We start from the raw sequence: 230,686 nt of genomic DNA, 5'->3' as shown, positions 1-230,686 counted from the left end.
AGAAAATAGAAAAAAGGAAGGAGTGCTACTTGTGAAATTTCAAAAATCTATGAAAAAGAAGATAGGGGCAATTCTTTTAGCTGGTGTAATGGCGCTGGCTGCATTTCCTCTAACCACTTTGGCAGCAGAAGGGAATCAATTCCTACCTCCGGATTTTACCAAAGCTGAGATGGAAGAAACCATAAAAGAATATGTAAATTACACACAATTTACAGAGTTTACAAGTGATGCGGAACGGGCAGACCATTTCTTTGAAGAGGTTCCACCTGCGGCGGATGCTTTTCAGGTTACAAAAATGAAAGGTAATGACCAGGTATATGACCAAAAATATTATCAGCCAGAGAATTACCAATATGTTATCCCATATGATGATTTTGCTGCTATTACAGCTCAATACTACAAAAGTGTTCCTGACATGACCGGAGTAGATTTAGGCATATTGGGCGAATATCATGCGGAACTGGATAGTTTCGTGATTCCTGAAGCTGGAATTGGAGATGCTCCTTATTTAACAGAGTTGGTTGGTATTCAGCCAGTCGTAGGCACTGAAACTTATGTTGAAATTTATGCTAAAGTTTCGAACAAAACTGCGGATCAAAATCCAAATATGGACAACGAATCTGAATATACCAAATGTGTCTTGACGGTAGCACAGAACGGTGAAGATTGGAAATACATTTTTTTCCAACCCGTAGATCAATTCCCAAGCTTAGACTATATGCCAACATCTATTGCGTATGATCCAGAAACTAATATTATTATTACAGCGGATGAATCTATTGTCCCAGAAGGCACTACGATGAATTCCCGTCAGATCACCGAAGGTAACGATTATGAAATGGTAAAAAGCGCTATTGATGCTGATCATTTTACGTTATATGATATTTCTTTGATGAATAATGGGGAGGAGATCCAGCCAAAAGGGGAAGTAGCAATCGCAGCTCCATTACCAGAAGGGTATGACCCAAGCCGAACCAAAGTATATCGTATTGATAGCCAAGGGGCTGCAACTGAGGTAGAATCCGTAATGATAGATGTGGTAGAGGATTTTCCTTTTATAGGATTTGACGCCAGCCATTTCAGCCTTTATGCTATTGCTGAAACTTCAGAAACCATTAAACCAAATCCAGATCCAGTTCCAGAAGCGAAACCAGAACAACCTACTGGAAAACCAGGTACCAATACTTCTAATATCCCTGCTACTGGTGACCATGCTCCATTTGTAGGAGTTGCTATGTTATTAGGAGGAGCTATTCTTTTAACAGTAGGAACAAGAGGAAAGAGGATTGGTAACAATACAAAATAGCTACAAGTTTTAAAAGAAAAAATAAACTGCCTCCAATATAAAAAGTTCATATTTGGATAAAAGTTTAAAAATTATTGATAAATCCCTCCGGGATAGCCGAGGATTTTAAAGATGCGCCTGTAAGGCTCTGTCACTAGCAGTGCCCACAGGCGCTTTTACATCCTGACACCTGTGAACGGGTCCATGTATTCTTTCAGTGTCAGTTGGTCATGTAGTTAGCCTGATTTTGTATATATTCAGCTATCTTTTTTTGTTTTTCCCACTGTATCCACAGGGTATCCCCTGCACTAAAAACTTCGGTTCCCATATCTATATTTCAAGTTCCCATGTCTTTTATATAGTGGTATTTGCAATTCCATCTTGTATGTGCTCAACTTTTGTTGCCATTCATTTCAGATATTCTTTTTTTAGTTGATTATTTGTGCAGTTGTCAGACCGCATTTTTATTTTCTAACCATTGTTAAAGTCTTTTTGAATCCTCGACACAGTGAGGGCTTTTTTATAACAATAAAATCGCTTGAGATTTACAATTGTAAATCTCAAGCGATTACTTATGTAATAAGATTTTGTACCAGTTTATTCTGTAATTTCTTTATTAGCAGTTACTTCATCAAAAGTATCCAGCATTGTTTTGGATGGAGCTTTTGTTAATAGGCTGACAACAACCATAACAACTGCGCAGATTGCAAAGCCTGGGATTAAGGAGTAAACACCTGTCATAGTAGCAAGAGTAGAACCACCAAATGGAATGTAATCCCATAGGATTACAGTTAAGCCTCCAGCAATCATACCAGAAGCCGCTCCAGCAACATTAGAGCGTCTCCAGAACAATGCTAACAATACAACTGGACCAAATGTAGATCCAAATCCAGACCAAGCATTGGATACCAGCCCCATAACACTGCTATTCGGATCCAGTGCAATAACAAACGCAATTGCGGACACGATTAAAACAGTAATACGGCTAATCATTAACATGCTTTTATCACTAGCATTTTTATTAATAACCCCTTTGTATACGTCTTCTGAGATAGAAGATGCAGTAACCAACAGTTGAGAATCCGCTGTGGACATAATGGCGGCCAGAATACCGCACAATAGAAGGCCACCAACAAAAGGAATACCAAGATGATCAGAAAAGATGGTATTAATCATCTGGATAAATACACTTTCGGAATTTTCTAATGGTTGGTTTGCAAAGAACGCCGCTCCAATTACCCCTAGTGTACAGGAGGCAGTTAATGAAATAACCACCCATATAATACCGATTTTACGAGATTTCCGCACTTCAGTTTCATTTTTAATCGCCATAAAACGGATTAAAATATGGGGCATACCAAAGTATCCCAATCCCCATGCAAGCTGTGAAATAATGCTAACAATAGAAAGTTGCTCTCCTCCACTGAACATTGGGTTTAAGAAATGGTGGCCAATTTCTTGATATACTTGACCAGCCCCATCAAATCCACCTAAAATTCCAATCGCGAATCCAGGAACGACAATTAGAGAAATCAACATCATAAATCCTTGTACAAAGTCTGTCCAGCATACAGCCAAAAATCCTCCTAAAAAGGTATAGACCAAAATAACAAAGACACCAATTAATAAGGCTATTTTGTAATCAATACCAAATACGGTGGAAAATAAGGTTGCCCCTGCCGAGAAGCCGGAAGCGGTATACACAAGGAAAAAGATCATAATAAACAAAGAAGATGCAACGCGCAATACTTTGAATTTATCTTCAAACCGGTTTTCGAAAAATTCTGGTAAAGTAAGGGCATTTCCTGCCTTAATAGTATAGCGGCGTAGTTTGGATGCTACAATACACCAGTTTAAAATAGTACCAATTGCAAGGCCAACCGCAATCCAAATTTGCCCTGTACCCAATGCATAAATAGCACCTGGCAGCCCCATTAATAGCCATCCACTCATGTCGGAAGCCTGTGCACTTAAAGCGGCTACCCAACCTCCAAGGCTTCTACCTCCTAAAAAATAATCTTCTGATGTTTTTGTTTTTTTGTAACAAATGAAGCCAATGAGCATCATAAATAATAAATATGCTCCAAAGGCTATAATAATCCAAATATTATTTGTCATATTATAAATCTCCTATACATATATTTATTAACTTATTTATTATAATATAAATTAAAAACATTGGCAACTAAAAAGAAAAAAATTTGTATTTTTTGGTGAAAAAGACGAAAAATAAAATTTTTTTGAATGATTATATTAAGATAAAATAAACAAATAAAGATAGGATATTTGTTAAAATTGACAAAATAGAAAAACCAGACTACCATTTTACTGATAGCCTGGTCTTTTTATATTTTACATCCTAATGGTCTTGGTTGAACCATATGATGACAAACAAGCCATTGAGCAGTATCCAGTAAAGTTTCCTCAATAGGGCGGGGGGTATAGTGTAACTGTTTTTTTGCTTTTTGATGAGAAAACGTAATTTTTTCTGGAATGGAATACAGTTCATAAGAAGTAGTTAATGGCGGTTGTAAAAAAGGATTCCGATAATTTTGATGGAAATAGACCATGAGTTTCGAAAACCACATAGGTACCATTGTTTTTGCCGGTTTCCTTCCTGTTATTTTCTGTAGCATTTGGAAAAGTTGTTGTACTTCATAATATTGATTGGTACAGAGATATGATTCACCGGAGATTCCATTGTTGATAGAGGAGATAACAGCATCGGCAACATCCCTTACATCTACAAAATCATATCCCCCTTTTACATCAATGGTCGTCTTATGGTTCATAAAATCCATAATCAATTGTGTTAAATGTCCAGTACCATAATCCCCAGGCCCTAACATACCAGAAGGTTGAAGAATACAGGCATCTAATCCTTTTGCGCCGTAATCCAGCACCAACCGGGAAGCGATTGCTTTTGTTTTGGCAAAAATGGTTTCTAATGCATCAGCATTAAACTGATTGGATTCTTTTATTATGGTGTTGGTAATTGGAATTGCATGGGAAGAGCTAACATAAATGAATTTTTTTGTGTGATGCATTATACACATGCGTAAAAGCTGTTCTGTTCCGTTTACGTTAATATCGTATACCAAATGTTCAAATTTAGGTGCAGCAGACAAAATAGCAGCAGTGTGAATCAAAACAGTATTTTCATCGGTATCTTTAAATAAAGCAATTAAACTTTGAATATCCCGTAAATCTCCCCGGATTAATTCCATATTAGGCGATTGGAAAGGCGGTGTCTGATCGGGCGGCAAAGCTAGGCCGCGCACATGGCACCCTTTCTGCAATAATTTTTGTATAATTGTATTTCCTAGATGACCAGTTGCCCCAGTAACCAAATATAAATTTGCCATAACTCTCTCCAATGGGAAATAATTCAAGATATATTTCATTATAAAAATAAATTGATAACAGGGAAAAGAAAAATTATAGTAATTTTGTAAAGAAAAACAGAATAGATTATGAGCAGACTATGATTCGCATGATGTATTAATTGTTACAAGATATGTGCGTGCTTTGTTTTAGGAGATTTTTTGTTTCATTGTAGAAAAAATTTAGAGAAACAGGGTGAAAGCTTCATTTTTACTTGATAAAATAATAATAATTACAGTATTTTATTGAAAAAAGGAGGGATTATATGGAACCATGTATACCGTTTCCAGTGTTTTCCGTCAGTTCCTTACAGCAAGTAGCAGATGCTTGTGATACTTTCCGCCAAACTGGTTGCGCCTATTTTAATTTTATCAATATGGAACCAGATTTATGTAGCAGAGCAATTGACTTTTTAACGGGTTTTGCAAAAGGGTATGATTGCTGTTTACTATCAATTTGTGATACTGAATATTGTATGTTATTAAAGGACAACACAGTGGACGATGTGGATTCTAACCTATGGGGGCAGATTGAGTTTACTCAGCACACCATACCATAAAAGGCAGCCTAGCTTTTGCTAGACTGCCTTTTATAAGAATTATTTTTTAATACCGCGTATTTTTTTATAAACACGGTACGCTTTGGTATTGCGGATTGCCTCTAATTGCTGTTTGTTGAAATCCCGGTCAACAGTCATCGCATATAATTGTTCTTTTAAATTATCTATCACTGCTTGCTGTTGTTCTTTTTCTTCATTTAACTTACCTATTTGCTGTTGATAGTTTGATTCAAATTTAGAGAGATATAATTTACTAACAGAAACTTGAGATAGCTGATTTTTTATATTAGATGTAATTGTTTGATGCAATGGCATTACACCCAAGACAATCTTTAATGTTCCACTGATTGGTTGTTCTAAAGTAAAACCAATTTGCGGATCATTATCAAAATACCAAATTCCTTCCTGTTGTGCATTAAATGGATCGGCGCGCAACGGAATTCCATTGATTTCAGCTGCTAAATACCAGACAACACAAGGGTGGTTTTCCAGTGGATCCAACCGTAAAATCGTAGTACCTTCTGGTAGCTGGAATTCTAACTGCTGTAGTCCAGTATCCGCTTGATATTGGGTAGTAAGGAATTCTGTACCATCAATGGAATCGCCGGTGCTATAAAAAAGCGTTGCAGTAGAGGAAACGATATCTTTTGTCAATCCTTTTGGAATATCATAATAGGAACTACTATAAAAGATGGGTTTGCTTTCGAAATCAATATAATCAAAGGTGTCAAAATGATATTTTGTTTGTAGTAAGGAACGGGTATCATCTTGGTTTAATAGTTGGGTTAACAATGTTAAGCCAGCAAGGCGGCCTGCTTCAGGAAGTAAACCTGCACTGTGATGATACAATAAAAAAGCTTTTTCACATGCTAACTCCTGTTCTGTCTGAGAATCTTTGCAGATAAATAAATCAGAGAAACTTTCTATAAATAGATCATCTGGTATATGATCAAACAGATGTAAATACAATTGAAAATACTCTTGATAAGTTCGAGAAATCCCTATTGGATTGGGTTTACTTGTGTTATTTTCAAACCAACGATATAAAAAAAGTGGCTTTTCTATAATATGGAATTCTACAAATTGGATTAACTGCATCCACATATCAAAGTCAGGTAACTGACGAAATGCATTATGATAGCCATTTATATGGTCAAATACTTCTTTGCGTATTACCGAAGTTGGATGACAAAGACAATTACCATGTGTAAAAAGATGGTGTAGCCATTGGGCTTGTGTTTTGTTTGTTTGAGAAAACAAAACGTCCATATTGTTTGCTTTCTCACCTGTAATTTCTAGTCCGTTTTCATCTATTATACTTACGTGAGTAAAGCAAACGCCACATTCTGGGTGGGAATCTAAGTACTCTACCTGCAGCATCAGTTTTTCTGGCTCCCATAAATCGTCCCCATCCATACGGGCTAAATATTTACCAACTGATTTTTCTACGGTAAAATTGCAGCCATAGGCAATCCCCATCTTTTGAGGAAATGAAAAGTAACGGATCCTATCATCCTTGGCAGCATACTCTTTAATAATTTCCAGCGTACGGTCTGTGGAACCATCATCTAATATAATAAATTCAAAATCAGTAAAAGTTTGTGTTAAAACACTTTCGATTGATTGAGAGATATATTTTTCTAGGTTTTGTACCCCCATTAAGACACTGACTTTTGGTACGCTCATGATATCCACCCCTTGTACAAATTTATTAGACTATTATTAGCTTAACATAGGAAAAGACTATTTTCAACCAATACTATAAGATAAATATAACTATATTTTAGATTATTTTGGATTAAAAATCATAATAAAAATTTTTTCCATAGCAAAAACACAAAAGTTCCTTTTGTTACACAAACAATGCCAATCAAAGAAAATCAACAAAAAATAAGGCGATGTAATAATCTAATAGAAACCGCCGTTTGTGTCCAAATTACAAAAAGATCCTCCATTATTTTTAGAAAGATGTTTTGAAAAATACTATTTTATATTTTTTTATAAAGTTATCACGTTTTTATCACAAAACCTGGGTATACTATAATTGCTCCTTAAAAAAGTATTGTTGCAACAGCAGATTTCAATTGAACATGCCCATTCAGTTTGAAATAGCTGTTTGCGCTTATCAAAAATAGTTGGCGGACTAACAGCGTGTTAATTTTTAACAGTGATGTAGGAGCATCTCCGTTCGGCTATTTTTAAAAACTTTCTTCATTTCTCTTTTTCTTCTTTTTGGCCACCCCATTGTGTGGGGTGGCTTTTTCCTTGTATTTATTTTATCATAAGTTAAATCAGCTAATTTGTCCATTTTCGTAGAACGAATAATATAATAATAGTTCTGTACCTTATAATTAGGAAGATTTTTAAAACATTATATATGTATTTTTCTACTATAGGACGAAGATAGAAAAATTTTTAAAACGCCTTATGTAAACATTCTCAAACTATGAGCATTAAAAATAGGATAAATTAAAAGCCTCGAACACGATTATGCGCGTCGAGGCTTTTAATTGGTCGGGATGACAAGATTTGAACTTGCGGCTTCTGCGTCCCGAACACAGCGCTCTACCAAACTGAGCTACATCCCGATATTATCCATTTTACACACGTAAAAAGAGTTTGTCAATATAGTACAGTAGAAAAGTATTGGGTTTTACTTGACATATTCCAGATAAACTCGTATGATTATAAAATGTGGTAATATAGTTCAAAAGAAGAAAAAATGAAATAATACAGGGATTAATTTTTCAAACGCCGAGCAGGATTGATTGTTGTAGGATTTTATTTTACTTTTGATTCTATAGATTACCTAGAAAAAGATCCCGCCGCCTAAGAGGCGGTAATAACAGGTTGCACAACCAGTGCATGCCCATTTAGGAGGAAGAAAGATGCTTTTAAACAGCGAAAAAACAATGGAAAAAATAGTTGCTCTATGCAAGGGTAGAGGTTTTGTGTATGCAGGCAGTGAAATTTATGGCGGCTTAGCAAACACATGGGATTACGGCCCATTAGGTGTAGAGTTCAAAAATAATGTGAAAGCCGCATGGCGTAAAAAATTTATTCAGGAATGTAAATACAATGTTGGGTTGGACAGTGCTATTTTAATGAATCCAGAAACTTGGGTAGCATCCGGTCACGTTGGTGGTTTTTCGGATCCCTTAATGGATTGTAAAGACTGTAAAACACGCCATCGTGCGGACCAGTTAATTGAAGAACAAAGCGATGTATCTCCAAATGGTTGGAGCAATGAACAAATGATGGAGTTTATCCAACAAAATGGAATTAAGTGTCCAAACTGTGGGGGTACTAATTTTACTGATATTCGTGCTTTTAACCTGATGTTTAAAACATTCCAGGGTGTTACAGAGGACGCAAAAAATGAAATTTATCTGCGTCCAGAAACCGCTCAAGGTATTTTCGTGAATTTTGCTAATATTCAACGGACAACTCGGAAAAAATTGCCATTTGGGGTGGCGCAGATTGGGAAATCATTCCGTAATGAAATTACTCCTGGAAATTTTACCTTCCGTACCAGAGAATTTGAACAGATGGAATTGGAATTTTTCTGTAAACCAGGTACTGATTTGGAATGGTTCCGTTATTGGAAAGATTATTGTAAGAATTTCCTGTTAAATTTGGGAATTAAACCAGAAAATATGCGTTTGCGTGATCATGATCCAGAAGAGCTTTCCCATTATTCCAACGCAACCACAGATATCGAATTCTTGTTCCCATTTGGATGGGGAGAATTATGGGGTATTGCAGACCGTACTGATTTTGATTTGACCCAACATCAAAACCACAGTGGAAAATCCTTAGAATATTTTGACCAACAAGATAACGAACATTATATACCATATGTAATCGAACCTTCCTTAGGTGCGGACCGTGTTGCTTTGGCATTTTTATGTGAAGCATATGATGAAGAAGAAATCGGTGAAAATGATACTCGTGTAGTAATGCATTTGCATCCAGCTCTTGCCCCTTATAAAGCATGTGTATTGCCATTATCGAAGAAATTAAATGAACAAGCTGGTGCTGTATATGAACAGCTAGCAAAACATTTCATGGTAGATTATGATGATACTGGTTCTATTGGAAAACGTTACCGTCGTCAGGATGAAATAGGAACCCCATTCTGTATTACCTATGACTTTGATTCTGAAACAGATGGATGCGTTACCGTACGTGACCGTGATACCATGCAACAGGAAAGAATTGCGATTGACCAATTGATTGCTTATATTGAGCAAAAAATTGAATTCTAATGGATGATAATTTGAAAAATAGGCCATACCAAATAGGAATGGCCTATTTTTTATGCAATGATATATCTTAATTTCTCATGGAAGGTTCGCAATTTTGTAAATATTGATTCCAATGGAGGAATAAAAATATTGTCCACCTGTTCCAACAATACGGAATGTTGTATTTGGATTAGCTGTGATAATCGTGGAAAAAGCAACATTGACATTTTCAGTAGAGGTATGGAACGTATGTTGTACTTCGCTTCCACTTACAATAGTGCCATCTTGTTGTAGATTTACTAAAATATTAATGGGAAAAGTAACTCCTGAAACAGGAGAAATAGTTCCATGGAAAGAAACATAATAAATACCAGATCCATTAATAGTGAATTCTGAAGTATTTTCTGCATGTTGTATTGAGGTTCCAAATAAAGTTCCATTCCGGTCAAATATGAGTTCAGTATTTTCAGTTCCCACTTGAGGTGGGGTAGAATAAGCAGTTAAAACATCTAGAGGAACCGTTCCGCCACCATCAAAACCACGTGGAATTGTAAAGTTAAATACAGCATTTTCATCTGTACCTGTGTTTGTAATAACAACGTCAGTTCCTGGTTCTCCTGTAGTTACGGTTCCCAAAGAGATTGTTGCTGCTGCTCCAGTAGGCCCAGTTTCACCAGTAACACCAGTTGCACCTGTTGGTCCAATGGCTCCTTCTGCCCCATCTGAACCTCGTGGCCCGGTAGGTCCAGTAGGCCCGGTAACTCCCGTTGGACCAGTAGGTCCAGTAACTCCTGTTGAACCAGTAGGCCCGGTAACACCTATTGGACCAGTAGCACCCGTAGCTCCGGTAGGACCGACAATACCTGTTGGGCCAGTTGCACCTGTAGCTCCAGTGGAGCCTTGTTCCCCAGGGATACCTTGGATTCCTTGAATCCCCTGTGGGCCTGTAGAGCCAGTAGCGCCCGTTGGACCAGTAGCCCCAGTCGGACCGGTGGCACCGGTAACACCAGTGGTTCCGGTAACACCTTGTATACCTTGTATACCCTGAATTCCTTGAATCCCCTGTGGGCCTGTCGGTCCAGTAGCACCAGTTGCACCTGTAGGGCCGGTTTCTCCTACACCAGGACCAGTTGCCCCAGTAGCTCCAGTGGCACCAGTAGCACCAGTAGGACCTGTTGGTCCTCGTAACCCGATAGGTCCACTTGGTCCCATAGGTCCAGTATTACCTTGTAGTCCCATGGGGCCAGTGGCGCCAGTCGCCCCGGTAGGTCCTGTGATTCCAATTCCTGCAGGTCCTGTAGGTCCTGTAGGCCCTGTAGGTCCAACTGGACCGGGACAAGGTACATAGCAAACTGGTGGACAAGGGGAAGGGCATGGAGGAACGCAAGGTTTTGGCGTACAACATCTATGATAATGTGCGATTGGTTGAAAATTATTCATTCTTTCACCTCCTATTTACCATATGAAAAATAACAAAAAGATGTGATAATAATTTAATAACTAAAAATATAGAGAAAGAAAAATGGCCACCAAAAAGGTGGCCAAAAAAGGAGAAAATTTAGAAAAAAGAAATTTCAAGGAGTACTTATAGTATAAAAAAAGAATATGATCAGAAAGTGTTGTTTTTTTAAAGAATAGAAGAAAAAACAGTAGAAAAATTATGACGAAAAAACTGGCAATTTTACTGATAAAATTTTGTTTTAAAAAACTTTACTTGTCAATTATAACATAATACAGTATAATATGGATAGAAATTAAGTTTGGTAGTTGATTTTACTTGTTTTTAAGACAAAACTAGTTCATAAATTATCTTAAATAGGAGATAAAAATGGAACAAAAATATAATTTTCAAATACACATCAATGAAAAAGTATGGCTTGGATGTATTGTTGTATTTGCGCTTGTGTTAAGGCTATTAATTGGCGGGTGTTATTATAATGGATTTGATACGGTAAGCTACAATATACCCTGGGCAGAGGGAGTGAGGCAGGGCTTGTTTAATGCCTATTCTCATGTGGAAAGTTTAAATTACCCGCCCCTATTTCCAACCCTTTTATTTTTTATCAGTGGGCCTATCCATCATGCGGTAGAAATACAAAGTGGTTTTTTACAGATGTTTTGGATTAAGTTGATCCCTATTTTGTTTGATATTGGGTTAGTAGTATTATTGTATGCTATCGGTAAAAAATATAACCAATTATGTGGGATATTTCTATCGACAATGTGGGCGTTAAATATTTCCACTATTTTCAACTGTTCCTTTTGGGGCCAAACGGATAGTATGTTGCTGTTTTGGATTGCGGCTATGTTTTTTGCATTCCAAAGGAAACGCCCAACCTTGGCTTGTATCTTTTTCGCATTAGGCTGTTTGACAAAGCTACAAATGGCCTATTTGGCTCCCATTTTATTGTTGGAGTTATTTCTTTATTACAAACCAAAGGTTGCTTTTTCTGCAATTGGAATAGGGGTAGGAGTAGGTGCATTAGGCTGGCTTCCATTTATCATTGGCTCTCATAATCTTTTGCTTCCTCTAAATATTTATTTAGGGGGATTTGATGAATATAATTATATTAATTTAAATGCCTTTAATTTATATGGAATTGGTTCAAACAACTGGAAACCAGATAGTTCTCCTTTCTTTGGAAGTTTTACTTATCAGGATTGGGGAACTCTTGTAAGTGTATTGCTGCTAATAGGGATTGTTTTTATTTATTTATATTTGCGTTGGCAAAAAAGACATATTCCAGCGGTGTTGCACGCAACGATGTTTATGAATGCTATTTTTTTATTCAGCACAAAAATGCATGAACGATATCAAATCCCAGTGGTGATTTTAAGTTTGCTTTGTTTTGTTTTTTGCCAGAACTGGAAGATGTTTTATGGATATTTAGGCGTTACAGCGATAACCTTTATCAATCAGGCAGCGTTTTTGTTAAAAGCGAATTTTCAAGGTGGGTTCTCTACGTATTTTGAATTCGTGCAAAGAGTAGGATCGATTTTCAATTTAATTTTATTTGTTTATCTACTTTATTTGTATGTTGATTTTATTTTTAGACCAATAGAGCCCAACTTGCCGCAACAAAATAAAATTTTATAGAGATAGAAAAGGAAAAACCGCCCTGTTGTAACAAACAGGGCGGAAAAAAGAAGAAATAAAAGAAAAATTATGAAAAAGAATTTTAAGGAGTAACTTAAGTATAGTTTTTATTTGTGATGGAAATGTGATAGTTATTTGAAAAAAAACTGATTTTTTTATGAAAAATATAATATAAAAGAGTTGATATTATTTTCAACCCATATTTTATGAAAAACTTAAAAAATAGGATTGCCTTTTTAAAATGGTTATGGTATAATAATAAAAGTTTAAAAAATTTCATATGCAGGTGTAGTTCAATGGTAGAATGTCAGCTTCCCAAGCTGAAGACGCGGGTTCGATTCCCGTCACCTGCTCCAGTGTCGAGAGCCTTAACACGCATTTTGCGTGCGGGGCTTTATTTTTTGTCTATGGTTTTGTGCTCGTGTTTATAGTGGCCATCTTTTTGGTAACTCAAACTCAATTAGATTGAGTCTGTGCGTAATTTACGTTCTGGATTTTTTTATATCTAGTTAAAGTGAATTCATTTTGTGGTGCAAACTTATATGACGTAGCAAGCAGATGTTATTCCTTTTTGTCTAATAGGGATTATAAGAAAAAAAGAAATAATAAAAGTTAAATCGAATAATTATAGACGTTTTTGATGAAAAGTTGCGTATCGTGTCAACTTTTGAAATTATATTCATATAGATGGTTTTCAGCGCTTGCGATACGTGACATTGTTATAACATGAACTTTTTCGTTTTGGAGGATATTTTAATGGATAGTTTGTTTGAAAATAACTATACAAGAACATTGGCAATTACAAAGGAGCTCTATCGATATTGGTATTTTAAAAGGCCATTTTTGGTAGTTTTTGATATTTTATTTGGATTGTTTTTTGTCTATCATATCATTGAATATGTTGTTTATCATTACAGTTACAATTTAATTATGTCAATCTATGCTCCATTATTTTTTCTTTTACAATTTTATCTTTATCATCGTGCAGCAAAAACGGTAATAAAACGTGATATGGAGATAATGAACGGAAGATTTATGAATATTAAGATAATCGCAACGGACCAATTGATACAAAATATTTCTTCCACTGGGTCTATTAGTGAAGTTCCATATTTTAAAATAAAAAAAGTGATACAAACCAAAAATTTAATTTTACTTCGTTCAGAAGCAAAATTAATTTATATGCTTCCAAAAAATTCTTTTACAAAAGGAACTCCAGAAGAATTTATTGCTTTTTTACGTCAAAAAGGATTAAAAGTATCATAGATTAAATAGTGTATAAATTGATAAAATTTGATATAGGCATAGGATATATAGATGTGTCCATGATATATAACAATAAAAAAGCCTAGATATTTTATCTAGGCTTTTACCATATTATTTTATTGAATGTCATTTAACTCAGAAAGCTTTTCATCAGCAATTGCATTAAGCATAATATCTGTCTCATTTTCTGAAACAGTAGCTCCTCCCAACTTTGCCAAATTTGCCACATTTAATGTATAATCTGTAATAGAGTCCGCTATAGATTCATTGGTAAGGCGATATTTATCATGAATAGGCTCTAATTTAAAGTAAAAAACAGTTTGGAGGGCAGCGCCCTTTTGGGTAGGGTCATAATGGAAAAGTACATTCGTATAGTTTTCATGAGAAAATGCAGGATAACACTGCAATGTAATTTCTTTTAGTGCTCGTAAATAGGCTGGAAATGCCTGTTCTAATGTTCCTTCCGATGGTTGTACATAAATTAAAAGATTTTTAAATCCTTTTGAGGGATTTTCTAACACTTTTAGCTCCACGGAAGGATAAATAGAAGCAACACTATCATATACTTCTCCTTCCATTAAATTTGTTTCAGAAATTCCATTTGATGTTACACTTGTCGTGTTGTCATTGGATGATGTTTTACTTGAAGAGCTATTTTCTGTACTGACCATACTAGATGGATTAGAACTTTCTTTTGCACTACAACCAACAAATAAACTAAGACTCAATAATACTGTAAGTAGTGTTATTATTTTTTTCATTATTTTTTTCCTCCTATAGGATATCATAATAACACAAAACAGAAAATTCGACAATATTTTATCAGAAAATATGAAATGATAAAAGATAAGGTTTTTATTGATTTAATGCTTCATGGTTATTATATGCGATTTGTTGCAAATATTGGTATAAAGGTTGTATGTTGTACTTTTTGGGGAATTCAAATGTCCGTTTTGCCACGCTAACACCACCGCTTACTTTATAGTAAGGGGAATCAATATATTCTATATCAACCTGGCTATCATCCATACCAAAACCAGCAGTTTCTGCGGATACATGAATAACTGCGCTTAAATAAATAGAGCTTACCCTCATCTTTTTTCCGGTAGTGCCTTGCTTGTCAAAAGTAACAATCCTTTTATTCGTGAAAATAACAACATCACGGATCAGTTGAAAACCTGTGTAAACAGTTTCACCCTCCATAAAGTAAGCTCCGTATTCTTGTTGTAAAGATTCTAGTGAAACTTCGTTTAGATTTCCGCTTAAGCCATTCACCATCTTATTCATAATGCCCATATTTATATCCTCCTGTCGTATTTTATTACTTGATTTTTTAGATTTAGAATACTACAACTTATTATATATCTAAAATTATTTTTTTCAAGAAAAGCAGCTTTATTTTTGTTGTGGATTATAAAATAACTTTGTGTGCTGTTCCATATAAAACAATAGAATAAGAAAATTGGATATATCATCTATTTGGGTAATACCAACACTTTGGAACATATGGAAGAGTTCCTTTTCAGATAAAATATAATTTCGTATCCATTTTCCAAAACTATAATGATAATTATATCAATGATCATAACTACATTTTAAAAAAGAGGAAAGAGAATCCTCTGTAAAATATGTTTCGATTTTTGTAAAAGTTTTTTTCATTTTTAAGAGAAAATCCATATTTAATCACCTATTTTATGATAGGTCAATTTACCCCTAATTTTAATAGGGGAAATTGCCATAATAAAATATGGTGATGATATGGAGCGGTTAAAACAGTTACGAAAAGAAAAAGGATATACTCAAATTAAAATGCAGTTGCTAACAGGAATAGACCAGAGTGATTATTCTAAAATAGAGAATGGAAAACGGTATTACACCTTTGAGCAATGCCGAAAGATAGCAATTGCATTGGAAACGAGTATGGACTATTTAGCAGGTTTAACAGATGAAAAAAAGCCCTATCCTCGTAAAAAATAGCAAAAAAGGCTTGTGTATACAAGCCTTTTTGTTTTAACCATATCTTTTGAAAAGAAAAACAGTAGTTTTTTTATTTTCTTGTATAACAAACTAAAATAATTGGAAAATAAAAGAGAAATTTTTAAAATTGATATATAGTTAAATCTTTTATAGGATAAATTATAAAAATTTTTTATGACTTTATCGTGAATAACTACAGAAAAACAATTAATATGCAAAATCACCTAGTCAAAAATCGAAAAATTTAGTATAATAGATACATTATGTGGTTCAAAAATAACGAAAAAGGAGTTTAAAATCTATGGATTTAATCAATTCATTATTGGGGAACGTAAGTGACTTTATGTATACCTACATCTTAATCATTATGTTGATTTTAGTAGGTTTGTATTTTAGTTTTCGTACCAAATTCGTTCAATTTCGTATGTTTCCAGAAGCAATCCGTGTTTTAGGGGAAAAGAAAAAAGATGGAAAAGATATTTCTTCTTTCCAGGCCTTAATGATATCAACTGCCAGCCGTGTAGGTACTGGCAATATTGCAGGAGTAGCCACAGCAGTAGCTGCTTCTACTGCGATTGGTGGATATGGCGCTATTTTTTGGATGTGGTTATTGGCTTTAATTGGTGCTGCTTCCGCTTTTATTGAAAGCACATTAGCACAGATGTACAAACAAAAAGAAGGGACAGAATTTATTGGCGGTCCAGCTTATTATATCCAAAAAGCATTGGGAAGCCGTAAGTGGGGAATTGTGTTCTCTATTTTATTAATTGCCTGTTTTGCCTATGGTTTTAATGCCTTGCAATCTTTTAATGCGGGCTCCTCTTTGGCACATTATATCCCGAACTACAATGAAACAATTTGGCCACTAGTAGTAGGTGGTGTTCTGGCTTTATTAACCGCTGCTGTTATTTTTGGCGGTGTACATCGTATCAGCTCTATTGTATCTGGCATTGTTCCTGTTATGGCAGTTATCTATATTGGACTGGGGCTATTTATTACGATTAAAAATATTAATGCGGTACCAGAGATGTTCGGAAAGATTTTTACTCAAGCGTTTAATATAAAAGCCATTTTTGGAGGTTTTACAGGCTCTTGTGTGATGCAGGGGATAAAGCGCGGATTGTACTCCAACGAAGCTGGTATGGGTTCCGCACCAAATGCTGCAGCCGCTGCAGATGTTTCCCATCCAGTAAAACAAGGATTGGTACAGATGTTATCCGTATTTATTGATACTATTTTAATTTGTACCACAACTGCATTCATGCTTTTATTATCCGGTATTGAAATTGATCCTAACCTGACTGGTATGAATTATGTCCAGGCAGCAGTACAAAATCAGGTTGGTAATTTTGGCCCTCTCTTTATTACTATTTCTATTTTCTTGTTTGCATTTAGTTCTTTAGTAGGAAATTATTATTATACAGAATCCAACTTTAAATTTATCCGCGATTCTAAAACAGGTTTATTGATTTTCCGCTGTACTTGTGTCGCCGCTATTTTTGTAGGTGCATTAATGGACTTTACTACTGTGTGGACTTTAGCAGATATTTTAATGGGCTTAATGGCGATGGTAAATTTAGTGGCAATTATGTTGTTGGGAAGAAAAGCGTTAATTGTGTTGAAAGACTATATTGCTCAGAAAAAAGCTGGAAAAAATCCTGTTTTCCGTGCCAGTGAAACCAATGTTGGTGATCCAGAGGTATGGAATGAAGCTCATGCAAAAAAATGGGAAGATTAATGGTTACATTTTATCAGTTGGTTGTTGTCAGCCAACTGATTTTTTGTTTGGTTCGGAAATGACAAGAAGAAATGTAAAAAGGGACAGATAAATCAATTTGTAAATAGAAAAACAGATGAGAAATATAGTATTTTTTTATTTTGTCATTTAGTGGACTTGTCAACTGGTTTTATGACACAACAAATTGGATTACATCTGTTGTGCTGTTTTTTCGTATTTTTCATTCCTTTTTAGCATGTAGTTTAGAAGGGGATAAATTAAGCTGTATTTTTTACCCAAAATAGAAGAGTTCCGCATAAAAAATGAAAGTAGCAACCTAATGGGTACGATTTTACATCTAACCTCCTTGATGTTATAATAAAAAAGTAATTATTTACCGTAAATGCAGTTAAAATAATAATTAGTGATTTTTATAAAAAATTCAAGCCAGTTTTCAATATATCTCACGGAGAATCATTATGGTTGGAAAGAGACGTTTTAAATGTTATAAACTATTCGATTATAGATAACAGGGATATTTTTTCTTGGGTATCTAGTACATGAAGAGAGAAAAAACATGAAGTATATTTGGTATATGGAGTTGAAAGATCCTTTTCAAAAAATGGCTATTGCGGAGGATGGCAGAGGCATTACAGATGTTTGTTTTTGTTTGGATCAGGAGAAAAAGCTAGAAAATACGATACGACAAAAAACTCCATTGCTGGAGCAGGCAATGGAGCAGTTAAAAGAATATTTTGCAGGGGAAAGGAAAGAATTTGATCTTCCACTCTCCTTACATGGAACAAAGTTCCAGATAGAGGATTGGAAAGCCCTTCAAACAATCCCTTATGGAGAAACTAGAAGTTACCAACAGATTGCGGAACAACTGGGAAATCCAAAAGCTAGTCGTGCTGTTGGTATGGCAAATCATCGGAATCCAATCGCTGTCATTATCCCATGCCATCGGGTGATTGGAAAAAATGGATCCCTGACAGGGTATGCGGAAGGAGTAGAGATCAAACAGGCATTATTAGAGTTAGAACATCAACATATTCAATCCCATTCTTCCTCAAAATAAATAAAAGCTGGGCTATTTTGGGAAGAAGTTTCCGACTGGGCACAGTCCGTTTGTTGAAAGATCGTATTTAAAAAACCAGTAGGGGATTGCCCAGTTACTGTTTTAAATACCCGGTTAAAATTTCGTACATTGTGGAAACCACATTCAAAAGCAATTTGGGTAATCGAATGATCCGTCCAATGGATTTTTTCGATTGCCTTTTTTATCCTCACATTATTTAAGTAAGATATAAAGTTCATACCAGTTAATTTTTTAAACATTTTAGAACAGTGGCAGGGTTCATATCCCATAAGTTCAGCAGCTTTTTTTAAAGTAATCTCTTGGGAATAGTTCTGTTCAATGTAATTCATCACCTTTTGTACCCGTATCAGGTTCGCATATTTTGGTGGCTCTACCTTTTGGGGTGGATCAATTAAAAAATAACGAGTATAATAGACCAAAAAAAGTTCTAATATGGATTGTATCGCTTCCTGATAACCAAACGGTTTTTCTTTTAGCTCTTTTTGAACAATAAAAAATACTTGGTTTGAAAATTCCTCCATCCCTTCCTTTTCAAGTTCTTCTAATGGAATATGTCTCTTTACCTGGTAATTTGCACGTGTAATGTAGCGAAAAACAGTTGGAGAAATCGCGATAAAATCTACGATACAATTTTGCCCTGGAATAGAGCAGACTGAGTGTGGTTCACTTCCCCTACAAAAAAGAATATCCCCCGCATGACAAAAATAAGTATCTTTATGAATGGTGATATTGGTACAACCTTCACGAATACGGATAATTTGAATTTCAGGATGATAATGTGGAAGGGAATAGAGGTTGCGGTAACTGTGGGTCCATACATGAAAATCAGAATCATATTTTCTCTGTTCAAAGATGGCGTTCATGGTTATCTCCTTTTTTATTTCATTTTATTGTCAAAACACAAAAAATGTCTAGTAACACACAATATAATACGAGCATAATCAATTTAAATTCGGTATACTAATATATGAAATTTTGTTGAATTTTGTTTGACTTTATCCTGTTTTGCAAAAACATTTTTATAGATCCCGTTTGGCGGGAAGATAATCATTGCTTTTCCCTATTCCTTTTCTTTTCTTAAAACCAACATATTCCTTATGTGAATGTGTTGGTTTTGTTTTTATATAAAAATAATAGACTTAAATTTAGTCTGATAATGATAGAATGAAAAATATATTGGAGATAATTCCATAAAAATGATATTTGCCTCATCTCAAATAATACGTGATCGGATTAAAATATTATATTATCATAACAAAAAATGTCTAATTGTTCTATTTATCAACATAATATCTATAATTTGTTGAATAATAAACGGGATATAACAGAAAGTCCGGAGATAGCACATCTCCGGACCAATCATGAATTATCTTATTTTGCTAAAAAGTCTTTCACTGCTTTGGTAATGCCATCTGCATATAAGTCAAAGTCTTTCAACAGGTCAACGGCAGGGCCAGAATAACCGAAACGATCATAAACACCAACACGTTTTACAGGAGTTGGACATTTTTCGGACAGGAGACTGCAAACAGCTTCCCCTAAACCGCCGATCACATTGTGTTCTTCTACGGTTAGGATTTTTCCTGTTTCTTTGGCAGCTTTTAAGATAATTTCCTCATCCAAAGGTTTAATGGTATGAATATTGATTAAGCGGGCATTGATACCAGCTTCTTTTAATTGTGCAACACTTTTCAGGGCTTCTCCAACCATCAAACCAGTCGCTACGATGGTTACATCGTCACCATCAGCTAGCTGAATTCCTTTTCCAAGCTCAAAAGTATAATCGTCATTGTTGTTAAAGCTTTCTACAGCAAGGCGACCTAAACGAAGGTAAACTGGACCATTGTATTCCGCAGCTGCTTTTACAGCTGCTTTCATTTCGTAATGGTCAGCTGGATTCAATACCACCATGCCTGGGATGGTCCTCATCAAAGCGATATCTTCCAAGCATTGATGGGTTGCACCATCTTCCCCAACGGAAATACCAGCATGGGAGCCTACAATTTTTACATTTAAGTGTGGATATCCAACCGAGTTGCGAACCTGTTCAAAGGCACGTCCAGCAGAGAACATAGCAAAACTTGCGGCAAATGGGATTTTTCCACAGGCAGCTAAACCAGCAGCGATACCGACCATGTTGCATTCTGCGATACCACAGTCAAAGAAACGGTCTGGATGGGCTTTTTTAAAAATCCCTGTTTTCGTAGCGGCAGCCAAGTCAGCGTCCAATACAACAATATCAGGGTTTGTATTTGCCAATTCGGCAATTGCTTCCCCAAAGCTTTCTCTGGTAGCTTTTTTTATCATTTCAGCCATGGTTATTTCTCCTCCAATCCAGCAAGAATTTTCTGTAAGTCAGCCATCGCAACATCATATTGCTCTTTGTTTGGAGCGGAGCCATGCCAGCCAACCTGGTTTTCCATAAAGGAAACCCCTTTTCCTTTTACCGTTTTCATAATAATAGCGGAAGGTTTTCCAGTAACTGTTTTTGCTTTTTGGAAAGCTTGTTCCAATTCTTCAAAGTCATGGCCGTTGATAGTTTGTACATCAAAGCCGAACGCTTCTAATTTACTATCTAATGGTTCTGGACCAACAACTTCAGCTACAGTACCGTCAATCTGCAAGCCGTTATTGTCTACAATGATGCACAGGTTATCCAGATTTTTGTGGGCGGCAAACATGCAAGCTTCCCAAACCTGACCTTCTTCGCATTCACCGTCCCCTAACAGGCAGTATACACGGTAATTTTTGTTGTCTAGTTTCCCAGCCAAAGCCATGCCGCAAGCTGCGGAAATTCCCTGGCCTAAAGAACCAGAACTCATATCCACACCTGGGGTATCTTCCATATTTGGATGCCCCTGTAACATGGAGCCGATATGGCGGAGGGATTTCAATTCTTCTTTTGAGAAGTAGCCTCTTTCCGCCAGAACAGAATACAATCCAGGGCAACAGTGGCCTTTGGAGAGGACAAAACGGTCCCGATCAGGATTGTGTGGATCTTTGGGATCAATATTCATCTCTTTAAAATAAAGGTATGTGTACAGATCAGAGGCGGATAACGAGCCACCTGGATGACCGGATTTTGCATTGAATACACCTTCAATAACGCCCATACGGACATGACAGGCGATTTTTTGCAGTTCAAGATTAGTCTGTTTATCCATCAAACGCAACCTACTTTCTTTTAGATTGTTTTCCCAGCCAGCATGCAATTAGCTGGGACTACTGTTATCCTAACATAAAAACAGGGTTTGGTCAAAATTTATTTTGACCAGTTTAAATTATTCACCAAAAACAGCTTTATAGTCTGCCTGGAATTTTTCAATTCCTTGGTCAGTCAAAGGATGTTTTGTCATTTGTTCGATAACACTGTATGGAACAGTTGCAATATCAGCGCCAGCCAAAGCACAGTCAGTTACATGGATTGGATTGCGGACACTGGCAGCGATAATCTGGGTATCAATTTCATGGATTGCGAAAATTTCTGCAATGGTACGGATCAAGTCAATCCCTGGTTGGGAAATATCATCCAGTCTACCCAGGAATGGAGAAACATAAGTAGCACCTGCTCTAGCAGCCAGCAAAGCTTGGTTTGCACTGAATACCAGAGTAACATTGGTTTTAATCCCTTCGGAGGATAAAACTTTAGTAGCTTTTAAACCTTCTGCTGTCATAGGAATTTTTACTACCATGTTTGGATGGATTTTAGCGATTTCGCGGCCTTCTTTGATCATGCCTTCCGCGTCTACAGTAGTTGCTTTTACTTCTCCGGAGATAGCGCCGTCTACGATGGAAGCGATTTCAGCGATTACTTCGTTAAAATCTCTGCCTTCTTTCGCAATCAGGGAAGGGTTGGTGGTAACGCCACAAATCACACCCATATCGTTTGCTTTTTTAATATGTTCTACATTTGCAGTATCAATAAAAAATCTCATAATAATAATCCTTTCTCAATATGTGTTTTTATCTCAATCCGATTATGGAATTAAATCTTTTACCTGTTCCAGATGTTGGATCAGGGTAGTACAGCAGGATAAATCCTGTTCCCCAGAGGTGGGGTTTTGGTATCCAATACAAGGAATTCCAGCACGGAACGCCGCTTTGCTTCCAGAATGGGAATCTTCAATTGCAATAGCCTGATTTGGAGTGATACCAGCCAGTTGCAGTACTTTTTGATAAGCATCAGGGTCAGGCTTTTTACGTGCGACTTCATCCCCGCATACAATCCAACGGAACCGATGCTTGATACCTAAAAATTCAGTAACCCGGTCTACAAAATACCGGTTGGAAGAAGAAGCGATGGCAACGGGAATCTTTTGTTCTTCCATCCAGTCCAAGAGGGGGATTAAACCTTGGCTGGGAGGGAGGTGGATTTCCGCCATCTCCTCTAAAATACCATCGTACTGCATTTGTTCACAGGTAGCAGCATCGGACTGGAAACCGTATTGGCTCATGAGCCGTTCCCAGATTTCTTTATTTGGAATACCAACAGTCCAGGAGAGATCGGGTTTTTCATGGACACCAAACCGCTCCAGGATTTTGTATTTGGAATTTCGATGGAGAGGTTCCGTATCAGCAAGAACCCCGTCCATATCGAAGATAATCAGCTTTGTTTCCATTATTTATTGTGTTTTCCTTGGCCGTAGTAAGCATTAGCGCCGTGTTTGCGCAAGAAGTGTTTGTCCAGCAGTTCCGGCTGCATTGGGGTTGTTTTGCCCAGACTTTCGGTGTAATAAGCCATTTTTGCGATTTCTTCTAATACAACAGCGTTGTGTACCGCATTTTTTGCATCTGTTCCCCATGTGAATGGACCATGGCTATTTACCAATACACCAGGCATATGGTCTGGGTTAGAACCGCCAAAAGTTTCCACAATTACTTTACCGGTGTTTAATTCATATTCGCTTTGGATTTCTTCCGGTGTCATTTTACGGGTACATGGAATTGGGCCATAGAAGTAGTCTGCGTGGGTGGTACCGTAAGCGTTGATGGACTTGCCAGACTGTGCCCAAATGGTAGCCCAAGGGGAATGAGTGTGTACAATCCCTTTGATGTTTTTGAACTGGCGATATAATTCCAAATGGGTTGGTGTGTCAGAAGAAGGGTTCAAGTCACCTTCCACAACATTGCCGTCTAAATCCAATACTACCATATCTACAGCTTTTAATTTGTTGTATTCCACACCGGATGGTTTGATAACAACAAGGTTGGTTTCACGGTCAATTGCGGATACATTACCCCAGGTAAAAGTAACTAGGCCGTATTCTGGCAACATCATGTTTGCTTCGTATACCTCTTGTTTTAATTTTTCTAACATCGTTCTACCTCCATTAATATAATTCACTCAGCAGTTTGATTAATTTTTTATACCGGGCGAATTTTTCAGCATAGATTTTGTGGCGTTCCATATTTGGATGAACCGTACGGCCCACCTGAACCATAGATTTCGCGGCTTCTTTATAATCTTTGTGTAAACCACAAGCAACCGCTCCAGCCATTGCGCACCCTAAAGTGCCCAATTCCTTGGTTTTGATCATTTCAATCGGCAAGCCAATGACATCTGCGAACATTTGCAGCCATACTTCGGATTTTGTTGCACCGCCAGCCATACGGATTGCAGTTGGGGTATCTCGTAGAGCTAACAACTTTTCAATATGGTACATATGGGAGAAAGTAACCCCTTCATAAATCGCGCGGAGCAGATGCCCTGTTGTATGGAAATTATTTAAACCAGTAAAAGCGGATAACTGGCATTTTGGATCATTAGTCCCATACAGGAATGGAAGGAAGATCACATTGCTGTCCTCCGGTTTGATAGCGTCCACCTGTTGGTCAATCCAATCGTATAAACGTCCACCGCTGGCGCCAACCTCCATTTTTTCTTTTCCGAGGAAGTTTTTAATATACCATTCCAGGTTTCCGGCGGAAGTTGGGCTGCTCTCTTCAATCAGGTAATACCCTGGAATACAGAAGATGGAGTTTTGAGTGGTACCTTCCGGTGGGATCGGTGTTTCAGAAATATATTCATTGATGCTCCATGTCCCGGTAATGGCGCAGAGTTTTTCTGGATCACTAACATCCATCGCAATGGCACAAGCGTCAATATCGAACATGCCTCCACATACTGGAGTACCAGCCGCTAAACCGGTCTGTTTGCTGATTTCTTCAGTCACAGTACCACATAATTCATAGGAATATTTCAAAGGCGGCAGTTTTTCATAACAATCTTCCAACCCAAATATTTTTAAAACCTCTTTGTCGAACGTCATGGTTTTTAAATTCATCAAGCTGGTGCTGGAAGAATCGGTGTATTCGGTATTTGCCACGCCGGTAAGCATAAACCGGATAAAGTCTTTTGCTTCAAAGATATACTGGGTATTTTCTACGACTTCTGGATGATTGTCCTTCAACCAAGCCAACAAAGGAACTCCTTGGGTTTCCCTCAGGTTTTGCAGGGTATATTCCCTTGCTTTTAGAGCGGTGCCGTCCGCGTTCCATTTGTCTACATAGGAAAGGGCGCGGCGGTCGGTGGATGTAATTGCGTTGTACGCAGGCTTTCCGTCTTTCCCCCAAAGGTATAAACCTTTTCCATGGCCCGTACACCCAATTGCGATAATATCTTTTGTGTCGATATTCGCTTTTGCAATTGCTGTTTTAATTGCGTTTACAGTGGCGTTCCACAGGTCGTTCATATCACGTTCGCAAAAACCGTCTTGTGGAACCAATAATGGGGTATCCTGGGAGCCGGTGGCAATTTCATTGCCAGCTGTATCAAAGATAGCAGCTTTGGTCATGGTACCGCCATTGTCAATACCCATTAAATATTTTGCCATAAGTTTCCCTCCTTTTTATTTTAAGTATGGACGGAGAAAATCATGGGTTTGCTGGAGAATTTCCTTCCAGTTATCCTTTCCGTCATACCAAAATTCTGCTGTATACATGGTAACACCCTGGGATTTTAGTAAATCGGTCACCAGTTTAAAGTCTACGTTTCCTTCTCCAAAGTGCATATCACGGAATACACCTGGAACCGTCTCTTTTAAGTGGGCAGCTGCAATATGGCCTTTCCCGCTGCGGATATCCTTCGCAACATGCTCAGTTGCGTTTGTAATGTTGCCCATGTCAGGATAAACCTGGAGGTAAGGGGAATTTACGGTAGAAACATAGTACATCGCTTTTTCGATGGTATTCATAAAGTCATTTTCCATGGTTTCTAGTGCCAGGATTACCCCACGGGATGCCGCCATTTCAGCGCTTTTAAACATGTTTTGCATAAAGCGTTCTTTGGTGGCAGGGGTGGAGGTTTCGTCATAATAAACATCGTATCCAGCTAGTTGGATAATATGGATTCCTAAATCATAAGCCAGTTCAATGGCGGATTCCATAATTTCCATTCCACGTTTTTCAATCTCAGGAATTCCACTGCCTAGTGGATATTTTCGGTGTCCACTCAAACACATGGTGTTGATGTAAAAATCGACCTCACGTTCGGTGTTTAACAGTTCTCTACGTTCCTGTTTACTCCAATTTAAGCGGGATAGACGAAAGTCGGATTCATCAATACTGATTTCCAGCTGGTCAAAGCCAGCCTGTTTTCCGGCAAGCAGTTTATCCTTCCATTCCAGATCGTTTGGCATTGATTTTTCGTACAAGCCCAGTTTGTATTTGTTCATATAATCCCTCCTCGAAAAGGTAACATCCATCTTTTCATATGGGGTAAAAAGATGGGAGAATATTGTAGAAACAGCGATGTTCCGGACTCTGTTTCAAATAAAGAATGATGATACCTACAGTATAACGGAAAACAATTTTAAAAAATAGTCATTTGAACGATATAAAGATGGACAATATAGATATTTTATGATAAAATGGAGTAAAAGATGGATAATATAGACTATATATTTTAAAAAAATAGAAAAGATGGATTATTTAGATGTCTATTTTTAAATAGATGGAGGATGAAATGCTAAAATTAAACTATATTAACCGCCATGAAAATCCTACTTATCATGTAGAACTGCATACCCACGATATGTGGGAAATCATTTACTATACCGAAGGCACTGGAATTGCAGAAATTAACAACCGCAAAGTTGCTTTTGAACCCCATGATATTTTTGTTATTCCCCCTGGAATTCCTCATCGGGATTATTCCAATGTAGGGTTTAAAAGCTACTATTATACTTTTTCTGATTTTGAGTTTAAACCAATTTCTTATTTTAAATTTCGAGATAGCGATAACTTGGATTTTTTGCATATTTTAGAACAGATTTATCGGGAATACCAGATGAAACGGAATAACTGGAGGAACATCGTCAACAGTCTGTATGAAGTTTTGTTCCACTATATTGTTTCATTTGCCCAAAGCCCAGCACAAAATAAATATGTTGCCCATGCTTTGCAGGAAATAGGGGATAATGTGGCAAATCCAAAATTTAGCATTGACCAACTGATTGATGAAATTCCACTTAATACGGATTACTTCCGAAAATTATTTTTACATCATACTGGAAGAACCCCTCTACAGTATTTAACCTTTAAGAGAATCAGTTATGCGCAACAGCTGCTCATTTCCAAAAAAGTATCTAAATTAAGTATTAAAGAGATTGCCTGGAAATGTGGATATGAAGATTATTATTATTTCTCCAGAGTATTTAAAAAAGAAGTAGGAGTGAGTCCACGGGAGTGGCTGGCACAATGGAATAGGGATAGCAATTTACCAGAGCACAGACCAAAACAGCCTTATTTGCAATCATCTAACAAAACAATAGCAAATTAAAAAAATTCCTATTGCAATATTATAAATTATGATATAATAAATAAGAATGATTAGATAATCACAAAATAGAAAAGGTGATGACGATGGACCATATTGATTTGGAAATTTTAAAATGTTTACAAGAAAATGCAAGACAAAAAGCTTCTAATATTAGCCAAACCATTAACCTGTCTGTTTCTGCTGTTACAGAACGGATTAAAAAACTGGAGCAATCTGGAATCATCGAAGGCTATACTGCCTCATTCAACCAAAAAAAATTAGGGAATGATATGTGTGCTTTTATGGAAGTAAGTTTGGAGCACCCCAAATACTATGATAATTTTACAAAGTGTATTGCGGAAAATAAAAATGTGACCTCTTGCTATTATATTACAGGAGATTTTGACTTTATGTTAAGGGTGTTGACCGATTCTTCGGAAGGGTTGGAGCAGTTACACCGCAGGATTAAAAGTATCGAAGGGGTTTGTTCCACGAAAACTCATTTTGTGCTATCCACTGTGAAACAGGAAGTCTCTGTATTGCCGGATGAAGATACTATCGAAGAACCTTAACCTACAGAGATAGGAGAGAAAAATAGAATGGAACGGTTTTATTCGTCTTGTATCCGATTGGCTGAGAAATCGCCATCTTATCGGTTCCTCCTTATTCTGCTTTGTAAATTTTCCCCCATTGGCATTGCGGTGATTTATTTAGGGCTAGGTATTTTGCTGGCATTTCAAAGGGATATTAGGATTTGGTGTTATCTAATAAGCCCAATGCTTTGTTTGTTGGTGGTAAAAGGACTTCGGGTATTTATCCAGAGAAAACGTCCATTTGAGAAATACCAGTTTGAACCAGTAATCGGACATGATACCGGATGTTCTTTTCCAAGTAAACATGCAGCCAGTGCAGCGGTGATTTGTGTGGCATGCTGGTATATTCATTTTCCCTTGGGAGTTTTTATTGCGGTATTGGCGTTTTTAGCTGGGGCAACCCGTATTTTAACAGGAATCCATTATATTTCTGATGTTGTTTCTGGCTGGGGACTTGGATGTAGTATAGGGCTGCTGGGATGCTGGTTATTATAAAATAGAAATCATGACATTTTATTTCTTTTTTAGCTGATTGACAGGATAGTGAATCTGTTGTAAAATGGAAAAAATGAAATAGAAATAAACAAAATTAGGATGATCGGGTTGGGTCAATGGAAGACAAAATTACCATTTGGCCGAACCATTTTTTTGAGAAAAACAGATTTTAAAATGAAATGGAATCATCAGGAGGAACGAACTTGTCAAGTTACGAAAATGAGATTAAACGACGTAGAACTTTTGCGATTATTTCCCACCCTGACGCTGGTAAAACGACTTTAACGGAAAAGTTCTTGTTGTACGGTGGAGCAATTGCCTTAGCTGGTTCTGTAAAAGGGAAAAAAACTGCGAAACATGCGGTTTCCGATTGGATGGAAATTGAAAAACAAAGGGGGATTTCGGTCACTTCCTCTGTAATGCAGTTTGAATATGAAGGCTATTGCATTAATATTTTGGATACCCCAGGGCATCAGGACTTCTCCGAAGATACTTTCCGCACCTTAATGGCAGCGGATTCTGCTGTTATGGTGATTGATGCCTCCAAGGGTGTTGAAAACCAAACCAGAAAGTTATTTAAGGTTTGTGTCATGCGGCACATCCCGATTTTTACTTTTATTAACAAAATGGACCGGGAAGCCAGGAATCCATTTGATTTGATGGAGGAAATTGAGGAAGAACTGGGAATTCAGACTTATCCAGTAAACTGGCCGATTGGTTCCGGTAAGGAGTTCAAAGGGGTATTTGACCGAAAAAAACGGGAAATTTTAGCGTTTACAGCCAACAATGGGCAACGGGAAGTAGACTCTATTGCAGCAGATTTGAATGATACCAATCTGGAAAAATTGATTGGTTCGGAACATTATCATACCTTGGTGGATGATGTAGAGTTGCTAGATGGTGCCGGATATGAATTTGACATGGAAAAGGTAAATACTGGTCAGCTTTCTCCTGTCTTTTTTGGTTCCGCATTGACCAATTTTGGCGTGGAACCATTCCTGGAAAATTTCTTACAGATGACAACACCACCATTATCCCGTAATTCGGACATTGGGCAGATAAGCCCGTTTGATGAGGATTTTTCAGGATTTGTCTTTAAAATTCAGGCAAATATGAACAAAGCTCACCGTGATAGGATTGCGTTTATGCGGATTTGTTCCGGTAAATTTGAAAAAGGGATGGAAGTACTCCATGTACAGGGTGGTAAAAAATTAAAACTTGCCCAGCCTCAGCAGATGATGGCGCAGGAACGTGAAATTGTGGAAGAAGCTTATGCTGGGGATATTTTGGGGATTTTCGACCCAGGTATTTTTTCTATTGGGGATACTTTGTGTTCCCCAAACCGGAAGATGGTGTTTGAAGGGATTCCAACCTTTGCGCCGGAGCATTTTAATCTGGTTACCCAGGTGGATACCTTAAAAAGAAAACAATTTGTAAAAGGGATGACTCAGATTGCCCAAGAAGGGGCAATCCAGATTTTCCAGGAGCTGGATTCTGGTATGGAAGAAGTGATTGTAGGTGCAGTAGGCGTCCTGCAATTTGAAGTGTTGGAATACCGTTTGAAGAACGAATACCATGTGGATATCCGGATGTCCGGGTTGCCATATCAGTATATCCGTTGGATTGAAAACAAAGATGTTGATGTAAACAGTTTGGATTTGATGTCTGGTACAAAGGTTGTACAGGATTTAAAAGGAAATAAATTGTTGCTATTTTCCAACAGTTGGAGTATTCAATGGGCACTAGAACACAACGAAGGTTTAGAATTAGCTGAATTTAGCAGATAACAAGAAAACCACTCAGATTTTTCTGGGTGGTTTTTTATGATATTATTGATGGTATTGTTTCCGGTATTCGTTGGGGGTTATACCATATTTATTTTTAAAAATTTTATATAAATAGTTTACATCGTTATAACCCATAATTTGAGAAATGTTTTCCACAGTAAAATCGGTATCGGAAAGGTAGCTTTTAATTTTTTCCAGCTTAAAATTTTGCATAATCTCAATAAACCCTTTACCAGTATGTTTTTTTAATAATCGGCTAATATGAGTTGTGGAATAATGAAAATGGTCAGCAACTTGCTCTAAACTGGTATCAATACAATGCTCCTGCATATATCCTAACAGGGATATAATAACAGAATCTTGTTCTTGGTTATCTGGGTTTAATCCAATCTGTTTACAATAGGATACTGTTAAACGGGAGAGAAGGATCATTAACAGGGACTGGCAGATATTTTCATAAAAAACAGATTTTTCAAAATACTCCATTACTAGGGAATCTAAAGTTTGGTAGATAGTAGGGTCATCGCTTGGATGGAAATGTAGATAATCACTGGATTTTCCAATCTGATAAGTATATTTTGCGAAAAAATTTAGCATTAAATGGTTATTGGAGAGCATTGGGAGCATAGCTGTTTCAAATAGTTCGGGATTAAATAGGATATTTACGATACAATCGTTAGGGGAAGTGGTGCAGATATCATGGTAAACCGTTGGATTTAATAGCAGGATTTCTCCCTCTTTCATCTCAAACTGGTTATTTTCAAAATAGTTGGTGCATCTTCCTTTGTAAACATATGCCATCTCATAGAAATTATGGTTATGTATGGTTATATTTTTTGCATTTGGAAACAGGCTTATATTAGGATGAAATAATATTACAAATGATTGTTGTCCCGAAATAAACAGTTTTTGATTTTGGTCCCATTGCAATACTGCGGTAGAATCATGAAAGGGTAGTTTGTGGTCCATATATTCATACATAAAATGATCAAAAATACTTTTATAATCATCAATTGTTTTCAATTTTTCTTCCCCCTTTATGAATTAGAGTAGCACAGTTTTACAAATTTTACAATAGATTATTTTTTGAAACATGTTGTTTTTTTATCATAGTAATGTACGAATAGCTGATTGAGTAACCGTCAAAACAACTATATAATATAAAACATAAGCATAATTTATGGTTATAAATTTTACTAAGGAGGAAATTATGAGAAGCAAAAAAACAAATTTATGGAAAAAATGTACTGCTTCCGCATTAGCGGTTGCCATGGCAGCTACATCCATTAGTGCGTTGAGTGTTCTAGGAGTATCTGCACAAGAGAATACCAACACAACTTTGGTGAGTGAATTTCAAAATCCGCCGCAGCAAAGCAAAACAATGATCCGTTACTGGGTTCCTGGTGCTGCGGTAGAAGAATCCGCTTTACGTCGTGATGTAAAACAAATCGCAGATTTAGGGTATGGTGGTTTAGAAGTTGTTTCATATATCCAGATGATTAAAGGGGTTCAGGATAACGATCAATGGGGGACAGAAAATTGGGACCGTGCAATGGAGATTATTGTAGATGAAGCACAAAAATATAATCTAACAGTTGATGTTACCAATGGTCCTGGATGGCCGATTTCTTCTCCAACATTAAAAAATGCGGATGATCCAGGCACTTCCTATGAAATGACCTATGGTACTGCGGATCTTGTTGCAGGAGATACCTACCAAGCCATTGTTCCAGAACGAAACACGATAAGAAGCGAAGGGACAACAAAACTGTTTGCAGTAGGAGCCTACCAGTTAACTGCAGAAAAAACCATTGACTTTAACAGCTATATTGACCTGATGGACTATGTAACAGTAAATCCAGATGATAACGCACAGAGTACGTTGAATTGGACTGCACCGGAAGGGGACCAAAACTGGGTTATTTTTAGTTTTTGGGAACAGCCAACAGCTCAAAAGGAAGCTAGCGGCTACTATGTTGTGGACCACTATGGCATTGATGGAGCGAATGCCTGTAAAGCCTACTGGGACAGTGTAATGGATGAAAAAGATTACTTACACTATGTTAATTCTTTATTTAATGATTCTTTGGAAAATCAGGTAGATAAAGAGTGGACAAGAGGATTCCAGGAAATTTTCAAACAGCAAAAAGGATATGACATCACTCCATATTTACCTGTTATTGGTGGCGGAAATTATTATCAGACCCAAGAAGGTCCAAATTATGATTTTACAGATGCTGATTTAACCGAACAAATTAACAATGATTATAACGAAGTTGTAACCTATTGCTATAATGAATATCATCTGAAACCACTGGAAACAATGGCAGAAGAATATGGTATGAATATCCGTTATCAGGTAGCTTATAACAAACCAATGGAAGTAGAAACTTCTGCTTTATCTGTAGCAATTCCGGAAGGAGAATCCTTAAACAGAGCATCTTTAGATAATTTGAGAATGATGGCTTCTGCTGTACATATGACGGACAAGCAGATTTATTCCTATGAAGCTGCAGCCGAATTTGGAAATGCTTATGGGCAGAGCTATGAAGATATCGCTTGGCATCTGAAACGGAGCTGGGCAGCAGGAATGAACCGTCAGGTATTGCATGGCGCAGCTTATAGTGGAGAATTACAAGAAGGTATCCATGGTATAATGGGAGATTTTTGGCCTGGATATGCACCTTTTATGGGATATATTTCGAATGAATGGAATAAAAATACTTCATATGAAAACGCAGCAGATTATATTGAATATTTCACCCGTTATAACTATATCATGCAGAAAGAATCCAAAATAGATATCGCTGTTTACCGCCATACCTATGAGGATAATTACATGAAGAGCGGTGGCGATGGGGAAGATTGGTTCCCAGATGACAGCATTTTAAACCGCAATGGCTACTCCTATGAATTTGTAAACCCAGATATTTTGAATCTGGAAACCGCCACTGTCACCAATGGGGTGTTAAATGAAAACGGTCCAGCCTATAAAGCGATTGTCATCCACAATGAAGATAGGATGTCACCGGATGTGGCACAGCGGATGATTGACCTTGCTAATGATGGTATGAAGATTGTGGTTGTAGGGGATGCTCCAAGCAAACTGATGTACCGCAGCGAAGTAAATGAAGGCTATACCGACCAGGATATTGTCAACGCCATGAATACGTTGCTGCAAAATCCAAATGTGAAACAAGTATCGGATTACGACCAGCTTCCAACAGCATTGACAGAATTAAATGTTCAGCCAGATGCTCAATACAGCACACCAACTGACTTGTTGGCAAAACATCAGGTAGATGACAATGGAGATTTCTATTATCTTTATAATTACAATAGAATCTGTGCAGAAGATGCCAATGCTACCTTAGCAAAAGCAGGAACCGCTTATCCGGGAATCAATAAAGATTTATTAACCGCAAAATCTCTGGATGTAACTTTAAAAGGAGAAGGGAAACCATACCTATTAGACGCATGGACAGGGGAAATCACCCCAATTGCGGAATATCAGCAAAACGATGAATCTGTGACATTGCACCTTGATTTTGACAAAGATGAAGCAAAATTGATTGCTCTGTTAACTGACCAGGAGGCAATTGAAAACGGTTTAACTCCACAATCGGTTTATGCAACTGATGTTACTGGGGATGCTGCAGTAAATTATCAAGATAATGGTATGGTATTAAAATCCACCCAGGAAGGAACCTACACTGTTACCGCAAATAACAATCAAATAGATAAAGTGGTAACAAAAAATATCCAGGATCCATTTACAGTAGAGGAATGGAACTTACAAATCAAGTCATTAGAGAAAAATGAAAATGGCAGCATTTATTTCTATGATTCCCAGTGGAAAGAATTAGATCCAGTTACCATTACCGAGTTAAAAGGATGGAAAGACATCAATCCAGAGTGGAAAAATGTGGCTGGGATTGGAACTTATACCACAACATTCCATTTGGATAAAGGTTATGATCAGGGATATGGCGCATATATTGACCTTGGAGAAGTAGAAGATACTTTTACCGTAACTGTAAATGGAACAAAACTTCCAATGGTAAATCAAATTAATACAATTGTAGATATTGGCCCATATGTACACGCAGGGGAAAATACGGTTATTATAGAAGTAGCTACAACGATTTATAATCAGGCAAAATCAAGCTTTATTATATCCAGCATGCCATTAAAAGAAAATGGTCTGTTAGGAAATGATGGTGTAGTAACGGTTACTCCATATCAAGAAATTCCAGTAGAATTAAGTGCAGATACTTCTATTTTGAATTCTGTGATTGCTTATGCGGAACAAGCCAAAGCAAGCGGGGAATATGACAATGCCATTGAAAGTGTACAAAAAACATTTGATGCAGCATTGGAAAATGCCAAGGCAGTAGCAAATAACGCAGCAGCAACCCAGGAAGAAGTAAATGCAGCATGGAAAACCTTAATGAACGAAATTCATAAACTGGGGTTTGTAGCTGGAGATAAAACAGCGTTAGCTTCTTTGATTGAAGCAGCCAATGAAATCAATGCGGAACTTGACCGTTATGTAGAAGCGGGAAAAGCGGAATTTACCGCAGCATTAGAAGCGGCGCAGAATACTTACAATAATGGAGACGCTATGCAGGCGGAAATCAATGAAGTAGCGGATAATCTGTTAAACGCAATGTTGAACCTGAGATACAAAGCAGATAAATCTATTTTGGAAGAAGTAGTAGCAGAGGCAGAGAAAGTGGATGCGAACGCATACACAGCGGAAAGCTACGCAGTACTGGAAGCAGCAATAAATGACGCAAAAGCAGTACTGGAAAATGAAAACGCAACCCAGGAAGAAGTAGACGCAGCAGTACAATCTGTGCAGTCTGCAATGGATAGTTTAGTAGCAGTAGAAGGGATGGAAACAGAAACACCGTCTGATAACAATGCTACTCAGACTGGACAGGAAAATACAACAACAAAAGCAAACGCAGCGAAAACAGGGGATTTTGCTCCAATCGCAGGTGTAGTAATGTTGGCAGTAGCAGGCACAGCAGTATTACTTTCCCGTAAGAAAAAATAATATTAAGGAAAGATAAACATTTATAAGCCCGATTCTAACTGAATCGGGCTTTTTTACTACAGTATATTATATAGCAATAAAAATAGTATCCATATACAATCTGACTACCTGATTTTTCTATTGATTAAATTTATACCTGGAGAATATTGTCTAGATTCAAATTGAAAATGTAACAGTTAACAAAACAGAAATTATCTTATAAATATAATAACTAATATCAAGGTTATTCTACTTAGATGGAAAGTATTTTGGATAAAAAATCAATGCTAGTCATAATCAAATAGGAAAAGTATTCATTTATGGCTGTGATTTCACTCTTTGTATTTGTTTTTTCATATAATAAATAAGTAGACCTTTTATTGGAAAAATAGTTTGCATTTAAAAAATTTTGTTATATAATAAATATTATTGGCTTATTATTGGGTAGGATATTCTCCATGAAAAATTTTACGTCAAAGGGGTTTTTGGATGATCTATAACAATGTGTTAGAAGCGATGGGAAATACACCTGTAATCCGTTTAAATCGGATGGTGGAACCAGATAGCGCTCAGATTTTGGTAAAATATGAAGGATTAAATGTAGGTGGTTCTATTAAAACAAGAACTGCTTTTAATATGTTAGCACAAGCGGAAAAAGAAGGAAAATTACATAAGGATACCATCATTGTGGAACCAACTAGCGGTAACCAAGGGATTGGGCTTGCGTTAATTGGTGCGGTACGTGGCTACCGTACGATTATTATCATGCCGGATTCTGTAAGCGAAGAAAGGCGGAAACTGGTTCAGCATTATGGTGCGGAAGTGATTTTAATCCATGATGATGGAAATATTGGAAAATGTATTGAGGAATGTTTAAATACCGCTATGCGAATGGAACAGGAAAATCCAAATGTATTTGTACCACAACAGTTCTCTAATTTAGCAAACCCGGCGGTTCATCGTTACCACACTGCTTTGGAAATTTTGGAACAGGTTGGGGAGCCAATCCATGGATTTTGTTCTGGCGTTGGAACAGGTGGTACGATTACAGGAATTGGGGAAGTGTTAAAAGCACAAAATCCTGATATTACAATCTGGGCAGTGGAACCAGAAAACGCAGCCATTTTAGCCGGAGGCAATGTTGGAACCCATTTGCAGATGGGGATTGGAGATGGATTGATTCCAGAAATATTAAACCGTGAGATTTACAGCGATATCTGCATTATTTCAGATGAGGAAGCAATCCAGACAGCGAAGGATTTGGCACGTTTGGAAGGCTTAATGTGTGGAATTTCCAGTGGAACCAATGTAGCAGCAGCAAAAAAACTTGCTAAGAAATTGGGCAAAGGGAAAACAGTAGTTACTGTCCTCCCTGATACTGCCGAACGTTATTTCAGTACCCCTTTATTTGATGAATAATGAAAAAATACCTTCTTGTTTTTTAGAAGGTATTTTTTTCATTGTTATAGAAACCATCGGCTATGCCGGTGGAGGCTCTCGCCGAAAAGCTTTCGCTTTAAACATCGAGCGAAGCGAGCTGCTAACAGCAATCTTATCGTAACGAAAAAACTATCGTTGGAAGAAAATTGCTTGTTTACGGGCGGCAGGGCAAGTGATGAAAAAGACAGATATTTCAGTACGTCTTTCGATGCTTGACGGTACTATGCTCTTCTAGAGCTTACTCAAGCCACCAGCTTAGCTGGTGGTCATGCTAGAGAGGAAACCATTGTCTTTAACAGTTGGCTTATAAAAAATTTTTACCCCATGTATGGAATGAATCGATATCAGAAAGAATGATAAGCTGCTTATTTATGGGTTGTAAGGTGGATGATGTAGACGTTAATCTCTCAAAAATTGTATTTACGTTATAAGTGGTTTCGATTCTCTGCATTGCCTGGATTTCATTTTTTGTAAGACCAAGGTAGATAGAAAAGCTTTTGTATAAGACTTTCTAACAAATATGAGAATCAAAAATGTGGATTTGGGGAAATCATATTGGATAAAAAAGTGAAAATTCCAGCATCTATTTTTCTTTTTATCGTGATATTATGTGGAATGTTACTGTTATTTTTTGGTATTAAAAATACTATACAGCTGAATCAAACATCAAATCATTATCATTCAATTGAAGGATATTTTGTGGATTATACTCTGTATTCGAAAGGTGGTTATGATGCGGTTAGACACAAGCACACCAATGATACATATCAGTTAATTTATCAGTATACAGTTAATGGGCAGGACTATACCGTTGCCACTGACTATGGTTCTGGTGTAATTCCAGAGATAGGCAGTACCAAACAAATAAAATATGACCCGAATGCCCCAGAAAATGCAATTATTGTTGGAACCAATAGTGATAATGCCATGATATTTATAGGATTTTTGTTTGTTGCTATTCCTCTCTTTATGTTCCTTGTGATGATAGGAGTTTCCGGGAGATTTATCCGTATTTGGGCGGGTATGATTCTTTTGATAGTAGGATATGGAGCACTTTCTATCATGGCAGGTAGCTTTTCTCCGGTTAAAATAATCGAGTTTTTCTTTTTTTCCTTTACATTATTTTTGTTCATTCCAATTCTATTGATTGTGGTTGGAGTTTTCATCCTGATCGTCAATTTATTTTTTGATAAAGTGGAAATTCAGGAAGAAAAATAATGGGTAATTCTATTAGAAATAATATAAAAACAGGCAACGAAATTAGTTGCCTGTTTTTTAATATAGAAATTAAAATTTCTGTTTTCAGGAAAATGATATGAATTTATCAGCTCATTCGTTGAGTACTGAGTAGAGATATTATAAAATACGATTCTATGATACCATACAAACATCAAAGTCCGAATAAATGGGTAGAGATGCTTTATTAAAATATCGTGATAATCTGTGTTAGATACCATTGGATATTATTTTAAAAAGCCCAGTTGCCATCTTTAAAAATCATAATTTCAGAACCATCTTGACAAATTCCTGTAATATCTAGGTCTTTCGTACCTAACATAAAATCTACATGGGTTGCGGAATCGTTCATACCTTGTTGTTTTAGTTCTTCCATAGTTTTTGACAAACCATCCTGGAAACACTCTGGGAATCCTTTTCCAATGGCAAAATGGCAGGCTGCGTTTTCATCATAAAGGGTATTGTAAAAAATTAACCCCATATTAGAGATTGGGGAGTTATAGGGGACAAGCGCCACTTCCCCTAAATGATGAGAGCCCTCATCAATGGCGATCAATTCTTGGAGGGATTCCAACCCTTCCTCCGCTGTTACGTTTGTAATCCTACCTTGTTCAAACTGGATGGAAAAATTGTTGATAACTGTCCCTTGATAATTCAGTGGCATTGAGCTGTAAACAATTCCATCTACCTGGTCTTTGTGAGGGGTGCAAAAGATTTCTTCGGTTGGCATATTGGGAAAGAAATAAATACCATCCTGGGTTTTATCCCCTCCGCCAGCCCAAACATGGTTATCAGGCAAACCAATGGTGATATCCGTCCCTAAAGAGTTGGAATAGTGCAGTGCTTTAAATTGTTTTTGGTTTAAAAATGCTATTTTTTGTTCAAAGCTCTCTTTATGTGTTTGCCACGAAGCAACAGGGTCAGGGGTATTGGCTCGTACTGCGGTAAAAATTGCGTCCCATAATTTTTGGATAGCTTGTTCCTCTGGTATGTCTGGAAATACCTTAACAGCCCATCCAGCCGTTGGAACCGAAACAATGCACCAACGGTTAATGCCCATATCCAGGTTATCGTAAAATTCCTTGCAGGCCTGGTGCATTGCTTTGACCCATGCTGCAGGTTTTTTTGGGTCAACCCCTGCAAGTGCATCAGGGGAACTTGCGGAGATAGAAAGATGTGCTGCGTGTTTACGGGAATATCCGTTTTGAAATTCAGACATCCAAGTTGGGACTTGTTGAAACTTTTCAATCGGACAATGATCATATTTTAGACGGGCTAATTTTTCATCGTTCCACTGTACAATGACTTCTTCCGCACCAGCCAAATAAGCCTGTTCTGCGACTAGGTGGACAAATGGAGCGCATTCCACAGGGGAAGAAATGACAAGCTCCTGCCCTTTTTGGAGGTTAACACCTGCTTTTACCACCAGTTTTGCATAATTTTTGAGTAATTGTTGAAATTCCATGATAAAAACACCTTCTTTATTGTTTTACTTTATTATGACCAGATATTGTTAGGGTCAACCCCATATACCTGGATGACTTCAAATAAATCGCTGTTAGCAAGGTCTTTTGGAGTAACCAAAAAACCGCCGTCACTGTCTAAATCGTAACCATACCATTGATAAGCTTGCCACACCAGATGGGAGCAGTTGGTACAGCTGATCGAGTCCTGAGGCTGATTTTTCCAATGCCATAACCCCATTCCTAGAGAATAGGGAAGGTCATTTAAATAAACTAAAGCGTTTTGTGCAATCATTGCCCGTGTTTCCTTATCTGTATCCTTTAGACGTAGCTGGATAAAGTTAGGGTAAGATTCCCATCTGCTCACTGTGCTTAACCGGGAATTAGTTCCTAATGTAATGGATTCCAATGTATTTTTATTCTCCTCATCTACCACAATGGCAGCGTGTCCATTCCTCCATCCAAAGGTATGGGAGGATTTTGTGATGAATACGTCCCCTTCCTGTACATTTGCGATGGAGGTTCCAATCGTGTATTTGCCATCCTGGTTTACAATGATTTCTTCATGGGAAATAACTGTATTGGAATAACATTGATAGATAGGAGTATCAAAAAATTTTTGCTGATAGTCTAGAATTGTTTTGGAAGGGTGAAATCTGGTATCTAAAATTTGATCAATCGCTGTTTTGGATAAACCAGTTTGTTCCCACAGTAGCTGATAGTCCTCTTGTGAAAAATGTTCTTTTTGTAGAATTGGTTGGAGGTCGACCTGCTCATAATCAGGGGTAATATGGGCTTCTGGTTCTGCCAGATACATCCAACAAAACAATCCGCCAACAATCATAAGAAAAAAGCTAAAAAAGGGGGTAAATCTTTTTAACTTCAGGGTGGACACCTCCTTATTCTATCAACTGTATTTTAATACGGAACTGTAACAAAATATTTGCGTTTTTATGACAAATTTCCCTTTATTCTTTACTTTATCCCGTTCCTGTTATAAGATAAAAGAGTATTTTAAAATAAGGGAAGGATTTATATGAAATTACGTCCAAAATGGAAAGGATACCTCATTGGAGTATTGGCAGTAGCCTTTTTGGTTTCGGGTGGTATTTGTATCCAACAGAATATTCAAGCGGCAATGTTGTCCCATCAATTCAACCAAACTTCAAAAGAGTTAGAGAATGACCAAAAAAATTTGGAACAGCTGGAACAGCAAACAGGACAGTATCAGCAGGAACACCAGGAAGAAATCCAAAAGGGAAAATCCAACCAGGAGGCATATAAAACATGGAAAGAAAAATTCGACCAGACACAGCAAAAATTATAGGGAAATCCAGCCGGTTTTGGATGATATGCGCCATTTTGATCATTGGTATTCTTTGTAGCACAGTTTTAGGAGCTTGGGCGCATGGGAAAATCCAAAAAACATCTGGACAGCTGGGAAAATTAAATCCACAACTGGAACAAATTAAAACGGATTACCAAATGGCGCAGCAAAACCTAGAAGAGTTAGAAAACGCTGTGAACAGTTCTCAAGAATATCAACAAAAAATGCAAGAGATACAACAACAGTTTTACCAGCTGATACCACAGATAGACCAGAAAGCACAGGAAAACCCAAATGTGAAAGTAGCATACCTTACTTTTGACGATGGTCCCAGCGGTACATATACTCCACAGTTTTTGGAAGTTTTAAAGGAACATCATATCCTAGCAACCTTTTTTGTGGTAGGCAACCAGGTAGAACAGCATCCGGAAATTGTGCAGCAAATTCAGCAACAAGGGCATACTATTGCAAACCACAGCTATTCTCATGATTTTAACAAGGTGTATTCTAATCCAACCGCTTTTATTAATGATATAGAACAGGCAAACAATGCAATTGAACAAGCTTGTGGACAACGTGCAAAAATAATCCGTTTTCCAGGAGGTTCTGCCACAGCCAAAGGGCAGTTCCCAGCAATCAAAGAACTCCTCAATCAAAAAGGGTATACCTATGTGGATTGGAATGCTTCCTGTGGAGATGGCAGATCAGGATATACAGGGGATCAACTTTACCAGAACACAGTGAATTCCATTCATGGAAACAATCGTGTTACGATTTTAATGCATGACCGCAGCCAGGCTACTTTGGATGCTTTACCGAAAATTATTTCCTACTTGGAAGAAAATCAATACTTGATTTTACCGTTAACACCGGATCAACAGATGGTTCAGCAGAAAAAATAATGGAAAAGCACAGTCCGGAACAATATTCCCTCATTCCGGATGTGCTTTTGTCGTAAAGTGGAGGCATTTTTCTTATTTTGCCCTGTTGATATCAAAAATCATGTTTACGCTCTGGATTATTTTCCCACAAAGTATCTAATTAAGGGGTTTTTATAAAACAGAAGCACTCCGTTTACTTTTTAAATCGTATTTTTATCAATGATTCATGATATATCTTAATATTCCGAATAAAACGACCCTAATTCCAATAGTGAAAGAATATCTAGAAGTATTTTTCATTAAATACAGGAATTATTTAACTATTTTATTGTTCTTTGATTTTTTTCTATAGATTTAGAAAATTATGATTCTTCTGTTTGCCAGCCTTTACAAACATCTATCCATGCTTTGCTATTGGAAGCTCGAAATAATTCCTCACAGGAGAGTCTTACTCCACTGTTATCATTTCCAGCAGCGGGATATACTGTTTCAAACCGCTGTAGGGAACAATCTGTGTACACTTTTATATTTGAATGGATTCCAAAAGGACAGACTCCGCCTACGTCATGACCGATTTTTTCTAAAACTTGTTCCCTTGGAAGCATTTTCGCCTTACAGCCGAAATATTCCCGATATTTTTTATTATCTATTTTGGCATCACCAGCTGTTACGATTAAAATAGTGTCCCCATTTAAGTCGAATGACAGGGTTTTTGCGATGTGTTCTGGCTTACATCCCAATGCTTGTGCCGCCAATTCTACAGTGGCGCTGGACTGTTCCGGTTCTATGATGCGGTCTTCCAAACCAAATGTTTGCAGATGTTTTCTTGCTGCTTCGATTGACATTTCAATTTACCTCTTTATTGATTAGATTTCCAAATTTAATTTAATCCTTGCCTCAATATGGTCTATGTATTGCCGCGCCAAACGTGGGGTCCTTCCACTGTTCGCTAAGGCAAAACGTTCTGCGCCAGCACAGAGTTTTTCATCTTCCATTTCAATGTGACGGTCAGCAGCCAGTTGGCGTACAATAGTTAGGAAATCGTCTTTGTTTGGTTTCATAAATGTCACAGTCAGCCCAAAGCGGTCGGAAAGAGATAGGCTTTCATCCATAGTATCCCCCCGATGAACTTCATTTCCTTCTCGGGCAGAGAAAGTTTCTTTGATTAGATGGCGGCGGTTGGTAGTTGCATAGATTGCCACATTATCTGGACGGACGCTGAGGGAGCCATCTAAAATCGCTTTTAGGATACCAAAATTGTCATCGTTTTCGTTAAAGGTCAAATCATCAATAAAGATAATAAATTTTAATGGAATATTTTGGATGGAGTTAATTAGCTTATCCAAGTCGGCGATGCTGCGTTTGCTAATTTCTATCATGCGCAGGTTACGGTTTTTGTACTCATTTAGAATTGCCTTTACAGTAGAGGATTTTCCAGTACCGCGGTCACCGTATAACAGTACATTATTGTATGGATGCCCCTCTATAAAAGCAAGGGTGTTTTCCAACACTTTATTCCGCTGTACTTCATATTTTTTCAGGTCGGTTAAGCGGATGGGGTCCAAGGTAATAACAGGCTGAATGCCTCTGCCCATTTCAAAGATAAATGCTTTATATTTAGCGTACATTCCAACCCCATTCGCAGCATAAAAATCGGAAATGGCGTTTACCTGTTTTCCCCAGTCATCCCGTACAGGATAGCGGTGTTGTTCGATGGTATAATCCGGTAGGCTTTCCTCTAAAAAAGAGCAGCCTTTACATTGTTCCTGGAAATTTGCCTTAAACATCTCAGAAGTAATATGGGATATTTTGAACAGTGCGTGTAGGTCATTGGAAGCAGCCTGTAGAATTTGTGGGCTGAGGGAATCCAAACGATGTTCTGCGGATGCTTTGGAAAAAATATTGATATCATATAACACCAAATCAAAAATATAATCGGACAAGCTTCCTTGATATTCGCTCTCATATAATGTGCTGCACATCGCAGTATAGGAGGAGATTGCCTGAAGCTGCCCTTCCGCACTTTGGCAAGTATTTAGTTTTACAACGCTATTGTGTAAATTGCTAATAACCTTATCATTGCGTAGATTTTTATAGATGGATAAACCATCGATTAGAAATGCAATTGGAAGTAAGTCCATATCCATTCCCCTTTCTTTTAAAATGAAAATAAGCAAAAATAATAATTTGTTTATTGTTTTTCTAAAATTAATTTTTATTGTACCCTTTTTTAAAGATGATTTCAACTGTTCCCCCCTGTTTTTTGAAAAAATGTTTTGGTCAAATTTTATTTTGGGGTATTGACGTATCCCCCATTTTAACAGTATAATGAAAACAATTACAAATTATAAAATTGTAATGTTGTTGCTTTTCGTAATGATTGCACAAAAATTGATTTTAGAAAGGGAGGAGTGCACGATGATTACAGCTGCAGAAGCAATGGTACGATGTTTAGAAGAAGAAGGTGTGAAAGTCGTCTTTGGGTATCCAGGTGCGGCAATCTGTCCATTTTATGATGCACTTGCCTCAACTGATATAAAGCATATCCTAGTACGGCAGGAACAGAATGGAGGACATGCAGCCAGCGGCTATTCCAGAATTTCGGGACGGCCAGGTGTCTGTATCGCAACTTCTGGTCCTGGAGCGACCAACCTGTTGACAGCGATAGCAACCGCCTATGCTGATTCGATTCCAATTGTAGCAATTACCGGTCAGGTATCTACCGATTTATTAGGGCGGGATGTGTTCCAGGAAGTGGATATTACCGGTGCGGCAGAGCCTTTTGTAAAGCATAGTTATCTAGTAAAAGACGCAACACAGATTCCACGTATTTTTAAGGAAGCGTTTCATATTGCGGCTACAGGACGTCCAGGGCCAGTTTTGATTGACGTACCAGTTGATATCCAAAATTCGAAATTGGAATTTGAATATCCGGAAGCAGTAGATATTCGCGGATATAAACCAAGTGTAAAAGGCCATGTAGGTCAAATTAAAAAAGTGGCGGAAGCCATTTCTCATGCAGAGCGCCCATTGATTTGTGCTGGTGGCGGCGTTATCAATGCGGGTGCCTGTAAACAACTGGCTTCTTTTGCGGAATGTTGTGATATTCCTGTTATTACAACAATGATGGGGTTGGGAATCCTCCCAACAGACCATCCTTTGAATTTTGGCATGTTGGGGATGCACGGGTGCAGAACAGCGAACGAGGCGGTTTTAAACTCTGATTTGCTGCTGCTGATTGGCGCCAGAGTTTCCGACCGGGCAATTGCTAGCCCAAGTGTATTGGAAGGACGGACAAAAATTATCCACATTGATGTTGACCCAGCTGAAATTGGAAAAAATGTTGGGGTTAGTATTCCTGTTGTAGGGGATGCAAAGGTAATTTTAGACCAGATTGCTGAAGTAGTGGGAAAAGAAGAGCACACTGATTGGGTTCGTAAATTGACAGAATCCAAAAAAAGCTGTATGCGTGATTTTGACATTCCAAAACAGGGCTGTGTCAATCCAAAACAGTTCCTATCTATGTTATCGGATAAGGCCCCATCTAATACCACAGTAGTTGCGGATGTAGGGCAAAACCAAATTTGGACCGCAAACTATTTTAAAATCCGTGATGGTAAGTTTATTACTACAGGCGGAATGGGAACAATGGGATATTCTGTTCCAGCAGCTATGGGAGCAAAGCTGGCGGATATGGGCCACAATGTAATTGCCATTTGTGGGGATGGTTCTTTTCAAATGCAGATGATGGAGTTAGCTACTTTATGCCAGTTCCATATTCCACTTAAAATTGTTGTGATGAAGAACAACCGTTTGGGGATGGTACGGGAACTGCAAACCAAAAACTGGGGAGACCGTCAGATGGCAGTCCACCTGGACGGAAGTCCGAATTTTGCTATATTGGCTTCCGCTTACGGGATTCCAGCAAAAACGATTACAGATATCTCCCAGGCGGGAGAGGCAATCAACGAGTTTTTACAGGCAGATACCTCTTTTCTGCTGGAAGTAATTGTAGATGAAAACGAATCAACACTGTAAAGGAAAGGAGAAAAAACCATGAAACGTACAATTTCTATTTTAGTGGAAAACCATCCTGGTGTTCTCTCCCGAATTTCAGGGTTGTTTGCCCGCCGTGGATTTAATATTGAAAGTTTGGCAGTAGGGGTTACTGAGGACCACTCCACTTCCCGCATTACTATTGTAGTGGACGGGGATCACAGAACAATTGAACAGGTAGAAAAGCAGCTCAATAAGCTGATTGATGTTATTAAAGTAAAAACCCAGGAAGCTTCTGAAATTATTAGCCGTGAATTGATGATTGTCAAAATTTCTACTACACCAGCACAGCGTGGAGAGATTATGAACATTGCGGATATTATGGGAGCAAAAATTTCTGATATTACCCGTACTACAATGACATTGGAAGTATCTGATACTTGTGAACGGTTAGAAACCATGATTGAACTGGTTCGTCCTTATGGGTTAAAGGAAGTGATCCGGACGGGGACTATAGCGATCCAAAAAGGTAAGGATGCTTTGAGATAAAATGTTGAAAAACTACAATTAAAGTAGTTTTTTAACTTAATCATAAAAACTTAACTTATTAATTAAGAAAAACATTTGACAAAATATAAAACTTGTTATATAGTGTAAATTAATCACTTCAGTAAGACCCCGCAAACAAGCGGAGCACTATAAAAAACATTTTTAGGAGGAAACTAAAATGGCACTAAAGATTTTTTATGAAAGCGATTGTAACCTTGGTTTATTGGATGGCAAAAAAGTTGCAATCATCGGTTATGGTTCCCAAGGACATGCTCACGCTTTGAACTTAAAGGAAAGTGGCGTAGATGTTGTAGTAGGCTTATATGAAGGCTCTAAATCCTGGGCAAAAGCAGAAGCTGCTGGTTTAACTGTTATGACAACAGAAGAAGCTGCAAAAGCTGCTGATTTTATTATGATTTTAATCCCAGATGAAAAACAAGCTGATTTGTATAAAAATAGCATTGCTCCATACTTAACAGAAGGTAAAGTATTGGCGTTTGCCCACGGCTTTAACATTCACTTCAAACAAATTGTTCCTCCTGCTGGTGTAGACGTTGTAATGATCGCTCCTAAAGGGCCAGGCCATACCGTACGTTCTGAATATGTTGCAGGCAAAGGTGTTCCTTGCTTGTATGCGGTAGAACAAGATGCTTCTGGTAGAGCTACCGATTTGGCTTTGGCTTATGCTGCTGGTATTGGTGGCGCAAGAGCGGCTGTTTTGGAAACAACCTTCCGTGTAGAAACAGAAACAGACCTGTTTGGAGAACAAGCTGTATTGTGCGGCGGTGTTTGCGCTCTGATGCAGGCTGGTTTTGAAACATTAGTAGAAGCTGGATATGACCCACGTAATGCTTACTTTGAATGTATCCACGAAATGAAATTGATCGTTGACCTGATTTATCATGGTGGTTTTGGCGAAATGAGAGCTTCTATCTCCGATACTGCTGAATTTGGCGATTACGAAATTGGTAAACGTATTATCACTGAAGATACTAAGAAAGAAATGAGAAAAGTTTTATCCGAAATCCAGGATGGTACTTTTGCTACCAATTGGATTGCTGAAAATAAGAACGGCCGTGCTCATTTCAATGCGACAAGAAGAATTAAAGCAGAACATGAATTAGAAAAAGTTGGAAAAGAACTGAGAAAAATGTATTCTTGGAGCGACGAAAAATAAGATCAATTATTTTGTTAAAAAACCCTGGGCATCTTGCCCAGGGTTTTTAGTTGTTATAGAGATAAGAAAGCGATATGGTTATGATAACAAGAAATAGTATGACAGAAAACTCATTGCACAACAATTAATTTTATATTATAATGGAAAACAGAACAATGGAAGGGATGTGTTATTATGTTAACAGATGATTTTATTATAGAACAATCCATGATGGTAATTCGTTTTTTAAAAACAGCTTTAATCTCTCCAGGTGGTGGATTTATTGAAGAGGTGGAGGATATTCCTTTCCAATCCCCACAATTAGAAATAAAAAAAGAACTGGAGAGACTTATAAAACAGAAAGAATATTGTCAGGCAGAAGATTTACTATATGAACAGTTGGAACAAGAAGAATCCGATGATAATTTATGTCTGGGACTTTGGTTTTACAATCGCCTGTTAGATGAGGATGAAGAAACTATGGAAGAACATAATTTTGGAAAAGATGAAATCTTAGCGGGGTTAAAAGAACTGGAAAGCAAAAAAATAGATTTTTAAAGATAGGAGGAAACTGTATGACAGAACAAACAATCCGAAATATGCTAGAAAAAGACCGGTTCGCAAAATATTGCGGCATGGTATTAAAAGAGGTTGGATTGGGTTACGCAACAGTAACTTTGGATTTAAAGGAACATCATTTAAATGGCGCTGATCTGGTACAAGGTGGAGTGGTATATACTTTGGCAGATTTTGCTTTTGCGGCAGCTGCTAATTTTTCCAGAAGAGTTACCGTTACCATCAATGTACAAGCCAATTATATCAAACCAGCCAATGGAGATTATATTGTAGCAAAGGCAAAAGTAATTCATGAAACAAAATCCCTTTCCCATGTAAGGACAGAGGTATTCAATGATAAAGAGGAATTGGTTGCTACCTTTGTTTTAACAGGCTTCCGTACAAAACAAGAAATTAAAGATGAACTATAATAAAAACCATCAGCCATTTTCGCTGATGGTTTTTTGATAATGCAGTAAAACTGGTATTAAATAATGTGGTACCGTCATTTTTAGCAATCTCTTTGAGATACAACATTATGAGAAAGGGATATGAAAACCATTTACAAGGAGAAAATAATAATATATGTTGGGACAATGCTAATAAATTAACGATTAAAAATTTTTCGCTAATTTAAAAATTTATCTGGAAAAATTATCCATTATATGATATACTAAAGGAAAACAAGCATTATTGATAAAATGAAGGGACTGAAAATAATTCAGTTCTTACTTTTTTAATTATAATTGTCGAATTTTATCGAAAAAGGAAAAATGAAATGGAAAAACGTCCAAAGTTTATGCGAGCCTTACAGTATCTATTGCCCACTTTAATGCTGATATTTATTGGAATTATGATTGGATTTTCGATGACCGGAAACCATAGCACTCCAGATTGGGAACTCCATTCTATCGAAGAATTCAATACTAGTAACAACGGAAAAAATACCTCTAGCAGGGACAAAAATACAAAAAGTTCCACAAAATCGAAAACAACTAGTTCCTCTAAATCCTCCAAATCAGCTTCCACTAAATCAACCAGTAAAACAAAATCTTCTAAAAATTCTATAGAGGAAGGTGTAGAAGGTGGTGAAATAAATGATGGTATAGCATCGTTTCCAGATACATCTGCTCCTGATACCTCCTTGCAGCCTTATAACACAATTGGAAATACAAGCTCTAACTGTTTAAATGGTGGTATGGCAGCTGTTCAAGGAGAATGGATTTTTTATAGTGAAGCATCTGACCAAAACTGTTTATATAAAATGAGGACAAATGGTTCAGACATGCAAAAAATTTCGAATGAACCAGTTGGATATATCAATGTGGTAGGCGAAAAAGTGTATGCCCAAGCAAGGAACAATACTTTCAATGTGCTTTGTTACAGTGCAGTAACAGGGGAATTGATTCAAAATTATTTTTCTTTTTCTTATTATTTATCGGTAACAGACCAATACATGGTTTCAGCTGACAATACGGAGCATGCCAATCTATATTTGTACCGTTTTTCAGATGGATATCAAAAGGTTTTACTATCAGACAATAGTGCTAGCCAAATTTCTATGGTAGGGGATCGGATTTATTATCGTAACAGCAATGACAATAACTGCTTATATTCTATGGATACAAACGGCGGTCAAATCCGAAAAGAAATTAGCCAGAGCATTTTATCTTATAATATTAGTAATTCGGTGATTTATTATGTGGCGGAAGATGGTTTGCTCTACTCCAACCAGCAGGAAGCACCGATTTTATCCGATTCTGTTTCCTGTTTTAACTGCTCAGGAAATTGGATTTATTATGGAAACCAATCTGATAGAAATTGCTTGTATGTGGTAGACCTTTCACAGGGCTCAAAACAAAAATTAACAGAGTCACCAATAGAACAAGTTTGTGTTACAGGAGATTGGGTATTTTACCAGAGCAATGGGAATATTTTTGTGATCTAAAAGATAGATGTTTACAAAAATAGTGATTGGAATGATAATAAGATCATATGGTTAGTTTTTCATTGATTATGGAATTTGAGTACATATGATAACTACAAAATCAGGGAATCAATATTTTCAGCCAGATATACTTTACCGTAGAATTAGTTTTAACTATCTTTCTGTCAAAATATTGTATATTATTTTCCCAGAAAAGAGAAGCGACTTATAAATGTGGATAGCAGAAAATATTTATCTGCTGCAAGATTGAATGAATAGAATCAATAAAAGTCCCTGATGTAGGAAAGTAGAATACTACATCAGGGACTTTTTGCTATTTATTTTTCTCCTAGGGATTGCTAAAAAAGTACCATTACAGATGAAATCGGTTGCGACATTTCAATGAAAGGGATTAAAATGCGATTCTAAAAAGTTTTATTCTTATTTAAAGAATAACATATCGATATGGTTTGATTTTTAGAAAATATTCCACTGTTGCAGGGATATAAATAGAAAAATAAAAAGCGGGAAATTGGATGATATTTTTTGGCCCTTTCCAATTAATCCATTTGATCAAAATCTTGCATCCAAAGGGCAGCGCAAGCATCACTTGGCATCCTCCAATCGGCGCGAGGGGAAAGGGTAACCGAACCAATTTTGGGGCCATCTGGCAGACAGGAACGTTTAAACTGTTGTGCGAAAAAGCGTTTTCCAAAAGTAGTTAGGCATTTTACGATCTGCTCTTTTGGATAAGTATCCCCAAAAGCGTGTTTCGCTAAATAATAGATTTTGTCAAAGGTAAATCCAAACCGAACAAAATAATATAAAAAGAAATCATGTAAAATATAATCCCCAATAATTTCTTCTGTTTTCTGTGCGATTTTTCCGTCTTTATCCGCTGGAAGAAGTTCAGGTGAAACAGGGGTATCCAAAATATCCTCCAATATTTTTTGGATTTCCCCACCCATTTGTTCTCCAGTCCATGCTACGATATGGCGTACTAATGTTTTTGGAACCCCTGCATTGACACCATACATAGAAATATGGTCGCCTGCATAGGTCGCCCATCCTAAGGCTAGTTCAGAAAGGTCACCGGTTCCTACTACAAGGCCACCATGTTTATTGGCGATATCCAGTAGAATCTGAGTCCGTTCTCTTGCCTGTACGTTTTCGTAAGTGACATCATGGATGGATGGATCATGGCCGATATCCTCAAAATGCTTCCTACATGCTTGGGTAATATCAATCTCTTTGGAGGTAATCCCTAATGCGTCCATCAATTTTTTGGAATTGGAGTTGGTACGTCCTGTTGTACCAAAGCCTGGCATGGTAATACCAAGAATGTTTTTCCGATCCCACCCCAGTTTATCCATAGCACGCACCGTTACCAGCAAAGCCAAGGTAGAATCCAATCCTCCAGAAATTCCAATAACAGGGTGTTTTAATCCAGTATGACGCAGGCGTTTTGCAAGGCTTAGTGCCTGAATATGATAGATTTCTTCCATACGTTCGGATTTGTTTTGTTTGGAAGCAGGAATAAATGGGGTTTGGCTAATATGACGTTGTAGTTGGTCAATCGAGCAAATTTTATGATTCAATGGAATGGAACGATAGGATTTTGACAGATGGAAGGTGGTGCTTTTTAATCTGTCACAGGATAAACGTTCCAAATCCACATCTGCAGTGAGGAGTAAGTTTTCAAATTCCATCTGGGAAGCATCCGCTAAAATGTTGCCATTTTCCCCAATTAACAAGTGTCCGCTATATAAGGTATCTGTGGTACTCTCACAGATACCGGCAGAAGAGAACACATAAGCGCAGTGAGAACTGAAAGAGCGCTGTTTTACCAGCATACGGCGGTAATTTTGCTTACCAATCACGGCGTTGCTGGCAGATAGATTGCAGATAATATTCGCCCCAGCTTTTACGTGGTCAATGGATGGAGGGGCGTCTACCCACATATCCTCACAAATTTCAGCTGCGATGACGGCTTCCTCCATGGTAAACAGTAAATCCGTACCCATAGGAATGATTTCCCCACAAAGCATAGTACTGTCACCACAAAACTCTTTGGCGGAATCGAACCAACGCTGTTCATAAAATTCACCATGGTTGGGAAGGTGGGTTTTTGGGATAACCCCTTTGATTTCACCGGAGGAAATAACAACAGCACAGTTGTATAATTTGGCACTTTCATAGATGGGGGCTCCAACAAAAACGGTAATTGGTTTTTCCAGAGTATGTTGTTGAATCGTGGAGATTGCTTGTTCCACACCGTTTTTCATGGCAGAGGTCAATAATAAATCTCCGCAGGTATAGGAAGAAATGGAGAGCTCTGGAAAAACCAGCAAGCTTACTTGTTGGTTTACTGCTTGATCAATTAAATTGCAAATTTCGGTTGTATTATACATGACATCTCCGACCCTTCCTAATGGACAGGCGGAGGCAATGCGGATAAATCCATAGTTTTTCATAAGGTATTGCTCCTTTTATCTTATTACATCCAATGATACTTTGTATTATACCATATTTTAGGGTATCTATGTAGTAGGATAGAAGAAAAAACTAGATAATGTATCCTCCATTGGAAGCTAATACTTGTCCAGTAATAAAATCCGCCTGGTCGGATGCCAGAAAATAAACGGCGTTTGCAATGTCATCCGGGGTTCCCAATTTATTTAAAGGGGTTTCTTCTTTTAATTCTTCCAGAACATCTACGCCCAGCATATGGTTCATTTCTGTTTCAATTACACCAGGAGAAACACAGTTTACTTGGATACCCGATAGCCCAAGTTCTTTTGCGAGTGCCTTTGTCATACCAATTAACGCAGCTTTAGCAGCAGAATAGTGAACCTCGCATGAGGCGCCAACTTGCCCCCACATGGAAGAAATATTGATAATTTTTCCTTTTTTGTTGTGAATCATCCAGGGAAGTACTGCCTGGATACAATAAAAAGCACCATTTACGTGGACATCAAACATCTTTTTCCACTCATCTGAGGTGATATCAGTAAAAAGTTTTTGTTGCGCAAATCCTGCATTGTTGATAAGAATATCGATTCCACCCAGTTGTTGTGTAACTTCCTCCATCATATTTTTTACTTGTTGTTCGTTAGAGATATCCGCCTGTACAGCAATTACCAATGGATTCTGATTCCGTAATTTTTGTACCAATTGTTCTGCTTTTTCCCTATGATGATTGTAATGAATGGCAACTCGATATCCCTCTCGGGCAAATCTTGTGGCAATAGCAGAACCAATTCCACCAGATGCTCCGGTAACCAAAACTGTTGGATTCATAAAGCCCCTTCTTTCTCTAAATTTTTACTTCTATTATCCTAACGCAAAACAGTTGGCGTGTCAATTCAGTTATATCACGAGGTAAAACTTATTTATCATCTGTACTTGATATCAGCTATTTTTCTATTTATGGAAAAGAATATTTCCGAAGTACGGATTTCCTATTATATTATACTTAAAATGTGACGATAAAAAACACCCATCTAAATTTTAGACGGGTATTTTTAAAACATCAATCATCAATATCTTGTTCCCATTTGATAATTGCACCATCGGATTTACGGATTTCACAATCATACTCTATATTTCCTTCCCGTAGTTCGATTTCATAAATTTCCTGTCCATCATCACGGTCCGGCTGAAAGGAAACAATCTGTGCATTTGGTGCTTTATTTTGTGCGATTCTTCTTGCTTCTTCTTCACTTATACTAGAGCCATGATTGCTACTTCCTCCTTGATTAAATTGTTCTTGGTCATAGGAAAGGACAGCACCGGAAGAAGCATCAATTTTATAATCATATTCTGCATCTGAGGTGTAGAATTCTAGTTCGTATACCAGTTTATTATCATCATTCTCTAATTCTACCTTTTTAAAAGATGCAGCATTGGCGGAAACACCAGCATGGGAAAGAGCCGCCTGTTTGGCCTGTTCTAAGGTAATTGTTGCTCCTTGCCCTTGTGGGGAGGTATTATTTGCATGGAATGGTTCAATTTCGTTAGAAACTACATCACCAGTTTGTGCATTGATGTTATAATCATATTCTTGGGTAGCAGTAAAAAACTCTACGTCGTATTCCACCATACCATCATCGTAATCCAGTTTTATTTTTTGAATTGTAACATCGTTTTCAGATAATCCAGCGTGGGATAGGGCAATTTCCTTTGCTTTTTCCTCCCCAATGTAAGCCTTATCACTGGCGGAACCAGTTGATTGGATCTTATTGTTCTGCTGGGAGTTCCCCTGGGATTCCAACAACAGGTTTAATTCATGAATCGAAAGTTTAGACATTTCTTCTATGGAATATAGTGGATTAATTTGGGTTAAGGTTTGAACTAACGCAGCTTTCCCCAATGAAATTTGATATTGATTGGCAAGTTCTTGAAGCTGTGTGTTTTTACTAATATTTTGCCCCAAAACAGCTCCTTGGATTGATTGGCCAGATAAGATACGGTTAATTTCCGCGACTAAATCCTGCTGTAACTGTGCGCCTTTATTGGCATTATCATTTTCTACAGTGACTAGAATAGAATTTGCCAGCTCATCGATATATCCATGTTTTACAAGGGAGCCTAGTAAGGCATTGACAGCAACGTTTAAATCTGTTCCTTTTAAGTCCATGCCATCCAATATAGCAATGGCATCCTCGTTTTGTGCCGTTACATCAACCACTTTTTCTTTTGCGTTGATGCTCATTTCAATACTTGGATTGACATCTAAAATAATTTCAGAATCTACAGATATATTTTGTGTGTAATAAACTGCGCCGAATGTGCTAATGATTCCAACGCATACCACCGCAGCGGCTACGGAAACCCAACGCACCCATTTAGGCGTTTTTTTCTTTGCGATATTCTGCTGCATATATTCTTCTCCTTTTGACAAATCACATTCAGAAAGAATCTTTTGTAGACGATCTGAATCGTTGGAAAAGGAGTGTTGAATCGTCATTTTAATTTTCTGTTCCATTTCACGGTTCTTCATCGTTGGATTCTTCCTTCCATGATTGTTTTAATTTTTTCATTGCTCTACGATATTTGGAAAGGGTAGTAGATAAAGGCAGATTGAAAAGTTCGCTAATTTCCCGGAATTTTAGTCCAGAAACTGCGTGTAACAAAATAATACGGTATTCTTCTGCTGATAAACGGAGCAGTAAATTGCGCAATAGATCTTTTTCCTCAAAATTGATGGCGGGAAGTTCCTCTTCAATCAACTTCCAGTTTTCCTCCGGCAGGGTAGTTTCCCTTTGACTGGAACGAATTTTCATGAATGCGGTGTATTTTGCGATTCCAAAAATCCATGCCATAGGCTTTCCTTGAGGCTGATAGTTCTTTGCGGAACGGTAAATGCCAATATAAGTATCCTGCATTGCGTCCTCCGCATCGTAATAGCTTAAATAGGAAAGTAAAAAAGCGTGTACTGCTGCTTTGGTTTGCTGATACAAAAAAGCCAACGCTTCTTTTTTGCCTTCCGCAATCAATTGGATTTGGTATTCCAACCGCTGTTGATCATCAGCGGGGATGTTGTTTTGAATATTCATAATAATCTTTCTGCCCCTATCACTTACTAATTGCATGAGAAAGCGATTTTATTGCAATGAATCAAAAAATTTTTTTCAAAAAGAGAAATTTGTTAAAACGATTGGGTCAATAGCTCAGGTCACGGCACTGCATTACCAACAATAAGCCGTTTTGGAGGGAGATACTTCCCGTATCCGATAAAAACACATTGCTTACCCCTCTCGTTGTTCCTAAAGGGAGATCTTCCTGAATCAAAGGGTATTCAAAACCTTTGTTGGTAACACCGATACAATCTGTAATGGGGATTAAAGAGAGCAAATCTCCTGGATGTCCTTGTAATGTAATATTCTCTTGGGAACCCATTAACCGAATCTCATTGTTCTCATTTACGATTTTTGCAGAGATTTTTTGATCATGTAGCTGTTTTAAGAATAAGATATTCGCCAATGTATGGTCCATTCGGCTCCCAATACCACCCAATATCAAAATATCGTCACATCCCTGTTTTAGAGCTGCGGAAATGGCTATTTCTGTATCGGTATCGTCTTTTTTTGCAGGAAAAATCCGTATATTTTCAGTTGGCAAATCCGCATGGATGGAGTCCATATCCCCCACCAAAAGGTTTGGGGTGATTTCCATCTTAACAGCATGGTCATAGCCACTGTCCGCACAGATAATATAGTCGTTTGGTTGAATGTATTGTTTGATAGCAGGATAATTCTGAATAGAACCTCCTGTAATAATAACTGCCCTCATTGGTTTCACCTTCTATCTTGGTTGTTGATGTTCTTTACAGGTCATCTCGGTTACCGTCAGTTTTAAAATGGTAATAGCAGTAAGGGATTGGTCAGAAAATTCCCAATTGGATGTTTTAGTATAATGTTGCATAATCACCTGTAACGCCTTTTTCTTTTGTTGGATTTCTTCTACAATAGAGATTTTACCTGCACCAATGATACTTTGATAGTAAAAAGAATAGTTGCAGGCAGTATTTCCTACAGAAAGCTGATGTTTTGTGTCCAATTCAAAACCCACTAATGGGTTTTGACGGATTAGATCTAGCTTTTTACCAAAGTTTGCGCTGTGAAAGTAAAAGATTGGAGTATCTTTCTCACGAAGATAGCCAAAATTCAATGGAACAATATAGGGTTTATCCTCATCTATCAATCCCAGGTGGCAACAGTCACAGGTTTGGATGATTTCCTCTATTTTTTGTATATTGTTTACTTCCCGATCTGCTCTGCGCATCAATAGGCCTCCAATAAATGGTTTTCTTTTATTATAACATGATTGATTTTGTGTTTTCAAGCAGATGTGCTATAATAGCAACATAGATTTTACATAGGATAGGTGGTTTTTTATGAGATATTGTGGTGTGATTTTTGATTTAGATGGAACCTTGTTGGATTCCAACTGGGTATGGGACAAAATAGATGAAGAATTTCCTAAAAAATTAGGATTGGATGTAAAAAAGAATTTTTATGATGAGATTGCCCATATGACAACAGATCAGGCAGCGGAATATATGATAAAGGAATACCATGTTTCACTAACCAATAAGGAATTACAACAGTTGTGGTTGGACATGGCACTGGATTTATACGAACACCAGGTAGAATTGAAGCCAGGGGCTATGGAATTATTACAAAAATTAAAACAGCAGGGGATTCCATTTAGTTTGGCAACATCTAGTTTTCCAAACTTATGTAAACGCTCACTGACCAGGATTGGAATTTATCAAGATTTCCACACCATTTTATATAGTAATGATTTTGGAAAAAATAAAGAAAATCCAGATATTTATATGGCGGCAGCGGATGCCATGGGGATTCCGTATCATCAATGCTTAGTGTTTGAGGATATCATAGCCCCATTGCAGGCACTGCACCGCATTGGAATGGGGTTTGCAGCCGTGTATGAGCCACACCATGAACGGACAGCGGCATTACTACAACAGCAGGCGGATTATTATATCCAAGATTTTAATGAGTTTTTAGAGAAATATTATTCTCAGACATTTGAAATTTAATAGAGAAATAGAGTGGTGCTATAGTAAAATTCATATTAATAATATTGAATTAGAAAAAACAGCGCTTCATATTGCAGTACTCATAAAAAGGTAAATCCTCCGAATGATTTTATCATTCGGAGGATTTTCTATCAAACCTAGCTGGTAAGGAACAACAAGTGTAGAGGAATCTGCTTTGATTCAACTTCCTAGTAATAGAGATATGTGAATTACTCGTTTGAGTCCTTCCAATAATTTAATTTTGGTAACATATCTGTTATATATGCCCGAATTTGTTCGGAAGATAATTGTTCATTTGCCATGTGTTCTGCACAAAAATCAATTAAATCGTTGATGTTATTGTATTTGAACGTTCCATTGGAGTAGCACCATTTGCAATATTCTTCATTTCATTTGTTCTCTATTTTCATTTGTCGGAAATATTTAAAATTAGTTTGGGGTGACGATAACAGCTTGCTGCTGCATTTCCTGATAGCGCTGTTGTACCAGTTCTTTTGGATATTGGACCACCCCATGGTTTTGATAAGGATCATTAAAATAATAGGATTCCTCATCGTATCCGATGAAAACCATACAGTGTTCCGGCGCAATCCACTGAAAGGTAGAACCGTCTTGCTGGTAGATTTTTGTCCCCTCATAAGAGGACTTCATATCAATAGTTACCCAAACTAAAACGGGTTGCCCTTTGGAGATATAATCGTTTGCCAACTTTTCCAGGCTAATATTGTTAAGCGTTTTTGCGGTATGGTTTGTAAGTACCTGGTTTAACATATTGGTAATAACAGGTGCATAACATCCATAACTATTACTGTTTCTTGGATCGCCTACAAATACTTCATTTGGGTTTCCACCATATAGTTTACCCCCACTGCTCCAGATTTCCTGTTTGTCCAAATAACAATCAATCAGCTGATTTACAGGAATATCGTATTGGTAATATTGTAATACCATGGCCGCGCTGACAATTTCGCATCCAGTAGGATATTCATCTGACTGATTCATATAGGGGACGGATAGACATTTTTCTGTTTTATGGTTTGTATTTTGTAAAAAATATTCATTGTTTTTGCTGGAAACCCAACCTGTATTGAAAACTACGACAGCTATGGTTATTATTACAAATAAAACAGATAAAACTGCTGTTAAATAATATTTGGTTGACCCTTTCTTCATAAGATCTCCACCTCCTGTCTTTAGCTTAACAGAACAGTAGGCATGGAGTATCCAAGAAAATGCAAAAAAGTTGTAAGAAATAGAGAAATTGCAAATACAAAACTTTTATCAAAAAAATGATGCCTTATGAAATGCTAAGATTGCAATCCATAAGGCAAAGATTTTCCGATACGGCGGTAACTGTTCAAATGGTTGTATTGGAACCGGATATTTATGCAGTGAATGTAGGCCTTACCTAGTTGTTATAGATGATGGAAGAAAAATTTTCATCAATCAGGCTTAAAGTAGGAGATTCAAAAGAATATTTTTTCGAGTCTAAATACACAAAATCGTATCCAATAAAACGACAGGTATATGGGTCAAACCACAAAAAATAAAGGAAATTGGTAAGATAGGAAAAACAGACCAACTGGTCGGAGGTTTTTATCAGCTTTGTTGAGATATCCATGGAATAGTCATAAATTTCATCGCTATATTGGTAAGGACTGTAGAATTTTATTTGATTGTTTTGATCAGCTGCCATATAAGTATAAAGCAAGTGGGACTGAATATTCTCTATAGGCTTTTGCTTTAAATTTTGGTAGGATGTTTGTAAAATAGTCTGAAAATCTTTCGTATTAGAATGGTCAACGATTGGTGTAATGTGTACGGAATACAAAATTTCCTTTGTAATTGCTGCTTGTAGACGGTATTTTGTGTTGGAATCATCGTTGAAAGAAATGATTTGATCAATTATTAGGTTATAAGATCCTTTATCTTGTTCTGTTTGTTCCGTGATATAGGTGAACTCATAAATACATGGAATCTTAGCAAAATCTTCTCCGCAAGAAACAGAAAGATCGTTTTGTGAAAAATATATGTAATTTAATGAAATTTCAAGAACGTTTTTAGAATAAATTTCTAAATAATTCCATAGAATCGAAAATATATGGTTATAGCCGTTTCCTGGCCAATGATTGTCATAGGAAGGTTGGAATGCTTTGTATTGTTCAGTATCCCAGGGGAAAACCTGTAATTGTTGGTTGATGTTTGCACTGTTAATAGAGTTGGAAACAGAAAGAGGTGCGATACTGGAATCGCTCCGAAATAAAAAATAATCCATAACCGAAAAAGAAGAAAAAGAAAGCACTAAAATTAAAATAGAGCAGATAATTGTAATCAAAATAGAACGGAAACGTCTCAATTCATTTTCCCCCTTTCAAGATGAATGGTAACAGTAGTCCCTTCTCCTAACTGGCTTTCAATTTGGATATTGCCATGGTGGAGCTGGGCAATTTTTTCACATAGTGCCAGACCAAGTCCGGCCCCTCCTGCTTTTCGGGAACGGGATTTATCCACCATGTAAAACGGCTCGGTAACCTTTTTTAAATCTTCTTTGGAAATCCCCATTCCTTGGTCCTTTATAGAAATTGTAATCTCACCGTTGTCCAAATTATTTTGGAAAATCCAGATAGTACTTCCAGCTGGAGAAGCTTTGATGGCGTTTTCTAAAATATTGTATACCATAGAGCGGAATAATTCCGGTTCCATTTGCATTCTGCCACCTTCCAGCTGTTGTTGGATTTGAATTTTATGGTTTTGTAAAATAGGCTGAAAGGATTCCACGACTTCCTGTAACAATTGATTCAATTCGGTTTCCTGCATTTGTAATTTTTCCTGTCCAACCAAAATCAATTCCATTAGTTTTCCAGATAATCCACTGAGCCGCTTGGTTTCTTTTACAATGATTCCTGCATATTCTTGACGTTCTTGCTCGGATAAATCCTTTTTAATCCGTATAATATCCGCAAACCCTAAAATGGAGGTAAGCGGGGTTTTCATCTCATGGGCAAGATTGGCGATAAACTGCTGCCGATTTTCTGCTACCTGCTCCAAATCATCTATTTTTTCCTGGATAGAATCTGCCATTTGGTTCATGTTGGAGGCTAGTTCCGAGATCTCGGTGGAGCCCTTGCAGCTTAACCGTTTTTGGTAGTTCCCTTGGGCGATCTCTTTGGTCCCTTGGTTAATCCGTTGTAGTGGTCGGAGCAGGATTTGGACAAAAATCATCAAAACTCCAGCAATAAAAATAGAGCACAACATACTGAGCCATTGGGTAGAACGAATTTGCTGTTGATAACTCTGCTCGAGGTTGGTAATATCAAACGCGCTGGACAGATAGTATGTTTCATAATTTAATATAACCTTGGATGTGATAAGTAGGTGGGACTTAGAATCTGTCCGGACTAGCTGTGTTTGATAATCATCGGATTGTTCCGCTTGTTGTAACAATGGCTGGAAACTCCAAGGACAGTCACCAGAAGAAATCTGGTTTTGATTTTGGTCATAAATCCAAAAGGAAACAGCATCGTTATTATTTTTCGAAAGAATTTCCAGAACCGTATTTTTGACATATTCCTGATCTAAAATGAGCAGGGAAATTTTTAATTTCTCATAGTTGATGGCATTTTGTATGGAGTTAATCATAGAAATATGCTGTGTAAATGCCACCTGTTTTTGCTGTTGTATCGTCTGACGATAGTTGTTAGTCAAAAGCAGAAAAATAATTAAATTAACCGAACACACCGTTAAAAGCAGTGTACAAAGGAATATTTTTTGCCATAAACGCATTATTGTTTCCTCATTGATCTAACCGGTACCCCAATTTTGGGATGGTTACCAGTTTATCTTTTAAACCTAATTTTTTCCGGATTTGTTGGATATGGATGTCCACTGTTCTAGTTTCCCCTTCGTATTCATAGCCCCAAATAGAGGATAAGAGCCGTTCCCTGGTGATGGCGATATTGGGATGTTTCAGGAAAAACACCAATACTTCAAACTCTTTTGGGGTTAGGTTGATAGGGATATCGTTTCGGTACACCATATGCTGTTCGGTGTTCACTAAAATATTCTGGTAGGATAGCTGGGTGTTTTCCCGATGGGTACGGCGTAGGACAACTTCAATCCTTGCCAGCAGTTCCATTGCCTCAAACGGTTTGACAATATAATCTTCTGCTCCCAGACGCAACCCTTTTACTTTGTCGGTTACTTCCTGTAAGGCGGTTAAAAAAATCACTGGAATATCCAGATGGCGGATTTGTTCCAAAATAGAAAAACCATCCATATCCGGCAGCATGACATCTAACAGGATAAGGTCAAATGGCTGGGATAAAATTTGTTCTACTGCCTGTTTCCCGTTTTCACAAGTGCTGCTTTGGTATCCACCAATTTCCAACGTAGTTTGGATCATTTTTGTAATGGAAGAGTCATCTTCTACAATAAAAATATGGTACATAGCATTCCTCTCTATCTTCTTACGCTATTATTAGTATGGCAGAAAAGGATTTTTAAGTATGCAATAAAATGTAAGGGAAATGTAAAAACCTCTTATGTATCATACAATATTTTTGTGAATAGGACAAGAAGATGACAATACAACTTGTTTGGTGGCAACATGTTCCAGAAAAGATTGGTCGTGTTCCACAAACAGGAGGGTGGGCTGGTATTGCAGCAGCAATTCTTCTATCTGGATGCGGGAGTACAAATCAATATAATTAAGGGGTTCGTCCCAAAGATATAAATGGGCAGGTTTGCATAAGCTGGCAGCAAGGTATATTTTTTTCTTTTGCCCATTGCTATAACCCTCCATTGGCAGATCAAAAAGGGAGCGGGAGAAATCCAGTTTCCTTAAAATTGCTTTGAACAGGCTTTCTTCTAAGTTGTGCTGTTGGATAAATTCTTTTAAATCTCCGTTTAACTGAGAACAGTCCTGAGGGAGATAGGAGATTTGTAAATTAGGATGAATTGAGATTTCACCCTGATAAGGAATGGAATAGCCCTGGAATAATTTTAAAATACTGGATTTTCCACATCCATTTTTTCCACATAATGCAATCCGATCCCCACGCTGGATGGTAAAGGCGACATCCTGGCAAACAGAAATATCATCATATGTAATAGAGAGATTAGAGCAGGATGCTACTGTATTCGTATGCCAAGTAAGGGGAGACAATTTTAGGGTAGCAGTTGTTTCGATATTTTTAAGCAAAGAAGATTTTTGCTCAACTGCCTTTTGGCGGCGTTGTTGTATGGATTTAGAGCGCTGCATCATCTTAGCGGATTTGTGCCCAATATACCCTCTATCCGGTTTTAAGCCTGAAACTCGAGTTCCAATTTTGGTTTTTTCCAATTTGTCCGACCAATTGGCGGTCTGCTGGGCTGATTTTTGTAAGCGGCTAATCTCTTTTTGCAGTTTTTCGTTTTCTGCTTGTTCAAACTGGTCTTGGCGCTGTTTGTTCTCCAGACAGCTGGAACAATTTCCTTGTTGTACCTCTATATTGTTTCGGTTTATGGAAAGGATATGGTCTACACACTGGTCTAGAAAAGTTCTATCATGGGAAACCAGCAGAAACCCCTGTTTCTTTTGATTGAGATAGCGGGCAACCGTTTGGCGCCCATGCCAATCCAGATGGTTGGTGGGTTCATCAATCAATAAAAAGCTGTTTTCTTGTAAAAATAGGGACGCCAGTTGTATTTTTGTCTGTTCTCCATTACTTAATGTAGAATAAGGTCGATATAATACAGATTCATCCAATTTCAACAGGGAAAATTCCCGTTGAAACATCCATAAATCACAGTTGGGGTTGAATATCGAAAGCAAATCCACTACCATTTCATCCTGGTCAGGAATTCGCATTGGAAAATAATAAAGTGGTACTGCACAGGAGATAGTGCCAGTATAAGAGAATTCTTTTTGCAATAGGCGCAGGAAAGTGGTCTTTCCTCGTCCATTCCTACCAATAAATCCTAGTTTCCAATGGGTATCAAACTGGAAAGAGACATGGTCAAAGATGGTTTGATCATTTCCATCATAAGAAAAGGTTAAATTTTGAATTGAAATCAAAGACATTTAAAATTCCCCCTTATATTATTTTATGACATCAAAAAAGGCCGCAGAAAAGTAATTCTGTGGCCTGGTTCAAACAAAGGGGAAGAAAGAGAATTCTCCCTAGGAACAACGGGACAAAACCATGAGTTACTTTCCTGCAAGGGGTACAACAAACAAAACGGGCTTGCCGTTGGTTTAATTTGTTTCCCCAATCTAATTAGCAGGAAGTATTTCTCATGTTTTCATCTCCAAACTGATTTTATTTTTCGGGTTTAGTATAGCAAGGAGTAAGTCCCTTGTCAAGTATAACGCAAAAACAAATAATACAAATTGTTGAGTTGTGTTATTTTAATACGAAATATTAGTTAAAGGTTTTTATATTTGTACATCCCTTTCGTTAATAAAAACACCATCCAAATGGTTTAAGTGGAACCGGTTTACAAATAGCTGGCATTTACATAAAAAAAGGTAGTAGATATTTAAACCGCAGCCGTGCAAACTCTCAAAATTCCCTTGCCCTTTGGAAATGATAATATCCGCTTGTTGAATTGCTTGTTTTGCCTCATCGGAAATTAACTCCAATTCAGTGCCGGCGATATCTGTCCCATTTTCTAATATCCGGAACTGCTGGTCCATTTTGCACTGTTTAGCATCCTGTAAGGTGGCATCGTTTAAAATAGGGGCTCCTCGGACAATAACAGTGATATCCAGGTTAAATTTTTTTAATTGCTGCAACAATAGCATATCCAATACAATTTCGCCGCAGTTGTCGGTTAAGTACACCAATTTTTTTGCGGAATTTAACTGTTCGAAAAACTGCTGATAGGTTTTTTGATCAATGGTTTGTTCTAATGCAGTTTCCAACAGATGGTCTAAATCCTCTGTATTGACCTGGTTCATTGCTCCAAAATCAATGTAATTGCCTGCCCGAGCATACTGGATTCCTGCCAACAATGGGTCAGCCGCATGGTTGATTTTATTCTGGATTTGTTCCATACGCTCTAATAGATATGCATTATATTGCTGTTTTAATTCTGCGTAATCATCCTGTTTTCCAAAATAGTTTTGATAAACTCGATTGATCGTCGAAGTTAAATAAGGAGCGGATGCCTGTTCCTGAGAGTTGGCGATTGCTCCTAACACATCTTTTAAATAATGCAGCTGTTTTTCAGTATCCTCATGGGCTACTCGTTTTTGCTGTTTTTGGACTAAGCAGGGGATACAGGAAGGATTTAACTTCATTTCAGTTCACCTTTTTCTATATTATTTAAGATATTTTTATTATACTTTAGTTTCTCAACCATGTCAAAAAATTGATTCTAGTTTATTGTTTGTGGTACAATAGTAAAAATAATGAAAGGGGAAGAATGAATGGAACCGGTTTTGTTGCTTTGCTCAATTGCAGGTAAGAAAATAGAACAACAGAAGATAATTCAACAATTGCCAGAACATCGGTTGAAAAAAATTAGACTGATGAAGTGTGAGAAGGATAAGCTGCGCTGTTTTTATTCCTGGAAGCTGTTGGAGTATGGAATACAACATTATTTTGGTTTGAATTGCGCTGATTTACAATGGAATGTTGACCAACACGGAAAACCTTATTTTCAGGATGCCCCTCAAATCCAGTTTAATATAAGCCATTCTGGGGATTGGATTGGGATTGCACTCCATCAGAAACCCATTGGAGTTGATTTGCAACAAATTCGACCGGAAAAATCTAGGGTGGCAAAACGAGTTATGGTTCCAGAGGAATGGAATTATTATTCTTTTAGTGGTAACCCAGTTGACTTTTTCTTCACCTTATGGACATTAAAAGAAAGTTATTGTAAATACCAAGGGGAGGGGATTTCCTTGGGATTATCCCAATTTATGTGTTATGAGGATCATGGTAAAATCATAACCGATTGTACCGGATGCCAGTTTTATTCTTATGATGACTTGCCTGGGTATCAGGTGGCAGTTTGCTGTGAATCTATCCAGAAACCCAATATTTTAGTCATAAATCCGAAAAACCTGGAAAGAACAGGGAAAAACGGTTGACATCCTTTTTGTTTTGTGTTACCATAGTAGTGGTAAATATGGTAATTGGAAAGACTGGGTTGCGACCCGGTCTTTCGTTTATATTAAAGCAAATTTTTTGGAGGTTAACAGCCTGGGTACAAAGGAGGATATTATGGCCAAAAGCAACACAGTTACTCTGGTAACAGAGATAGCAAAGCCAATTGCGGAGCAATTTGGTTTGATGTTATGGGATGTAGTATTTGAAAAAGAAGGCGCATCCTGGTTTTTACGTGTCTTTTTAGACCGTCCAGATGGAATTATGGAAGTGAGCGACTGTGAAAATGTGAGCCGTTTACTAAGTGATAAATTGGATGAATTAGATCCAATTGACCAAAGCTATTACCTGGAAGTATCTTCTGCCGGATTGGGCCGCAAACTAAAAAAGCAGCAGCATTTTGATGCTTTTTTAGGGCAGCAGGTGACGATTAAATTAATTCGTCCAATAGAAAAGCAAAGGGAGTTTACAGGAATTTTAGAATCCTTTGAAAATCAGATTGTTACCATCCAAACCGATAAAGGTGAATTTTCTGTGCCATTTTCGGATTGTTCCTATGTAAAACTGGATGATGATTTAGATTTGTTTTAGCAAAATCAAAATATGAATATTGGATCGTAAATGTGGAAGGATGAATGAGCAAAATGAATAACGAATTTTTTGACGCCCTAGAATTAATCGCAAGGGAAAAAGGGATTTCTATTGATTACTTAATCGAAAAAATCACGAATGCAATTACTATTGCGGTAAAAAAAGATTTTGGCGGAGTAGAAGCGGTAAATGTAGTTTTAGACCCATTGACCCGTCAATACAAAGTCAGCATCATTAAAGATGTAGTACGTGAAGTGGAAGACCCAGTAAATCAAATTACTTTGGAAGAAGCACAGCGCTATTCTAAACGCGCTATGATTGGCGAACCTGTGGAAATTAAACTGGAAACCAAACAGTTTGGAAGAATTGCGGCGCAAACCGCGAAACATGTTATTCGTCAGGGGATCCGTGAAGCAGAACGGGAACAGATGATGAACCAGATGGGTGGAAAGGTTGGAGAAGTTGTCACTGCTACTGTGAACAAGATTGACCCAGCTAACGGAAACGCATTTGTTCAGATGGATAAAAATGAAGTGCTGTTGTTTAAAAATGAACAGTTACCAAATGATAATTTACAGCCTGGAGATAAAATTAAGGTATATGTTGTGGATGTTACTTCTAGTGAAAAACGTTGTTCCTTAAAAATTTCCAGAACCCATAAAGACTTGGTAAAACGTCTCTTTGAAATGGAAGTTCCAGAAATTTTTGATGGTACTGTGCAGGTAAAATCCATTTCCCGTGAAGCAGGTTCCAGAACAAAGATTGCGGTTTACTCCAAAGATGAAAATGTTGACCCAATTGGTGCATGTATTGGCCCAAAAGGGATGCGTGTCTCCAATATTATTGAGGAACTGGGCGGTGAAAAAATCGATGTTATACAGTACAGCGAAGATCCAGCGCAGTTTATTGCGGCTGCTTTGTCGCCAGCGGATGTTACCGAAGTGATTTTGAGTGATGATGGAGAAAAAATCGCGTTTGTCAGCGTTCCAGATTCCCAGCTCTCTTTGGCAATCGGAAACAAAGGACAAAATGCAAAATTGGCAGCCCGTTTAACAGGATATAAAATTGATATTAGTCCAGATAGTGCCTTTACTCCTGTAGCACCTGCAAAACCTCAGAAAGAAGAGGAAGAAACTGTTGACTCAAAAACAGATGAATTGTTAGAAGAACAGCAAGAGGCAACAGAAGAAATCCAGCAGGAAGCAAAACAGGAATTAGAATAAAAAACCATTTCAGGGAGGTGCGACCATGCAAGCAAAAAAGGTTCCATTGAGAATGTGCACTGGATGTGGAGAGATGAAACCAAAAAAAGAGTTGGTGCGTGTAGTTAAAAATAAAGAAGGGGAAATATCGTTGGATTTAACTGGGAAAGCCCCTGGAAGAGGAGCCTATGTTTGCAATAGCATCGACTGTTTAAAAAAGGCCAGAAAATCCCGTAGGATTGAAAGGAGTTTTCAGTGCAAAATTCCGGATGAGGTCTATGATAAAATGGAAAGTGAGATGATTGCGGGTGAGTAATTTGCTGAGTAACCTTGGACTTTGCAGAAGAGCTGGAAAGCTAGAAGCAGGGTTTGACAGTGTAAAACAAGCAGTTATAAACCGTTTGGCATTGTTGATTTTATATACCGAGGATCTCTCTGATAAAACCAAAAAGGAAATCCTGTTTTTAACAGAAAAATATCAAATAGAAGCAGTTTTGGTTCCACTCACCATGGATCAAGTTGCTCAAATATTACGGAAAAAAATAGGCGTGTTTGCTGTTACAGACCAAGGTTTTGTAACAATGCTAAAAAAGAGCCTGGCAAGTTTATCGGATGATCAGACGCAATCAGAACAATCTAATTAGGAGGTATGACAGTATAATGACGATTAAATATAAAGTAAACGAAGTGGCCAAAGATTTGAACCAGCCAGTAAAAGATGTGCTGGAATTATTACAGAAGGAGTTTGGGGAGGTCAAAAAAAATACATCTGTGTTAACAGAGCAGGAGTTAAATTATATTTTTGATTATTACACCCAGAAAAACCAGGTGGATAGTTTTGACGCATATTTTCAATCTGCCTCTCAGCCTGAAAAACAGGAAAAACACGAGCCTAAAAAAGCAGAGAAAAAGCCTGTAAAAAAAGCAGAAAAAGCAGCAAAACCACAAAAACAAGAGGAAAAACAACCGGTAAAAAAACAACAAAACACCAATAAAAAACAAGAGAAACCGGCTGCCCAACCAAAACAACAAAAACAGAAAAAACATACCAAATACACCGAAACATTAAAGCAATCAATCAAAGCGGAAGAGCAGAATATCCGTGATATCCAACCACAACAAGAAAAAGATGATGTACGCCGCATTGATACCAGAACAGTACATGTGGATTTGGATAAATACAATGAGCGTTACTCCCAGTTGGCACCTCAGAATAAATTGACCCGTGATAACTATGTGAAAAAACAGAAATTAAACCAGCGTTCCGCCCAAAGAGGAAAACAACAATATGGGAAACAAAAAGAGACTGAAGCACAAAAATTACAGCGTCTTGCTTTAGAACGTGCTCGGAAACAGCAATTAAAGGTATTAATCCCAGATGAAATAGTTGTTTCTGAACTGGCTTCCCGTTTAAAAGTAACAGCAAGTGAAGTAATTAAAAAACTCATCCCATTGGGTGTTATGGTCAGTTTAAACGAAACCATTGATTTTGATACTGCTTCCCTGGTAGCAGAAGAACTGGGCGCAAAAGTGGAAAAAGAGGTTATTGTTACCATTGAGGAACGTCTTTTTGAAGAAGAAAAAGATGCCGAGGAAGATTTGGAACCACGTTGCCCAGTTGTAGTGGTAATGGGACATGTTGACCATGGTAAAACATCTTTGTTGGATAATATCCGTAATGCTCATGTAACTTCTGGAGAAGCGGGTGGTATTACCCAACATATTGGTGCGTATAAAGTGCGTCTGGATGATGGAAAAGAAATCACCTTCTTAGATACTCCAGGACATGAAGCGTTTACCGCCATGAGGATGCGTGGTGCCAATATGACTGATATTGCCATTTTAGTTGTTGCAGCTGATGATGGTATCATGCCACAAACTGTAGAAGCAATCAACCACGCAAAAGCAGCTGAAGTATCCATCATTGTGGCAATCAATAAAATTGATAAGCCAGAAGCAAACCCAGAACGTGTCAAACAGGAATTAACAGAATATGGCTTGGTTCCAGAAGAATGGGGTGGGGATATTATTTGTGTACCTGTTTCCGCTCACACAGGAGAAGGGATTCCTGAATTATTGGAAATGGTAAACTTGGTTGCAGAAGTCAAAGAATTAAAAGCAAACCCAAATCGCCTTGCAAAAGGTGCGGTTGTGGAAGCCTACTTGGATAAAGGACGTGGACCAGTTGCCACTTTGTTGGTACAGAACGGTACTTTACATGTAGGGGATAGTTTAATTGCGGGAACCACTGTTGGTAGAGTTCGTGCAATGTTGAACGACAAAGGAAAATCCGTAAAAGAAGCAGGGCCTTCCACTCCAGTGGAAATTACCGGTTTGGATGAAGTTCCAGCTGCTGGTGAAACCTTTAATGCGGTAGAAAATGAACGCCTGGCACGTGAACTGAGTGAACAGAGAAAACATGACCAGAAAGAAGAACAGTTCAAATCCTTCCAGAAGGTTACTTTAGATAATCTGTTTAGTCAGATTGCGGAAGGGGAAATGAAAGAGCTGGACATTGTGGTAAAAGCGGATGTACAAGGCTCTGTGGAAGCGGTAAGACAATCCTTGGAAAAACTTTCTAATGATGAAGTGCGTGTAAAAGTAATCCACGGCGCTGTTGGTGCAATTTCTAAATCCGATGTTATGCTTGCAAATGCTTCCAATGCGATTATTATCGGGTTTAATGTTCGTCCAGATCCAATCGCTGCAGCGGATGCGGAAGAACAAAACGTTGAAATGAGAATGTACCGTGTTATTTACGATGCAATCGAAGACGTTGAGCAGGCGATGAAGGGGATGTTGGAACCAAAAACCAGGGAAGTACAACTTGGTCGTGCGGAAGTGCGCCAGGTATACCGTATTAGCAATGTTGGTACTGTTGCTGGCTGTTATGTATTGGAAGGCAAGGTAGCCCGTTCCGCACAAATCCGTTTGGTACGTGACGGCATCGTCATTGCGGAAGACCAGATTTCATCTTTAAAACGGTTTAAAGACGACCAAAAAGAAGTGAACAAAGGGTATGAATGTGGTATCGGTCTGGAGAAATTCAACGATATCAAAGAAGGGGACATTTTTGAATCCTTCATTTTAGAAGAATATAGAGATTAATACAAAAACCGCGTGGAAGCTTCCAAAGGGGGATACGTTCCTTCCTTTGGAAAATAGTACGGTGGAGGGATTCACTGGGATTGTTTGTTTTCCATTGCGGTTTTCATCATAGGAGGAACCAGATGAACAGTTATAAATCTGCACGGGTTTCTGAGGATATCAAACGCCAATTGAGTTTAATTGCAAGGGAATTAAAAGATCCTCGTGTAAAAGATAAAATGCTGAGCTTTGTCCGCGTAGAAGTGACCAATGACCTTTCTTTTGCGAAAATTTACGTTAGCGCAATGGAAGGGATTGAGATTGCAAAAGAGGCTGTAAAAGGACTGACCAGTGCGACTGGTTTTATTAAACGGGAGCTTTCTAACAATTTGCATTTGAGGAAAAGCCCAGAGTTAAAGTTTGTGCCGGATGATTCCATCGAATACAGTGCTCACTTAAATCAGATTTTTTTAGAGATGGAGAAAAAGGAACACCATGAAGACTAATCTTTTGGAATTGTGTGAATTGTTGTGTCAGCAGGATAATATTGTGATTTTAACCCATAAAAATCCTGATGGGGATACTTTAGGCTCTGGATTTGGCTTGTATTATACATTAAAGCATCTTGGAAAACATGCTTGTGTATTAAATTCCGATGGGTTTCCAGAACGGTATCAGTTTTTAGTTCCAGACCATATGGAACTGGATTTTGAACCAGAGTTTGTAATAAGTGTGGATATTGCGGATACTACTTTGTTGGGCAATCAATTAGAAAGGTATGCAAATCAAATTGATTTGTGTATTGACCACCACATTTCCAATCAGATTTCTGCAAATTATGCCTATGTGATTCCAGAAGCCTCCTCCGCTGCCGAACTTGTTTATCGGATTGCAGAGAAACTGGTGGATAAAATAGAAGGACCGATAGCTACCGCTCTGTATACAGGGATAGTGACCGATACCGGATGCTTTAAATATTCCAACACTACAGTGGAATGCCATCTCTATGCGGCTGAGTTGATGAAAAATGGGGTGGAGTTTGAAAAGATCAACCGTGCTATGTTTGAAACAAAAAGCCGTGCCCGTTTGGGGTTGGAACGCCTAATCCTGGATGGTATGGAGTTTTATTGTGATGGGAAATGCGCGATGACAGCGGTTTCCCGTAAGGAAATGGAAGAACTAGGAGCGGATAACACCACCTTTGATGGGGTTTCTGCGATTGCTAGGCAGATTGAAGGGGTAGAACTTGGCTTTACCATCCGGGAAGATGGGGCCAACTTTTATAAAATTTCTATCCGTACCTCCGAAAAAGTAGATGCTTCCCAGTTGGGGCGTTTGTTTGGCGGAGGTGGACATAAACGGGCTGCGGGCTGTAATATTTCAGGAACTCTTACTGAAGTTAAAGAAAAACTGATACAAGCAGCGCAAAGGAGTTTGACAAATTAATGGACGGAATTATCTGTATCAATAAACCGGAAGGATTTACTTCTTTTGATGTGGTGGCAAAGTTGAGGGGAATGACCAAAATAAAAAAAATTGGACATTCTGGCACATTGGACCCCATGGCCACAGGGGTATTGCCCGTTTTTATTGGGCGTGCTACCAGAGCAATTGATTTGATGCCAGACCATAGAAAACGGTATACGGCTTCTTTTCAATTGGGTCAAACAACCGATACGTTAGACCGTACAGGGACTATTCTGTCATCCTGTCCATCTCAGATATCCCTGGAAGGATTAAAGGAAACACTATCCCAATTTCAAGGGGTTATATCCCAATTTCCACCCATGTATTCCGCTGTAAAAGTGAATGGACAACGGCTTTATGATTTGGCAAGGCAAGGAAAAGAGATAGAGCGGAAACCACGGCAAGTAGAAATTTACGGGTTGAATTTGCTAGAATTTTCCCCAGAAGAACAGATAGGAAAAATAGATGTATTCTGCTCAAAAGGTACTTATATCCGCAGCTTATGCGATGATATTGGGAAAAAGCTGGGGGTTGGCGCTGTGTTGACTGATTTGGTTCGTACACAAGCGGGATGTTTTTGTTTGGAAGATTGTTTTACACTGGAACAAATCCAGAAAATGAAAGACCAGGAAACATTGGAAAAAGCCCTTATATCAGTAGAACGGTTGTTTTCTAAATTTCCAAAAATTCAATTGAACCCGATTCAAACCAGAATGTTTTCCAATGGAGTTAAGTTGGATTTGAAGCGAATTCATTGGCAGCAATCCATAGAAGAACAGGCAGTATATGGCGCACAGGGTGAATTTTTGGGTATTGCTATTCCAAATATGGAAACAAGCGAATTAGTAATACGAAAATTATTGATTTAATGGAAGGGGAGGCTGTTTTGAAATATTTCCAGCATATCAAACCAATTCAACAGCCTACAGCCATTGCGTTGGGGTTGTTTGATGGAGTACACCGTGGGCATCAAGCTGTCATTCGACAAGCGGTTGAGGGGAACCAAGGTTTGATGCCGGTTGTGCTTTCTTTTCATACTAGGCATGCGATACCAGCCAATAAATCCAATTTTTCGATGATTATTACAGACCGGATTAAACAGGATTTACTGGAAAAACTAGGTGTTCGTATTTTAATAGAACCAGATTTTGTTGAAATACGAGATTTGAAAGCAGAACAATTTATCCAATTGTTAGCGGATCAGTTACAGGTAAAAGTAATTGCATGTGGATATAACTACCACTTTGGAAAAGGTGGAAAAGGGGATGTTGATTTACTGCGTAAATTGGCGGAGCCTTATGGAATTCAGGTAAAATCTATGCCTCCGTTACTGGATGATGGAGAACCTATTAGTTCCACAAGGATACGCCAGGCGATTGCGGAAGGTAATATCCAGCAAGCGAACTGTTTGCTGGGTTATGAATATTGCTTTGATTTTCCAGTTGTTACTGGTGCACAGTTGGGTAGGACAATTGGACTGCCAACAATCAACCAAGTATTCCGTTCCGAATTTTTAATCCCTAAGTTTGGTGTGTATGCCTCTTATCTGTATATTGGACATAAAAAATATTATGGAGTTACGAATGTAGGAGTAAAACCCACAGTGCATAACACCTCATTTCCATTGGCAGAGACCCATATTATTGGATTTGAAGGGGATTTGTATGGAAAAAATATCAAAGTGCATCTTTTAGAATACTTACGTCCGGAGCAAAAATTTTCTGGAATTCCAGAGTTAAAAGCGGCAATTCAAGAAAATGTGAATCAAATCCAACAACGTTATGCAAAAAAATCTTGACATTAAAAAAAAAAGTTGCTATACTATATAAGTATCTTTGATACAGAGAGAAAAGCGGGCGTGGTGGAATGGCAGACACGCTGGTCTTAGGAGCCAGTGCTTCGGCGTGTGGGTTCAAGTCCCACCGCCCGCACCAATCTTTAAAATCTCAGTTTTACAATTTTTTGTTAGGCATTTTTTGATAGGTTTTATGGAAAATAGGCTTGCTTAATACAATATTGTAAAACCGTAGTTTTCTATTTTGATAAATATGTTGTACGGGGGCGTAGCTCAGCTGGGAGAGCGTACGGTTCGCATCCGTAAGGTCGAGAGTTCGATCCTCTTCGTCTCCACCATGTATGGCGAACAAAATAGATATCGTCTAAAAAAGTCCGAGATTTCGGGCTTTTTTATTTTTTAAGAAGATTTTTAGGTAACACGCTTCATAGATATTTTTTTCTAAAAAATTTGGGATAGAATAAAAAGGTGATAGTAAGCAGATAAATAGCGATTTTTATATGAGCATCTTTAGGCAGTTGAGTGAAGCAAAATAGAAAACCATCTGCTATGTGAGTGGAAGAAAAGAAGTTATATAAAAAATCAGCAAATCAAACACAATAAGAATGTTCAAGCCTATTGTAACAACGATAAGGTGATTTTAATGGTAAAACAGCAAATAGCTTATTACATACAAAGTGGATGTGTAAATATCATATCGTAATAGTACTAAAATATAAAAGAGAAAAAATAAAAATTAATGAGGTAGAACTAAAAACAGCAGTTATTACACTATCTTTAATGGATTTACATTACATGCTATCATATTTCGAAACGGAAAGAGAATAAGTTTTTCTCCATTGTAGAAGAAAACATTATGGCAACAATCATTTTTAAAATATATATCTGGTAATGTTATTCAAGTAAATACGATATTTGCAGCATAAAATATGACAAGTTCAATGTCAAAAATACATGGCACACCAAAATAACCGTTATTATAATTTATTTGCGAATCAAAACTTAACATTGTGTATCAGCAATAGTTTATCAAATTAAAAACCAATATTATTTCAAAATGAAATAAATTTATTTTTATACATACAAAAAGCATTATTGTATTTAAACAAAATTAAAATTTGATATTTGTAAAAAAGAGAGAAAATATTGTTTTTTTATTGCTGTTTTTGTGAATTTGTTTTATACTATTTAAGTAAACGTTTCCATTCTTATGATAAAATTATAAAAACTTACCTTATTGCCCTTTCAAGGGCTTTTTTAATATCTTTTTGTATGAACGAAAAAGCTTATTCGTTAGGGCAATTTAACATTTACTCCATTAAATATTTATAAAACTATTTTTAGAGTGGAATTTTCTTACGGATGGTAATCATTTTTACTATAAATTTACAAAAAAAGGAGGCTAGTATTTCTAAACAAAATTTAAATTGCTCACTCCATTAATTTTTCAGTAAAACTAAAATACTTGAAAAATTGGAATACAAATTAATTTGTATGAACAAGAGATGAGAAGAAAGGAAAGAGTATGAAAATTAAAAAATTTTTATCTGTGGTATTATCGGCTACCATGGCTGCTTCCTGTATAATGAATATGGGGATTTTAAATGTATCAGCAATGAATGGTGATAATACAGCGCCCATGGCACCGGATAACATGAAAATTGAGTTGTTGGAACAAGCTTATGGAATTGGAACAAAGAACCCATCTTTTTCATGGGCAGTGAATGATACAGACCAAAATGAAGTGCAAACTGCATACCGTATTGTTATTTCCGATACATTGGAACAGGCCAAATCATCTAATTATTTACATGATACAGGATGGATTTCCTCCGACCAAAATACCTATGTAAAATTAGACGGCCTGGAAGAAAAGTTGACCGATAATGAGCTTTATTATTGGCAGGTACAAACAAAAGATAAAGCTGGAGCGGAAAGTCCGTTATCAGAGCCAATTGCTTTTACTACTGCTGTAGGAGACCAATGGACTAGTATCAATGGTATATGGAAAAAGCCTTATACAGCCCCTGATATTTATACGGAAAAAGGCTGGACAAACTATACGGTGGAACAAGAAGTAACCATCACTTCTGAAATGATGGGCCTTGTTTTTCGTTCTCCGGACCCTAACAACTGTTATGCATGGTGTTTCCATGTGGGGGACAATGCGCTGCGTGTTCGTTATGCAAAAAATAGCAGTAGTAATTTAACCCAAATAGAAGCAGTTGGCTTATCTGATAAAGGGATTACACTGAAAGAAAATCAAGCATTTAAAGTAAAAATTACTGTAAAAGACAACACCGTCACAACCTGGTTAGATATGACCAATACTGGAGATAATTATATCCAAGTAGATGAACGAGACATGTCTCAACAAGGTTATTTAGGAGGTGCGATTGGTTACCGTACAGGAGCTGGTGACGCAGGTCTGATTGATGATGTGAAAGTAACTGCTGAGGACGGAACAATCCTTTATCAAAGTAACTTTGAAGGGGAAAATGCAGTTAGTTATTTTAAGAATTGTACCGTAGAAAATGGAAAATTAGTAGTACCTAGAAATATCAATGTTTGTAGGATGTCTGGACTCTATGGAGAATCGCTTGCTGACGGTTCAGAACGTGGAACATTTTTGTTTTTCCGTAGTCCAAAATTAAATTTGGATAGAGATCAAGTAGAAAAAGTCGTTTTAAATGCTACTGTTCGTGGAACAGAATCCACAAAATCACAATCAGTTGATTTATATGTGAATGGGGAATCTGTAGGTGTAGGGCCAGCCAGGGAATTCAATAATGCCCGTAAAGAAGATGGCTCTAAATATACCCAGGCATTTTATAATACTTATGATATTACTGACAATATTAAAAATGGCGATAATGTAATTAGCGCAGTAGCCTATAACCGTGACACCAATAATCGCGCCTTTTTAGCACAGGCAACTGTATTTTATAAAGATGGAACAAAAGAGGTATTGACAAACTCTGCTACTGATGGCTGGAAAGTCTTAGATGGTACCGCTGCTTTTGGAGATACCGGCAGAGAGATTGGTACTGGTGAATTCAAAATGCCTACCGAAGATATTAATGCAAATTATTATCCATATGGATGGCAAGAGATTAACTATGACGATAGTAATTGGAGTACAACTTTGGATAAAGGTCCCATTACTGATGAAAATAGCCGTATATTAACCCCTTATTCTGCGGAGAATACGTTGCGGTTTGTCACAGATGAGCCTACGAAGAAAATAGAGCGTCGGGAAGATGGTACCTGGTTTATTGACCTTGGTAAGGAAATTATTGGCGGGTTAAAAGTAAATTTAACTAGCCCAAAAGAACAACAAGTAACGGTTTATGCAGGAGAACAGTTGAATGATGATGGAACTGTCCGCCATAAATTAGCAGCTGGCCCCGATTATACAGATCATTGGACTCTGAAAGAAGGGGAGCAGAGCTTTGAAACAATTACTATGAAAAATTTTCGGTATGTAGAAATTGTTGGCTTTGAAGGAACAATTGAGGAAGATGACATTATGGGCTGGGCAATGCATCAGGAATTTGATGAAGAAGATTCTGATTTTGTTTCGAGCAATGACCTGCTCAATCGGGAATATGATATGTCCAAATATACCATGAAAATGACCAATCAGGACCTTTATACTGATTCACAGGCTCGTGAGCGTAAAGCATATGAAGGGGACTTGTTGGTAAACTCCAATACAAGCTATGCTGTACAGGATAACTATTCCTTGGCACGTTATTCCAATGAATATTTGTTTTATAACCAAACATGGCCAGAAGATTATAAACTATTTTCTGTAGAAATGGCGTGGCAGGATTACCTTTATACAGGTAATGCGGATTCCTTAAAAGAAAACTATGAAACATTAAAAACCAAATTACTCCGTGGAAGTGGAGGAAAAGACAATTATGTAGAAGAAGTAGGGCTTGTTACTGGTTGTGGTTTGATCGACTGGCCAACTGGTGAACGGGACGGCTATAAAGAATCTACTTACAATACACCATTTAATGCAGAATATGTGGGCATTTATGAATTAATGGCAAAGATTGCCCATGTAATAGGTAACACAGAAGACGAAAATTTATATCGGCAACGTTCTGAGACGATAAAAAAATCTATGATTGAAAAGCTTTATGACCGTGAAAACGGTAAGTTCTATGACTCTATGAACTCTGCTGGTGTTGTAAATGAACATAGTGCACTCCATTCTTCTGCCTATGCACTTGCTTATGGTGTATATGATTCTCCAGAAATGGCAAAACGATTAGCGGAATTTGTGGGGAATAACGGAGAATTTAAAGGTAGTATCTATGCTACTTACTTTATTTTACGTGGATTGTTCCAGAGCGGCAATGGAGAGGAAGCAATTTCACTGCTAACCAACCCAGATACTACAAAGGACGCGAAAACATTTGCCGCTGTTATGGATACCTTAAAAGCGACTATTTCTCCAGAAGCATGGAGTAATAAACATAAGAGTAACCTTACCTTATCCCATCCATGGGGCGCTTCTCCTGGATGTTCTATTGTACAAGGTATGTTTGGTATTTTGCCAACCACACCAGGGTTTGAAACATTTAACATTACCTTCCAGCCTGGAGGGATTGACTCTGCAAGTGTAAAAACTCCAAGTATCCGTGGAGAAATCCAAGCTTCTTATCAAAATGGCGATACTGACGATATGACGGCTTCGGTAACAATTCCGGTTAATACAACTGCCAAAGTTTCTATGCCAGTTAACAATAAATCTTATGGCAAATTGATTGTAGATGGTAAAACAGTAGATGCTACTCGTGAAGGTAAATTCTTATCAGTACAGCTGGGCTCTGGTACCCATTCTATTGCAATATCTACTGAAGAAGTACCATCCGTTCCAGTCGTTTATGTTTCCGCTTATGTCCCAGGTGGAAACTCGATTGATTTAAATGAGACAGATAAATACGTGACAGCAACTATTTCTGATCAGTTTGGTGATATTATCCCAAGCAGTGATGTACAACTTTCTTTCCAAAGCAGTGATGAATCTGTCGCTACGATTGCACAAGATGGAACTTTAAATTTGTTAAGGCCGGGGAATACCACAATTACGGTAACTGCTACCTATCAAGGACAAACAGGTACAACATCTATTGTCATTACCGTTATTGGAGAGGAACCTGTTCCAGCAGACCAAATCAAAGATATTGTAATTGAGCTGGATATTGACCAATATGGCAAACAGCTTGAGGTAGGTGAGTCTACACAAGCAAATCTGGTTGCAATTTATGGTGATAACAGCAGAAAACAACTGGATAATATTATTTATACTGTAAAAGAGGGAGATGCTATTACAGTAGATCAAAATGGGATTGTTACAGGGGCAAAAGCATTAGAACAATCGGTATTAAATGCGTTAGTAAGTGGAGTATATGGAGAACTTTCCACTAGATTTGATGCAAATCGAATTCAGATTTTAGACCCATATTATAACAATTCATTTGATGATCCAAATGACCAAACTATGCCAGGTCTAATTGTATCCAATGGTGGCGTACAGATGGCAAAAAATCAGAAGATTATTTCACCGGTTGGATTTGACTGGGCAGAAAATGATTCCATTGTTTACAAAGGGGAATTCATCATCCAAAGCAAAGCAGCAAGTTTTGCCTTTAATGCAAAAGACGATAAAAATTTTTATTTCTGGCAATTCCGTTCTGATGATAGCACTCTGAAAAAACATACAAACATTAATGGACAGTTTGATAATTTTGAAACAGTTCCACTAACCAATTTAAAACCAGATGGTGAACCAAATAGCTTTATGATTGTCAGCTCAAACAATGAAATTCGTACTTATTTAAATGGAGAATTGATTGATGTAACAGAAGCAAATACTAGTTTACCAATGGCTGGTTCCTTTGGATGCCGAAATGGTAGCAGTGAGGCATGGATTTTGAATGATATTTCTGTTGGTAATGATGTTGCTGTTTCAACAGACCGTATGATTCAGGTTATGGAAGAAGTTCAAGTTGATGATACTGATATTGTAGATGTATCGATTGAATTAGCATTAGATGGACAAGATAAACAGCTCGTACCAGGAGAGGCTACAACGGCAAAATTAATAGGTACCCGTAAAAATGGAGAAAAAGTGGAACTCTCAAATGTTACTTATACAGTAAAAGAAGGGGATGCCATTACCGTAGATGAAAATGGTACTGTTACAGGTGTAAAACCATTAGAGCAGGCTGTACTTAATGCAACATCTTCTGATAAATTGGCAGAATTAGCACCTAATTTTGACTTAAGTAACATGACGGTTACACCAGTTTATACCAACACATTTGATGATAAAAACGATCAGACCCTTCCTGGATTAAAAATTTCCAATGGAAGTGCTTATGCAGGAAAGAGCCAAGTTGTAATCTCAAATGTAGGTTCCGATTGGATTTCCAACTCCAACACCGTTTACAGTGGTAAATTTACTATTGAAAACAATGCGGGGAATATTGCATTCTGCGCAGCGGACTCCAAAAATTTCTATTTCTGGCAGTTCCGTTCCGACAAAAACACATTGAAAAAACACACTAGTATTGATGGAAAAGTATCCAATTTCAATACAATACAATTATCTAACCTAAAACCAGCAGGACAACAAAATACATTCCAAATCGCAATTGTTGATGGGCAAATATTAACCTATTTAAATGGCGTTTTAGTAGATATTACTCCAATTAATAATAATCTTCCAACTGGAGGCGGATTTGGTGTACGAAATGGCCAAAGTGAATCCTTCTACTTAGATGAAATTTCTGTAGGTAAAGATTTCGCTTTATCGATTGATCGCACGATTACAGTTGGTGAGTCAGCTGTAGTAGATTCTGACAAAACTATTTTAAATAAAGTAATTACCTATGCAGAAGAACAGAAAGCATCTGATGACTTTAACAATGTTATCGCATATGTACAGGAATCCTTCAACGCAGCATTGGATGCAGCAAAAGAAATTGCGGCTGACCCAGCAGCAACTCAGGATGCAGTAGATGCAGCATGGAAAGCATTAATGACCGAAATTCATAAACTAGGCTTTGTCAAAGGAGATATTACTTCCTTAGAAGCTCTGGTATCCTTGGCAGAAGGCTATGACATGAATGACTATGTAGAAGCAGGTCAGGCAGAATTCTTAGAATCATTGAAAGCAGCGCAAGATTTATTAGCGGATAAAGACAATGCAATGCAAGCAGAAATCGAAACAGCAGAAAGTAATCTGTTGAACGCGATGCTGAACCTAAGATACAAAGCGGATAAATCCATCCTGGAAAAAGTAATTGCGGAAGCCAACGGCAAAGATGCGAACGCATATACAGAGGAAAGCTATGCAGTACTGGAAGCAGCAGTAGCAGAAGCGAACGCAGTAATGGCGAACGAAAACGCAACTCAAGAAGAAGTAGACGCAGCAGTAACAAGTGTACAAGAAGCAATGAAAGGTCTGGTAGCAGTAGAAAAACCATCTACCGAAACACCAGATGACAACAAAGCGGATAGTACACAAACAGGGCAAGAATCTACCACAACAAAAGCAAACGCAGCCAAAACAGGTGACGTTACTCCAATTGCAGGATTAGCAACTATTGCCTTGGCAGGTGTAGCAATATTACTCACCCAAAAGAAAAAATAGTAAATAATCATTTTCTTTTTCTCTTAATATAAAATATCTCCAACTTTTCTGATAGAAAGGTTGGAGATATATTTTTAATGGTGTCTTTTGACGCGGAAAAATCTCCTGATTTTACCAGGAAAAGAATAATATAATAATTCTAAAGCAAGTTTTATATGAGTCGAAAAATGGCAGGATATACGAAAAAATAGTGAATTAAAATAGTATTATTTTTGACCTGTTTAGGGATAACAGTGCGCGTGATGCAATAATATTATTCCATCACCTCTTATAGGGGTTCAGCTGTTGAATAGCCCCTTTTAAGAGCTGTGCAGTCCACCCGTTGAACTGGTGGCCTCGGCTTTTTCAATTTATGGCTTGTGTCAAATAAAAATCTATTTTGAACGTGTAAAATAAATTGAGTGTGAACAATAAATAACATTTGAACGCATTTTTAAGTATAATATATGCTGAAAGGAATGTTCTAATTTAACTATTTAAATAATTACCATAAAATACAATTTTTCCGTAGTATATCATATCATTTTTCTATTATCCATTTTTCGACAAAAATTGACTTTTCAAACGATATCTGTTATGCTAAAAATAATTAGAAGAAAAAGGAAGGATATAAAATGAAGAAGTTATATTTGTTATTGTGGACAATTGTATTACTATTTATGTTAGGAGGCTGTTCTTCTACCTATACTGTAACCAAGGGTGATTCTATATTTACAGTAGATGTAAACAATAGTACTATCTCAGAGGGCACTAATATCTATCAATATACCATTTCCGGAAATTCTTATGGTTATTATGATATCAAGATTATATATCCAAATGGTTCTTCTTACTGGTGGGAGGGTTCAAGCAGTAGTGGAGCTTCTGGATGGAGCGAAGGTTATGATCAAAACCGTTATGTTGACGGTAGTACGTTGTGTGATATTTTAGTTGAAAGGGAGGAGAAAATAGATGGATCTCATTATGGATGGATTATTTTACCATTCTTAGTTGGGGGTATTTTTCTTACATTTTTTCCTAAAAAGGTTTGGTATTTACGATATGGATGGCACTTTAAAGAGGTTCAACCCTCCCAGCTATCTTTGGAGATAAGCCGTGCCATTGGTATTTTTTTAATGTTTATCGCCTTTATTCTGCTTATCATACGAATTTTTCAAATAATAAAATATCTGTAAAATTTCATGATCGAAAAACAAAATGTTTCTTTAGTTTCACTGAAAATAGCCAAATGGACAATGGAAATCTATAATAACTATATGATGAAAAAGAGCTAGGTATTTTAATACCATGCTCTTTTTTGTTATAAGCGGTTGAAAGACATCTATTGAAGATTTTTCGTGTAGATGAATCGATAATATAAAAATTATCGTGTTAAACTCTGTTGTATCAGGATAGAAAGATTCAATATACAGGGATTACCGATTAGCAGGCTTTTTTGATTCAGCTCCTCCATCTTTTTTATTTTCCTTTTTCGGAAAAAAGAGTTCCTTGATTCCTAAAATAAGGATGAACCCTGCAAATAATTTGGAAAGCCATTCTACAGGAATATGAAACGCAATAAAACTTCCTACTAATACTCCTATAACTCCCCATAAGATAGCCGGTAGTAATGGCTTTTTTTCAATAAATCCGTTTTTTGCGTGGATAATAAGGGATAACGCAGCAATTGGTAGGAAAAAAACCAAATTAACCCCTTGTGCTTGCATTTGCCCAGCGTTGGCAACTGCAGTCAGGTATAATAGCAATACAAAACCGCCCCCCAGCCCTAAGGAAGCAGCTACACCGGATAAAAAACCGACAATAATTGTTAGGATCATTTTAAAAATAACCGGATGGCTGATATTACCATTACAGCACCAAAACAACGTTTCAAGATTGCTGTTGGAATTTTTTTCATAAATAGGGAACCAGCCAAAGCTCCGGCAAATCCATAGGGCAGATAGGACCAAGCCAGAGAAAAATCAATACTACCATTTTGAAAATACAATAAACTGCTTATCAGTGACAGAGGAGCGATAATGGCAATGGAGGTTGCGTGGGATTTCTTAGTGTCAATCCCAGCGTGTTCTAGCAAAGGAACAACTGCAACCCCTCCTCCAGCGCCAAATAGCCCATTCAGCAAACCTGCTATGGCCCCTGTCAGACAAAAGAAATGTTTTTTCATAAAATCCCTCAATCATTTATGCAACAAAATAAAAAGCCTGCTGCGAATAGTATTTCACAACAGGCTTTTTTTATGTATACTGTAATTCAACAAATAACAGGGATAAACGAAACACTTCTTATAAAAAGATAAAAATGATGATTAGTACGCTGTACTAGTAGATAAAACAAAAGAGGAATTTTGGCTTTTTGTAATCTAAAACTTCGTAATAAATAATCCTAAGAAAGAGAAATTTGGCATAATAGAAACTTTAATAGCTATATAGTAAAAATTATATTTTGATTAGATATTGCACTACATAGGAGGCTAAACAGTAACCAGCTACTGGAGGACAAAAAGAGATGCTGCCGGGGGAATGTTTCCCATGAGAAGAATCTACCACAATGGTTTGGGGAAATTCTGTGGAATAGACAACAGCTTGGTGTAAAATACCACGTTTTTTTAGCTCTCTCCGCATTACACGTGCCAAAGCACAACCGCATCCAGCTGTATCAGATATATCTCCAATCTGAAATTTAGATGGATCTATACGATTTCCTGTTCCCATAGACATCACTAGGTTTACATTGCGCTTTTGGCATTCCACTGCTAAATCCAATTTAGATGTGACGGTATCAATGGCATCTATTACAAAATTTGGTTGGAACTGAAACAGAAGTTCCCGCGTATCTGCTTGGTAAAAGGTTTGATGTACCGTTAATTTGCAATCTGGATTAATATTTTGTAGTCTTTGGGCAGCAGCAAGGCATTTTTCTTGACCTACTGTTTTTGTTGTAGCAAATAACTGACGGTTGATATTTGTAATATCCACAATATCATGGTCCATTAACAGAATATTTCCAACTCCAGCACGGCAAATTGCCTCTGCAGCGGCTCCTCCGACTCCTCCTAGCCCCAGGATAGCTACTTTTGCTTGTTGCAACCTTTGGGTTTGTTCTGTCCCGATTAACGCTTCAGTTCTGGATAACCAGTGTTCCATACAATTATCCCTTTCTGTTTTTTGGTATAAAAAATAACCACCTTGCCGTCGTACAGGATGAAAAACCCGTGCCATAGCAACAGGTGGGTGTCCTCCTTCTTGTTTCGCGCTCCCTTCTTCCGCCAAAGCGGGAGGTCTGCAATCCACAAGAAGAGCCTAGACTCCCAATTCATAAGTGTTGGATTAATAAAACTGTACAAACGTGACAAGGCAGTCACTAATAGTATTATAACATTTTATTTAAAAAATTCAAGAAGAATTTTTTGTTTATTCTTCCTCATCGTCTTCAAACATTTCTGTAATTCGTTTCATAAAAATTTCGCCAATGCGGTCATATTCCTCATCATCGTCGATGGTTGCCATCATTTCCTCACCGTCTACTACTTCATTGCGCAGAACGATTAACTGGCCGTCATCGTTGAGCATATCCTCTGGATTTTCATAGTATGGCATCATTGCATAATATTTTTGCCCATCTAATTCGATACTATCAATCATTTCAAATACAACTTCATTGCCTTCTTCATCTTCTAGCGTATAAATATCTGGTGTATATTCCTGTTGTTCCATATTAGAACACCCCTTTCAAAATCGCTATAGTTATTTTACCCTGAGTGAAAGGGAAAGTCAATGTATTTTTTAGGTGAAGGAATACAAATATGATAAATTTACAATATAGCTTAAATTTGTGAAAAGAATGACAATTAAAATAAAAACAATAAAGTTTTTTTAAAAAACCTATTGACATTGCACGAACATGGTGCTATACTATAGACATAGAGAATAACCCAATACCAAAAAGAAAGAAGGGTGATACCAATGAATGGTGAAGAAATTCCAGGCTCACAATTGAATAGGTATTCCCATATGAGAAAGAGGCTAAGCTGAAAGAAGCGGGAGTTGTAGAAAAACGCCAAAGCGCAATAAGATTTTTCCAACCCGAAGTGAATGAACTACAAAAAAGAAGCATAGCTGTTATTGAGAATCAGATTGATTTGCTGAGGGGTTATTTTATTAGTATTTCATAAGGAAACTTGAGAGATACGGCTTTTAAAGAGTTAAAAGCAATTTAAAAAAATTCAGCAAACAAGAAATTTAAATATATATCATTGTATATAGATATGGTGAGTGCCTATAGAAACTGAACATTTTAATTGTAAAGCAATTAGGGTGGGAGGTACACAGAGGAGATTTTCCTCAACTATCTTGTTATTTACAGTAAAATAGAAGATTCAAGAAAAAGTGCAGAAATTAAAGATTGATGTACTGTAATTGAAAAAGCTGTAAAAGGATAGAATATATTATAAATTAACGAGGTTAGGCCAATGTGCTAACAAGACGAGATAAGATATTGTAACAGTAAGTATGATCTACTGAAAAGAACAATATCGTTCATGAAGGATCGGCAAGTAATACGCTCAATAGAATTATGAGGGTTATGCCAATGTACTAGTTATCTTTAAACGCAGTATCATAAGATATAGTTTGAACTGTTATTTGAGTGTTCGATTAAAGTAATTACAAGTTTATTGAAGATAGAATAATTTGTTTTAATTGGTTACATTTAGAAGTAAAGGAAAAGGTACAGTCCCATGAAATAAGAACTTATGTATAAAACAGCGTTTGTTTTATACTCCCCATAAAAACTAACTGAAGATATAACAGTTGGTTTATTACAAAGTAGTGATACATTGTAATACAAATTAATATTTAGGGGATAGTCCAATGTAATAGGTAAGCCTGTTAAAAAGGTTAAAACAGACAGAAACCTAATTATCTGAACTTATGATAAATTATTAGGGAATCAGGTGTAATGATTTTTTAATAAAACTTATAATTGTTAAAAAATGGTTATAAGTAAATCATATCTGGAAGATAATAACTGGTATTAGAGAGAAAGAGATAGGAACAAAAACTATAATCAATTCTTAATAATAAAAAAGTTATTTGGAGTGAGACCACCAGACTAAATTAGAATAGATAACGAGGTTTTAAAAATTGAATATTGAAATTATACATTAAAAGCACCACGGAAACTGTCTGTGGTGCTTTTAAATTTTCATATATTTTTTTGAAAACTGATAGTTGTACTTTAAAAACAAACCGATTTTTATTTATTGAAAATTACTAATTTCTATGCTATAATTTTGGTAAAAGATAAAAAATTCGGCGGTAGATAGGAGAACCAATATGGTAAAAGCTGTATTTTTTGATGTAGATGGAACCTTAGTAAGTTTTCAAACGCATAAAATGTCAGATTCCACTTTATATGCGTTACATGCTATGAGGGAGCAGGGAATTAAATTAATTGTTTCCACTGGAAGGCATAAATCCCAATTATTTAGTATTCAAGAATTTGAGTTTGACGGTTATATTACCTTAAATGGCCAGTATTGCTTTGTTGATGATCAAATCATTTATAAAAATTGTATTCCAAAAAAGGATATTCAAACCATTGTACAGATGTTAAAAAGAAAACCTTTTCCTTGTATCTTTGGAGCACAGAAAGACCTTTTCTTAAATTATGAAGATGATGAGGTGCGTTTCATTCATCAATCTGTGAATATTTCACCTCCACCAATCTGTCCCGTGGAAAGGGCTTTACAGGAAGATATTTTTCAAATTGTTCCATATATTCATCCAGAACAGGAAAAAGAATTTATGTCCCATCTACCTCATTGTAATGCTACGCGCTGGAATCCATTGTTTATTGATGTTGTTCCAAAAGGAGGAAGTAAAGCTTTAGGAATTCAAAAAATGTTAGAGTATTTTAATCTTACTGGAGCGGAAACAGTCTCCTTTGGTGATGGAGGAAATGACGTGGAAATGGTGCGGATGACTACCATTGGTGTTGCTATGGGCAATGGCGGTGAAGACGTAAAACAGGCTGCTGATTATATAACAACTTCGGTAGATGAAGATGGTATTTATAATGCTTTGGTACATTATAATGTGATTCCACCAAAAAAATAATATTTTTAAATTATTGGAACCAATGAATTTTATTGGTTCCTTTTTATATTTTCAAAATTATTTTTATCCTATAACCAAATATTTTAGAAAATTGTGATTTTAATATATCGATAAATTAGAATGTCAAAATTTTAATATTATTTTATAATGATAAAAAACAATATTAAAGGGATAGGAAGGATTAAAATTAAAAAACAAGCAAATGATGAATTGATGAATGAGAATCTACTTTAAGAAAATAAATAAGAACAAAAAGCTGTCCTAAAAAGGACAGCTTTTTGTTCTTTATCTGATGTCATTGTGGTTTATCTATCTCTGGTTGGTCTTTGTCTGTCATTACCTCTTTAAAGGTTGTGGCCAAACCTGCCAATGATTGCAATTCACTTGGAATAATAATTTTAGTTGCTTTTCCATCAGCAGCTTTTGTAAAGGCTTCTAATGCCTTTAAGGTTAAAACTTGGTCAGAAGGATTGGATTCAGACAATACACGTAAACTTTGTGCCAGTGCGTTTTGTACCATTTCAATTGCTTGTGCCTGACCTTCTGCTTCACGGATGCTTTGTTCTTTTACAGCTTCCGCATGTAAAATTAAAGCTTGTTTTTCAGCCTGCGCACGCAATACCTCAGATTCTTTTTGAGCTTCTGCTCGTAAAATCTGGGATTGTTTTTCCCCTTCTGCTACAAGGATCTCACTTTTTTTACGTCCTTCTGCCTGTAAGATAGATTCACGGCGTTCCCGTTCCGCTTTCATCTGTTTTTCCATTGCGTCTTGAATCTCGCGTGGTGGAATAATATTCTTTAATTCCACACGGTTTACCTTGATTCCCCATTTATCCGAAGCAACATCCAAAATAGAAGTAATTTTGCTGTTGATGATATCACGGGAGGTTAATGTATGGTCTAATTCCATTTCACCAATAATATTACGTAAAGTAGTCGCTGTCAAATTTTCAATTGCAGAAATTGGATGCTCTACGCCGTAAGTATAAAGTTTTGCATCGGTAATTTGAAAAAATACCACAGTGTCAATCTGCATTGTAACATTATCTTTTGTGATAACAGGCTGTGGTGGAAAATCAATTACATGTTCTTTCATGGAGACTTTGGCTCGCACTTTATCCAAAAATGGAATTTTAAAATGCAAACCAGTGACCCATGTAGAATGGTATGCGCCTAAACGTTCCATTACAAATACTTTTGCTTGCGGAACAATTTTAATACAGGAAACTAAAATAATCAATAAAATAATAACAATTGCTAATACAATCAATACACTCATAGGAATTGGCATAATATCATTCTCCTTTTTATTATTGTGTTATATTCTCAATATCTACAATGAAAAGCTCACTCTATCCAAACCATCAGGATCCATTAACTTTTATTGGTTTTCTGGCTGTTGGTTTTCATAATCTTCTGGCATCGCTACATGTACAATTAGTTTTACTCCTTCAATACGCCGTACTACTACGTTTGTTCCAACTTCCAGATGGGTGCCATCTATACTGCGGGCACTCCAATCCTGTCCATCTATTTGAACTCGTCCTTGTTCCTTAAAATTATCGACAGGTTCTAAAATATAACCAATTTTTCCAATTAAACGGTCGGCATTGGTAGGCTCTATTTTTTTGTTTAACAGTCGTTTTGCCAATGGCCTTGTTGCCAACAACGCTAAAATGGAAATTAAAATAAAAATGACAATTTGTAACCATAGTGGTAAGCCAAAAATAGCGGCAACAAAAGCAACTAAGCTACCTAAGGCAAACCAGATGGATACAAGTTGTGGGGTTAATGCTTCAATAATTGCGAATACAACAAAAGCGATACCCCATACGATTAAATATGTAACCATAAAAAAACCTCTTTAAAATTTACAAAATCAATCAATTCTATTTTTACCAAATTGTATCATAATACTCCTCTATAAATGAATTAAGATTAGCATAGAGAATCAATACTCTTTTTCATTTGTAAGATAGTAAATGAAATAGAATAGAATTTGTTTTATAAACCATTGTATTGTTAATGGACATAAACAAAATAGTGTTTCATTTATTTTTTATATTAGTTATTATAACAAATTTAAAGCAAAATAACAATTACAAAACTATAACAAATTATTGAGATTCATGACAACAATAGTAACTATCCATCGAATCTTACGAATCAACAATATTTTCCAATAAAAGTTTTTATAATAGGGGGTAATAGTAACATACTCCTTGATAAAACAGGCAATCTACTCCTTGTATACTCTATTTTATGTGTCAACTATCTTTAAAATTCCTGTTATTTATCTAGGGGAAGTAAAAAATAATGGAGGTTATTATGAAAAGCAGTTCAATCATCAAAACCCGCTCCCTTGATTTGCTGCAAGGCTGCGCTGTTGGATTTTTATCGGCGCTATTATCCAACGCGAGGGTATTAGGGTCGTTTTCCCCCTTTGGGATATCTTTTGCAGCAGCTACCCCAAAAGAGTACAGCCTTTTTGCTTTAGCTGGTAGTGCTTGTGGCTATGTGATCTTCGGTGGGATTACCGATAATAGCAGCTATATTGCAGCGCTATTGTTGGTAACTATTTTTAAATTTTTTATTCATTTAAAAGGACATACAGCAGAAACGGATTCGGTTATCCAAGGTGCCATTGCTTCCGTTTCTTTGTTGACGACAACTGTTATTTCCATTGTATTACATCCTGTTTCTACCATTACCATTTTGCTAAAAGGATCTGAAGTCTTATTATGTGGCAGTATGGCCTTTATGGTGAGTATGGTTGTGCATTCGTTATCATCACCTTCCCACGAATACAGATTTGTGGAAAAAGCCAGTTTCGCTATTTTATGTACGATTACCTTCCTTTCTCTTGCCCCTTTGGAACTATGGAACTTTCGGATAGCCAGAATTATAGGGATTATCTGTATCTGTATTGGCATGTACTGGATTGGCTATGCTGGTGGTGTGTTAGTAGCCATTTTATTTACGATTGCAATGACACTTTATGATACTAACTTAGCGGTTAGTTCTGGCTGTTTAATTGTAGCGGCATTTATTGGAGGAGTATTCCGTCCATTAGGAAAGATTGCTCAGGTTACGATGTTCATTGCTTCTGCTACGTTTTCTGCGGTAGTGTTGGGGGTAGAACAGGTTACAACATTGGATATGGTAGAGGTTTTATTGGGTTCCGCAGTGTTTTTCTTTTTTCCTGACAACATTTTGGACCGTTTATTCACGAAAGAAAAAATTCCAAAAGTACATCGTACCCATACGGATGGTATGACCTCAAAGTTGGAGTTTGTTGCGGACAGCTTAACAGACCTACAACATTCTATCGAAAAAGTTTCTAATCATATGGAAGCAGCAGCGGAAAATGATATTTTTCATATTTATACGAAAACGTCTGAAAGGGTTTGTAAAAACTGCGGGTTAAATACGTTTTGTTGGGGAGCGGCTTATGGGGATATGACACATGCTTTAAATAATCTAACAAAATTATTGCGTACCAAAGGTAAGGTAGAGAAGGATACAGCCCCCTTTTTCTTTCAGCAAAAGTGCTGCCAACCAGAAGAATTTTTGCAAGAGATCAATTTGGACTATAAAGAATTTTTGGCAAAGGAGGCAGCTACACGCCGGGTAGTAGAAGCACGTTTAATGGCGATTAACCAGTTAGAAGGGATATCCGGTATGCTTTGTGAAATGAGCAAGGAACTATCCGATATAATTGCCAACGACCCAAAAGCTAATTTAGTAGTACAGGAGGCATTTCAGGAAATTGGCTGTCAGCCAAAAGAAATCCATTGTTATTATGATAAATATGACCGACTGTACTGTGATATTTATTTGGCACAACGTCCAGATGATTTCCATTTAGAACAGATTAGTGAACAATTAACGGAACATCTAAACCGTGAAATGGAACTCCCCAGTGTAGTATCTTCCGATTTATCCACAAAAGTATCTTATTTTGAGCGGGCAAACTTTCGGGTGGATTTTCATGCTTCTCAAATTTCAAACAACAATAATCGCTATTGTGGGGATAGCTTTGAGTATTTTATGGACAGTAAAGGATTTGCCCATATTATTTTAAGCGATGGAATGGGAAGTGGAGCCAGGGCCGCTGTGGACAGTACTATGACCTGTTCCATCGCGCGCAAATTGCTGCAAACAGGGTTTGGATTTGATGCCACGTTCCAATTGGTTAATCTGGCTTTTCTGGTAAAATCTAGGGAAGAATCTTTGGCAACCTTGGATGTATGCACCATCGATTTATATACAGGGATGGCGGAATTTGCAAAATCCGGTGCGGCAAGTTCTTTTGTGATGAGGAATGGGAAGGTAGTACGGATCGAGTGTTCCAGTTTACCAATTGGGATTTTGCAGGGGATCCAATATGACAAAGAGGAAATGAAGCTCAATCGTGGTGACTTGGTTGTTATGGTTTCGGATGGGGCATTAGCATCCGGTGAAGATTGGATTTCCTCTGAATTAGAACTGTATTCTCAATTATCCTCCAGGGAAATTTCCCAAAAACTATGCGCGGAGGCACAACGCCGTAGGATTGATGGCCATTCTGACGATATTACTGTAGTTGCAATCCGATTAAAAAAATAGGGAAGAAGATGAAAAAACACCCCTTCCTGGTTCTAGGGAGGGGAGAAGTCAGTTAAATTTGATCCAGTAATTCCTGTAGTTCTAAAATAGTTTCAACTTGATAAGTAGCGCCTGCTTGGGATAACTCGCCAGGTTGCGCATAACCGTATCCAACTCCAATCGAGTTTAAGCCGCATTTCTGTGCCCCCAGGATATCATAGCAACGGTCGCCAACCATAATAGCTTGTTTGAATTGCTCTGGGTTTAATTGTAGCTGTTTTAATGTTTCCTGAATAACATCCTCTTTTTTACTGAGAGTTCCATCCAATGTACTTCCCACAATAACAGAAAAATATTTTGTCAAATCAAAATGGTCTAAAATCTGCTCCGTAAAAATTTGTGGTTTGGAAGTTGCGATCGCTAAAGTTTTGCCTTGATTTAACAAATGCTGTAACAACTCTGGAATTCCATCATACAGTTTATTTTCAAAAATACCCTGATTTTTAAAACGCTCTCGGTATTTCTGGGTAGCAATGGATGCCTGTTCTTCGGTAAAATGGTAATATTGTTGGAACCCATCCATCAAAGGAGGTCCAATAAAAACAGTCAGCTGTTCTAAATCCGGCTGATCAATACCAAAATGCTGCAACCCATATTGGACGCATTTAGTAATCCCTTCTTTGGGGTCTGTTAAAGTGCCGTCCAAATCAAATAAAATGGTTTGATACATGTAAAAACCTCCTTATATCAATTATCAACAGTATAGCATACTTCCTATCGAGAAACAATATTTTTACTAGAGGGCTCAGAAGAAAATTTTAATCCATAGAAAAAAACAGGATTGATATCAATCCTGTTTTTTTTCATAGAATAATACTACGAATTCCCAAAGGAACAAAAAAGAGTTATTGTATTTAGGAACAATAACTCTTTTTAGGGGAATTATGTAGCATTCCCCAAACCAAAACTAACGGATAATGCGTTGTTTACATTGTTCATACTGCTGGCATCCAGTTCCCCTGTTTTTTCTTTTAAACGGCGTTTATCAATGGTGCGGATTTGTTCCAGCAATACAATGGAATCTTTTGCTAAGCCGCATTTTGACGCATTTAGTTCAATATGGGTGGGCAGATTTGTTTTATCTTTTTGGCTGGTAATGGCGGCTGCAATTACAGTAGGGCTATATCGGTTCCCAACATCATTTTGCACAATCAAAACCGGACGAATCCCGCCTTGTTCTGAGCCAACGACAGGGCTTAGGTCAGCGTAATAAATTTCTCCCCTTTTTACAGACATTGATGTTCACTCCTATTAAAAAATTCTTGCATAAATAGTTTTGCCAATTTGCTGTGAAATAATCAATCCAACGAAAAAAGGGGAGTGTTTTTCGCATTAGCATCTGTCTTATTTTATGAATTCATATTGGAAAAGGTGACGGAAGAATTTGATCGATTCCATTCAAATAAAAGCAGTCCATTTAATGGTAAATTCTTTTTCTAATTTGATAATATTGGAATCATCTTTCATTTGTTCAGTACTTTGCGTTTTAGGTAAAAGTAGTTCTTAGGCAAGGATAATAAATTTTTTGGCTGATACAAACCTTTTTAATTTTTTTGAAAAGACACAAAATAATGTTACAGTTATTGAAATTCTTTTCTTAGTATTTCATGAGGAGGTTCAATTTCATTTGCAATGGTATGTTCTGTTAACTCAGATAGCAATTTTAGTTTTTTATTAATAATAGGGCGCATACAATTTGGGACATGTTCCTGGTGTGCCCGATGGATCGCTACACATTCCTTACAGTTTCCATGATAACGGCATGCCTTTTTACAGGGGCAATGATCTTTATTTTGATATTCTTCCCGAAACGCAGCGGCAAATTCTTCTTGAAGCTGAAGCCCTTGTTGCCGGTTTCCTCGGTGGAATTGTTCCATAGCGTCTATTTCTTTCTGATTTCCTTCAATTTTCATATCATAGCTCCTTTATTTTAAATGATATTTCAGGATAAAGTTAATACACATATGCTCAAAAAAGAAGAAAGAGGGATAGTTACTATCCCTCTTTCTTGCATTAATCTAAGTGTTTTAATTTATGTGCGTATTTGCTATCCAAAGCATTTTGTTGTTCTGCTTGAGATTTGTATTTTGCTACAGCAGCAGTGGATTTTGCTACTGGTTGAAGGGTTCCCGCACCAGCAACACATCCGCCTGGGCAACCCATTCCTTCTAACAGGAATCCATTGCGTTTTCCTGCTTTTGCTAAGGTAAGCATTTTCTTACAGTTTTCCAAACCTTCTGCGTAGTCTACCTGTACTTCCCGATCAGGATCTATTTTTTTGATTGCTTCTACAACAGCGTTTGCAACACCACCACTTACAGCGAAGCCACGACCTGCACCTGTACCTTCATTCAATGGTTCATTGCCTTCCAGCAGGTTGAAATCAATATTCTTCGCTTCAAACATCCCCATAATTTCTTCAAAAGTCAATACAAAGTCAACATCACTGCGGATACTTCTTCTGGATGCTTCTAGTTTTTTTGCGGAACATGGGCCAACAAATACCACTTTACAATCTGGATGTTCTTTTTTGATTAAACGTGCGGTCAGTACCATTGGAGTTAATGCCATGGAGATATAAGGCGCAAATTCTGGGAAGAGTTTTTTTGCCATAACAGACCAGGAAGGACAACAGGAAGTTGCCATAAATGGCTGTTCTTCTGGAACTTTCTTCAAGAAATCTTCTGCTTCTTCAATCGTACAAAGGTCAGCGCCAACAGCTACTTCTACTACATCGGCAAATCCCAGGTGGCGCATTGCGTCTTTGATTTTTTCAGGAGTTGCTTTTGGACCAAATTGTCCTAAAAATGCTGGGGCAACAGCGGCAATCACCTGGTCACCTTTTTTGATAGATTGGATTAACTGGAAGATTTGGCCTTTATCCGAGATAGCACCAAATGGACAGTTTACAATACACATACCGCAGGATACACACAAATCATAATTAATTTGTGCACGGCCGTGTTCATCTGAGCCAATTGCGTTCATTCCACACGCTTTTGCGCAAGGACGTTCCATTTTTTGAATAGCACCATAAGGACAGACGGTTCTACAACGTCCACATTTAATACATTTTTCTTGGTCAATTACGGATTTTCCATGTGCGTCAAAGCTAATTGCCCCTTTTGGACAGACTTCGGAACATGGATGTGCTAAACATCCCTGGCATAAATTTGTCACTTCAAATTTCTTTTCCGGGCATTTGTTGCATGCAAAAGAGATAATATTTACCAGTGGAGGGTCATAATATTTTTCCGCAATTGCACTTTCAAAGATACCATCAGAGATTGGTTTGTTTTCATCTACTGGACGCAGTGGTAAACCAATACATAAACGCAGACGTTCCCCTACAATCGCACGTTCCAGGAAGATACTTTCACGGTAAGTAGCAATTTCGCCTGGAATAATTTTGTATGGCAGTTCTTCAATTTTTTTTGCGTAGTCTCCGCCTTCATAAGCCATACGGGCTACTTCGGTAAATACTTTACGGCGGATATCAGTTACAGATGTATAAATACCTCTCATGAAACAATTCTCCTTTTGCCTGTTAGTTTGTTTTTCATCGGCCAAAAATTGAGGACAATTTGCGCACAACAAGACCATTATCTATTATAGATAATACCATTTTTCTACCTTATTTTTCAATTGATTATCTTCCTAAAGATTGTCCTGTATCCATAGAAAATAATAAGAAAAATACACAAAAAATTTGCTGATTTTTCTTGTGTTATCACAAAATAAAATGCAATAAGCCAAAATATTCAATATTTTTTTGTGATAATTGCAGAATTTAGAATAATTTTTTTGGTGTTTTATCAATTTAGCATTTTTATTGACAAATAAAAAAACCAGTGCTACAATAAATTTAAAAATAAATAGAATATAAGCCGGGGAGCTTGTGATAGCAGGCTGAGAGGAAGTCATCAACTTCGACCCATAACCTGATTTGGATAATGCCAACGTAGGGATGTTGCGGAATGATAAAATTGCGGAATATGCTGGTGGCATATTCCGTTTTTTGTTTGTCTGGATCGGATCGGCTGTGTTCAAAAGGAGTGTTTTTATGAATTATCAAATTAAAAAACTAACAACTGCGGCTGTATTGATTGCGTTAGGGGTAGTCTGTTCCGCATTTTACATCCCGGTAGGCGCGTCAAAATGCTTTCCAGTACAGCATGTTGTCAATGTAATTGCAGGGGTAACACTGGGACCTGCCTATGGATTTGGCATGGCATTTGCCACTTCGTTAATCCGTGTTTTATTAGGAACAGGAAGTTTACTTGCTTTTCCAGGTAGCATGGTAGGTGCCTTGCTTTGTGGGATATTGTATCAGTATTTTGGTAAAAAGCTTTATTTGGCCTATATTGGGGAAGTATTTGGCACTGGTATTTTAGGTGCTTTGGTAGCTTATCCAGTAGCTACCCTAATCATGGGGCAAGAAGCAGCGGTATTTGCTTATGTAGTACCATTTTTGGTAAGCACAGCGGGAGGAGCTACCATGGCTTTTGTATTATTATGTGCTTTAAAAAGGGCAAAAGTGTTAGAACGTGTGCAAGTTTCCCTTGGTACAGCAAAACAATAAATAGAGTAGGAAGGTGCGAAATATGCTAGAAGGAATCATCCAAAACGTACGGGAACGGATTCCCTTAATCCACTGTATTACCAATTATGTAACAGTAAATGATGTAGCCAATATATTACTGGCATGTGGAGGCTCCCCGATTATGGCGGATGACCAGCAGGAGGTAGAAGAGATTACTTCTATTTGCGCTGGATTGGATATTAATATCGGAACATTGAATTCCAGAACAATTTCCTCCATGCTTTTGGCAGGAAAACAGGCAAATCGGTTGGGACACATTACTGTATTGGACCCAGTAGGAGCCGGTGCTTCCCAATTGAGGACGAACACAGCAAAATCTTTATTAGAAGAAGTAAAATTTACTGTTATCCGTGGAAATAGTTCTGAAATCAAGACGATTGCGGCGGGAAAAGGCAATACCCAAGGGGTAGACGCCAATGAATTAGACGCTATTACCGAACAAAATCTCCCGCAAGCGGTTGAATTTGCCACGAAGCTGAGTGAAAGTACAGGGTCTACCATCGCCATTACTGGGGCGATTGATTTGGTATGTGATACCACCCAGGCCTATGTCATCCGGAATGGACATCCTGTGATGTCTAAAATTACTGGTACAGGATGTATGTTAACAGGGATGATCGCGGCTTATTGTGCGGCGAATTCAGATAGGGTTACCGAGGCAACTGTTGCTGCGATTGCGGCAATGGGGTTGTGTGGAGAATTGGCTTATCAAAAAATATGTGAAACCAATGGTGGGACTTCTAGTTTCCGCACCTATCTAATCGACGCCATGAGTAAAATGGAAGATGATATCCTGAAAGGAGGGGCGAAAATTGAAGTTTACACCAGATGATTTATTATTATATGCGGTTACTGACCGAAGTTGGTTAGGGGACCATGATTTGGTGGACCAGGTAGAAGAAACTATTTTAGCGGGGACGACAATCGTCCAATTGCGGGAGAAAGAATTGTCGGATAAAGATTTCCTAGCAGAAGCAGTCAAGATTCAATCCGTTTGCCAGAAACATAATATCCCGTTTATCATCAATGATAATCTGGAAGTTGCGATTGCTTGTGGCGCTGACGGCATCCATGTAGGGCAATCTGACCTGGCGGCAAACCAGGTACGGGAACGCCTTGGGAAAGATAAAATTATTGGTGTATCAGCCCAAACAGTGGAGCAGGCTATACTTGCAGAACAAATGGGGGCGAATTATTTAGGGGTTGGAGCTGTGTTTTCTACCTCTACCAAATTGGATGCCAGTGATGTTTCGTTTGATACCTTAAAGCAAATCTGCAAGGCGGTATCCATCCCGGTTGTTGCCATTGGAGGAATCAATGCCCATAATCTGTTGCAATTATCTGGAAGCGGAGTCAATGGAGTTGCAGTTGTTTCCGCTATTTTCGCCCAAAACGATATTTCGAAAGCCACAAGAGAACTGCGTCAATTGGCGGAAAAAATGGTAAAAGCATAATCTTTGTATGCAAGGAGGGCGTGATGAAAAAAATATTAACAATTGCTGGGTCCGATTGTAGTGGAGGCGCGGGGATACAGGCGGATTTAAAGACGATTACAGTACATAAACAATACGGAATGAGTGTAATCACTGCAGTTACAGCGCAAAACACATTAGGCGTTGTTTCTGTGTGGGAATGTCCTGTGGAAATAGTATCTCAACAGTTGGACTGTATTTTCCAGGATATCACACCGGACGCAGTGAAAATTGGGATGATTCCAAATCATGAAATCGCCCATGTTGTAGCCAAAAAATTAGTACAATACCATACAAGAAACCTAGTAATAGACCCTGTTATGGTTTCTACCAGCGGGAAAGCTTTGATGACCCAGCAGACAATACAGGTTTGTAAACAGGAATTATTTCCATTGGCAAAGCTGGTTACTCCTAACCTTCCGGAGGCGGAATACTTACTGGATACCGAAATCACAACCAGGAAGGAGATGGAAGAAGCAGCAGAAAGATTACATCATCAATTTGGTTCCGCAATCCTGTTAAAAGGAGGACACCTAGATGGGGACGCAGATGATCTGCTATACGATAGGGGGTACCATTGGTTTCATACCAATAGAATAAATAATCCAAATAATCACGGTACAGGCTGCACCTTATCTTCCGCTATTGCCTGCGGGCTGTCAGAAGGGATTGATTTGCAAAATAGCATTAAAAAGGCAAAACAATACTTGACCGGCACACTGTCCTCCAAGTTAAATTTAGGGCATGGAAACGGGCCATTAGACCATATGTATCCAATAAAATAGCAAAACAGGCAGAGAAATCCCTCTGCCTGTTTCTATTATGATAAGAACACCGTCTAGATTTTAAGATTATTCCCATATAATTGTATCTACTATTGTTTGGAATTCTTCTACTCCAATTTGGTCTTGGTATTTTGTTACAAAACCATTTTGTTCTTGGCAGGTAAGCGCTAATCCATTTGGAGAATTCCACAATACAAAACATGGCTGGCAGCTATTGCAATCTAATAATTCAGGGGGAACAGTATAATCATTGTGTGGATTGTACTGTTTTTCTTTTGAGATTTTAATCACCTGAGAAAACTCAATATTTTCTGGCAATTTTTCTTCCATTGTTCCACGTTCTGTTTGTACCATTTTACTGTTCATTACTTCAACCTCCCTGTGTGATTTTATCTAATTTTATTATCTTCCAAATTGGAAAAAAGATCAAGCAAAAAAAGAAAAAATATTTAACAATAATTCGTGAAGAAAATATAGCAAATTGACAAATAAATTTAAATAATAGTATATTCAACCATAATAGTACAGAATGTATTTTTATGGTTGTTTACACGCCCTTTAATTTTGTAGGATCACAAAAAATAATTTTTTATATTTGTACAAATAATATAAATTATATAATAAATGATTGAAAAATATAGAAAGGAATGATATAATAAATAAAATAAATTTTTTCTTTATTACATGATTAAGGAGGCTTTGACTATGAATAAACAGGCAATTGAAATTAAATCTAGTATCCATGGAGATGTCATTATTTCCGCCATACCAGGACATTTTGTAACCAGCCATTCCCACATCAATTATTATATTGATATTACTAGGGTAAAGCACGACCATAATATGGCTAGAAATGCAGCCTTAAACTTTGCTGATTACTATTCCAGTACAACTTTAGTGGATACGATTATTTGTATGGATGGCAGTGAAGTAATTGGTAGCTTTTTGGCACGTGAACTGACCAAAACCTCCTATATGCAGATGAATTCCAGTAGTACAATTTATGTAGTAACACCAGAATTTAATACCAATGGTCAGATGATCTTCCGCGATAATATCCAAGATATGATTGCGGGAAAGAGAATATTGCTGCTAATCGCTTCGATTACAACTGGTAAAACAGCAAAACGTTCTTTGGAATGTTTGGATTATTATGGCGGTAATGTGATTGGAATTTCTGCTATTTTTAGCACAATGGATGAAGTACAAGATATTCCAGTAAAAAGTATTTTTCAAAAAGAAGATATTCCAGATTATCAAACCTACTCCTTCCGGGATTGCCCATTCTGTAAGGAAAACCATAAAATTGATGCTTTGGCTAATAGCTATGGTTACTCCAAAATTTAAAATTGAAAAATCCGTTTTATGGATTTATTAGCTGTATTCCTTGGTCGGTTTTACCTTTATGCAGTAAAATATCACTAGTTTTTTCATAAAATGGAGTATGTTGTTCGTTTTCAGTAAGGTATATCTTTTTGGATTTTGTCCATACTAAAGATACCATTCTGAAAAGGAGGCGCAACAAATGGATTGTCAAGCAAACCACAGCATCGGGTGTACAGTAGACCAATGTAAACACCATTGTTCCACTGAACCATATTGTAGTTTAAACAAAATTACAGTTGGTACCCACGAAACAAATCCAACGATGGTAGAATGTACTGACTGCCAGTCTTTTGAAAAAAAATAAAAATTCACGAAAAATATCCCGGTATTTTAGAATACCGGGATATTTTTTGTTTTCTTTTCGATTTTATTCCATCTAAAATAAATGATATACAAGTCTCTTAATTTTAAAGAAGCAAATCAATTACGGAAAGAAGATCATGGCTAGAGTATTTATTGTAAGATATGTTTTTAGAATAATCTTTTATTTCCCTTTTTATTAAAAAAGGTTTATTTTCTATGATTTTATTTATTCTTTCTTCAACTAGATTTTTAGTTGAAAAAACTGTTTTAGTATTTTATAATAGTTACATCAATGATACTACATAATAACAAAAATCGAATTGGGGAAAAGATTTATGATAAAAATACCAAACCAAGTGATTACCCACGCAGGAAAATTCCATGCAGATGATGTTTTTTCTACTGCGTTATTGCAAATAATAAATCCCAATATTACAGTAACACGGGTATTTTCTGTTCCAGAAGATACAGATGCACTGATTTATGATATTGGATGGGGTAAATTTGACCATCATCAAAAAGATGCTGAAATTCGGGAAAATGGGGTTCCATTTGCAGCTTTTGGACTATTATGGCGCGAATTTGGAAAACAAGTATTAGAACAGGGTTGTACACCAGAGCAGGCAGAACAGGAACAACAACGTTTTGACGAGAATTTTATACAGCCATTGGATTTAGAGGATAATACAGGTTGTGGTCATCCTTTAGCGGACGCAATAGGTTTGTTTAACCCATCTTGGGATTCAAGTGAAAATCCAGATGATTGCTTTGTAGAAGCAGTACAGTTTGCTAAGACGATTTTACAGCATAAAATAGATTCGATTTTTAGTATATATCGAGCCAAATTATTGGTGGAATCCGCATTGAAAGAGGCACAAAACCATATTGTGATTTTATCAAGGTTTGCTCCTTGGAGATTGTATTTGGTAGGAAGTGATGCGGAGTTTGTGGTGTACCCTTCCCAACGAGGTGGATATAATGCGCAAACAGTACCGATATCAAATGATTCCAATATCAGTAAATTCGATTTTCCGGAGGAATGGGCTGGAAAGCCGGATCAAGAATTAAAACAGCTTAGCGGAATTTCTACCTTGCGTTTTTGCCATAATAACCGTTTTTTAGTAGCGACGGAAACATTAGAAGACGCGGTAAAAGCCTGTTTATGGACACAAAAGCATGAGCAGCCAAATTCGATAGAACAAGATTCTATCTAATAAAATGAAAAAAGGGAGCTTTTTGCTCCCTTTTTCCATTTTAACGATACTATTTACTCTAAAATTAAACGGTGGATATCTAATTTTTTAAAGATTTATCAGACTGCTGCGCTTTGAGTTGTGCAATCTGTTTGGAAGAAAACCGATGCAACAGAATAACTGCGATGATTAAAAGGAGAAGTGAACTTCCTAAGGAAAGAAATACATTTGCTTTACTAAATCCAGCGATTAAATATCCAATTAGACAACAACATGCTACAGTAATAGCGTATGGAAGCTGAGTAGAAACATGTTGGATATGTTTACAGCCGGCCCCTGTGGAGGAAAGGATCGTGGTATCCGAAATAGGGGAGCAGTGATCACCAAAAACACTTCCAGCCAGTGTTGCAGATAATGAAACTACCATTAAATCTGGAGCAATCGAACTACAAATTGGTACTATAATAGGAATCAAGATTCCAAATGTACCCCACGCAGTTCCCATAGCAAAAGATAAAAAAGCTGCAACAAGAAATACTACTGCTGGTATTAATGCAGATGGTATGGAACTAGCTGCTACCAAATCCTTTACAAAATCCCCTGTCATCAATAAATCCTGGCAGACCCCACTAATGGTCCAAGCTAAAATTAATACAATAAAAGCGGGTACCATGGATTTTACACCTTTTGTAATCCCTTCCATAAAATTTTGGAAAGAAATAATTTTTCTGGGAATAAATAAAAGAAAAGCTACAATTAACGCACCAAACGCACCGATTACTAATGCTTCTGATGCATTACAATTCCCGAATGCCGCAGGAATAGAATGTAACGCAGAATCTCCACTCCAATAACCACCATTATATAGCATTGCGAAAACAGAAAAAATAATTAAAGCCAATACTGGAATTAACATGTCCCAAACGCGCCCTTTTGTAGAAACAGGGTATTCTTCTTCCAAATTATTGTCTACCACACCTGTATCTTCCTGCTGCGCAGCAAATTCAGCTTTTGCCATAGAACCAAAATCTAGATTAAACAGACATACCATTACAATCATAATTAAACTAAGAATTGCGTATAAATTATAAGGAATTGTCGCTACAAAAGCGGCCAAGTCACTTTCAAATTCTCCTGTAATGCGCAGATTGGAACCAACAGCTACTGCCCAGCTGGAAATGGGTGCGATAATACAAATTGGACCGGCAGTAGCATCAATAATATAAGCTAACTTAGCGCGAGAAATGCCGTGTTTGTCAGTTAATGGTCGCATTACAGTACCAACAGTTAAGCAGTTAAAATAATCGTCAATAAAGATACAAGCACCCAGTAGCGCAGTAGCTAGTAAAGAGGAACGTTTGGATTTTAATTTTTTACTAGCCCATTGCCCATAAGCACGGCTACCTCCTGCCATACCAATAACTACCACCAATGCACCTAACAACCCTAAAAATAACAGGATTTGTACATCCATGCGGTTAGCCATAAGCTTAAAAGTTGTTTCCACAGTTCCTACTACAGGATTTCCTCCACTGTGGAGTACATAGATAAAACTTCCAGAAAGGATGCCAATTAGTAAAGAAGAAATAACCTCTTTGGTGATAAGCGCCAGAATAATTGCGATAATTGGAGGTAAGATAGAGAGCCATCCTACAGAAATCGCTTGAAATTCCATGAAATCCTCCTCAATTAAGTCTTTATATTTCTTAATACATCAATACGTTACAAATTATTCATATTATACCAGAACTATAAAGTAGATTCAATTCTATTTGAGCAATTTTTCTTGTTTTTACTGTTATTATTTATATTAATATCAAATTAATTTTAAAATCAAGAAAATTTATACTATTTTGTAATAAATTTGTAGCAAACTTGTTATTATAAATTAGTGATTTTGACGTGACAAACGAAAATAAATATGCTATAATAAAAAAGCGGTAAATATAATTATAAAACAAGCCCTTTTCTGTTAAGTAAGAAAAGAGCTTGAGTGATTAAAAGTTTTCCCTATATTCGCTCGGGGTCATCTGTGTGGAACGTTTAAAACAACGGATGTAAGTTAACGGGTTTTGAAACCCAACCGCTGCCGCTACTGCATTAATGGGAAGTTTAGAATAAGAGAGTAGTTCCTTAGATTTATTGACTCGGAATTCGTTTACATATTGATGAATTGTGATACCGGTGTGTTCTTTAAATAATTTGCAAAAATAGTATTTAGAAAACGCCATTTTGTTACAGATAGTATCAACAGATAAATCTTCATGATAATGTTTTGCAATATAATTCATTGCATTATTGATACTTGTTTCCTGGACAGGGATAATATTTTTGCTTTTTACAATATCGAATGAAATCTCATATAGTTCCATCATAATATTTTGGATAATAGTATTTACTTGAATGTTGGAAAGGTTAGAGTCATCAAAAGAAATTTTGGATAAATCAATAAAGTAATCCAGCACATGGTTCATAGGATTCATTCGGATAATATTGGATTTATCTCGGATAATATTATAGTAGAATTTTGCGTGGGATCCATTAATTACTATATAAAAATATTCCCATTTTTCTGCGCTTATGCCTTTGATGTCAAAAGGAGAGCTACAAGCGTTTATTAACAAATCATCAGCTGCAAGATATTTTGAATCTGTGTTAATATATAGCCCAGCTACGCCAGAGATGGTATACAGTAATAAAATATCCGAGTGGGAATATTCTACATCAACAGAGAACCGTTTCGCATTACTATATCCATATTTTTTGATATAAAAAGGAAATCTTTTTGTATGAGGAGTAATTGTATTTTCTACTGTTATATGCTCTGTTGGAAATTTTCGTTTTTGACTTACCATAAGAATCCCTTTCCTTTTCAGAGATGGTATTGTATTTTAAAAATCTGTGTATAAAAATAGATAAATTTGTATTTTGTTTCTAATAAGGAATTATTACATATTCCAAATAAAAAATCAAGTTGTTTTTAAAAATTCAAAAGTTCAATATTAGCATTATATACAAAATTCAGATAACAAATTAGTATAACAATATTAAAAGACAATGAAAAAGCAATTTTTGAATATAGAAAAGCAATATTTGATATTGAATTTAAGGCCATAACATTGTATTATTCAAACATGTTATTCAATTGAAAACAAACATTAAACAAAAAATTCATACTTGAGGGGGATTTTTCATGAACGATTACATACTCGAGTTGAAAGATGTTGTGAAAACCTTTGGCGGTGTTACAGCGCTGAAAGGGGTTCATTTCCAGTTGAAGAAAGGTGAAGTACATGCACTGATGGGTGAAAACGGTGCTGGTAAATCTACTTTTATTAAAGTAATTACTGGTGTTCATCAACCTGATAGTGGTACTATGCTGTTAGAAGGAGAGAAAATTACCCTCCGTTCTACTGCCGATTCTCAAAAACTGGGTATTGCTGCGATTTACCAGCATGTAACGTCTTTCCCAGATCTGTCCGTAACAGAAAACATTTTTATGGGACAGGAAATCATGACCAAACTCCATACTTATGACTGGAGAGCCATGAGAAAACGTGCAAGAGAGTTAATGGCACCTTTGAACCCAGATATTGATGTTACTAAACCAATGGGTACATTGAGTGTTGCTCAACAGCAGTTAGTTGAAATTGCAAAGGCTTTGTCCCGTGATGCTCGTATCTTGATCATGGACGAACCTACTGCTTCTTTGACAAAAAATGAATGTGAAGAGCTGTACAAAATCGTTGACAGATTACGTGACGAAGGCGTATCTATTATTTTTATTACCCATAAATTTGAAGATATGTATCGTTTGGCAACAACTGTTACAGTATTCCGTGACTCCCAATATATTGGTACTTGGGATGTTGATAAAATTTCCAATTCTAAACTGATTGCAGAAATGGTTGGACGTGAACTGGATCAGATGTATCCAACAAAAACTTCTAAACCAGGCGAAGTTGTATTGGAAGTTGATAACATTTCGAAAGAAGGATATTTCAAAAATGTATCCTTTAATGTAAAAAAAGGTGAAATTCTTGCATTGACAGGTCTGGTAGGTGCTGGTCGTACCGAAGTATGTCAATCAATTTTTGGCGTTATGCCTCCTGACAAAGGTTCTATTAAACTGAATGGTCAAGAAGTAAAAATTAACAGCCCTAAAAAAGCATTAAAATTAGGCGTTGGTTTGTTGCCAGAAGACAGACAGATTCAAGGTTTGGTAAATGAAATTCCAATCTATGAAAACGTGTCTTCTGCAAATATGAATAAATTTGCTTCCATGGGTCTTTTAAATAATGATAAAGAAATGGATGCGGCAATTGAACTTTGTAACAAAATTCAATTAAAAGCAAAAGATATTGCAGATCCTCCATCTTCTCTGTCCGGTGGTAACCAACAGAAAGTAGTATTTGCAAAATTACTGAATGTAGACCTGAAAGTATTAATTTTGGATGAACCTACCAAAGGTATCGACGTTGGTGCAAAATACTCTATTTATGAAATTATGAATGAATTGGCCTCTAATGGTTACGCCATTATCATGGTTTCTTCCGAAATGCCTGAAGTTTTAGGTATGGCAGACCGTATTGTTGTAATGAATAGTGGTCGTGTAATTAAAACATTTGATGCTAAAGATGCAACCCAAGAAAAAATCTTGGAAGCTTCTTTAACAAAATCCCCAGACGCTGGAAAGGAGGCTTAAAACATGGCAACAAATAGTGTAAGCGCTCCTAAGAAAACGAGCGTATTCCAGAAAATTGCTAGATACCCATATTTAGGCTTAATTATCGGTTTGATTTTAATATTGGTAGTAGCATGGTTTTTAACTCCAAAGATGTTTACTTATGACGGCATTATTTCCATGTTTCGTAATAACTCAATTTATGCGATTTTAACCGCTGGTATGATGCTGGTTCTGATTACAGGTGGTATCGATTTGTCCGTTGCTTCTATTTTGGCAATGACAGGTATTTTTACCTCTAAACTGACCGCAACATTCCCTGATGTGCCAGGATTTGTATGGTTGATTGTTGGTTTACTAATTGGTGCGATTGCCGGATTGATTAATGGTCTTATGATTGGTAAATTGCGTATTATTCCATTTATCGCAACATTGGGTACGATGTATATCTATCGTGGCTTGGCCTTTGTAGTCAGTGGTGGTAAATGGTTCTTCCCACAGGTTTATGGTGAAAGCTATACTTGGTGGGCTACTGGTACCTTAATCCCAACCATTCCAAACTTAGTTTTAATTGTTGTAGTTGTATTGGTATTAGTTGGATTATTCTTAGGTTATACAAAATCCGGTAGACGTGTATATGCAATTGGTACTAGCAGAGAATCTTCTCATGTAGCAGGTATCAAAGATGGTAACGTTGAATTGATGGTATACACAATCAATGGTGCTTTATGTGGTATGGCTGGTATGCTGTACACAGCAAACTATGTTCTTGGCTACTATGGTATGGCTGATAGCTTTGAAATGACAGCAATTGCTATTTGTATTTTAGGTGGTGTAAGTATCACAGGTGGTAGAGGCCGTATGGATGGTGTTGTTATCTCTATCTTAATCATGAGTGTTATTTACAACTTTACAAGTATGTTGCCTGGCTTGAGTGTATGGCAGAAAGCAATTCAGGGTGCAATTATTATTGTGGCTGTATTTGTTAACGTTGCATCTGGAAAACTCTCCGATAAACGTGCATTGAAAGAGAGGGGGGCTTTAATATGAGTAACACAAACGTTACGCCATCAAGTAACTATAACAGAGACTTAAAGGTAAAAGAAGGATTTAAGCTTTCTAAATTTTTAGTAAAATGGGAAATGATCCTGGTTTACATTTTAATTGCAGTTAATATAGTTCTTTTAATCTCTAGACCAAGTTTATATAACTTAGAAACTTTACAATCTATTGTTACTTCTGGTATGGACTTATCCTTTATGGTATTAGGGATGGTACTCATTTTGATGTTAGGTGACATCGACGTATCCATTTCCTCTATCATGATTCTTTCCGGTATGACAATGGGATTGTTGTACCAGAGTGGTATGCCAGCAATAGTTGCTATTTTGGCTGGTGTTGTAGTAGGTGGATTGTGTGGTTTGTTTAATGGTTTCTTAGTTGGTAAGATTGGTATGCCAGCTGTAATCGTTACAATCGCAGGTCAATCTTTGTACCGTGGTATCGCTCAGATTATTTTGGGTGAAAACACATTAAAACAATTCCCAAAACTATTTACAGATTTGTATTGGAAAAATTTAGGTAATTTAATTCCATGGTCTTTAATCTGTTTCTTAATTGTAGGTGTTCTTTTCTGTATTCTCTTACATAAATCCACTTTTGGACGTAAACTGTACATGATGGGTAACAGCATGACAGCTTCCCATTATTCTGGCGTTAATGTTGCTGGCACTAGAATGGCAGTATTCACCATTATGGGTGTTATGACAGCGATTTCTGCAATGTTCTTCGTTGGGCACATGGGTGGCGGTTTAAGTTCCTCCATGGGTACAGGTTATGAATTGGATGTAATCGCTATCTGTGTATTAGGTGGTGTATCTACTGCTGGTGGTAAGGGTAAAATGTATGGTCCAATTATCGCGACTGTATTGATGGCATTCTTAAACTACACAACTGGTTTGATGGGTGCAGACTCTAACATCAAAAAAATCATTTCTGGTTCTATTATGATTATCGCAGTATTAATTCCAATGATCAATAGACGTTCTATTGCAAATGCAAAATTGAAATTAGTTTACCATAGCAATAAAAATATTGAAGCATTGAATATTAAAACTGCTGCTGAAATCAAAGAATTAAAAGCACAAGTTAAATCTGGTGCAATTACTTCCGCTGCAGCTCAACAACAGATTGCTACTTTGAAAGCAGAATGTAAAGCTACTTGTGACAAACTGTGGGCTGAACAGAAAGAAGATGCTGCAAAAGCCAAAGAAAGATTTAAATAGTTTAAAGTTTTGATTGGAAAGGTAACTGTTGAATCCAATAGTTACCTTGACAATAAACATCATATATAAGTAGCGACGACTACTAATATAAAACAATTAAATTTTATTGGAGGAAAAAACAATGAAAAAAGCATTAGCTCTTTTATTAGCAGCTACAATGACAGCTGGCGTATTAGCTGGTTGTGGTGGCAGTAACAATGATACTACCTCTGGTGGTGGCGGTTCTTCTACTACTGGCGGCGGTATGGAAGGCGCTCACGTATTTATGTTTAAATCTGCTGGTAACCACTTCGGTGAATTGATGTATGATGGTTTTGAAGCATATATCAAAGCACAGGGCGGTACAGCTCAAGAAAAATCTCCTGCACAACCAACTGTTGCTGATCAGGTTAAATTGATTGAAGAATGTGTTACTCAGAAAATCGCTTCTTTGACTATTTCCGCTAACAGTGATACTGGTTACGATGAAGTATTCAAAAAATGTGAAGAAGCTGGAATCAAAGTAGTATCTGTTGACTCCGAAATCGCTCCAGAATTCCGTATTACTCATATCAACCAAGCATCTTCCGCTGACGTTGGTGCATACCTGGTTAGATCTGCTACATTGATCGCTTTGGGTAAAGAATATTCTGAAGATATGGAAGAAGACGGTATGGAAGCTGCTGTTACAGAAGCTCTGTCTTCCTACTCTGGCGATGAACTGAAATTTGGTGTTCTCTCCGCTGCAGTTGATACTCCAGTACAGAACGGCTGGATCGCAGATATGGAAAAAGAATTGTCCAAAGATATGTACAAAGGTAAAGTAAGTGCTGAGTTGGATAAAAAATATGGTAACGATGACCCAACAATTTCTACTACACAAGCAAACGCTTTTGTATCTGAAAATAAAGTTGACGTTATCATTTCACCTACAACTGTAGGTATCTCCGCTGCTGGTGCTACATTGAGCACAGCTAACGTAGACATCAAATTGACAGGTTTAGGTCTGCCATCTGAAATGTCCAAATACTGCCCACAATCTAAAGATGACAATGCAAGCGAATTCGTTTGCCCATGGATGATGCTGTGGGATGTAGTTGATCAGGGCGCAATGGCTGCTGCTGCTGCATATGCTGCTGTTAAAGATGGTTACACCGGTGAAGAAGGTTCTACTTTTGTTAAAGCTGCATACTCTGTAGATATCAATGGTACAAAACTGGATTACGATGAAGTAACTTACACAACAGAAGCTGCTCCTTCTGGTGATGGAACAATTGCTACCTTGGGTGCACCAACAGTTTGGTGGAAAGGTAACATGGAAACATACAGCTTCCTGTAATAGATAAGTAATTTACACGACAGTTTGAACTTTGTATTTTTAAAGTTCGCTAAACTTATACAGTGTCGTCGCAGTATATTTGATTGAGGGGACTTGGTTTATAAACCAAGTCCCTTTCTTTTATCTAAAAAACTTCTAGTAAAGTGTCCGTAGCAGTATAGCTCTGTTAATGGATATATCATAAGAATAACTTAGATATTAGGATATAAAAACTGTAATTAATCTACTCAATAATTAAATAAATATGGTATGGTGTATTTATCACTCTTAAATTGACAGATTCCCTATTATTTTATATAATCAAAACAATTAGATTTTTTATTGGGGGATTTTTGATGGGAGCGAAAAAACGAGCTTTCAAAGCAGCAATACCATATACGTTGCCGATATGTGCGGGATTTGCTTTTTTAGGTATTTCTTATGGTGTTTTTATGTATACAAAAGGTTTTTCTTTTCTTTATCCTATGATAATGAGTATGACTATCTTTGCGGGATCTATGGAGTTTTTAACCGTTAATTTATTGACTACTGCTTTTGATCCACTTGCGGCTTTTTTACTAGCTTTGATGGTAAATGCTCGCCATTTGTTTTATGGAATTTCCATGTTAGATAAATACAAGGGGACTGGAAAAAAGAAGGTATATTTGATTTTTGGAATGTGTGATGAATCTTTTTCCATTAATTGTACTGCAAACCATCCAAAGGAGATCGACAAAGGATGGTTTATATTTTTTGTTACTTTATTAAACCATATTTATTGGGTAGTTGGTGCCACAATAGGAGGCTTAATCGGACCTTTTATTCATTTTAATACCCAGGGGTTAGATTTTGTTATGACAGCACTATTTATTGTTATATTTTTAGAACAATGGTTTTCGAAAAAAGGACATCTTCCTTCTTTGATTGGTGTCGGTCTATCTATTATTTGTTTGTTAATATTTGGAAAGGATAATTTTATTATCCCAGCAATGGTGTTGATCTTTTTGGTGTTAACTTTACTGCGTAGACCGTTAGAAAAAAAGGAGGAATTCATATGATCCTATCCCAACAAATTATTACAATAGCTGCAGTAGTTTTGGGTACTATGGTGACAAGATTTCTCCCTTTTATTCTTTTTCCAGCAAATAAACCTACCCCAAAATATATTCAATATTTAGGTAAAGTATTACCATATGCAGTAATTGGTCTATTAGTTGTCTACTGCTTTAAGTCACTTTCTATTACTACATATCCTTTTGGATTGCCTGAAGTAATTGGTGTTATTACTATTATTTTATTGCATTGGTGGAAAAGAAATATGTTGATCTCAATTGCTGGTGGAACGATTGTTTACATGTTAGCTGTACAGGGAATTTTTTAATAATATTTATATTTGAATAAATAAGATGCTTGCTCTATTATTTGTATTTTAATTACTATTTGAGCGAAATTATATTAGCAATATTTTATCTTTTTTAATGGTATATCCTGTCTGTATGGCAATTGATAACTGTCATATACTAATCAAGATAGGAGGTGATATTTTGTACCAGAATTTAAATGACCTTTTAATGAATGATAAAGAAGCAAAAGAATTTTATATGGGATTATCGGAGCCAGCACAAGGAGCCTTAGAAACCCATACTCACGAAATTCATTCGAAACAGGACCTTGTTAATTTTATCCAAAATATGTAATATAATAAAAGAATCTTCCTTATTTTATAGGAAGATTCTTTTTTATTTTATCTATAAAAAACCGTATAATACATATTTTTAAATGATAGGCTCTTACCAAAATTACAAAAAAGACATAGCATATTTACATAAAAAAGATAGTATTGTATTTTTATCTATAAAATCATCTAGTTGTTTATGCAGTTATACTAAATATTATCATAAAATATAGAATGATATTGCATTTTTTATTACACTGCGTTATACTATTGTTGTATTAAAATGTTTTTTAATATATGATAGATTGCAATGGGGTTTGTTGTCTATCATCTAAATTTTGATAAGGAGGAAAAGAACCCATGAAGAAGAGACAAAGAATACTCTCTCTTGTCCTAACACTTGCTATGGCTTCCTCGATGGTTGTGCCAAGCAATGTGTTTGCAAAAGATGCGGAAGAACATGTTAGCAATTGGGACGCTCAATGGATTTGGGATAGTGAAATGCCAACAACACTTCCTGAAGCTGGTGATGTCTGGATGAACTTCCGTAAAGAAGTCACTTTGGATAAAGTACCGGATTCTGTAATAGCAAAAATTGCAGTAGAATCCCGTTATTGGTTGTACATTAACGGTGAAATGGTTGTATTCGAAGGTGGCTTAAAACGTGGTCCAAATAGGGAAGACAGCTACTATGACAAAGTGGATATTACAAAATATCTGCATGAAGGTGAAAATACCATTGCTGTTGCAGTTTGGTACTTAGGTAAGGGAAACCAAAGTTTCTCTAGTAACCCTGCTGGTGTAGGAGGCTTCTTGTTTGAGGCTGATTTTGGTGACCAACAGGTTCTCAGTGATGATACTTGGAAAGTAAAAAGAGACCCTGCTTATTTGCATTCAAAAGACCATGAATCAGCAGCTGAACAACCAAACTACCGTTTACCAGAATCTAATATTTATTATGATGCTCAGTTAGAATTAGGAGATTGGCAGGACCCAAGTTATAATGATGATAATTGGGCCAATGCTGTAGAAAGAGGACAAGCTCCATGTGCTCCTTGGAATGAGCTGTATGAACGTCCAATTCCATTATTAAAAGATTATGGTTTAAAAGATTATAATAACTCTGCACAATATGTTGGTTATACGACCACAGAAGAAACTACTTTAGATATGGTACTGGACTATAATGCTCAGCTTACTCCATATTTAGAAATTGATGCTCCTGCTGGTTTGAAAATCGACATGAGAACGGATAACTATTCCGACCCTGCTGGCAATGGTAATACAACTAAGAGTGCTTATATTACTAAAGATGGAGAACAGAGCTTTGAAGCGTTAGGCTGGTTTAACGGTCAGCATGTATACTATACCATTCCTGCTGGTGTTACCATCAAAGCTTTAAAATTCCGTGAAACCGGTTATGATACTGAGTTTACAGGTTCCTTTACCAGTGATGATGATTTCATGAACACCTTGTGGGAAAAATCCCTTCGTACTCTTTATGTTACTATGAGGGATAATTACATGGATTGTCCTGACCGTGAACGTTGTCAATGGTGGGGAGATGTTACCAGCGAAATGCTGATGACATTCTACGCATTAGATGAAGAAGCCTATAAACTATATGAAAAAGGCTTACAGACTAAATTAGGTTTTATTCAAAATGATGTCCTTTATACCACAGTTCCAAATAGTGGATATGAAACTGAATTACCAATGCAGGAATTAGCTGGTATTTGTGGCGTATGGGAATACTATCTATATACAGGTAGAACTGAAGTTCTGGAACAAATGTATACTCCAATCCAAAATTATTTGACAAAAAAATGGAGTTTACAAGGTAATGGTTTAGTTACCCATTATGGCGGAACCTGGGACTGGATGGACTGGGGTAGTAATGCTGATGTTGCCGGAATTGAAAATGCTTGGTACTACAAAGCTACAAACTGTTTGAAACAGATGGCTGAGGTATTAGGTAAAGAGGAAGATATTGCAGAATACCAAAATACAATGGCACGTATTGAAATGGGATATAAGAGTCTGTGGACAGAAAATGGCTATAAATCTGCTGCTCAAGCAAAACCAGATGACCGTGCTAATGCACTTGCAGTGTTAGCTGGTTTGGCAACTCCTGATCAATACCCAACTATTTTGAATGTATTAACAACTACCTACAATTCTAGCCCATACATGGAAAAATATGTACTGGACGCTATGGTAGATATGGGATACATGGAAGAAGCTCAGGAAAGAATTAAATTCCGTTACGCTGACATGGTAGAAGGCGATTTAGCTTACTCTACTTTGTGGGAATTCTGGGATAAAAACGCTGGTACCAAAAACCATGCTTGGACAGGTGGACCATTGATTACAATGTCCAAAGATATGGCCGGTGTAGCTCCAATTACTCCAGGTTATACAACATATCAAGTAAAACCTGATATGGGTAGTTTAACCCATATTGAAACAAGCGTTCCTGCTGTAATTGGTGATATTAAAGTAACATTAGACCGCGATGATGCGGCTAAAACATTTCATATGAATGTTACTGCTCCAGAAGGCGGACAGGCAAATATTGCAATCCCTCGTTTTGCAGGGGAAAACGTTGCGATTACTGCAAACGGAAAAACTGTATTCGCGAATGGTGCACCAGTTGAATCTGTAGAAGGTTTAACTTATGTATCCAACGATAGCAAGTATGTTTATTTCACTGCTACCCCAGGAACATGGGATTTCAACGAGACTGTTGTAGCAGCAGGGGAAGATGCGGAATATACTTTAACAGTGAATGGTACCGAAGGTGGTATTGTAAAAGTAAATGGTACAGAACAAGCTTTGCCATATACAGCTACTGTTGCAAATGGTACTACTGTAGAATTGGAAGCTGTACCAAATAGTGACTATAATTTTGATGGCTGGAATGGAAGCGTTGGTTCTGTTGATAATACAGTATCCGTTGTTGTAAACAACAATATGGATGTTACAGCAAACTTTAGCTTAAAACCAGTTAGTGTTTATAGCGTAGTAAAAGTAGAAGATCCAATGGGTGCTGGAATTAGCATCGAATGTGATGGTGTTACCTATACAACACCTGCAAACGTTGTAGTAAAAACAGGGTCTGCTGCTACCATTAAAGTGGCTGATGAACAAAATGGCAGCTTTGATTTCTCCAACTGGAGTGGTCAACTGTATTCTGCTAGCAAAGAAGTTACCTTTAATGTAGAACAAGATATGGCTGTTACTGTTAATGGTATCTACAAAGGTGTCGCTAATATAGCTAGCAATGCAAAAGTAACAGCTGACAATGGCCTTGGTGGCACATGGGCAGCAGAAAATTTAGTAGATGGTAATACTAAAGTTGGGTTTAGTACCAATACCTATAGTGATCGTGACCTTTCCAAAACAACAGCGAAAGAACATAATATTACCTTGGATTTGAATTCTCCTGAAACTTTTGACACCATTACATTGTATCCAAGAGCGGATGCCAAAGATAAAGACGGTGGATCTCCAAACTTCCCAGAAGAATTCTATATTCAAACCAGCAATGATGGAAAAATATTTACCGATGTAAAACATGTTGTTATGACAGAAAATCCAAACGGTGCACCACAAAAATTCGCATTGGATGAACCTGTTACCGCACAATATGTTCGTATTAAAACTCTAAAACTGGGAACTCCAGCTGCAGATGAAGGAATTGCTAATGCATATCGTGTTCAGATTATGGAAATTGAAATTTTCAATAACTCTGCAACAGGTGATTATTCTGTAAATATTTCCAATGCAGGTGATGGAGCAGGTAAAGTTTTAGTCAATGGAAAAGAAGCTACATTGCCACTAACGGAATCTTATCCAGTAGGCACCAAACTTGCAGTTGAAGCTGTACCAGAAAACGGCAGCCAGTTTGCAGGTTGGAATGGAAGCTTTACCACAAATAACCGTGTAGCTTATGTTGAAGTAAAAAAAGACCTCAACTTAACCGCTAACTTTAAGAATTTGGATATTACCGTAGATCCAGATGAAAATTTGGCTTCTGGCAAAACTGTTACAGCAGAAAATTCTGAAGGTAACAGCGCTCAATGGAATCCAAACTTCTTAACAGATGGAAAAACACAATCTGAAGGTAAAAATGAACCAAATACTGGAGTAAAAGGTTATACTTCTAAAGTATATCCATTCTCTCAATATGCAGGCGGAGATATTTCTGCTAACCCACATCATATCACGATTGATTTAGGTAAAAATGTAACATTCAGCAATGTTGCTCTTTATGCTAGAAGTGATACTGATGCAAAACCAGAAGGATCTGGTTTATGTGCGAACTTCCCACAAAACTTTAATATTAATGTTAAAGCAGATGGAGAAAAAGAATTTACAACTGTAAAAACAGTTACAGGTCAAACAGATATCCCACAGGATAACAACAAGCGCAGCTATGATTTGGATACCGCTGTAACAGCACGTTATATCCAAATTGAAACTACTTTATTGGGCACTCCAAGTTTTGATGAAGGTGACCAACAAAGTGGTGGCGCACGTGTACAATTAGCTGAAATTGAAGTTTACAACCTCAATGATCGTATGAATTTCTCCAATGGTAAAACTGTTGATGTAGATAATACCGATGGTGGTGCTGGAATGTGGTCCCCAACTTACTTAACAGATGGTAAGACCCAATCCGAAGGTAGAAATGATGCACAAAATGGTATTAAAGGCTATACTTCTACCAGCTATCCAAATGCAGATATTTCTGCTAATCCACATCATATTACCATTGACTTAGGCGAAGATAGAATGATTGATCAAGTTGCTTTGTATGCACGAAATGACACTGATGCAATCGAAGAAGGTTCAAATCTTTGCTCTAACTTCCCTGTTGATTTCAACATCAAAGTAAAAGCGGAAGATGAAGATGAATTTACTACAGTAAAAACTGTAACTGGTCAAACCAATATTCCAATTGATCAAAATGAAAAAGTATATCAATTAGATAATATTGTAAAAGCGCGTTATGTACAAATTGAAACTACTCGTTTGGGTGAACTGAGTTTTGATGATAAGAGTAATGCTCCACGTATGCAGTTAGCTGAAATTATCGTAAGTGGTAAATTATCAGAACAAACTCCTTATGAACCTGGTTCAATTAAAGTATCTGCTGATCAGACCACTGACTTGACAATTGGTGAAAGCTATACCATCAATGCTGAAGTTCAAAATTCTAGCTTAGCAGATAACAGCTTAGTATGGTCTGTAGAGGATGAACAAGGTTTTGCATCTACAGTAGCAGATCTTCATCTGGAAGATAATCTGAACCCTGTATTGGTAGCAAAAGAAAAAGGTACTGCTTATGTAGTAGCTCGTTTTGCAAATGGTACAGGTGAAGCTGTAAGACTGGAAATTGCAGTTGAAAAAGATGGTGAACCAGAACCACCTGTAGAAGAAGCAGATAAACATATCTTAAATGCGGTAATTAAATACGCAGAAGAACAAAAAGCATCTGATGACTTTAACAATGTCATCGCAGATGTACAGGAATCCTTCAACGCAGCATTGGATGCAGCAAAAGAAATTGCGGCAGATCCAGCAGCAAGTCAGGATGCAGTAGATGCAGCATGGAAAGCATTGATGACCGAAATCCATAAACTGGGCTTTGTAAAAGGTGACATCACATCCTTAGAAGCTCTGGTAGCATTGGCGGAAACCTACGACATGAATGACTATGTAGAAGCAGGCCAAGCAGAATTCCAGGAAGCATTGAAAGCAGCCCAAGAATTGTTAGCAGATAAAGACAATGCAATGCAAGCAGAAATCGAAACAGCAGAAAGCAATCTGTTGAACGCGATGCTGAACCTGAGATACAAAGCGGATAAATCCATCCTGGAAAAAGTAATTGCGGAAGCCAACGGCAAAGATGCGAACGCATATACAGCGGAAAGCTATGCAGTACTGGAAGCAGCAGTAGCAGAAGCGAATGCAGTAATGGCGAATGAAAACGCAACTCAGGAAGAAGTAGATGCAGCAGTAACAAGTGTACAAGAAGCAATGAAAGGTCTGGTAGCAGTAGAAAAACCATCTACCGAAACACCAGATGAGAACAAAGCAGACGGTACACAAACAGGGCAAGAATCTACCACAACAAAAGCAAACGCAGCGAAAACAGGCGACGTTGCTCCAATCGCGGGAGTAATGGCACTGGCATTAGCAGGCGCAGCAGTAGTAGTCCTGAAAAAGAAAAGATAATGAGTAAATTATCATAATAAAAAACGCTCTGAGAAATCAGAGCGTTTTTTATTATTTATCATGTATTATAAAAATCTATTTTAGCCTTCTATATTAATAGTTTTTATAAAATACTAATATAGAATATCTTAGTAACTGATAAAAAGTATATGATTAAACTTTTCTTTTAAAGAGCCATTTTTTTAAATAATATATCAATTTGGATTTGTTTAAAATCCTATTTGCTAATTTTTATTATAGGCCACCTAATGTTATTGCATTATATTCGTTTGCAATAGCGTTCCATGTGGGAGGGCCAACAACACCGGATACAGGAATTCCAAAAAGTTCTTGGAATTTACGTACTGCATCTGCTGTTTGTGATCCAAAATATCCTGTTACAGGAATTTCGGGTATTTCGGTATAGGTTCTTCCAATTAAAGAGAGATAGGTCTGTAAATCAGTAATATCATCTCCACGCATACCTTCTTGTAATAATCTGCCTGGATAGATTTTTGCCCTTGCTCCATAATATTCATCTGGTAAAGACCGCACAATACCCAAATAGGCATCCTCCAGTTTGTTCCATGTCTGTCTTCCTACAATGCCATCTGCTGTTAAACCATACAGAGATTGAAATTGTTTTACCGCATCTTCTGTGGCTGGACCAAATATTCCATCAATTTGAATAAATGGAATAAATTCGTTAAAGTATCCTATAACGGAGAGATAGTATTGTAGTGCTTGCACATAGTTTCCGGTATCTCCCCGGCGCAATACTGTTGGCAGCACGTTGGCAATTTCATCGTACTTGATGCCTTCAGAAGAAAGTTCTCCTAGCCGTTTTACAGAGTTATAAATATATTTAATTTTGTACCAGGTCGATTTACCCACTGCGCCATCTTGGGTTAAGTTAAAGATTTTTTGAAACTGCCGGACAGCGTTCTCTGTGTTTTGATCAAACCTTCCACTGATATTAGGTATTTTAGGAATAGAAGGGTAGTTGTCGGCAATACGGTTTAATTGGATTTGAATATCCTGTACTTCATTTCCAGCAGAGCCTAACCGTAAAACAGTTCCAGGATAGGATGGAATATTGCTTCGGATAGGAGCATTGCGGACAATCTCAATATCATCCCCATAATAATATTGTAATATTTCATAAGGAGTGTATCCTTGTTCTGCTAAAGTAACTGTCCCCCATTGGGAAAGTCCAGGGCAGGTTACAGTAGTACCATTACAAAACTGAGTGAAGTATGGTTCTACACTATCCTGTTTTCTTACATAGTTATTAAATATTTCATCTACTATTCTACTGATATTATCATAAATATCACGTCCATAGACAAATGCCTGATCGTATTGAGTAGAATTGGTAATATCAAAATCATAACCTTTACTGCGGTACCATTCTGTGTAGATTCTGTTTAAAGCAAAACTAATTTGAGCGTAAATATTCGCACGGATAGCACTTTCTGGCCAGGTTGGGTAAATTTCACTGGATGCTACATTTTTTATGTAATCAGGAAAGGAAACTTGCACATTTTGGGCTTCTTGATCTGGTTTTCCCAAATGGACGGTAATTAAATTCGGAATATAAGGAAGATCTCCATTGGCCATGTGAGTTACCTCCTTTCATCACTAGGATAGGATTCATCAATGATAATTGGATCGGGATTTTGGTTAGAATTAGTATCTGGAATTAAATTGACTGATTGTATTGATAGAATGCCATCAAAAATAGGAACATTTAGATCTGTTACTGGAACAAAGCCTGGTTTTGTCACCTCAATATCATAGGAAGCAGATACTCTATGGTCGCTTTCTGGTTGTTCTGAAAAACTTTTGTCCGGTGCAGGAAGTGGAAGTTTTTCAGTGCTTCCATCTTCATCTGTGTAAACATCATAGAAGATGCGCCGTTCCCCACCAATATCCTTGCTGACAATGCAACGTGCCCCCTCAATCGGGATTGCTCTTCTTGCGATTGTAGTAGTAATTTTTAAATAACCGACCTTTAAATTATTATCTTGGAATTCTGTTCCAGAATAATAGGAACCTTCATCTTTAGAAGGGGACACGATGGTAGGTACAACTGGCTGTTCTTTCTCCAGTGATTTTGGACGTCTTTGATACATCTGCATCAATTGTTGTTTGTATGATTCAATTTGACGTTGTAATGCATCATCTTGAGATAAACTCATAATAAACACCCCTTTATCCATATCGTTTCATTTCTATCATATGCGTTTAAATTGGAAAATGGAACGGGAAAAAGGGGAAAAATTTTATTGATACAATGATTTTTATGTATCAAGGTTTTATTTTTTCATTGGTAGTTGAAACTAGTTGTTTGTTTAATTTTTTATAATAAATAGAAAGACCTGCTGCAATGATAGCAGCTCCAAGAAATAATAATCCTTCAAAGTGCTTCATACTTTCAAATAATACTCCATAAAGTGCTTGACCTATTGGTTGGAAGCAGCCTGAAATAGAGAGGATCCAGGCAATTACTTTTCCAATTAAATATTCTGGAGTAATTGTTTGAATATATGCCATTAACTGTACAGTTGTAAGGGTAAAAATGAGCATCATCGCAAAACAGCAAACGCTGAAAATACCATATTGCAGGATACCCTGTAGCGGTAAAAATAGTATAATCCCCATTGGCAATAACAAAAAGCTGCCTATTAATAATAATTTCCAAACGGATTGTACCTTTAATTTTTTACTAGCTGTGCTGGCAAAAAGTCCGCCTGATAATCCTCCCAGTGCCATAATCCCCTGAATATATCCTAACATTTCATCGGTATTAAAACCTTTCAATGGAAGAACCTGTTTGACGATTACAGGAATACCGATAATTAAAATAGCGGATAAAAATAAATTAAATAAGGCAATTATTACAACAATTTTTCCAATAATAGGGCGAGTTTTTATGATAAAAGTAAGGCTTTGCTTTAAGTCTCCGGTTAAAATATGTACAATAGAGTTTTTTTGTGGCATGGGACGAAATGGTATGTGAATAAATAACTCCATAACAGCAGAAAAAATAAAACAAATTGTACTAATTACCAGTATGGTACGTAAACCAGCCATACTATATAGGATTCCGCCCAATACGGGTCCAATTAAATTTGCTAAAGAGGAAACCATATTAATAATAGCATTGGCGGGAACTAATTTTTTTTCAGATACTAAGAATGGGAGGCTGGCTTGTACAGAAGGCTGATAAGCTCCAGAAATCCCATATAATAAAACCAATACGATTAAAATGAGAACGACCAAGTTAAACTGCTGGTATACCAAAAAGAAGATGGCAATAATTCCTCCAGTAAAAAAGTCCAAACCTACCATGATGTTGCGTTTATTGATGCGGTCAGCGACAACACCGCCAATAGGGGACATTACCAGCATAGGAATAAAGGAAAAAGCGGACACCAATCCATATAAAGCAGCGGAACCTGTAATATTTAATAGATGGAGCGGTAAGACAAAACGAAGGACGCTGTTGCCAAATAGGGAGATAATCTGGCCAATTACTACTAAAATAAAATCTTTGGAAAAATGTTTTGTACTGGACATAGGTAATTCCTCCTTAATACCAACCGTTGGTATGTATTTTGGTAAAAAATAAATCATCATTGGCATCTTGACAAATAAAATGCCAATGGTATAGCTTTAACTAAAATAAAAATAATAAATAAGCAGCTTATCATTTTTATTGATTTTTTTGGTATGCTGTGCAAAATTCTAATAATTTATCCAACATTTCATCTTCTAGCATATCTACTCCAAGTGATTGGAACATATGTTTTAAAAAATAAAATTTGTTGGTCAGATTTTCTGCGTTGTCCTGGAAAATCAATGGATTTAACCAAATATTTGTAAGCAGCATAGAAACTTCCGCAAATTGCTGTGGGTATTTGGTCTGGATAGAACCATCCTGTACACCAGCTTCAATAACAGGCTGGATAAACTTTGGTGCAATTTCTTGCATTACATCCTGTATCATCAAAATAAATAATCTGGAATTGTCCATAAAATTTGGTGCTGTTCGAAAAATTTTTTCTTGACCAGGACGGTTAATAGAAGCCCAAAACATCTGGCGAAGTTTTTCTTTTCCTGTTAAATTTGGGTTTTCACAGATTTCAGCCATCATTTCTTCAATTCCCGCACACATTTGATCTACGACTGCGATTAAAATTTCTTCTTTGGATTTAAAATGATGGTAAATTGCCCCTTTGCTTAGCCCACCAAGATGGTTAATGATATCTTGGATAGAAGTATGCTCATACCCTTTTTCCACAAACAATCGTGCTGCGGTAGACAAAATCAATTGTACTGTTTCTTCTGGATATTTATTTCGTGCCATAAATGCCACCTCAATACATACTAATAGTATGTATCTAATATAACATACCAACAGTATGTTTGTCAACAAAAAATAATCCAATAGCTTATTCATTACCATTGGATGTTTTTTTCTCCAGTTCAGAATGATTTTGTTCTGGAATATGATGCTGTTCCTCTGTTTTAATTTCCCAATGGATAAACAGGGAGAGGGAAGCACGCAGAAGGATAATTGCACCTACTGTGATGATTTCGTTCCAGTCCCGTACAACAACGGTACGGAGTATTTCACTGCCCAGTTTAAATTCCAGGCCCATTGCCAATCCCTTTGCTAAGTTTAAACGAGTAAAGGGATTGTGTTTGATATATTGAAAAAATCCGGAAATTCCCGATAAAATAATCACAATGACGCCAATAAACTCAAGTAGTAAAATAGATGCGTTTACAATTTGTAACAATAACTCGTGTAAAAATTCCAAGATAGCCCCTCCTTAACCATCTAAATTTGGTAAGGAATCCTGCAGTTTATCGGTTTTTTTGGGGGTAAAATAGCAACAGCCATCTACTGCGCTCCCAGTAACAGGAACAGGATGATTTAACTGGCAATATCCGTCTTTTTGATGGATACATGGACTGGCACATGGAACCAGGTTCACGTACAAAACCTCCCTTGTTTTTGGTTACCATTATTGTGTAGTGTTTTCATGGAAATATACATTCTATTTTACTGCATATTCTCCATAATCAAGTAAACAATAAATCTGGCTAAAGCACCATTGGAATCTACAGAATAACATATAGGGAGCGGAGTGAAACAGATGAAAAAATACATTCGACTAACGATTCTAACAGGAATACTAATTATGGCGGCAATTTGGATTCCAAACTGGATTGTTGCAGGGATTCCAGTAGTAGAGGTCACTAAAGTAAAAGAACAATCCTATTCCGAAACCGTTAAAGCAACTGGAGAAATCCGACCCATTCATCAAAAAGATTATATTTTGGATTATCCCGTCGTCCCAAGTCAGGTGAATGTATCGGTAGGGGATTGGGTAGAGGTTGGCCAGGTATTGGCTTTAGTGGATACCGAACAAACAGTATCCGCTATGGCAAGTATTCAAAAAAACATTGGCAATACTGATTTTTCTGCTTTGTTAGCTGGAAGCAGCTTTGATGAAAAGATTTCTGATTTTCCAGAACAGATTATCGCTAACGCTACCGGAACCATTACTTCGCTTTCCTTACAGGAAGGCATGTTATCCAGTATGGGAAACGCGGTGGTTACAATTGCAGATTCCAGCCAATTACAAGTAAAAGCATTTGTAAATGAGGACGATGTTAGCCAGGTTCAGATTGGGCAGCAGGTGAAAATTTCGGGTAAGTCTCTCGGAAAACAATCTTATTCTGGAACCGTACAAAAAATTTATCCCGCAACTACCACAAAAACAGAGGGGCTAAGTACACAAACTGGGGTACAAGTAGAAATCTCTATCGATAATGCCCCAGAAGATATTACATTAGGTAGCCATGTTACGGCAACCATTACTACCCAACCAGAACGCACAGGAATGATGCTCCCATATGAATCTGTCAACCAACTGGATGATGGAACAGAATATGTATTTTGCTACCAGGACGGCAGGGCAGTAATGAGGCCGGTAAAAACGGGGCAAGAAACCAAAAATGGAATCGAAATTTTAAGTGGAGTTTCCAAGGAAGATTGGATTATCCGTTCCGCTTCTTCCCTCCAAACAAATAATTGCTATGTAAAACTAAAGGAGGAATGAATGTGGGGGTATTGGCTGACAGTTTAAAAAGTATTTTCCGCAAAAAAGCCCGTTCTGTATTGACAATGTTAGGAGTAGCCATTGGAGTGTTTTCAGTTGTAATTATTTCTTCTATTGGAGATGTAGGAAAAGATGTCATTAACCAGGAACTCAACAGTATAGGAATAGATGGTGTTATGATTGGAGTGGACAGCAGCAAAACTAGTAAAACTATAGGGGAAGAACAGCTCCAGCTTGTCCAGAAAAATCCTGTGGTCAAACAATCTATGCCTCTGATGATGAAATACTCCACTGTATCCGCACACGGAAATAGTGATCAGTGTGTGGTGTTTGGAGTGGACAAAACGGTAGAATCTATGGTTTCTTTAGATTTATTACATGGCAGAATGTTAAACCAGGCAGATATAAACGGTCAAGAAACAAACTGTATTGTAGATGAAAGCTATGCGAAAAATATGTATGGCAGAAGTAATATTGTTGGAAAAGAAATTTCGATTCAATTAAATGGAGTAGAACAGGATTTTACAGTGGTAGGGGTAGTGGCTTCTGGTGGAAATATGTTACAGGGGATGATGGGAGAATATATCCCTTGTTTTCTTTATGCCCCCATTACCACGATACAAAAAGGATATAATGCCAAGGGATATGATCAGATTATGATTAAGCTGGTGGATGATAGCAACGATATTACCCAGTTGCAAACAGAATTGGAACAGCAGTTGGGTGAAGGAAATGTTTCCGTACAAAACTTGGTGCAGCAAAAGGATAAACTCAACGGAATATTGAATACAGTAACTGGTGTACTTGCGTTAATTGGTGGGATTTCTCTGTTGGTATCCGGTATTTCGATTATGACTGTGATGATGACATCAGTACAGGAGCGGAAAAAAGAGATTGGTATCAAAAAAGCTATTGGTGCTTCCAAAGGAAGAATTTTATGTGAATTTTTATCCGAATCCTTTTTTATTTGTCTATTTGGCAGTATAATAGGAATTGTAATTGGGACAGCCTGTGTGATTGCTGGATGCCGATTGTTTGGATTTTCATTTTTTTGGAATTGGAAACTACTTTTTACCTGCTTGGGCTTTTCCTGTGGAATAGGGATGCTGTTTGGCGTCTATCCAGCGAGAAGGGCAGCCGACTTAAATCCAGTAGAAGCACTCCGTTCCGAATAACCCCCTTTAACAAGGGGATACATAATAGGTGAGACGATGAAATGGATTGAAACTCCCCATTTGCCCCAGTCGAAAGTAAGTTTGACAGCAGTATCAAGTTTAGCGGATTGGGTGATACAGGATTTACAGGAAAAAGGGATTACGGTGATTCCTATCCCTCCCTGTGATGATTTGGCAAAACCAGTATGTTCCCATGCTGATTTGTTATTACAACATATCCAGCGGGAACAAGTAGCGGTTTACCAATCAGAGGTAGGGGAATTATTGAAACAGTATGGAGCTTCTATTATTCCACCAAAAATCCGTTTAACAGCAAAATACCCAGGTGATATCCTGTATGATAGCTGCCGTGTTGGAGGTTATTTATTCGGCAGGTTTCATCAGGATTCACCTGGGTTGGAAATTGGCTTACAAAATTGTACGAAAATTTCGGTCAAACAAGGATATACCAAGTGTTCAGTAGCTATTGTGCAACAGAATGCGGTGATTACCGCGGATGTTGGGTTGTTCCGGAAATTTCAACAGTTTGGATTTGATGTGTTAAAAATACAAAGCGGATGGATTGAATTACCAGGTTATGATACTGGGTTTATTGGTGGCTGCTGTGGAAAAATAGCGGAAAATCTGCTTTATCTGACGGGAAAACTGTGTTCCCATCCAGATGGGGAAACCATCCGCAGATTTTGTGAAAAACATGGCGTATCTATTGTAGAAGGAAGTGCTAGCCGGCTTTATGATATTGGTGGTATTATTCCTCTAATGGAAACTGGAAATTTGTCTCAATCATCCTACTGCAACAGTCGGGGGAATAGCACCAATGGTCGATATGCCCCTCATCAATAAAATATTGTACTTCCGGTTTGGTAGGAGGAGCATCAAATGCATCTACAATAATTAACTTAATTTTCATTTTTTCCGGGATAAGGCTTTTAATATAAATGCTGGCATTTTGCCCTGCCTGTACCCCTTCTTTGTATTCCGCTAAACCAGCCAGGTTTGGTGTAAGTTCCACAAAGATACCATAGCTCTCTATGGAACGGACAATACCGCCCACAGTTTCACCAGCATGGAATTGGGAAACATTTTGCTCCCAGGTTCCAAGCAGCTCTTTGTGAGATAGGAATACCCTCCCATTTTCGTCCAAGGAACGGACAATGGTGCGAATTTCCTGTCCAACCCAAAAACGGTCTTTTGGATGGGAGATTCGGGAAACAGAAATCGCATCAATGGGAATTAATGAGGGAATGCCACAACCAATATCCACAAAACAACCAAAAGGTTCCAAGTGAGTAACAACAGCGGGGATGATATCCCCTGGAGCTAGTTGATTTATGTATTCCCTATAACAAATCTGTTGCGCTTTCCTGCGGGATAGTAAAGCTATGGTTTCCCCATTTTGTTCTTGAAAACCGGTTACTACAAAACATACTGGCTTGTTTACTTTGGAAATTAACGCAATATCCTTTGTGGTGCCCTCCCCGATACCAATTGCCCCTTCTTCCCGGGGGATGAACCCTTTCATACAGCCCAGTTGTACCACAAGGTTGTGCTGGCTGTCGCAGAGGATCGCTTTGCTTTCCAATATTTTTTGGGATGCCATACTTTCTTTCAGCTGGAATGGAGTAGAAATCCCCAGTTTGTTTTCCGGCTGATGGTAAAGCAATCCTTCTGGATAAAATCGCATTGTTATAAAACCTCCTTGATTTTTTCAGATATTCCATTGTATTCGGAGGTTTTATAACTTATGCGTATTTGGCTATCGGATTTTTACATTTTGTCCGCCTCTTGCTTGTAAAAACAAAGCAACTGTTTTAGATTCCTGTTCATCCGCTGTTAGCGCAACGGTATAGTCGCCGCTCTGATCCAGGGTGACAGAAGCTTTGGTGTTTGGTCCAGTCATATACACCGGTGCGGAAATTCCACCCACCGTTTGGTCGGCAAATTTTTCGGGGGGCACATCCATGGTAACCGTTGCAGAAACGTTGGAACTTCCAGAACAATCTGCCTGTTGTATGGCAAAGTGCTGTTTGGCATCCCGCAAAGCCTGCATAGCGGTCTGATGGTCAGTAAAATGTGCGTATACCGTTTGGTTCATAAAGCATCCTTCTTTCCAAAATTTTTTAGTAGAGATAACTCTCTTTCTTATTTTGATCTTTTTTTTGAATCCTATGATAGAAAATCTTGCCTATTTACTGGGTTTAATGGTATAATAAACTAGTATTAGAATGTGAATAACAAGAAAGGCGGTGGATTCGTGGATATACAAGTAGGAGATACTTTGGTGATGAAAAAGCAGCATCCTTGTGGGGAAAAGGAATTTACCGTATTGCGTACCGGAATGGATATTAAAATCCGCTGTAAAACCTGTGGTCGTGAAGTGATGTTACCTCGAGCAAAAGTGGAAAAAAATATAAAAAAAATTCTTCGTCCCGACCCTGATTTGTAGCGGGGCTGGCTTTTATTTGTAACACATCAATCATTTTGTAGAAGAATAAAGGAGAACATTTTTATGGCAGATATTTTAGATAAACTTGGCGCGATTGAAAAACACTACCAAGATATTAATAACCAGTTGATGGACCCAGATGTGGTGAATAATCAGGCGGTTTACCGTGATTTGATGAAAGAATTGAAAAATTTGACCCCAATTGTAGAAAAATACCAGGAACGTCAAAAAGTACAGCAGGATGTAGACGACGCACAATCCATGTTGCACGATCCAGAAATTGATAAAGAATTCAAAGAAATGGTGCAGGAAGAATATAATGAAGGAATAAAGAAACTGGAAGAACTAGGGGAAGAATTGAAAATCCTGTTGTTGCCAAAAGATCCGAATGATGATAAAAACGTTATTGTAGAAATTCGTGGCGGTGCAGGCGGTGATGAAGCAGCCCTGTTTGCCTACGACTTATACCGCATGTACACCATGTATGCGGAATCCAAACACTGGAAAACAGAGATTTTAAGCGCCAATGAGACCGAAATCGGCGGCTTTAAAGAAGTTTGCTTTGAAGTGGAAGGGGAAGGCGCCTATTCCCGTTTGAAATTTGAAAGCGGGGTACATCGTGTACAGCGTGTACCAGAAACAGAAACTCAGGGACGCATCCATACTTCTACCGTAACTGTGGCGGTGCTTCCAGAAGCAGAAGAAGTGGAATTTGATATTAACCCAACTGATATTAAGGTGGATACCTTCCGTGCCAGCGGTGCCGGCGGGCAGCATGTCAACAAAACGGAATCCGCTATCCGTCTGACCTACCTTCCAACAGGGCTGGTAGTAGAATGCCAGGATGAACGAAGCCAGCACAAAAACAGAGAAAAAGCGATGAAAATCCTCCGTACCCGTTTATATGAACAGGCGATGCAGGAAGCAAATGACAAAATTGCTTCGGAACGAAAAGCGCAAGTGGGAACCGGTGACCGTTCTGAACGGATTCGAACTTATAACTTCCCACAGGGTCGTGTAACCGACCATAGAATTGGTTTAACCCTCTACCATTTGGAACAAAATTTAAACGGGGATATTGACGAGATCATTGATGCTCTGGTAACAGCGGACCAGGCAGCAAAATTAGCGGCAGAATCTGAAGCATAATAGGAACAAGGTGAGGACTTATTCAAACAAAAATTGTACAACCAACCAAAGAAGGGATTCAACAGGCAGCCCAGTTGTTAAAACAGGGAGAACTGGTTGGAATGCCAACCGAAACTGTTTATGGCCTGGCCGCCAGTGCATATGACCCAGCTGCTATTAAAAAAATTTTTCAAGCCAAAGGAAGGCCGCAGGATAATCCTTTAATTGTGCATATCAGTAATTTGGAAATGTTGCAGCCTTTGGTTACTGCGGTTCCAGAACCAGCAAAGAAATTGGCAGAGCAGTTTTGGCCAGGGCCGTTGACGATGATTTTCCCTAAGTCAGAAAAAGTACCGATGGAAGTTACTGCTGGGATGGAAACGGTTGCAATTCGTTTTCCATCTCATCCGGTAGCACAGGCAATTATCCGGGAGTCCAGTTTGCCTTTAGCAGCCCCTTCCGCCAACCTTTCTGGAAAACCAAGTCCCACTACAGCTCAACATGTTTGGGAAGATATGGACGGAAAAATTCCGCTGATTGTAGATGGTGGGGAATGCCAGGTAGGAGTAGAGTCCACTGTCGTACTGGTCAAAGAGGATTGTCTCCATCTGCTGCGGCCAGGTGCTGTTACTCCAGAAATGCTGAAAACCTGTTGTGATCAGGTGGAGATTGATCCAGCAGTATTACATCAGCTAAAAGAAGGGGCTCAAGCGGCATCTCCAGGGATGAAATATAAACACTATTCCCCAAAGGCGGATGTTACGATTTTAAGCGGAAATCTTGCGCAATTTAAAGAGTATGTCAACTCCCATTGGGATTCCGCAACTTATGCATTGGTATTTGATGGAGAACAACAAGGAATTGCATGTCCATGCTTAACATATGGGGCGGATGCTGCAGAACAGGCAAAAGAACTGTTTGCTGTGTTGCGTCGATTGGATGAGTTGGGGGCAAAAAAAGTATATGCCCGTTGCCCGGAGAAACAGGGGATGGGATTAGCGGTGTACAACCGATTAATCCGTGCGGCAGGATTTCAGGTAATTCCATTAGAGGATGCAAGGATGTGATACAATGGTGGTAGGATTGACTGGCCAGACTGGGGCAGGAAAAACAACGGTAAGTGAGATTTTTGCCCGGAATGGTTTTGATGTGATTAATGCTGATTTAGTGGCAAGGGAAATTGTAGAACCTGGCACACCCTGTTTAAATGAAATTGCAGACCAGTTTTCCAATGTGATACAGTCAGATGGCAGTTTGAATCGAAAGGCACTGGGGCAGATTGTTTTTACAGATAAAAAACAGCTGGAACATTTAAATCGGATTACCCATCCTTATTTGATGGAATCCATTACAGCAAAAATAAAAAACAGTGCAAGCCAGTGGATTTTGTTAGACGCTCCCACTTTGTTTGAAAGCGGTGCAGATAGCCTTTGTAACTGTACAGTTGCGGTGCTTGCGGAGCAACAGACCAGAAAACAACGTATCATGCTTCGGGATGACTTAACAGAACAGCAGGCAATGGATCGGATTTCTTCCCAACATGGGGATGATTTTTATAAAAATCGGTCAAACTATACAATAGACGCAAATGGTTCCTTAGCGGAATTAAAGTTGCGTAGTTTGGAATTAATCAATCAAATCAAATATGGATAGGTGGAATATATGAAACACAGCCGGTTGGTAAAACATCTATTTGGAGTATTGGCTGTGGTATTGGCTGCTATTGTGATACTGGGTTTTGTGTTACATGCAGTTTATACAGTTGCATATCCAAAAAAATATACCGAATATGTAGAAAAATATGCAGAGGAATATCATGTGGACCAAAATCTAGTCTATGCGGTAATCCGCTGTGAAAGTGGTTTTAATCCCAATGCAGTTTCCAATGTAGGGGCAAAAGGATTGATGCAGTTGATGGAGGATACCTTTGATTGGGCACAGAGTAGGATGCCAGATTCGCCAGATGTTACCTATGACCAGGTATTTGACCCAGAAGTTAATATTCAGCATGGCGTTTATGTTCTACATCTGTTACTAGAGGAATTTCAGTCAGAACCAACTGCGATCGCTGCCTATCATGCAGGATGGGGCAGTGTAAAGGAATGGTTGGAATCCCCGGAGCATTCCCCAACGGAATTGAACATTGAGAGTATCCCTTTTGACGATACCAAAACCTATGTTAAACGGGTATTAAAAACAAAATTAATTTATGAAAAAATATATAAGGAGTGAGCATCATGGAACAAGAAAAATCTCAAGCAGAACTGCTAAAAGAACAGTTATTTATGCAGCGCAAAAATGGTGGCCTGATTTTAGATGAAAGCCAGTTAAAACAGGCAGATGATTTTTGTGAGGAATACAAAAACTTTTTAAACCGAGCTAAGACAGAACGGGAAGCAGTGGATTACGCAATCGAAAAAGCGGAACAGAATGGATTTGTCCCATTTGATCCATCCGTTACTTATACGGCCGGACAAAAGGTATACTACAACAACCGCAATAAAAGTATTGTTCTAGCGGTAATGGGGACAGAACCACTGGAAAATGGAGTCCGTTTAATTGCAGCCCATATTGATTCTCCCCGTTTGGATTTAAAACCAAATCCATTGTATGAAGATCATGAGGTGGCTTTGTTCAAAACCCATTATTATGGCGGAATTAAAAAATACCAGTGGACAACAATACCACTATCTTTACACGGCGTTATCTTGAAGCAGGATGGTAGTAAAATTAAGGTGAATATTGGGGAAGACCCAGGAGATCCAGTATTCTGTGTTAGTGATTTATTGCCACATCTGGCAGTAGACCAGATGAAACGTACTTCCCCGGAACTGATTAAAGGGGAAGAACTGAATATCTTGGTTGGCCTTCATCCTTTCCGAGATGATAAGGTAAGCGAGAAGGTAAAACTGAATATCCTGCGTATCTTAAACGAAAAATATGGCATGGTAGAACGGGATTTTATCTCCGCTGAACTGGAAATGGTTCCAGCATTCCATGCGTCCGACGTTGGCTTGGACCGCAGCATGGTAGGGAGCTATGGACAGGATGACAGGGTTTGTGCCTACACTGCGTTAATGGCAACCTTGGATTGCAAAGCACCATCGAAAACAATGGTAACTGTTTTAGCGGATAAAGAAGAAATTGGAAGCGAAGGAAACACTGGTTTGCAGTCCTCTTTCTTTGCGTATTTTATTGCGGATTTGGCAAAACCACATGGGGTAGAAGGAAGGACAGTATTGTCCCATACCCAATGCTTATCCGCTGATGTAAACGCCGGATTTGATCCAACCTTCCCTGATGTAATGGAACAGCGCAACGCTGCTTTTTGCAACCGTGGGGTGGTAATTTCTAAATATACAGGAGCTAGAGGAAAAAGCGGTACCTCGGATGCTTCCGCGGAATTTGTAGATTGTATCAGCCGTTTACTGGACCGTTCTGGCATTGTATGGCAGATTGCGGAATTGGGAAAAGTCGATGGTGGCGGCGGCGGTACCGTTGCAGCTTTCCTTGCCAATTTGAATATGGATGTTGTGGACGTTGGCGTACCAGTACTGTCCATGCACGCACCATTTGAGGTTACTTCAAAACTGGATGTTTATATGACATACCGGACTTTCTATGAATTTTATTGCCAATAAACTGGAGAGCCTGCCCTGTTGCGGGGCAGGTTTTGTTGTAGTTATGATGTAAAAGGAGAGGTAATTATGGCAGAATTGACAATACGCGATTTTAGAAAATCCGATTATCAGGTATTTTCTGAGATGATAAATGATTTTTATAATAAAGGAATTGCCACATTACATGGGATTGACCAGAAAAAAATTGATACCATTTTTAAGATATCCACCAGTATGACCCCATATGCCCGTGCCTTGATGATTGAGCAGGACGGGAAAATCGCAGGATATCTGCATCTTTCATTTACTCACTCCAATGAAGTTGCTGGAATGGTAGTATTGATTGAAGAATTGTATATCCGTCCAGAATATCAAGGAAAAGGGATTGGAAACTTTGTACTGGATTGGTTATTCCAGGAATATCAGGATAAAGTAAAACGGTTCCGCTTGGAGGTTACTAGAGAAAATGATGGAGCAACTCGGTTGTACCGGAAAAAAGGGTTCCAGCCTTTGGAATATGATCAAATGGTGTATGATTTGGAGGAAGAATCATGAAAGCAATTATTACAGGGGCAAGCAATGGGATTGGAAAGGACATGGCAGAGCTCTTAAGCAGTAGGGGATATGAGGTCGTTTTGGTCGCCAGAAGTGAGGATAAGCTAAAACAGCTACAAAACAGCCTTCCTACTCCTGCTGAAGTTGTGGTAGCGGATTTATCTCGTCCAGAATCTTGTTTTGCCTTATACGAACGGTATCAAAATGAACCCATTGATTTATTGGTGAATAATGCGGGATATGGTATTTTTGGGCGTTTTGATGAAACAGAACTATCTGATGAATTAAATATGCTTGACTTGAACATTAAAGCGGTTCACATCCTGACAAAACTATTTGTGAAAAAAATGGAGGAGCAAAACCATGGGTTTATTTTAAACGTGGCTTCTTCCGCTGCATTTTTTGTGGGGCCATTGTTGTCCTCTTATTATGCCAGTAAAGCCTATGTGCTGCGCTTGACCCAGGCTGTACAAGCGGAAGTGGATAAAAGCAATAAAAAAGTACATTTGAGCGTTCTATGTCCTGGCCCGGTAGATACTGGATTTAACCAAAGGGCAGGGGTGCAGTTTGGATTAAAAGGATTGGATAGTAGGGGCGTGGCGGAATATGCCTTGCAACAGATGTTTCAGCGTAAACAGGTAATTATTCCTGGCATCACCATGAAGATTGCAAAATTTGGAAGCCGATTTTTACCTGACCGCTTGATTACTGAAGTAGCTTACCATTTCCAACGTAAAAAACAATAATTTATAAAAATTAATTTATTTAACTTATTGACATGCTGTCATATTTAAGATATAATAAAATCAATAAACAAATAAGGGCAAGGTATTTCTTTTACAAAGAAGTTTCCTGCCCTTATCAATTACAAAAATAGAATGGAGATTGAGCAAATGGGTATGACAATGAGCCAGAAAATTCTGGCAGCACATGCTGGCTTGGATCATGTGGTTCCTGGACAGCTGATTAAAGCAAAACTGGATTTGGTACATGGCAATGATGTTACTACTCCAGTTGCAATCAACGAATTTGAAAAAAACGGTTTTGATACCGTATTTGACCAAAATAAAGTTGCAATGATTATGGATCACTTTACCCCAAATAAAGATATTAAATCCGCTACTATGGTAAAACAATGCCGTGATTTTGCGTTAGATAAAGGGGTTGTACATTATTATGATGTTGGGGATATGGGAATTGAGCACGCCCTGATCCCTGAAAAAGGATTAGTAGTAGCAGGGGATTTAACTATTGGTGCTGATTCTCATACCTGTACTTATGGCGCACTAGGCGCATTTTCCACCGGTGTGGGTTCCACCGATATGGCCGCTGGAATGGCTACCGGGGAAGCTTGGTTTAAAGTGCCTTCCGCAATTCGTTTTAATTTAACGGGAAAACTCAACAAATGGGTGAGCGGGAAAGATGTTATTTTACATATTATTGGAATGATTGGTGTAGATGGCGCACTCTATCAGTCCATGGAATTTGGTGGGGAAGGTCTGCACAGCTTGAGCATGGATGACCGCCTTTGCATGGCAAATATGGCAATTGAAGCGGGTGCGAAAAACGGTATCTTTGAAGTGGATGATATTACAGAAGCTTATCTGAAAGAACATTCCACCAAATCCTATACGGTATACGCTCCTGATCCAGATGCGGAGTATACCAAAGTATACGATATCAACCTCTCTGAAATTAAATCCACTGTCGCTTTTCCACATTTGCCAGAGAACACAAAAACCATTGATGAAGTTGGCGATGTAAAGATTGACCAGGTTGTAATTGGTTCTTGTACCAATGGACGTTTGTCCGATATTGCGGCAGCTGCTAAAATTATGGAGGGCAAACACATCGCGAAAAATGTACGTGCCATTATTATTCCAGCAACCCAAAAGATCTATCTGGAAGCAATGAAATTGGGATATTTAGAAATTTTCATTAACGCTGGATGCAGCGTATCCACACCAACCTGTGGCCCTTGCCTTGGTGGACATATGGGTATTTTGGCAGCAGGTGAACGTGCTGTTGCGACAACAAACCGCAACTTTGTTGGGCGTATGGGGCACATTGAAAGTGAAGTTTATCTAGCAAGCCCAGAAGTAGCAGCAGCGAGTGCGATTACCGGAAAAATCAGTTCTCCGGAAGAAATTATGTAAGGAGGAAACCTAACAATGAAAGCACATGGTTTGGTACATCAGTATGGGGATAATGTGGATACCGATGTTATTATCCCAGCAAGATATTTAAATATTATGGACCGCAAAGAATTGGCTTCCCACTGTATGGAAGATATTGACGCGGATTTTGTAAAGAAAGTGAAACCAGGGGATATTATGGTGGCACACAGCAATTTCGGCTGTGGTTCTTCCCGTGAGCACGCCCCACTGGTCATCAAAGAAAGTGGCATTTCGGTGGTTATTGCTTCTACTTTTGCGCGTATTTTCTACCGCAACGCAATCAATATTGGCTTGCCAATTATGGAATGTCCAGAGGCTGCTGAAAAAATTCAGGATGGCGATGAAGTGGAAGTGGATTTTGATACAGGTGTTATCACCAACCTGACCAAAAATGAAACTTATCAGGCGCAACCATTCCCAGAGTTTATTAAAGAAATTATTAATGCCAACGGGCTGTTAAATTCGATTAAACAGAAACAAGGAAAATAAAATGAATGTAACCACAGGCATTTACCTGTGGTTACTGTCAGATAAAGGAGTTTTTGAACCATGGAAAAAAAGATTGCTGTTATTAAGGGGGATGGCATTGGTCCTGAAATTGTGGATCAGGCGCTCCGTGTATTGAACAAAATTGCCGAAAAATACGGCCATACTTTCCATTATACTGATGTCTTAATGGGCGGTGTATCCATTGATGCTACTGGCGTGCCTTTAACAGACGAAGCTTTGGAAACCGCAAAACAAAGTGATGCAGTATTACTGGGTGCTGTTGGAGGACCAAAATGGGATAACCAGCCAGCCAATTTACGTCCGGAAAAAGGCTTGCTGGCAATCAGAAAAGGGTTAAATCTGTTTGCAAACCTTCGTCCAGCTGTATTGTATGAGGAGCTAAATGCAGCGTGTCCATTGCGGGAAGATATCATTGGCGATGGATTTGACATGATGATTATGCGTGAATTAACTGGCGGCTTGTACTTTGGGGAACGCAAAACCATTGAGGAAAATGGGGTGCAAAAGGCCATTGATACCTTAACTTATGATGAAAATGAAATTAGAAGGATTGCCATCAAAGGGTTTGACATTGCCCGGAAACGCCGCAATAAAGTGACCAGCGTGGATAAAGCCAATGTACTGGATTCTTCCCGTTTATGGAGAAAAGTGGTACATGAAGTTGCAAAAGACTATCCAGATGTAGAATTAGAGGATATGTTGGTGGATAACTGCGCAATGCAATTGGTACGTGACCCAAAACAATTTGACGTTATTTTGACAGAAAATATGTTTGGGGATATTTTGTCTGATGAAGCAAGTATGGTTACTGGTTCCATTGGCATGTTGGCTTCCGCCAGCTTAAACGAAACAAAGTTTGGTATGTATGAACCAAGCCATGGTTCCGCACCGGATATTGCGGGACAGAATAAAGCCAACCCAATTGCGACCATTCTTTCTGCTTCGATGATGCTGCGTTATTCTTTTGATATGGATAAAGAAGCCGATGATGTTGATCAGGCTATTAAGAAAGTACTACAAAAGGGATATCGTACAGGTGATATCATGAGTGAAGGCAATACTTTAGTAACCTGTTCCGAAATGGGTGACGCTATTTTACAAGAGTTATAATAGAATTTTTTAAGAATATTGAAAGTAAAAATTTTAGAATAGCGTTAGTATGTCATCAGAATAATGATGACATACTAATTTTATAGTTTGTGCCTATAGTTTAAATACAGATTTGTATAGCAAGTGCTGAATTGGAAGCTTTTGTTTTAACATGACATTGTATCTTATTGATTACTTTTCGTTCCGAAAAATTATAGTTTCCCCTTATCAAGATTAATGCTTTGGATAAAAGCACCATATAATCTATCTTGATTGTTGGCGAAAATGGAAGCGAGCTTATTGAATCATAGAAAAACCACCAGTTTTTTAAGACTGGTGGTTTTTTGATAGGTTAAATGTTGTACCTTTTACCGTACAACTTAAAATTAATGTTTTTTCCGTTTTGCAATAACCAGAGCAGTAGCGCCAGCAGCCCCTAATGCAACGATCAATGCTGGGAATGCCATATCCCCTGTGGTTGGAGTGGAAGTAGATGGGGTAGAAGGATTGGAAGGAGTTTCTGATGGAGTTTCAGAAGGAGTGGATGGATTGGAAGGTTCGCTTGGGGTTGGTTGTTCTGGTTCAGGAATTTCTAGGGTAGTTTGTACATATGGAGTAACTGTTACATTACCGATGATACCAAATTCCTGGGTGCGTTCTGTTTTAATGTTTGCCAGGTTGGAGGTAACCTCTACCGTAATGTTGTTTGTACCTTTTACCAGATATTTTCCAATATCAACAGTATTGGAAAGCTGGTTGACTGGTACTTCAGTACCGTTTACCTTTAATTTCATGGTATCAGATACTCTGGTAAAGGAAATCATAGCGCCTTGCCCTTGTTCCCAGCCGTTTTCTAGCTCAAAGGAAGTATTGTAGGTAGCAACGCCTGCTACATCCTCTAAACCTTCAATTTCGTTCCAAGGTACTAATTCATCCAATTCATATGGGCCTAAATTTTCTTTTTTGGTTTCCAAAGCAGTATCACCAGCAGACCAGGATTCCAAATTCATTGTCCAGTGGTTCAAAGTAATAGGTTGTTGAGCAGCATTTATTTCAACGGTACTAGAGGTGCCATTGCTGAAGTCAAATGTGTAGTTTCCTTGTTTGGATGTTCTAGCAACAAGAGTACCATCTTGGTATCCCACAGAATCAGCATTGGTTTTGGTAATATGGTTTCCATTTGCGGAAGCGCCAGTCCAAGTATCTTTTGCCAGAGCAATAAGCATGTTCTCATTTGCTTTTAAGTCAACAGAGATTGTAGTTTTGCCATCTTCCTGCGTATATTCTGCGATTTGGGTGATTTCACCGGACCATGGATCCAAGAGGTAAGGAGTGCCTTCTCCCTGTAAAGAAATAGTTTGGGAAATTTCTTCATTCAAATCAGAATTATAGAGATAATAATAATCAGCATCTGCATCGGTACGATGGAAGTTTAATAAGGCGGAATCATTATCTTTCTGTACATCAGACGATATCCCTAGTTCAGATAATGCAGCAGGGACATTATCTTTTGTAGCAACAATTTTTGTTGTTGACAGTGCTTCAATTTCAGCCATAATTTCAGCAAGTTTAGCGTTTTCATCATTCATTGCTTCATCAGAGCCACAGAAGGAGCCCACTTTGCTTGGAGCTTCTCCAACAATAACAATTGGCAAGCCAGCTTTTGCGTAACTCAAGATTTTTTCTGCTGTAGCAACTGGCATGCTGGATGCAGTAAGCCCATCTTTTTCTTGACCTTCTGTTACCAAATATCGTTGGTCTAATACCAGCGCCTTATAAGAAGGACCATCAGCAGCCAGAACTGTTTTTCCGTTTACAGTAGATGTAACGGCGTTATCTAAATCCAATAAAGCTGGTGCAGCAAAATCATAGGTATATCCGGCTTTTTCAAGTTCGTTTAAAGCCCAGTCAAACCCTTCGCTGCGTTCGTAATTTGATTTACGGTAAATAGCCAAATCAATATCAGCTTGACCTTTTTGCATCACATATTGGGTGCGTGCCAAATAATCTGTCATTTGGTCAATATGGTTCCACATTGGTGTTTTGTCATCCCATTCATTTGGGAATCCAGCCATGGACATAAAGGAATCTCCAGGCCATTGCTGCATAAGAGAGGACTTATATGAAAATCCGTGCATAACAATACGGTTAACACCAGTTGCAAGTTCACGGTTATAATGATACAGTAAACCTGCATCTTCATTGATCACATCTGCACCTGCCAGATTGTCGTCTCCGCCTGGATAAACGTAGTTTGTACCATCGGTTGGCCAATAATATCCGTTTTCATCTAGTTCTTTGTCGGAACGGTGAGAGCCCGTCCAAGTTTGTGCCCAACCTAGATTTTTAACAGCAGAGGACTCTGTGGAGTAGATATTGCTGCCGGTCATATGTACTACACCACTTTGGGTACGGTACATATCTTTATTATCAAAATGTCCCCAGGATTCAGTTTCTACAATATCACTTGCCAGGGAAGCTTCCGTTACTTCCATACAGTTCCCATATACTTGATAGCGAAGTTTCATGTTATGAGTATTTGCCCAATCACGAATGACAGCAACGTGGTTTTCGGTAAATAATTCTGTTAATGTCTGGTAAAAATCTTCTCTAATTTGGGTGCCCTGTGTACCAAAATTAAAATCGGAAGCTGCATCAGCGCCTTTGGTATGGGAATAGTAAGGATAAAATCCTTCCATAAAGATTGCTGGAAGATATGGGGTTAAATCATAACCACGACGCATTTTAAATTCTTCTAACAGATTTGCCGTCCAAAATGCGGACTGGTCTTTAGTAGCTTGCCCTAATTCTAGGGAATCACAGAAGATATTGCCGCCATTTTGTTCATATAACCCTTTTAAGTCGCCAGCCATTACAGTGTTTTCCCAATAATCTAGAACAGCTTGGGTAGCGTCTTTGCTAAAATGGTCGATTACAGGGTCAGAAGAACCCCAGCTAGAAGCAGTAGAAATTGCTTGACGGTATAAATAAAAAATTGTCCAATTTCCTTCTTCCGGAGCAGTCCAGTTTAAACTGGCATTGGAAACATCTGTATTATCGGACATTCCGGTAATAGATGATGTAATATCAATAGCACTATTAGGGTCATAAATACCATCTACCTGCTTGGCAGCAGTAACAGCGACCAGTTCATAAGGACGTTCTGTTTCAAATTGCTCATCTGGAAATGGAATTTGATCTGCTGTATATGCCATATTTCCAGTAGTAGCAATAAAATCTACATTTTTATAGAATAATCCTTGTTCTGTCCGAATATCATTTTTGTCAGTAATTGCTGGGGTTTTTATTGGCCAACCTTGCCCGATTGTAAAATCTAACTGAATTCCACAGTCTAAAGCTTCTTCTAATGCCCATTGCATACATTGATTCCAACCTTCTGAACCAAATGACGCAACTGTAGACAGTGCTACTAGTTCAATTCCTCCAAAGCCGGCTTCAGCCATTTGGCGGATTTCTCGTTTCGTTTCCTGTTCAGTCATTGCACCTGGCATAACCCACCAACGGATAAATGGTTTTGCAGTGCCAGATGGATCCTTAAATTCTGTAGCAAACGTAGGATTTCCACTTTCAGCAGCAGAAACACTGGGAATTGCTGCTGTAACCGAAACAGCTGCAATTAAACCAGCTAAACCAGCTGCGGATATTTTTTTTAATACTTTTTGCTTCATAGTTTCTTTTTCCTTTCATTTATAGTATGATATATAGTATAAAAAGAAAAGAGAAGTGATTCTACGCTATTTTTGGTAAAATAACTGGTAAAAAAACGTTCTTTTTGGTAAAATATAAAATAAGTGTGGTGATTTTTTGTGAATCTTGATATGTACATTCAAAAAGAAATACAACGTACCCAACAATATAATAGTAAAAACTCATTGAAAACGTGGATTCATAATCAGGTAAGTCAGTCTGGATTTTATGTAGTTCCCATTGAAGGAATGTTAAAAGAAGGGGAAACGATTTCTGTGTTGATACATAGTCAGGATGAAGTTCCTCCAAAACAACTTCCTTATTTCCATAATCATACCTATTTTGAGTTAATTTATGTCTACCATGGAACCTGTATCAACCGTTTTCAAGATCATGAAATAGAACTTCACCAAGGGGATATTCTATTATTAAATCCTAATGTACTACATGCACCGTATATCATGGAACCTACTGATTGTGTCTTTAATGTAATGTTAAGCAAAAAGCTGTTTGAGACCTCGATGATGTCACTGCTTTCGGACAATAAATTTTTAAGCGAATTCTTTTTCAATTATTTATATCAGATGAATCAGACAAGAGATTATATTTATTTTCCAACCCACCATAATCCTTCGATTGATGAAACAGTAACTGGAATTATTTATGAGTATATCAATAAACAACCGTTTTATATTAAAATTATGGAATCAGGATTATCCATGTTATTTGGGCTGCTCACCCGCCAATATGCTTTTGACCACCATATTGAGGAGCACATCCGTTCAAAAACAGCGGTACTTCCAGATATGATCGCTTATATCAATGAACATTGTAAAGATATTACATTAAATGAATTAGAACAGCAGTTTTCTTATTCTTCCAGTTATATATCTAAATTATTAAAAAAACATACTGGTCAGAGTTTTTCTGATTTGGTGTGTAAATTTCGATTGGATCATGCTTGTGAGTTACTACAAAACACAAATTTGAGTATGTCAGAATTATCGGAATTGGTAGGTTTTAGCGACAGCCATTATTTCAATAAAGTATTTAAAAAACGGTTTGGCATTGCGCCTTCCCAATATCGGAAAGGAATGCAAGGACAAAATGAAAATTGAAATGGGTGATTTTTCTACTAAGTAATCGTAATGAAAGAGGACTCTGAATTTTTCAGAGTCCTTTTTCATTAAACTTTCAATTGTTGCCCTGGATAAATTAAATTTGGATTAGAGATTCCATTAATTTGTGCCAGATGTTGATAGGTGGTTCCAAATTGTGCCGCAATCCCACTTAAAGTATCTCCTGATTTTACGGTATAAATAGTTTGGTTAGTATTGTTTTGATTAACACTGCGAATGTCTCCATCGTTTACCCAGCACTTACCGTTGTCAATTAAATAAGGGTTACGGGCAGTCGGAATAATACGGGTAATTGTACCACTGCCATTGACATAGATGGCTTCCGAAATTGGATCCGTAGAAGCGCGATAACAACTGGAATAAGTGACAAAATCCCCAATTTTATATTTGGTTTGTGGCAGGGTTTCCGTATAAAATCCATTTAATTTTAATTCCCGAATAATCGAAGGAAAATCTTTATAACATTCATTCATATCCACATCGCCAGTAATTCCAGGGACAGAACCTTGGCTGGTATACTGCCATATATCAAATGGTTCTGGATAACTTGGGGAAGAAGCATACTGTGCCAGCCAGATAGTGAACCGTTTGATACGATTATAATCCAGTTTGTTTACTAACCAGTTCTTATTGGAGTATATCCCTACATAATATCCGGCTCGTTCCACTTTTTCGCAAAATGCCACGGTAATATCCGTTAATAATTCTCTGCTTAAAGATGCCTGGCTTTCATCTTCAATATCAAAATAAACAGGGTATTCAAATTGTTTGTTTTGGATCCATTCTAAAAATACGTCGGCTTCTTTTTCCGCATCGGCTACAGAAGTCGCATAACTGTAAAGATAACTTCCAACAGGAATTCCAGCAATTTTTGCATTGGAATAGTTTTCCTCAAATTTGGGATCTTTTTGGTTGAGCTCCTTCCCATACCCAGCGCGGATAATCGCAAATTGGATTCCAGCGGATTTCACCTGATTGAAATCAATTGTTCCTTGCCATTTGGAAACATCAATTCCGTTTAATTGCATGGATCATCCTCCTTATCATTTCAAAAAATGGAAAAATAATTTTCCCCCTTCATTATATGCTGGAATCGGATTTAAATTGAAACAAAACGCATGATTTTTTATTTTCCGAAAATACTAATTTTAAAATGAATGAAAGGAGAGTTGTTTTTATGCAGCAATTTCGTTATAAAATTCAGGACCCTGTAGGAATCCACGCGCGTCCAGCTGGCTTGTTGGCAAAACAGGCAGTCCAATACCAATCGGATGTCACGATTTCTGTTGATGGAAAATGTGGGGATGTAAAACGCATCTTTTCCTTAATGGGGGTTGCGGCTAAACATGGGGATACCGTCACAATTGAAGTGAAAGGTACGGACGAAGAAAAAGCGGCTAAAGAATTGGAAACGTTTTTTAAAGATAATCTTTAAAAATAGCAATAGCCTGTTGGAGATGTTCCAACAGGTTTTTTTGTCTGTATCATATAGTTTAATAAATTAAAAAATTATAGAATTAGTTATTTTAAATCCTGTTCCTATAGAATTGATTTGTGTACTATCAACATAGTATTGCAGTAAATTTTGTATAGAAATTGATTGGATTTTATCGTGCAGATTTGATATACTGTAAAAGAAAGGTTGTGACTATATTATGAAATCAAAATTAATCAAACAAAATATGTTCGTATTACTCTATCAAATAGATTCCTCTCAAGCAGATGCAATGATTCAGGAATTAGAAAACCTTAGTATAAAGTACCAGTTGGTTTCTGCAAATGACTTAAACCAGTCTGTTGGATATTTAGCGGGAATTCCAGGGTTTCAGCCAGCAGAAGGTTCCTATGAAGGAGAAGTACTGGACACCCCTTTGATGATTTTTTGCGGGATGCAAATGAAAGAAATGCATCCTATTTTACAGACTTTAAAGAAAAAAGAAGTTGGCCAGGAATATCGTAAAGTAATGTTGACTCCAAATAACCAGTTTTGGAGCTTGGAAGCATTGATTCATGAAATTACCAGGGAACATAATTATTTTCAAAAAATGGAACAGTTGAGTCGGCTGTTGCGAAAGGTTCAGGAAACTGGGGATGTTAACGCCAAGCAGGTAGCGGAACAGTATGTTCCATTATTACAAGCAAAACAACCAAACCATGAACAAATGGATAGGGCGATTGATATTCTTACAAAATTAGTATAATTGTTTACGAAATATATCTTGTAATTTTTTATCATTCGTACTATGCTCTTTAGTAAGAATTTATATAAATGAGGTGAATGATTTGGACTTTAATCCACAAACTCCAATGGGCCATCATCCCTCGGATGACCAACAATTATCAAATCAACAAACAACTATCCCAATAAATCAGCAGAATAAAATTCCGCAAGGAACCCCTCCTAATCAAAACCAACAAGTTTTTTCAGGGTATCCTCCTTATGGAAACCAGTATCAAGCACCACAACAGGGGTATCCTTATCCAGGACAGCAGGTGCCACCACCATATTATGGGCAGCCCATACCAGCTCCGCCAAAACCTAGTAATCCTCAAAAGGTGTTTTTGAAAAAAGTGGCAAACCGTGTCGGATTAGGTTGCTTAATTTGTGTAGCAGGGTATGCTTTATTTTCTTATTTGTTTTTATTTTTGGCTCCACTTATTACATTACTCGTTACAGGGCAAACCCAATTAATTGATCAAATGGGATTATTTCGGGCAATCTTATATATCTACCAGAGTTCAACAGAATTACAATGGGCAATGCAATTGTTCGTATCTGTGTTTGGATGTGGCGTTGCTATTTTGTCCTTACGAAAGATGCTGAACATTAAAATAAAAAGCTTTTTCCATAAGCCGGAACATGGCCTGCGGTATATTGCGCAGGGTTCTATTGTACAATTAGGTATAAGTATGGCGGCAAGCATGGCGCTGACTATCCTTACTTCACTCTGTTTAGGGCTGATGGGAGATGTGGGAGGGAGTATTTCTTCTCCAGATTTTAGTTTAAGGGAATTAAATCCTATTACGGTTACCCTGTATTTACTTTCTTTATTAGTCGTGGCTCCAATATTTGAAGAGATTTTGTTCCGAGGCTTTGTGCTGCGCGCTTTACAACGGTATGGTAATATCTTTGCGATAGCAGTATCTTCTATTTGTTTTGGATTATACCATGGAAATTTATCGCAGTTTGTACCAACTGCAATTGGAGCTTGTATTATGGGATATATTGCAGTAAAATCCAATTCTTTAATTCCAGGAATGGTGATCCATCTCATTAATAATTTGATTTCCACAGTACAGGTATTGGCTATTGATTATCTACCAGATACATGGTCTACTGCTATCAATGTTTCCCTTAACCTATTGATTTTTGGTGGCGCTATTTTAATTTTAATCCTTAACGCAAAACGGATTAGCCTCAAAAATAATAATATGAGTAATTTATCCAATGGAGAATGTGTTGCAGCCACCATTGCCACACCAGGAATGATCCTCTTTTTAGTGTATTCTTTGTGGCAGATTATTACATACTTCTTTTAATTGAAACAGATTGGTGGAAGAGTTGATTGAAAACGGATGGATACTTTTTCATCATTTCCTAATAGAGCATGAATTAGCTCAACAATCGCAAATTTCTTATGGAAGCCTTCGAATTAGGAGGCTTCTTTTTTTATAAAAAGTATACTGTATCTATCATAAAACACCAATCTTTTTCATATCAAGTCAATTGGTATTTTTACTCCACATCCATTTCGTACAATCAGAGATGGATAATAATTTGAAAAAAGAATTTGATAGGATGGAAAAGTATGCTATACTGTGGCGTTTTCAAAAATATAAAACAATAAAAATAAGGTGAGTTTTTAAAAATAGGGCTAAATGATGTAAGCACTCATACATAATATTTTTAATTCGGTTCAAGGTGAATGGAAAAAATAGAATAGAGGAATTTGTACAAATTGGAATATGTTGAGGATTATCGATGATAATCAGGGTCTTGTTCCATTTTTTTTACTAACAGTTTTAAGTTGTTTAAGGTATCTGGATGAATAAAATGTTCGATTTTTTCTACCTGTTCCAATTGGTCCTGATTTTTATTTAACAAACAAAAAAATTCATAAAGTAATTGATGGCGTTGAAGTAGTTCAGCGCCTTTTTTCCTGCCCTGTTCCGTCAATTGTACAATTCCATATGGTTCAAACTCAACCATTCCAGCTAGTTTGAGGTGGCCAGCCATCTTAGAGGCAGAAGAGGGACGTACATTTAATTTTTCCGCTAATGTATGAATCCTTATTGGTTGGTTTTTTTCGGAACACCGGCAGATCATTTCTAAATAATCTTCCATAGAGGCGGTCAGCCCTTCTGGTTCCTGACGCTGATATCCTGCGAGGGTATAAAAATCACTGGGCATTTTGTTCTCCTTTGGTTGTCACTAAATAAAATTTATAGAATATGATAGTGGTAGGAAACAAAGTTTCCTTTGGGTACAGAATAATACATTTGAAATAGATTTTGCTGGCATTGTACTACTGTTGATACCAGCATATGATAGGGAGGCACAGATCATGTCTGTTACAACATTAAATCAATTAAAAGAGGGGCAAACAGCTACCATTTCTGGATTATTGGCAAAAGGTTCGATGAGAAGACGACTACAGGATATTGGTTTGATTGAAGGGGCTAAGGTAGAATGTTTGCAAAAGAGCCCATTTGGCGATCCGGTGGCGTATTTGATTTGTGGGGCAGCGATTGCGTTGCGAACTGAAGATTCCGACCATGTTATGATTAAAAGCTAAAGAAAGAGGTGGGATTATGGGGTTGACGGCAAATTCAACTGGCTCAGGAGCCATTGATACGGGTCTGCATATCCAGCGAGGTTCTGTCCAAGATAGAGTGATTGGGTTAGCTGGTAATCCAAATGTAGGGAAAAGTACAGTGTTTAATGCCCTTACAGGGTTAAATCAACACACTGGCAACTGGCCAGGGAAAACTGTCACCAATGCCCAAGGAAATTATCAACGGGAAGGCAGGAACTATATTTTAGTTGACCTGCCGGGTACTTATTCTTTGTTAGCGCATTCTGCGGAGGAAGAAGTTGCTAGGGACTTTATCTGTTTTGGCGATGCGGATGCCACTGTAGTAGTATGTGACGCGACTTGCTTAGAAAGAAACTTAAATTTGGTTTTGCAAACAATCGAAATCACACCAAATGTAGTAGTATGTGTTAATTTGCTGGATGAAGCAGAGAAAAAGGGGATTCAACTGGATTTAAAAGAACTGTCAAACCGTCTTGGCGTCCCCGTTGTTGGTACCAGCGCAAGGAAAGGGAAAGGACTGGAACAACTGACACAAACTATAGAAACCTGTGTAATGAACCAGCCAAAACCAATGAAAGTGGTTTATACAACCCCGATCGAACAGGCAGTAGCAAAACTGGAACCTGTGGTTTCTCCCCTTACACAGGGAAAAATCAATGCCAGATGGTTATCTTTAAAACTGTTGGAACAAGATGAAATATTGATTCAAACAGCGTCAGAATATTTACAGATCGATTTACAGAAAGAATTAGAACTGCCATTACGGGAAGTATGGGAACAACTGAAATTGGAACACATAGGCTCTGAAAAGCTGAGGGATGACATGGTATCCTGTTTGGTAACCGCAGCGGGATTGGTTTCGTCCGGTGTAGTTCACTCACAACAAACAGTAAAAACCAGAAGAGACCGAAAAATAGACCGCATTTTAACCAACCGTTGGACGGGAATTCCCCTTATGATTTTACTGCTATTGGGGATTTTCTGGATTACTATTACAGGAGCAAATTATCCATCGCAGTTACTTTCCACAGGATTGTTCTGGATACAAGACCGGCTAACTGATTTTTTTATGTGGATTGGTGCTCCAGATTGGCTACATGGTATTTTAGTTTTAGGTGTTTACCGTGTACTGGCATGGGTTGTTTCGGTTATGCTCCCACCAATGGCGATTTTTTTCCCGTTATTTACTTTGTTAGAAGATTTAGGATATCTGCCACGTGTCGCCTTTAATTTAGACCATTTCTTCAAAAAAGCATGTACCTGTGGCAAGCAGGCCTTAACAATGTGTATGGGATTTGGGTGTAACGCAGCGGGGATTGTGGGATGTCGTATTATTGATTCCCCAAGAGAACGGCTGATTGCTATGATTACCAATTCTTTTGTTCCGTGCAATGGACGGTTCCCTATTTTAATTTCGATAATCACTATGTTTTTTGTTGGCTCCCAGTTTCAATCATTTACCGCCACATTACTGTTAACTGGAATGATTGTTTTAGGCATTGCCATGACATTTTGGGTATCCCGTTTGTTATCTAAAACAATTTTAAAAGGGATTCCATCTTCTTTTACCCTAGAATTGCCTCCTTACCGTCGTCCTCAGATTGGTAAAGTAATTGTTAGGTCTTTATTAGACCGTACTATTTTCGTGTTAGGAAGGGCGGTAGCAGTAGCTGCTCCAGCAGGAGCTATCCTATGGATTATGGCAAATGTTACGGTTGGAGATGCTACTCTATTAGCACATTGTTCTAATTTTTTAGACCCATTTGGACACCTGCTTGGTATGGATGGCACCATTCTGTTGGCGTTTATTCTTGGATGGCCAGCTAACGAGATTGTGGTTCCCATTATTATTATGGCATATATGTGCAGCAACAGCATCATGGAGTTTGAAAGCCTGTTGGAGCTAAAAACTTTATTGGTTGACCATGGTTGGACCTGGTTAACCGCTATCTGTACCATGTTATTCTGTTTGATGCACTGGCCTTGTTCCACCACCTGTTTTACCATTAAAAAAGAAAGTAAAAGTTGGAAATGGACTATCATTTCTTTTCTTACCCCTACTTTAATTGGGATGGCTTGTTGCTTTGTAGTGGCAAATATATCGCGTATTTTTGTTCCAGGAATCTAAAGAAATGGTGGATAAAAATAAAATGATTGTACAAAATATCTGATTTATGATATAATATACACCAGTTAACATAAGATAGACAAATATGAGTTGTATCATAAATTTGAAATAAATTAGAAGGAGAAAAAAATGGGTTTTGAATTGTGGACTTTTAAAAAAATTACAGATTATTGGGACAATACAAAAGAAAATAGTATTTATCATTTCTCTCAGATAATCGGAAATTATTCAGAACAGCAAAAAGAGGCTACTTATCGTGAAATTAGCCAGCTACTTCGGGATTATACTAAATTAATTGATGATTTTCAGTTGGCACGTCTCGCATTTTACATTTTAGATGAAATCTATATATCTGTGAACCATATGCCAGAATACAATGAAAAAGTAGTAGAATACCTGCAAAAAACGGCTGGAACCATCTTTGAGCAGATGGAAGAACGCAATATTGCAGTACATTATTTGTGTAACAATAAATTTCATTCTTACCATTTACCGATGTTTGTGTTTAAGCATTGTTTTATGCCGGCAAGGGTCCGCTATATCTGTGCTCATGAGGTGGCAAAAACCTTAATGAGAAAAGATGGATTACAAAATCATGAGATGGAAGCCCATTTGGAAGAATATCTACCAAAAGCGCGGCCACTAGTCGAGGAAATGATTGAAATCTGCCACAATGAGAATGTAAGTTATGTTTATCTAGAAATTGGTGGTGTAGAGCAAGATTTTATGCGTTCTATGTCATTTGTACACGCTCCGGGGACAATGACAGTCGTGCGCAGTTTAGCGCCTGAAGTGGGTAGTAAATGTCAACTATGGTGGGCTCCAATGGAAGCGGAGGCAAATAAATGAGGAAGCTGGTAAAACCGCTTGCCCTATGGAGGGAAAGCGGTTTTTTTGCGGCTGAGAGAGGGAAGTCTTTTGGATAATTTACTTTATAGTTTAAACGCATCTATACCTGTTTTTATTGTTATCGTAGCGGGATGGTTTTTCCGTCAAAAAGGAATGTTAACAGAACAGTTTGTTACGGTAGCAAATAAATTTAATTTTAAGGTAACCTTGCCTATTTTACTGTTTATGGATATTTCCTCCATGAATTTACGGGAAGTATTCCATTGGCAATTTGTATTGTTTTGTATGGTAGCAACCACAATTTGTTTTTTTGTTACTTGGATTTTCGCAAAAAGGTTTTTATCCTCAGAAATGGTAGGAAGTTTTGTGCAAGGGTCTTTCCGTGGGAGTGCCGCTGTATTGGGGGTCGCTTTTATGACCAATATTTACGGCGATGCTGGACTGGCTCCTTTAATGATTATTGGATGCGTGCCATTGTATAATATTTATTCTGTGATTGTGCTAACCATAGAATCGAATGAGGACAAGCCAAAACAGGGTCAGATCAAAACCGCATTGGTGAATATCTGTAAGAACCCTTTGATTATTGGGATTTTGTTAGGGGTTATTGTTGCGTTGTTACCATTCCAACTGCCGGATATGGTGAATAAAACGTTATCCAGTTTTTCGGATATGGCAACACCTTTGGCGCTAATCGCAATTGGTGCTGCGTTTGAAGGAAAAAAAGCATTGGCGAAGATACGCCCTACTTTGGTGGCAAGCCTTATTAAATTAGTTGTCCAGCCACTGGTCTTTTTGTCCATAGCGGTTTGGCTTGGTTTTCGGAACCAGGAATTAATTGCGTTTTTGATTATGTTGGGGGCACCTTCTACAGCAAGTTCTTATATTATGGCAAAAAATATGGGGAATGATGATGTTTTGTCAGCGAGTATTATCGTTGTTACTACACTATTATCCGCGATTACGATTACAGGATGGCTGTTTCTTTTAAAAAGCTTATCCCTTATCGCATAACTTTGTGGAATAGTAATAAAGAACCTAAGTATATTTTGAGGAAAAAATAGTTTTTTTCCAGAAACCTTGTCCAAAACCTTGTTTTTTATTATAATTGGGAAGGAACTTTCTCAAATATAAAATTGATTATAAGGAGAACACAACCATGGAATCTAAAATTTGTCCAAAATGCGGGAAACAGCTTTCCGAGGATGCGATATTGTGCACAAGCTGTGGCTATGTTTTGGCGGAACGGGAAGATAAAACAGAAATGATAAAAACGGACCCTAAACAATTGGAAAAAGAGGATGTTTTTTTGGAACAACAAACACAAGAGAACAATTGGAAAGAAGAAAAACCAAAAAAGAAAAAACGGATTCCACTATGGCCTTTTTTCTTAATTTTTGTTGCGGCTATTTTATTGGTAGCGGTCAATTTATTTATGGCAGATGCAGAAGGAAATACTTGGTTGAAATCCATGTGGTATGAAATCACTGGGCAAAAATCCTCTGCCACTGTCAACACAAACGATGTTGCGGAAATGCAGCTGGATGTATATGATTACTATGGTAAACCTATCTCAAACCTGACTGATAAAATAGGACAGCCATTAAAAATGAGTGAAAAACTGGATGCGGAAACAGGCCAGGTAACAGAATATGATTTTGGCCTATTTATTGCCGAGGTGGACCAATCTGATATAATTCAGCGGATTACAATTTATTTTTATGCTTTAAATGACCCTTCTGTGATTCGGCTTTACCATATTAATGGAACACACAATTATCGTGATCTTGTCAATATTAATGGAAATCCTTTTTTGGGAAATGAAAACACCACTGAAGTATACTATTATCCTGCTGATAAGGTAGCAGTGGAATATGAAATGGAAAATGGAGTGCCAGCAGTGGCCTCCGTTTATACGGATGAGACCAACGGACAGGATTTACAGCAGCCTACCGATGAAACCACAGTAGAAAAAGTTGAAGTGACTGATTGGCTTGGACGCTACAATGCGGCAATTGAAGCGTTTATCGGAGCGCAGGGCATTGAAATGGAAGATGAAGATGGAGGCCATAGTTACACCTATTCTTATGGGCTTACCGTAAAAACAAATGCGGATAAATTAATTAGCCGTATTGAGGTAGACTTTACCAAATTAGAGAACAAAGATATGTTCCTGTTTAATGGCTTAGATGGAAATAATAATAAACAGACCGTCATGAACGCAACACGGGATTATGCTACATTAGAAGGGGACAGTTTGATTCTTACCAAAAACAATATACGGTATACTTATACATTTGATGAAGAAAACCAATTGATAAAAGCAGTAGCGGAAACAATTTAAGGAGAATAATATGGAACAATTTAAATTATCCAATGGCATCTCCATTCCCAAGATAGGCTTGGGTGTGTGGCAATCAGGGGAACAAACAGAACAGGCCGTCTCTTGGGCATTACAAGAAGGATATCGACATATTGATACCGCTAGTTTTTATCAAAACGAGCGGCAAGTGGGCATGGCAATCCAATCCAGTGGCATTCCAAGAAATCAAATTTTTATTACTACTAAATTGTGGGTGGACGATATTCAATTAGTTCGTTTAGATTCCGCTTTACAGGATAGTATGGAACGGTTAGGCGTGGATTATTTGGACTTGTACCTGATTCATTGGCCTATGGGAAATTATATTGATTGCTGGAAAAGGTTAGAGGAATATTATCATATGGGAAAATTAAAGGCGATCGGAGTTAGCAATTTTGAACCAAAGCATCTGGAAAAACTATTATCTGTTGCGGAAGTTATGCCTATGGTGAACCAGATAGAGATTCATCCCTATTTTATTCCAACCGAAACGATTACCTTCTGCCAAAAGGAAAATATCGCATTGGAAGCTTGGGGACCATTGGGAAAAGGAACTGATATCAACGACCCTGTTATGATACGGTTGGCGGAAAAATATCACAAAACGCCAGCGCAAATTATTTTACGTTGGCATTATCAAAATGGGGTTATTACTATCCCTAAAACAGTACACAGACAGAGGATGGCTGAAAACCTCTCTATTTTCGATTTTGCCTTGGACCAACAGGACATGGAATTGATACAACAATTAAACACAGGGGTATCCAATCGAAAAAAACCAGATGGATACCAATAAATTGAACAGAAAAAAGGAAAGCTGATGCTATTTTTCGATGATAGCATCAGTTTTTTATAGTCTGTTCTTTAAAATGCCAACGCTATGAAATGGCTATATTTGGACGTTTATTTTTAGTAACACCCTATTGTTTCGATTGCATTTGGAAATTTTGTATATTTATGGAAATTATGAGTATACTATATGTTGATTTTAAAGATATAAAAGGGGAATGCAGATGAACCAGGTTGTTCTACTTACAGGAAAACAAGATCACGATTTTTTTCAATGGTTGTTCCATCAATTAAAACAAAGGTTTTCCTTTTATTATTATGGAAATGGAATGTTACAGCAAATCGGAAATAATCCAGCGTTTTGTATATACCATACCGAACAATTGCGTTCAGTAGTTTCTCAAAACAGTCTTTTGGTAGTGGCAAATCATGGGGATTTATCCAAATTGGAACAGCTAGAAACTTCTGTTTTGATACATTCAGAAAATACACGTCAGTTAAAGGCGGTATCCTGTTTTCAAATTCCTACTATTACCTGTGGAATGTCCCAAAAAGATTTTTTCACTTTTTCCAGCGTTGGTGTTGAAAAATCTGTGGTATCATTACAGCGCGAGTTAAATTTGTTAGGGAATGAAATTGAGCCAATGGAAATACCTGTTTACCATTCCAGCCAAGTAGAGCAGTATGGAGTTTTGTGTTATGCCGCAATTGTATTAGGGATTTATGGCCCACAGGATAGGATGGAGCTATCTTAGTTATCTTTTTCGGTACAAAAAGGGCGGTTCCAATTTGGAACCGCCCTAGAAGGAGGTTGAAAGTTATTTCATAGAGTTTTCGTAAGCTTCGATCATTTTTTTAACCATTTGTCCGCCGATAGAACCAGCTTCTCTAGAGGTTAAGTCACCGTTATAACCCTGTTTTAAGTTAACGCCTACCTGAGAAGCAGCTTCCATTTTAAATTTTTCCATTGCAGCTTTTGCTTCTGGAACCATAATCTTATTGTTATTATTGTTACTAGCCATAATTGTTTAAACTCCTTTTGTAATTTGATTTTGAAATTTTTCATTTGTTTTGCGTTTGCAATAGTATTATTATCCGTAATAAAAAAGATATCCTTGGAAGTTGATGGATAATATATGGGAATTTTTGTCTAAAATTGACCTATAAATAATGCCAATTTTATAAAAAAATAGATTAGAATAATTGATAAATGGAATTTTTTAAAAATAATACTTTTTATAAAGAAGTACTGGTAGTATTGACAATAGAACAATTAAATTTTATATTAATTGTGAAATTAGAAAAGAAAGGAAGTAAAATAGAATTTAAGGAAGAAGGTGTCTATATGGAAGACGGAAAACCAAAGAAAATTACAATCCGGGAAGTGGCTAATTTATCCGGGGTTGCCATAGGGACAGTTTCTCATGTTATGAATGGAACAGCTGCTATTTCTGAGTTGACCTCTCAAAAGGTATGGGATGCTGTAGAAGAGTTACAGTATACGCCCAATTATATTGCCCAACTGTTGAGGAAAAAACATTCCAAAATAATTGGATGTTTGGTGCCAGAACTAAACAATCCATTTTATAGTGGCATCTTATCCATTTTTATTGGGTGTGCGGCAACAGAAGGCTATAAAGTATTGTTATTGGATTATCAAAACAATTCTAAAAAAGAATTAGAAGAATTACAACAGATGGTGGACCAAAAAGTTGATGCGGTTGTGTTATTCCATGGGTTCGATGATGTTGAAATGCTGAAAAAACTAAAGGAGCAAATACCAGTAATCTTAATTGGAAGGGAAGAACCGCTATTACAAATTCCATCCATTCGTTTTGAACACAAAGATGTAATGGAGCAGCTTATTCGCCAACTGCATTGCATGGGATACCAAAAAATAGCCTTTTTAACGGAATCGCTACAGTTTCAGGACTTAAAAGATAGATATCATTGTTTTTTGGAGGCGATGTATCATTGTGGGCACCATCATCCAGAAAAATATTTGCTGGAGCTGGATACTACAACAAAAAATACGTTTGAGACCTCCTATCAATTCTGTAAAAATTTGTTGATTAGCCATTTAAAAAAGGAATTGCCTGACGCTTTTATTACGTCGTCCGATATAGTTGCGGTTGGTGCGATGCATGCTATCCAACAGGCTGGATATCAGATTCCAGATGACTTTGGCATAGTTGGGTGTGAAAATCTTTCCATGTGTAGTTATATTTCTCCTACATTGACTACAATCGAACAGAATAAGGCGGAATTAGGTGTTCAGGCTTGGAATATGGTACTTCATGCGTTAAACAATGAGCACATTCCCCCTGTTGTATTACAATCCAAATTAATTTTTCGGGAATCTTGTTAATAATGGTGCAGGTTTGGTGGTCCAACCTGCATTTTTATTTGTTATAAAATATTATAGCAGTATTTTACGGAATATTTTAAACGATTATAGATATTTTGTTTTATTAATTTCGTGTATTTTTTGTGAAAAATATATTGATTTTTTGGGATGAAAGCAGTACAATAAATATGTATTCGTTATAGGCAATTATTCCAAAAAACAAAATCAATTGGAAAAGATTTTGTGATGGAGAGGCGAGTTTTAAGAAAGGGGGATCCAGTTTTATTTTTCATTCGCTATTAACCAAAGGAGGAATTGAAACATGAAGAAACGAATTAGTAAGGCTGCTTTGGCATTGGTGCTTGCTATTTGTATGATGCTTCAAGGGATGTCAATTATTTCAGTAAGTGCGGCAGAACCGCCTTCTACTGAAATTAACAACCTTCAAGTAGAGTATACTACCAATCCAATCGGTCTGGACACCGACTCTATTCATTTTGGCTGGCAAATGGATAATTTGACACAGCGTGGGCAATCACAAACAGCATATCAAATTATGGTAGCCTCTTCCAAAGAAAACTTAGATGCAGGCAACTATGATATGTGGGATAGTCGAAAAATAGATTCTACGATTTCCGTAGCAATCCCATATGAAGGTAAAACATTGGAAGCAACCCACCGTTATTTCTGGAAAGTAACGGTATGGGATGAAAATGATCAACCAATCACTTCTACCGAAGAAGCTTATTTTGAAACCAGCTTGCTGGATTCTGGTTGGGACAATGCGCAGTGGATTGGAAAAACAAATGAAGATCCAAACGCTGCAATTACAAAGTTCACAGTTGATTTTGACTTTATCATTGACAGCGATAATGCGGGCATCGCATTTGGCGCAAAAGATTCCAGTAACTTGTTTATGTGGCAAGTAAACACCTATGATTTTAAAGCAGATAATGCTGTTTATTTACGGCCACATATTAAACAGAATGGTGCATGGACGGTATTGCCACCATCTTCGAATGGTTCTGGTCCAGAAGAAAACATTTCCGATAAAATTGGATATACCGCTGAAAGTATTATTGGCCAGAAAGTCCATATGCAGATTGCAGTGGATAACGGAGTTGTCAATACCTATTTTAATGGTAGCAAAGAATCTGTAATGACATATAATTACGGATCTGCAATTCCAGTTGGAAAAATTGCGTTCCGTCATAATACTGATAATAATGCTACTGAAATCGCGCGTTATGATAATTTTGTTGTAAAAGATGGGGAAGGAAATGTATTGTTTGAAGATGACTTCTCTGATGCTTCCAATCCTAATTTTACAGGCGGAACAATTGAAGACGGTATGTTAAAAGTTGGCAGTGAAACCAAAGGAGAAACCATTGTCCTGCAAAAAGATGCGGTAGAAGGCAATAGTGCTCCTATGTTGCGGAAAGATTTTAGCACAACAGAAGGAAAAGAAATCGCATCTGCAAGGGTTTACGCTACATCTGCCGGTATCTATGAATTGTATCTGAATGGCGAAAAAGTTGGTAAAGATTATTTCAATCCAGGCTGGACAGACTATACCAAACACACCATGTATCAGACATTTGATGTTACTGATATGATGAACCAGGGCGAGAATACCTTTGCCGCAATGTTAGGTAAAGGCTGGTATTGTGGTAACATTACACATGTTGGTCCAAACCGTTATGGAACGGAACCTGCATTGATGGCTAAGTTAGTTGTAGAATACGCTGATGGCACTGAAAAAACCACAATAGTTACCGATGACACCTGGAGCTTTAACGGAAATGGTCCAATCGTAGACAACAACTTCCTAGATGGCGAAAAATATGATGCTACCAAAGAAATTGACGGCTGGGATAACGTAGGATTCCAAGAAGATGATACTTGGAGTAAAGCTGGCGTTTATGATGTAAATAAATTGGGCATTGGGCCATTGGATGCTCAAATTGGCGAAACCGTTCAACAGGTAGATACTTTAACGGTTAAAGAAGTAACAGAACCAAAAGAAAACGCCTTTATTTATGACCTTGGACAGAACTTTGCAGGTGTTATTCAACTGAACTTACCAGGTGAATTTACGAAAGCAAATAAAGGGTTAAAAATCACATTACGTCATGGTGAAATGCTAAACGATGATTCTGGCACAGGCGATGACGTAGAAGGTTCCTTGTACGATGCGAACTTACGTACTTTTAAAGCGATTGATACTTATACCATTAAAGGGGATGAAAACGGAGAAATTTATACCCCAAGATTTACTTTCCACGGTTTCCGTTATGTAGAAATCACTGGTATTGAGGAAGCTCTTCCAGCGGAATGGGTAACCGGTATTGTATTGAGCAATGCTTTGGAAGTAACAGGCGATATTGAAACTTCTAACGCTTTAGTAAACCAGTTGTATAGCAACGTTCTTTGGGGACAACGCAGTAACTTTATTTCTATTCCAACTGACTGTCCACAAAGAAATGAACGTATGGGTTGGACCGGTGATGCTCAGATCTTTACCCGTACTGCAACTTATTTGAAAAATTCAGACCAATTCTATAACAAGTATATGTATGATGTTCGTACATCTCAACGTTCTGATGGAGCGTACCCAAATGTTGCACCAGCATTAAAAGTATATGAATCTTACTATAACAATGGTTGGGGCGACGCTGGGTTGATTATTCCATGGCAGATGTACCAACAATATGGCGATACACAGATCATCAAAGATAACTATGATGGTATGAAAGCATGGGTAGATTTACTGTATAATACAACAAACGGAACCTATCTCCGTCCAGCAGAAGGTTTGGGAGACTGGCTGAATGTACAGGGTACTGACACTGGTTTAACCAATAGTGCATTCTTTGTATATTCTTCTGAATTAATGTCCAAAATGGCTGCTGTGGTAGACAATGAAAAAGACAGCACATACTATGGTGATATGGCACAAAAAGCAAAAGAAGCTTGGAAAAACAAATATCAAAACGAAGATGGTACCTTGAAAGAAAATACGCAAACAGCTTGCCTGGTAGCGTTAGAATTTGATATTGTGGAAGATGAAGCAGACCGTGCCGTTATCGCAAAACAGTTGGTAGACAATATCAGGGCAAATGACAACCATTTAACCGTTGGTTTCGTTGGCGTAAGCTATCTATGCCCAGTATTATCCGAAATGGGATATGACGATGTTGCGTATACTCTTTTACAACAAGAAACCTATCCATCCTGGTTATATTCTGTAAACCAGGGCGCTACAACCATTTGGGAAAGATGGAACTCTTACACCAAAGAAAATGGTTTTGGTGATGTTAGCATGAACTCTTTCAACCACTATTCCTTCGGTTCCATCGCAGAATGGATGTACCGTTATATGTTGGGGATTGAAAGAGACGAAACTGCACCAAGTTACAAACACTTTATTTTACAGCCAGCATTTGGCGGAACCATCACCAGTGCAAACGGTTATTTTGATACCGTTTATGGTAGAATTAACAGTAGTTGGACTTTAGAAGATAATGCTTTCCATTATCAAGCAACTGTACCAGCTAACACATCAGCAACTTTATACCTGCCAGCTGAAAAAGCAACAGCTATTTATGAAAGTGGTAAGGATATTACAAAAGAAGCAGTAGATGGTATCACATATTTGGGTACAGAAAATGGCGAAGCTATTTTTGAATTAGAATCCGGCTCTTATAACTTCTCCAGTTCTGTAGTAAATAAATCCGGCTTGGAAGAAGCGATCAGCAAAGGTTCTACTTTTGGTGAATTTTTCTATACACCAGATTCCTTTAAACCATTGCAGGATGCTTTAGCGAAAGCAGAAGAAGTACAAGCAAATAAAGACGCTACTGCAACAGAAGTTCAAGTTGCAATTAATGCAATTGAAACTGCAATTGCAGGATTGGTTCCAATTGGACAGGATGGCACAGCATCCAATCCATATCAAATTAATGATATAGATGACATTACCTTATTTGCAAATACTGTTAATTCCGGTAGTAGCTTTGAAGGCAAATATGTTGAACTGACAACAGACCTTGATCTGTCCGGTATTGATTGGATGCCAATTGGTACAGAAAGTTCTATGACTACTGGAGATGGATTTGCAGGTGTCTTTAATGGAAATGGACATGTTATTTCCAATGTAAATATTACGGATTCTTCTGAATATGCGACGTTTGGTTTATTCGGTACCATTAGCGGCACAGTACGTAACTTAGGTGTTGAAAATGTTACTGTTAATAGCGGTAGCGTTGATTGCCGTTCTGGTGGTTTTGCTGGTACCGTTACTACTGGCGGTTTGATTGATAACTGCTATGTGGTAAATGCAAATGTAACAGCAACTTCACGTGTAGCCGCTGGTTTTGTAGGACAAAGCTACAATGGAACAATTCAAAATTCTTATGTGAAAGATGTTGTAACGTCTGGTGGACGTACTGGTGGATTTGTTGGTGATAACTCCTACAGTGGAGCAAATAAAGGCACTATCCGAAACTGTTATGCGAATGCTAGTTTGACTTCTTCTACCGAAACTGGTATTGTTGAAAACAGTAAAGTTGTAACCGATGAACAATTTACCAATGGTGAAGTTGTAGAATGGCTGAACCAGGGTAATACCGAAACAGTTTGGGAACAAGGTGAAACACATCCAACATTGGTTGTAACGGAAACCCCAGATCCAGACCCAGAACCAGGTGATCCATTGAAAGAACTCTTAGGTAAAACAATTGATAAAGCAGAAGCTCTAAAGGGTACTGATGAATATGAAAATGCAATTCCAATGGTAAAAGAAAGTTTTGATGCAGCATTGGAAACAGCAAAAGAAGTTTATGCAGATGTAGATGCAACCAGACAGGAAGTATTGGATGCGTTTAATACTCTGATGCAAGAAATCCATAAATTAGGATGGTATACGCCGGATAAATCTGCATTACAAAAATTATATGAAGAATTGAAAGATACAAACTTAGATCAATATGTAGACGGGGCAGCAAAGGATAACTTTAAAACAGCTCTGGAACAGGCTAAGAAAGTATTGGACGATGAAAACGCTTTGCAGGGAGAAGTAGATAAAGCAGCACAAGACTTGCAAAATGCATATGATGCGTTGGTAAAACTGGGGGATAAAACTCAGTTGAAGAAACTGTTAGATATCTGCGAAACCTATGAAGAAAAAGATTATATAGCAGAAACTTGGAAAGTATTTGTACCAGTATGGGAAAGTGCAAAAGCAGTATACGATAATGCAAATGCAAGCCAAGAAGAAGTGGACAAAGCAGTAGATGAATTGACAGCAGCAATGCTGCAGTTAAGATTACAACGTGGAGACAAAACAGCATTACAGGAATTGTACAATGCAGTAAAAGATACGAATTTAGATGAATATGTGGATGGAGCGGCAAAAGACAATTTTGTAGCAGCTCTAGAACAAGCTAAGAACGTATTGGATGACGATAATGCAGTACAGAGCGTAATAGATAAAGCATATAACGACCTGTACAATGCATACAGTGCATTGGAAAAACTGCCAGATGCAGATAAGAGTCAATTAGAAAAACTGCTCAATGAATGTGAAACCTATGAAGAAAGCAACTACACTCCAGAAACATGGGAAGTATTTGCACCAGAATGGGAAGCAGCAAAACAAGTATTTGCAAATGAAAAAGCAAGCCAGGAACAAATTAATGAAGCAATTGATAACTTAATAGCGGCAATGCTGCAATTAAGATACAAAGCAGATAAGAGCCTCCTGGAAACAGCAGTAGCAATAGCAAGTGCAAAAGAAGAAGCAGCATACACAGCGGAAAGTTATAGCGTATTAAAAGCAGCAGTAGCGGAAGCGAATGCGGTAATAGAGGATGAAAATGCAGACCAAGAAGAAGTGGATGCAGCGACAAAATCAGTAAAAGCAGCAATAGAAGGGCTTGTAACTGTAGGTGACGAAACCACAGGTACAGAGACAGGGCAAACAACCACAACAACTAAGAATCCAGCTAAAACAGGGGACTTTGCACCAATTGCAGGTGTGGTTGTATTAGCATTAGCCGGTGTTGCAACAATTGCACTGAAAAAAAGAAAATAAACCGCTTTTTCATAAGCATATGAAAAAAACGCTCTGAGAAATCAGAGCGTTTTTTATTGTTATATAAAGGAAATAGAGCATTATCATTTCTAAAATAACTTCTCTTTTATTTATATTGATTGATAATATTTTTCTGAACGCATGAGAATCAATACAGATAAAAGATAGAAACCAGTGATATCCAATTGAATGGTAAAATAGTGGTTAAGAGTTAAACAAATTTATTGGATTCCGGATCATAGTCATATCCTATTTTACCTAGTTTAGAACAAATTTCTTGTTGATCCAAACAAAGTGTTTGGCAAAGTTCTTCTAACGATGGAAATTCATCCCTCAATTTTGTGTTAATATAACTTAATAAAATTATCGGGTCATTTGGAATGCTCATGATACAACCTCCTTATTATTGAGTTCCATATAAAGCAAAGGGAAAGGATCTCCTTGTTCGTCTTTCTCTGTGCGTTTATAAACCTGAAAACCCATATGTTCATAGAAATCTTTAGCATTAGGGTTTTGTTCGTTTACATAAAGTTTTGTGGCATGGTATTGATGGATGGCGTAGTTCAGCAATTGTTTTCCAAATCCTTTTCCTTGTTCTTCTGGTAACAAGAAAAGCATTTCTATTCTATTGTTCTCTACACCAACAAAACCAATCGTTTTTTGTTCTAATTTCGCGATTGCTAAATGGGAAACGGAACGGAATGCATCTGGTAAATAGCTTGAAATTTTTTGGATATCTGCTTCTGTTAAAAAGAGATGGGTCGCCCTTACGGATTTTTCCCAAATTTGAGATAGTTCTTGTATTAGAGATTCGTTTACATGGGAGACTTCTTGAATTTCCATTTTTTCACCTTCTTATTATGATTGTATTTTTTAGTATAAAATAAAAATTTAAGGGAGTCAAACTAAAAATTGTTCTATTAGATTATTCTTTGAAATCAATTAGAGAAACAAAAATTATAAAGTGAATTTGACACATATTCTGGAAGGAAATCAGGCTGCCAGAAAAATAGAGGTTTTGATTTCCTTTACAAAACTGGAATTTGCATCATTTATTATGTGCTACTTAGTTTTTGAATGGCTTCTTCCTTTGTCCCTACAAAAAAGAAATCCTTACCATGGTTTGATTCATAAATAAAATCATGGAGAGGTTTGCTGGAATAATGGGAATAGTCCCCATAAATCGCAACCTTTACCTGATAATTTATTAATTTTTGCAAAATTTCTCCTGCAATTTCGGTACTGAGAATAAATAAATCATTACAAATTACCCTTTTATCTATCACAATTTTAGTTTCTCCTGTTTCATATTGGATTGTCATTACCAGATCTAAAGCAGATTGGGCATCAACAATTATTTTTTCATCATTGGAAATAACTGCAATATCAATTTCATTCTTTTTTAAATGTTCGGTTTTCATTGTATCCTGCTGAATTAATTTATATTACAAATTCCAGTTAAGGAGTAATTCTAACACTTAAAATTGTATTTTGTCAAATTATCTTTATTTTTTATATGCTTCCTTATCAAAGGGTCACTATTCTCAATATTTTTAGGATAAAAAGATAGTAGACAATATAAAATTCAGATGTTTCAATAAGTTTATATCACCTAATACAGGTAGTGCTAAATTACTGGTAAAATACTTGTGGAGAACAAGAGCTTGTGCTATAATAAAAATAAAAAAGATAGTTTTATATAAGGACAATAATCATAAGGAGAGTCATCCATGACGACAAAGGTAATCTGTTTTGCAAATAACAAGGGGGGCAGTGGAAAGTCCACCACTTGTTCTAACATTGCGTATGCGCTATCGTTAGAAGGGAAAAAAGTGTTGATGATTGATGGTGATATGCAGCTGAATTTATCCTTGGCATTTTTTCCAGAAGATCAGGTGTTAGAGATGGCGAAAAGTGAAAAAAATTTATATTATGCTATCAAAAAACAGGATGATTTGCAAGGGTATATTGTTCATACAGAATATGAAAATTTGGATTTGATTCCTTCTTCTACCCTGATGAGCTCGATTGAGTATGAGTTGTTTACCAAATGGCAAAGGGAATTGATTTTAAAAAATTGCTTAAAAACCATTCGGGAATCCAATACTTACGATTATATTTTTATTGACGCTCCACCTACTTTAGGCGGATGGGTAATGAATATTATGTGTGCGTCGGATCAATTGATTATTCCGGTGGAAGCCAGCCCTTGGGGATTGTTTGGTTTAGCGAATATGTTTGAGTTTTTAAATGATGTCAAGAAAATATCCCCTGATTTATCTTTAATGGGAATTGCTATCACCAAAGTGGACGAGCGGAAAAATTACTTTAAACAAACACTGGCAACATTGCGTGAATTGGAAGATGTTTATACCTTCCAATCGTATATCCGGGTGGATAGCTCGATTGAATGGGCACAGGATAACAGCAGGCCAGTGATTGCATATAAAAAAAGCAGCAGAAGCGCCAAAGAATATATGGCGCTAGCACAGGAGGTTGATTTCATTGGCAGTAGGTAAAGAAAGCATTATGCGTGCAACAAATGCAAACAAAGCAGCAGAAGCAACAACTGCGGTAGTAGGCAATCCTGCTCCGGAAACGGTAGAAGCGGCAGCTCCAAAAGCGACAGAAAGCAAAGCGACGCCAAAAAAGACAACTACTACTCGCAAAAAAAGAACATCTGCTTCAAAAACAAAAACAGAAAAGAAAACAACACAGAAAAAAACTGAAACAAAACCAGCAGAAAAATCCACCTCTGCAATTAAAAGTGATTTGCCAGTTTATCTGTTATAAAGAACAAAGCAGGGAAATTAGTTTTCCCTGCTTTTTCTTGTCTAATTTAAGAAATCATCTTTATCAGTATTACTAGTAAGAATAAAAAGTTTTTCTTTGTTTGGAGTAAAGCAAAATGATAATAGAAAATTAGAATGGTGATTGTAAAACAAATATTGTGCAAATAGTTAATTTTACAATTATATCTAGTATGTTAATTATTGTATCTTTATGATATAAACTACTATCATATCCACATTACTAATTTAAATTGGATGGAAATGGAATCGAATTGAAAGATCTACGGTTACAACGTTCATTCCAGCTATTTTATTATTGGTCTTCTCATAAAATATTCATGAAAAATCATGTGTTTTCCAATGGTAGGTCATTGATATTAATTAAAGAGACATTGGAATAATAATGGTTAATAATATCCTGCCACGTCTTTCCTTGTTTCGCCAGCTCATTTGCTCCATATTGGCTCATACCAACTCCATGTCCATGCCCTTTTGTGGTGAAATGGAATACTCCATCTTGATACGAAATTTCAAAATTAGAAGATTTTAAACCAAATATACTCCGTATTTCCAGTCCTGTTGTTTCTACATTCCCCACTTTTACTTTGTCTACTGAACCTGATGATGTTTTGGATAGAATGGAAAACCAGTGGTTTGGATCTTCTGGCATCTCTGCTTTTAAATGTTCTTTTAAGGTTTGTTTTACTTTCTTTTCTTCTATCATAACAGTATTTTCGTAGTTAGGCTGTTGTGCGTCAGTGCTGCTATCTACTGGCTGTAAGTAAGGTACATCCTGTCCCCAAACCGATTTGGCTGCTTCAGTAGTCCCTCCTGATAAGGAATGGTAAGCAGCAACAATGGGCTGGTTATCATATGTAATAATTTGTTCGATTACCTCATCTACAGCTTGAGAGATTTTATTCCAATTTGTTTCATAAGCATCTCCCCAGCGCTGTTTCAGTTCTTCCTGAGAGACAAATGCTTGGCAGATAGAAGGATCTGTGGAGAGCTGGGCGCCTTTTAAATCCGGGCTTGGCGTTTTTCGTTGTTGGTAGTATCGTCGCAATGCGTAAGTATGTGCGGCTACTGCCTGTGCTTTTAATGCTTCTGGTTCAAAAGAGATTGGCATTTCAGCCGCGACTACCCCTTTTACATAATCGGATTGGGAGATTTCGGAGACTTTTCCTGTTTTATGGTTCAGTAATTGGAAAGTAGGAATCGTGTTTTTTACTTGCTGTGTCGCTGATTGGGTCTCTGAAGCAACAGCAGAGGAATCATCCTGTTTTGGAATCAGAATAGCTAGGGTAGGGATTCCTAATATTAATGCGGTTAACCCTAAAATTTTAACAATTTTGCGCATATTTTTCCTCTTTTCCGTCATTTATTTTTGTAAATTTAATGTCGCATAATTATGAACAAATATTTGTGCAACTTGACATTAAAGCTGTTGTAGGATAAAATGTTATTATGCAGGATTTCATACTTAATCTTGCAATGTATGGTTAGATGCAATGAATATTGTATGATAGATAAAGAAGAACAAGGAGGTATTTGTCTGTGAGCAACATGAATAAAGCTGGGTATAGCACAAAACAACAAGCTATCAATATCCTATGCGAGGAATTTACAAAATATAATCATATAGATAGTAAATTGTATAAGCACTTTGATGTAAAGCGCGGACTGCGTAATGCAGATGGAACAGGTGTTTTAGCGGGATTAACCCAAATTTGTAATGTACATGGTTACGTAGTAAATGAAGGCGAACGGGAACCAATTGAAGGGGAATTAATTTACCGTGGCAATAATATCAAAGATATTGTAAACGATTGTGTTAACAATAACCGCTTTGGATATGAAGAAACCATTTATTTGCTGTTATTTGGTGTTTTGCCAGATAAACAGGAACTGGATTATTTTAAGCAGGTATTGGCAATGTACCGTGAGCTTCCAGATGGATTTGTAGAGGATGTTATTTTAAAAATACCTTCTAAAAATATTATGAATAAAATGGCTAGCTCTATTTTAGCCCTATATACATATGATGATTATGCTGATTCTACCACGATTGAACAGGAATTGAGAAAAGCCATTGAAATTATTGCAAAAATGCCTACTATTATGATTAGTGCTTATCAGGCAAAACGGAAGAATTTCGATAATCAGAGTTTGATTTTACATCCTTTACGCAAAGAAGAAAGTATTGCAGAAAGTATCCTTTCTACATTGCGTTTGGATCGAAGCTATACTCCGGAAGAAGCACATCTGCTGGATATTATGTTAATCCTCCATGCAGAGCATGGCGGTGGTAATAACTCTACATTTACTTGCCGCACTTTAACCTCTTCTGGTACAGATGCTTATTCCGCTTATGCGGGCGCGATTGGTTCCTTGAAAGGCCCTCGTCATGGTGGTGCAAATGCGAAAGTGTCCGAGATGGTTCATTGTATTGAAAATGGCGTAAAAGACTGGAATGATGATGAAGAAATAGCGGCATTCCTAGAAAAGATTATCCGCAAGGAAGAAGGGGATGGCTCAGGCTTGATTTATGGTATGGGTCATGCTGTTTATACCAAATCTGACCCAAGGGCAGTTATTTTAAAAGCCAATGCGATGAAATTGGCAAAAGGGACTGAATTTGAGGCACAATTTAATTTATTGGAACGTGTTGAAAAGCTAACCCCTGGCGTATTTGCTAAAGTAAAACAAGTGGATAAAGTAATGTCTGCAAATGTTGATTTATACTCTGGTTTGGTATATCGGATGTTGGGTATTCCGGATGAATTATTTACACCATTATTTGCAACTGCCCGTATTACCGGATGGGCTGCTCATCGTATGGAAGAGCTGTTAACTGGTGGAAAAATTATCCGTCCAGCTTATAAAGCAATTACAAAAAGAAAAGAATATGTTCCGCTGGAACAACGGTAGAGGGTTGAATCTAAATGAAAAAACAGAAATCAAAAACTGCGTTTCCTGCTTTGTTTTTTATTATGATAGCCTTAGTATTTGGTGTTATAGCTGGAATTTTAAGAACAGTACAATTGCTGCATTTTATTGATTTTAATACCGGCTTTTATCAAGGACCACAAAGTTGGATGATTGCGTTAAACGTTGTGTTAGTAATTGCACTTATTGTCTGTCTGGTTGTAACCATGGTGGATAGAAACAAATACTACTATTCCATCAGTAAAGGAAAAAATTTATTAATTGGCCTTGCGGCCCTGGTTATGGGTATGGCGTTTATCTGTTATGGTGTAACGGATATACTCAATCAGATAACTGGACTAGAATCCCATAGCTTTTTGGCGATTTTACAGTTGATTTTAAAAATTGCTAGTGGTTTTAGCATGTTCTATTTGGCACTTACCCCAGCACGGCCAAACCGTACTACTGACTTAATCCATTTAATACCTTGTATTTGGGCAGCAGTTACATTGGTAGCAATGTTCTTAAAACATACTATGGTAATTACCGTATCAGAAAACCTATATAACCTGTTACGGATGATGGCAATTTTAATGTTTTTCTTATGTAGCGCGAAATACTATTGTGGCTGTAATGACAATAGAACTGGAAGATGGATGATTTTTTCAGGGATGTTGACGTTTATTTTAAGCAGTATTACAACAATCCCATTGCTGATTGCCCATTTTACTGGTCATGGATATCTGATTGGTCATGTAATTGAATCCTCTTTCTTGGATTTAGTGTTAATGATTTACATCGCCATTGTGACAATTATTTTTATTGTTAGCAGGAGAAATATAGCAGAAATTGAACAACAGCCTGTAGAACAAAACACAACAGAAGAACAGCTATCAAACGCTGAATAACCAGAGTGGGGAGAAAGTTTCCCCACTCTATTTTTTACTTTTTCATAAAAAGGACAGTATTGTCATAAACTATTATTTTTAGAATGGTTAGGAGGAATTAAAATGGGTTTAACCTGTATGTTAGGGGATATTACAAACGTAAAAGCTGACGCTATTGTAAACGCAGCCAATACCAGCCTGTTAGGTGGAGGTGGCGTAGATGGGGCAATTCATCGTGCTGCTGGTCCAGAATTATTGGAGGAATGCCGTGCTTTACATGGATGCCGAACAGGAGAGGCGAAAATTACAAAAGGGTATCGTTTGCTAGCTCATTATGTAATTCATACGCCAGGGCCCATTTGGCATGGGGGAAATCAAAATGAAGCTGATTTATTAAAAAACAGTTATTATAATTCTTTGCAGTTGGCGGAACAATATCAATGTAAGACGGTGGCATTCCCTTCTATTAGCACAGGAGTGTATCGATATCCATTGGGGTTGGCAGCACCAATTGCCGTAAACACTATTACAGAGTTTTTAAAAACTTCCCATTATGTACAAGATGTTATTATGGTATGTTTTGACCCTGTTACAAAACAGGCATATGAGGATGCGATGATGGTATAGATGAAATGATTAAAATAGTAGGGATACATGATATAAATAGTTTTTCTCATAAAATAATACAATAAGGGATTGTAAAAATTTGTGTTATTATGATTTGAAAATGTTGGTATAGCAAAAGCATTTAAGAAGAAATTTTACGTTTCATAAAAAAAGTATGTGTTAGAGCAAAAAATGATATAAAAAGAACAGGTTAGAAGGAAAGGTCTATATTATCAAATTAAAAGTGTATTTCTCTGGTAATGCTTAGTGACTCAATGATTTTATTAGATAGGAAAGAAAATGATTCCACTATCTTTAATGTGATGGCAGTCATTCAGTTACATCTGCCAAGCTATTGATACACACTGATAAATTACATTGAATTTGCTATAATATTCATATAAATGACATTATATTAGTTGCTAATGATATTCCATGGAATATGTTGTGTTAACTTGTTCTGGATTTTATTTTGCATATAAAAAAGATGGTAGATATTTTTATCTACCATCTTTTTTATCATATTTTTATTGTTACAGTGTTTATTTCTTTTTTCGAGAGAATAAAACGGCTGTACCAGCTAATGCTAGTACCATTACTCCTGTGATTGGAGTAACATCGCCAGTCTTCACTGCATTTGCTTTTGTTGTAGTATTTTCTTGCCCAGTTTGTATACCTTCTGCTTTGTCTGTATCTGTAGTTTCTTTATCTACAGCTACCAAACCTTTCATCGCTTCTTGTACACTTTCTACTGCTGCGTTTACTTCTTCCTGAGTGGCGTTTTCATTTTCCATTACTTCGTTTGCTTCTGCTACTGCTGCTTGTAGTGCTGTATAGCTCTCTGCTGTGTATGCACTAGAATCAACATCATTTGCTTCCACAATTACTTTTTCCAAGATGGATTTATCTGCTTTATATCTCAGGTTCAACATTGCGTTTAGCAGATTCGTTTCTGCTGTTTCAATTTCTGTTTGCATTGCATTTTCTTTATCTGCCAGCAGATCTTGCGCTGCTTTCAATGCTTCCTGGAATTCTGCTTGGCCTGCTTCTACATAGTCATTTAGATCCAGTTTTTCAGCATATGCTACCAAGGATTCTAAGGAACTGATATCCCCTTTGACAAAGCCTAGTTTATGGATTTCTTTTAATAAAGTCATCCATGCCTGGTCTACTTTTTCTTGGGTTGCGGTTGGATCAGCAAAAATTTCTTTTGCTGCTTCCAATGCTGCATTAAAGGATTCCTGTACATCTACAATGACATTGTTGAATTCATCAGAAGCTTTCTGTTCTTCTGCGTATGCGATTACTTTATTTAAGATGGATTTATCCGAATCTACAGCAATGTCTTTTTGACGGTAAACTTCAAACTCTGCCAGCTGAACCCGATAAGTATCTGTTGCTTCTCCTACAATAGCATTCAATTTAGTAGTATCCAAACGGATATATCTTGCATCCACAGAATCAAAATTGAATGTTTGTGGGGTATCTCCAACAAATGGGTAATCAGTTTCATCTACTACCGTGGTCCATGTTTCACCGTCTTGGGAAACTTTAATTGTAAAGTCTTTTGGAAATCCCCAACCCGTACCACGTTCATCAATACGTGGATAAATCACAAATTGGTCAAATGTGAGGGCGCTTCCTAAATCGATTTGTGCCCATTCTTTGTGGTCTTTTGATACATTACTGGACCAGCAGTTTGAAGTGATAGGTGCTCCTGATACAATACCATCTGTTAATTTGTCAGCACTAAACTGGGACATTCCAGGTACAACACTGGAAACTGTTACATTGCTATATAATGCTAAGTTAACTCCCTTGGCGGATTGTAATTGTTCTTTGGCATTTCGTAAAGATTCTAAAGCTTGATTGATTTGTTCTTCTGTTACAGGAACAGTATCCATAATGATTTCTGCTTGCTCTATTGCCGCTTTAAAAGGACTCCAGCTTTCTGGTGTATATTTTGATTCTTCTAATTTTTTACATGCATTTAATTCTAGTTTTAGTTCGGATTTTATTTCATCCCAATCAATCATTTTATCGCAAAAAGATGCTTGTAAATTTAAATCAGACTGTAACTGAATGGTTAATGGTAGATTTGTAGTAGCAAAACTTCCAGTAAATCCTTCAAACTGTTTTCCTTCTTCTGGTTCTGCACTAAAAGTAAGCTCAGTTCCAGCTGGGAAACTATTTTGATAATTGGATGGGATTGGCTCCCCATTTAGAAGTAATGTTCCGCCCTCATTTGTTTGAATATTCACTTGATAGTTTTCTTTTTGTTCAGTTTTAATAGATGAACAAATTTGATAATTACCTGGTTCTAAGTCAAAGTAAATATAGTTCTCATCATTACCTTGGTAGGAATCCAGTTTTCCAGCACCATCTTCAAAAGCAATTTCTCCATTAATAGTAACCAAAGTATTTTCCATATTAAATCGTGGAACTGCAACTTGCGCTACAGTATTTTCAGGAGAAGTTAAATCCATAGTAATTTGATTATTATCTCGATTTATATTTAAGTCTATGTTCCCTTTTATAGATGGAACAGTTACCTTCACACTATTTAAGCTTGTTAAATTTGGCTGAACACGATAAGTTTCATACCCAGGAGTAGTAGGATAAATACCCGCTACATATTTATTTAACATCGTGAGAGGTCCACCAGACCAGGCATGGTTTTTTGTACCTAAATAATAAAAATCTTCCCACAAGGTAGAGTTTTCATTGGCTACTAAATCTGTATAACGGAGTTTCATCCGTTCCATAGCCTCATTTGGATAACCCATCATAAACATAGATTCCAGTACATAGCCTTCCATATAAGGAGTAGAATTTCTTACCGTCTGCAATACATCTAGAATAATTGGATAATAATCTGGATCAGCTAAGCCGGATAACACTGCCATAGCATTGGCGCGGTCATCGTTAGGCATATCACTGTGGTAACCATCGCCTTTCCAGAACTTTTCTTGGAAAGTAGAACGGATGCCTTCCATTCTCTCTTCAAACCAAGGGATATCCTGTTCGTTTCCAGTTAATTTTGCCATTTCAATTGCCGATTCACAGGCCATATAATACCAACATGGACCAATTACAGCACCATCGATTCCAGAACCATGGTCATACCATTCCCAGTTGCCTGCACGGTTGATTAAAGAACCATCCGGATTGGTTTCCCACAATTTTAAATAATTCTTTACTGGTTCATAAGAAAGTTCAATCACAGAAAGGTCACCAGTAAATTGGTAATATTGCATGATCATACCTTCCGTACTAATTGCATTTAAAGATTGGGAAGGAAGTTCACTTGAATTTGCACCTGGAACATTTCCGATGAGTACATCTCCGTTACGGTTGCGAATAAAGTTGTCGATTGCTTTTTTTAGATGTACTGCTCCATTTTGGTCTAATGCATAGAATACTTGAGGAGCCTGGGAACTTACGTCCCCAATCCACTGGCCGCGTTCACGGTCTGGACAATCCATAAAGTTATCACGCATACATACATATAAAGTACGTTGTGCCTTTTCCGCTAAGGAATTATAGAATTCATCATCTGTTTGAATAGTTGGTACTAATTCAGTATCACAGCCAGACTCACGATATTTTAATTCAATAATTTCTACATCTTCTGGAATGGTATAAATGACTTGTTCGCCAAAGATCCAGTCTAAAGATTCAAATTCTTGTACGCCTTCTTTGGTAGTATATTCGGTTCGATGACAATTGTATTTGTTGCCATCACCAGGGCCACCAGGTGTTTGATAGCGGTCTGTTTGAATACTAATGATTTCTCCAGAAGGGGCTTTTACTTTAAAATACGGAGTAATTTGTGCTGCATAAGGTAAGTTCATGATTACTTGATTGCCGTTACGAACAATTTCATTGGTATAATCTTTTAGTTCTGAATATTTCCATTGTGGAATAGGACGTTTTTCTAATTCTCCCCATGGTTTTGTGCCAACAACCCCTTTTTCAATGGCATTTTTCCAAGAGGAAGTATCAAATCCAGGTTGGGTCCAATCGGTTTCAAAATCATTTTGTGCATTAAAACCAATGTTATATCCACCATATAAATAAGATGGTTGAGAGCCAGTGGTATCTCCATAAGCTGGATGCACCTTCATTTTCCAGCTAGCATCACTTTTTAATCTGGTTTCTCCTAAATCAGCAGAGAATATCATACCACCAGCACCACTATTCACATTATTTCTACCTTGATTTCCCCAGAACCACATTAAAATAGAAATATCGTTTTCTCCCTCTTTTAGATATGGTGCAATATCCACAGCATCATAATAACCTTTTCCAGGAGCGGGGCCACGGTTTAATCCGCCTTCAAATACGGCCAGTTCACCGTTGATCCACATATAATATTTGGAATCCACCGCGATATTAGCGATTGCAGTTTCTGGTACAGTATCTAAGTGGAATTCCTTTTTGAAACACATCCAGGTATTATTAGGACCTGCTTCTGGCTGCCAGAGCCATTGAGCATCCTGGAATGCTTGGTTTTGTTCTGGTGGTTCTGGTTCCCCATCTGGGCTTTCTTTATAAGTCCATGCTTCTAATTCACTAATTCTTGTGCTGCCATCAATTGCTCCTGTTACCCATAAACGAATGGCAGTTGTAGTAATAGGTTCAAAATAGAATTGTTTCCATACTTTATTATTTCCAGTAACTTGTGTTCCGGGAATAGTTTTCCATTCTCCGTTGTCTAGATACTGTAATTCAAAATCGGTAACACCATAATTATGGAATACAGTATCTAAATCAGGCATAGATGCTCCGATATCGTCCGAAACGGTAAACACATCCAAACGGTTGATAATTTCCCTTCGCCCAAAGGTAATTTGAAGCCAGTCTGGATAGTCATTGGCTGTATTATCATTCCAAAATAAACCTAAATTTCGGATACCATCATTGGTATTACACGGTTGAAAGCTTAATGGGTTGCTGTCAGCTGGATGAGTAGAGGAGGCATCAGCTATTGCCCCACAAATTGACAATGCGGCATTTCGTGGCTCATATTCTTCTTCTGCAAATACAGAGAAGTTTACAAACATAGAAAGAGTTATGAATGCCGCTAAGATTCCTGCGGTTATTTTTTTAAACATAAAAAACCTCCATTTCTTTTTGTTCTCTTTGTTTTCCTCTAACTATAAAATAATAACTTCTATCCTCCTTTTTTATGATTTTATTACATTGCGTGATTTTCACGCAAAAGTAACGTAGTTGTACCTGCTCTATCTTTATGTAGTAAAAAATGAATAGTTTGCCTTACCCGTTAAAGATGGTTAGAAGAACCGTAAGTAGAAAATAAATAGAATATAATTGGATATAAAAACTATAATTTTTTTATTAATATGATAATTATTGTATCAAATTTTAAATAAATTGAAAACTATGATTTTCTACAAAAATATTGTAGGGGATTTGTGTAAAGATTTTTTAAAACACGGATGCTTATAAAAAATAAAAATTATAGAACGTAGTAGTGAAGATATCTAAGTTAATATTGAAAATTTGTTGATTTGTTCTATTGATATCACAATCAAATCAGGATATAATTAAAATTATTATTGGGTCTATTTGCCTAATATTATTATTTATTATGGATAATTTTTAGACAGGAGGAAAAGAATATGAAGATGAAACGGCTTCTCAGCGTTGCGTTATCCGCAACCATGGCGGCATCTGTTATTGGTACTGCGCTTCCAGCGTTTGCATTGGAGGATGATGGCCTGGATGTAAAAGCGTATCAGACAACATCCCGTTATGATATGGGGTTGGATGTAGACGATGTACGCCTTGGATGGGAAATTGACGCGGAACAACGTGGTATGGAACAAACAGCTTACTATGTTGTTGTAAAAGACCAGTCAGGGAATACCGCATGGGACAGTGGCTGGGTGGAATCTGACCAACAGGTAGGGATTCGTCCAGAAGGATTAAAACCAGAAACTATTTACAACTATCAGGTTAATATCAAAGATCAATATGGCAATGAATCTGGGTTTAGTGAGATAAAAACCTTTGAAACCGCACCAGAAACCATACAGGGCGAATGGATTTCTTCTCCACGGTTATTGAGAAAAACATTTGAGCTGGATCAACCTTTGGAGAATGTAGATCGGGCGCGTTCTTATTTAAGCAGTTCTTCTGTTATGGAAATCAGGATGAATGGTTCTAAAGTAGGGGATTTGGTCTGGGGACCAAAAAAACCAGTAGGGGATGTCCTTACTTATTATAATACATATGATATCACTTCCATGCTTCGGGAAGGGAAGAATACAGTTGGTATCATGGTAAGCGCCGCATATTCTCCTGGCAACCAGGCAGCTGGAATGATTAAAATCTATTATAAAGATGGAAGTTCTCAAATCATTTCTACCGATACCAGTTGGAAAGCTTGTGCGACATCTGAGATTACACGGGAAACGATCAGTGCAGGAGAAGATATTGACGCAAACTTAATAACCAATTGGGATACCCCTGAATTTGTGGAAGATGAAACATGGACCAATGCAACTACAGCAGGCTTAGCCGCTTCCAATGGGGAATTACGTGTTCCAGCCAATTCGGGGACATTTACAACTTATCAGTCTTTTAGTGGGGATTATTCCATTGAATTAACAGCGACGGTACAGTCCAATGTATGTGGATTTGTATTTGGGTCTGGTACACCAAACCCTTGTATGTGGCAGCTGGCAGAAGGCAGTTTGCGTGTCCATTATCCAGGGGACTGGAGTCAGGTAGAAGTGGTTCCTGTAGAAGGTTTACATTTAGGGCAGAAAGCTACGATGCGGCTGGATATCCAGGGAAATACTATCACAGCATTTATTGATGGAAAACAGGTTCATCAGGCAACTGTGGCGGATGGACAAACTGCTGGACCTTTAGCGATCCGTTCTATGCCGGATGAGATTGTTGACTATGACCGAATTGCTGTTACCCAAAATGGTAAGGTGATTTGGGAAGATAATTTTGATACCGTAGACCGTGAAAAATGGAATTTCCCATCCCAGGCTGAACTGGCCCCAGCGATTTCCGGAACCAAGGTAATTGACGAAATCAAGCCAGTCTCCATGCGAGAAGTGAATTACACAGATGCGAACTCTCCATACGCTATTGATGGAAAATTGGTATTGCCAACAAACTGTGGTACTTTTACCACGAAACAATCTTTTAGTGGCGATTATACCATCGAATTAGCGGCAAAAACCGAGAATGTATTTGGCTTTTTATTTGGTTCTGGTACTCCATATCCAGCAATGTGGCAGTTGGCAACTAGTGGTAATGGATCTTTGCGTGTCCACCAACCTGGAGATTGGGCATCCAATATAGATGTAATTAATGATTGCCCTGGTGTTGATTTGAACGATTTTGTCCCAATGAAAATTGAGGTAAAAGGCAACCATATTACAACCTATATCAACGACCAAAAAGTACATGAAACGGATTTGGTTAGTGGTTCTACCGAAGGTCCATTGGGATTTCGGGCAACAATAGATGAAAGCAGCCAGATTGACTATCTTCGTGTTATTCAGGATGGAAATGTGATTTTTGAAGATAATTTTGATACAACAGATCCTGAAAAATGGAATGGTTTTACCAATTCAACCAAAAAATATATTTTAGACTTTGGAAAGAATATGCAAGGTTATGTCCGTTTGGATACCAAAGGGGAAAAGGGAAAACAATACCTGTTAAAATATTCTGAACTATTGGATGAAAACGGTATGATATTTGCAAATACTACCTTCCATTATCCAAAATCCACCTATACCTTATCAGGAAATCAGGATCGTTTTGAACCAAGATTTTTCTACACTGGGTTCCGTTATGTAGAAGTTTCCACCTCAGACGGTTCCGAAATCAATCCAGACGATTTTACTGCTTGCTTTGTCAGCGATGATTTGGATCAGACTGGTTTCTTCGACTCTTCCAATGATAGATTAAATCAGGTATTTGATATGTACCTACAATCCCAACGTTCTAATTTGATTGGTAATTATACCGATTGTCCACAGCGTGAAAAGAATGGTTGGACTGGGGATGCATCCGTTGTAAAAGAATCTTCCGCAATACTATTAAATGACTATACTTCTGCGGAAGCGTTTATGGAAACCATGATGTTGAATACCCATGAGGACGGCAGGCCTGAAATTATTGTGGGAGTTCCAACAACAACTAATACAGGGGCACAGTTTGATATTCCTTGGTCATCCGCATATTTTGTATTCCCTTATCAGCTTTATATGAATACGGGAGACACCTATTATATCGAAAAATCTTATGATTCTTTAGTAAAAGTTTTTGATTACTATAAATCTTTGGATAAAGATGGAGATTATATTGTAACTGATAATGTTTATGGTGACTGGCTGGGATATGATAACCAGGAAGGAAAAATTGACCGTGGATTTTTAACCGCACCATATTTCTACTATTGTGGAATTTTGTTATCTGAAATGTCAGAAGCAATTGATAAAGACCATACAGAGCTGGATGCTTATCTAGAAAATATGTATCAAGCATTGCAAAATACCTATAATAAAGAGACTTATTTTAGTACCGAAACCCAAACCGCAAATGCAATGGCATTGGATTTTGAAATTGTACCACCTGAAAATAAAGAAGCGGTAGTACAAACATTGGTGAATGCTGTTACCAACGCCAATACTACTATTAAAACGGGTGTGCTGGGGACAAAATCCATTTATAGTGCATTGGGAGAAGCCAACCAGCATAAAACATTGTTGGATATGACTATAACCCCAGAAAAATGTTCCTTTGGCTATATGATTGATAACGGTGCGACAACCTTGTGGGAATATTGGGATAAAGCAGGCGAAACCTTTAATTCCAACTTGACTCCTGGGAATGCTGTTTGGGATTCTCAGAACCATGCCATGATGGGAGGCGGTCCAGCAACCTGGATGTTCAAAGGACTGGGAGGCATTACAGCAACAGGCGCTGGCTATGATGAGATTACCTACCGCCCAGGTGTGGAAAGTGAACTGGAATATGTAGATACCTCGATAGACACTTTAAAAGGTTTAGCAGAATCCAATTGGGATATAGTAGACGGCGATCTAGTATGGGATGTAACTGTTCCAGCAAACAGTACCGCAACGATTAAAATCCCAATGAAAGACGCGAAAACTATTACCGAATCTGGCAATGATATTTTCCAGAAAGATGGAAATGGAATAACCTATGTAGGCCAGGAAGAAAACGGTGACTATGTATACACAGTAGGCAGTGGAAGTTACCACTTTGTAGCGAGTGAACAAGGTAGCGTAGTAGAAGAATCAGATAAAGATATCTTGAACAAAGTGATTACCTACGCAGAAGAACAGAAAGCATCTGATGACTTTAACAATGTCATCAAAGATGTACAGGAAACCTTTAATGCAGCATTGGATGCAGCGAAAGAAGTAGCAGCAGATCCAGCAGCAACTCAGGATGTAGTAGATGCAGCATGGAAAGCACTGATGACCGAAATCCATAAACTGGGCTTTGTGAAAGGCGATATTGCTTCCTTAGAATCTTTGGTAGTATTGGCGGAAACTTACGACATGAATGACTATGTAGAAGCAGGCCAAGCAGAATTTAAAGAAGCATTGAAGGCAGCACAGGAATTACTTGCGAATAAAGACAATGCAATGGCGGAAGAAATCGAAACAGCAGAAAGTAACCTGTTGAACGCGATGCTGAACCTGAGATACAAAGCGGATAAATCCATCCTGGAAAAAGTAATTGCAGAAGCGAATAGTAAAGATGCAAGTGCATACACAGAGGAAAGCTATGCAGCACTGCAAGCGGCAGTAAAAGATGCAAATGACGTAATGGCAGATGAAAATGCGACTCAGAAAGAAGTAGATACAGCAGTAACAAATGTACAAACTGCAATGGATCAGTTAGTAGCAGTAGATGGAAGTATTCCAGAAGAAACAACACCATCCACTAATGATACAACTACTCAAACTGGACAGGAATCTACCACACCAAAAGCAAATGCAGCAAAAACAGGAGATGTTGCTCCAATTGCAGGGTTAATAGTATTGGCAGCAGCGGGTGCAACAGCCATTGGAGCAAAGAAACGGAAAAAATAAAATTTAGTTGTAATAGCGAAATAAGCTATTGGAATGAATAAGAAAAAGCCATCAAGTTCTAATATTAGAACTTGATGGCTTTCTGGTTTATGATAGTATGTTGGTATTTAGATGAATTATTTATAATCGAAACTACTTAAAAAAATATCAATAATAAAGGGTGTATAATATGATACATTAAATTACTTATTGAAGTATTTTTGGTACATATAAGCAGAATATTTTCCGTTTCTAAGATTATATTTTAAATCCATTTTTTTGTTTTGATTTTGAATCAATAATAATATTATAGTTCTATATTCCACTGTTTGAGAGAATACAAAACAGGCAATGCAAATAGAACATTTTATGAATAGAAACTATCATAATTAGTTTCGGTTTGTATAACGAAAAGATATTGTTGTTGCAAATAAACTTTCACAATTTGATAATCTCCCATGCCTCTAATATAATTTATTGGAGTATCTTTCTTTTTTATCCGAATTATGTTACAATAAAAATAATATTTGTGATGGAAACAAGATAATTGGATTGTAAAGGAGATAATAAAATGGTAGTAGAACCAAAAGTTAGAGATTTTATTTGTACTACAGCGCATCCGATAGGATGCCGTGAAAATGTGAAACAGCAAATTGCATATACAAAAAAATTAGGTACAGTGGATGGTCCAAAAAAAGTATTGGTGATCGGCAGCTCTACCGGATATGGGCTTGCATCCCGTATCACAGCGGCGTATGGATGTCAGGCAGCTACATTGGGTGTCATGTTTGAACGTGCAGCTTCTGGCAAAAGGACAGCAACAGCAGGATGGTATAATAATCTGGCGTTTGAACAGCAGGCACAGCAAGATGGGCTATATGCAAAAACAATTAATGGTGATGCTTTTTCCCAGGAAGTGAAAGATCAAATCATACAAATCATCCGTCAGGACTTGGGACAGGTAGATATGGTTGTTTATAGTTTAGCAGCCCCACGCCGTACAATGGCAGATGGTACTGTTTACCGTTCCGTATTAAAAACAGTTGGAGAAGAATTTAAAAATAAAAACTTGGATTTAAAAAACCGTCAGGTTACAGAAGCTTGTATTCCACCAGCAAGCGAAGAAGAAATAGAAGCAACTGTTAAGGTAATGGGCGGGGAAGACTGGATGGATTGGATGAAAGCTTTAGCAGAAGCAGGCGTTTTGGCTTCCAATTCTATTACAGTGGCATATTCCTATATTGGTCCAGCATTAACCCATCCAATCTATTATAATGGGACAATTGGAATGGCAAAAAAACATTTGTATCAAACCTCTATTGATATTACAGAACAGTTAAGAGATTTAGGGGTAAAAGCATATATTTCTGTCAATAAAGCTTTGGTAACTCAAGCAAGTGCGGCAATCCCAGTAGTTCCGCTGTACATTACAATTTTATATAAAGTAATGAAGGAAAAAGGATTGCATGAAGGATGTATTGAACAGATGAACCGTTTGTTCCGTGAAAAACTTGGTAAAGGAAATGCGGTTGTGGATAGTGATAACCAAATACGACTAGATGATTACGAAATGAAACCAGAAATTCAACAGGAAGTAATGAAATACTGGGATGAAATTTCCTCTGAAACTATTGACCAAATGGCAGATGTAGATGGTTATTGGGAAGATTTTTACCATATGTTTGGATTCCAGATAGATGGTGTAGATTATACTCAGGACGTTGAACTGTAGTAATAAACAATAAAAACTGGAACAATCTAATTGTTCCAGTTTTTTTATCTGTTTCAGTAGAATAAATTTTAGTTTAAAAGGAAACATCGTTAGAAAATAAAGTTTGAAATGACAAACTTAAAATTCATTTTTACAAGGATACCTACTAAAATAAAAATTTTTGGATGTACCAACTTTACCCTGTGATAAAGGTTACTTATTGACTTTTTTATGTGGATTTATTTTGTTTTGCAATTTCATCCGCAATTTGGTGGATTGACATACTATCATTTTGTAGGATCCCTAACATACCACGGTAAAGTATTACAGCGTCCTGGTTAAACCGTTCTGCCATTTGTTGTGCAGCCTGTTTATCTGGGGCAAATAAAGTCATCTCTAGTAAATCACTGCCAATATCGTGGATAACCAAGTGAACCATATATCCATCCTCTACTTTGGTCACAGATACTTGATGGTCCCGTTCCTGCTGTTCCGATGCCAAAACTTGCTTTGCGGTAGATATAATTTTATCTCTAGTAGATTTTTGTAAAATTCCTGACAAGGTAGAGGCAGTATTTTTCCCCATAGGCATTAACTGTAGAATTTTTTTGCCATCCTCAACAGAAAAGATTTCTTCAATATGGTGTGTATCAATCAACTCTTTGAGGGCCTGGCAAAAACTAAAATAATTGACAATGCTGTTAAACTGGAATACATAGTTTACCTGTTCTTTGCTTAAAGGCTGTTCAATACAGCTTAGTAGATAACAAATCAAAATTTTAATTTCATAAATATCCGATAAACTGCCAGGTTCATCATTTTTTAAAAAGGTGGACGCCATATAATCCCTCCTTGTAATGATTCAAAAAGCTATTTATATTTATTTTAACATAAATTGAAATAAAAGGAAAGAGGCTTGTGTTTTTTTTCATGGTTTGATACAATAATACAATAGGGGATTGTATCAAATGATAATCTCAGTAGTGTTGTTCCCTAAATGATAAAAAGATATTTATTAGAAAGATTGGTTTGATTACCATGTAGACAAATTATAAAATCAATACATCCACAATAGGATTGATAAAAATAAAAGGAGAGTGACTTTTTCGTGGATAGCACTGATGTGTTATGGCTTGTTGTGTTAATTTTAATTGTTTTTTCCGCTATTTTTTCTTCTTCCGAGACAGCGTTTTCCAGTTTTAATAGAATCCGTATTAAAAGCTATGCTGCCGAAGGAAATAAACAAGCAAAACGTGTATTAAGATTATCTAAGGATTTTAACCGTATTTTAACAGCAATTTTAATTGGAAATAATATTGTTAATATTGCTACAGCCTCTATTGGTACGGTGCTGTTTACCAAATATTTTGGTGCAGCAGGCCCTGGGATATCCACCATTGTAATTACTATTTTAGTATTAATTGGAGGAGAAATCTTGCCAAAAAGTTTTGCAAAAGACCATGCGGAATCTACAGCGCTAAAATCATCTGGTTTTATTTTATTTATCACAGTAATTTTCCGTCCATTTATTTTCTTGTTTGGAAAATTGAAAGATTTAATGGCTAAGTTTACAAAATCGAACCAGGCACCATCGGTAACCGAGCAGGAGCTTAAGGTAATCATAGAGGAAATTGAGGACGAAGGCGTTTTAGAAGACCATGAAAGCAAGTTGGTACGGTCTGCTTTGGATTTTGATGAAACCACAGCGGAGCAGGTATTAACACCACGTGTAGATTTAGTTTCTGCTGAACTCAATACAGATAACGAGACTCTGTGTAGCCTATTTTTGGAAAAAGGTTTTTCCAGAATTCCGATTTATAAAAAGGATATCGATAATATTATTGGTATTTTATACGAACGGGACTTTTTCCGCGAATATATTAAAAGCCATGATTTTTCTATTTTGCCAATTTTGCAAAAACCTCTGTTTGTCCCACCTCAAACGAAAATATCCGATTTATTTAAGCAAATCCAACAAAGACAAGAGCATATGGCGGTTGTTACCGACCAATATGGTGGAGTAGAGGGGATTATTACCGTAGAGGATATGTTGGAAGAACTAGTTGGAGATATTTACGATAAAAATGAAACGGTTGTCCAAGATGTCCAAAAGCTATCAGATACGGCATATTTGATCAACCCAGATATGGGAATTGATGATTTATTTGAAGAAATTGATTATCATCCATTCCAATTTGAAACAGAAAGTAATACAGTAGGCGGCTGGGTATTAGAACAATTTCAGAAGCTTCCACAACAAGGGGAAAGTTTTACGCAGGCGGGTTTAAAAGTAACGGTACAGCAATTAAACCAACAGCGGATTACTTCTTTATTAATTGAAAAATTACAGGTTGTAAAAGAGGAAGACTACTAACCGTCAAAATCCTCGATAAGCCGATTCAATTCCTGTTTACTTTGTAGTTCAATGCCTTGCCGCAAAGCGATTTGATCAAACTCAGGTAAAACGGAGATATCGGTTGGCAAAATTTCATAAGGTTCAGATTCTGTTGGAAGAAAGATTCCAATTTTTCCTTGATATTCTTTCATAATATAAGCACATGTTGTGGTAGAAGCAGTATTAATTGGTTTTGAAACAGATTGGTTGCGTTGGGTACTAACAGCAATTACAATGGTTGCTGTTAATAAAATGAAAGCACCTGTTAAAATAGCGAGCAAATAATTGGTTTTGTTCATCCAATCCACTCCTTTCTGGATATCTTTAATCTTCCCATAAACTGGAATATTATACGTCAAAACAGCGAAAATTGTGTTTGGATCATCCAGTAAAAATAAAATCAGTTTGAATGAATTTTTATGAATATTTGGAAATTTTAAAGTGAAAATGACAGAAAAAATTTATTTTTTCATTAAAAACATTGATGGAAATTATGAAAACTACACAAACTACTTAACAAAAAAAATAATCTATGCTATAATCATTTTGTATTGTAACTTTTTTAAAATAGAGAAAAATAAAAGTTCCAGTGTTTTTGAAAGAGGTTTTTGCAGCATAAACTTATTATTGACCAACGATAGAAAATGCACCTGGAGGGATGCATTGCCGACAGTTTAACCTGAGAAAAGGAGGCGTTATACTCGATGAGCTCAAAAGATATCTATAGTTCAGATGTCCAGAAAAAACAATCGAGCAAAAAGCCAAAAAAACAAAAACATCAGCGTAGTAAAGGAAAACGCATTGCCGCTTTTATTGGAAAGGCTGTTGTTTGTTTGTTTTTGATTTGTATTATTACAGGCAGTATTGTAGTTACTGCATTGACTGTTTACGTTATGAAAGCAACCGAAACAGATTCTACCATTAGTTTAGCAAAAGAGGATATTCAAACAGCTGGAATTACAACCATTATGGCGCCAGATCCCGCAAACCCGGATGGTGAGATAGAAGTCTCTAAACTTTCTACTGGCACCAAACGTATTTGGGTGGATATTCAGGATTGCCCGGAAGATCTGAAAAATGCTTTTATCGCAATTGAAGACAAGCGTTTTTATGAACACGAAGGAGTGGACTTTAAACGTACATTTTTGGCATTCGCCAATATGATTTTGCATTTCTGGGATACCGAACAGGGTGGTTCTACAATTACCCAACAGCTTGTAAAAAATATTACCAATGACAATGCTCATAGTGCGGGGAGAAAAGTCCGGGAAATTTTTAATGCTATGAGTTTGGAGCGTACCTATTCCAAAGATGAAATTCTACAGGCATATTTAAATATTATTACGATTGGTGGAAAGAATGGTGACTACGAAGGCGTAGGTGCCGCAGCAAAGTTATATTTTAATAAAGATGTTTCAGAGTTAACTCTGCCAGAATGTGCTTCCATTGCAGCAATTACCAGAAGCCCTTCTACCTATGAACCAATTCATAATCCAGAAAAAAACAAGGAGCGCCGCGATTGGATTTTGAAAAATATGTATGATCAAGGTCTGATTGAAGAGGCGGATTACCAGAATGCTATTGCTACTCCTGTGGAAGTAAACCAAGGACAAGTAACTGGAAATATGGATGGTTCCAATTATCAAAGCTATTTTGTAGATGCTGTAATTAATGAGGTGCGCAATGACCTTATGGAAGAATACGGTTATGATAAGGAAACAGCAGAAGCAAAGATAAAAACTAGCGGTTATATTATCCATACAACAATGGATGTAAATGCTCAGAAAAAATTGGAACAGCATTATCAGGAAAGTTCTACTTTTGCGAACTATGATATTATAAAGGAATCAACGGACCGCGCTGAAAATGGAGGGAATCCGTTCCAATCCGCTATGGTACTATATGATTATAATGGTGCCATGAAAGCAGTAGTTGGGGGAATTGGAGAAAAGCCTCCTGGAGATAGAAGCGTTATTAACCGTGCAGTACAAGGGCAACGGTCTCCAGGTTCCGCTATAAAGCCATTGAGTATTTATTCTTTGGCAATTGAGGAAGATTTGTGCCATTACTCCAGTATCATGCAGGATGAGCCAATTTCGATTGAACAGCCAGATGGAACCATGTGGGAGCCACAGAACTTTGGTGGAAAAAGTTATGGCAGTGTAACAATCCAAAAAGCAGTTGAGATGTCATTAAACCGTATTCCAATTAAATTAGATCAAACATTAACTCCTAAAAAAAGTTATGACTTTTTGACAAAAAGTTTAGGTTTTACCGATTTAACTGAATCTGCTGATGCTAACTTAGCACCAATGAGTTTGGGTTCTTTGAGCAATGGTGTCCATTTAGACGAGTTGACAAATGCTTACCAAATTTTCGGGAATGGCGGCTACTTTACGGAATCCCATACCTATACCAGTGTAACAAATGCTGCTGGAGATGAGGTTCTGAAAAAAGATTTGAGCACCAATCAGGTGATCAGTGAGGATACTGCTACGATTATGAATCGCTTATTGCGCCAGGTTGTAGTAGGTTCCAGTGGTACAGCCCGTGCGATTGGTGATATTAATGGAATTGAAATCCTAGGTAAAACTGGTACTACCAATGACGATTTTGACTCTACTTTTGTGGGATTAACACCGGATTATATTGCTGGTATTTGGTTTGGCTATGAGCAAAACTATGATATTACAAAGAATAAAGGGTTAAAGAAGCAAGTTGCTGCCTGGAAAACAATTATGAGTGATATTTTATCTGATAGTCAAAATAAGAGTTTTCAACTAAGCAGTGATGTAGTGGAAGCAACTTATTGTACAGAGACAGGGATGATAGCTACTTCGGGCTGTCCATCTACAGCAACAGGTTACTACAAAAAGGATAATAAGCCTGGAACGTGTAGTGTACATGGTTAATGGTTACCTTTGATTTTTTCGATCCTGCCGTGAATTTTTAGGATTCACGGCAGGATTTTGTATTGTAATTAAAAGAAATATCCGTTATACTGAAAAAAGGCTTAAAATACATTGTTTTATGATATAAGAGCTTAGTTTTAAATAAATCGAGTTGTAATCAAGATAAAGGAAGGCATAAATGGAAAAATTAAAAAAGAATATGGTTTTACCTATGGAAATTATTGATTTAAATAGCGATGGTAATGGTGTAGGAAAAATTGATGATTTTGTTATTTTTGTCCCTATGACAGCAAAAGGGGATAAAATCAATGTAAGGATAGTAAAAGTATTAAAAAATTATGGTTTTGGGATTGTGGATTCTTTTATTACAGCTTCTCCTGACCGAATTGAAGTGGATTGCCCTTATTTTCGTCAATGCGGGGGATGTGCTTTACGCCATATTTCCTATGAATCGGAATGCCAGTTAAAGCATAAGATGGTTTCTGATTGTTTTGAAAGAATTGGAGGAATTTCTTGTCAGGTATCTCCGTTAGTAGAAAATCTACAGGTAAACCATTACCGGAATAAAGCACAGTTTCCAGTTACACGAAAAGATGGTAAGGCTGTAGCAGGCTTTTTCGCAAACCGAAGCCATCGAGTTGTATCCTGTGATAATTGTTTACTACAACCGGAAGAATTTCAACCAATTGTAGATTGTGTGTTGAATTTTATCAATGAATTTCAAATTCCTGTTTATGATGAGTTAAAACATCAGGGAATTGTACGGAATATTTACTTGCGCCGAGGGGAAGTATCAGGTGAAATTATGGTCTGTTTGGTGTTAACCAAGCATTTTCTCCATCATCAGGATATCTTAATTCAACGTTTATTAGATTGTAACCCTCAGATTACCAGCATTATCATTAACTGCAATAAGGATAAAACCAATGTTATTTTGGGAAAACACTGTACCACAATTTATGGAAAGGATACGATTTTAGACCAACTTTGTGGGGTTCCAGTAGAACTATCTCCGCTGTCCTTTTATCAAGTTAACCATAATCAGGCAGAGCGGCTTTATGGTATTGCAAAAGAATATGCAGGTTTATCTGGAGGGGAAACTGTAATTGATTTATACTGTGGTGCAGGAACCATTGGATTATCTATGGCGGATCAAATTGGAACTCTCATTGGAGTAGAAGTTGTTCCAGAGGCAGTGGAAAATGCGAAAAAGAATGCAGAATCTATGGAATTATCGAACACAAGATTTTTGTGTGGGGACGCTTCTCAAGCAGTGCAGGTTTTAGAGCAGGAAAAAATTCACCCCGATGTGGTTTTGCTGGATCCACCAAGAAAAGGATGTAGCCAACAGGTGCTGGATAGTGTTTGCCATATGGCTCCAGAGCGGATTGTTATGATTTCTTGCAATCCCGCTACAGCAGCACGAGATTGTAAAATGTTGGATGAGAAAGGTTATCAGGTACAAAAAATTACTCCTGTTGACTTATTTTCCCGCACGTTACATATAGAAACCGTAATCCTTCTCAACAAAGAATGTTAAAAGTTGTAGTTGGATAAGAAATCTAGGTGATAAAAATGATTTTGAATACTTTAAGTAAAGACGATTTGTATCAATCAATTGCATATATCTTCAACATGGATATAGAACAAATTCAACATTATATTAAAGAGAATATAAATAATCCAAGGCAAATAAATTTACAAAACTTAAAGAAATTTTGTAACTGTCATGAATTAAAAACTGTTGATAGCATTATCATTCATCATATAGAACCAAAGAAGGGATGTAGAATCTATTAAAAAAGAGGGAATTTCTACTTTACCACAAGTTTTAACTACTGAAAATAATCTTTCTAAATATTTAAAGGGGTTAGGGTTTAAATTTACATTTAAAAACAATCAAATTTTTATGGAACGGTATAATAAAAAAGTGTATATTAATAAATTGTCCTGGGATTGTTGCGATCGTATGATATTAAAGAGATTTGGAATAGGAAAAGTATCTACTTATAATTTTAACCTAAATGGATATTTACTTGTTAGTTAATTTTTAAAAGATTATTGTAGAGGTTAGTTCGGTTCACCAGAAATATTAAAAACTTTATTAAATTGTTATAGGGACCATGATATAGCAGATAGTTTTGTGAAAAAATTGTGAAAATAATTTTTTAATATCATTCAAAGTACCAATAACAAAGATTGATATTGCAAATTATGACTCTAAAATAAGGGATAGTCAGAAATTAGAGATACTTATTGACTATACCTTACAAGCCTTAGTTTATTTTGAATCGAAAGAGAAAGATAAATTAGACAATCCTATAATAATGTTAAAAAGAGATTATAATGTTCCAGGAACAGATATAAAAAAGATATGGCAGTTAAAAGAAGAGTGTGGGTATATGATCCCAATATCCATAGATAATAAATAAAGAAAACGGATGTCCAAAATGGACATCCGTTTTCTTTATTTATATTAAAAAATTCTAGGAATTACGTTCTGTAGTAGTGTAATCCAATACTTTTTCATATCCTTTTGCTAACTGGCTTTCTTCACGGCTATCATCATCTCCAGATTTGGAGCGGAATACTAGTTTTAATAGAATTGGGGAAATAATTGTTGTAACCACAACAGTAATAATAACAGGCCCCAATAAAGTGTTGGACAACAATCCTAAAGCAGCTCCTTTGGTTGCTACAATCAACGCAACCTCACCACGTGAAATCATACCCATACCAATTTGAATGGATTCGCGGTTGGTATATTTACAAATTTTCGCTCCTAATCCACAACCAATAATTTTGGTAATGGTTGCAATAATTGCGAGTAAAATGGAGAAAATAATAATTGTACTTGACATTGCAGGAAGTACTACTTTAATCCCAATACTTGCAAAGAAAATTGGGGATAATAAGGTATAAGATAAAGTTTCAAAGCGGGAAGCAATATATTTTGATCGTGGAGTATTAGAAATAGCTACACCTGCGATAAACGCTCCAGTAATATCTGCTACACCAAAGAATTCTTCTGCACAATAGGATAATAACAGGCAGAATACAAACGAGATAATAACAAAACGTCGTAAGTCTTTTTGATAGTGTTCCATGTATTTTTTGAACAAGAAATAACATAGAATTCCTGCAACCACAACAAATACAAAAAACAATAGGATTTTTAACAATACGATTCCAATATTGATAGAGGAATCTGCCATACTTGTAATAATTGTTAATGCAATAATACCTAAAATATCATCAATTACAGCAGCCCCTAAGATCGCATTACCAGCACGGGTATTTAATTTGCCCATTTCCTTTAATGTCTCTACAGAAATACTTACCGATGTTGCTGTTAAGATAATGCCAATAAAGATGTTTTGCAATAACGTACTAGCTGTTGCTCCTTCAGAAAATTCTGGGGAATTGAAGAAATGTGCCACGAGGAATCCACCTGCCAAAGGAACGATAACCCCTAATAACGCAATTACAAAAGAGGCTTTCCCCGATTTTTTCAGCTCTTTGATGTCTGTTTCCATACCAGCGGTAAACATCAATACGATAACGCCTAATTCGGAAACTTGGGTGATAAAAATGTCTTCATGTAAAATATTTAATACAGCAGGGCCTAAAATCAAACCAGCCAGCAATGCACCCACTACTTGAGGCATTTTAAATCTTCTGGTAATAAGGCCAAGAACTTTGGTACTGAGCAGGATAATAGCTACATATAACAGAAAACTATAGTCCATGAAATACCATCTCCTTTTTTGTGAAATTTTCGACAACCTATATTATAGTCTTTTTTAAACGATTTTTCAATATCATATTGCATTTTAGTTTAAAAAAAATACATTATTTATTTAGCATTTTAACGAATAATTTAAATTGATTTTTAATACCTCATATGGTATGATAAAAACAATCATAAAAGAGACATAACTTTCGTGATTGTAATAAGAAAAATAAGTTTTATTTCGCAGTTGTTCTGATTGGTTACAAAATAATTGGGATAAAGAAAAAAACATAGAAAAATAAGGAGTAATACAATGGATTTTAAATTTGCCCACAACAATATCAATGTACTAAATCTACAAAAAAGTTTAGAATTTTATCAAAGAGCCCTTGGATTAACCGAAGTGAGGAGAAAAGTTGCCCAAGATGAATCCTTTATTTTGGTATATTTAGGAGATGGTGCTACCCCACATCAGTTAGAATTAACTTGGTTGCGTGACCGTAAAGAGCCATATAACTTGGGGGAAAATGAATTCCATCTGGCCTTTTATGTGGATGATTTTGATGCTGCCCATAAGTTACATCAAGAAATGGGCTGTATTTGTTATGAAAACCCTGGCATGGGCATTTATTTTATCAGTGACCCGGATGGTTATTGGTTAGAAATTGTTCCAATAAAATAGGAAAAAAGGCCTTATCATTTTCGGATGAAGGCCTTTCTGCTTTTTACAAATAAGGAGGCAATAAAATGGTATCCGTCATTATTGTAGCAGCGGGAAATTCTTCCCGCATGGAGGGAATTAAAAAACAATTTTTAAAAATTGGTGGAGTTCCAGTTGTAATACGCAGTGTAACAAAATTTCAACAGATTGATGAGGTGTGTGAAACCATAATTGTAGTTGGAAAAGAAGATATCCCTTATGCTGAACAGCTTGTTCAGCAATACAAACTGAAAAATACAGTTGTCACCCAAGGTGGAGATAGCCGTCAGCAATCAGTTTTGTCTGGCTTATCATGCTGCAATCCAAAAAGTGATTTGGTGGCAATCCATGATGCTGCTCGGCCATTTGTACAGATAGAGGAAATTCAACAAGTGATTCAAATTGCAAAAAAATATGGCGCAGCTACTTTGGGAGCACCTGTAAAAGATACGATTAAAATCGTAGAAGATGGTATCATACAATTTACTCCCCCAAGAAGTAGTTTGTATTTAACCCAAACACCACAGGTATTTCAGATGGAGCTTTACAAAAAAGCTGTTGAGAAAGCGCAACAAAACCAATGGGATTTTACAGACGATTGCCAACTAATTGAACAATATGGATTTCCCGTCCATATTGTAACAGCAAGTTACGCCAATATTAAAATTACTACTCCAGAAGATATTGTTTTAGCAGAGAGCTTTGCAAAGGGGGAAGAGCAGTGCGAATAGGACATGGATATGATGTACATCGCTTGGTAAAGGGGAGAAAATTAATCTTATGTGGTGTAGAAATCCCTCATGAAACCGGTTTGTTAGGACATTCCGATGCGGATGTAGCGGTTCATGCCGTAATGGATGCTTTATTGGGTGCAGCTGGATTAGGTGATATTGGACTACATTTTCCAGACACAGATCCTGCTTATGCTGGGGCAGATAGTATGAAGCTGCTTCAACATGTTGTAAATTTATTAAAAAAGCATGGATTTCAAATCAGTAATATTGACCTTACTATTTTAGCTCAGGCTCCAAAACTTCGTCCTTTTATTGATCATATGATGGCAAATCTTTCTGTTGATTTGAATATTCCTAAAAACCGCATTAATATAAAAGCGACAACAGAAGAGGGTCTTGGTTTTACTGGAGAAAAACAAGGCATTGCGGCGCATTGTGTTTGCTTATTAGAAGAATAGATAATTAGGAGGGAATCAAAATGGTTTCCCTCCTTTTAATTAAGTGCATTTGTGTAGAAATTCAAGGTGATGCGATTCAAATATTTAAGAAGCTGCTTGATAGAGCGAATCGCACAATTTTTTATAATCAATATTTCTTAATTTGTTTTGCTTAGGAGATTATTTCATTATTCGTTGACAGTATTGGTAAGAAAAAATCTTATCATGGATTGTATGTTGTAATTATTTAAGATAAAAATAACAAGTAGAAATTAGTGTATCTACTGTAAAAGTTATATGATTAGGAGATGTGATTGGTACAATAATAATGGCTGGAATTTTTATCTACACAATAAACGCTTTTATTATCACTTTTCATAGGATTCCTTTAAGAATAAATGATAATGTCATTTTATCATAGAAAGGCTGGTTTTATTGTAAAAATGAGGTTTTTATGGTATACTAAAACATTGACAAAACAAAGAATACGTAGTAATATGGATATAACAAACATTTGTTCTTTTAAAGTAGTAAGTCTGAATAAATAGGATTATTATTTGTAAAAATTTTACGAACCAGTTGTGATAAAATAAACAGGAGATTTACCTATGACGAATCAAAATAAGTTTAAACTGGTTTCTCCATATCAGCCAACAGGAGACCAGCCAGAAGCGATTGCCAAATTAGTTCAAGGACTTCAAAGAGGGGATAAAGAACAAACCTTATTAGGGGTAACTGGTTCTGGTAAAACTTTTACCATGGCAAATGTAATTGCACAGGTGAATAAACCAACATTGGTACTGGCACACAACAAAACTTTGGCAGCTCAGCTTTGCTCGGAATTTAAAGAGTTTTTTCCAGAAAATGCGGTGGAGTACTTTGTCTCTTATTACGATTACTATCAGCCAGAAGCCTATGTTCCCAGTACAGATACCTATATTGAAAAAGATAGTGCTATCAATGATGAAATTGATAAATTACGCCACTCCGCCACTTGTGCTTTGGCAGAACGCCGAGATGTTATTATTGTAGCAAGTGTGTCTTGTATTTACAGTTTGGGTAACCCGATTGATTACCGCAGCATGGTAATTTCTTTACGAGAAGGCTTGGAAAAATCCAGGGATGAATTACTTGAAAAATTGGTGGAAATTCAATATGAGCGGAATGATATTAATTTTGTCCGTAATAAATTCCGTGTTCGGGGAGATGTGGTGGAGATATTCCCTGCTTATTCCAGTGATACCGCCATCCGCGTCGAATTTTTTGGTGATGAGATTGATCGAATCAGTGAGATCAACGCTTTAACTGGGGAAGTGAAACAGAGGGTTTCCCACATTGCGATTTATCCTTCTTCTCATTATATTATCCCTCCAGAGCAAATGCATGATGCGCTCCGTAACCTGGAAAAAGAGCTAGATGAACGGGTTGCTTATTTTACTGAGAATGAAATGCTGTTGGAGGCACAAAGAATTAAACAGCGTACCATGTATGATATTGAAATGCTAGAGGAAATCGGTTTTTGTAAGGGAATCGAAAACTATTCCAGAGTTTTATCTGGACGTCCAGAAGGCGCTACCCCATATACCTTGATGGACCACTTTCCAGATGATTTTTTATTGATTGTGGATGAATCCCATGTTACCCTTCCGCAGGTAAAAGGAATGTATTTTGGTGACCATGCGAGGAAAAAGACCTTGATTGATTATGGGTTCCGTCTACCGTCTGCTTATGATAACAGACCGTTGAATTTTGATGAATTTTACAGTAAGGTGAATCAGGCTATTTATGTTAGTGCAACCCCTGGGGATTTTGAAAAAGACCATTCTACTCAGATTGTACAGCAGGTAATTCGTCCAACTGGATTATTGGATCCAGAAATTACTGTAAAACCAATTGAAGGCCAGATTGAGGATTTACTGTTTGAAATCAACCAACGCATTGAAAAGAAGGAACGTGTTTTGGTCACCACTTTGACGAAAAAAATGGCGGAGGATTTAACGGATTTCCTGGAACAATCAGGTGTTAAAGTTCACTATATGCACTATGGTGTGGATACGATTGAACGTATGGAGATTATCCGGGATCTTCGTTTAGGGGAATTCGATGTACTGGTAGGAATTAACCTATTGCGGGAAGGATTGGATATTCCTGAGGTATCCCTCGTTTGTATTTTGGATGCGGATAAAGAAGGATTCCTACGTTCTGAAACTTCCTTGATTCAGACAATTGGACGTGCTGCCCGAAATGCAGAGGGCAAGGTAATTATGTATGCGGACCAGGTAACCGGTTCTATGGAACGTGCAATAACCGAGACTTTACGTAGGCGAGAAATCCAGATGGCATATAATCAGGAACATGGAATTGTTCCTACTACCATTAAAAAAGATGTACGTGAAATTCTCGAAATTTCTACCAAAGAAGAAACCGAACCTACAACGAAAAAGAAAAAATTATCTAAAAAAGAAAAAGACGCATTGATTGAAAAACTGACCATTGAAATGAAAAATGCGGCAAAATTATTAGAATTTGAACATGCAATCTATTTGAGGGACCGTATTGAAGAAATTAAAAAGAGCTGAGGTGTTTCTGTGGGGAAAGATAAAATCATCATCAAAGGTGCTCGTGAGCACAATTTAAAAAATGTGGACGTGACGATTCCTAGGGATAAATTAGTTGTATTTACTGGATTATCCGGTTCTGGAAAATCCTCTTTGGCATTTGATACCATTTATGCTGATGGCCAGCGGAGATATGTGGAAAGCCTTTCTTCTTATGCAAGACAATTTTTGGGGCAAATGGAAAAACCAGATGTGGATGAAATTGAAGGCTTATCCCCAGCAATTTCGATTGACCAAAAAACAACCTCTAAGAACCCTCGTTCCACTGTGGGTACTGTCACTGAAATTTATGACTATCTTCGTTTGCTGTATGCTAGGATAGGGATTCCTCATTGTCCCATTTGTGGCCGTGAAATTAAGCAGCAGACAATTGACCAGATTGTTGACCAGGTAATGAAGCTGGAAGAGCGGACAAAAATCCAAATAATGGCCCCAATTGTTAGAGGAAGGAAAGGGGAGCACGTAAAAGAGTTTGAAGCCGCTAGAAAAAGCGGGTTTGTCCGTGTCCGTGTCGATGGTAACATCTATGACCTTTCGGAAGAAATTAAACTGGAGAAAAATATTAAGCACCACATTGAGATTATTGTTGACCGATTGGTGATCAAACCAGAAATCAAATCCCGCTTAACAGATAGTTTGGAGATTGCCTCAAATTTATCCGGGGGATTGATTATCGTGGATGTAGTGGATGGGGAAGAGATATTGTTTTCCCAAAACTATGCTTGCCCAGAGCATGGTATTAGTATTGAAGAACTTTCTCCAAGAATGTTTTCATTTAATAATCCATATGGTGCCTGTGAAAAATGTACTGGGTTAGGGACTTTTATGAAAGTAGATCCGGATTTAATTGTTCCCAATAAAGAGCTGTCTATTTCACAAGGTGCACTGAAAGCTTCTGGATGGTCTTTTGGGGATAGAGGGTCCATCGCCAATATGTATTTTGAGGCATTGGCACAGACTTATGGCTTTTCTTTGGATACCCCATTTCAAGATCTTCCAAAAAAAGCAGTAGACGTTATTTTTTATGGCACTGGCAAAAAAAAGCTGGAAATGACCCGTACCAATGGTTATGGAACTGGCACATATTCCGCTCCATTTGAAGGAATTATCAATAATCTGGAACGGCGTTACAAAGAGAGTAACAGCGATTATGCCAAAGAAGAAATCGCTAATTATATGAATGATATTGAATGTCCTTCCTGCCATGGAGAACGGTTAAAACCAGAAGCCTTGGCGGTTACGGTTGGAGGAAGAAATATCAGTGAAATCACCAAGATGAGCATAACAGAATTGTTGGATTTTATCCAGCAATTAGAGTTATCAGAGCGTGACCACATGATTGCGGACGCTGTATTAAAGGAAATCCGGGAACGGCTGCAATTCCTTTGCAGCGTAGGACTAGAGTATTTGACTCTTTCCCGTTCCGCAGGGACATTATCCGGTGGAGAAAGTCAGCGTATCCGGTTAGCAACCCAAATTGGTTCCTCTTTGGTAGGGGTGTTATATATTTTGGATGAACCTAGTATTGGATTGCACCAAAGGGATAATGATAAACTGATTGGTACGTTGAAGCATCTTCGTGATATTGGAAATACCTTGATTGTGGTAGAACATGACGAAGATACTATGCTGGCGGCGGATTATCTCGTTGATGTAGGACCTGGAGCAGGGATTCATGGAGGAGAAATTGTATTCTCCGGAACGATTGACCAGTTGAAAACCTGCGAAGAATCCATTACAGCACAATATCTGTTTGGGAAAAAGCAAATTCCTGTGCCGAAAGAACGCAGGAAAGGAAATGGCAATTTCTTGACCTTTACAGGATGCGCTGAAAATAACCTGAAGGATATTACTGTAAAAATTCCGTTAGGGTGTTTTGTCTGTGTCACCGGGGTTTCTGGTTCTGGAAAATCCTCTTTAGTAAATGAAATTATATATAAACATTTAGCTGCTAAATTAAACCGTGCACGGCTTCATGCTGGAAAACACGGTAAGGTAGACGGTCTTGAATATCTGGATAAAGTGATTGATATTGACCAAAGCCCGATTGGACGTACACCAAGGTCAAATCCTGGAACCTATACCGGGGTATTTAATGATATCAGGGAATTATTTGCCCAAACAGCGGATGCAAAAATGAGGGGATATAATGCTGGCAGATTTAGCTTTAATGTCCGTGGAGGACGGTGTGAAGCTTGTCAGGGAGATGGCATTGTCAAGATTGAAATGCATTTTTTACCTGATATTTTTGTACCCTGTGAAGTTTGTAAAGGGAAACGGTATAATCGTGAAACGTTAGAGGTAAAATATAAAGGAAAGAGTATTCATGATGTGCTGGAGATGACGGTGGAAGAGGGGATGTACTTCTTTGAAAATATTCCCCGTATCCATCGCAAATTAAAAACATTGTTTGAAGTGGGGTTGGGTTACGTAAAAATAGGCCAGCCAGCTACTACCCTTTCTGGTGGGGAAGCACAACGCGTCAAATTGGCTACTGAACTTGCCAAACGCTCTACAGGAAAAACCATCTATATTTTGGATGAGCCTACCACAGGGCTTCACACAGCGGATGTACACCGATTAATCCAAGTATTGCAAAAACTAGTGGATGCTGGGAATACTGTCTTAGTCATTGAACACAATTTAGATGTCATCAAAGTTGCGGATCATATTATTGACTTGGGTCCTGAAGGTGGAACCCGGGGTGGAGAAATAGTAGCTAATGGAACACCGGAAGAAGTGGCGGAGTGTGTTGATTCCTATACAGGGCAGTATTTAAAACGTTCTTTGGAAAAAGCAAAACCGTCCTCAAAATAAAATTTTTAAATTAATAGAATCAATTAATAAATAGTTTTAATTGATTCATAAAATAACAATGAAATTTAATTGAAATTACAGTATGATAATAATATCATATAATAATAATCATTATTATTTCATTGAAAGGAGAAATTAATTATGGCAAAATATGTATGTACTGTATGTGGTTATGTATATGACCCAGAAGTAGGCGAACCAGATGCAGGTATCGCTGCTGGAACAGCTTTTGAAGATCTTCCAGATGATTTTGTTTGCCCATTATGTGGTGTAGGCAAAGACCAATTTGAAGCTGAATAATTCATAAAAAAGCTTAGATGATAATTTATTTCATCTAAGCTTTTTTCTATGCCTATGTATAAGAAAATAAGTATACGAGGCTTATATTATATCTTCTTTGATATAAGATTTCTTTATAGATTCACATAGTCTCCAGTATATAAAGGTATCCATTAACAGAAAAATTAAATCTGTAAATCAATATATTTTTTGTAGTAGTAAAAATATAAGGTATCATTTTAATATTAAAATGATACCTTATGATATATATTTTCCACCATGATTATAGAAAAAAACACCATTGATTTCAATGGTGTTTTTTTACTAGCTCATTTGTTCTTGTTGTTCTTTTGTGCGTTTAATTACTTTCATTCGGCTGAATTCTTCCCGTTCTTTTTCCTCCAAAGCATCGGAGATAAATTTAACGGTTTCTTCAAATTGTGGAATATTAATATTTTTTAATGCGTTTGCTCGGCGTTGGGTAGTTTTAATCGCATTTGCTAGACGGTAAACACTATTTTCAATTTCAGCCAATACAATACTTATTTGTTTTGCTTTTTCAAATTTAATATAAGCAATATCCAATTGGGAGTTGGTTCCTGTAAAACCATAAGCGTTGGGGGAAAGGGTAGATTCCAATGTAACTTTTGGAATTTCCACACCCATAACGCTACGGTAGGTAATATGTACCCCCGTTTCAATTTCAATTCCGTTTGCGATATTTTCACACACGCCCAATGTAATATTTGCTTTTTGAAGTGCCAAATAAGCTTCCGCATAGGTTTTTTCAATTTCACCACGGATGGATTTTGCGGTGTCAATCAAAGACATCATTTCCCGCACCAGAATATTTCTTTTGCGGTCCATTAAGTCAAAACCCAATCTGGCAAGGTTCAGGGACTTTTTGATATTAATTAAGTTACCCTTAGTAGGGAACACAGCTAAAGCCATAGATGGACCTCCCTTCAATCATTGGATCGTGTTTTTAGAATCTTTTATTTTTACGGAAACGATCCGCACGGCTGGAATCGTAGAACTGGAATAATAGGTCAGAATTGATACGGTCCAATTCTTCTTTTGGCAGTAGGCAGAGTAAGTCCCAACCCAATTCCAGGGTTTGTTCCATTGTCCTGTCTTCATTTTCACCTTGTTGGATAAAGTTTTGTTCAAATTGGCGTCCAAATTCCATATAGGCTTTATCGGTTTCGGATAATTCTTCTTCCCCGATAACAGAAGCTAGGGCACGGGCATCGCTTACTTTTGCGTAGCAAGCGAACAATTGGTTAGAAACATCCGCATGGTCTGCCCGGGTAAACCCTTCCCCGATACCGTCTTTCATCAGACGGGATAAGGATGGTAGTACAGCAATTGGTGGGTAAATCCCTTGTTGGGCTAAGGCACGGTCCAATACAATTTGTCCTTCGGTAATATAGCCAGTTAAGTCAGGGATTGGGTGGGTAATATCACCATTCGGCATCGTCAAAATAGGGATCTGCGTAACAGAGCCAGATGCCCCTTTGATAATACCAGCACGTTCATACAAGGAAGCAAAGTCCGAATACAAATAGCCTGGGAATCCTTTTCTTCCTGGAATTTCACCTTTGGAAGAGGAGAATTCACGGACAGCTTCCGCATAGGATGTCATATCAGTTAAGATAACCAGAATGTGCATATTGTGCTGATATGCCAAATATTCTGCAGCTGTAAGAGCACATCTAGGGGTCAAGATACGTTCGATAATTGGATCGTTTGCTAGATTTACAAACATCGCAACACGTTCCAAAACACCGCTTTCCTGGAATTTTGCTTTAAAGTAATCGGCAACATCGTTGTTAACACCCATTGCCGCGAATACAATACCAAAGCCTTGACCATTGTCCTCAGCGATTTTTGCCTGGCGTACAATTTGGACTGCCAATTTGTTATGGCTCAAACCGGAGTCAGAAAAAATAGGAAGCTTTTGACCACGTATCAATGTCATCATGGCATCAATAGCGGAAATTCCTGTACGGATATAGTTCTGTGGATAGACACGGGAAACCGGATTGATTGGCTGACCATTGATATCGGCGTATTGATCCGCATAAATATCCCCTAAACCATCAATTGGTTTTCCAGCGCCGTTAAAAATACGGCCTAAAATTTCTTTTGAAAGGGCAATTTCCATTGGGTGTCCTGTAAATTCAGTGGTGGTATTATTCAAGGAAAGGCCATCAGTGCCTTCAAATACCTGTACCACAACACGTTTTCCCATAATTTGAACAATACGGCCTAAACGAACCGAGCCGTTTTCCAGATGAAGCTGAACCAGCTCTTCAAAACTGGCACCTTCTACATCATCTAACACAACCAATGGACCGTTAATTTCTTTTAATCCAATGTGTTGAATCGCCATAGGGCCTCACTCCAATCCTTATTATTTGTCGCTTTCCATAAGTTTTTGATCAATTTCTTTGTAGTAATCCTCAAACATTTCCAGATGGTCATTTGGAACATCGTATTTAATACGGGTTAATTTATCAAAAATACCTGTGCTGATAATATTAGAAATTGGAATATTACGCAACACCAGTTCGGTTGCTTTATCGTATAAATACAGGATTACCTTCATCATTTCCAATTGTTTTTTCATTGGAACATAGGTATCATCTTTATGGAATGCGTTTTGCTGTAAGAATCCTACACGGATGACTTTCGCAGTTTCAATAACTAGTTTTTGGTCATCTGGTAGCACATCTGCCCCAATCAGTTTTACAATTTCCATCAGGTTGGATTCCTCCGCCAATAAAGCGGAAGTCCGTTGTTTTAATGCCAAAAAATCTTCCCCAACATTTTTTGCATAGAAATCTGCCAGATCATCTTCGTATTCGCTGTAGCTAGTCATCCAGTTAATTGCTGGATAGTGACGGGCATAAGCCAAGGATTTATCTAAAGCCCAGAAACAACGTACAAAACGTTTTGTGTTTTGTGTAACTGGTTCGGAGAAGTCGGAACCTTGTGGGGAAACCGCGCCGATAATAGTAACAGAACCTTCGGTATCATTCAAGTTTACCATATAGCCAGCACGTTCATAGAATTGGGATAGACGGGATGGTAGATATGCTGGAAACCCTTCTTCTGCTGGCATTTCTTCCAAACGACCAGAGATTTCCCTCAAAGCCTCTGCCCAACGGGAAGTGGAGTCTGCCATGATAGCCACATGGTATCCCATGTCACGGTAGTATTCTGCCAATGTAATACCAGTGTAGATAGAAGCCTCACGGGCAGCAACTGGCATATTGGAGGTATTTGCAATCAATACAGTACGGTCGGTGAGAGGACGTTGGGTGCGTGGGTCAATCAATTCGGAGAATTCTTCCAAAACCTGAGTCATCTCGTTCCCACGTTCCCCGCAACCAATATATACAATTAAGTCAGCATCACACCATTTTGCCAACTGGTGCTGTGTCATGGTTTTACCAGTACCAAATCCGCCTGGAATAGCAGCAGCGCCACCCTTGGCAATTGGGAACATGGTATCAATCACACGTTGGCCAGTAATCAATGGACGGTTGATTGGTTTTCTTTCTTTTACAGGACGGGCAGTACGGATTGGCCATTTCTGACACAGAGTTAATTCATGGATATTCCCTTGTGCGTCTTTGATGACAACGACGGTATCATTTACAGTGTAAGAACCATTTGGTTTTACCTCTATGACATCGCCTTCCAACATAGGGGAGAGCATGCAGCGGTGTTCAATTGCGGAGGTTTCTGGACAGGTAGCGTAAATATCACCACCTGTTAGGTGATCCCCTACAGATACAGTAATTGTTACATCATATGTTTTTTTCAGGTCTAAAGAGGATACATCAGAACCAATGCCAATAAACGCTCCGGTTTCCTCTGCCATATCCCGCAAAGGGCGCTCAATACCATCAAAGATATTTGAAATAATACCAGGACCCAAAGTAGCGGATAATGGAGCCCCTGTACCATAAACAGGTTCGCCTGGTTTTAGTCCGGTGGTACTTTCATATACTTGAATAGTGGTTTCTTTATCATTGATAGAGATGACCTCGCCAATGATTTTTTGTTTTCCTACATATACCATTTCCAACATGGAAAAATCCTGCGTATCTTTGATTTTGACAACAGGGCCATTGATGGAGTAAATTACGTTAGCCAATGATATCACCTCATCTATTTATAGTTATACAGCAATGGTCAAGCCGCAGGTACGGTAAAATTCCTGACGTTGCTTGTCGAGGTCGTTTGCAAACGTCTCATCTTGTAGCACATTTTTTTCTGGCTGAATCAGCTTGAAACCACCTAATTGATTGGCAGGGTCTGCCTGGACAGTAGCAGTTGGTACCAATTCACAAATTTTTTCGGTCAATGGAAGGTCTTTTTCCTGTATGGAAATAATCATTGGTTGACCAGTAAAACTTTCTGCCGCTGTTTGGATGGAAGTAAGCAAAAAGGATTGGTACTCTTTTGTATCAGTGAATTTTTGTAACTTTTCTTCCGCTTCTTGAAAAATTTTTTCGGTTAGTTGATTGCGGAATTCGAGCAACTCCCGTTTTCCATCCAATTCTACTTTGGTTACCTCTTGGCGGTATTTTAACTGCAATTGGTGTACCTGTTCCTGCATAACAGAAAACATCTTATCATATTCTTTTTGGCGAGTATTTTCCAATTCATTTTCTTTCATTTTTTCTGTTTCAGCTTGGATTTCCTGTATTTTTTTCTCGGCTTCCATTAAAACAGATTGCTCAAATCTTTGCAGTTTTTCGTTATCGTATGCCATTTATTGTTCACCTTCTTATTTGGCTGTATCGCAAATTAAATTTTAACCCCAATTGCTTCACGAACATAGTTTGTGATGGTTCCACTGATATCAGCAGTACCGTGGCGGTCTGGGATTTCTACTAATAATGGATATTTCCTATGCAGTTTAAAATCATAAATCAAGTCTGGGCAAAGCTTCATTAATTTTTCGGAAATTAATAGGATACCGATTTCTGGGTTACCACAAGCTTTTGTGATTTCTTGTTCTACTTCTTGCGGTTCATGGACAACAACCCCTTCAATACCGGTAAGGCGCATCCCCATCTGTGTATCAATGTTATCACTTATACAATAAAATTTCATAGTATACTCCATTTCTTGATTCATCCCCATCCACTTTGTTGGGATGGGGATTGTTTATTTTGCTTACATAAACAGAATCATAAAGGAAATAACCAAACCGTAGATTGCGATACCTTCACCCATTACAACGAAAATCATGGATTTACCAAATGCTTTTGGATCTTCACTACAAGCGCCAATTGCTGCTGGAGCAGCACCGCCTACTGCAACACCTGCACCGATGGAAGCAAGGCCAGTGGAAAGGGCTGCACCTAAATATTTTAGACCATCACCAGTGCTTAAAGCAGCCGCCGCACTGCCAGCGTCTGTAGCAGCGGATACAAAACCACCCAGTGGCAGGACGATCATCAATAGAACGATACCAGCGAAAGCGCATAGATTAAAGATAATAGCGTGTTTTGCCTTTTTACCAGTGGTAATTCCAGCGTATACAGGAACCAATGGCATCATTAATAAAACGATAGCGAGTAAAGGGAGTACAAACATTAACATAAGTAAAACCTCCAAAATTCAATATTAAAATAATCTATCATACAAGCTAAACAGCCTGCATAGCGGGAACTATTTGATTTTGTTTTCACACCATTATTTTTTACGACCTTTTTTGGCGTATTTAAAATCAATGGTTAAAGGTTTAAAAGGTTTTCCATCACTTTCATAGAAACGGCTAAAGGTTTCATAGTAAACCAACCTTAATACCTGGATTCCGACAATCAAACCTTCCAGACCCATAACAAAAATATTACCAATTACAACTACAATTGGGCTGCCAAAACTACCTGCCATATGGGCGAAGGTCATAACAACCAACATTAGAGCAGCATGGCTTAATACGAAACCTCCTACCCTTAAGAAGGAAAGGGTATTGGTACAATAGCTTAAGAGGATATCAAACATTTCAAAGCTGGCGTCTACGCCGCTAAATTTTTCTTCCTCTTCTTTTTTACGCTTTTTAAACAGGCGACGGTTTAACTTTTGTCCCAAAGGTTGTTGGAAGAAAATCAAAACCAATGGTAAAATCACAACAATTGCTAAGAAGAAAGGATTAAATACGTTTACTTTTAATACCAACATTAGGATAACTGCTCCAATAATACCGCCATAGAACAATAAACCAGCTAAACCATTGTTGGAGAAAAGCGCCTTCTTCATATCCTTTTTCTTAAATCCTAAATAGATGTTGATGATCATAGAAGCTAAAATGATTACAACGCCAATTCCAAGCGAAACGATCAAGATGGAAATCGAGGTATTGGAATCCATCACATCCAACGGGAAGATATTTCCTAATCCAATGGCGTTAAATAGCGGTTTGAAACACCCTTCAAAGCCAAAGCACGATCCATACAACATGCCGAAGAACATGCTTGCAACACCACAACGGGTTAATATTTGCCCTAGCATCATCTTGCGCCACTTCCACATAAAGATACCGACGAGGATGACACAGATACCCTGGCCGAAATCGCCAAACATCATACCAAATAATAGGGTGTAAATCAATCCAATATAGGAAGTTGGGTTAAAATCATAATAACCTGGCAGACCATACATCTCCACATACATTTCAAATGGACGGAACAGCCAATTGGTTCTCAATTTAACTGGTGGGGTTAGCCTTGCATCAGTATCTTCTGGACAATCCTCACAAATTACATTTGGAAGATCATCAAAAAGTGCGGCAAATTTTTTCACTTTTCTTTTTGGGACAAAACCTTCCAAACGGAATTGTTTGTCGAATATAACAGCATACTTTCGGAATTGGAAGGAATCATGTTTTACTTTGATGAGGGAATATACCTGCTGTAGCTGAATAAACTCCTGTTTTTTGACTTCTTCTAATTGCTGATCAATTTTCGCAATCTCGTTTTTTTCTTCTTGAATTTGCTTATGGAGCGCCTCTGCTGCTGACTGTGGGTTTCCATGAGCATAATCCGGGATTTTAACTTCTTCAAAGTACAATGATTCAAATAGGTTTTCAATCTCATCTGCATCACTGATCGGAACAAAATACATTCCCCAATAGTAATATTCATCATGGTCAAAGGGAAAGAAAAAAAAGTTCTTTTTTGAAAAATATGCAAGTTTTGGATAGCTATCTACTGGGAGCCGTCCAAAACAGGCCTTGGAATATTTTAATTGAAAAATATCATCAATCCTGCAATTTAAACCAAACATATGGCTTACAGTGACAGCTGCCTGATTATGCATATCCAGGTCCGTTTTTATCTGATTTCGTTTTTGAAGAAACTCTCTTATTTTTCCTTGTACTTGGGTAATATAATCTTCAATTTGTGCATCCGTCATGTCCAGATCGGAATAATCTTGATAAACTTCCGGAATGGATAAATCATTTAATAACTGAGTAATGTTTTGCATTGCTCCAATATGAGGATTTGGGTCGTTGACAGTACGGAATACAGTATTACCAGAAGAACCAGTTGGTGCTGTCTCAGCATGGAACAGTTTGCTTTCGCAGCAACGGATCAAAACTTGATCCAAATCATTGATATCACCATAGATGTTCATTAAAGACATCTTTTCAATTGACATGCTTCATACACCTCCTTTACCGAACAATCAAATTTTGAATTTCATCTTGTGGGATTTGATAGCGGATCCCCTCAATGATGTTGATTACATTAGTAAGTTCTAGTTGGCTTAGGATATGGAAAGCATAAAATACTGCGGATGAGTGGGTAGATGTATGAATATATTGTCGTGATATATGATAGGTGATACGATCGGTCAATTTTTCAATATACGAATTTGAATCCCATTCAATACCATACTGTCCTACTTTTCCGAACCAGTTCGAAATTTTTTGTTCTACAGCTTCTTTGCTATCACAAGCTGCAATTTCCTGTATTTTCTGAGCAGATAATTTACGATAAAAAGGAAAAACACGTTTCAAAGCATTTTTTTCAGATGTTTGGAACAGAGCTTTTGCACGATAAATATTGGTCAGGTTTAACAGGTCAATCCGGATACCAAGTAGGCGTAGTAGCTCATATTGTTCATTGCTACGATATACTTGTCGGATCATGTGCCGTGTTTTTTCAAAAAAATATTCATAAAATGCGTGTTCACATGCAATATAACTAATAGTGGGATGGTTTTCGTTGGGCTGATATTTTCGTAAAATAGCAGCATATTCGGTATTCCCTAATACTTGAATTAATTCATCGTAGGTAGTTACCTTTGCCATTTCCATTAAATCTACATGTGCTTTAGAAATCAAATAAGCTGGCAAATCCAAAATATAGCTTTGTGGATTTTTTGCTTTTAACAATAATACCATACGGAGGATTTCTTTTATCTCCTCTTCCATGATCACGGATTGAAACATATCATTATGAGAGGATGTTGTAAAATGGTACAATTTTGTGTACTGGTCAAACACATCTCGTCTTAATAGGTTTTCTAATTGACCACGATGGATATTCGATTCATTGATTCCAAATAAAATTGTTTGAAAATGTGTTTCATTTTTCAAATAAGTAGCAAGATCATTGACTGAACGGCATTTTATCATCTCGTCGTATTGAGTTGAGGTGATGCGTTTGCCGTACATGGCACGAGCCTTTGTCACAATTGCTTTATTGGTCATCGTGTTCAGCATAATGACAACTCCTTATCCACCTCAGTTATTTGTGTAATACCTGGTTAACCAATTGGTCAACCCACTTTTTGTGGTTTTGGTCGTAAATTTCTTGTAACCTTTGTTTTTCCATGTGGTAACGGTGGCGAATTTTTTTAATTGATTCTTCCGCATTCCGTTTTTCACTGTCTTCAAAGTTACCCAAACGATTGGTTGCTCTGGATTGGATTTCATCAGACACGTCAACTTTTTCTGTTTCCAGATGGTTGAAAGCTTTCTGCTGTTCGCTTTCCGCTTGTTTTACTTTCTGGTCAGCAATTTGGTTAATCTGAATAATCCGGTTAATTAACTCCTGCATAAAACCCCTCCGTTCTACCCTGTAAAATAGGTAAGGAATAATTTCCTTTATTGTATACCCAAATTGCAAGATTTGCAATAGCAAATATTATGAATAAACTAAATGTTTGATAATATTTTGTTTATTATCACAATATAAAAATAGGAATAATATAAAATAATATTATTTTATGGAATAATTTCATCAAAAACAATAAAAACATGGCGGCCTACTTATTTTAAGGCCGCCATGTTTTGTACATATTTTTAGTGAATTCATTCTAAAATGCAAGTTGTGGGGTTTAATCTTGCATTAATTGTGTTTTGTGTGAATAATATGTAAATAAATTTTGTTAGTTTTTCAAACTTTGTAGAGGAGCTGGAATTTGTCCGCCACGAGAAATAAATTTACTGGAAGATTTTGTATTCAATTCCATAATTGGACCAGTACCCAATAAACCACCAAAGTTCAATTCTTCTCCTGCCTTTTTACCAATTGCAGGAATCAAACGCACTGCTGTGGTTTTAAAGTTTACCATGCCTATTGCAGCTTCATCCGCAATAATTGCAGAGAGGGTATCGTCTGGTGTATCACCTGGGACAACAATCATATCTAAACCTACAGAACAAACTGCTGTCATCGCTTCTAGCTTTTCAATACTTAAAGCGCCACAACGTGCGGCGTCAATCATACCAGCATCTTCGGACACTGGTATAAACGCACCAGATAACCCACCAACTTGGGAAGAGGCCATTACGCCACCTTTTTTTACTGCGTCGTTTAACATTGCCAAAGTAGCGGTTGTACCGTGTGTTCCACATTTTTCCAATCCGATTTCTTCCAGAATATGTGCAACAGAATCGCCCACTTCAGGCGTTGGTGCCAGTGAAAGGTCAACAATACCAAATGGAACCCCCAGACGTTTAGAAGCTTCGGTACCAACCAACATTCCCATACGGGTAATTTTAAAGGCAGTTTTTTTAATGGTATCCGCAATCTGAGTGATGTTTGCGTCTTTTTCTTTTTCCAACGCTGCCCTTACTACACCTGGACCAGATACACCAACATTGATGATGCAATCCGGCTCCCCAACGCCGTGGAACGCGCCTGCCATAAATGGGTTATCCTCTGGTGCGTTACAAAATACAACCAGTTTTGCGGCGCCAATACAGTCGCGGTCAGCTGTTTCTTCCGCTGTTTTTTTGATGATTTTACCCATCATAGCGCAGGCATCCAAATTAATACCTGTTTTGGTGGAACCAATATTGACAGAAGAACATACATGGTCTGTAACTGCTAAAGCCCTAGGAATGGATTCAATCAATTCCTTGTCACCAGCACTAAAACCTTTTTGTACCAATGCGGAATATCCACCGATAAAATTAACGTTACAAGCATTTGCTGCTTTTTCCAATGTTAAAGCGAATTTTACAGGGTCTTGCTCTTTACACGCAGCAGAGATAATCGCGATTGGTGTAACGGAAATCCTTTTATTAATGATTGGGATGCTGTATTGATTTTCAATTTCCTGGCATACTGGTACTAGGTTCTGGGCACAGCGCAGGATTTTGTCATATACTTTTTGGCAGGCTTTTTCAATATCAGGGTCGATACAATCTAACAAACTGATCCCCATTGTAACGGTACGGATGTCCAGGTGTTCGTTTTGTATCATATTAATTGTTTCTAAAATATCATGTGTATTTAACATTAACGGCAAATCCTTTCCTTATTAAATTCTGTGCATGGTATTAAAAATATCTTCATGCATAACATGGATTTGAACACCGATTTTTTCTCCCAGGTCCTTCATATCATTGGAAAGGTCTGTTAAATCCCCATCTAATTTGGAGATATCTACTAACATAATCATTGCGAATAAATCCTGCAATACAGATTGTGTTACTTCCAATACATTTGCGTTATGGTTTGCGCAAACACCACTTACTTTTGTGAGCAGGCCAACCATATCTTTACCAATTACTGTAATAACTGCTTTCATGTTACTTCAACCTTTCAATCTACAAATCATAGTCTGCCAGTTTGGCAGCTTTTATTGGTTTTTGCCCTCATAAATTCCAGCAAAAAGGGCAAATAAAACAACTATTCTTCATTATAACAATATTTTAGCAAAAAAGGAAGTATTTCAAAGAATAAAATCCTATATTTTATTGGGATGCCGTTAAAACGGCAAGGAATTTACCAGAAAAAGCGGTTGTTTTGCAAAAAAACAGATACCAATGAGAGGTTTAACAGGAAAATATCATGCTTTGGATTTTTTGCAAAACCAAATGGTTTATGCTAAAATGTTGATAATTGATTGAATTTTATAAAGGAGTGAGTTTCATTGGATAAATTATTAACATTACTTTCCCAAAATGCTCGTTTTACAAATGCGCAGCTGGCAGTGATGCTGGGAACTACCGAAAAAGAAGTGGAGCAGAAAATCGAAGATTATACAAAACGGGGAATTATCCGCGGATATAAAGTATTGTTGGATTATGAAAAATTGGATATGGATTTGGTAATGGCTTTTATAGAAGTAAAAGTTACTCCAAAATCTACCCATGGTTTTGATGAAATCGCAAAATCAATTATGAAATTCCACGAAGTGGACAGCGTTTATTTGATCTCTGGTGGTTATGACCTCTCTGTGATTGTAACAGGGAAAACCTTCCGTGATATCGCAATCTTTGTTTCCAGCCGTTTGGCGCCGTTGGATTCTGTTATTTCCACACGCACCAATTTTGTTTTGACTAGATATAAAGAGGGCGGCATTGTCACTTGTGACACCGACGTCGACGAGAGGGGCCAAGGCATTTTATGATCGACTATAGTAAAATTTTATCTCAGAAGGTAGTTTCCCTGGCGCCTTCTGGTATCCGTAAATTTTTTGATATTGCCAATGAGATGGAAGATGTTATCTCATTGGGGGTAGGGGAGCCAGATTTTAAGACCCCTTGGGTAATTCGCCAGGCTGGCATTCACACTTTAGAACGTGGTCGTACCTGGTATTCTTCCAATGCTGGTTTATCTGAGTTGAGAAAGGAAATTAGCAGCTATCTGGATCGCCGTTTTTCTTTACAATATGACCCACAGGAGGAAATCTTTATTACCGTTGGCGGCTCGGAAGGGATTGATATGTGTATCCGTTCCATGGTGGAACCGGGGGACGAAGTTTTAGTAGTAGAACCTTGTTTTGTTTCCTACGCACCAATTGTGACCGTGAGTGGGGGGACAGTTGTTCCAATCCCTACTTGTGAAAAAGATGATTTTCGTTTGACTCCAGAAGCGTTGAAATCACATATTACAGAAAAAACAAAGCTTTTGGTACTACCTTTTCCAAATAATCCAACAGGTGGGATTATGCACCGGGAGGATTTAGAGGCAATTGCGGAGGTGTTACGGGATACCAATATTATGGTATTATCCGATGAAATCTATGCGGAACTGACTTATGGAGGCAAACATGTTTCGATTGCTTCCATTGAGGGAATGCGGGAACGCACTATTGTCATCAATGGTTTTTCCAAAACCTATGCGATGACAGGATGGCGTCTTGGTTATGCCGCAGGGCCAAAAGAAATCATTAAACAGATGTTGAAATTACATCAGTTTGCCATTATGTGCGCACCTACTACCAGCCAATATGCTGCTGTTTGCGCTACAAAGGAATGTGATCATGATATTGAAGAGATGGCCGCAGAATATGACACTCGTCGCCGGTATTTGGTGGATGCTTTGCGGAAAATGGGACTTTCCTGTTTTGAACCAAAAGGGGCATTTTACGCATTCCCAAATATCAGTTGTACTGGTATGACGTCGGACGAGTTCTGTAATACCCTGTTACAGGAAGAACATGTAGCAGTGGTTCCAGGTACTGCGTTTGGTGCCAGCGGAGAGGGATTTGTCCGTATTTCTTACTGTTATTCTGTAAACCATTTGATGGAAGCAATGAAACGGATGGAACGCTTTGTAAAACGCCATACCAAAGGGGAAAATAAATGAATTGTATTAAAATAAAAGCCCCGGCAAAATTGAACCTTTCCCTAGATATTACCGGGCAGCGTGAAGATGGATATCATTTGCTGGAAATGGTGATGCAAACCATCCATTTGTACGACCAGATTACCTTAGAAAAATCCAATGAAATTTCGTTGGAATGCGATTGCCCGGATATTCCTTGTAATGGAAAGAATCTTGCAGTTAAGGCGGCAAAAGCATTTTTTCATGCGACCCATCTAGATGGAGGCGTCAAAATCACACTGCAAAAACGGATTCCCCACGGTGCAGGCATGGGGGGAGGAAGTTCCGATGCGGCGGCTGTGTTAAAAGGTTTGAACCGGTTATACCATACCCCGTTATCAACCAAACAATTGGATAAAATTGGGCTGAAATTGGGAGCGGATGTTCCATTTTGCCTTCATGGAGGGACTATGCTGGTTACTGGCATTGGAGAAAACCTGCTGGAATTACAGGACATGTTCCCTTGTTGGTTTGTTGTGGCAAAGCCAGAACAGGGATTAAGTACAGCGGAAGTATACCAAGCATATGATGCGCTAGAAGAACAACAGATGATCCGCCCAAAAACCAATGGGGTAATTCAGGCTATTTACGAAAAGGATTTAGAAGCATTATCCCGGTCTATGGCCAATGTGTTGGAATATGCTGTACCGCTCCAGGAGATAGCGGAGATCCGCCAGACAATGCACCAGCATGGGGCTTATATCGCCCAGATGACAGGAAGCGGTTCCGCCGTGTTCGGTATTTTTGAACAAGAAGAAGATGCCAAAGAATGTGCGGTTTCCCTTTCCCAGACTTATCAGCAGGTGTATGTATGCAAGCCCTGTAAAAAATAAATTCATCCAATATTAACTAGATTCCAATCTATTGAATGGAACAGTTGGCAATATCAAGTAAAATGGAATGGTAAAAATAAGTATTATCTATTTATGATAACTTGTTTTTCTAGAGTAATTTATGGTTTGTGTTATATGAATGAAATAGCAAAATAATATGATGAAATCAAAAAATCATTTTATATTGAAATATAAAATGAAATAGCATTGATTTATTTGTATAAAAAATAAAAACCCGTCCATACTGAAAGTTGTTCAGTGGGACGGGTTTTTATTATGGAATATCCCATAAAAGCAGAATAGACAGTTGTAATCGGAAAGGACGTATTTTATCATGAAAAAAGCAGAAGTGGCGGTATTGTTCGGATTGATTTTAGCCATTATGGTGGGGAGCTTTGTTGGTTTTGAAGCAGATTGTAGGGAGATTTCCCAGTCTGTATTTCGGCTACATATTTTAGCCAATTCTGACAGCCAGGAAGATCAAGATTTAAAATTAAAGGTGCGTGATAGGATTTTACAGGATACCCAGGGTTTGTTTGAATCAACAGGGGATTTACAACAGACAGAGGAACAGGTAGCACAGCATTTACCGGAAATCAGGGAGATTGCACTGGATGAAATCCATAAACAAGGTTATTCCTACGATGTTCAAATTTATATGGTAAATATGTGGTTTGAAACAAGGACATACGATACGATTACTTTGCCAGCTGGAAATTATGATGCCCTACGGATTGTAATCGGAAATGGAGAAGGGCACAACTGGTGGTGTGTACTTTATCCACCCCTTTGTGTGCCAGCAGCGGAACCACAGGAAACTATGGATGATGTATTAAACCAACAAGAACTGGAAGTAGTAAACAGCGACCCAAAATACGAAGTGCGGTTTGCTGTGTTGGAATGGTGGGAAAAATTAAAGCAAAATATGGAATGATAGGCTATGTACCTTGCACTTTACCGTGATTTCCTGTAAAATGATTATCATTGACAAGGTAAAGTGGAGGTGGAAAGATGCTACAATTACTATTAGGGCCAGAACATAGTGGAAAATTCCATGTTATGCTGGAACAGATGGCGGATCTGTCAGAAGAAAGTACAAAAAAAATCATGGTATTAGTGCCAGAACAATTTTCGTTCCGCACAGAACGGGAATGCAACCGCCGATTGCCACCGCACCTCCGAAAAAATGTCCAGGTATTGAGTTTCCGCAGGTTGTCCCATGCGATTTTTAAACAGTTGGGCGGCTTAGCTGGAACCTATGCGGACAATATCGCCAAAACAGTTATGATGCATTTGGCAATGCGGGAAGTACAGGATGGTTTACAGATTTATCAGAATTCCATTGGAAAAGATGGATTTTCCGGATTAATGCTGCAAACAGTAGATGAATTTAAGAATTCTACCATTACACCAGAACAGTTTGAATTGGTGTCTTCCCAAATTCCTGATGGAAAATTAAAACAGAAGATGCAGGATGTTTCCTTATTATATACCACGTATACCGCTATGTTGGGGAACTCTTACCGGGATCCATCGGACGACCTTACTCAGGCAACGGAACGGGCAAAAGGCAGCCGTTTTTTTGAGAATACCCATGTTTTCTTGTATGGATTTGTCAGCTTTTCTCAACAACAATTTCGCATGCTCTCTCTGATGTTGGAACAAGGGGATGTTACAATTGCGCTTAATGGGGAAAAGGAGGATAGTTCTTTATTTCACACCATCCGGCAGACAGCCTCTAGCTTAAAACGGATGGCAACAAAATTAGGCGTTTCGATTAAGAAACCAATTTATCTGACAAGCCGAATGGAAAATCAGGAGCTGTTATTTTTACAGCGTCATATCTTACGCCCTCAAGTAGAGGAGTATCCACAAACTTCCAGTAGTATAAAAGTGTTGTTGGCATCAAACGAATACAGTGAAATTGACGAAATTTTATCTGAAATCTGGAAGCTGGTTCAGGAAGGATACCATTTTCGTGATATTGCTTTGGTTACCCATGATATGGAACATTACCGCAATATTTTGGAAAGCAGCCTGAAAAAATATCAGATCCCTTATTTTATGGATGAAACGGTTTCGGTTCAAGACTACGCTTTTATGCAGTGCGCCATATTTTTATTACAGGCCGCGGCGGCATCGGATTTACATAGTATGGTGGGAATTTTAAAATCCGGTTATACCAAATTTGATGTGACCCAGGTTTCTATCTTTGAGAACTACTTGTATACCTGGAATATCACAGCTTCCCAACTAAAAAACAAATTTGTCCAGAATCCCCGTGGATTTGTGGACGAGGCACATCAGCTTCCTTCTGACCAGGAAGATTTGCAAATAGCCGAAACCATCCGATTCCAACTGGTAAAAGCGGTGGAACTGGTAAAACAGGCAGGTATGACGGCTGCTGAAATTGGTTCCGCACTGATGGAAGCAATGGATTTACTGGAGATACCCGAAACGATTTCTCAAAAAATCAATTCCTATTATGAGCAGGAAAAAATTCCGCAGGCAGAGGAACAGCAAAGGATTTGGGATATTTTTGTAAACCTATTGGAATTGTTGGCGATTGCCGCAGGAGAATATCCTGTTGACCTCCGCCTGTATACCGCACTATTTCAAACTGCTATGCAGGAATATGATATGGGGCAAATCCCTCAAAGTATGGATAGTGTTTTGATTGGTTCTGCAGACCGTATGATTTTAGATGACCCAAAAGTCGTGTTTGTGTTTGGTACCAATGATGGAAATTTTCCGTATTATCCACAGTTTGATGGAATTTTTACGGATATGGATCGGATAGAACTGGAAGAGATGGGAATTTCACTCTCCCGTCCGTTGAGGGATCGGGTTTTAGAGGAACGATTTTATGCGTACCGTATTTTATGCTCTCCCACCGAGAAATTATACTTAACCGCAAGGTTGTCCGATGTGGGAGGGGAAGCTTGCTATCCATCGGAACTAATAGGGCAATTGCAGGAAATGTTTGGGGAGAATGTTGTTACTTATTCGGATCATCTGGACTATTCTCATTTATGCGCAACCCATTCTGCTGCTTTCCACCAGCTAGCATTTCATTACCATGATACTGACCCATATACAGTCGCGCTAAAATCTTATTTTTTGCAACAGAAAGAAATGCAGCCGTTTATGCATCAATTGCAGGCGGCAGCCCATCAGAAAAAATTTCGGATAGAAAAACAGGAAAATGTAGAAAAGCTGTTTGGAAAGGATATGAGAATATCCCCAACCCAAGCAGAAAATTTTTATAAGTGTCGATTTTTGTTCTTTTGTGCCAATGGGATGAAAGCGTATCCTAGAAAGAAAGCGGATTTAGACCCGCTTTCTTTGGGGACAGTGGTACATCATGTAATGGAAGCATTACTAAAACGCCCCGGGTTTGAAGGATGTACTTCAAAACAGTTGGAACAGTGGATTCACGAAATATTAGAGGAATTTTTTATTTCGTTTATGGGTGGGGACATCAACAAAACCGCCCGCTTTAAAACGCTTTACCGCAATTTAGAACAAAGCTTGTTACAGCTTGCACTCCGGGTACAACAAGAGTTTTTGGTCAGCGATTTCCGGCCGGTGTCGTTTGAGATGCCAATCCAGGAGGATGGAGAGGTAAAGCCAGTTTGCATTCCGCTTTCCAACCATGGCAGTGTAAAAATTATTGGGGAAATCGACCGTGTAGATGCCTACCAGAAAGACGGAAAAACCTATTTACGGGTTGTGGATTATAAATCTGGAAGTGGAAAGGTGTTCCGTATCTCCGATTTGTATTATGGTCTGAGCATGCAGATGCTTCTTTATCTATTTTCCTTGTGGGAAAATGGGCAGGAAAAATTAAACCATCCAGTACCAGCTGGCGTGTTGTATATGCCAGCTGACGGAAGTATGGGGAAATTTACATTGTTCCAGCGGAGCCAAGGAAACGAGGATATGAAACAGTCGGTAGAAGAAGGGTTCCGAATGAATGGGCTGCTGTTGCAGGATTCCAGGATTATCCAGGCAATGGAAAAAGTAGAGCCAGGCTCCAGTGGAAAGTACCTTCCAGTTACTATGCAGGAAACAGAAGATTTGCCTCCGGAGGATGAGGGGAACTTCTCGAAAAAGTCTTTGGAGTTTCTTGTGACAATGGATGAAATGGCGGAAGTAAAAGATTTTGTTCGTTCGGAAATTCTTTCCCTTTGCGAGCGGCTTTTGGATGGGGATATTCAACCTGTGCCGTTGAAAGGATATGGAGAACAAAAAAATGGTTATGCTTGTACGTACTGTGCCTATCAGTCGGTATGTGGACATCAGGACAATGATCCATGCAACGAAGTGAAAACCACCAAAAAGAAAGAATTTTTAGAACAGATTCGAGAGGAGGGGGAGCATGAATGAGTTGACTCAACAGCAGCTGGATGAAATCTTATTGCCGGAATACCTCACTCCAGAGCAGCGTGCAGCAATTGTCAGCGACCAGGGCAGCCTATTGCTCTCTGCTTCCGCTGGTAGTGGAAAAACCTTTGTGTTGGCAACCCGTGTAGTATACCAACTCTCCCACCGGGAAAAGAATATTTGGGCAGATCAACTATTAGTAGTTACTTTTACTCGTGCCGCTGCCAAGGAGATGAGGAAAAGGATTTCCGATCAATTGAATGGTTTAGTGGCAAAATTTCCAGAGGATGAAAAGCTTCAAAGACAAAAATTGTTATTGCAACGGGCGAAAATTACCACGATTGACGCTGTTTGTTCGGATTTTGTCAAAGACCACTTTGAGGAACTGGGGCTTTCCCCTGATTTTTATATTGGGGATGAAATCGCTTTAAAACAGCAGGAAGACCAGGTGCTCTCTGATTTGTTTGAGGAACAATATGCGGCGCAAGACCAGGAGTTTTTGCGGTTGTCCGCTTATTTTCATCCGAAAAATGATCAGAAATTACATCAGGCAATTATTGAGATTTACCACTATATGCGTACTTATCCATTCCCTTTACAATGGTTACAGAACAATCTGCAAAATTATGAACAGGAGAGTTGTTTGGCAGATAGTCCATGGGGAAAGAAAATTTTAGAATATGCTGACCAGACTATAGAATATTGCATTTCTCTGTTTCAGGATGGGTATCAGGCATTGCAACAGAGTCCGGTAACCTATCAATTTATGGAGGGATACTGCCAACAAACTGTTTCTGCTTTGCAGGAGTTAAACCAGCAATTACAGCAGTCAGATTGGGATACTTGTTGCTCCCTGATTTCCAGCTTTAAATTCCCTGCGAAATCCCGTAAAAAGAAACCGGAAGGGTTTGAGGCGAACTTGGTGTCCAATCAGGATAAGTTTTATTGGGAAGTGGCAAGAAAACAACTAAAAGAGCTGAAAGATACCTATTTTTGCTGTACTGAAGCGGAATTTCAGCAGGATTGCAGGGAACAGCTTCCTTATCTCCAAAAGTTGTTTGGGATAGTGGAAGAATTCTACCACCGGATGAACCAATCAAAATTAGAACGGAACATGCTGGATTTTACCGATTTAGGGTTGTATACCATCTCATTGTTGTTCGAAAAAAAGGATGGCAGCTACCAACGGACAGAGGTTGGGGACCGCATTGCTGCCCAATTCCGTGAAATTTTAGTGGATGAAGTACAGGATATCAATCCATTACAGGATATGTTGTTTCAGGCTCTCTCCTTCCATGGGGATAATCTATTTATGGTAGGGGATGTAAAACAGAGCATCTACCGGTTCCGTTTGGCAGACCCTTCTATTTTTATTAGACGGAAACAGGAATATTACCCTTATGGGCAAGGAAAATTTCCTGCTACCATCCTGTTGGCGGAAAATTTTCGTAGTAGGAAAGAGGTTACCAATACGGTCAACTATCTATTTGAGCAGTGGATGACTCCTGGAATTGGAGGATTGGACTATACTCAGGAACCGTTACGAGCTTCCGCTATGTATCCTGAAAATCCCCAAAGTTGTGCCGAACTTCATTTTGTTGACCTATCCAAATTGGAAAAGACGGAACGGATAGAGGAAGAAGCGGAATACATCGCAGGCTTAATTCATCGGATGTACCGGGATGGATATCAGGTGAAAGGGGAAGATGGAACCTTACGTCCCTGCAAATTAAGCGATTTTGCTATCCTGTTGCGAAACACTAAAGGGAATGCCAGTGTTTTTGCCAACAAGCTGGCAGAATATCAACTGGATTGTAGGACCGAAAATAGCCAGGGGTATCTCCAAACCAGAGAGATTTCTTTGCTGTTAAACCTGTTACGTGTAATTGATAATCCATTACAGGATATTCCTCTGCTTTCTATTTTATTATCTCCGGTATTTGGGTTTACGCCGGATGATCTGGCAGAAATCCGGGCAGTGGACAAAAAAATACCCCTTTATCGATGTGTTGTATTACTGGCGGAACAAAAACAAAAATGTAAAGAGTTTTTAGATCAGCTATCCGAATTGCGCCAAGCAGCGTCTTTGTTAAGTGTAGAAAAACTGATTCAAAAGATTTATGATGAAACTTTGTTTTATTCCCTGTTTGGGGCGGAGGATTCCAGTGAGCAAAGGCTGGCAAATTTACGGTTAATGCTTTACTATGCTTCTTATTATCATAATAGCCATGGGCAGGGGTTGTCCGGATTTTTGCGCTATATGGATACTGCGGAACAATCCCAAAAGGAGTTGAAATCTGCCAATATGTTGACCGAGGAGAGTTCTGTTGTGCAGATTATGAGCATCCATAAAAGCAAAGGGCTGGAATTTCCCATCTGTATTTTGGCCAACTGTGTGGGAAAATTTAATTTTCAGGATATGAAGCAAAGCTTTTACATCGACCATGATTTGGGATTTACCATGAAACATGCCGAGCCGGAATTATTAAAGCAATATGAAACAATTCCATTTTTAGCATCCTGCCTTTCTGGAAAACAGGCGGTTTTAAGCGAGGAATTGAGGATATTATATGTTGCTATGACCAGGGCAAAGGAAAAATTGATCCTTACAGTTACCTCAAAATACTTGAACAGCTTGGTTTCCAAAGCCGTGGCGCAAGCGGGAAGGTCATCTACTATTCCGGTACCTTCTATGTTACAGGCGAACAGTTTCGCAGATTGGATTTGTATGGGATTCGTCCGCCATCCATCCTTGGATGGGTTACGGAATTTCGCGGGACAGCATTGCGAAGTGTTGGAATGTTCAGATAATAGCAAAAGCCAGATCAAATTTGTAGTAGCCCATCCTATTTCTCAGGAAGAGCAACAGGAAGAGGCAGAAAAAGAGTGGGAAGAACTTCACCCCGATCCACAGATATTGGAGCAAATCAAACAACAGCTTTCCTGGCAGTATTCAGATGCCGCTTTAACCCAAATACCAGTCAAATTATCGGTCACCCAGATTGTAAAATCCCAGGGGGAAAATCGGAAGTTAAAATTGCGCCGTCCGGATTTTGTAGCAAAAAAGGGGCTGACTCCAGCGGAAAAAGGGACGGCTACCCATTTATTTGTGCAGTTTGCGGATTTTGAACGAGCAAAGCAGGATTTATCCCAAGAGATTAATCGGATGGTGGAACAGGGATTTTTGACCCAATTACAGGCAGATAATCTGGATATTACTGGCTTGAATCGTTTATTCCACTCTGAATTATGTAAGCGGATGGAACAAGCTATATTTTGTTACCGTGAGCTGGATTTCTTTTATGAAATTGATAGTACCGAAGTGTTTTCAGATAGTGGCGTAGCAGGGGAAAATATCCTCATTCAAGGAATTGCTGATTGTGTTATAGAGGAATCAGACGGTCTTGTGCTGGTAGACTATAAGACAGACCATGCCACGAAACAGCAGATAAAAGAGAGGTATACCCCACAATTGGAGTTGTATCGTAGGGCAATCCAGGAAAAGCTAGGCAAACCGATAAAAGAATGTATTCTATACGCTATCTCCTTAGGGGAAGAAATCAAACTATAATGGATTAGGAGACATAACAATGGCTTCGTACGAAAAATTACATGATATATTGGACCACGTGGAATTAGAAGATGAGGATTTACTGACACATGTGGAAGAAGAAACAGAATCCATGCTGGAACCCTCCGATGATTTGTTTTACCAAGAAGAGTTAGAGGATTTGGGAACAGGGATTATTGTTGAGTCGATGCAGAGCCAACCTTCTACAAAGCAGCAATCCAGTACGTTGCAGGATGCAGAATCCATGGTAACTGCAATTGCAGGGGATGGCATGCCAGATTTTAACCATTATGAATCCGATATCACTCCCAAAGTAAAAGGTAGGACGGTAGTCCTGCTTTGGGGTTTGACAGTGATAGTTTTTATACTTATTTGTCTTTTTGTAGCTTGGATACAGCCGGTGGGTGCCATTGGAGCATTTTTGGGAATGAATTTGGTTTTCAACTTGCCGTGTTTGATTGCAGCAATCACTCAGACAAGGCGGTATAAGGAGTATAGAATGGTGCAGAAATGGAAAGAAGAAAAAAAGAAAAAATAAGGGGTTGACAGAGCTGCTGCTTTCTGGTAAACTATATGAGAAAACAAAGTAGAACACACCGTTCTCACCCTGTTGCAAAGGTATTCAGGGTCAATACATTCCCCCTTTTCTGGATGGAAAAAGGTTATTTTGTATTGAAAGCGTAGACGGTTGTCTGCGCTTTGTTTGGTTTTAAAAGAAATAGTATGGAAAACAATACTATTTATCTTATCCATGTACACCTATGAGTGTAACACAATAAAAAATTTCTATATGGGTCGGAGGTGCTTGACCATTAGCAACAAAGAACTGCTCATTAACGAGGAGATCCGCGACAAAGAAGTGCGCGTAATCAATGACGATGGGAGCCAGCTTGGCGTACTAACCGTAAAAGAAGCTCTGGAAATCGCCTATTCCAAAGATTTGGATTTAGTAAAAATTGCCCCTCAGGGGAATCCGCCAGTTTGCCGTATTATGAACTATGGTAAATATAAGTTTGAACAGGCAAAACGGGAGAAGGAAGCCAAAAAGAACCAAAAGACAATCGAAGTAAAAGAAGTTAGAATGTCTTTGAATATTGATACCCACGATTTTAATACAAAAGTAAATAACGCGATTAAGTTTTTAAAATCTGGGAATAAGGTAAAGGTTTCTGTAAGATTCCGCGGCCGTGAAATGGCGCATACCAACTTGGGTAACGATTTGCTGGATCGTTTTAAAGATGCTTGTGAAGAGTATGGTTCTGTTGACAAGATGCCTAAAATGGAAGGCAGAAGTATGGTCATGTTCATTTCTTCCAAACCCAAGAAATAATTTATAGGAGGAACAAACAATGCCAAAGCAAAAAACGCACAGTGGAGCAAAAAAACGTTTTAACCTCACCAAAAACGGTAAAGTAAAACGCGCTCATGCTTTTAAATCCCACATTTTGAACAAAAAGTCTACAAAACGCAAAAGAGGCTTGAGAAAAGGCACATACGCTGATGTATCCAATGCACCAGTAATCAAAAAACTCATCCCTTATAAATAAGAAATTTACTGCCATCCCCGATTTTATGTGGGATGTAACATCATAAATGTTGGAGGTTGTATACTATGGCTCGTGTAAAAAGAGCGATGATGACTCGTAAGAGAAGAAAAAAAGTCCTCAAATTAGCAAAAGGCTATTTTGGTGGTAAGAGTAAATTATTCCGTACAGCAAAAGAAGCTGTTATGAAATCCGGCCAATACGCTTATATTGGACGTAGACAGAAAAAACGTGACTTCAGACGTCTGTGGATTACAAGAATTTCTGCTGGCTGCAAAATGAACGGCATGAACTATTCTACATTCATGAATGGCCTGAAAAAAGCAGGCATCACATTAAACCGTAAAATGTTGTCTGAGATTGCAATCAACGATCCTGCTGCATTTACTACTTTGTGTGAGAAAGCAAAAGCTGCTTTATAATTGTAAGAAAAACGCCCTTTTGTTATTCTTGTCAAAGAATGGCATAGGGCATTTTTAATTCTAGAAGAGGTAGACAACCTTGCCTGATCTTATGATCGGACAAGGTTGTCTGCTCCTGCTGAAAAGGAGGGTTCTTATTGGTCATTACAAGCCGGGAGAATGAATTAGTCAAACAATATTGTAAAATTTCTTCTCAAAAAAAATATCGGGAACATACTGGATTGTTTTGTCTGGAGGGTGTCCGTTTAGTATGCGATGCCATAAAAAGTGGTGTGGTTCCAGAAAAAATTTTAATTACGGAAAAATGTTTACAAAAATATCATGATGAGCTCGGAAATTTATTGAAAACCCATGATATGATAATGATATCGGATGCGGTAGCGCAAAAAATGGCTAGTGTTGAACATACCCAGGGTGTCTTTGCGTTGGTCAAAATGCTTGACAAAACGCTGGACATTGATACAATAAGGAAAGGTGGCCAATTTCTCTGCCTATGCCAGTTACAAGATCCAGGTAACTTAGGAACGATTATTCGGACAGCGGAAGCCTTTGGAATCAATGGGATGATTTTGCATCAAACCTGTGACCTTTATAGTCCAAAAGTGGTGCGTTCTACCATGGGTTCTTTATTCAGGATGCCATTTATGGTTTGCCCTGACTTGATTTCTTTTACAAAGGAATTACAGCAAAATAGAGTAAAAACATTTGCAACCGTGGTGAATCCGAAAGCCAATTCTCTGGTAAACTGTGATTTTTCAGGAGCCTCTGTTTTGTATATTGGAAATGAAGGCAATGGTTTGCCAGAACAGATTGTAGCTGCATGTGATTTCCCAGTGACCATTCAGATGAAAGGAAATGCGGAGTCTTTGAATGCAGCAGTAGCCGCTCAGATTTGTATGTGGGAGATGACGAAAGAAGGATAAAAGAATGGAAGAATTGCTGACTTGGATTTGGTTTGCAGAATGTTTTCCATATGGCAGTATCAAACCGGTACAGGTATTATCCCAATTTCCTGATTTGGAAGAATTTTATCAAAATAGGAAAGAATGGAGCAGGGAGCTTTCTTTTTTGACCTCTGCGGACCGAAAACGGATACTTGCCTACCAAAGGGAGGAGTATCTTCCTTTAGTGGAGGAATGCCACCGGAAAAAGATTCATATTGTAACATATCAGGAGGAAGCATATCCAGTCCGTCTAAAACATATGGATGATCCCCCAATGGTGCTATACTATTGTGGTAATTTGGATTGCCTTAGAAAAAAATTGTGTATTTCCATTGTAGGGACCAGGAAGTGTTCTACCTATTCCCAAAAGGTTGCGATGGTGTTGTCTAGAGATTTATCTTTACACGGTACTGTGGTGATCAGTGGCTGTGCTATTGGGATCGACAGTTGCGCCCACCGTGGTGCATTAGAGGGAAACAGCCCCACTGTAGCTGTATTAGGAACGCCATTGGATGTGGATTATCCTGCCTCCAACCATGGGTTGAAACAAAAAATCCTGTCCCAGAGTGGGCTTTTACTTTCAGAATATCCTCCTGGTACGCCGGTACAGAAAAACCTGTTTCCCATCCGGAACCGATTGATTTCCGGCTTGTCCGACGGTACAGTGATTGTAGAGGCAGCAGAAAAAAGTGGTTCTTTACACACTGCAAATAGCGCGATAGAACAAGGAAAAGAATTGTTTTGCGTACCTCCAGCAGATTTATTTGATTCAAGGTATTATGGGGTAAAAAAATTGATTCGGGATGGTGCGACTGTTGTTTTTTCTTCTTGGGATATTGTAGAAGCATTTCGGTTTTCTCCTCCAGTACAGGAGTTTACCCAGCTGGATTTTAATACAGTTTCCATCAAAAACTTTACACCGCAACAACCAGAAGGTTTAACAGATGAGGAGCTACAAATCTGGAAAAGTTTAAAAGAACAACCTATAACAGTAACAGAATTAGCACAAAAAGCGAACCTACCCATCTATCAGTTAATGTCCTCGCTGACAAAATTAGAACTGTCAGGTATGATTCAAAAGGTAGAGGGAAATAAATATGAAATAAAACGATGATCCATTGGGATTATTTTAAGATAGAGTATTAGGAGGAAATAAATTGTCTAAATTGGTAATTGTGGAATCTCCGGCAAAAGCGAAAACAATTAAAAAGTATTTGGGGAGGGGTTATGACGTGGTTGCTTCTGTTGGCCATGTTCGTGACCTTCCAAAATCCAAAATGGGGATTGATATTGAAAATAATTTTGAACCGCAGTATATCAATATTAAAGGAAAAGGCCCATTAATTAAAGAACTAAAAAAAGCGGCGGCAAAATCAGATAAAGTGTACCTTGCAACTGACCCTGACCGGGAAGGAGAGGCAATTTCTTGGCATCTTGCCTATATTTTAGGGTTGGATTTAAAAGATGAAAACCGTGTTACTTTTAATGAGATTACTAAAACTGGAGTAAAATCTGGGATGTCTCATCCTCGTGCTATTAACATTGATTTGGTGGACGCACAGCAAGCTCGCCGTGTGTTAGATCGCCTTGTAGGCTATAAACTCAGCCCATTTTTATGGAAAAAAATTAAACCAGGTCTTTCCGCTGGACGTGTACAGTCTGTAGCAGTCCGCTTGATTGTAGACCGAGAAGCAGAGATCAAAGCGTTTGTTCCAAAAGAGTACTGGAGTATTGACGCAGTATTCCATAAAGAAGGAAATCCAAAAACGTTTAGTGCGAAACTGCACAGCAAAAATGGCGAGAAATTAGAAATTGTAAACAAAGAACAGTCCGATCAGATTTTAGCGGATTTGGATGGTGCTTCTTATATTGTTGGGGATGTGAAAAAGGGTACCCGGCAGAAATCTCCGTCTGCTCCGTTTACCACTTCCACCATGCAACAGGAAGCTTCCCGGAAACTTGGATTCCAGGCTTACCGCACCATGAAAGCCGCTCAGGAACTTTATGAAGGTGTCACAGTGGAAGGCTTAGGAGCTGTTGGTCTGATTACTTATATGAGAACAGATTCTACAAGGATTTCTGATGAGGCAAAACAGGCGGCTGCGGAGTTTATCACCAGCCGTTATGGGGAGAAATATTTGCCAGAAAAGCCACGGGTTTATAAAAGTAAATCCAGTTCCCAGGATGGGCATGAGGCAATCCGTCCAACCATGCCAAACGTTGTCCCACAGGATATTAAAGCGAGCTTGACATCGGACCAGTATAAACTGTATAAGCTGGTTTGGGAACGTTTTATCGCCAGCCAGATGGCAAATGCTATTTTAGATACTGTATCTGCTGATATTAACGCAAAAGAATATACCTTTAAAGCGTCTGGATATACCGTAAGGTTTCCAGGTTATACGGTGTTGTACGAAGAAAGCAAAGATGAGGAAACTGAAAAACAGGGCAGTTTACCAGATTTGAAAAAACAAGATCCTGTACAGCTGGACTCTTTGTCTGGAAACCAGCACTTTACCCAACCTCCTGCACGATATACCGAAGCTTCTTTAATTAAATCTCTAGAAGAATTAGGAATTGGACGTCCAAGTACTTATGCTCCAACCATTACTACTATTGTGATGAGGAATTATGTGGAACGGGATAACAAACAGTTAAAACCCACCTTTTTAGGGGAAGTGACCACCCAGTTGATGAAAGACCATTTTTCTAATATTGTGGATGTGGATTTTACTGCGAATATGGAAGAAGATTTGGACGAAATTGAGGAAGGAAAACATCCTTGGAAGGACACCATTGTGAATTTCTATGGTGGTTTTGAAAAGAATCTGGAGAAAGCCGAAAAGGCAATGGAAGGTCAGAGAATCCATATTCCAGATGAGCCAACCGATGAGGTATGTGAAAAGTGTGGAAAACCGATGGTCATCAAAATGGGGCGTTTTGGCAAGTTTATGGCTTGCAGCGGCTACCCGGATTGTAAAAACACCAAAAAGATTGTTGTCACCACACCGGGAATCTGCCCAACTTGTGGTGGAAAAATCCTTCAGAAAAAATCCGCAAAAGGGAAAATTTATTATGGTTGTGAACACAATCCAGAATGTGGTTTTATGAGTTGGGATGAACCGGTAAAAGATGTTTGTCCAAAGTGTGGTAAAACAATGTTTAAGAAAAAAGGTAAATCTGGAAAGATTTACTGTGCAACCGAAAACTGTGGCTATGTGAAAGGGAAAGAGGAATGAATCCAGTTTCCGTAATTGGCGCAGGATTAGCAGGCTGTGAGGCTGCTTGGCAGTTGGCGCAGGCTGGTATCCCTGTAAATTTATATGAAATGAAGCCGGAACGCTATACCCCGGCACATAAATATCAGGGCTTTGCAGAATTGGTTTGTTCCAATTCCTTAAAAGCCGCTAGAATTGGTTCCGCTGCTGGAATGTTGAAAGAAGAAATGCGGATTTTAGGTTCATTGACCATGGCATGCGCAGCAAAATCTTCGGTTGGCGCTGGCGGTGCGTTAGCAGTAGACCGAAAATTATTTTCTGATTTGGTGACTGAACAGATTACTTCCCATCCCAATATTCAAGTCATTACAGGGGAAGTAACCCAAATACCAGAAGGATATGTGATCATTGCCACAGGACCATTGACATCCGATGATTTTGCGGATTGTATTTTTCAACTAGTTGGAGGAAAGCGGTTGAGTTTTTACGATGCCGCTGCTCCAATTGTAACCGTGGAAAGCATTGATATGGAAAAAGCTTACTTTGCTGCCCGATATGGGAGAGGGGATGCGGATTATATCAATTGCGGTATGAATGAACAGGAATATAAAGCATTCTATCAAGAATTAATCCACGGGGAAGTTGCTCCGTTGCATGAGTTTGACCGACGGGATTTTAAAGTATACGAAGGATGTATGCCAGTAGAAGTGATGGCAAAGCGTGGGGAGAATACCCTGCGTTTTGGTCCATTAAAACCGGTAGGATTGAATCATCCAGAAACTGGACAAAAATACTATGCTGTTTTGCAACTGAGGAAAGAAAATACCCAGGGTAGTATGTATAATCTGGTTGGATTCCAGACGAACCTGAAGTTTGGGGAACAAAAGCGTATTTTTTCTATGATACCCGGTTTGGAAAACGCGGAGTTTGTTCGGTATGGGGTAATGCACCGGAATACCTTTTTGGATAGTCCCCGACTATTGGACAACCATTTTCGTTTGAAGCAGAATCCACGTATTTTATTTGCAGGGCAGATTACCGGTGTAGAAGGCTATGTGGAATCTGCTGCGTCCGGTATTTACGCAGGACTTACCTTGGCGAACCAGCTGAACCACAAGTCGGAAATTACTCTGCCTCAGGATACCATGTTAGGGGCGTTATCCGCCTATATCAGTAATCCTATGGTAGAGGACTTTCAACCAATGGGGGCAAATATGGGAATTTTACCACCATTAACGGAAAGAATTAAAAATAAGCAGTTGCGGTATGAAACAATTGCAGCAAGAGGCTTAGAATCTTTACATAGATGTTTGGAGGAATCAGTTTGAGAGTAATTGTAGACGCGTTTGGAGGAGATGATGCTCCATTAGCAGTGCTGCAGGGATGTGAACTGGCACTGAAAGAATATGATGGAGTAGAGATTACATTGGTGGGAGATATTCCTACTATGAAAAAAGTGGCTTCTGAACATCAAATTGATCTATCGCAAATGGAACTAATCCAAGCGGATGATATTTTTGATATCCATACTGATCCAGTTGAAATCCGCCGTTCCATGTCTAATAGTTCTATGGCAGTTGGCTTAAAAGAACTGGCAGCAGGTAATGGAGATGCCTTTTTAAGCGCAGGAAGTACAGGGGCTTTATTGGTAGGAGCCACCGCTTTTGTCAAACGGATTAAAGGGGTAAAACGTGCAGCTTTGGCGCCGATTATGCCCTCTGCTACTGGTTGTTTTATGCTGATTGATGGCGGAGCAAATTTGGACTGTCGTCCAGAGATGTTGCAACAGTTCGGACTAATGGGTTCTATTTATATCAATAAAATTATGGAAGTACCTTCCCCTAGGGTCGGCCTTGCTAATATTGGCGCTGAGGAAACCAAAGGTGGGGAATTGCAGCTAGAAGCGTACCAATTGTTAAAACAAAGCAATATCAACTTTATTGGCAATGTAGAAGCAAGGGACATTCCTTTGGGTGCTTGTGATGTTGTGGTAGCAGATGGTTTTGCTGGAAATATGATTTTAAAATCAGTAGAAGGCATGGGTGCGTTGATGATTAAAGAGCTAAAGGATATGTTTTTTGCTTCTACCAAAACAAAAATAGCGGCATTATTATTAAAAGCTCAATTAAAGCAGTTTAAAAAGCGAATGGATTACACAGAATATGGTGGGGCGCCTTTGATGGGAATTGCGAAACCTGTGATTAAAGCCCATGGCAGTTCCAACCCAAATGCATTTAAAAATGCTATCCGACAGGCAAAAGAATTTGTACAGAAAGAAGTTATTCATGAAATTATAGCCAATTTATAATGGAGGTAAAATCAACATTGGAACATACCATGAAAGATTTTCAACAAATAATTGGATATCAGTTTAAAAAAGAACATTTATTACGGGAGGCTCTAACCCATTCCTCCTATACCAATGAAGGAAGAAAGAGACATAAGAACAACGAACGCCTAGAGTTTTTAGGGGATTCTGTTTTATCCGTTATTGTGGCTAACTATTTATTCCTTCAATTTCCAGATCTTCCAGAAGGAGAACTGACTAAAACCAGGGCTGCTTTGGTTTGCAGCCGAAGTTTGGCAAAATTTGCCCAATCTATCCATTTGGGGGATTATTTGCTCATGGGCTGTGGAGAAGAGAACTCCGGCGGCCGGGAACGGATCTCCAATTTGGAGGATGCTTTTGAAGCCCTGGTTGGAGCGATTTATTTGGATAGTGGCTTGGAACAGGCGAGGGTATTTGTCTTAAAATTTATACCAGACAATTTAGACCCTTCTAAAATCAGGGTAACCAGTGATTTTAAAACGACCCTGCAGGAAATTATCCAAAAAAATCCAGAAGAAAAGCTAACTTATGTGTTGGTAAGCGAGAGTGGTCCTGACCATGATAAATCCTTTGAAGTTGAAGTCCATCTCAATTCCAATATTATTGGAACAGGGATTGGAAAAAGCAAAAAGCAGGCGGAGCAAGCTGCCGCACAAAAGGCGCTGGAATTGATGGGCTATGAAACATGCTAATATTTCGATTTTCGTCCCCCATCTGGGATGTCCTTACCAGTGTAGCTTTTGTGACCAACATGTGATTTCCGCTACCCATGTGGAGCCAGATGGGACAACTGTGCAAAAGGTTTGTGAACAAGCATGTAGGGAAATACCAAAATCCCAGTGGGCAAAGACTGAGATCGCGTTTTTTGGGGGAAGCTTTACGGCCATTCCGCAGCCAAAAATGCTGGCATTATTGCAGGCAGCACAGCCCTTTCTTGGAAAAGATGGTTTTTCTGGAATCCGGATTTCCACCCGTCCAGACTGTGTGCCGGATGATATGTTGCAACTGTTACAGCAATACAGTGTAACAGCAATTGAGTTAGGCGCACAAAGTATGGATGACAACGTGCTGGCACTCAATGGGCGTGGTCATACCGCCCAGCAGGTGCGGGATGCCAGCAGTCGGATTCGTTTTTATGGATTTTCTTTGGGTCTTCAGATGATGGTAGGATTATATGGAGAATCGGAAGAAAGTGCATATAAAACAGCGGAGCAACTCATTGCGTGTAGGCCTGACACAGTTCGGATTTATCCAACAGTGGTATTGCCCAACACCCGTTTGGCGGAATTGTTGCAGCAGGGGAAATACCATCCTTTCTCTCTGGAAAAGGCGGTGGATATCTGTGCTGATTTGTTGGGAATGTTTGAGGACAACCATATCCGTGTTATTCGTCTGGGACTACATGCCCAGGATGAAATGCAACAAAAAATGGTTGGTGGGATATATCATCCTGCTTTCCGAGAATTGTGTGAAAGCAAACGGGTGCTCAAAAAGGTATTGCGCCAATTGGAAACAATGCAATCGAAACAGATTACCATTGAGGTAAACCCTAGATGGGTATCCCAGCTGATTGGACAGAAAAAAAGCAATATACATATTTTAGAGCAGATGGGATATCAAGTTACCGTAGTACAAAATAAACAAATTGCAGGAAATGAGATTATAGTAAAGGATGTGTCGGGTTGCTGTTAAAATCTTTGGAAATGCAAGGCTTTAAGTCGTTTCCAGATAAGACAAAACTGGACTTCCATCAGGGCGTGACTGCGGTTGTAGGCCCAAACGGAAGTGGAAAAAGCAATATCAGTGACGCGGTGCGTTGGGTATTGGGAGAAACCTCCTCGAAAAGCTTGCGTGGCAGCAAAATGGAGGATGTTATTTTTGGCGGTACGCAGGACCGCAAGCCACAGGGATTCGCACAGGTCTCGTTGGCGTTTGATAATACTACCCATCTATTGGATTGGGAAGGGGACGAAGTAGTTGTTACCAGAAAGTATTACCGTTCTGGTGAGAGTGAGTATTTCATTAATGGAAAACCTGTTTTACTAAAAAATATTGTAGAACTTTTTATGGATACTGGACTTGGCAGAGATGGATATTCCATCATTGGACAAGGGCGTATTGATGAAATTGTTTCTGCCCGTTCCGGTGACCGCCGTGAAATTTTTGAGGAAGCGGCTGGAATTACAAAATACCGTTACCGCAAACAGGAATCCGAACGGAAATTGCAAAAGGCAGAAGAAAACTTGGTGCGTTTGAGGGATATTTTAGGGGAATTGGAATCCCGTATTGGACCGTTAAAAGAGCAGTCTGAAAAAGCAAAACAGTTTTTGGAGTTGGCAGACCAGAAAAAAACACTGGAAATCTCTTTATGGGTGCATACATTGGAATCCTCCAAACAAAACCTGCGCCAACAGGAAGATGAGCTATTATTGGCACGCCAAAATTATGATACTGTTGTACGTGAATTGAACACAATCGAAGAACAAACCCAAAAGGTATATGAGCAAATCCAGCAGTTGCAAATGCAAACAGAACAATTACGTTTGCAAAAAGAACAGAATGAACAAACAAGTTCCCAGCGCATTGCCAAAATAGCGGTATTGCACAACGATATTGAACATAACCAGGAGACGATACAACGTTTCCAAGAGGAAATTCGGGCGTTTTCCGCAACATCGGAACAGTTGGAACAACAAAAACTGCAAAAAGCAGAAGAAATCCAAACCTTGCAAACTGCAATGGAAGAACTACAAATAAAGCTGGAGCAATTAGAACAACAGTTATTGCAGTTGTCCCAACAGGGTTCTGATTTTTCTGATTATTACGAGCAATTAAACCAGCGTTTAAACCATTTAGTATTGGAACGCTCTAAAAATAAATTGGGGATTGTTACAAAACAGGACCAGCTTCAACAGCAGTATCATCAACAGGAATTATTACAACAGAACTATTCTCGTGGACAGTCTGAAGCCAATGCCAATCAGGAAGAACTGATGGAAGTAAAACAGCTGTTGGAACAGTTGGAAGAAAACCGAGGTAGTTTGTCCAATTCCAAACAAGGATACCAGTTAAAACTGGAAAGCCGTAAGAAAAAACAGCAGGAATTAAACGATTATCTCGACAGGCTGAATACAGAGATATCTAGCTATCAACAGCGGATTAAAATCCTTTCTGATTTGGAAAATAGCTTAGAAGGATTTGCCTACAGTGTAAAAACAATTATGAAGGAAAGCCAACATGGGCAGCTCCCTGGAATTCATGGGACAATTGCCCAGTTGATTGAGCTTCCTTCTAAATACGCCATTGCGATCGAAACCGCTTTGGGCGGTTCGTTGCAACATGTTGTTGTGGAAAATGAAAACGCGGCAAAACGGGCAATCCGTTTTTTAAAGGAAAAAAAAGCGGGGCGTGCAACCTTTTTACCATTGACATCAATAAGAGGCAACAAGTTACAGCAGAATTTACAGAATGAAGAGGGATATTTGGGGCTTGCTTCGGATTTGGTCCATTATGACCCTGCTTATGAACAGATTATCTTAAATGCGTTAGGACGCACTGTTGTGGTAGAGGATTTGGATGACGCCACAGTAATTGCGAAGAAATACCAATATAAATTCCGGATTGTCACATTAGATGGACA

General features: G+C 37.8%; 189 protein-coding genes, 4 tRNA genes, 1 other RNA gene, 1 pseudogene and 1 riboswitch (1 of these 196 only partly in view). Of the genes and pseudogenes, 117 read left to right on the top strand and 78 right to left on the bottom strand.

Annotated elements, in window-relative coordinates:
- Positions 1-31: 31 nt before the first annotated feature.
- Positions 32-1,306: a hypothetical protein gene (locus BQ2683_RS03590; protein ID WP_069987386.1), complete on the top strand. Its 1,275-nt coding sequence runs from the start codon at positions 32-34 to the stop codon at positions 1,304-1,306.
- Between the two features lie 576 nt (positions 1,307-1,882).
- Here the strand turns inward: BQ2683_RS03590 and putP are convergent.
- Both putP and BQ2683_RS03580 read right to left on the bottom strand, forming a co-directional pair.
- On the bottom strand, positions 1,883-3,403 hold the full coding sequence (gene putP / locus BQ2683_RS03585) for a sodium/proline symporter PutP (RefSeq protein WP_069987385.1): 1,521 nt from the start codon (positions 3,401-3,403) through the stop codon (positions 1,883-1,885).
- Between the two features lie 227 nt (positions 3,404-3,630).
- A complete protein-coding gene (locus BQ2683_RS03580; protein ID WP_069987384.1) occupies positions 3,631-4,650 on the bottom strand; it encodes an NAD-dependent epimerase/dehydratase family protein in 1,020 nt (339 codons plus the stop codon).
- Between the two features lie 284 nt (positions 4,651-4,934).
- On the opposite strand from BQ2683_RS03580, the gene BQ2683_RS03575 reads away from it, so the two are divergent.
- On the top strand, positions 4,935-5,228 hold the full coding sequence (locus tag BQ2683_RS03575; RefSeq protein ID WP_069987383.1) for a cell division protein SepF: 294 nt from the start codon (positions 4,935-4,937) through the stop codon (positions 5,226-5,228).
- A 39-nt stretch (positions 5,229-5,267) separates the two neighbouring features.
- On the opposite strand, the gene BQ2683_RS03570 is transcribed toward BQ2683_RS03575, so the two are convergent.
- Together BQ2683_RS03570 and BQ2683_RS03565 are read right to left on the bottom strand one after the other, a co-directional pair.
- Positions 5,268-6,914, bottom strand: coding sequence for a glycosyltransferase family 2 protein (locus BQ2683_RS03570; protein ID WP_069987382.1), 1,647 nt, complete (start codon positions 6,912-6,914; stop codon positions 5,268-5,270).
- A gap of 825 nt (positions 6,915-7,739) precedes the next feature.
- A tRNA-Pro gene (locus tag BQ2683_RS03565) sits at positions 7,740-7,816 on the bottom strand.
- Between the two features lie 300 nt (positions 7,817-8,116).
- Between BQ2683_RS03565 and BQ2683_RS03560 the strand changes: the two genes are divergently transcribed.
- A complete protein-coding gene (locus tag BQ2683_RS03560) occupies positions 8,117-9,496 on the top strand; it encodes a glycine--tRNA ligase (protein ID WP_069987381.1) in 1,380 nt (459 codons plus the stop codon).
- Between the two features lie 75 nt (positions 9,497-9,571).
- Here the strand turns inward: BQ2683_RS03560 and BQ2683_RS13785 are convergent, their stop codons facing one another.
- Positions 9,572-10,915 carry a collagen-like domain-containing protein gene (locus tag BQ2683_RS13785; RefSeq protein ID WP_069987380.1) on the bottom strand — a complete coding sequence of 448 codons (1,344 nt, stop codon included), beginning with the start codon at positions 10,913-10,915 and terminating at the stop codon, positions 9,572-9,574.
- A gap of 388 nt (positions 10,916-11,303) precedes the next feature.
- Here BQ2683_RS13785 and BQ2683_RS03550 point away from each other — a divergent pair, with 388 nt between their 5' ends.
- From BQ2683_RS03550 to BQ2683_RS03540, 3 genes are all read left to right on the top strand, one after another.
- Positions 11,304-12,572, top strand: coding sequence for a glycosyltransferase 87 family protein (locus BQ2683_RS03550; protein ID WP_069987379.1), 1,269 nt, complete (start codon positions 11,304-11,306; stop codon positions 12,570-12,572).
- Between the two features lie 282 nt (positions 12,573-12,854).
- Positions 12,855-12,928: transfer RNA gene (locus tag BQ2683_RS03545), tRNA-Gly, on the top strand.
- A 400-nt stretch (positions 12,929-13,328) separates the two neighbouring features.
- Positions 13,329-13,838 carry a YcxB family protein gene (locus tag BQ2683_RS03540; RefSeq protein ID WP_069987378.1) on the top strand — a complete coding sequence of 170 codons (510 nt, stop codon included), beginning with the start codon at positions 13,329-13,331 and terminating at the stop codon, positions 13,836-13,838.
- Between the two features lie 116 nt (positions 13,839-13,954).
- On the opposite strand, the gene BQ2683_RS03535 is transcribed toward BQ2683_RS03540, so the two are convergent.
- Positions 13,955-14,599 (bottom strand): hypothetical protein, encoded by a 645-nt coding sequence (locus BQ2683_RS03535; RefSeq protein WP_069987377.1) that lies wholly within the window; start codon positions 14,597-14,599, stop codon positions 13,955-13,957.
- A 94-nt stretch (positions 14,600-14,693) separates the two neighbouring features.
- Positions 14,694-15,134: a PH domain-containing protein gene (locus BQ2683_RS03530; RefSeq protein WP_069987376.1), complete on the bottom strand. Its 441-nt coding sequence runs from the start codon at positions 15,132-15,134 to the stop codon at positions 14,694-14,696.
- 462 nt (positions 15,135-15,596) lie between these two features.
- Between BQ2683_RS03530 and BQ2683_RS03525 the strand changes: the two genes are divergently transcribed.
- From BQ2683_RS03525 to BQ2683_RS03515, 3 genes are all read left to right on the top strand, one after another.
- Positions 15,597-15,815 (top strand): helix-turn-helix domain-containing protein, encoded by a 219-nt coding sequence (locus tag BQ2683_RS03525; RefSeq protein ID WP_069987375.1) that lies wholly within the window; start codon positions 15,597-15,599, stop codon positions 15,813-15,815.
- A gap of 301 nt (positions 15,816-16,116) precedes the next feature.
- Positions 16,117-17,553, top strand: a complete 1,437-nt coding sequence (locus BQ2683_RS03520; protein ID WP_069987374.1) for an alanine/glycine:cation symporter family protein — start codon at positions 16,117-16,119, stop codon at positions 17,551-17,553.
- Positions 17,554-18,109: 556 nt separating this feature from the next.
- Positions 18,110-18,610, top strand: a complete 501-nt coding sequence (locus BQ2683_RS03515; RefSeq protein WP_069987373.1) for a methylated-DNA--[protein]-cysteine S-methyltransferase — start codon at positions 18,110-18,112, stop codon at positions 18,608-18,610.
- On the opposite strand, the gene BQ2683_RS03510 is transcribed toward BQ2683_RS03515, so the two are convergent.
- The 8 genes from BQ2683_RS03510 to BQ2683_RS03475 all read right to left on the bottom strand — a co-directional run bounded on the left by BQ2683_RS03510 (position 18,586) and on the right by BQ2683_RS03475 (position 26,304).
- Entirely contained in the window at positions 18,586-19,494 is a 909-nt protein-coding gene (locus BQ2683_RS03510; RefSeq protein WP_069987372.1) for a helix-turn-helix domain-containing protein, read from the bottom strand. The genes BQ2683_RS03515 and BQ2683_RS03510 overlap by 25 nt on opposite strands.
- 508 nt (positions 19,495-20,002) lie before the next feature.
- Positions 20,003-20,947, bottom strand: a complete 945-nt coding sequence (locus tag BQ2683_RS03505; RefSeq protein WP_069987371.1) for a transketolase family protein — start codon at positions 20,945-20,947, stop codon at positions 20,003-20,005.
- 2 nt (positions 20,948-20,949) lie between these two features.
- Positions 20,950-21,795, bottom strand: a complete 846-nt coding sequence (locus BQ2683_RS03500) for a transketolase (protein ID WP_069987370.1) — start codon at positions 21,793-21,795, stop codon at positions 20,950-20,952.
- Positions 21,796-21,912: 117 nt separating this feature from the next.
- The gene (gene fsa, locus BQ2683_RS03495; RefSeq protein WP_069987369.1) at positions 21,913-22,566 is read right to left on the bottom strand and encodes a fructose-6-phosphate aldolase; all 654 of its coding nucleotides are present in this window, start codon (positions 22,564-22,566) and stop codon (positions 21,913-21,915) included.
- A gap of 42 nt (positions 22,567-22,608) precedes the next feature.
- Complete coding sequence (locus BQ2683_RS03490) at positions 22,609-23,250, bottom strand: HAD family hydrolase (RefSeq protein ID WP_069987368.1); 642 nt, start codon at positions 23,248-23,250, stop codon at positions 22,609-22,611.
- Positions 23,250-23,948, bottom strand: coding sequence for an L-ribulose-5-phosphate 4-epimerase (gene araD / locus BQ2683_RS03485; protein ID WP_069987367.1), 699 nt, complete (start codon positions 23,946-23,948; stop codon positions 23,250-23,252). Before araD ends, BQ2683_RS03490 begins: the two co-directional genes overlap by 1 nt.
- A gap of 13 nt (positions 23,949-23,961) precedes the next feature.
- On the bottom strand, positions 23,962-25,464 hold the full coding sequence (locus BQ2683_RS03480) for an FGGY-family carbohydrate kinase (protein WP_069987366.1): 1,503 nt from the start codon (positions 25,462-25,464) through the stop codon (positions 23,962-23,964).
- Between the two features lie 15 nt (positions 25,465-25,479).
- Positions 25,480-26,304, bottom strand: coding sequence for an L-ribulose-5-phosphate 3-epimerase (locus tag BQ2683_RS03475; RefSeq protein WP_069987365.1), 825 nt, complete (start codon positions 26,302-26,304; stop codon positions 25,480-25,482).
- A 290-nt stretch (positions 26,305-26,594) separates the two neighbouring features.
- On the opposite strand from BQ2683_RS03475, the gene BQ2683_RS03470 reads away from it, so the two are divergent.
- From BQ2683_RS03470 to BQ2683_RS03455, 4 genes are all read left to right on the top strand, one after another.
- Positions 26,595-27,410 (top strand): helix-turn-helix domain-containing protein, encoded by an 816-nt coding sequence (locus tag BQ2683_RS03470; protein WP_069987364.1) that lies wholly within the window; start codon positions 26,595-26,597, stop codon positions 27,408-27,410.
- Positions 27,411-27,493: 83 nt separating this feature from the next.
- The gene (locus BQ2683_RS03465; RefSeq protein ID WP_069987363.1) at positions 27,494-27,961 is read left to right on the top strand and encodes an Lrp/AsnC family transcriptional regulator; all 468 of its coding nucleotides are present in this window, start codon (positions 27,494-27,496) and stop codon (positions 27,959-27,961) included.
- A 27-nt stretch (positions 27,962-27,988) separates the two neighbouring features.
- A complete protein-coding gene (locus tag BQ2683_RS03460) occupies positions 27,989-28,477 on the top strand; it encodes a phosphatase PAP2 family protein (RefSeq protein ID WP_069987362.1) in 489 nt (162 codons plus the stop codon).
- 203 nt (positions 28,478-28,680) lie between these two features.
- Positions 28,681-30,264, top strand: coding sequence for a peptide chain release factor 3 (locus BQ2683_RS03455; RefSeq protein ID WP_069987361.1), 1,584 nt, complete (start codon positions 28,681-28,683; stop codon positions 30,262-30,264).
- A 42-nt stretch (positions 30,265-30,306) separates the two neighbouring features.
- Here the strand turns inward: BQ2683_RS03455 and BQ2683_RS03450 are convergent, their stop codons facing one another.
- A complete protein-coding gene (locus BQ2683_RS03450; RefSeq protein ID WP_069987360.1) occupies positions 30,307-31,287 on the bottom strand; it encodes an AraC family transcriptional regulator in 981 nt (326 codons plus the stop codon).
- A gap of 187 nt (positions 31,288-31,474) precedes the next feature.
- On the opposite strand from BQ2683_RS03450, the gene BQ2683_RS03445 reads away from it, so the two are divergent.
- The 3 genes from BQ2683_RS03445 (at position 31,475) to BQ2683_RS03435 (ending at position 37,963) form a co-directional block, all read left to right on the top strand.
- Positions 31,475-35,326 (top strand): glycosyl hydrolase, encoded by a 3,852-nt coding sequence (locus BQ2683_RS03445; protein ID WP_069987359.1) that lies wholly within the window; start codon positions 31,475-31,477, stop codon positions 35,324-35,326.
- Positions 35,327-35,794: 468 nt separating this feature from the next.
- Positions 35,795-36,724, top strand: coding sequence for a cysteine synthase A (gene cysK, locus BQ2683_RS03440; protein ID WP_069987358.1), 930 nt, complete (start codon positions 35,795-35,797; stop codon positions 36,722-36,724).
- Between the two features lie 576 nt (positions 36,725-37,300).
- On the top strand, positions 37,301-37,963 hold the full coding sequence (locus BQ2683_RS03435; protein ID WP_069987357.1) for a DUF3592 domain-containing protein: 663 nt from the start codon (positions 37,301-37,303) through the stop codon (positions 37,961-37,963).
- Between the two features lie 250 nt (positions 37,964-38,213).
- On the opposite strand, the gene BQ2683_RS03430 is transcribed toward BQ2683_RS03435, so the two are convergent.
- The gene (locus tag BQ2683_RS03430; RefSeq protein WP_205408139.1) at positions 38,214-39,449 is read right to left on the bottom strand and encodes an aminopeptidase; all 1,236 of its coding nucleotides are present in this window, start codon (positions 39,447-39,449) and stop codon (positions 38,214-38,216) included.
- Positions 39,450-39,478: 29 nt separating this feature from the next.
- Positions 39,479-40,261, bottom strand: coding sequence for a hypothetical protein (locus BQ2683_RS03425; protein ID WP_069987355.1), 783 nt, complete (start codon positions 40,259-40,261; stop codon positions 39,479-39,481).
- Between the two features lie 219 nt (positions 40,262-40,480).
- Between BQ2683_RS03425 and BQ2683_RS03420 the strand changes: the two genes are divergently transcribed.
- Together BQ2683_RS03420 and BQ2683_RS03415 are read left to right on the top strand one after the other, a co-directional pair.
- Complete coding sequence (locus BQ2683_RS03420; protein ID WP_069987354.1) at positions 40,481-40,771, top strand: hypothetical protein; 291 nt, start codon at positions 40,481-40,483, stop codon at positions 40,769-40,771.
- Complete coding sequence (locus BQ2683_RS03415) at positions 40,732-41,673, top strand: polysaccharide deacetylase family protein (protein WP_083256356.1); 942 nt, start codon at positions 40,732-40,734, stop codon at positions 41,671-41,673. Before BQ2683_RS03420 ends, BQ2683_RS03415 begins: the two co-directional genes overlap by 40 nt.
- A gap of 341 nt (positions 41,674-42,014) precedes the next feature.
- On the opposite strand, the gene BQ2683_RS03410 is transcribed toward BQ2683_RS03415, so the two are convergent.
- On the bottom strand, positions 42,015-42,497 hold the full coding sequence (locus BQ2683_RS03410) for a YbaK/EbsC family protein (RefSeq protein WP_069987353.1): 483 nt from the start codon (positions 42,495-42,497) through the stop codon (positions 42,015-42,017).
- Between the two features lie 21 nt (positions 42,498-42,518).
- The gene (locus BQ2683_RS03405; protein WP_159427349.1) at positions 42,519-43,793 is read right to left on the bottom strand and encodes an ATP-binding protein; all 1,275 of its coding nucleotides are present in this window, start codon (positions 43,791-43,793) and stop codon (positions 42,519-42,521) included.
- 277 nt (positions 43,794-44,070) lie between these two features.
- Here BQ2683_RS03405 and ilvB point away from each other — a divergent pair, with 277 nt between their 5' ends.
- The 6 genes from ilvB (at position 44,071) to BQ2683_RS03375 (ending at position 49,856) form a co-directional block, all read left to right on the top strand.
- Positions 44,071-45,690 (top strand): biosynthetic-type acetolactate synthase large subunit, encoded by a 1,620-nt coding sequence (gene ilvB, locus BQ2683_RS03400; protein WP_069987352.1) that lies wholly within the window; start codon positions 44,071-44,073, stop codon positions 45,688-45,690.
- 18 nt (positions 45,691-45,708) lie between these two features.
- On the top strand, positions 45,709-46,197 hold the full coding sequence (gene ilvN, locus BQ2683_RS03395) for an acetolactate synthase small subunit (RefSeq protein WP_069987351.1): 489 nt from the start codon (positions 45,709-45,711) through the stop codon (positions 46,195-46,197).
- A gap of 178 nt (positions 46,198-46,375) precedes the next feature.
- Positions 46,376-47,374, top strand: a complete 999-nt coding sequence (gene ilvC / locus BQ2683_RS03390) for a ketol-acid reductoisomerase (RefSeq protein WP_069987350.1) — start codon at positions 46,376-46,378, stop codon at positions 47,372-47,374.
- Between the two features lie 174 nt (positions 47,375-47,548).
- Complete coding sequence (locus tag BQ2683_RS03385; protein WP_069987349.1) at positions 47,549-47,911, top strand: DUF6483 family protein; 363 nt, start codon at positions 47,549-47,551, stop codon at positions 47,909-47,911.
- Between the two features lie 17 nt (positions 47,912-47,928).
- The gene (locus BQ2683_RS03380; RefSeq protein WP_069987348.1) at positions 47,929-48,339 is read left to right on the top strand and encodes a PaaI family thioesterase; all 411 of its coding nucleotides are present in this window, start codon (positions 47,929-47,931) and stop codon (positions 48,337-48,339) included.
- 347 nt (positions 48,340-48,686) lie between these two features.
- Positions 48,687-49,856: a DUF5050 domain-containing protein gene (locus BQ2683_RS03375; protein ID WP_069987347.1), complete on the top strand. Its 1,170-nt coding sequence runs from the start codon at positions 48,687-48,689 to the stop codon at positions 49,854-49,856.
- 539 nt (positions 49,857-50,395) lie between these two features.
- On the opposite strand, the gene BQ2683_RS03370 is transcribed toward BQ2683_RS03375, so the two are convergent.
- The 6 genes from BQ2683_RS03370 to BQ2683_RS03345 all read right to left on the bottom strand — a co-directional run bounded on the left by BQ2683_RS03370 (position 50,396) and on the right by BQ2683_RS03345 (position 56,621).
- A complete protein-coding gene (locus BQ2683_RS03370; protein WP_069987346.1) occupies positions 50,396-52,309 on the bottom strand; it encodes an NAD(+) synthase in 1,914 nt (637 codons plus the stop codon).
- Positions 52,310-52,400: 91 nt separating this feature from the next.
- The gene (gene ymfI / locus BQ2683_RS03365) at positions 52,401-53,135 is read right to left on the bottom strand and encodes an elongation factor P 5-aminopentanone reductase (RefSeq protein WP_069987345.1); all 735 of its coding nucleotides are present in this window, start codon (positions 53,133-53,135) and stop codon (positions 52,401-52,403) included.
- Between the two features lie 232 nt (positions 53,136-53,367).
- A complete protein-coding gene (locus BQ2683_RS03360) occupies positions 53,368-54,837 on the bottom strand; it encodes a PepSY domain-containing protein (protein ID WP_069987344.1) in 1,470 nt (489 codons plus the stop codon).
- A complete protein-coding gene (locus BQ2683_RS03355; RefSeq protein WP_069987343.1) occupies positions 54,824-55,393 on the bottom strand; it encodes an RNA polymerase sigma factor in 570 nt (189 codons plus the stop codon). The genes BQ2683_RS03360 and BQ2683_RS03355 overlap by 14 nt, the downstream gene beginning before the upstream one ends.
- A 106-nt stretch (positions 55,394-55,499) precedes the next feature.
- On the bottom strand, positions 55,500-56,129 hold the full coding sequence (locus BQ2683_RS03350) for a thiamine diphosphokinase (RefSeq protein ID WP_069987342.1): 630 nt from the start codon (positions 56,127-56,129) through the stop codon (positions 55,500-55,502).
- Between the two features lie 12 nt (positions 56,130-56,141).
- The gene (locus BQ2683_RS03345) at positions 56,142-56,621 is read right to left on the bottom strand and encodes a pyridoxamine 5'-phosphate oxidase family protein (protein WP_069987341.1); all 480 of its coding nucleotides are present in this window, start codon (positions 56,619-56,621) and stop codon (positions 56,142-56,144) included.
- 112 nt (positions 56,622-56,733) lie between these two features.
- Here BQ2683_RS03345 and BQ2683_RS03340 point away from each other — a divergent pair, with 112 nt between their 5' ends.
- Positions 56,734-57,402, top strand: coding sequence for an HAD family hydrolase (locus BQ2683_RS03340; RefSeq protein WP_069987340.1), 669 nt, complete (start codon positions 56,734-56,736; stop codon positions 57,400-57,402).
- Positions 57,403-57,611: 209 nt separating this feature from the next.
- Here BQ2683_RS03340 and BQ2683_RS13175 read toward each other — a convergent pair.
- The 7 genes and pseudogenes from BQ2683_RS13175 to BQ2683_RS03310 form a co-directional block, all read right to left on the bottom strand.
- Positions 57,612-57,779: pseudogene (locus tag BQ2683_RS13175) on the bottom strand (zinc ribbon domain-containing protein); the annotation flags it as partial.
- Positions 57,780-57,831: 52 nt separating this feature from the next.
- Positions 57,832-58,575 (bottom strand): C39 family peptidase, encoded by a 744-nt coding sequence (locus BQ2683_RS03335; RefSeq protein WP_083256352.1) that lies wholly within the window; start codon positions 58,573-58,575, stop codon positions 57,832-57,834.
- Between the two features lie 235 nt (positions 58,576-58,810).
- Complete coding sequence (locus tag BQ2683_RS03330; protein ID WP_069987339.1) at positions 58,811-59,758, bottom strand: hypothetical protein; 948 nt, start codon at positions 59,756-59,758, stop codon at positions 58,811-58,813.
- Complete coding sequence (locus BQ2683_RS03325) at positions 59,755-61,185, bottom strand: sensor histidine kinase (RefSeq protein WP_069987338.1); 1,431 nt, start codon at positions 61,183-61,185, stop codon at positions 59,755-59,757. Before BQ2683_RS03325 ends, BQ2683_RS03330 begins: the two co-directional genes overlap by 4 nt.
- 10 nt (positions 61,186-61,195) lie before the next feature.
- Positions 61,196-61,849 (bottom strand): response regulator transcription factor, encoded by a 654-nt coding sequence (locus BQ2683_RS03320; protein ID WP_069987337.1) that lies wholly within the window; start codon positions 61,847-61,849, stop codon positions 61,196-61,198.
- A gap of 99 nt (positions 61,850-61,948) precedes the next feature.
- On the bottom strand, positions 61,949-63,463 hold the full coding sequence (gene abc-f, locus BQ2683_RS03315) for a ribosomal protection-like ABC-F family protein (protein WP_069987336.1): 1,515 nt from the start codon (positions 63,461-63,463) through the stop codon (positions 61,949-61,951).
- A 354-nt stretch (positions 63,464-63,817) separates the two neighbouring features.
- Entirely contained in the window at positions 63,818-64,684 is an 867-nt protein-coding gene (locus BQ2683_RS03310) for a damage-control phosphatase ARMT1 family protein (protein WP_069987335.1), read from the bottom strand.
- Positions 64,685-64,813: 129 nt separating this feature from the next.
- Here BQ2683_RS03310 and BQ2683_RS03305 point away from each other — a divergent pair, with 129 nt between their 5' ends.
- The 14 genes from BQ2683_RS03305 to BQ2683_RS13020 all read left to right on the top strand — a co-directional run bounded on the left by BQ2683_RS03305 (position 64,814) and on the right by BQ2683_RS13020 (position 82,490).
- Complete coding sequence (locus BQ2683_RS03305) at positions 64,814-65,482, top strand: 4'-phosphopantetheinyl transferase family protein (RefSeq protein WP_069987334.1); 669 nt, start codon at positions 64,814-64,816, stop codon at positions 65,480-65,482.
- A 133-nt stretch (positions 65,483-65,615) separates the two neighbouring features.
- Complete coding sequence (locus BQ2683_RS03300) at positions 65,616-66,089, top strand: ribosome maturation factor RimP (RefSeq protein WP_069987333.1); 474 nt, start codon at positions 65,616-65,618, stop codon at positions 66,087-66,089.
- 53 nt (positions 66,090-66,142) lie between these two features.
- Complete coding sequence (nusA, locus tag BQ2683_RS03295; RefSeq protein ID WP_069988005.1) at positions 66,143-67,312, top strand: transcription termination factor NusA; 1,170 nt, start codon at positions 66,143-66,145, stop codon at positions 67,310-67,312.
- Positions 67,313-67,337: 25 nt separating this feature from the next.
- Complete coding sequence (rnpM, locus tag BQ2683_RS03290; protein ID WP_069987332.1) at positions 67,338-67,607, top strand: RNase P modulator RnpM; 270 nt, start codon at positions 67,338-67,340, stop codon at positions 67,605-67,607.
- Positions 67,600-67,935 (top strand): L7Ae/L30e/S12e/Gadd45 family ribosomal protein, encoded by a 336-nt coding sequence (locus BQ2683_RS03285; protein WP_159427348.1) that lies wholly within the window; start codon positions 67,600-67,602, stop codon positions 67,933-67,935. The genes rnpM and BQ2683_RS03285 overlap by 8 nt, the downstream gene beginning before the upstream one ends.
- A 16-nt stretch (positions 67,936-67,951) precedes the next feature.
- The gene (gene infB / locus BQ2683_RS03280; protein WP_069987330.1) at positions 67,952-70,399 is read left to right on the top strand and encodes a translation initiation factor IF-2; all 2,448 of its coding nucleotides are present in this window, start codon (positions 67,952-67,954) and stop codon (positions 70,397-70,399) included.
- Between the two features lie 122 nt (positions 70,400-70,521).
- On the top strand, positions 70,522-70,884 hold the full coding sequence (gene rbfA, locus BQ2683_RS03275; protein WP_069987329.1) for a 30S ribosome-binding factor RbfA: 363 nt from the start codon (positions 70,522-70,524) through the stop codon (positions 70,882-70,884).
- Positions 70,874-71,824, top strand: coding sequence for a DHH family phosphoesterase (locus tag BQ2683_RS03270; RefSeq protein WP_069987328.1), 951 nt, complete (start codon positions 70,874-70,876; stop codon positions 71,822-71,824). The genes rbfA and BQ2683_RS03270 overlap by 11 nt, the downstream gene beginning before the upstream one ends.
- The gene (truB, locus tag BQ2683_RS03265) at positions 71,824-72,714 is read left to right on the top strand and encodes a tRNA pseudouridine(55) synthase TruB (RefSeq protein WP_069987327.1); all 891 of its coding nucleotides are present in this window, start codon (positions 71,824-71,826) and stop codon (positions 72,712-72,714) included. Before BQ2683_RS03270 ends, truB begins: the two co-directional genes overlap by 1 nt.
- A gap of 17 nt (positions 72,715-72,731) precedes the next feature.
- Positions 72,732-73,643, top strand: coding sequence for a bifunctional riboflavin kinase/FAD synthetase (locus tag BQ2683_RS03260; RefSeq protein ID WP_159427347.1), 912 nt, complete (start codon positions 72,732-72,734; stop codon positions 73,641-73,643).
- Positions 73,644-73,697: 54 nt separating this feature from the next.
- Positions 73,698-73,779, top strand: a tRNA-Leu gene (locus tag BQ2683_RS03255).
- Between the two features lie 123 nt (positions 73,780-73,902).
- Positions 73,903-73,978: transfer RNA gene (locus BQ2683_RS03250), tRNA-Ala, on the top strand.
- A gap of 1,187 nt (positions 73,979-75,165) precedes the next feature.
- Positions 75,166-81,315, top strand: coding sequence for a family 78 glycoside hydrolase catalytic domain (locus BQ2683_RS03245; protein ID WP_069987325.1), 6,150 nt, complete (start codon positions 75,166-75,168; stop codon positions 81,313-81,315).
- Positions 81,316-81,929: 614 nt separating this feature from the next.
- Positions 81,930-82,490, top strand: a complete 561-nt coding sequence (locus BQ2683_RS13020; protein WP_083256350.1) for a DUF6199 family natural product biosynthesis protein — start codon at positions 81,930-81,932, stop codon at positions 82,488-82,490.
- A gap of 240 nt (positions 82,491-82,730) precedes the next feature.
- Here BQ2683_RS13020 and BQ2683_RS03235 read toward each other — a convergent pair whose 3' ends face one another.
- The 5 genes from BQ2683_RS03235 to BQ2683_RS03215 form a co-directional block, all read right to left on the bottom strand.
- A complete protein-coding gene (locus tag BQ2683_RS03235; RefSeq protein ID WP_069987324.1) occupies positions 82,731-83,132 on the bottom strand; it encodes a sulfite exporter TauE/SafE family protein in 402 nt (133 codons plus the stop codon).
- Positions 83,129-83,479: a sulfite exporter TauE/SafE family protein gene (locus BQ2683_RS03230; RefSeq protein ID WP_069987323.1), complete on the bottom strand. Its 351-nt coding sequence runs from the start codon at positions 83,477-83,479 to the stop codon at positions 83,129-83,131. Before BQ2683_RS03230 ends, BQ2683_RS03235 begins: the two co-directional genes overlap by 4 nt.
- A gap of 271 nt (positions 83,480-83,750) precedes the next feature.
- Positions 83,751-84,458 (bottom strand): tRNA threonylcarbamoyladenosine dehydratase, encoded by a 708-nt coding sequence (locus tag BQ2683_RS03225; RefSeq protein ID WP_069988002.1) that lies wholly within the window; start codon positions 84,456-84,458, stop codon positions 83,751-83,753.
- Positions 84,459-84,488: 30 nt separating this feature from the next.
- A non-coding RNA gene (gene ssrS / locus BQ2683_RS03220) (6S RNA) lies at positions 84,489-84,678 on the bottom strand.
- 47 nt (positions 84,679-84,725) lie between these two features.
- A complete protein-coding gene (locus BQ2683_RS03215) occupies positions 84,726-85,028 on the bottom strand; it encodes a DUF1292 domain-containing protein (RefSeq protein ID WP_069987322.1) in 303 nt (100 codons plus the stop codon).
- A 1,620-nt stretch (positions 85,029-86,648) separates the two neighbouring features.
- Here BQ2683_RS03215 and BQ2683_RS03210 point away from each other — a divergent pair.
- On the top strand, positions 86,649-87,431 hold the full coding sequence (locus BQ2683_RS03210; RefSeq protein ID WP_069987321.1) for a Cof-type HAD-IIB family hydrolase: 783 nt from the start codon (positions 86,649-86,651) through the stop codon (positions 87,429-87,431).
- A 295-nt stretch (positions 87,432-87,726) separates the two neighbouring features.
- Here the strand turns inward: BQ2683_RS03210 and BQ2683_RS03205 are convergent, their stop codons facing one another.
- Positions 87,727-88,710: an SPFH domain-containing protein gene (locus BQ2683_RS03205; RefSeq protein ID WP_069988000.1), complete on the bottom strand. Its 984-nt coding sequence runs from the start codon at positions 88,708-88,710 to the stop codon at positions 87,727-87,729.
- A gap of 102 nt (positions 88,711-88,812) precedes the next feature.
- Entirely contained in the window at positions 88,813-89,283 is a 471-nt protein-coding gene (locus BQ2683_RS03200) for an NfeD family protein (RefSeq protein WP_069987320.1), read from the bottom strand.
- A 476-nt stretch (positions 89,284-89,759) separates the two neighbouring features.
- On the opposite strand from BQ2683_RS03200, the gene BQ2683_RS03195 reads away from it, so the two are divergent.
- Complete coding sequence (locus BQ2683_RS03195) at positions 89,760-92,039, top strand: SpoIIE family protein phosphatase (protein WP_069987319.1); 2,280 nt, start codon at positions 89,760-89,762, stop codon at positions 92,037-92,039.
- Between the two features lie 52 nt (positions 92,040-92,091).
- Here BQ2683_RS03195 and BQ2683_RS03190 read toward each other — a convergent pair whose 3' ends face one another.
- From BQ2683_RS03190 to BQ2683_RS03175, 4 genes are all read right to left on the bottom strand, one after another.
- A complete protein-coding gene (locus BQ2683_RS03190; RefSeq protein WP_069987318.1) occupies positions 92,092-92,748 on the bottom strand; it encodes an HAD family hydrolase in 657 nt (218 codons plus the stop codon).
- 212 nt (positions 92,749-92,960) lie between these two features.
- Positions 92,961-93,314 (bottom strand): type II toxin-antitoxin system PemK/MazF family toxin, encoded by a 354-nt coding sequence (locus BQ2683_RS03185; RefSeq protein ID WP_069987317.1) that lies wholly within the window; start codon positions 93,312-93,314, stop codon positions 92,961-92,963.
- Between the two features lie 344 nt (positions 93,315-93,658).
- Positions 93,659-93,991, bottom strand: coding sequence for an LPS biosynthesis protein (locus BQ2683_RS03180; RefSeq protein WP_069987316.1), 333 nt, complete (start codon positions 93,989-93,991; stop codon positions 93,659-93,661).
- Between the two features lie 100 nt (positions 93,992-94,091).
- Positions 94,092-95,603, bottom strand: a complete 1,512-nt coding sequence (locus BQ2683_RS03175) for a 4Fe-4S dicluster domain-containing protein (RefSeq protein WP_069987315.1) — start codon at positions 95,601-95,603, stop codon at positions 94,092-94,094.
- A 353-nt stretch (positions 95,604-95,956) separates the two neighbouring features.
- Positions 95,957-96,063: riboswitch (TPP riboswitch) on the top strand.
- 78 nt (positions 96,064-96,141) lie between these two features.
- Between BQ2683_RS03175 and thiW the strand changes: the two genes are divergently transcribed.
- Genes thiW through thiD form a run of 4 tightly spaced genes read left to right on the top strand, consistent with a single transcriptional unit; the run spans position 96,142 to position 98,938 of the window.
- Positions 96,142-96,660 carry an energy coupling factor transporter S component ThiW gene (thiW, locus tag BQ2683_RS03170; protein ID WP_069987998.1) on the top strand — a complete coding sequence of 173 codons (519 nt, stop codon included), beginning with the start codon at positions 96,142-96,144 and terminating at the stop codon, positions 96,658-96,660.
- Between the two features lie 22 nt (positions 96,661-96,682).
- The gene (thiM, locus tag BQ2683_RS03165; protein ID WP_069987314.1) at positions 96,683-97,513 is read left to right on the top strand and encodes a hydroxyethylthiazole kinase; all 831 of its coding nucleotides are present in this window, start codon (positions 96,683-96,685) and stop codon (positions 97,511-97,513) included.
- A complete protein-coding gene (gene thiE / locus BQ2683_RS03160) occupies positions 97,494-98,135 on the top strand; it encodes a thiamine phosphate synthase (protein ID WP_069987313.1) in 642 nt (213 codons plus the stop codon). The genes thiM and thiE overlap by 20 nt, the downstream gene beginning before the upstream one ends.
- 23 nt (positions 98,136-98,158) lie before the next feature.
- Positions 98,159-98,938, top strand: coding sequence for a bifunctional hydroxymethylpyrimidine kinase/phosphomethylpyrimidine kinase (gene thiD, locus BQ2683_RS03155; protein ID WP_069987312.1), 780 nt, complete (start codon positions 98,159-98,161; stop codon positions 98,936-98,938).
- 66 nt (positions 98,939-99,004) lie between these two features.
- On the opposite strand, the gene BQ2683_RS03150 is transcribed toward thiD, so the two are convergent.
- Positions 99,005-99,304, bottom strand: coding sequence for a hypothetical protein (locus BQ2683_RS03150; RefSeq protein ID WP_069987311.1), 300 nt, complete (start codon positions 99,302-99,304; stop codon positions 99,005-99,007).
- A gap of 339 nt (positions 99,305-99,643) precedes the next feature.
- Here BQ2683_RS03150 and BQ2683_RS03145 point away from each other — a divergent pair, with 339 nt between their 5' ends.
- From BQ2683_RS03145 to BQ2683_RS03135, 3 genes are all read left to right on the top strand, one after another.
- The gene (locus BQ2683_RS03145) at positions 99,644-100,285 is read left to right on the top strand and encodes a phosphoribosyltransferase (protein WP_069987310.1); all 642 of its coding nucleotides are present in this window, start codon (positions 99,644-99,646) and stop codon (positions 100,283-100,285) included.
- A 178-nt stretch (positions 100,286-100,463) separates the two neighbouring features.
- The gene (locus tag BQ2683_RS03140) at positions 100,464-100,628 is read left to right on the top strand and encodes a DUF1540 domain-containing protein (RefSeq protein WP_069987309.1); all 165 of its coding nucleotides are present in this window, start codon (positions 100,464-100,466) and stop codon (positions 100,626-100,628) included.
- 334 nt (positions 100,629-100,962) lie between these two features.
- On the top strand, positions 100,963-101,841 hold the full coding sequence (locus tag BQ2683_RS03135) for an MYG1 family protein (protein ID WP_235843881.1): 879 nt from the start codon (positions 100,963-100,965) through the stop codon (positions 101,839-101,841).
- Positions 101,842-101,920: 79 nt separating this feature from the next.
- Here the strand turns inward: BQ2683_RS03135 and BQ2683_RS03130 are convergent, their stop codons facing one another.
- Positions 101,921-103,495, bottom strand: coding sequence for a Na+/H+ antiporter NhaC family protein (locus tag BQ2683_RS03130; RefSeq protein WP_069987308.1), 1,575 nt, complete (start codon positions 103,493-103,495; stop codon positions 101,921-101,923).
- A 322-nt stretch (positions 103,496-103,817) separates the two neighbouring features.
- Complete coding sequence (locus tag BQ2683_RS03125) at positions 103,818-104,675, bottom strand: helix-turn-helix domain-containing protein (RefSeq protein WP_069987307.1); 858 nt, start codon at positions 104,673-104,675, stop codon at positions 103,818-103,820.
- 338 nt (positions 104,676-105,013) lie between these two features.
- Between BQ2683_RS03125 and BQ2683_RS03120 the strand changes: the two genes are divergently transcribed.
- The 8 genes from BQ2683_RS03120 to BQ2683_RS03090 all read left to right on the top strand — a co-directional run bounded on the left by BQ2683_RS03120 (position 105,014) and on the right by BQ2683_RS03090 (position 118,004).
- Positions 105,014-106,525, top strand: a complete 1,512-nt coding sequence (locus BQ2683_RS03120; protein WP_069987306.1) for a sugar ABC transporter ATP-binding protein — start codon at positions 105,014-105,016, stop codon at positions 106,523-106,525.
- A 3-nt stretch (positions 106,526-106,528) separates the two neighbouring features.
- The gene (locus tag BQ2683_RS03115; protein WP_083256348.1) at positions 106,529-107,554 is read left to right on the top strand and encodes an ABC transporter permease; all 1,026 of its coding nucleotides are present in this window, start codon (positions 106,529-106,531) and stop codon (positions 107,552-107,554) included.
- Positions 107,551-108,789 (top strand): ABC transporter permease, encoded by a 1,239-nt coding sequence (locus BQ2683_RS03110; RefSeq protein WP_069987305.1) that lies wholly within the window; start codon positions 107,551-107,553, stop codon positions 108,787-108,789. The genes BQ2683_RS03115 and BQ2683_RS03110 overlap by 4 nt, the downstream gene beginning before the upstream one ends.
- 121 nt (positions 108,790-108,910) lie before the next feature.
- Positions 108,911-110,107, top strand: a complete 1,197-nt coding sequence (locus BQ2683_RS03105) for a substrate-binding domain-containing protein (protein ID WP_069987304.1) — start codon at positions 108,911-108,913, stop codon at positions 110,105-110,107.
- A 335-nt stretch (positions 110,108-110,442) separates the two neighbouring features.
- The gene (locus BQ2683_RS03100) at positions 110,443-111,144 is read left to right on the top strand and encodes an AzlC family ABC transporter permease (RefSeq protein ID WP_069987303.1); all 702 of its coding nucleotides are present in this window, start codon (positions 110,443-110,445) and stop codon (positions 111,142-111,144) included.
- Positions 111,135-111,467, top strand: coding sequence for a branched-chain amino acid transporter permease (locus tag BQ2683_RS03095; RefSeq protein ID WP_069987302.1), 333 nt, complete (start codon positions 111,135-111,137; stop codon positions 111,465-111,467). Before BQ2683_RS03100 ends, BQ2683_RS03095 begins: the two co-directional genes overlap by 10 nt.
- A gap of 163 nt (positions 111,468-111,630) precedes the next feature.
- A complete protein-coding gene (locus BQ2683_RS13340; RefSeq protein WP_159427346.1) occupies positions 111,631-111,783 on the top strand; it encodes a hypothetical protein in 153 nt (50 codons plus the stop codon).
- 338 nt (positions 111,784-112,121) lie between these two features.
- The gene (locus tag BQ2683_RS03090) at positions 112,122-118,004 is read left to right on the top strand and encodes a discoidin domain-containing protein (protein WP_083256347.1); all 5,883 of its coding nucleotides are present in this window, start codon (positions 112,122-112,124) and stop codon (positions 118,002-118,004) included.
- Between the two features lie 234 nt (positions 118,005-118,238).
- On the opposite strand, the gene BQ2683_RS13780 is transcribed toward BQ2683_RS03090, so the two are convergent.
- From BQ2683_RS13780 to BQ2683_RS13165, 6 genes are all read right to left on the bottom strand, one after another.
- Entirely contained in the window at positions 118,239-119,603 is a 1,365-nt protein-coding gene (locus BQ2683_RS13780) for a peptidoglycan-binding protein (RefSeq protein WP_069987300.1), read from the bottom strand.
- A 5-nt stretch (positions 119,604-119,608) separates the two neighbouring features.
- Positions 119,609-120,184 carry a hypothetical protein gene (locus BQ2683_RS03080; protein WP_069987299.1) on the bottom strand — a complete coding sequence of 192 codons (576 nt, stop codon included), beginning with the start codon at positions 120,182-120,184 and terminating at the stop codon, positions 119,609-119,611.
- A 109-nt stretch (positions 120,185-120,293) separates the two neighbouring features.
- Complete coding sequence (locus BQ2683_RS03075; RefSeq protein WP_069987298.1) at positions 120,294-121,565, bottom strand: MFS transporter; 1,272 nt, start codon at positions 121,563-121,565, stop codon at positions 120,294-120,296.
- Positions 121,566-121,701: 136 nt separating this feature from the next.
- The gene (locus BQ2683_RS03070; RefSeq protein ID WP_069987297.1) at positions 121,702-122,355 is read right to left on the bottom strand and encodes a TetR/AcrR family transcriptional regulator; all 654 of its coding nucleotides are present in this window, start codon (positions 122,353-122,355) and stop codon (positions 121,702-121,704) included.
- Between the two features lie 85 nt (positions 122,356-122,440).
- Positions 122,441-122,812: a DUF1622 domain-containing protein gene (locus BQ2683_RS03065; protein WP_069987296.1), complete on the bottom strand. Its 372-nt coding sequence runs from the start codon at positions 122,810-122,812 to the stop codon at positions 122,441-122,443.
- 12 nt (positions 122,813-122,824) lie between these two features.
- On the bottom strand, positions 122,825-122,989 hold the full coding sequence (locus tag BQ2683_RS13165; protein WP_159427345.1) for a hydroxymyristoyl-ACP dehydratase: 165 nt from the start codon (positions 122,987-122,989) through the stop codon (positions 122,825-122,827).
- Between the two features lie 162 nt (positions 122,990-123,151).
- Here BQ2683_RS13165 and BQ2683_RS03060 point away from each other — a divergent pair, with 162 nt between their 5' ends.
- Genes BQ2683_RS03060 through BQ2683_RS13160 form a run of 3 tightly spaced genes read left to right on the top strand, consistent with a single transcriptional unit; the run spans position 123,152 to position 126,138 of the window.
- Positions 123,152-124,120, top strand: coding sequence for an efflux RND transporter periplasmic adaptor subunit (locus tag BQ2683_RS03060; protein WP_083256345.1), 969 nt, complete (start codon positions 123,152-123,154; stop codon positions 124,118-124,120).
- A 2-nt stretch (positions 124,121-124,122) separates the two neighbouring features.
- Positions 124,123-125,295, top strand: coding sequence for an ABC transporter permease (locus BQ2683_RS03055; protein WP_159427344.1), 1,173 nt, complete (start codon positions 124,123-124,125; stop codon positions 125,293-125,295).
- Positions 125,296-125,331: 36 nt separating this feature from the next.
- On the top strand, positions 125,332-126,138 hold the full coding sequence (locus BQ2683_RS13160; protein ID WP_141720171.1) for a DUF6873 family GME fold protein: 807 nt from the start codon (positions 125,332-125,334) through the stop codon (positions 126,136-126,138).
- Here the strand turns inward: BQ2683_RS13160 and BQ2683_RS03050 are convergent.
- Both BQ2683_RS03050 and BQ2683_RS03045 read right to left on the bottom strand, forming a co-directional pair.
- Positions 126,044-126,979, bottom strand: coding sequence for a S1 RNA-binding domain-containing protein (locus BQ2683_RS03050; RefSeq protein WP_069987294.1), 936 nt, complete (start codon positions 126,977-126,979; stop codon positions 126,044-126,046). The genes BQ2683_RS13160 and BQ2683_RS03050 overlap by 95 nt on opposite strands.
- A gap of 72 nt (positions 126,980-127,051) precedes the next feature.
- Positions 127,052-127,390, bottom strand: a complete 339-nt coding sequence (locus BQ2683_RS03045) for a hypothetical protein (protein ID WP_069987293.1) — start codon at positions 127,388-127,390, stop codon at positions 127,052-127,054.
- A gap of 159 nt (positions 127,391-127,549) precedes the next feature.
- Here BQ2683_RS03045 and BQ2683_RS03040 point away from each other — a divergent pair, with 159 nt between their 5' ends.
- The 11 genes from BQ2683_RS03040 to leuB all read left to right on the top strand — a co-directional run bounded on the left by BQ2683_RS03040 (position 127,550) and on the right by leuB (position 136,841).
- A complete protein-coding gene (locus BQ2683_RS03040) occupies positions 127,550-127,741 on the top strand; it encodes a DUF951 domain-containing protein (protein WP_069987292.1) in 192 nt (63 codons plus the stop codon).
- A gap of 63 nt (positions 127,742-127,804) precedes the next feature.
- The gene (gene prfA / locus BQ2683_RS03035; protein WP_186996619.1) at positions 127,805-128,890 is read left to right on the top strand and encodes a peptide chain release factor 1; all 1,086 of its coding nucleotides are present in this window, start codon (positions 127,805-127,807) and stop codon (positions 128,888-128,890) included.
- A 20-nt stretch (positions 128,891-128,910) separates the two neighbouring features.
- Complete coding sequence (locus BQ2683_RS03030) at positions 128,911-129,936, top strand: L-threonylcarbamoyladenylate synthase (RefSeq protein ID WP_069987291.1); 1,026 nt, start codon at positions 128,911-128,913, stop codon at positions 129,934-129,936.
- Positions 129,937-129,940: 4 nt separating this feature from the next.
- Positions 129,941-130,522 carry a dephospho-CoA kinase gene (coaE, locus tag BQ2683_RS03025; protein ID WP_235843879.1) on the top strand — a complete coding sequence of 194 codons (582 nt, stop codon included), beginning with the start codon at positions 129,941-129,943 and terminating at the stop codon, positions 130,520-130,522.
- A 9-nt stretch (positions 130,523-130,531) separates the two neighbouring features.
- Positions 130,532-131,101, top strand: coding sequence for a lytic transglycosylase domain-containing protein (locus BQ2683_RS03020; protein WP_069987289.1), 570 nt, complete (start codon positions 130,532-130,534; stop codon positions 131,099-131,101).
- Between the two features lie 5 nt (positions 131,102-131,106).
- A complete protein-coding gene (locus BQ2683_RS03015; protein WP_069987288.1) occupies positions 131,107-132,510 on the top strand; it encodes an aminopeptidase in 1,404 nt (467 codons plus the stop codon).
- A gap of 66 nt (positions 132,511-132,576) precedes the next feature.
- Positions 132,577-133,044, top strand: coding sequence for a GNAT family N-acetyltransferase (locus BQ2683_RS03010; RefSeq protein ID WP_069987287.1), 468 nt, complete (start codon positions 132,577-132,579; stop codon positions 133,042-133,044).
- Positions 133,041-133,790 carry an SDR family NAD(P)-dependent oxidoreductase gene (locus BQ2683_RS03005; protein WP_069987286.1) on the top strand — a complete coding sequence of 250 codons (750 nt, stop codon included), beginning with the start codon at positions 133,041-133,043 and terminating at the stop codon, positions 133,788-133,790. The genes BQ2683_RS03010 and BQ2683_RS03005 overlap by 4 nt, the downstream gene beginning before the upstream one ends.
- A gap of 147 nt (positions 133,791-133,937) precedes the next feature.
- Positions 133,938-135,200 carry a 3-isopropylmalate dehydratase large subunit gene (gene leuC, locus BQ2683_RS03000; RefSeq protein WP_069987285.1) on the top strand — a complete coding sequence of 421 codons (1,263 nt, stop codon included), beginning with the start codon at positions 133,938-133,940 and terminating at the stop codon, positions 135,198-135,200.
- 15 nt (positions 135,201-135,215) lie between these two features.
- Entirely contained in the window at positions 135,216-135,710 is a 495-nt protein-coding gene (leuD, locus tag BQ2683_RS02995) for a 3-isopropylmalate dehydratase small subunit (RefSeq protein ID WP_069987284.1), read from the top strand.
- A 60-nt stretch (positions 135,711-135,770) separates the two neighbouring features.
- Positions 135,771-136,841 (top strand): 3-isopropylmalate dehydrogenase, encoded by a 1,071-nt coding sequence (leuB, locus tag BQ2683_RS02990; RefSeq protein ID WP_069987283.1) that lies wholly within the window; start codon positions 135,771-135,773, stop codon positions 136,839-136,841.
- Positions 136,842-137,206: 365 nt separating this feature from the next.
- On the opposite strand, the gene BQ2683_RS02985 is transcribed toward leuB, so the two are convergent.
- On the bottom strand, positions 137,207-140,509 hold the full coding sequence (locus BQ2683_RS02985) for a glycosyl hydrolase (protein WP_069987282.1): 3,303 nt from the start codon (positions 140,507-140,509) through the stop codon (positions 137,207-137,209).
- Positions 140,510-140,647: 138 nt separating this feature from the next.
- Between BQ2683_RS02985 and BQ2683_RS02980 the strand changes: the two genes are divergently transcribed.
- Positions 140,648-141,646 (top strand): AraC family transcriptional regulator, encoded by a 999-nt coding sequence (locus BQ2683_RS02980; RefSeq protein WP_069987281.1) that lies wholly within the window; start codon positions 140,648-140,650, stop codon positions 141,644-141,646.
- 68 nt (positions 141,647-141,714) lie between these two features.
- On the opposite strand, the gene BQ2683_RS02975 is transcribed toward BQ2683_RS02980, so the two are convergent.
- Positions 141,715-142,695 carry a GH25 family lysozyme gene (locus tag BQ2683_RS02975; RefSeq protein ID WP_069987280.1) on the bottom strand — a complete coding sequence of 327 codons (981 nt, stop codon included), beginning with the start codon at positions 142,693-142,695 and terminating at the stop codon, positions 141,715-141,717.
- A 149-nt stretch (positions 142,696-142,844) separates the two neighbouring features.
- Here BQ2683_RS02975 and BQ2683_RS02970 point away from each other — a divergent pair, with 149 nt between their 5' ends.
- The 3 genes from BQ2683_RS02970 to BQ2683_RS02960 all read left to right on the top strand — a co-directional run bounded on the left by BQ2683_RS02970 (position 142,845) and on the right by BQ2683_RS02960 (position 145,207).
- Complete coding sequence (locus BQ2683_RS02970) at positions 142,845-143,102, top strand: HPr family phosphocarrier protein (RefSeq protein ID WP_069987279.1); 258 nt, start codon at positions 142,845-142,847, stop codon at positions 143,100-143,102.
- A 220-nt stretch (positions 143,103-143,322) separates the two neighbouring features.
- Positions 143,323-143,868 (top strand): DUF3783 domain-containing protein, encoded by a 546-nt coding sequence (locus BQ2683_RS02965; protein ID WP_069987278.1) that lies wholly within the window; start codon positions 143,323-143,325, stop codon positions 143,866-143,868.
- An 82-nt stretch (positions 143,869-143,950) separates the two neighbouring features.
- Positions 143,951-145,207 (top strand): CPBP family intramembrane glutamic endopeptidase, encoded by a 1,257-nt coding sequence (locus BQ2683_RS02960; RefSeq protein ID WP_069987277.1) that lies wholly within the window; start codon positions 143,951-143,953, stop codon positions 145,205-145,207.
- Between the two features lie 436 nt (positions 145,208-145,643).
- Here BQ2683_RS02960 and BQ2683_RS02955 read toward each other — a convergent pair whose 3' ends face one another.
- A complete protein-coding gene (locus tag BQ2683_RS02955) occupies positions 145,644-146,078 on the bottom strand; it encodes a metal-dependent transcriptional regulator (protein WP_069987276.1) in 435 nt (144 codons plus the stop codon).
- A gap of 154 nt (positions 146,079-146,232) precedes the next feature.
- On the opposite strand from BQ2683_RS02955, the gene BQ2683_RS02950 reads away from it, so the two are divergent.
- From BQ2683_RS02950 to BQ2683_RS02920, 7 genes are all read left to right on the top strand, one after another.
- Positions 146,233-146,463: a FeoA family protein gene (locus tag BQ2683_RS02950; RefSeq protein WP_069987275.1), complete on the top strand. Its 231-nt coding sequence runs from the start codon at positions 146,233-146,235 to the stop codon at positions 146,461-146,463.
- Between the two features lie 16 nt (positions 146,464-146,479).
- Positions 146,480-148,612 (top strand): ferrous iron transport protein B, encoded by a 2,133-nt coding sequence (gene feoB, locus BQ2683_RS02945; protein ID WP_069987274.1) that lies wholly within the window; start codon positions 146,480-146,482, stop codon positions 148,610-148,612.
- Positions 148,613-148,741: 129 nt separating this feature from the next.
- Positions 148,742-149,461: a hypothetical protein gene (locus BQ2683_RS02940; RefSeq protein ID WP_069987273.1), complete on the top strand. Its 720-nt coding sequence runs from the start codon at positions 148,742-148,744 to the stop codon at positions 149,459-149,461.
- Positions 149,462-149,530: 69 nt separating this feature from the next.
- Entirely contained in the window at positions 149,531-150,475 is a 945-nt protein-coding gene (locus BQ2683_RS02935; RefSeq protein ID WP_069987272.1) for an AEC family transporter, read from the top strand.
- Between the two features lie 145 nt (positions 150,476-150,620).
- Positions 150,621-151,805 (top strand): zinc ribbon domain-containing protein, encoded by a 1,185-nt coding sequence (locus BQ2683_RS02930; RefSeq protein WP_069987271.1) that lies wholly within the window; start codon positions 150,621-150,623, stop codon positions 151,803-151,805.
- Positions 151,806-151,815: 10 nt separating this feature from the next.
- Entirely contained in the window at positions 151,816-152,619 is an 804-nt protein-coding gene (locus BQ2683_RS02925) for an aldo/keto reductase (RefSeq protein WP_069987270.1), read from the top strand.
- A 217-nt stretch (positions 152,620-152,836) separates the two neighbouring features.
- On the top strand, positions 152,837-153,367 hold the full coding sequence (locus BQ2683_RS02920) for a hypothetical protein (protein WP_069987269.1): 531 nt from the start codon (positions 152,837-152,839) through the stop codon (positions 153,365-153,367).
- Between the two features lie 63 nt (positions 153,368-153,430).
- On the opposite strand, the gene BQ2683_RS02915 is transcribed toward BQ2683_RS02920, so the two are convergent.
- Entirely contained in the window at positions 153,431-153,634 is a 204-nt protein-coding gene (locus tag BQ2683_RS02915; RefSeq protein WP_069987268.1) for an alpha/beta-type small acid-soluble spore protein, read from the bottom strand.
- A 188-nt stretch (positions 153,635-153,822) separates the two neighbouring features.
- On the opposite strand from BQ2683_RS02915, the gene BQ2683_RS02910 reads away from it, so the two are divergent.
- A complete protein-coding gene (locus tag BQ2683_RS02910; RefSeq protein WP_069987267.1) occupies positions 153,823-154,980 on the top strand; it encodes a LacI family DNA-binding transcriptional regulator in 1,158 nt (385 codons plus the stop codon).
- A gap of 301 nt (positions 154,981-155,281) precedes the next feature.
- Positions 155,282-161,053: a family 78 glycoside hydrolase catalytic domain gene (locus BQ2683_RS13015; protein ID WP_069987266.1), complete on the top strand. Its 5,772-nt coding sequence runs from the start codon at positions 155,282-155,284 to the stop codon at positions 161,051-161,053.
- Positions 161,054-161,264: 211 nt separating this feature from the next.
- Here BQ2683_RS13015 and BQ2683_RS02900 read toward each other — a convergent pair whose 3' ends face one another.
- From BQ2683_RS02900 to BQ2683_RS02890, 3 genes are all read right to left on the bottom strand, one after another.
- The gene (locus BQ2683_RS02900; protein ID WP_069987265.1) at positions 161,265-161,441 is read right to left on the bottom strand and encodes a DUF4250 domain-containing protein; all 177 of its coding nucleotides are present in this window, start codon (positions 161,439-161,441) and stop codon (positions 161,265-161,267) included.
- Positions 161,438-161,896 (bottom strand): GNAT family N-acetyltransferase, encoded by a 459-nt coding sequence (locus BQ2683_RS02895; RefSeq protein WP_069987264.1) that lies wholly within the window; start codon positions 161,894-161,896, stop codon positions 161,438-161,440. The genes BQ2683_RS02900 and BQ2683_RS02895 overlap by 4 nt, the downstream gene beginning before the upstream one ends.
- 212 nt (positions 161,897-162,108) lie before the next feature.
- Complete coding sequence (locus BQ2683_RS02890) at positions 162,109-162,474, bottom strand: DUF4180 domain-containing protein (protein ID WP_069987263.1); 366 nt, start codon at positions 162,472-162,474, stop codon at positions 162,109-162,111.
- 309 nt (positions 162,475-162,783) lie between these two features.
- On the opposite strand from BQ2683_RS02890, the gene BQ2683_RS02885 reads away from it, so the two are divergent.
- Positions 162,784-163,572, top strand: coding sequence for a ParA family protein (locus BQ2683_RS02885; protein WP_069987262.1), 789 nt, complete (start codon positions 162,784-162,786; stop codon positions 163,570-163,572).
- Positions 163,559-163,846 carry a hypothetical protein gene (locus BQ2683_RS02880; protein WP_069987261.1) on the top strand — a complete coding sequence of 96 codons (288 nt, stop codon included), beginning with the start codon at positions 163,559-163,561 and terminating at the stop codon, positions 163,844-163,846. The genes BQ2683_RS02885 and BQ2683_RS02880 overlap by 14 nt, the downstream gene beginning before the upstream one ends.
- Before the next feature lie 345 nt (positions 163,847-164,191).
- Here the strand turns inward: BQ2683_RS02880 and spoIID are convergent, their stop codons facing one another.
- Complete coding sequence (gene spoIID / locus BQ2683_RS02875) at positions 164,192-165,205, bottom strand: stage II sporulation protein D (protein ID WP_069987260.1); 1,014 nt, start codon at positions 165,203-165,205, stop codon at positions 164,192-164,194.
- A 206-nt stretch (positions 165,206-165,411) separates the two neighbouring features.
- Between spoIID and BQ2683_RS02870 the strand changes: the two genes are divergently transcribed.
- From BQ2683_RS02870 to BQ2683_RS02860, 3 genes are all read left to right on the top strand, one after another.
- A complete protein-coding gene (locus tag BQ2683_RS02870; RefSeq protein ID WP_069987989.1) occupies positions 165,412-166,776 on the top strand; it encodes a citrate synthase in 1,365 nt (454 codons plus the stop codon).
- A 14-nt stretch (positions 166,777-166,790) separates the two neighbouring features.
- Entirely contained in the window at positions 166,791-167,681 is an 891-nt protein-coding gene (locus BQ2683_RS02865; protein WP_069987259.1) for a hypothetical protein, read from the top strand.
- A 102-nt stretch (positions 167,682-167,783) separates the two neighbouring features.
- On the top strand, positions 167,784-168,287 hold the full coding sequence (locus tag BQ2683_RS02860) for an O-acetyl-ADP-ribose deacetylase (protein ID WP_069987258.1): 504 nt from the start codon (positions 167,784-167,786) through the stop codon (positions 168,285-168,287).
- Between the two features lie 521 nt (positions 168,288-168,808).
- On the opposite strand, the gene BQ2683_RS02855 is transcribed toward BQ2683_RS02860, so the two are convergent.
- On the bottom strand, positions 168,809-173,383 hold the full coding sequence (locus BQ2683_RS02855) for a discoidin domain-containing protein (RefSeq protein ID WP_069987257.1): 4,575 nt from the start codon (positions 173,381-173,383) through the stop codon (positions 168,809-168,811).
- Between the two features lie 528 nt (positions 173,384-173,911).
- Between BQ2683_RS02855 and BQ2683_RS02850 the strand changes: the two genes are divergently transcribed.
- Together BQ2683_RS02850 and fabV are read left to right on the top strand one after the other, a co-directional pair.
- Positions 173,912-178,387 (top strand): family 78 glycoside hydrolase catalytic domain, encoded by a 4,476-nt coding sequence (locus BQ2683_RS02850; RefSeq protein WP_069987256.1) that lies wholly within the window; start codon positions 173,912-173,914, stop codon positions 178,385-178,387.
- A gap of 550 nt (positions 178,388-178,937) precedes the next feature.
- Positions 178,938-180,098, top strand: coding sequence for an enoyl-ACP reductase FabV (fabV, locus tag BQ2683_RS02845; RefSeq protein ID WP_069987255.1), 1,161 nt, complete (start codon positions 178,938-178,940; stop codon positions 180,096-180,098).
- A 208-nt stretch (positions 180,099-180,306) separates the two neighbouring features.
- Here fabV and BQ2683_RS02840 read toward each other — a convergent pair whose 3' ends face one another.
- On the bottom strand, positions 180,307-180,918 hold the full coding sequence (locus tag BQ2683_RS02840; RefSeq protein WP_069987254.1) for a DUF4364 family protein: 612 nt from the start codon (positions 180,916-180,918) through the stop codon (positions 180,307-180,309).
- A gap of 267 nt (positions 180,919-181,185) precedes the next feature.
- On the opposite strand from BQ2683_RS02840, the gene BQ2683_RS02835 reads away from it, so the two are divergent.
- On the top strand, positions 181,186-182,451 hold the full coding sequence (locus BQ2683_RS02835) for a hemolysin family protein (RefSeq protein WP_069987253.1): 1,266 nt from the start codon (positions 181,186-181,188) through the stop codon (positions 182,449-182,451).
- Here BQ2683_RS02835 and BQ2683_RS02830 read toward each other — a convergent pair.
- Entirely contained in the window at positions 182,448-182,771 is a 324-nt protein-coding gene (locus tag BQ2683_RS02830) for a hypothetical protein (RefSeq protein WP_069987252.1), read from the bottom strand. The two genes, BQ2683_RS02835 and BQ2683_RS02830, sit on opposite strands and share 4 nt — an antisense overlap.
- Positions 182,772-183,176: 405 nt before the next feature.
- On the opposite strand from BQ2683_RS02830, the gene BQ2683_RS02820 reads away from it, so the two are divergent.
- Positions 183,177-185,384 carry a transglycosylase domain-containing protein gene (locus tag BQ2683_RS02820; RefSeq protein ID WP_069987250.1) on the top strand — a complete coding sequence of 736 codons (2,208 nt, stop codon included), beginning with the start codon at positions 183,177-183,179 and terminating at the stop codon, positions 185,382-185,384.
- Between the two features lie 178 nt (positions 185,385-185,562).
- Positions 185,563-186,924, top strand: a complete 1,362-nt coding sequence (gene rlmD, locus BQ2683_RS02815) for a 23S rRNA (uracil(1939)-C(5))-methyltransferase RlmD (protein WP_069987249.1) — start codon at positions 185,563-185,565, stop codon at positions 186,922-186,924.
- Between the two features lie 946 nt (positions 186,925-187,870).
- On the opposite strand, the gene BQ2683_RS02805 is transcribed toward rlmD, so the two are convergent.
- The gene (locus BQ2683_RS02805) at positions 187,871-189,133 is read right to left on the bottom strand and encodes a cation:proton antiporter (RefSeq protein WP_069987247.1); all 1,263 of its coding nucleotides are present in this window, start codon (positions 189,131-189,133) and stop codon (positions 187,871-187,873) included.
- A gap of 297 nt (positions 189,134-189,430) precedes the next feature.
- Between BQ2683_RS02805 and BQ2683_RS02800 the strand changes: the two genes are divergently transcribed.
- The 6 genes from BQ2683_RS02800 to rd all read left to right on the top strand — a co-directional run bounded on the left by BQ2683_RS02800 (position 189,431) and on the right by rd (position 196,723).
- A complete protein-coding gene (locus BQ2683_RS02800; RefSeq protein ID WP_069987246.1) occupies positions 189,431-189,799 on the top strand; it encodes a VOC family protein in 369 nt (122 codons plus the stop codon).
- Between the two features lie 65 nt (positions 189,800-189,864).
- Complete coding sequence (gene ispD, locus BQ2683_RS02795; RefSeq protein ID WP_069987245.1) at positions 189,865-190,548, top strand: 2-C-methyl-D-erythritol 4-phosphate cytidylyltransferase; 684 nt, start codon at positions 189,865-189,867, stop codon at positions 190,546-190,548.
- On the top strand, positions 190,539-191,009 hold the full coding sequence (gene ispF / locus BQ2683_RS02790; protein ID WP_069987244.1) for a 2-C-methyl-D-erythritol 2,4-cyclodiphosphate synthase: 471 nt from the start codon (positions 190,539-190,541) through the stop codon (positions 191,007-191,009). Before ispD ends, ispF begins: the two co-directional genes overlap by 10 nt.
- Positions 191,010-191,596: 587 nt before the next feature.
- On the top strand, positions 191,597-193,567 hold the full coding sequence (gene uvrB / locus BQ2683_RS02785; protein WP_069987243.1) for an excinuclease ABC subunit UvrB: 1,971 nt from the start codon (positions 191,597-191,599) through the stop codon (positions 193,565-193,567).
- Positions 193,568-193,576: 9 nt separating this feature from the next.
- Positions 193,577-196,423 carry an excinuclease ABC subunit UvrA gene (gene uvrA / locus BQ2683_RS02780; RefSeq protein ID WP_069987242.1) on the top strand — a complete coding sequence of 949 codons (2,847 nt, stop codon included), beginning with the start codon at positions 193,577-193,579 and terminating at the stop codon, positions 196,421-196,423.
- A gap of 141 nt (positions 196,424-196,564) precedes the next feature.
- Positions 196,565-196,723: a rubredoxin gene (gene rd, locus BQ2683_RS02775; protein ID WP_069987241.1), complete on the top strand. Its 159-nt coding sequence runs from the start codon at positions 196,565-196,567 to the stop codon at positions 196,721-196,723.
- Positions 196,724-197,026: 303 nt separating this feature from the next.
- On the opposite strand, the gene BQ2683_RS02770 is transcribed toward rd, so the two are convergent.
- From BQ2683_RS02770 to BQ2683_RS02720, 11 genes are all read right to left on the bottom strand, one after another.
- Entirely contained in the window at positions 197,027-197,653 is a 627-nt protein-coding gene (locus tag BQ2683_RS02770) for a V-type ATP synthase subunit D (protein ID WP_069987240.1), read from the bottom strand.
- 34 nt (positions 197,654-197,687) lie between these two features.
- Positions 197,688-199,097 carry a V-type ATP synthase subunit B gene (locus tag BQ2683_RS02765; protein WP_069987239.1) on the bottom strand — a complete coding sequence of 470 codons (1,410 nt, stop codon included), beginning with the start codon at positions 199,095-199,097 and terminating at the stop codon, positions 197,688-197,690.
- Positions 199,098-199,118: 21 nt separating this feature from the next.
- Positions 199,119-200,870 (bottom strand): V-type ATP synthase subunit A, encoded by a 1,752-nt coding sequence (locus BQ2683_RS02760; RefSeq protein WP_069987238.1) that lies wholly within the window; start codon positions 200,868-200,870, stop codon positions 199,119-199,121.
- Between the two features lie 24 nt (positions 200,871-200,894).
- Complete coding sequence (locus tag BQ2683_RS02755; protein ID WP_069987237.1) at positions 200,895-201,491, bottom strand: V-type ATP synthase subunit E; 597 nt, start codon at positions 201,489-201,491, stop codon at positions 200,895-200,897.
- Positions 201,492-201,526: 35 nt separating this feature from the next.
- Positions 201,527-201,835, bottom strand: coding sequence for a V-type ATP synthase subunit F (locus BQ2683_RS02750; RefSeq protein WP_069987987.1), 309 nt, complete (start codon positions 201,833-201,835; stop codon positions 201,527-201,529).
- A gap of 63 nt (positions 201,836-201,898) precedes the next feature.
- Positions 201,899-202,327 carry an ATP synthase subunit C gene (locus BQ2683_RS02745; protein WP_069987236.1) on the bottom strand — a complete coding sequence of 143 codons (429 nt, stop codon included), beginning with the start codon at positions 202,325-202,327 and terminating at the stop codon, positions 201,899-201,901.
- Positions 202,328-202,420: 93 nt separating this feature from the next.
- On the bottom strand, positions 202,421-204,388 hold the full coding sequence (locus tag BQ2683_RS02740) for a V-type ATP synthase subunit I (protein ID WP_069987235.1): 1,968 nt from the start codon (positions 204,386-204,388) through the stop codon (positions 202,421-202,423).
- Between the two features lie 16 nt (positions 204,389-204,404).
- Positions 204,405-205,457, bottom strand: a complete 1,053-nt coding sequence (locus BQ2683_RS02735) for a V0D/AC39 family V-type ATPase subunit (RefSeq protein ID WP_069987234.1) — start codon at positions 205,455-205,457, stop codon at positions 204,405-204,407.
- 25 nt (positions 205,458-205,482) lie between these two features.
- Complete coding sequence (locus tag BQ2683_RS02730; RefSeq protein ID WP_069987233.1) at positions 205,483-205,794, bottom strand: hypothetical protein; 312 nt, start codon at positions 205,792-205,794, stop codon at positions 205,483-205,485.
- 331 nt (positions 205,795-206,125) lie between these two features.
- The gene (locus BQ2683_RS02725; protein WP_069987232.1) at positions 206,126-207,484 is read right to left on the bottom strand and encodes a PFL family protein; all 1,359 of its coding nucleotides are present in this window, start codon (positions 207,482-207,484) and stop codon (positions 206,126-206,128) included.
- Between the two features lie 21 nt (positions 207,485-207,505).
- Positions 207,506-207,775 (bottom strand): ACT domain-containing protein, encoded by a 270-nt coding sequence (locus tag BQ2683_RS02720; RefSeq protein ID WP_069987231.1) that lies wholly within the window; start codon positions 207,773-207,775, stop codon positions 207,506-207,508.
- 345 nt (positions 207,776-208,120) lie between these two features.
- Between BQ2683_RS02720 and BQ2683_RS02715 the strand changes: the two genes are divergently transcribed.
- The 18 genes from BQ2683_RS02715 to smc all read left to right on the top strand — a co-directional run.
- Entirely contained in the window at positions 208,121-208,600 is a 480-nt protein-coding gene (locus BQ2683_RS02715; protein WP_069987230.1) for an Lrp/AsnC family transcriptional regulator, read from the top strand.
- On the top strand, positions 208,597-209,781 hold the full coding sequence (locus BQ2683_RS02710) for an aminotransferase class I/II-fold pyridoxal phosphate-dependent enzyme (RefSeq protein WP_186996588.1): 1,185 nt from the start codon (positions 208,597-208,599) through the stop codon (positions 209,779-209,781). Before BQ2683_RS02715 ends, BQ2683_RS02710 begins: the two co-directional genes overlap by 4 nt.
- Positions 209,778-210,632: a 4-(cytidine 5'-diphospho)-2-C-methyl-D-erythritol kinase gene (ispE, locus tag BQ2683_RS02705; protein WP_069987229.1), complete on the top strand. Its 855-nt coding sequence runs from the start codon at positions 209,778-209,780 to the stop codon at positions 210,630-210,632. Before BQ2683_RS02710 ends, ispE begins: the two co-directional genes overlap by 4 nt.
- Positions 210,633-210,966: 334 nt before the next feature.
- The gene (gene spoIIR / locus BQ2683_RS02700; protein ID WP_069987228.1) at positions 210,967-211,566 is read left to right on the top strand and encodes a stage II sporulation protein R; all 600 of its coding nucleotides are present in this window, start codon (positions 210,967-210,969) and stop codon (positions 211,564-211,566) included.
- Positions 211,567-211,643: 77 nt separating this feature from the next.
- Positions 211,644-215,021, top strand: a complete 3,378-nt coding sequence (locus BQ2683_RS02695) for a PD-(D/E)XK nuclease family protein (protein WP_069987227.1) — start codon at positions 211,644-211,646, stop codon at positions 215,019-215,021.
- Positions 215,014-218,589, top strand: a complete 3,576-nt coding sequence (gene addA, locus BQ2683_RS02690; protein WP_069987226.1) for a helicase-exonuclease AddAB subunit AddA — start codon at positions 215,014-215,016, stop codon at positions 218,587-218,589. Before BQ2683_RS02695 ends, addA begins: the two co-directional genes overlap by 8 nt.
- A 19-nt stretch (positions 218,590-218,608) precedes the next feature.
- On the top strand, positions 218,609-219,127 hold the full coding sequence (locus BQ2683_RS02685; protein WP_069987225.1) for a hypothetical protein: 519 nt from the start codon (positions 218,609-218,611) through the stop codon (positions 219,125-219,127).
- A 267-nt stretch (positions 219,128-219,394) separates the two neighbouring features.
- On the top strand, positions 219,395-219,919 hold the full coding sequence (infC, locus tag BQ2683_RS02680; RefSeq protein ID WP_069987224.1) for a translation initiation factor IF-3: 525 nt from the start codon (positions 219,395-219,397) through the stop codon (positions 219,917-219,919).
- Between the two features lie 19 nt (positions 219,920-219,938).
- Positions 219,939-220,136: a 50S ribosomal protein L35 gene (rpmI, locus tag BQ2683_RS02675; protein ID WP_069987223.1), complete on the top strand. Its 198-nt coding sequence runs from the start codon at positions 219,939-219,941 to the stop codon at positions 220,134-220,136.
- A 65-nt stretch (positions 220,137-220,201) separates the two neighbouring features.
- Positions 220,202-220,555, top strand: coding sequence for a 50S ribosomal protein L20 (gene rplT, locus BQ2683_RS02670; RefSeq protein WP_069987222.1), 354 nt, complete (start codon positions 220,202-220,204; stop codon positions 220,553-220,555).
- A gap of 137 nt (positions 220,556-220,692) precedes the next feature.
- Complete coding sequence (locus BQ2683_RS02665; RefSeq protein ID WP_069987221.1) at positions 220,693-221,478, top strand: TrmH family RNA methyltransferase; 786 nt, start codon at positions 220,693-220,695, stop codon at positions 221,476-221,478.
- A 4-nt stretch (positions 221,479-221,482) separates the two neighbouring features.
- Positions 221,483-222,613, top strand: a complete 1,131-nt coding sequence (gene dprA / locus BQ2683_RS02660; protein WP_069987220.1) for a DNA-processing protein DprA — start codon at positions 221,483-221,485, stop codon at positions 222,611-222,613.
- A gap of 43 nt (positions 222,614-222,656) precedes the next feature.
- Positions 222,657-224,738, top strand: a complete 2,082-nt coding sequence (gene topA, locus BQ2683_RS02655; RefSeq protein ID WP_069987219.1) for a type I DNA topoisomerase — start codon at positions 222,657-222,659, stop codon at positions 224,736-224,738.
- Positions 224,735-226,045, top strand: coding sequence for a methylenetetrahydrofolate--tRNA-(uracil(54)-C(5))-methyltransferase (FADH(2)-oxidizing) TrmFO (gene trmFO, locus BQ2683_RS02650; RefSeq protein ID WP_069987218.1), 1,311 nt, complete (start codon positions 224,735-224,737; stop codon positions 226,043-226,045). The genes topA and trmFO overlap by 4 nt, the downstream gene beginning before the upstream one ends.
- Entirely contained in the window at positions 226,042-227,025 is a 984-nt protein-coding gene (plsX, locus tag BQ2683_RS02645; RefSeq protein WP_069987217.1) for a phosphate acyltransferase PlsX, read from the top strand. Before trmFO ends, plsX begins: the two co-directional genes overlap by 4 nt.
- Positions 227,026-227,054: 29 nt before the next feature.
- Positions 227,055-227,738: a ribonuclease III gene (gene rnc / locus BQ2683_RS02640; protein WP_069987980.1), complete on the top strand. Its 684-nt coding sequence runs from the start codon at positions 227,055-227,057 to the stop codon at positions 227,736-227,738.
- Positions 227,725-228,738, top strand: a complete 1,014-nt coding sequence (locus BQ2683_RS02635) for an elongator complex protein 3 (RefSeq protein ID WP_069987216.1) — start codon at positions 227,725-227,727, stop codon at positions 228,736-228,738. Before rnc ends, BQ2683_RS02635 begins: the two co-directional genes overlap by 14 nt.
- Positions 228,729-230,686, top strand: the 5' portion of a protein-coding gene (gene smc, locus BQ2683_RS02630) for a chromosome segregation protein SMC (RefSeq protein ID WP_069987215.1). 1,615 nt of this gene lie beyond the right edge of the window; 1,958 of the gene's 3,573 nt are visible here — the first part of the coding sequence; it begins with the start codon at positions 228,729-228,731; its stop codon lies off the right edge, out of view. Before BQ2683_RS02635 ends, smc begins: the two co-directional genes overlap by 10 nt.

The sequence above is a fragment of the Massilioclostridium coli genome (assembly GCF_900095865.1).
Classification (GTDB): Bacteria; Bacillota; Clostridia; order Oscillospirales; family Ruminococcaceae; genus Massilioclostridium; species Massilioclostridium facile.
This window is presented reverse-complemented; position numbering and strand designations above follow the sequence as displayed.

Coding starts and splice junctions, on each gene's coding strand:
- putP (WP_069987385.1), bottom strand. CDS start 3,403: ATGACAAATAATATTTGGATTATTATAGCCTTTGGAGCATATTTATTA.
- BQ2683_RS03580 (WP_069987384.1), bottom strand. CDS start 4,650: ATGGCAAATTTATATTTGGTTACTGGGGCAACTGGTCATCTAGGAAAT.
- BQ2683_RS03575 (WP_069987383.1), top strand. CDS start 4,935: ATGGAACCATGTATACCGTTTCCAGTGTTTTCCGTCAGTTCCTTACAG.
- BQ2683_RS03570 (WP_069987382.1), bottom strand. CDS start 6,914: ATGAGCGTACCAAAAGTCAGTGTCTTAATGGGGGTACAAAACCTAGAA.
- BQ2683_RS03560 (WP_069987381.1), top strand. CDS start 8,117: ATGCTTTTAAACAGCGAAAAAACAATGGAAAAAATAGTTGCTCTATGC.
- BQ2683_RS13785 (WP_069987380.1), bottom strand. CDS start 10,915: ATGAATAATTTTCAACCAATCGCACATTATCATAGATGTTGTACGCCA.
- BQ2683_RS03550 (WP_069987379.1), top strand. CDS start 11,304: ATGGAACAAAAATATAATTTTCAAATACACATCAATGAAAAAGTATGG.
- BQ2683_RS03540 (WP_069987378.1), top strand. CDS start 13,329: ATGGATAGTTTGTTTGAAAATAACTATACAAGAACATTGGCAATTACA.
- BQ2683_RS03535 (WP_069987377.1), bottom strand. CDS start 14,599: ATGAAAAAAATAATAACACTACTTACAGTATTATTGAGTCTTAGTTTA.
- BQ2683_RS03530 (WP_069987376.1), bottom strand. CDS start 15,134: ATGGGCATTATGAATAAGATGGTGAATGGCTTAAGCGGAAATCTAAAC.
- BQ2683_RS03525 (WP_069987375.1), top strand. CDS start 15,597: ATGGAGCGGTTAAAACAGTTACGAAAAGAAAAAGGATATACTCAAATT.
- BQ2683_RS03520 (WP_069987374.1), top strand. CDS start 16,117: ATGGATTTAATCAATTCATTATTGGGGAACGTAAGTGACTTTATGTAT.
- BQ2683_RS03515 (WP_069987373.1), top strand. CDS start 18,110: ATGAAGTATATTTGGTATATGGAGTTGAAAGATCCTTTTCAAAAAATG.
- BQ2683_RS03510 (WP_069987372.1), bottom strand. CDS start 19,494: ATGAACGCCATCTTTGAACAGAGAAAATATGATTCTGATTTTCATGTA.
- BQ2683_RS03505 (WP_069987371.1), bottom strand. CDS start 20,947: ATGGCTGAAATGATAAAAAAAGCTACCAGAGAAAGCTTTGGGGAAGCA.
- BQ2683_RS03500 (WP_069987370.1), bottom strand. CDS start 21,795: ATGGATAAACAGACTAATCTTGAACTGCAAAAAATCGCCTGTCATGTC.
- fsa (WP_069987369.1), bottom strand. CDS start 22,566: ATGAGATTTTTTATTGATACTGCAAATGTAGAACATATTAAAAAAGCA.
- BQ2683_RS03490 (WP_069987368.1), bottom strand. CDS start 23,250: ATGGAAACAAAGCTGATTATCTTCGATATGGACGGGGTTCTTGCTGAT.
- araD (WP_069987367.1), bottom strand. CDS start 23,948: ATGTTAGAAAAATTAAAACAAGAGGTATACGAAGCAAACATGATGTTG.
- BQ2683_RS03480 (WP_069987366.1), bottom strand. CDS start 25,464: ATGGCAAAATATTTAATGGGTATTGACAATGGCGGTACCATGACCAAA.
- BQ2683_RS03475 (WP_069987365.1), bottom strand. CDS start 26,304: ATGAACAAATACAAACTGGGCTTGTACGAAAAATCAATGCCAAACGAT.
- BQ2683_RS03470 (WP_069987364.1), top strand. CDS start 26,595: ATGCTAAAATTAAACTATATTAACCGCCATGAAAATCCTACTTATCAT.
- BQ2683_RS03465 (WP_069987363.1), top strand. CDS start 27,494: ATGGACCATATTGATTTGGAAATTTTAAAATGTTTACAAGAAAATGCA.
- BQ2683_RS03460 (WP_069987362.1), top strand. CDS start 27,989: ATGGAACGGTTTTATTCGTCTTGTATCCGATTGGCTGAGAAATCGCCA.
- BQ2683_RS03445 (WP_069987359.1), top strand. CDS start 31,475: ATGAGAAGCAAAAAAACAAATTTATGGAAAAAATGTACTGCTTCCGCA.
- cysK (WP_069987358.1), top strand. CDS start 35,795: ATGATCTATAACAATGTGTTAGAAGCGATGGGAAATACACCTGTAATC.
- BQ2683_RS03425 (WP_069987355.1), bottom strand. CDS start 40,261: ATGTATCTGGCAGAACCAGAAGCCCATATTACCCCTGATTATGAGCAG.
- BQ2683_RS03420 (WP_069987354.1), top strand. CDS start 40,481: ATGAAATTACGTCCAAAATGGAAAGGATACCTCATTGGAGTATTGGCA.
- BQ2683_RS03415 (WP_083256356.1), top strand. CDS start 40,732: ATGGAAAGAAAAATTCGACCAGACACAGCAAAAATTATAGGGAAATCC.
- BQ2683_RS03410 (WP_069987353.1), bottom strand. CDS start 42,497: ATGTCAATCGAAGCAGCAAGAAAACATCTGCAAACATTTGGTTTGGAA.
- BQ2683_RS03405 (WP_159427349.1), bottom strand. CDS start 43,793: ATGGACTTACTTCCAATTGCATTTCTAATCGATGGTTTATCCATCTAT.
- ilvB (WP_069987352.1), top strand. CDS start 44,071: ATGATTACAGCTGCAGAAGCAATGGTACGATGTTTAGAAGAAGAAGGT.
- ilvN (WP_069987351.1), top strand. CDS start 45,709: ATGAAACGTACAATTTCTATTTTAGTGGAAAACCATCCTGGTGTTCTC.
- ilvC (WP_069987350.1), top strand. CDS start 46,376: ATGGCACTAAAGATTTTTTATGAAAGCGATTGTAACCTTGGTTTATTG.
- BQ2683_RS03385 (WP_069987349.1), top strand. CDS start 47,549: ATGTTAACAGATGATTTTATTATAGAACAATCCATGATGGTAATTCGT.
- BQ2683_RS03380 (WP_069987348.1), top strand. CDS start 47,929: ATGACAGAACAAACAATCCGAAATATGCTAGAAAAAGACCGGTTCGCA.
- BQ2683_RS03375 (WP_069987347.1), top strand. CDS start 48,687: ATGGAAAAACGTCCAAAGTTTATGCGAGCCTTACAGTATCTATTGCCC.
- BQ2683_RS03370 (WP_069987346.1), bottom strand. CDS start 52,309: ATGAAAAACTATGGATTTATCCGCATTGCCTCCGCCTGTCCATTAGGA.
- ymfI (WP_069987345.1), bottom strand. CDS start 53,135: ATGAATCCAACAGTTTTGGTTACCGGAGCATCTGGTGGAATTGGTTCT.
- BQ2683_RS03360 (WP_069987344.1), bottom strand. CDS start 54,837: ATGAAGAACCGTGAAATGGAACAGAAAATTAAAATGACGATTCAACAC.
- BQ2683_RS03355 (WP_069987343.1), bottom strand. CDS start 55,393: ATGAATATTCAAAACAACATCCCCGCTGATGATCAACAGCGGTTGGAA.
- BQ2683_RS03350 (WP_069987342.1), bottom strand. CDS start 56,129: ATGAGGGCAGTTATTATTACAGGAGGTTCTATTCAGAATTATCCTGCT.
- BQ2683_RS03345 (WP_069987341.1), bottom strand. CDS start 56,621: ATGCGCAGAGCAGATCGGGAAGTAAACAATATACAAAAAATAGAGGAA.
- BQ2683_RS03340 (WP_069987340.1), top strand. CDS start 56,734: ATGAGATATTGTGGTGTGATTTTTGATTTAGATGGAACCTTGTTGGAT.
- BQ2683_RS03335 (WP_083256352.1), bottom strand. CDS start 58,575: ATGAAGAAAGGGTCAACCAAATATTATTTAACAGCAGTTTTATCTGTT.
- BQ2683_RS03325 (WP_069987338.1), bottom strand. CDS start 61,185: ATGCGTTTATGGCAAAAAATATTCCTTTGTACACTGCTTTTAACGGTG.
- BQ2683_RS03320 (WP_069987337.1), bottom strand. CDS start 61,849: ATGTACCATATTTTTATTGTAGAAGATGACTCTTCCATTACAAAAATG.
- abc-f (WP_069987336.1), bottom strand. CDS start 63,463: ATGTCTTTGATTTCAATTCAAAATTTAACCTTTTCTTATGATGGAAAT.
- BQ2683_RS03310 (WP_069987335.1), bottom strand. CDS start 64,684: ATGAAGTTAAATCCTTCCTGTATCCCCTGCTTAGTCCAAAAACAGCAA.
- BQ2683_RS03305 (WP_069987334.1), top strand. CDS start 64,814: ATGGAACCGGTTTTGTTGCTTTGCTCAATTGCAGGTAAGAAAATAGAA.
- BQ2683_RS03300 (WP_069987333.1), top strand. CDS start 65,616: ATGGCCAAAAGCAACACAGTTACTCTGGTAACAGAGATAGCAAAGCCA.
- nusA (WP_069988005.1), top strand. CDS start 66,143: ATGAATAACGAATTTTTTGACGCCCTAGAATTAATCGCAAGGGAAAAA.
- rnpM (WP_069987332.1), top strand. CDS start 67,338: ATGCAAGCAAAAAAGGTTCCATTGAGAATGTGCACTGGATGTGGAGAG.
- infB (WP_069987330.1), top strand. CDS start 67,952: ATGACGATTAAATATAAAGTAAACGAAGTGGCCAAAGATTTGAACCAG.
- rbfA (WP_069987329.1), top strand. CDS start 70,522: ATGAACAGTTATAAATCTGCACGGGTTTCTGAGGATATCAAACGCCAA.
- BQ2683_RS03270 (WP_069987328.1), top strand. CDS start 70,874: ATGAAGACTAATCTTTTGGAATTGTGTGAATTGTTGTGTCAGCAGGAT.
- truB (WP_069987327.1), top strand. CDS start 71,824: ATGGACGGAATTATCTGTATCAATAAACCGGAAGGATTTACTTCTTTT.
- BQ2683_RS03245 (WP_069987325.1), top strand. CDS start 75,166: ATGAAAATTAAAAAATTTTTATCTGTGGTATTATCGGCTACCATGGCT.
- BQ2683_RS13020 (WP_083256350.1), top strand. CDS start 81,930: ATGAAGAAGTTATATTTGTTATTGTGGACAATTGTATTACTATTTATG.
- BQ2683_RS03235 (WP_069987324.1), bottom strand. CDS start 83,132: ATGATCCTAACAATTATTGTCGGTTTTTTATCCGGTGTAGCTGCTTCC.
- BQ2683_RS03230 (WP_069987323.1), bottom strand. CDS start 83,479: ATGAAAAAACATTTCTTTTGTCTGACAGGGGCCATAGCAGGTTTGCTG.
- BQ2683_RS03225 (WP_069988002.1), bottom strand. CDS start 84,458: ATGGAACACTGGTTATCCAGAACTGAAGCGTTAATCGGGACAGAACAA.
- BQ2683_RS03215 (WP_069987322.1), bottom strand. CDS start 85,028: ATGGAACAACAGGAATATACACCAGATATTTATACGCTAGAAGATGAA.
- BQ2683_RS03210 (WP_069987321.1), top strand. CDS start 86,649: ATGGTAAAAGCTGTATTTTTTGATGTAGATGGAACCTTAGTAAGTTTT.
- BQ2683_RS03205 (WP_069988000.1), bottom strand. CDS start 88,710: ATGAGTGTATTGATTGTATTAGCAATTGTTATTATTTTATTGATTATT.
- BQ2683_RS03200 (WP_069987320.1), bottom strand. CDS start 89,283: ATGGTTACATATTTAATCGTATGGGGTATCGCTTTTGTTGTATTCGCA.
- BQ2683_RS03195 (WP_069987319.1), top strand. CDS start 89,760: ATGAAAAGCAGTTCAATCATCAAAACCCGCTCCCTTGATTTGCTGCAA.
- BQ2683_RS03190 (WP_069987318.1), bottom strand. CDS start 92,748: ATGTATCAAACCATTTTATTTGATTTGGACGGCACTTTAACAGACCCC.
- BQ2683_RS03185 (WP_069987317.1), bottom strand. CDS start 93,314: ATGTCTGTAAAAAGGGGAGAAATTTATTACGCTGACCTAAGCCCTGTC.
- BQ2683_RS03180 (WP_069987316.1), bottom strand. CDS start 93,991: ATGAAAATTGAAGGAAATCAGAAAGAAATAGACGCTATGGAACAATTC.
- BQ2683_RS03175 (WP_069987315.1), bottom strand. CDS start 95,603: ATGAGAGGTATTTATACATCTGTAACTGATATCCGCCGTAAAGTATTT.
- thiW (WP_069987998.1), top strand. CDS start 96,142: ATGAATTATCAAATTAAAAAACTAACAACTGCGGCTGTATTGATTGCG.
- thiM (WP_069987314.1), top strand. CDS start 96,683: ATGCTAGAAGGAATCATCCAAAACGTACGGGAACGGATTCCCTTAATC.
- thiD (WP_069987312.1), top strand. CDS start 98,159: ATGAAAAAAATATTAACAATTGCTGGGTCCGATTGTAGTGGAGGCGCG.
- BQ2683_RS03150 (WP_069987311.1), bottom strand. CDS start 99,304: ATGAACAGTAAAATGGTACAAACAGAACGTGGAACAATGGAAGAAAAA.
- BQ2683_RS03145 (WP_069987310.1), top strand. CDS start 99,644: ATGAATAAACAGGCAATTGAAATTAAATCTAGTATCCATGGAGATGTC.
- BQ2683_RS03140 (WP_069987309.1), top strand. CDS start 100,464: ATGGATTGTCAAGCAAACCACAGCATCGGGTGTACAGTAGACCAATGT.
- BQ2683_RS03135 (WP_235843881.1), top strand. CDS start 100,963: ATGATAAAAATACCAAACCAAGTGATTACCCACGCAGGAAAATTCCAT.
- BQ2683_RS03130 (WP_069987308.1), bottom strand. CDS start 103,495: ATGGAATTTCAAGCGATTTCTGTAGGATGGCTCTCTATCTTACCTCCA.
- BQ2683_RS03125 (WP_069987307.1), bottom strand. CDS start 104,675: ATGGTAAGTCAAAAACGAAAATTTCCAACAGAGCATATAACAGTAGAA.
- BQ2683_RS03120 (WP_069987306.1), top strand. CDS start 105,014: ATGAACGATTACATACTCGAGTTGAAAGATGTTGTGAAAACCTTTGGC.
- BQ2683_RS03115 (WP_083256348.1), top strand. CDS start 106,529: ATGGCAACAAATAGTGTAAGCGCTCCTAAGAAAACGAGCGTATTCCAG.
- BQ2683_RS03110 (WP_069987305.1), top strand. CDS start 107,551: ATGAGTAACACAAACGTTACGCCATCAAGTAACTATAACAGAGACTTA.
- BQ2683_RS03105 (WP_069987304.1), top strand. CDS start 108,911: ATGAAAAAAGCATTAGCTCTTTTATTAGCAGCTACAATGACAGCTGGC.
- BQ2683_RS03100 (WP_069987303.1), top strand. CDS start 110,443: ATGGGAGCGAAAAAACGAGCTTTCAAAGCAGCAATACCATATACGTTG.
- BQ2683_RS03090 (WP_083256347.1), top strand. CDS start 112,122: ATGAAGAAGAGACAAAGAATACTCTCTCTTGTCCTAACACTTGCTATG.
- BQ2683_RS13780 (WP_069987300.1), bottom strand. CDS start 119,603: ATGGCCAATGGAGATCTTCCTTATATTCCGAATTTAATTACCGTCCAT.
- BQ2683_RS03080 (WP_069987299.1), bottom strand. CDS start 120,184: ATGAGTTTATCTCAAGATGATGCATTACAACGTCAAATTGAATCATAC.
- BQ2683_RS03075 (WP_069987298.1), bottom strand. CDS start 121,565: ATGTCCAGTACAAAACATTTTTCCAAAGATTTTATTTTAGTAGTAATT.
- BQ2683_RS03070 (WP_069987297.1), bottom strand. CDS start 122,355: ATGGCACGAAATAAATATCCAGAAGAAACAGTACAATTGATTTTGTCT.
- BQ2683_RS03060 (WP_083256345.1), top strand. CDS start 123,152: ATGAAAAAATACATTCGACTAACGATTCTAACAGGAATACTAATTATG.
- BQ2683_RS13160 (WP_141720171.1), top strand. CDS start 125,332: ATGAAATGGATTGAAACTCCCCATTTGCCCCAGTCGAAAGTAAGTTTG.
- BQ2683_RS03050 (WP_069987294.1), bottom strand. CDS start 126,979: ATGCGATTTTATCCAGAAGGATTGCTTTACCATCAGCCGGAAAACAAA.
- BQ2683_RS03045 (WP_069987293.1), bottom strand. CDS start 127,390: ATGAACCAAACGGTATACGCACATTTTACTGACCATCAGACCGCTATG.
- prfA (WP_186996619.1), top strand. CDS start 127,805: ATGGCAGATATTTTAGATAAACTTGGCGCGATTGAAAAACACTACCAA.
- coaE (WP_235843879.1), top strand. CDS start 129,941: ATGGTGGTAGGATTGACTGGCCAGACTGGGGCAGGAAAAACAACGGTA.
- BQ2683_RS03020 (WP_069987289.1), top strand. CDS start 130,532: ATGAAACACAGCCGGTTGGTAAAACATCTATTTGGAGTATTGGCTGTG.
- BQ2683_RS03015 (WP_069987288.1), top strand. CDS start 131,107: ATGGAACAAGAAAAATCTCAAGCAGAACTGCTAAAAGAACAGTTATTT.
- BQ2683_RS03010 (WP_069987287.1), top strand. CDS start 132,577: ATGGCAGAATTGACAATACGCGATTTTAGAAAATCCGATTATCAGGTA.
- BQ2683_RS03005 (WP_069987286.1), top strand. CDS start 133,041: ATGAAAGCAATTATTACAGGGGCAAGCAATGGGATTGGAAAGGACATG.
- leuC (WP_069987285.1), top strand. CDS start 133,938: ATGGGTATGACAATGAGCCAGAAAATTCTGGCAGCACATGCTGGCTTG.
- leuD (WP_069987284.1), top strand. CDS start 135,216: ATGAAAGCACATGGTTTGGTACATCAGTATGGGGATAATGTGGATACC.
- leuB (WP_069987283.1), top strand. CDS start 135,771: ATGGAAAAAAAGATTGCTGTTATTAAGGGGGATGGCATTGGTCCTGAA.
- BQ2683_RS02985 (WP_069987282.1), bottom strand. CDS start 140,509: ATGAAGCAAAAAGTATTAAAAAAAATATCCGCAGCTGGTTTAGCTGGT.
- BQ2683_RS02975 (WP_069987280.1), bottom strand. CDS start 142,695: ATGCAATTAAACGGAATTGATGTTTCCAAATGGCAAGGAACAATTGAT.
- BQ2683_RS02970 (WP_069987279.1), top strand. CDS start 142,845: ATGCAGCAATTTCGTTATAAAATTCAGGACCCTGTAGGAATCCACGCG.
- BQ2683_RS02965 (WP_069987278.1), top strand. CDS start 143,323: ATGAAATCAAAATTAATCAAACAAAATATGTTCGTATTACTCTATCAA.
- BQ2683_RS02955 (WP_069987276.1), bottom strand. CDS start 146,078: ATGCCCAGTGATTTTTATACCCTCGCAGGATATCAGCGTCAGGAACCA.
- BQ2683_RS02950 (WP_069987275.1), top strand. CDS start 146,233: ATGTCTGTTACAACATTAAATCAATTAAAAGAGGGGCAAACAGCTACC.
- feoB (WP_069987274.1), top strand. CDS start 146,480: ATGGGGTTGACGGCAAATTCAACTGGCTCAGGAGCCATTGATACGGGT.
- BQ2683_RS02940 (WP_069987273.1), top strand. CDS start 148,742: ATGGGTTTTGAATTGTGGACTTTTAAAAAAATTACAGATTATTGGGAC.
- BQ2683_RS02930 (WP_069987271.1), top strand. CDS start 150,621: ATGGAATCTAAAATTTGTCCAAAATGCGGGAAACAGCTTTCCGAGGAT.
- BQ2683_RS02925 (WP_069987270.1), top strand. CDS start 151,816: ATGGAACAATTTAAATTATCCAATGGCATCTCCATTCCCAAGATAGGC.
- BQ2683_RS02920 (WP_069987269.1), top strand. CDS start 152,837: ATGAACCAGGTTGTTCTACTTACAGGAAAACAAGATCACGATTTTTTT.
- BQ2683_RS02915 (WP_069987268.1), bottom strand. CDS start 153,634: ATGGCTAGTAACAATAATAACAATAAGATTATGGTTCCAGAAGCAAAA.
- BQ2683_RS02910 (WP_069987267.1), top strand. CDS start 153,823: ATGGAATTTTTTAAAAATAATACTTTTTATAAAGAAGTACTGGTAGTA.
- BQ2683_RS13015 (WP_069987266.1), top strand. CDS start 155,282: ATGAAGAAACGAATTAGTAAGGCTGCTTTGGCATTGGTGCTTGCTATT.
- BQ2683_RS02900 (WP_069987265.1), bottom strand. CDS start 161,441: ATGAGCATTCCAAATGACCCGATAATTTTATTAAGTTATATTAACACA.
- BQ2683_RS02895 (WP_069987264.1), bottom strand. CDS start 161,896: ATGGAAATTCAAGAAGTCTCCCATGTAAACGAATCTCTAATACAAGAA.
- BQ2683_RS02890 (WP_069987263.1), bottom strand. CDS start 162,474: ATGAAAACCGAACATTTAAAAAAGAATGAAATTGATATTGCAGTTATT.
- BQ2683_RS02885 (WP_069987262.1), top strand. CDS start 162,784: ATGACGACAAAGGTAATCTGTTTTGCAAATAACAAGGGGGGCAGTGGA.
- spoIID (WP_069987260.1), bottom strand. CDS start 165,205: ATGCGCAAAATTGTTAAAATTTTAGGGTTAACCGCATTAATATTAGGA.
- BQ2683_RS02870 (WP_069987989.1), top strand. CDS start 165,412: ATGAATAAAGCTGGGTATAGCACAAAACAACAAGCTATCAATATCCTA.
- BQ2683_RS02865 (WP_069987259.1), top strand. CDS start 166,791: ATGAAAAAACAGAAATCAAAAACTGCGTTTCCTGCTTTGTTTTTTATT.
- BQ2683_RS02860 (WP_069987258.1), top strand. CDS start 167,784: ATGGGTTTAACCTGTATGTTAGGGGATATTACAAACGTAAAAGCTGAC.
- BQ2683_RS02855 (WP_069987257.1), bottom strand. CDS start 173,383: ATGTTTAAAAAAATAACCGCAGGAATCTTAGCGGCATTCATAACTCTT.
- BQ2683_RS02850 (WP_069987256.1), top strand. CDS start 173,912: ATGAAGATGAAACGGCTTCTCAGCGTTGCGTTATCCGCAACCATGGCG.
- fabV (WP_069987255.1), top strand. CDS start 178,938: ATGGTAGTAGAACCAAAAGTTAGAGATTTTATTTGTACTACAGCGCAT.
- BQ2683_RS02840 (WP_069987254.1), bottom strand. CDS start 180,918: ATGGCGTCCACCTTTTTAAAAAATGATGAACCTGGCAGTTTATCGGAT.
- BQ2683_RS02830 (WP_069987252.1), bottom strand. CDS start 182,771: ATGAACAAAACCAATTATTTGCTCGCTATTTTAACAGGTGCTTTCATT.
- BQ2683_RS02820 (WP_069987250.1), top strand. CDS start 183,177: ATGAGCTCAAAAGATATCTATAGTTCAGATGTCCAGAAAAAACAATCG.
- rlmD (WP_069987249.1), top strand. CDS start 185,563: ATGGAAAAATTAAAAAAGAATATGGTTTTACCTATGGAAATTATTGAT.
- BQ2683_RS02805 (WP_069987247.1), bottom strand. CDS start 189,133: ATGGACTATAGTTTTCTGTTATATGTAGCTATTATCCTGCTCAGTACC.
- BQ2683_RS02800 (WP_069987246.1), top strand. CDS start 189,431: ATGGATTTTAAATTTGCCCACAACAATATCAATGTACTAAATCTACAA.
- ispD (WP_069987245.1), top strand. CDS start 189,865: ATGGTATCCGTCATTATTGTAGCAGCGGGAAATTCTTCCCGCATGGAG.
- uvrB (WP_069987243.1), top strand. CDS start 191,597: ATGACGAATCAAAATAAGTTTAAACTGGTTTCTCCATATCAGCCAACA.
- rd (WP_069987241.1), top strand. CDS start 196,565: ATGGCAAAATATGTATGTACTGTATGTGGTTATGTATATGACCCAGAA.
- BQ2683_RS02770 (WP_069987240.1), bottom strand. CDS start 197,653: ATGGCTTTAGCTGTGTTCCCTACTAAGGGTAACTTAATTAATATCAAA.
- BQ2683_RS02765 (WP_069987239.1), bottom strand. CDS start 199,097: ATGGCGATTCAACACATTGGATTAAAAGAAATTAACGGTCCATTGGTT.
- BQ2683_RS02755 (WP_069987237.1), bottom strand. CDS start 201,491: ATGGCATACGATAACGAAAAACTGCAAAGATTTGAGCAATCTGTTTTA.
- BQ2683_RS02750 (WP_069987987.1), bottom strand. CDS start 201,835: ATGAAATTTTATTGTATAAGTGATAACATTGATACACAGATGGGGATG.
- BQ2683_RS02745 (WP_069987236.1), bottom strand. CDS start 202,327: ATGTTAATGTTTGTACTCCCTTTACTCGCTATCGTTTTATTAATGATG.
- BQ2683_RS02740 (WP_069987235.1), bottom strand. CDS start 204,388: ATGTCAATTGAAAAGATGTCTTTAATGAACATCTATGGTGATATCAAT.
- BQ2683_RS02735 (WP_069987234.1), bottom strand. CDS start 205,457: ATGCTGAACACGATGACCAATAAAGCAATTGTGACAAAGGCTCGTGCC.
- BQ2683_RS02730 (WP_069987233.1), bottom strand. CDS start 205,794: ATGCAGGAGTTAATTAACCGGATTATTCAGATTAACCAAATTGCTGAC.
- BQ2683_RS02725 (WP_069987232.1), bottom strand. CDS start 207,484: ATGTTAAATACACATGATATTTTAGAAACAATTAATATGATACAAAAC.
- BQ2683_RS02720 (WP_069987231.1), bottom strand. CDS start 207,775: ATGAAAGCAGTTATTACAGTAATTGGTAAAGATATGGTTGGCCTGCTC.
- BQ2683_RS02710 (WP_186996588.1), top strand. CDS start 208,597: ATGATCGACTATAGTAAAATTTTATCTCAGAAGGTAGTTTCCCTGGCG.
- ispE (WP_069987229.1), top strand. CDS start 209,778: ATGAATTGTATTAAAATAAAAGCCCCGGCAAAATTGAACCTTTCCCTA.
- spoIIR (WP_069987228.1), top strand. CDS start 210,967: ATGAAAAAAGCAGAAGTGGCGGTATTGTTCGGATTGATTTTAGCCATT.
- BQ2683_RS02695 (WP_069987227.1), top strand. CDS start 211,644: ATGCTACAATTACTATTAGGGCCAGAACATAGTGGAAAATTCCATGTT.
- addA (WP_069987226.1), top strand. CDS start 215,014: ATGAATGAGTTGACTCAACAGCAGCTGGATGAAATCTTATTGCCGGAA.
- BQ2683_RS02685 (WP_069987225.1), top strand. CDS start 218,609: ATGGCTTCGTACGAAAAATTACATGATATATTGGACCACGTGGAATTA.
- rpmI (WP_069987223.1), top strand. CDS start 219,939: ATGCCAAAGCAAAAAACGCACAGTGGAGCAAAAAAACGTTTTAACCTC.
- rplT (WP_069987222.1), top strand. CDS start 220,202: ATGGCTCGTGTAAAAAGAGCGATGATGACTCGTAAGAGAAGAAAAAAA.
- dprA (WP_069987220.1), top strand. CDS start 221,483: ATGGAAGAATTGCTGACTTGGATTTGGTTTGCAGAATGTTTTCCATAT.
- trmFO (WP_069987218.1), top strand. CDS start 224,735: ATGAATCCAGTTTCCGTAATTGGCGCAGGATTAGCAGGCTGTGAGGCT.
- rnc (WP_069987980.1), top strand. CDS start 227,055: ATGAAAGATTTTCAACAAATAATTGGATATCAGTTTAAAAAAGAACAT.
- BQ2683_RS02635 (WP_069987216.1), top strand. CDS start 227,725: ATGAAACATGCTAATATTTCGATTTTCGTCCCCCATCTGGGATGTCCT.